Origin of the sequence: Botryobacter ruber, from assembly GCF_003347595.2 — a bacterium.
GTDB classification, from domain to species: Bacteria; Bacteroidota; Bacteroidia; order Cytophagales; family Hymenobacteraceae; genus Pontibacter; species Pontibacter ruber_A.
In genome coordinates this window covers 1-230,686 of record NZ_QCZK02000015.1, presented here as the reverse complement: position 1 = coordinate 230,686, position 230,686 = coordinate 1, and the positions used below count along the sequence as shown (strand labels likewise).

Here is a 230,686-nt window from a genome sequence, read left to right as displayed (position 1 = left end):
AGCGCCTGCCGCTAAAGTCAGTAGAAAACCGACTTCAGCGGCAGGCGTTGGTATGAAGGATGCGGGGTTTTATGCCTCCGGCTTCAGGCGCACGACCAGGCCATCGAGGGCCGGTGCAAGGCGTAACTGGCAGGAGAGGCGGCTGGCGGAGGTAGCATGCGGCAGCGAATCGAGCATGTTGGCTTCGTCGTCGCTGAGCTCGGGCAGTTCGCCGCTTTCAATTACCTCTACATGGCAGGTGGCGCAGAGGGCCATGCCGCCGCAGACAGCTGCAATGTCGTACTCGCTGGCTTTAAGTATTTCCATCACCGACAAACCCATGTCGGTCGGGGCTTCTACTTCCTGCCGGGTGCCGTCTTCGTGCTCTACGTAAATCTTTATTGTATCTTCCATCAGGCTAATTCTGTTATGCCGTTTACGGTGGTGTATTTCAGTACGAATTTCTTGTCCGGGTAAATGATGTTGTAAGCGCTTTGCGCCATCAGGGCCGCCTCGTGGAAACCGCAGAGGATCAGTTTCAGCTTGCCCGGGTAGGTGTTGATGTCGCCGATAGCATACACGCCCGGAATGTTGGTGGAATAATCGAAGGTGTCCACTTTGATGGCGTTCTTCTCCAGTTCCAGTCCCCAGTTTTCCAGCGGCCCCAGCTTAGGCACCAGCCCGAACAGCGGAATAAGGTAATCGGTTTCCAGCGTATAATCGGTGTCATTTTCCACGGCGATGGAAACGGCATTCAGCTTTCCGTTGCCGTGCACGTTGGTAACATTCGACTTGAGCAGGAGCTTGATTTTGCCTTCTTCAGCCAGCGTCATCACTTTCTCTGCCGACTCGGGTGCGCCCCGGAAGGTGGTGCCGCGGTGCACCAGCGTGAGTTCTTTGGCCAGGCCGGAAAGGTAAATGGTCCAGTCGAGGGCAGAGTCGCCGCCGCCGGCAATAACCAGACGCTTGCTCCGGAATGCCTCCGGGTCGCGTACCATGTAGTTCACGCCTTTGCCTTCGAAGTGCTCCAGGTTCTCGATGGCCGGTTTGCGCGGCTCAAAAGAACCAAGGCCTCCCGCAATCACCACTACCTTACAGGCAATGCCGGTGCCTTCTGAGGTGCGTACCACAAACGAGCCATCCTCCTGTTTCTCCAGTTCTTCTACCCGTTCGCCCAGCGTGAAGGTAGGGTGGAAGGGGGCAATCTGCTGCTCCAGGTTCTTCACCAGGTCGCCGGCCAGCACCTCCGGGAAACCGGGGATATCATAGATTGGTTTTTTAGGGTAAATTTCCGACAGCTGACCGCCCACCATGGGCAGTGCGTCCACCACATGGCAGCGCATTTTCAGGAGACCAGCTTCAAAAACGGCGAACAGCCCTACGGGACCTGCGCCCACAATGCATATATCTGTTTTGATCATTTCGGTATAATTAAAAGTTTAAAGTAGCGCTGCCTGTTGCGCTAACTCTGGTACAAAGTAACCGCCTATCCTGCTGAATAGCCAATTACTATATTTTATGAGTTATTACTTTTGGTTATGAGTTAATGGTGTGCATTACCATTGTCTATACAACAATTTAGGGCTGCCAGGAGTTGCAAAGAGCTTAACTTTTTTTGGGTTTTGGGGATAGAAAAAAGTGGAAATGTTTCAGTGACCGCCTCCCCGTTGCTGTACCAGCTCCTGTAGCCGCATGGCATTAAAAGCCGCGTAGCCGTACTGGTCGTTATCGAAGTAGAGGTACACGTCTTTGCCTTCGTTTTTCCAGTTGATGCAGTTGCCGGCCCACCAGTGGAGGGTGTCGTCGGAGTAGCTGCCGGCATATTTTCCGTCGGGCCCGTGCAGGCGCACATACACGAAGTCGGCTGTTACCTCCATCGGCGACAGGTGCCATTCCAGCTCGTAGATACAAAAGGCCGCGTTGTAACGCCGGAGCAGGTCCAGCACGCCGGGGCTGTACCAGCTGTGGTGCCTGAACTCGAAGGTGTAGCGGTAGTAGGGCGGCAGGGCCGCCAGGAAAGCAGCCAGCCGTTCTTCGTTTACACCCCAGCCGGGCGGCAGCTGAAACAGGATCGGTCCCAGTTTCTCTTCCAGCGCATTCACGTTTTCAAAAAAGCGGGCAATGCTCTGCTGCGGGTCCTTCAGCTTTTTCATGTGCGTAATAAAGCGGCTGCCTTTCACGGCAAAAACAAAATCGTCGGGAACGGAGGCGCGCCAGTTGGCAAAGGTTTCGGCAGCAGGCAGTTTGTAAAACGAGTTGTTTATCTCGACGGTCTTGAAATGTTTGATGTAGTGCCCGGTAAAGTCTTTCGGTTTCATGCCGTGCGGGTAGAAGTTCCCGATCCAGTGTTTGTAGTGCCAGCCTGAAGTGCCGATGTGTATTTTCCTGTCCATCCGTTCCTGCTTTGGGTAACCGTTTGGCTATACTGCTGGCAGTACACTTTTGTTAATCTTTCCTGCTGGGTCTCAAAAATTCTGCTGCGCCTGCCACCACACCCACTGCTCCTGAAAAACTGCTGTTACGGCTACTCGATCATCACATTGCGGTGCTGGATAATCCGGAAATCCTCGATGAGTTTAATGGCTTCCGGTATATCTTCGGAAAAGAGCGTGATAAAGGCTCCCTGTGGGGCGTACTCCATGGCATAGGCCAGCGCGCGGGCTTCCTGTTTTATTTCGGTGAGTTTCATCTGGGGAGCAACTGCCAGGATGCCTTCTTTCAGCATCATGTTTATTTCGTCGCCGCTGCGGCCACGGGTGTCTTTGTCCTGCCGGATAATGATTTCGTCGAAGTAAGCTGCAGCCAGCCGGCCCATTTCCACGATGTCCTCTGCGCGCCGGTCGCCTACCCCGGCAATGATGCCGATCTTGGGACGGGCTTCCACTTCGCTCAGGAATTCGCCTATGCCTTGCAGGCCGGCGGTATTGTGGGCATAATCGATCAGTACCTCGAACTTGGGCAGCCGGAACAGGTTCATGCGGCCCGGCGTGGTTTCCGGTGATGGCAAAAAGGTGCGCAGGGCAGTTTTAATTTCAGCCACTTCGAAATGCGACACGTAACCGGCAAGGGTGGCCGCCAGCGCATTCTGCACATTAAACCTGGCGCGCCCGCCAAAGGTCAGCGGTATGTCTGCCACCCGGTCGATTCGGATCTTGTAAGTATTCTTGAAAATAGAAATGAAACCGTTCTCTAAAACAGCAGCCAGGCCGCCTTTGGCAATGTGCTTGAGAATGCGCGGGTTGTCTTCATTCAAACTGAAAAAGGCCACTTTGCAGGCCAGGCCATTTGCCATCTCATATACCAGGTCGTCATCGGCGTTCAGGATGGCGTAGCCCTGGGAGCAAACCGTTTTGGGAATTACAGCTTTTACCTGCGCCATCTGTTCCAGGGAATGAATGTCGCCCAGGCCCAGGTGGTCGGACGAAACGTTGGTCACGATGCCAATGTCGCACTGCCGGAAGGCCAGACCGGAACGCAGGATGCCGCCGCGGGCACACTCCAGCACGGCGTAGTTAACGGTCGGGTCTTTGAGGACAAATTCGCTGCTGTAGGAGCCGGTGGTGTCGCCGGTGATGATTTTGTTGTCCTGGATGTAAATGCCGTCGGTGGTGGTGTAGCCAACCTGGTAGCCTTTAAACCGGAGCATGTGTGCGATCAGGCGGGTGGTGGTGGTTTTGCCGTTGGTGCCGGTAACGGCCACAATCGGGATGCGGCTCGGGCGCCCATGCGGGAACATCATGTTGATAATCGGCTCCGCCACATTCCGGGCCAGGCCTTCGGTGGGGGAGATGTGCATGCGCAAACCGGGAGCAGCGTTCACCTCTATCACGGCACCCCGCGTTTCGTGCAGCGGTATGGCAATGTCTGTCGACATCACATCGATGCCGCAGATATCCAGCCCGATAATGCCGGCAATGCGCTCTGCCATCAGCACGTTGTAGGGGTGCACCTGGTCAGTTACATCGGTTGCGGTGCCGCCGGTACTCAGGTTGGCGGTGTTTTTCAGGTACAGCACTTCGCCATCCGCTAAAACCGATTTCAGCGTCAGCTCTTTCTCGCGCAGAATGGCCCGCGTGTTTTTGTCTATTTTGATGTGCGTCAGCGCCTTTTCATGACCGATGCCCCGGCGTGGATCTTTGTTTACCTCCTTTACCAGCTGCTGTATGGTGGATGTTCCGTCGCCGGTAACCATGGCGGGCGTACGTCGGGCTGCGGCTACAAATTTCCCGTTAATGACCAGCAGGCGGTAGTCGTGCCCCTGGATGTACTGTTCCACCATGACGGCTTTCGAGAAAAGCTGGGCTTCCTGCAGTCCTTTCTGGGCATCTTTCCAGTTGGTAATGTTTATGCTGGCGCCTTTGCCCTGGTTGCCTGTCAGTGGTTTTACCACCACCGGGTAAGCCAGTTTTTCGATGGCTTCTTCCAGTTCTTCGGCACTGGTTACGATCATCCCCTGCGGTACCGGGATGCCGGCATCTTCGAGAATGAGCTTGGTGGCATTTTTGTCGCCGGCATTTTCTACGGCAAAGCAGGAGGTGCTGCTGGTCATGGCGGCCTGAACGTGTTTCTGGTAAATGCCATACCCCAGCTGGATCAGCCGCTTCTTTTCGTTGTTGATATACGGAATGTTCCGGCTTACAGCCTCTGACACGATAGCCTCTGTACTTGGGCCAAAGTACTCGTCTTCCCGGATCTGGTGCAGCTTGGCCACGTCCTGCACAATGTTTACTTTTTTGTTCCGGGCCAGCGCTTCGGTAATGCGCACAGCGGCATGGGCCGCATATTCGCCGGCACGCTCCTGCTGGTACGAAAACACCACATGCTCTACACCGGGCTCAGCCGTGGGGTACCAGCGGCCGTAGCCACACTCCATGCCGGCCAGCGTCTGCAGTTCCAGGGCGATGTGCTGTACCACTTTGCTCAGGGTTGTTCCTTCCTGCACCAGCCTGAAAAAGCCACCCTCTGTTCCTTTGGAAGCCCGGTGCTCGTACATGCCCGGGAAAAGCTTTTCGAGTCGGGCAGAAAAGTTGGCGATCTCGCTGGTCTTTACATCCTGCAGCTCGTTGAGTGCCAGTTTCAGCACAATTAATTTAGGATGCCTGATAGACCAGTAGCTGGGCCCACGCATGATCCTGAGTTCTAGAACTTTCATACTTAAGTTTGTTTTGCTGGCTTTGGCTGGCGGTACTGGCGCGACAGGCAAAGTTGGAACAGGTAAGTTGTTGCTTTTTATACCGTATTCTACGTGACGCGCCCCCGAATGGCAACAGGAGCAGTAAGAAAAGTGTCGGATGTCAGTTGCGGTAATTTTTTATACCTAAGACTAACAATTGTTTGTTTCTTACAGCGGATGAAAATACTGACGGAACAGGCGCAGTTTACGTGTAAACCACATCAACCAGATAGGGTGGGTTACGTTTAATTTAAAACAGTCGGTTTTTTAAATCTTAATAAAACGTAAAGCTATGACAAGAGAAAATTGGCGTAACTACGAGGAGCGTGGCTACGGTTCCCAAAACAGAAACTATGGCTCGCACCGGGATGATGAGCACCGGTCGCATGAAGACAGAGGCTTTTTCGACCGTGTGGGCGACACCATCAGTCATGCCTGGGACAGCTTAACCGGAGACCATGATGATATGGACAGAAACAGGAGAAACCGTTCCAGCGACTACGGCAGCAGGTCTTCTTACTCCGGCGATTACGACCGCGGAGGCTACAGCTCTTCTTCCGGCATGTCTGATTACGGCTCCTCGCAGCGCAGCAACATGCGGGGAAACAACTCTTACGACCAGTACGGGTATGGCTACTACACCAGCGGACAAGGCAATCGTTCCGGTTCCGGTTATGGCAGCTCCGGCTCCTCCGGCTCATACGGTAACAGGTCCCGCGACTCCGATTACGACAGAGGCACCCTTCACAGCAGCAGTTACGGCAGCGGCTCGATGGGTAGCAGCTACGGCTCCACTTCCGGCAGAAGCGATTCAGATTACAACAGGTCGGGCTCAGGACAGGGCGGTTATGGCTCAGGCTCTATGGGCGGCTACAGCGGGTCCAGGTATGGCGGCTCCAACTACAGCACGCACGGCAACTTTGGCGGCTCCTCCGACTACGGCGCCATGAGCGGAGGCGAAGGCTATGGTGGCATGAGCACCAGGGGCAGCAGTTCAGGCTATGGCAGCTCCAGCTCCGACTACAGCTCCGGAAGAAGTTCTGGGGCATCACGGGAGAGCGACTGGAACAACCGTAACCAGTACCGCAACACAGGTGGCGGCTCGGGCTCTATGGGAGGCGGTTCGTTTGGCAGTGGGGCCGGCTCCTTTAGCGGAGGCAATTACAGCAACACAGGCTCCCGGGGCGGAAGCAGTTCTATGGGCAGCTCCGACTATGGTTCTTCTCCGGGCAGAGGCTCCGGCTCGTGGCAGCGCGACAACTACGGTTCAATGAGCAGCAGTTCGGGCTACGGCAGCTCCAGCTCCAACTCCGACGCCTCTTCTGACTGGAGCAGCTCCCGCAGAAACTCCGGCATGATGAATGGCGGCTACGGCAGAGGCAGCAATTTCGACAGCAGCTCAACAAACCGGCAGGACCGTGACCGGGGCTATTACTCCTCCCGGAACCGAAGCCACGATGACTGGGATTAAAAATTTGTTTTAGGATTGAGTTGAAGGGTCTGCCGGCAAGCAGGCCCTTTACTTTTTGTTTTGCACCTGCCACCACAGCCACAGCACAACAGCTGTTCTTGTAAACAGCGCATTTTTTTCTGCTGTACCAGCCACCATAGCCTCTGCTCCCCTGGTAACGGTAGAAATGAAAAATATAAGTAGCTTAAAGTAGTACGCGAGAGGGCAGCGCCTCTCGTTTGGGAGATCGTTGGGGAAGAAAAATGCAGGGAAATACTGAAGCAGCCGTAACTGGCGAAAAAGATTCTATAAAAACCGGAACAGTTCCGGCGCCGGATCAGGATGCTAAGGAGCTGGCCATGTTGTTCTGGTGCATGTAATAGGCCAGGTCCTTGGTAGGAAGCACCGGAATGGTAGCATCAAGCTGCGTGGCATTAAACAGGAACTGGATGTGGTGCGGCAGGTTGATGATCAGAATATGAATACCTTTCTCCTGAAGAATATGCTGGTAAAGTGTTAAAAAAGCGATCGCTTCCGACGTAATACCCGTCATGCCTGCAAAATCCAGCCATATCGCTTTTTTGTCGGAAATGATGGCGCTTTCCATTTCTGCCTGGAGCAGCGGGAAAGTGTTTTCGTCCAGTATACCCATTAAACGAACATGGTAAATTTTGCCTTCGGAGATAGTTCTTATTCTCATATTCTGTTTTCCTGCTTTACTAAATAAAAACACTAAGGATAATCTGTAACAAAGATGTTCTGTGTCAGATAGTTTAATCTTTAAAAGGAAACCTTATAAAAATTAAAAATGCTTGTATTAAAAACAGTAATATTAAAGTAAATACAAATGAATGATTCAAAAGTACAGAGACAGAGAAGGAATGTAAATACCCAAAAGTAGGTATTTTTTAGCTGCTCATGCTGTCTGTTTTGTGGGTTAAAGGCTAATTCTTATATAAAAATTCTAAAAAATGGACGCGTTTATTGTACTTATCTGATGTGTTTAATTGATTTAACAACTCTGGAATTTGCTTTTAGGGTGATGAGGTGGCTGGTTTGTGTGTATGTGTTGTTATAAATATAGTTTTGGCTGGTTTTACCACAATGCAGGAATTGTACTGGCGTTAAAGTTTCCATAATTGGGAGTGGTGTGGGAACGTGGGGTTGCAGAAGCAGGAAAAGAAATATTTTTTTAACAAATGTCAGGAAGAGGCGATCATGACGGCATCCTCGAAGGTGCTTGCGATGGAAAAAATGCTCTGCAGCCCCACAATCTCGAATATGTTCCGGATTTTGGGTTGCATGCCATAAAACACCATCCGGATGCCCCGGTTGCTGTATGCCTGGAAATGGGCTAAAAAGACACCCAGGCCCGCTGAAGAAATGTAGGTCAGCTGCTGGCAGTTAATCAGAAGTGATTTGATATCCATGTCAATGGCTCTTTCAAGTGCCTGGTCCGCCTTTGCCGAAGAACTCGCATCTAACTCTCCGCTAAGCGCAACTTCCATCATCCCTTTTGTCCATGAGGTTGTTACGTCAAATTGTTTCATAAATCTATCTCAGTCTATGTTAGTAACCTTTTGGTTGTAGCACTACAGCAGGAGCTATACCGGAGAAACTTGCCACCACCCGAAAGGAAATGAGGCTATTTATTTTGCCTGTATTGTTTTGTGTACGTGTTTAAACTTTTTCTTTCTGAATTCACTGCCATTTTTCTCCCGGATACGTATCTATATCGCTCCATGTCCCGGATTCTTTTACTGCTCCTGCTCAGTTATTTACAGCCGTTAAGGAGGAGCGGCTCCGGCTCCGGTGGTTCAATGGTTGCTTAGATAAGTTATATTTTATGAATTAAAATTTAATTTGTACTAAAATATTCCGGTATGATGTTGTTTACAATTTTTAAAGCTACTACTTAAATTTAGTAGCAGCAACGTTTAAGTACGGATGATTATCAGGGTTTATACTTATTTTATGCTGAAATGGATAAAATTAACTGTTTTTCTTCGGTATAATTCTCAATTTTATATACCTATGTAACGCAACCTAAACAGGGTCTGAGTAACTGTCTTATTTCCTTTCATTGGTTTTGTGAATGCCTGTTAGTTTTTGTAATTTGGTGTAAATAGAACTATATCAGCAAAATAACTGTAGTATAGATGCCGGATTGGAAAAGAAAATGCTTCTGAAATTCCTATTTTGTAATTTGTAACTTTAGTATGCCACCTATGATTAATGTAATATTGACCGACGACCACCAGATCATCAGGGATGGAATTAAGGCCCTCCTGAGTAATGATCCTTCTATAGCAGTTGTTGGTGAGGCATCTAACGGAAACGAACTGATTGATTTGCTGGCTGTAACAGTTCCTGATGTGGTGCTGCTCGATATTAATATGCCTGAGCGTGACGGTTTTGAAACTGCCCGGTATTTAAAGGAAAACTTTCCATCCATAAAAGTACTTGTGCTCTCCATGCTCGACAGCGACAGCTGTGTAAACAAGATCATCAGTTCCGGTGCAGACGGGTATATGTTAAAAAATGCGGGAAAAGAGGAACTCCGGTGCGCAATTCAGTTAGTTGCAAGTGGCACCCCTTATATCTGTTCCAACCTGGCACTGGATTTATTAAAAAGGGTGCAGTTATCTGCTGTTCCTGCAAATGGTACTAAAACTTCTGAAAAAGGAGGTAAAGAGTTGTCGAAGCGGGAACTGGAGGTGCTGGTGCTGATTGCGGAGGGATACACCAACGCCGAAATTGCCGAAAAGCTCTTCACCAGCAAACGCACCATAGAAACCCACCGGCAAAACCTGCTCGAAAAAACTCAGACAAAAAACACGGCAACCCTGATCCGGTACGCGCTGAAGAATGGCATCATTGCCTGATGATAAAAGCTTTGCAAAAGCAGCAGCGGCTGCCTGGTTTCCCGGGCAGCCGCTGCTGTTTATGGTGCTTTCGTTGTTATAGGGACATGGTATCAGCCGATGGCTTCGTTAAGCGACGGGAGCTTACCGAAGCGGCGCAGGGTGTTGATGTGTGATTGCAGGGCCATGCCAAATGTTTTATTCTCCATGTAAGGAACACCAAATTCTTCTGCCGTCTGCTTTACAATTTCGGCAATCTTCGGGTAATGCACATGACACACTTTCGGGAACAGGTGGTGCTCTATCTGGAAGTTCAGTCCGCCTACATACCAGGAAATAAACTTGTTGTGCCTGGAGAAGTTAACCGTTGTGTTAAGCTGGTGGATAGCCCAGTCGTTTTCAATGTTGCCGCTCCCGTTCGGTACCGGGTGGCTGGTTCCCTCCACGGTATGCGCCAACTGGAATACCACGGTCAGGATAACCCCCGAAACAAAATGCATTACCAGGAAACCGGTCAGTACTTCCAGGAACGGAATTCCGAAGAAAAGCGTAGGTGCAGCCAGCATCGTGAAAAAGTAAACGAGTTTGAGCAGAACGATCCTTGCCAGAACGTTTACATTTTGCCTGCGGCTGTTCGCGTTTACGCCATTCGAAATAAACTGGAAAAACTGTACAAAGTCCTTCAGCAGTACCCAGTACACCGTCAGCATCCCGTAAAAAAGAAAGGCATACACCCACTGGAACCTGTGGTAGAACTTAACATCCGTATGCGGCGAAAACCGTAGCACGAGCCTGTCCTGTATATCTTCGTCGATGGGTACAATGTTGGTGTAGGTGTGGTGCAGGATGTTGTGCTGCAGTTTCCAGTTAAAGGAGGAGCCGCCTACCAGGTTAAGCGTATTCCCCATCAGGTAATTTACGGTTTTGTTGGTGGAGTAGGCGCCGTGGTTGGCATCGTGCATCACGCTCATGCCTATGCCCGCCAGCCCGATGCCCATCACCATCCAGAGCACCAGGCTCAGCCAGAAAGGAGGCTGCAGGCTTAAGAGCAGCACAAAGGGCAGGCTGTAACACAGCAACAGCACAATGCTCTTGACAACCATAGCGGTGTTCGCTTTTGGCGAGATTTGATGGGTTTGGAAGTAAGCGTCTACCCGTTTCTTAAGGGTTGGGAAAAACTGGCTTTTCTGTTCGGGAATAAACTTTACTTTACCTTTTAGTTTTGTCATAGGTGTTTATCAATTGATGATGACTGCCATGCAGTATTTTATTTTTCCAAAGCATTATCTTCATCAGCATCGCAACAACAATTCAAATCAGGGTAAATGCAGCGGGGTCTAAGTAGCTCCTTCCTCCGGGGTTAAGCTTGTCGTAACACGGGCGCTGAAAGCACCCGATTCAACAGCGTGTTCAGAAAGATAAGGAGCGTTAAATTTTAAAGATACTCAATTTTAGTTTCTGATCCCAATAGCAGGAGAATGGTTATTAGTTTACCGCTGCTGTTTACCTTCTTCTGAACAGGCGGAGGTAAGGCCGGGTACGTGTTGCTGTACCCGGTAACTCCTTGCCAGGTAAAGTCTTATGCAGGTAAAAGGGTTTTGCAGAAACCGGAAATGTGGTTAAGGGTTAACCGGAATCTGTTTTAAAGTTTCTGTAAAATAATGCCAGAATTTCTGCACCGAACTGATCTGCACCCGCTCGTCGGGGGAGTGGGCGCCGCGGATGTTGGGGCCGAAAGAAATCATTTCCATGCCCGGGTAATTGGCACCGATGATGCCGCATTCCAGTCCGGCATGGCAGGCATTTACATTTGCTTCTTCCTGGAACAGCTCCCGGTAGAGGTCGCTCATCATCTTAACAATGCCTGCACCTGGCTTCGGTGTCCAGCCGGGGTAGGAGCCGGAAAATTCTACACGGGCGCCTGCGAGCTCAAACGCACACTTAATGGCGGTGGCCATATCATCTTTTTCGCTGTCAACGGAACTGCGGGTAAGGTTCTGGACGCTGTAGCTGCCCTCTTTCAGGATAATGCGGGCCATATTGCTGGAGGTTTGCACCAGGTTTTCGATGTCCGGACTCAGGCGGTACACGCCGTTGGGGCAGGCGTACACAGCCCGCAGCAGATTTGCCTGAAAGGCAGGTGCTGAAACTGTAGTGGGTAGTGCTGCAGGGGCTATACTTACCTCCAGCTGCGGATCGGTGGTGGCATATTCGGCTTTAAGTGTGGCCGTAAGCGACGTTATCAGCTTTTCGAACTCCGCTTGTTTTGCTGCAGGCAGGGCAACGTCGGCAAACGATTCGCGCGGAATGGCATTGCGGAGACTGCCCCCGTCGATGGAGCCTATGCGCAGGCCACACCGGCTGGAAGCTTCGTGCAGCAGGCGGTTCATAAGTTTATTGGCATTGCCGCGCCCCAGGTGAATGTCCATGCCCGAATGCCCGCCTGTTAAGCCTTTGATGCTGATGCGGTAGCCGTTCATGCCAGGTGCCGGGCTTTCCTGCTCGTAGGTTCCGGTGGCTGTTACGTTCACGCCGCCTGCGCAGCCGATGGTGAGTTCGCGGTCGTCTTCGGTGTCGAGGTTGAGCATGATGGTTGCCTTTAGCACGCCGCCTTTCAACCCTAAAGCGCCTGTCATACCGGTTTCTTCGTCTATGGTAAACAGCGCCTCGACAGGGGGATGGGCTATGTCGGTAGAAGCCAGCAGCGCCATGATGGCTGCCACCCCTATGCCGTTGTCTGCACCAAGGGTGGTTCCGTTGGCTCTCACCCAGTCGCCGTCCACATACATCTCGATTCCCTGTGTATCGAAATCGAAAGTAGTACCGGCATTCTTCTGGTGTACCATGTCGAGGTGGCTCTGCAGCAGGATGGTTTGCCTGTCGTCCATGCCCGCACTGGCAGGTTTCCGGATCAGCACATTCCCGGTCTCGTCTTCGGTGGTGTCGAGGCCCAGGCGCTGGCCAAAGTCCTTGATAAATTGAATAACACGTTCTTCTTTTTTAGAGGGTCGCGGTACGGCGTTCAGGTCTGCAAAATAATTCCAGAGCGCGTGTGGCTCCAGGTTTCGGATATCGTTGTTCATCGTTTTATTTTTCTTTCCTGGTTAAGGGGACATCAGGAAAAGGTAAGAAGAAAATTCTAAAATCCTGCAAATTCTGATGCAAACATTCTGCTGCTCCAGCCACCACAGCCTCTGAACCGTTGATGGTAGTGATGAAATGATATTTATGATTTATAGTTTGTACTGCTTTTGTAGTTGTTGTAACTTGTTAAACCTCCTCTTTTTTGTTTAATGCTAACTTATCATCACACCCATCATTTTATCACTATCATCAACGGTCTGTTTTACAACTAGATACATTTGTTCCGCGTTCTTTAATATTTGATAATCGGGTTAGTTTTCGTTTTTTTGTTCTTTATCTTACATTAAACTTTTTATACCCTTTTGATGAACGCTTTAGGAAGACACATTTTAGTTGAATTTTACGATTGCTCTCCTGAGCTTATGAACGATGTGGTTCATATCGAGAATAGCATGGTGGCTGCTGCCGAAACAGCAGGCGCAACTGTTATCAACAGTACCTTCCATCATTTCTCGCCATACGGTGTGTCGGGCGTGGTGGTGATACAGGAAAGCCACCTGGCTATCCATACCTGGCCGGAATATGGCTACGCGGCGGTAGACCTTTTCACCTGCGGCGATTCCGTAGATCCCTGGGTGTCGTACAACTTCCTGAAAGATGCGTTCGAAGCCGGACACGGTTCCTCCATGGAATGCCGCCGCGGGCAGCTGGACTTGCTCAAGCGGAAAGATTTTGACCTGGAGGCGCTGCGCGATGTGTCGCCAAAGCCAGCCGAAAAGCTGGGCGTAATTACCCGCGATGTGTGGTTTACGGAGCGTGACGAGAACATTGCGCTGTCGCTTAAGCACAGCGGAAACCAGCTCTACAAAAAAGACTCGCCGTACCAGCGCGTGGAAGTGTACGAAACACTGGCCTACGGCAACATGCTCACGCTGGACGGCATGGTGATGTGCACCCAGAAAGACGAGTATGTGTACCACGAAATGATCACGCATGTGCCCATGTTCAGCCACCCACAGGCAAAGCGTGCGTTGGTAATTGGCGGCGGCGACGGCGGAACGGTGCGCGAACTGCTGCGCCATGAGCAACTGGAAGAGGTAACGCTGGTGGAGATTGACGAACTGGTTATAGAAGCCTGCAAGCTGTACCTGCCCGAGACAGCTGTTGCCTTTGATAACCCGCGCCTGAACCTGCTCGTGGCAGACGGCATCGACTACATAAAAAAATGCGCCGATGGCCAATACGACCTGATCATTGTAGATTCTGCCGACCCGGTTGGTCCGGGCGAAGGGCTGTTTTCGGCTGACTTTTACAAAGAAGTACACCGCTGCCTGACGCCGGACGGGGTAATGATTACGCAAAGCGAGTCGCCCCGCTTTAACAGCAGCGTGTTCGTAAAGATTTATGAAACGTACCGGCAGATTTTCGGCACCGATAAAGTGCATTGCTATCTGGCAGCTATCCCGACATATCCGACCGGAACCTGGAGTTTTTCGTATTCCTCGAAGGGCGATTCGCACCCGCTGCGCTTTAACGTGGAGGCGGCTGCAGCTTTCTCCCGCAGCCAGAGCCTGAAGTATTATAACGAAGACATTCATATGGCTGCCTTTGCACTTCCTAATTTTGTGAAGGAGCTTTTAAGTATCAATCCAACTAACGTGACCGATGAGCACTCCGCTGAATAAACCGACCAACAGTGCTGCCAGCAAAGCAGAAAAAATTGCCAGTTTCGACCCGAATGGTGTAGGCGATGTGAACGGAGGCCTTTTCGGGCTGCCTTTTACCGTTGACGAGGCGGAAGTCGTGATCATTCCTGTTCCCTGGGAAGTAACCGTATCGTACAGTGCCGGTACGGCACAGGGACCAAAGGCTGTAATGGATGCCTCGCCGCAGCTCGATTTATTTGAACCTGCCATCAAAGATGCCTGGAAACTGGGCATTGCCATGGAGGACATTCCAGCCGACTGGGAGGCTACCAGCGAGGACCTGCGCAACAAAGCCGAATCCTACATCAACTGGCTCGAAGAAGGAAGTCCTGAATCAGAGAAAGAAGCTTTTGAAAAATTGCCGTCCGAAGTAACCGCCAAAGGGGAGGAGCTGCTGCAGTGGCTTAAAACCAAAGCCCTAAGTTACCTCGACCAAGGCAAAGCTGTTGGCGTGCTCGGCGGCGACCACAGCACACCGCTGGGCCTGATGCACGCGCTGGCCGAAAAGCACGAGGAGTATGGCATTCTGCAGATCGACGCCCACGCCGACCTCCGCGATGCCTACGAAGGCTTTACCTACTCGCATGCTTCCATCATGTTCAATGCCCTCAAGCTGCCGCAGGTAAAGAAACTGGTGCAGGTTGGTATCCGCGACATTTGCGAGGCGGAGGCGGAGCTGGCAGAGCAGTCCAATGGCCGCATCACGATCTTCTACGATGCTGCCCTGAAAGAAAAAATGTACGAAGGCGACAGCTGGAAAAAGCAGTGCAAAAAGATAATCGCGCAACTGCCGCAGAAAGTGTACATCAGCTTCGACATCGACGGGCTGGACCCTAAACTTTGTCCGGCCACCGGTACACCGGTTCCGGGCGGACTGGAGTTCGAGCAGGCCGTGTACCTGCTGAAGGCGCTGGTAAAAGCCGGTCACGAAATCATCGGATTCGATTTGTGCGAGGTGGCGCCCGGCGACAGCGAGTGGAACGGGAACGTAGGCGCGCGCCTGCTCTACAAGCTTTGCAACTGGATGGCCGTGTCGCAGCAGCGGCTCGAAGTGTAACAATCTTATCCTTATAGTGCTGCCTGCGTATAGCAACGTATCAAAATAAATACATCTGACTATATAACAGGAATAGCTATGGGATTCATCATCAAAATTTTATTGTCGGGCGTTGCCGTGATGCTGGCCGCCTATTTGTTGCCGGGCGTGGATGTTAGCGGCTTTGGAAGCGCCCTGATAGTGGCCATTGTGCTGGCGGTGTTAAATGCTATTGTCCGGCCTATCCTGGTGTTTCTGACCATACCGGTTACGATCCTGACGCTGGGGCTGTTCCTGCTGGTGATTAACGCGGTTATCATTCTGCTGGCAGACGCCTTGATAAGTGGCTTCAACGTCGATGGCTTTTTGTGGGCCTTGATCTTCAGTATTGTGCTCGCAATTGTGTCAGCTATTCTGGATGCCATTTTCTGAGGCCTGTCAGGTGGTAAAAACAAGTCGGGGCCGGATGTTCGCATCCGGCCCCGACTTGTTTTTGGTAAGGGTTAGGTTAACCCATCCATTCCTGGCAGGCATCGGCGCACTCTTTGCAGATAGCGGCGCAGTGCTGGCAGTGGTCATGTTCATGCTTGCCGCACTCTTCAGCGCAGAGCCTGCAAATCTCGATGCACTCCCGCATCACGTGCCGCGCATGGGCCGAATTACGGGCTACAAACCGCGAGGTCAGGGCGCAGATGTCGGCGCAGTCGCGGTTAATCCGGATGCACTCGGCCAGCATTTTCACATCGTCTTCCTGCAGGCACATGGTAGTGCAGGTTTCGCAGGCGGTGATACATTTTACCAGGACATGTTCCAGGTTGTTCGTTCTTTCTGATTTCATAGTTTTTTCTTAGTCGAATGATGAACTACTAAATACGGGCTGGGGCAGGTGAGGTTGGCGGCAAGCTAGGTAAGGAGCAAAGGCAATGGTGGCAGCAGCTGTAAACTCTTTTTAACAGGGGTGTTGCAACCTGGGGTGAAATATCCTGATTGTCGGTTTTTATCTTAGGATTTTGCTATATTTATCTGACAGCGGGAAGTGGTGGATTTGAGGTAGGTGATTTGTTGGGCTGTGGTAAATTTGTAAAAAATTGAAAGAGTAGTGCATAGATGAACCAATGGATTAATCCCTTTAGTCAAACTGTATTATTACCCTGTTCAAAAGTCAACGAATGGGCTGGAGATGCGAATGGGTTGGTTGGCAGTGATTATGAAAAGGTTTGCAAGATTGATGATTATTGTGGAGTAATCTTTAAAGACAACTATCAAATTATTGTTTTTGCAGACGAGACTAATCCTCAGATTTGGCTTGAAAGTAAAGCGGGGATTTATCTGCTTCGCTGGCATTATGCTGAAAAAGGAGATGACTTGATAGAAGAAAGTAAGAAGGTAATAGAAAAGGAGGAGCCTTTAGAGTTGTTGAACATAACAATTAAAGAATCAGCTCAATGCCTTATTGATGCAATAGAAGAAGGGACAAAGTCTCACCGTTATGCAGAAGTTATATTACAACCCGGAAGCTATAATATTCTCACATATTACTTCAAACACTTGACAAACAGTGGTGTTATTCATTTATTTAAAAAAATTTAGCAGCATAATTTAGCATTGTCTGGGTGTAGTTTGCAACTACACCCAAATATCACAGTTAGGATGAGGTTCGTTCATGCTAAACCTGATTTTGAGTTGAAACCTTGTGATAGCTCCAGCACCGGAGATTAGCATTGGTCGCCATTGAAAATATTTGGGTGTAGTTACAAACTACACTAAGTAAAGACACTTTGAAAACCGCCACAAGTTAACTGCGAATAACTTACACCCCAACATTACTTAACTTCAACCAAATAATACTGAAAATTCCTCAAACACTCACACAAGTTTCATTTGCCACCATGAATCAGCAGGTATATAAAATCGGCTTTTGGTCAGGACTGTTTGCCTTTGGTGCGACATTGGCTTATGTGGTCGTGCAGGTGTTGCAGGTAATGGAGGTGCTGACTTTCCCGCTGGATGAAATCCTGATTTACGGGACTTCCCTTTGTATCGTGATTCCGTTTGTGCTTGAAATGCTGGCGCTTCACTATGTAACGCCGGAAGCGAACAGGTTCTGGAGCCATGCAGCGCTCATCTTTACAATCATTTATGCCGTATTTGTTACGGCCAATTACGTGGTGCAACTGGCGACCGTCATCCCCCTGAAACTCAAAGGAGCAGTAGCCGAAGTGCAGGTGCTCGAACAAACACCCCATTCCATGTTCTGGAACTACGATGCCATAGGTTACATTTGTATGGGTATCGCTATGTTCGCAGCGTTGCCCGTTTTTGAAAAGCAGGGTTTTCAGAAATGGGTCAGGATAGCCTTTCTGGCAAACGCACTGGTTACCCCTTTAGTTTCTGTTGTTTATTTCTATCCACATTTCTCAGAAAAGTTACTGTTCCTGGGTTTTCCCTGGGGCATTACAGCGCCGTTAGCAATGCTGCTGCTCGCCCTGATGTTCAAAAAAGAATTAAGGCACATCAGCTAAAACAAAGCAGCTATTTCGAATAATCAGTAAGCAAGGTATAGCTGCTGAGCTTGCCCCTGGCATCGTAGGTTTCCGTTTTTACCATACCCGGGCCTTTGGCGTACCACGAGCTGGTTTTCTTGGTCGGGAGCTGGCAGTTTTGCACGAACAGCATTGCCGTACAGGCTTTACTTCCTTAAACGGGATATAGCGCCAAGAATGATTTTCACGGGGATGTTTTGCTGCCATTTTTCTTCTCTGCACCTGCCACCACAGCCGCTGCTGCTGCTCTACAGCAGCCATAGCAGATCTTGCTCAGTTACGGCACCGGCCAAGCAGGTGCAGCGCCAGTGGTGGCAGCTGCAGAAGACTTTTTCAGCCTTGTTTGTCGCTTCGGGAACATTTCAAAATCAACTCATCCTAAATTGCCGGAGCCAGCCAATCACCCGACAACCATGCTGCTCCATCATGCCACATGCTGTTAATAGTACAAATATTGGGAGAAGACCGCATAACTGTAATAACTAACAGTTGTTTGTGAAACTGGCAAAAATCCGCTATTCCTCCTGTTTTTATCTTAAAAAAAGCACCCTTTTGTTCTTTAAATATCAGGAATAAGTGACAAAGTTTATTTTTTGTGATGATCAACATCATGTTTTACCCGCCTGTGAGTGTGTTCCTTTGTAGTGTTACCTGAGAGTAAAAACAGCGATACCGGGAAGCTTAAGTACTTCCGGTCCGGCAGCAAAAAGCAGAAAATGGCGAAGGAGCGTCAGCAGTTTTTAGGCAAGTAACGGTGCTTTTATTAGGAATAGCCGCATTAAGAAACCATAAATATAATACGTTATGACAAAAGTTAAGAACAGGTGGCTAATTGCCGCTTCTGCTGTCGGAATCCACATAACCATAGGCTCGGTTTACGCGTGGAGTGTATACACCAAACCATTGATCGAGAAGTTCGGATGGGGCTTGAAAGAAACACAGTTTACCTTTAGCATCGCCATCTTTTTCCTGGGTCTTTCTGCCGCTTTCCTGGGGCACTACCTCGAGAAGCACGGTCCTAAAAAATCAGGCTTGCTGTCTGCTATCTTTTTCGGAATTGGTATTGCCGGTTCCGGGTTGGCCATTAAGCTGGAGTCGCTTTACCTGTTGTACCTGTTTTATGGTGTGTTTGGCGGTATAGGCCTGGGCGTTGGTTATATCACCCCGGTATCGTCGCTGGTAAAATGGTTTCCTGACAGGCGCGGCCTGGCAACCGGGCTGGCCATCATGGGCTTCGGGTTTGCAGCACTTATCAGCAGTCCGCTTATCGTGTACCTGCTTTCGGTGGTCGGAATTGCCAACACCTTCTTTATCATGGGTACCACCTTTTTCCTGATCATTTTTGGCTCGTCCCGCTACCTGTCTGCACCGCCTAAAGGATGGGCGCCTGCCGGTTACGAGGCAAATGTAGAATCAGGTAAAAAGAAAGTAGTGGAAGACCTTTCCAATTTAACGGCAAACGAAGCTGTAAAAACAAAACGCTTCTGGTACCTGTGGGTAATGCTGTTCATTAACATTACCTGTGGTATTGCCATCATCTCGGTTGCTTCGCCCATGGCACAGGAATATACAGGCTTATCAGCCATCGCAGCGGCAACAATGGTAGGCATCATGGGGCTCTTTAATGGTGGTGGCCGCATCGGCTGGGCTTCGTTCTCCGACTTCATCGGCCGTCCGAACATGTTCACTATCTTCTTCAGCATCCAGATCATCGCTTACTTCCTGTTGCCGGGCATCACCAATGCCTACCTGTTCCAGGCAGTAGTCTTCCTGATCATCTCGTGCTATGGCGGTGGTTTTGCTACCATCCCGGCTTACATCGGCGATATGTTCGGAACGAAGCAGCTGGGTGCGATTCACGGGTACATCTTAACAGCCTGGGCCGCTGCCGGGGTGGCAGGACCGGTCTTCGCCGCCTGGACCCGCACCGTATCCAGCAACTACAACTTTACGCTCTACTTCTTCGCCGGCCTGCTGGTAATAGCGCTTACGGTTTCTTTCCTGATCCGCAACGAGATTAAAAAACTGAGAGCACAGAAAGAGCAGGAAGTGCTCACTTACAAAGGCGAAGCAGAGTTGGTAAGCTAACAGGCGGCAGGGCAGCAACGCTGCAAAAGGCCAGAGCATAAATTAAGATTACAAAACTAGCGTTATGAAATTCACCAAAGTATGGGCTTGTGTGCTGGTTAGCATGTTTACCGCTACAATGGCGCTTGCCCAGGGCTCGGCAGATTACGGTTCAGGATTGAAATTCAACCTGAACGAAGACGGAAGCAAATATGTGCGGGTAATTATGTGGAGCCAGATCTGGGCCAAAAGCACAGAAAACAACCCGGGTACCCAGATTGGGGGTGAGCCAGTCGATCGTTCTATTGATATTGGAGCACGCCGCGTGCGCACCATTGCCTATGCACAGTTTTCGCCACGGTACCTGGTTTTCGCTCATGTGGGCATCAATAACCAGACCTTTATCAACGGTGGCGCAAGCGGATCGGGTGGCACAGGCGGTTTTGGTGCAGGTAAAAAGCCGCAGCTGTTCTTCCACGATGTCTGGAACGAATACGCTGTTGTACCTGCTAAGAACCCGCTCACCGGCGAAGCGAATAAATACACGCTGTACGCCGGGGCAGGCTTGCACTACTGGTTGGGCACTTCCCGCATGACCTCGTCGAGTACGCTCAATTACCTGATGGTGGATGCACCGGCTTTTAACTGGCCTACTCTCGAAGCATCGGACCAGTTTATCAGGCAGTTTGGGGTGTATGCCAAAGGCGCGCTGGGCAGGGTGCACTACCAGGCGCATGTAAACAAGCCCTTCGCTACCAACAGCCAGCCCGTAGCCGGCGGACCTGCTGTGGATAATAACGGCAACCCGAAAGCAGCTTATGGCGGCTATGCCGACCTTCAGCTGCTGGACCAGGAGGCCAATGCACTGCCCTTCCGGGTGGGAACTTACCTGGGAAGTAAAAAAGTGCTGAACATAGGCGCTGGTTTTTACAGCAACCAGGATGGCACCAAAAGCATGACCGCTGATGGGGTGGTAGAGAAGCACGATATAAATACCCTGGCGGTGGATGTATTTGCCGATTTGCCGGTAGGGCCAAAAGAGAAAGGCATGGCCCTAACCACCTACAGCGTGCTGTACAATTACGACTACGGTCCTGATTACCTGCGCACGGTGGGCATTATGAACACCGGTTCTCCCGATCCCTCTTTCACAGGCGAACGGGCACAGGAAGGAGCCGGGAATTCCAGGTTCATGCTCGGGACTGGCAAAATTTGGTACACCCAGTCGGGGTTACTGCTTCCAAAAACAGTCTGCAATAAAGTGAGGGTACAGCCAATAGCCGCTTACGCCCTCAAAGACCTGGAAGCACTCGATGAAGTGGGACACTATTATGACTTAGGTGCAAATTTTTTCCTGGACGCGCACCACGCAAAAATAACCGTGCAGCACTCCAGCCGGCCTTTGTATCAGAATAATCATGTATTCGACAGAGCCGGAGAATGGATCGTGCAGTTCCAGGTGTACTTGTAGAATCAATAAAACCAAAATGTACTGCCGGTTACTACCGCAGGAGAAAACACAACGAATACGTCAAACACCAAATCACAATTAAATCACATAGTTATGAACGCTTTAACAGAACAATACCGCGTTTCTTTCGTGAAAGGTAACTGGAACGATCGTATAGATGTAAAGGATTTTGTCAGAAAAAATGTAACTCCCTACTATGGCGATGCAGCCTTCCTGGCCGAAGCTACGGAACGAACCAAGGAGCTGTGGCAGATATGCCTGCTGGCAATGAAGGAAGAGCGGGAGAGAGGCGGCTGCAGAGCAATTGATACCGAAACCATTTCCAGTGTTACCAGCCACGGCCCCGGCTACATCGCCGAAGAGCTGGAGGTAATTGTTGGCCTGCAGACAGATGAACTGCTGAAACGCGCCATGAAGCCTTTCGGTGGCATCCGGGTAGTGGAAGGCGCCGTGGAAGAGCGCGGACTGCAGGTTGCTGAGCAGGTAAAAGAAATTTTTAAATACGCCAAAGATCATAACAGCGCTGTTTTCTCCGCCTACGATCCTGAAATCAAGGAATTCCGCTCCAAAGGCATCCTGACCGGTTTGCCCGATAACTATGCCCGTGGCCGCATTATCGGCGACTACCGCCGCCTGGCTCTGTATGGTATCGACAGGCTGATCAAAGCAAAAGAAGCTGATAAACTGGCGATTGACGGCGAGATGGATGAGCACAAAATCCGCTTGCGCGAGGAAGTTACCAGCCAGATCGTAGCCCTGAAAGACATTAAAGTGCTGGGTGAGCTGTATGGCCTGGACCTGAGCCGTCCTGCCGAAAATGCGCAGGAAGCGGTGCAGTGGGTGTATATGGCCTACCTGGCTGCCGTAAAAGAGCAGGATGGTGCGGCTATGTCGCTTGGTAACGTGTCTTCTTTCCTGGATGTCTATATCGAAAAAGACCTGAAAGCTGGACTTCTTACCGAGTCTGAAGCACAGGAACTCATCGATCAGTTTGTAATGAAGCTGCGTGTGGTGCGCCACTTACGTCCGGGTGCATACGACGAGATTTTTGGCGGCGACCCAACCTGGGTAACCGAAGCGATCGGCGGTCAGTTTGAAGACGGCAGAACCAAAGTAACCAAAACTTCCTTCCGCTTCCTGCAAACCCTCTACAACCTCGGCCCGTCACCTGAACCAAACCTGACTGTGCTGTGGTCTGTGAACCTGCCCGAAGGCTTCAAAAACTTCTGTGCTCAGGTTTCTATCGATACCTCGTCTATCCAGTACGAAAACGACGACCTGATGCGCAAAGTGCGTGGCTCCGACGACTACGGCATTGCCTGCTGCGTGTCGTACCAGGAAATAGGCAAACGCATCCAGTTCTTCGGTGCCCGTACCAATCTGCCAAAAACCCTGTTGCTGGCGCTGAACGGTGGCCGCGAAGAAAAATCCGGTGCCCAGGTGCTGAAAGGCATTAAACCGCTTGAAGGCGAGTACCTGGATTACAACCAGGTGATGGCCAACTTCAAGCTGGCCATGAAAGAAGTGGCGCGGGTGTATGCCAAAACCATGAACATCATCCACTACATGCACGACAAGTATTACTACGAGAAAGCACAGTTCGCTTTCCTGGATACTGACCCGGGCATCGATATGGCGTATGGTGCGGCCGGTATCTCCATCATCGCCGACTCGCTGTCTGCGATTAAATATGCCAAAGTAAAAGCCATCCGCAACGAAGACGGCCTGACTGTTGATTTCAAAACCGACGGTGAGTACCCGCTCTACGGCAACGACAACGACCTGGTAGATGCCATTGCACAGGAAGTGAGCGAGTACTTCTTCAACGAGCTGAAAAGCCACAAGTGCTACAAAAATGCAGTGCCGACCATGTCGCTGCTCACCATTACCTCGAACGTAATGTACGGCAAAAAAACAGGTGCTACGCCAGACGGACGTAAAGCCGGCGAATCATTTGCTCCGGGTGCGAACCCGATGCACGGCCGTGATACCCACGGTGCCATTGCCTCGCTGAACTCGGTTGCCAAACTCGATTACCGGTATGCACAGGATGGTATCTCGAACACCTTCTCGATTGTGCCGAAGTCGCTGGCAAGCACCCGCGAAGAACAGGTAGAAAACCTGGTAACGCTGATGGATGGTTACTTTACCAAAGCGCATCACCTGAACGTGAACGTGCTGAACCGTGAAACCCTCGTGGATGCTTACAACAACCCGGATAATTACCCGCAATTAACCATCAGGGTATCCGGCTACGCGGTGAACTTTGTCCGGTTGTCGAAAGATCACCAGCTGGAGGTAATCGCGAGAACCTTCCACGAAAGAATGTAAAAATGAAATTATAGCTGACGTATTATTTGCTCCGGAGGAGGAGGGCTCTGCCCTCTTTTTCCATTTTAGGGCTATCAGGTTCAGAGCAAGCAAAGCAAGCGTAGTTTTGTTTTACTGCACCTGCCACCACAGTCGCTGCTTCCCCATTACCTGTCCCCTGTCAGGGTAGGGCCGTTTCATTCTTCGAGACTATCCCCTTGAGGGGATTATAGGGGTGTTAATTTCGGAAGTAATAAGTCTGAAGTTAAGGTCACGGAGTTTTTTCGCAGGTGTAAACACCCCTCTCGCTCCCCTCAAGGGGAGAGTCCGCTAGAATGAAACAGCCCTACCCTGACAGGGGACAGGTAATGGGGAAGGGAGGCTTTTAGCAAATATCGCCAAATGCTGCAGTTGGCAGCTAATAGCTGTTAGCTGATATAGGTTACCTTTTCGACTGACAACAAGCATTGTTGTAACAGCTAAAAATGTCCAATTTTGATGTAGTTAAAGGGCAGGAATAAAGTGGCAATATCCTATCCCGCTGCTAAGAATAGAAGGTTCCGCTTTCGTTTGCATTAGCGAAATTTTGCCACATGCATCATAAACACAACGTCAGTTAATAGTTTACCGAAATGAAAACGCAAGAGGAGTTGATTCAGCTGGATGTAATTCCACAATTTACCGAAGAGGTGGTAGGAACAGACCTGCTTAATATTCATTCTATCGAAACCTTTGGCACGCACGACGGGCCGGGTATTCGCATGGTGGTGTTTGTGCAGGGCTGCCAGTTCAAATGCCTCTACTGTGCCAACCCCGACACCATCGCGCTGAAGGGCGGTTCCTGGCTGGATATCGAGGAACTCGTGAAACGGGCCATCAACCAGAAACCTTACTTCGGGAAAAAGGGTGGCGTAACCGTATCCGGTGGCGAGCCGCTGCTGCAGCGTAAGGTAATTAAAAAGCTGTTCAGACGTCTGCACGAAGAGGGAATAAACACAGCCCTGGATTCAAACGGAAGACTGATTGACCAGCATGCCAAGGAATTGCTCGAAGAAACGGATGTGCTGCTGTTAGACGTGAAACACATCAACAACGAGTGGCACAAAAAACTTACCGGCAAATCGAACCTGAGTGTGCTGAAAGTAGCCGACTACCGCGAATCTACAGGAAAGCCGATGTGGTTGCGCTATGTGCTGGTGCCGGGCTGGTCGGACCAGGCAGAGTACCTGCACGAGCTGGGGCAACGGTTTAAAGACTTTACCACCATCCAGAAAATCGAGATTCAGCCTTACCATATGCTGGGGGTGCACAAGTGGGAGGCACTGGGCATGGAGTACGGACTGAAAGGGGTAGAGCCGCCATCAAAGGAAATCATTGAAAGAACAGTTTCGATCTTCAGTCAATATTTTAAAGAAATAAAAGTGAATTAACTGATGTTACACAGGGATTTTTTGTCCCCCTTTGAAGGGGGCAGGGGGATGATTAACATCTGAGGACAAACTAATGTTGTACTGGCTGTAGAACCTGAATTTGTTCACAGCACGTGCAACACCCCCCTTACCCCCTTCAAAGGGGGACTTCTCCTGGTTTAGTAATTTTTTGCGTTACATCAGTGATTTAGGATAACAGGCTATCTGAGGTGGCAGGAGACTGATGTGACAGGCCCTTTGGGGTGTGACGAAAACAATATCCGGCAGCCGTTCTAACCGGAATCGGTAGGCCTGAAAAGCAGTAGACACGGGGGAGGATTCCCGCACCATGAGCGGTGGTTAAAGTCAGAGTGAAATTGCCTGGCAATGGGTAGAGGACCGGGCGGTTGCGCTTTGTATTGTGGTGCGGGTTTCCGAACTCGTGTTTAAAAGGAAAAACTATTCCAGGTCCGGGCACCACCACCGGTGCAGGACAGGCTATTGCTGATTAGGATTTGCAAATCCGAATCAGCGATAAAATTTGAAGCAGTTTAACTTAAGTTGGAGCAGCAGAGGCAATGGTGGCAGCTGCAGCAGGTTTTTTTAGCGTAAACCTAACTGAAATTAGCCGCCTGTTACCGACATGCAACTAACTCTTGAGCTAACGAAGCTGCCGGGTGTGAGAGAGGCACCGGACAGCAGATGCGGGGCAGAGCCCTCTTGGTAAGGGGCTCCACCTTCAGCTCCGGATGAAATTGTAAATCAGAAAAATAGCTTAATTTTTGCTTCTGTTGTGGAATAGTTTTAATTTAACAAATACAATCGATTGCGCATCTTTTTTCCCGGAAGGCCTACCAGGCTGGTAGTACGGCGGAAGCCAGCGGAATTGAAACAAAAATCTGTAACCTGCCTTAACCGATACGGGTTATAATAGGAATAACCTTTCCGGATATGATGTAGATCATGTTTCGGGAAAATTGTTAGTTTTATCTTTGCCGTAAAGTCCAATTCGTATGACCAAAACTATATTTATTGCCACCGCTGAACCTTATAGTGGTAAGTCGATTGTGGCCCTGGGCCTTGTGCATGTTTTGTTGGGAAAAGCTCAGAAAATCGGGTATTTTAAGCCCATCATAAACTATGATCCGAAACAGGAAAAGGATTCGCACATCGAAACCATCATCAGTCACTTTGGCCTGCCGGTAAGCTACGAAGATAGCTACGCTTTTACGCAGCAGCAGGCCATGCAGCTCATAGAAGCAGGCAGCCAGGGCGACATCATCGATACCATTATCAGCAAGTTTAAAAAGCTGGAAGAAAACTACGACTTTACGGTAATTGAAGGCAGCGACTTCCTCGGAGAAGGTACCGCCTTTGAGTTTGACGCTAACGTAACGATCGCCAAAAACCTGGGGGCGCCGGTCATTATCGTGGTATCGGGCGAAGGAAAGACGAACGAGCAGATACTGAGTGCGGTAAAAACCATCAAGCGTAACTTCCGAGCCCGCGAGGTGCAGGTGCTGGCTGTGGTAGCCAACAAAGTGAGGAACGAAAACGCGTATGAGGTACAGCAGCTCCTGCAGAACTACCTGAGTCCGGACATTATCCTGGCGGTAATTCCGGAAGATAAGGACCTCAAGAGCCCGACCATGAAGGAAGTGCACGAGGTGTTGGGCGGTAAACTGATGTTTGGTGAACAGCAGCTCTCCAACCAGGCTGACCACTTCATTATGGGAGCCATGCAGGTGCCCAACTTCCTGAACCATATCAAGGAAAACGTACTCATCGTTACCCCCGGCGACCGTGGCGATATCATCCTGAGTGCGCTCCAGGCGAACATGTCGGTGAACTATCCGAAAGTGGCCGGTATTGTGCTTACCGGTAAGTTTGAGCCGGACGAGCCTATCGTGCGACTGATCGAGGGTCTGCAGATGGTGGTGCCGATTATCTCTGTTAAAACAGGCTCTTTCCATACCGCCACGCTTATCGGTAACATCAAATCGCGCATCACGCCGGATAATGCCAAGAAAATTCAGCTTGCCATTAATACCTTCAAAAAGTATGTGAATGTGCAGGCCCTGGATGAGAAGATCATTACCTATACCCCGGAAGGCATGACGCCGCACATGTTCCAGTACAAGCTGGTAAAATCGGCAAAGAGCCAGAAAAAACACATTGTGTTACCGGAAGGAAACGACGACCGCGTACTCAAAGCTGCTTCGCGCCTCATCAACCAGGACATCGTGGACCTCACCATCCTGGGCGATGCACAGGAAATTGCTGCCGCTGTAAAACGCCTGAGCCTGAACCTGGACCTCGATCGCATTCAGATCATCGACCCGCTGAAGTCGGAGCATTTCGAAGATTACGTGTACACGCTGCTGGAGCTGCGCAAGAGCAAAGGACTGCAGTACCAGATGGCCTCGGATATGATGTCGGATGTGTCGTACTTCGGTACCATGATGGTGTATAAAGGCCATGCAGACGGTATGGTGAGTGGTGCAGTGCATACCACGCTGCATACCATCCGGCCTGCGCTGCAGTTTGTGAAAACAAAGCCAGGGGTGTCGGTGGTGTCGTCGGTGTTCTTTATGTGTCTGCCGGACCGCGTTTCTGTGTTCGGCGACTGCGCCGTTAACCCGAACCCAACCGCGGAACAACTCGCCGAGATCGCTATTTCGTCCGCCGACAGCAGCCAGCGCTTTGGCATAGAGCCGCGTGTGGCCATGTTGTCTTATTCTTCCGGTACATCGGGTGAGGGGGTAGATGTGGATAAAGTGCGTAAGGCTACCGAAATCGTGAAGCAGAAACGCCCTGACCTGAAAGTGGAAGGGCCGATCCAGTACGATGCGGCCGTAGATCCGGTGGTAGGCAAGCAGAAGCTGCCAAACTCCGAGGTAGCAGGCCGTGCCAGCGTACTCATCTTCCCTGACCTGAACACCGGTAACAATACTTACAAAGCCGTGCAGCGCGAAACAGGCGCCCTGGCGATCGGTCCGATGCTGCAGGGGCTCAACAAGCCGGTGAACGACCTGAGCCGCGGCTGTACCGTAGATGATATCTTCAACACCGTCGTTATTACGGCTATACAGGGGCAGGAAGAGCAGCCGGCTCCGAAAGTAAACGGAAAAGAACTTGTTACACAACAGTAATACCACAACGTCACGCACATGAACATATTTGTAGTAAACTCGGGCAGCAGCTCCATCAAATACCAGCTATTCCGGATGCCATCCGATAAACCGGTTTGCAGCGGCCTGGTAGAGCGGATAGGCCTGGAGAATTCCATCATCACGCATAAAATTCTTACCGGCGACCAGGAAGAAGTGATTCAGCTGACACTCGACCTGCCCGACCACGAGGCGGGGCTGCACGAAGTAGGCAACCTGCTCACCGACAGCAAAATCGGGGTAATCAAAAACCCGGAAGACATTGAGGTGGTGGGGCACCGGGTGGTGCACGGGGGCGAAAGTTTTGCCGCTACCACCGTCGTGACGCAGGAGGTGAAGGATGAGATCAAAAAGCTGTTCCCGCTGGCGCCGCTGCACAACCCATCGAACTACATGGGCATTGAAGTGGCCGAGCGCATCTTTACCAAAGCCAGGCAGGTAGCGGTGTTCGATACGGCTTTCCACCAGACCATGCCCGAGCAGGCCTTCCGTTATGCCATCCCGAACTCCTACTACACAGAGCAGGGCATCCGGGCGTACGGTTTCCATGGCACGAGCCACAAATATGTATCGGAGCAGGCGCTGGAGTACCTGGGCAAACCGGATGCAAAGCTCATAACCATCCACCTGGGCAACGGCTGCAGCATGACCGCCGTTGATGCAGGGCAGTCGGTAGATACCAGCATGGGCTTCGGTCCGCTGAGCGGCCTGATCATGGGCACCCGTTCCGGCGACATCGACCCTTCTGTAATTTTCCACCTGATCAACCAGCTGGGTTACGACCCGGACCAGGTGGGCACGCTGCTGAACAAACGCAGCGGCATGCAGGGCCTCACCGGCTTCAGCGATATGCGCGACATCATCAATGCCATGGAATCCGGCGACAAAAATGCCTCCCTGGCCTACGACCTCTATGCCTACCGCATCAAAAAATACATCGGCGCTTATGCCGCGGTGCTCAACGGCCTGGATGCGATCATTTTTACAGCAGGTGTCGGCGAAAACGATGCTATTATCCGGGAGCGTGTGTGCCGGCAGATGAGCTTCCTGGGCATTGAACTGGATGAGGAAAAAAACAAGCAACGCGCCAAAGGTATCCGGGAAATAAACAAACAGGGCGCGCCCGTAAAAGTGCTCGTGATCCCGACAAACGAGGAGATGGAGATTGCCCGCCAGTGCTACGAACTCCTGGAAAACGCTGAAAAAGCTGCCAGCGAAGCCATCGACTTAAAAGACTTTTAAAATTTGCCGCTGCTTTTTTAGCGGCACCCGTATTTTCCTGTTTTTATGCAAGCCTTTCCTGTACAGCTACAGCTGTGGCAGGAGAGGCTTTTTGCTTATAGCAGGAGCAGCGGGCGTGGTGGCAGGTGCAGCAGATTTTTTTCTGCCCTAACCCGCGCTCTTTTTTTGCTTTTTAGGTCTGCTGCTCCTGCCACCACAGCTTCTGCTGCTCAAGTATGAAAGCAGATGGCGCGTCTTTGGATAGATAAGAAAAGTGATAGCGTTTAGGGGATTTATGGTATATTCGTTCGTGCTATTACTGCTATGCTCCAGGATTGGGTGGATAGCAGGAGTTGTTCCGTATATACTTTAGTTAGTGGTAATAGTGAATTATGAAAAGATATAAAGTCGTAGTACTACTAATGTTGCTTTCCTGCCAACCTAAACCAGAACAGACAGCTTCAGAAAGGATGGTAGAAGAAGGTAAAGAAGAAGAGTATAGATTCTATGACTTTGATTTTGAACTAACAAAATTCTTTTCTCCACTTGTGGTATCAGAAAAGTTTATACTTAAAAACTACGGAGCAAATTCAAGTGAAGCTTTCAAGGAAAACAACCTATACTACATCAGATATGCAGACCAAGAGATAGGGCAAATGCTTGCTGAGCCTGATACAGTAGTGTCTGACCTAACTAAAACAGAGTTAGACTCTCTTTATGCAATTGCTTCAAGTTATATGAAGTTAAAGCATCCGATTAACACTGCTCCATATAAGATTCCGCCACCACCGATAGCTGATTCTGAATGGGAACATGCTGAAATCACACTTGATTTAGGCTTTTTTGGAGACAAACATTCTGTAAGGACTGGACGATTCAGTACTTTGTATCAGTACCTGATAAAACTGAAAAACAAAAACCACTAACCCAGCACAGGCTTCAGTTTCGGCTACGCCTCACCATAGCCTGTACCAGCACCGTTAGCGTTAAGCTATGATAGTTAATTTCAACGATACATTTAAAAAGCTTTTAAGAGAATTCAATCTGCCAGACGACCTTTCTTTTTCAGTTGAAATACCAAAAGAAGTTCAGGAAATTCTGGAAGATGAAATCGTGGAAACCGACTTAGGAATAACTTTGAAATCTTTCAATAAACTGTACAAGGCAACTGGGAATTGGGAAAATCAGTCAATAATTGAAGACAATGAAAATCATTTCCATGTTGACTGGTGTATCGACCCACCAAATGACAAAAATGCTTTTATGCTTGGAGTCAAGACCTTAATTCTGTTGGCACTCAAATTTAAAAATGAGAAATTAAGTGGATTAAGGTTTTGGTATTCATTTCAGACACCTGAACTTGGAAATCTTTGGGCAAAAGATAATGATTTTGATGAGCAGGAGGACGAGCATTTGATAAGTGATAGACTTAGTTTCTATAAAATGCGAAAGGGAGAAGAAGTTATAGAAGTGAATATTTATGAAAACCTCTTTTGGGCAGTTTTGACAATAGATATTTAAAAAGCCAAAATCGCTAATCGAGTAGACGGCCCCGCCAGCGTTAACTGACGGGGAGCGCCTCTCACACCACTGTACGTACGGGTCTCGTATACATCGGTTCGTTAAATTGTGGAGCAACCTTCGCCATACCGCAACACCATTCACCACAAACAAAATAAACCCACATCGATCTACCACAAAAAATCATGACAGAATTCTGGGAGTCAAGTTTTAGGGATAAGCAAAGCATGTGGGGCTACGAACCGGCTGATTCCGCTGTAGCTACCGTTGAGTTCTTCCGAAAAAAGGGGCTGCATAAAATCCTGATTCCAGGATTCGGTTACGGTAGAAATGCAAAAGTTTTTACGGACAACGGATTTGATGTCACCGGGATAGAAATTTCAGAAACGGCCATTGCCCTGGCCAAAAAGCACTACGGCGATAAAATAAAGGTTTATCACGGACCCGTGGGGGCGATGCCCTTTGACCAGGAAGTGTACGATGGCATTTTTTGTTACGCCCTGATCCATTTGCTCGATGAACAGGAACGGGCAAAGCTTATCCGTGCTTGCTTCAATCAGCTTAGACCGGATGGCTACATGGTGTTTGTGGCCATTTCCAAAAATGCCGCATCGTATGGCGAAGGCAAAAAACTAAGCGAAGACAGGTTTGAGACGAAGCATGGTGTGCAGCTTTTCTTTTATGATGCCGCTTCCATCGAACAAGAGTTTGGTACCTATGGCTTAACTGAAGCCATCGAGATAGATGAACCTGCAAAGAATATAGAAAGCAAACCCTCCCAAAAATTCTGGCAAATAACCTGCAAAAATAAAGCAACCGGCAACAGCCACTAACAAACGGGGAGCGTTAAGCGCACTTTCCTAGCGAAGAGTTCCGGAACAGGTGCCCCTCCGTTTCCGCTCTGCAGCTCTCACCACACCCACTGCAGTTTCTTAAATTGTAATTAAAAACATAAAATATTTACTTATTAATAGTGTGCGTTTGCCCCTGAATCATACGCATTAACCCAGGATTTCCCGCTCTTTCTCCCTCCGCTATTTTTTCCTGAAGAACAAAAGATAGATCAATTCGTATTTTTCTATATTATTTAAGTTAAATTAAATATAAATAAATTTATAAAAAAATTAGGTTTGTCTGCTTGTTGCTTAGCAACTTGTTAAAAAATGGGGCCTATTTTTTATAAAAGCGAAAAATTACAGGGGCCACTGAAATATCAGTTTTTCAGGGTATACAACCGCTAAATGTCTGGCGCTGTTCGCTTGCCTGTGTTACCAGGTTACGCTTATTAGTTAGACTGATTTACTTTTTCGGACAGTGAGGAACCGGCATGAATCCTTCGTCATGCGAAGCCACCTTACTTCTAAAGCTGACAAAATTATTCGGAAACGGATAATACGATACATAATAAAGCTTTTTTTTATCCATTTAATACCCTTGTTTATGGACACGAACAACGTAAATCAGCTGCGAAGGCTGTGTTTCATTTCCCTGTTTATCATCGCCAGTTTAACCTCCTCCTCCGGCTTCGGTCTAGCCTTATTCAAACCAGGCAAAGAGTTTAAGGATGCTCCTGCGGCTCCTCCTGGTACAAAACCTGTTGCAGCACCTGCTTTCCTGGCAACTACACCTGCGCCCGGTTCCGGAAAAGCAGCTCCCGCTCCCGAGGTGAAAAGGCTGCGGAAGCAGTTAAGTACCATCCTGGTGGGCCACTGGAAAATGGACGAGGGCAGCGGAGCTGTCCTGGCAGACAACTCCGGCAACGGAAACCACGCCACTATTCAAAAAACAAAGGACGTAACCTGGGTAGCCGGCAAGGACGGACTAGCCCTGAACCTGCCCGGCACTACCGACCGCTTTGCCGTGGCACCCAACCAGGCCGTGTTAAACATCACCGATGCCATTACGATTGCCGCCTGGATGCGGCCACTCGATGTGAGCACCCGCACCATCCTCAGCAAATCGGACCCGGACGGGTATGAACTTGGGATAAACAACGACGGCAAGATAGAATTCCGCTTCAACTACGACACGAATGGCAACAGCTACAGCCTCGTCTCCAACGCCACTTACACCGGCAACGGCAGCACCTGGACCCACGTGGCCGCCACCTTCGACGGCACCACTTCCCGGATTTACATCAATGGGGTGGAAGATGCCGCCGTTACCTACAGCAGTCCTGTTACAATTAATGCGAACACTTCCGCCTTGTACATCGGCTCCCTGGATGGCTCCCGCAGGTGGAAAGGCGGCCTGGATGATCTCAGGTTGTACCATGGGGCTTTAACTTCGTTGCAGATTTATACCCTGGTGCAGGGGGAGCCATCCGTTCCTGAAACACCCGTATTAAGCTCACCTGCCAATTTTGCCTACGGGCTGCCTGTCAGCTTAAATCTGAATTGGGAAATGACGCCTGGTGCCAGTAGTTTTATGCTGCAGCTGGCAAAAAACTCAGATTTCGCTTCTCCTGTGCTGGACCTGGCGGATCTCCAGAATTCTTCGGTGCAGACGCCTGACCTGGATCCGGATGCGCAGTATTTCTGGCGGGTAAAAGCAAAAAACCAGCTGGGGGAGTCAGCATGGTCCGAAACCTGGACTTTTTCAACGGCGCCAGTTTCTTCCGGCGGTCCGTCGGGTGGTTCGACCGGCAGTATCCTGGTGGGGCACTGGAAAATGGAAGAGGGTAGAGGTGAGATGCTGCAGGATGTTTCGGGTTATGCAAACAACGCTACCATTAAGAAAACACGGGATGTCAGTTGGGTAGCCGGTGTAGACGGGCTGTCGCTTTACCTGCCGGGCACCACCGATCGCTTTGCCACAGTGCCCAATCATGCTTCCTTAAACATCACCGATGCCATCACGATTGCCGCCTGGATGCGGCCGCTCGATGTGAGTACCCGCACCATCCTCAGCAAATCGGACCCGGACGGGTATGAGCTTGGGATAAACAACGACGGCAAGATAGAATTCCGCTTCAACTACGACACGAACGGCAACAGCTACAGCCTCGAATCTAACGCCACCTACACCGGCAACGGCAGCACCTGGACCCACGTAGCCGCCACCTTCGACGGCACCACTTCCCGGATTTACATCAATGGCGTAGAAGATGCCGCCGTTACCTACAGCACTCCCGTTACCATCCGGGCGAACACTTCCGCCTTGTACATCGGCTCCCTCGATGGCTCCCGCAGGTGGAAAGGCGGGCTGGACGATCTCAGGTTGTACAATGGAGCGCTGAGTGCCGCTGAAATAGACCGGGTAATGCGGCGTGCACCTGAACCACCGGCACCTCCCTTGTTAGCTTCACCGGAAAATGGTGCCGTGGACGTGGCTGTTAACACAGTGCTTAGCTGGAATGCAGCCGCAGATGCCATTGGCTTTAGCGTGCAGGTTTCCGAGTTCCAGGATTTTTCAACCACCGTTTTTGACCAGGGCAGTATCGCGACAAGCTCCGTAGAAGTAACCGGCTTAGAGGCCGGAAAGCAGTATTACTGGAGAGTGCATGCCAGCAACGACGGCGGCGACAGCGACTGGTCTGAGATCTGGAACTTCACCACGGCCACTCCGCCACCGCCACCGCCTGTAACTGCCGGCACCCTGTTCCACTACTGGAACTTCAATAATTCTGCCGACTTAATGGCCCCAACACAGACGCTGACCGGCGGCAGCCTTACTGCTGCTCTCACCACAGCCTCTGTTATAGAAGCAGGTACCTTAAACGAGTTCTCCGGCATAAACGCCCGCAACGGCGATTTGGCTGAAACACACCTGCGGCTCAACACGCCAATCGGCTCCGCCCTTACCTTCCACATTTCCACCGCAGGCTTCGAGGATATCGTCTTTAAGTACGAAACCCGCCGTTCCGGTTCAGGCGCCGGGCTGCAGAAAATCAGCTACACCCTCGACGGCACCACCTTTGTGTCGCTGCAGGACGTGACCGTGGTGGACGGCGTACCCGAACTGGTAACACTGGACTTCAGCGCCATAGCCGGAGCCAACGACAACGCCAATTTCAAAGTACAGGTGCAGTTTGAGCAGGGCGCAGGCGGTACCGCAGGCAACAACCGCTTCGACAACGTAACAGTAGAAGGCGACGCGCTGGGAGCCGTAAACCTGCCGCCGGTGGTCAGCAACGCTGTTGGCCTGCAGGAACTGGTTGCCGGTGCCGCAGCTACTGAAATAGACCTTTCCGCCGTTTTCTCCGATCCTGAAAACGATGCATTGACCTTTACAGCCAGCAGTTCCAACACTGCTGTTGCCACCATTGCCATAGCAGGCAACCTGCTGCAGATCACGCCGCTCAAAGCCGGTGACGCCACGGTAGAACTTAAAGCCAACGACGGCAACCTCGACTCTGCACCAGCTACGTTCCGGGTGCTGGTGTACCCGGCCGCACAGGCTTTATCGACAGGCGCTTTCGCCTTTAGCAGTTGGGATGCTAATGAGCCGGAAGGTTCTTTCCCGGGCAACATGCTGTTCCTGCAGTCTGACGTAGACGATCCGGGCGTAGAGGTGCCGCTGCTCTTTTCTTACGCAGTTCCTGCTGCTGATTTAGTCACTGCAGATGCCGGCAACGTCGGCTTCCCATACCGCAACACTTCCCGCACCCGCATCAACGGGTTGGGCGATAATGGCATTTCCTTCATCAACACCGGCAGGGGCCGTGATTTAGGAGCAGCCCTGGTGGCAGTAGATACCAGGAACATTACCGATGCCAAAATTTCTTTTCATGCAGAAACGCTCATCCCTAACTTCCGGGTGTACAACCTGGCCGTGTTCTACCGGGTAGGCAGCAGCGGCGCCTGGTCGCCGGTTCAAACGGAAGCAGGGGCATCGCTGGTATACGAAAGTAAAGAACTGGCCGAGAACAGCCTGGAACTGCTGACGGGCTATCTGCCTGCGGCAGCCGTTGGGCAGGAATATGTGCAGGTGCTCTTCCGCTACTACTTCACCGGCGTGCAACGCGTTGGCGGTGGCGCCCGGACCCAGCTCCGGCTCGATGAAATCAACATCCTGGAGGATGCTGGTACCAGTACACCAGTACCGGCGGCTCCCCTGTTAGCTTCACCATTAAATACTGCAGTGGATGTAGCCTGTGATCCGGTACTTAGCTGGAATGCTGCAGCAGGTGCAACGATGTACAAAGTGCAGGTTTCGGAAAATCCGGATTGTTCCGATGCCGTTGTTGAAAAGACCAATGTGCTGGTAAATTCTGTGCAGGTGGAGGGGCTGCAGAACAGCAAGCAATACTACTGGAGAGTACTTGCCAGCAACGACGGCGGTGACAGCGAGTGGTCTGAAATCTGGAGCTTAACCACCACAGCTGCTCCTGCAACAGTTGCTACTCTTTTCCACTACTGGAACTTCAACAACACCAGTGATCTTTTGACTCCAACGCAGACGCTGAACAGTGGCAGCCTTACTGCTGCTCTCACCACAGCCTCTGCTATAGAAGCAGACGATTTACAGAACTTTTCCGGCATAAACGCCCGCAACGGCGACCTGGCCGAAACACACCTGCGGCTCAACACGCCGATTGGCTCAACGCTTACCTTTAATGTCTCCACCGCAGGCTTCGAGGATATCGTCTTCAAGTACGAAACCCGCCGCTCCGGCTCAGGCGCCGGGCTGCAGAAAATCAGCTACACCCTCGACGGCACTACCTTTGTGCCACTGCAGGATGTGACCGTGGTGGATGGCGTGCCCGAACTGGTAACACTCGACTTCAGCGCCATAGCCGGAGCCAACGACAACGCCAATTTCAAAGTACAGGTGCAGTTTGAGCAGGGCGCAGGCGGTACCGCAGGCAACAACCGTTTCGACAACGTAACAGTAGAAGGCGATGCGCTGGGAGCCGTAAACCTGCCGCCGGTGGTCAGCAACGCTGTTGGTTTGCAGGAACTGGTTGCCGGTGCCGCAGCTACTGAAATAGACCTTTCCGCCGTTTTCTCCGATCCTGAAAACGATGCATTGACCTTTACAGCCAGCAGTTCCAACACTGCTGTTGCCACCATTGCCATAGCAGGCAACCTGCTGCAGATCACGCCGCTCAAAGCCGGTGATGCCACGATCGAACTAAAAGCCAACGACGGTAACCTTGACTCAGCACCTGCTACGTTCCGGGTGCTGGTGTACCCGGCAGCACAGGCTTTATCGGTGGGCGCTTTTGCCTTTAGCAGCTGGGATGCCAACGAGCCGGAAGGTTCTTTCCCGGGCAACATGCTGTTCCTGCAGTCTGATGTTGATGATCCGGGTGCAGAGGTGCCGCTACTTTTCCCGTATGCCATTCCGGCTGCTGATTATAATACAGTAGATTTAGGCAATATCGGCTTCCCGTACCGCAACACCTCCCGTACCCGCATCAACGGGTTGGGCGAGAATGGCATTTCCTTCATCAACACCGGCAGGGGCCGTGATTTAGGTGCTGCTTTGGTGGCAGTGGATACCAGGGATATTACCGATGCTAAAATCAGCTTCCATGCCGAAACGCTCATCCCCAACTACCGGGTGTACAACCTGGCCGTGTTCTACCGGGTAGGCAGCAGCGGCGCCTGGTCGCCGGTCATTAACGAAGCGGAAACGCCGCTGGTGTACGAAAGCAAGGAAATAGCCGAGAACAGCCTGGAACTGCTGACAGGTTATCTGCCTGCTGCAGCGGTAGGGAAGGAATACGTGCAGGTGCTCTTCCGCTACTACTTCACCGGTGTGCAGCGCGTTGGCGGTGGCGCCCGGACACAACTCCGGCTGGACAATATCGACATCCTGGAAGATAGCAGAACCACTGTATTGGTGCCCGGACAAGTTGTAACACTTGCACCAGCTGATAACCAGCAGGACGTAAGCCTGAAACCGGAGTTCAGTTGGGAAGCAACAGCAAATGCCAGCACTTATAAAGTTCAGGTAGCTACCGACGAGCAGTTTACAGGTTTGGTTGTTGAGGAAGTCGTTTCCGGGCAAACCACTTACAAACCTGAAACGGCCCTGGCTGTTGCCACGGACTATTTCTGGCGCGTAATGGCGGTAAACTCAGCGGGCGACGGTCCCTGGTCAGCTGTAAAAACCTTCCGTACGGTGCTGCAAGCTACTGTTTACAACCTGGCCATTAACGAAGTCATGTCCTCCAACAGCAACACCATAGCAGACGAGGACGGCGCTTTCGAAGACTGGATTGAGCTCGTGAACTACGGCACCACCCCGGTAAACCTGGAAGGATTCGGCTTGTCCGATTCGTATGATAATCCGTTCAAGTGGGTATTCCCGGCAAAAACAATAGCCCCTGGAGAGTTCCTGCTCATCTGGGCTTCGAGTAAAAACAGGGTGAATCCTGAACTTCCGCTGCACACCAGTTTTGCCGTCAGTGCACAGGGCGAGGAAGTGCTGCTCACCTCACCGGACGGAGCGCTTGTGGACGAAATGCCGCCTGTGGCCATTGCCTCCGGTTTATCCAGGGGGCGGCAGCCGGACGGTACCGGGGCGTACATGTTTTTTGATGCACCCACACCAGGCGCTACAAACCAGGCAGGCGGCTACAGCGAACTGGTTGCCAAAGCAGCCTTCTCGGTAGCACCCGGTATTTACCCCAGCGCGGTAAGCCTGGCCATCACCCATCCCGATCCTGCTGTAACCATCCGCTACACCCTCGATGGTTCAGAACCGACAGCGGCATCACCAATTTATGAGCAGCCGCTGCAGATTGTAGACCGCTCCGGCGAGCCCAATGCACATTCCATGATCCCGACCAACTTCATCGAAGGCAGCTCCAGGTCGTGGAACGAACCTACCGGACTGGTAAGAAAAGGTACAGTGGTGCGGGCAAAAGCCTTCAAGGAAAATACCCTGAACTCCGCAGTAACAACCGGAACCTATATCATTCTGCCGGGCAGGCAGTACACCATGCCGGTCGTATCGGTGGTGACAGCTTTCGAAAACCTGTTTGGTCACGAAACGGGTATTTATGTGCCAGGCGCTACCTACGTGTCCGGTGATGAAGAAACAGGAAACTACAACCAGTTGGGCGATGCTTGGGAAAGACCTGCTTCTATTGAGCTATTTGCACCTGAAGTGTCGTTCCAGGAAAACATTGGCATCCGGATTAACGGCGACTTTACCCGCAGGTTCCCGCAAAAATCGCTGCGGATTGTGGCAAGAGGCGAGTATGGCAACAGCTACATGAACCACCCGGTTTTCCAGAATTATCCTTATTCGAGCTTCAAACGGCTGGTGCTGCGTAACGCGGGTAACGACTGGGGAACGAGCATGTTCAAAGACGCCGCCGCCCAATACCTGGTCAAACACATCATGCCTACCCAGAACTTCAGGCCTTCGGTAGTGTTTATCAACGGCGAATACTGGGGAATTCATAACATCCGGGAAAGGGCCGATAAACATTACCTGGGAAGAATTTACGGCGTAGACCCCGATAACATCGACCTGCTGACCTACGATTATCAAATTAACGAGGGCGATAACCTGCATTACCTGGAAATGCTGGATTACATCGGAAAAACCGACCTGAGCAACGATGCCAACTTTGAAGGGGTGAAAACCCGCATGGATGTAGACAATTTCCTTGACTATTTCAGCGCACAGATCTACAACGGCAACGACGACTGGCCGCACAGTAACATTGATTTCTGGAGAGCCCGCGTTCCCTACGATCCGAATGCGCCGGCTGGCCAGGATGGCCGCTGGAGGTGGATACTCTACGATGCGGACCGTGCCTTTGGCGCCAACAGTGGCGGCGATGCCAGTTTCAATTCTGTAGCCTGGGTAATTTCCAGAGTAAACGGCGATATCAACGAAGAATGGCCCAACTTTATCATGTACCACCTGCTGCAGAATGCGAACTTTAAAAATGACCTGATCAACCGCGTCGCCGACCAGCTGAACACTGCTTTTGTAACGGAGCGGGTACACCATGTGGTTGATAGCATCAGAGTAATTATGGAGCCGGAGATGGAAGAACATATCCTCCGCTGGGGCAGACCTTCTTCGGTGAGCAGCTGGGGTAAGAATGTGGTCGACATCAAAAACTTTGCCTCTGTAAGACCCGGTTATGTACGGCAACACCTGCGGGAAGCTTTCGGGCTGGGAGCAGAAATAGCCGTCAACCTGAACGTAAGTGACCAGTCCCACGGCAGTATCATCCTGAACTCCCTGACCATCAACAGTAAAACAGTGGGTGCGAACGCGCAGCAGCCTTATCCGTGGCAGGGAACCTATTTTGCAGGAGTTCCCCTTCAGCTTAAAGCCCTGGCGGGCGAGGGCTATGTATTTGACTACTGGCTGGTTGACGGACAGGTATATAACCAGGAAGCGCTTACCCTGACGCCAGCGGCGAATTTGTCTGCAGTTGCTTTCTTTGTGCCGACTTCAGGAGACAAACCAATACTGGCTGCACCGGTAAATGCAGCTACGGATGTAGCCATTGCGCCTACTACTGTTAGCTGGAATAGTTTACCAGAGGCAACCAGTTACAGGTTGCAGGTGGCCACGGTGCCCGATTTCGCTACCACAGTTTTCGATCAGAGCGAAATTGCAGCAACCTCTGCCGAAGTGCCGGACCTGGTAAACAACGTGTTGTACTACTGGCGCGTGATGGCGGTGGGCAACAACGGCAGCAGCGACTGGTCTGCTACCTGGAGTTTCAGAACCGAATCTGTTCTGTTGCCACTGCCTGCCGTTGCTACCTTAAGTGCTCCGGCTAACGCGGCAACAGCAGTAAGCCTTAACCCGATTCTGACCTGGAACGCCGCCGCAAATGCTACCTTCTACAACGTACAGGTGTCAACTGCTTCCGATTTCACGACATTAACGGTAAACCAGGGTAATGTAGCAGCAACATCCTTGAAAGTTACAGGATTAGCGCTAAACCAGGAATATTTCTGGCGTGTGCAGTCCGGTAACGGGACAGGAAACGCAAACTGGTCGGAAGCCTGGAGCTTTACTACGCTGGCAGAAGGTTCGGGCAGTGTGCTGGTCGGTCACTGGAAAATGGACGAAGGAAGCGGCGAAACGCTGCTGGATAATTCCGGTGCCGGAAACCATGCGACGCTTCAGAAAACGAAGGACGTAAGCTGGACTGCCGGTGTGGATGGACTGGCCTTGTACCTGCCGGGCGCCACCGACCGCTTTGCCACCGTCCCCAGCAATGCCACGCTCAATATTTCCGATGCGATTACCATTGCTGCCTGGATCAGGCCAGTAGATGTGAGCACCCGTACCATCCTCAGCAAAACAGGGGCTGACGGGTACGACTTCGGCGTGAACAACGATGGCAAACTGGAATTCAGGATAAACGACGACACCAGTGACGGCGCTTACCGAATCGAGTCCGGCACCAGCTACCCCAGCAACGGAAGTACCTGGATGCACGTGGCGGCTACCTTCGATGGCAGCACGTCTAAAATTTACATCAATGGGGTAGAGGATGCCACCGTTACCTACGCCGCTCCGGTAAGCATCCTGGGCAACACTTCGCCGCTTTACATCGGTTCGCAGCTCACCTCCCGGAAATGGAGGGGCGACCTGGATGACGTCCGCTTGTACAATGGCGCCCTGAACGCATCGGAAGTGATGGGGCTGTTAAAACCGGTTGATAACAGTTTCAGGCTTAACCCAACCAGCTTATCCCGGGATGGGCAGATGGAAATTAACGTGTACCCGAACCCTGTAACTGAAAGCGTCTTCCTGGATTTCAGGAATGCCAACACAGCAACTGTACGCATCAGGATTACGGATGTACTGGGAAGGAAGTACCTCGAATCGGATTTTGCCCTGGATGGCGGGAAGCTGGAAGTAAATCTTTCCGAAGCTAAAATGGGGGCAGGCGTTTATTTCCTTACGATCCAATCCAAAGGCTACAACAATATTCTGAAGATCATTAAAAAGTAACAGGAGCTTTGTTTGTTTTGAAAGTAAAACAGGTCGTCTTCGTTCGGGGACGACCTGTTTTTTTAGATGGAAAACAGGAGCAGCGGCTGTGGTGGCTGCTGCAGAAAACCTTTCTACAGCCTTTGGCAAAGTCCAGGTTGTAGAAGTAGTACTGCTCCTGCCACCACAGCCTTTGCTGCTGCTTATTTCAATTTTCGTGGGGCCGAAAAGGAGCAATGCCGGAAATCCTGCTTAACTTTCAGACGTAGAACAGGACGGAGTGCCTGATCAGAGACAACAACCTATGCAGGAACAAAAGAACAACCCGTTGCACGGAAGAACGCTGGAGATGATCTTGGTGCAGCTCGTGGATTACTACGGCTGGGAAGAACTGGGCTACCGGATAAAGATCAACAGTTTCAACCACGATCCGAGTATCAAATCGAGCCTGAAGTTTTTGCGCAAAACCCCCTGGGCACGTGAAAAAGTCGAAGACCTGTACATTAAAACCTTTGCCCGCTAAACCTGTTTTATCCGACCTCACCCATGAAAGATTTCAAAAAATACTACATCGTACCGGCCGAACCCGAACTGGTGTACGCTGCCCTCACGAACCCGCTCACGCTGCAGGCCTGGACCGGCGAACCGGCAGAAATGTCCACAGAGCCCGGTTCGGAGTTTTCGCTCTTCGATGGGAGCATTGTGGGCCGTAACCTCGAATTTGAAGAAGGGAAAAAGCTTGTGCAGCACTGGTACTTCGGGGAGCAGCCCGAAGATTCTATCGTTACCATCAAGCTGCACCCGCACAAAGCCGGCACTTCCGTAGAACTCCGCCACACCAACATCCCCGACCAGGATTACGACGACATATCCGCCGGCTGGACCGAAAGCTATTTTGCGGCGCTCATCGAGTTTTACGAGGAAGAATAAAGCGCTTTAGGGGCGCTTTATTCGTTCTGCACCTGCCACCACAGCCACTTCTGCTGCGGCATAACTGGCTAAGCAGCTTGTAGTTTAGCAGCGAAATTCTTTTCCGGCTGCACAGAATATTCCATAAATTCCATACCTTTCAGTTGTTTTGCTTTAACCCGGGCAACTTTATGAAAAGACTTTTACTTTTGATGCCACTGCTGTGCCTGCTGGCCTGTGCCCCAACACGTTACGTCAGGCCCCTTGCAGAAGGTGAACTGGCAGTAGGAGCAGACCTTGGCGGGCCGCTGATCAGTTTCAGCGATGTTGTTATTCCGCTGCCGCTCACCAATGTGAACGTGGGCTACGGCCTTACCGGCAACACCACCGTTTTCGGCGGACTGCATACTACCGCGCTAGCGTTTAAACTGCTGCAGCTCGACGCAGGAGCGGTGCATGCTTTCCGGCAACCCGCAGGCTTTGTGCCTGGCTTCAGCGCTTCCGGCACGCTGAACCTGATGACCGGCTTGAGTGACTGGCAAACACGGCTTTTTCCGCAGGCCGACCTGAATGCGTTCTGGGAGCATGGCGCGCGTCGCAACGTTATTTATTTTGGCATGAGCAACTGGTTTGAGACCAAAAGCACCCGGGCGCACGGCGAAGAGCAACCGGCCCACTGGCTGCCCTCCCTGCAACTGGGCTACACCTTTGTGCGCAGCAAATGGGACTATACCGTCGAGCTGAAACAGGTGGCCTTTAACCAGGATGAAAGCAAAATAGTGGTGGATTACTACGGTCCCGGCGACAAAGGGGCTAGCGGTGTGTATTTTGGACTAAGACGCAGATTCTGATGATTAAAACATTTAAACAACTTTTCCTGGCTGTCCTCTGCACACTGCTCTTCTTGTGCAGCAGCTGCCTGCGCCTCGACGATAACCTGTTCAACCCCGACAACACCATCACCGAATACAAGTTCGATAACTACACCGGCGAAGTCGACTTCAGGTTAGGCAACAGCTATACCATTCCGCAGAACAAAATCAACCGGCTCACCTTCACTTCCCAAACACCCGGCGAAAGCGGGTCTTATACCATTCACGGCGTGTACCTGGGCGACCTCAACCGCATTGCCACCGACACCGTGATCATGTACTGCCACGGCAACCGCGACCACATGGATTTTTACTGGCAACGCGCCAAGCTGCTGGCCAACACCGGACAAAAGAACCGCTACGGCGTGCTCATGATCGACTACAGGGGCTACGGTTTATCGGAAGGAGAGCCTTCGGAGTCAGGTTTATATGCTGATGTGAATACGGCCCTGACCTGGCTAAAGCAAAACGGCCTCACCTCAGACCGGCTGATCATGTACGGCTTCAGCATGGGTACTGCCCCTGCCACCATAGTTGCTGCCATTCCTATTTCTTTTGCCCTGCGTCCTGCCAAACTGATACTGGAAGCACCGTTTGCCTCTGCCGCCGTCATGGTGCAGGATGCCTCCCGGCTATCTATCCCGGGTACTTTTGTCACTGATCTGAAAATCAACAATGCCGAAGAAATAAAGAAGGTCCAGCAGCCCTTCCTCTGGATACACGGCATCGACGACGATTTCCTGAGCATCCACACCCACGGCGAAATTGTTTACCAGAATTATGGCGGTTCCCAAAAAACAGCCATCCGCGTACCGGGAGCAGACCACGATGAGGTTCCGCTTAAAATGGGCTTTAACGAGTACCTGGCGGCTATCAACAACTTTATCAGGAAATAGCACAGCCGCACCGGTTCCTGCGCTGTTCTATTGGGTAATTTTAGTAGAAGATTGATGCAGGCTCCTGTTTTACCACTACCTAAACTGAAGATCAGCGTCGCCCAACTGAGGCAGGTGCTGCTGGTGGCGGGGCTGCTGCTGTTCACTTGTACCTGTACAGGTAGCTTTGCTCAAATCAAAGGCCGTGTCACCGACGCAAAAACCGGAGCACCGGTCGCGTACGCCAACATCCAGCTCGAAAACGGAACAGGGGGGACAACTGCTGCGGAAGACGGTACTTTCTTTTTAGAGCAGGCTGTTACCGGAACAACGGTCCTGGTTGTTTCCTCAGTTGGCTACGAGCGCAAAAGCGTACGGGTAACAACAAGCCCGCTGACCATCGCACTGGCTCCGCAGGCACTTACTTTAGGAGAAGTGACGGTCCGGAAGCCAGGCAAGGTACTCAAGCGCACCATCGGCGCCTTCCGGAAATCAGCTGTCAGGAGTGGGTTTGGCATCGGCAGCAACAATGCCAGCCCCTGGATAATTGCGCGCTTCTTCCCTTACCACCCGGAATATGCCCAAACACCTTACCTCGAAAAACTGACTTTTGTAACGAGGAGCGGTATCCGGAATGCCCGCATCCGGTTGCGGCTGCTACAGGTTACAGCAGCAGGCGCTCCGGGTGCCGACCTGCTGCAGGTGCCCCTGATTGTTACGGTTCCGAATGGAAACAAAGCGGTAACCATTAACCTGAACGAGCTCAATGTGCGGGTGCCGCAGGCGGGTTTTTTTGTCGCTTTTGAGTGGCTGCTGCTTCCCGGAAACAGGAAACTTGAAACCTATACCACTAACGATGGCACGAAGAAAACCACCTTCAGCTACGAACCAACCCTGGCCGCCAGCCTCGTTAACTCCAACCACCACACCTGGATTTACACCGGCGGCGTCTGGACCCGCAGCCATGCCCGCCACAGCGACGGCACCTATTCCGAACCACAATACCGCATCGTGTTAAGCCAGTAGAGTAGCCAACAGCCTTTTTCGGTTTGTTTTTTTGATATATATAGGAAACATCACTTAAAATCAGGTGTATACAACTAATAAGAGGTAAAGCAGGTGCTTTACCCTGCATTGGAGAGTACCTGCTTTTATCCTGAAAACGAACCGTTATGGATATTTTTTCGGATCAAGATAAATGCGTTTTAAGTTTGGAATACTTTTATTATTTTTCTTCTGGGCTCCCTTGACCGCTTTCGCACAGAAAGATTCTTTAAAACTGGCTGGTCACCAGGTCATGACACCTCCCTTTTTGCCTACTCATCCTTTAGGCATCTTTACACTGCGGTTAGCCGAAGATTTTCGGATGGCGCCCCCGGAAGAACCTTATCTGAATCTCACGTTTTCGAACGGAAATTGCTGGTCGCCGCCGGTAACGGCCTATATTCCAACCGAAAGCGCTGAAATAGAACGGATGCGTTCGCTGCCCTGGCACACACGGGAAAAAAGTTTAACAGAAGACGCAGCAGCATACCAGCAACTAATGTACGCTGCCGATGGCGTGCTGCGCGAACTGCGGCTTGATCTTGGTTTTAAAGTTAAAAATGCGCACGAAATAGGAATCGTCTCACGGGCCTACTACCTGAGTGCAGGCGAGGCGCCCACCGCCCTGCTCACAAGCGACCAGTTTATCGAGTGGTTTCATTCGGATATCTACAAAGATCCCGACCCCTTTGCCCGGCGGGTGTATGGCTTCAACCAGGCACAAATCAGGTTTCAGGATGCAGCCGGGAAGGTGCTTGCGTTCCAGGAAAGAGATGTGTTTTTACCGGCAACAGAGCTGAAATACAGCTACTATCCGGGCTGGCTCAACTCCCGCAACTTCGCCTTAAAAGCTACCTCGCATGTCGCGTTTATACACCACACGTACAATACCTCCCTCGACGGCGGACTGGCGCTTACGGCCATAAAAAACTTTTCGTTTACCGGTTACCGAAGCTTCCAGATCGGGTGCTCGTCAGGTGTTGTGAGGAGAAGGCTCGTTGCAGCAGCAGCTAACGTAGATTTTATAGAAGCAAAAACCGGTATTACCTTACAGAGCGTTTTCCGGTACAGCTGGTTAAGCCGCAATAACAGCAGGAGCACCCTTAGCCTGGGCATGCACAACCAGAGCGCTTATTACACCGGCGATAAAAGCTATGGCTACTGGGCACTGGCAGGCGAGCGCTACACCTCGCATTGGGCGGTTACCTTTCATCATCTTTTCCGGAACCTCCAGGCCTGGACACTGGCATACCAGTACTCCCGGAAGTGCGCCTTCACCTTTTACATTCAGGAAGACCTGCTTGTAAATAACGGGCCTGATGTGCAGGTCGGGTTTAGTGTCGGGGTGCCGTTAGCGAATCGCTGAAACTTGTATTAACAGGAGATGCAGGTTTTTCTGTAGTTTTAATGCCCTGCAAAGGAATAGCAGGCAGGGGTGTTGTGTAGTTTCTTTTTTGTATTAGAAAAAGTATATACCTGGTTTCCTGCTTGCTTTTGTGCCTGTACTAAAAATATTGCATTATTTTATTTTGTGGAAGCTTTGATTTTGGATTTTTCTTTAGATATTTACAGCATTATTAATTCTTTCTATCAAACAAATTCAATTTCCACGTTTTCATGAAACACCTGTACACCCTTCTTTTCCTTCTATGGGCAAGTGTGCCAACCTTTGCCCAGGAAGTTGATTCGCTGCAACAACAGATACAGCAGATCGAAAGCTCCATGAAATATCAATATGGAGAGATCAGCCTGAAAGATGGCCTGGCAAAAATTAACGTACCAAAAGGCTTTAAGTACCTGGATGCCGAGCAGGCTGAGTATGTACTGACGGAGCTGTGGGGAAACCCCAAAAGCGGAACCACGCTGGGTATGCTGATACCGGAGCAGTATGGGGTGCTGGACCAGAACGCGTGGGTGTTTGACATTGAGTTTGATGAAATCGGCTATGTGAAAGACGACGATGCAAACGACATTGATTATACGGAGCTGCTTGGAACCATGCAGGAGGAGACGCTGGAAGGTAACAAGGAACGTACCGAAGCTGGTTATGAGCCGATTACGCTCGTAGGCTGGGCATCGGCGCCTTACTACGACCAGGAAAGCAAAATTCTGCACTGGGCCAAAGAAGTTAAATTCGGCGATTCGGAAGAAAATACCCTAAACTACAATGTGCGGGTGCTGGGCCGTAAAGGTGTACTGGTACTGAATGCAATTGCAGGAATGAACAATCTGCCGGAAGTAAAGAAAAACATTGCCACTATAACCGGCAGCGTTACATTTGAACAAGGCCAGACGTATTTCGACTTCGACCCTGATGTAGACGATGTGGCAGCCTGGACCATCGGTAGTTTAGTGGCCGGTAAATTACTAGCAAAAGCCGGTTTCTTTGCCCTGTTGCTGAAATTCTGGAAAGTGATTGCTATTGCCTTGGCAGCTGGCGGTTCTGCTGTCGTTAAATTGTTCAAACGCCGGAAAGAAAACGATGTGGAGGTGGAACAACCGGAGCATCAGCAAGTAAGCTAGTGTTTCTCCAGTTAAATCTTTAGAGGAAATTCTCCCCTTGAGGGGAGCAAGAGGGGTGTATACATCAGAAGGATTCCTTTGTTGATATGCTTCTGCCAATTCTCAAGCCTTTAACACCCCTATGGTCCCCTCAAGGGGACAGTTCCGCAGTCAGAATCTTTTTCTAAGAATCAAATTGGTCGAGCGCTAGACTTCATATTTTTGTCTTTTTCAGAAAAGCTATCTTCCGGAAAGGAGGATAGCTTTTTCTTTTTTACAGTCTGCTGCACCAGCCACCACAGCCGCTGCTCCTCTGGGAGCGGCCCTGCTAATTGAGCAGTAGCTGCTAAGCCTCCTTTTCTGTTACCGCCAGCTTCCCGTTTTCGTGGCGCATCACCTGCCCCAAATCCAGAAGCTCCCGCAGCAGTCGGGTTGTCTGCTCGTGGTGCTTTGGCTCAAACTGTGCTACCAGCTCTTTCGGGAGCCAGGGTTGGTGGTGCAGCAGCTCCAGTAGTTTCTGCCGGAGTGCGGCTGCTTCCTGTTCTGCCCGTTCTTTCTTTCGCTCGGCCAGGCAGTAATCGCAGATGCGGCAGCGCTTGTCGCTGATTTCTCCGAAGTATTCCAGCAGCAGTTGGGTGCGGCAACGATCAGTGGTTTCCACGTAGCGGCCCATTTCTTTGGCTTGTTGCAAGGCCCTTTCGCGGAGCTGCGCCAGCTTTTTATGGTCGAGGGGCAGGTTGATGGCATCCTGGCGCGGCGCGGTAAAAACGAGTTGGGGTGCATCGTGCTTGGGCTCGTACACCAGCACCTCCAGTTTGTGCAGGTACTCCAGCCTGCGCCGCACTTCCTGCTCGGGCAGCTTCAGCAACTCCGCCATTTTTCGCTCCGACACCTTTACAAAATTTACAAACGCCTCGCCACCATACAACCGCAGGATTAGCCGCACCAGCCCTTCGTACTCCGGGTGGATTACCTGGAACTCGTAGAGCGCCGTATTCTCCAGCACAAACATGAGCCGCGAAGGCATGTAGTACACCTCGTTCAGCTGAATATAGCCCTCGCCCTCCAGGCGTTTGATTACATGGTGCACCTCCAGTGGCCGCAGCTTATAAGTTTTGGAGAAATCTTCCAGGTCGAAATCGAAACTGCTCAGCTGGCCGCTGCCTACTGCCATCTGGTAGTAATTAGCCAGCGACTGGTACACCCGCCGTATCAGCTCCAGTGGTGGATGCGCTTCTTCTACCTTCCGCTGCAGCTCTGCCACATCGTTCGGTCCGTGAAGGATAACAGCGTAGGCATACTTTTCGTCGCGGCCGGCGCGGCCTGCTTCCTGGTAATAGGCTTCCAGGCTCTCGGGCAGGTCCAGGTGCACGACCAGCCGCACATCCGGTTTATCGATGCCCATCCCGAAAGCATTGGTTGCCACCATTACCCGCACCTTGTCCTGAATCCAGCTGCTCTGCACGGCGCTGCGCTCTTCAAATTTGAGGCCGGCATGGTAGGCCGCTGCGGCAATGCGCTTGCTTGCCAGGAACTTTGCCATCTCCACGGTTTGCCTGCGACTGCGCACATACACGATGGCCTGTCCCGGCACACGCTGCAGAATTTCGAGCAGGCGCTTTACTTTATCTTCAGTGGCAACGCAGGAGTAGGAGAGGTTGAAGCGGGCGAAGCTTTTCTGGAAAACATTTTTCTCTTTGAACTGCAGTTTTTCCTGTATGTCCTGCTTCACCTGTTCGGTGGCGGTGGCGGTGAGGGCGATAACGGGCACACCGGGCAGGAGGGGGCGCAGCGCAGCCAGCTGCAGGTAAGGCGGACGGAAATCGTAGCCCCATTGCGAAATACAATGCGCCTCGTCTACGGTCAGCAGGCTCACCTTCATGCGCTTTATCCGCTCCTGGAACAGGTCGGTGAGCAGGCGCTCCGGCGACAGGTATAAAAATTTGGTGTTGCCGAATACGCAGTTGTCGAGGGCAATGTCAATTTCGCGGCGGCTCATGCCCGAATACACCGCCACGGCAGGCACCCCCCGTTTGTTCAGCTGCTCCACCTGGTCTTTCATCAAGGCAATAAGCGGCGTGATCACTAGGCAAAGCCCTTCCATAGCAAGGGCAGGCACCTGGAAACAGATCGATTTGCCGCCACCGGTTGGCAATAGCGCCAGCGTATCGTTACCCGCCAATACCGAACGTATAATATCCTCCTGCAGCGGCCTGAACTGCTCGTAGCCCCAATAGGTTTTGAGTATGTGGTGGATGTCCTGCACTGGTTTTAAAAACAGATATTACGCATACATTTACTTTCGTAGGAAAAGTCCCCCTTTGAAGGGGGTAAGGGGGATGATGCACGGGCTGTGAATGAATGCAAGTACAGCCCTGTTTTGTTCGCAGGTGTAAATCATCCCCCTACCCCCTTCAAAGGGGGACAAAAAATTACCTGCTTAACTTCAGTTACTTACAGCTGATTCGGATTTGCAATCCAAATCCTTCGGAGGGGACTTGTAATCCTCGTGGCCTTTGGTTGTTAAATCCATATAATGTTTTGTTTTAGTCGGATTACAAATCCGAATCAGCAACAGAAAAAACAAACTACCGCAAGATTTCATCTTGTGGTTGATATAGGGTAAGTTTTCAACTTACAAACTTGGTATATTTGTTCTGCCTATCCACGCAAGTTGGAAACTTGCCCCATAAAAAGCTCCAAGTTAAAAACTTGAAGCAGTTTATTTCTCTTTTTAGGTGCAAAGGCAATGGTAGTAGCTGCAGAAAGTTTTTTACCTGTAAATTACCTTCAAAGGAGGCCAGAAAACTTGCTCCTGTTTTGCATAATGGAGTTGCTGCTGCTACCTTACAAAGGTATAGATTATGGCTCAAACAAAATGGCAATTTTGCCACCAGCAGCTAACGCCACAAAAAAAGGCTGCCCTTTCCGGACAGCCCTTTCGTTAAAAGTAAAATTATATCAAATTAAGCCGCTGCAGACTGACCATCTTCACGGTCTTCGATCACCTTTTTCAGCTTTTCGATGGCCTGGGCAGCACGCTCTTCATCCAGGCGGTTGATGTTCAGCAACATCTTGGTCTTTTCCTGGCGGGTAATCACCGGGTTGTTCAGCAGGCGGATAATTTCTTCTTTCTGCTTGGCTGATGCATAGCGAATGCCGGGAGCAGGTTCTGTTTCCGCTGCAGGCGCCGCTGTTGTTGCAGGGGCGGCCTTCATGGTTGCTTTCTTCTCGGTAGGCACAGCAGGCTGCTTGTCGGCCTTGGCGGTGTCGTTGCCAGAATAATCCATTTCCTCTGCAGGAGTCGGCTCATAACCAGCTGCCCGGATAATCCAGGCCAGGATGTTCCGGTAGGCCTTACCAATGGCGCGCGTCTGTGCCATGGAGGCTATCGCAAATTCCTGGTAATACTTTTTACCTTGTTCGCGGTTAGAGCAGATCGCAAAACCCGCCCCCACCACCTGCTGACTGCGGAGGTCGAGCAGGTTTACCTTGGCCTGGTATTTTATTTCATCGTCGGTACTAATATTTACCACATGTTCTACAACCGGCAGAATACCTAACCGGGAGCCGGCATATTGCCACCCTTCCACATTCACGTACTCTTTGCCTTGTATATTCTGGAATAACCTGTTCTCTTTGATAAACTTTGCCAGGTCAACAGCCAGGTGCAGCGTTTCATCAGATTTGGCTATATCATAGCTCTCGATCTTTGCTTTTTTCTGCACATTTGTCTCTTTCGTTGATTGACTCATCTCTTCTTTATTTTTCTTGTTTTCGTACATATATCAAACATCACCAGCCGCTAAATAGTGCAAAAAACTGAAAAAATATATAAATTAATCTAACTGAATATCAATGAGTTATAAGATAATTTTAAATTATTTTTTCAGCAGTCGCACTTATCGCTGCCGGACATGCAGGAATGTGTAAAGGGGGACTATATATACGGGAAAAAGCTGCGAAGAGGTGCGGGTAAAGTTTTGAGATTTAGGATGTTGAAATGCTGCTGGCTGTTTGATTAGGAGGCTTGCAGATTCCTTTTTATCTTGGGTGGAAGAACTACAATATGTTTGCGAAGAGAAAATGCCGGAGATAAGCAGATTTTACGGGATAATTATCAGGATGTATTTTAGTGACCATAATCCGCCTCACTTTCATGCAGATTACGAAGAGTATAAGGCGGAATATGACATTAGAACATTAGATAGAATTGCAGGAACATTACCGAACAGAGCACATGCTTTGGTGCTGGAGTGGGCATCTTTACATAAGGATGAATTAATGAAAAACTGGGAGAAAACTCAAGTACCTGCAAGTTTAGATAAAATTGAGCCTTTAAGATAGAAAATAACCATGAATGAAATAATTGAATTTGAAGTGCTAAGTAATTATCATATCTGGTTAAAGTTTCAGGATGGATATGAAAAGATAGTAAATATTAAGCCATTGATAGGTAAAGGCTTTACCAAAGAATTACTTGAAGCTAATAATTTTAACAAAGTGATAATTGAACCAGGTGGTGGGCTTGGATGGTATAATGGGTATGACATATGTCCAAACTTCCTGAGAGAAATGCCGGAAGAGAAGAAGCACGTGGCATAAACCAATCCAGTCAGCTTGATTTTTTTGCTAGACATAAGGCTTAAACTGTATGAGCATAACAGTAGAATTTTAGACATAAAAATTAATGAATAGAATATTTCTGACTGTTACAGCCATTGCCGTGATTGCTTGTCAAAATCGAACGAATCAGGAAACGCATCAGATAGAGGAGCCCGTACCAACTGAAGTAGTTGCTACTAAAACACAAGAAAAGGATACACTAAACTTCAACAGCCTTTCACCTTTGGGAATGGAACTGAAAAAAGCTATAAGTGACCCGGCTACTGATAAATACTTTATCGAGATATTCAACAAAGGGAAAGCTGTGTCACACCCTGATGACAATAAAATGCTTTCTATCACGGATAGCTTGTTTTCTAAAGACCAAAACAAAGATTTTTTCTACTTCGTTGTATTCTCGAAATCAATGGACGGTGCTGACGGATATTACTCTGAGGCGGCAGGTGAAAAAGCAACGGAATTTGTATTACAGAAGACAGAAAGGTTCGCTGATTATTTCAACATAGGGCCAACGTTGACTGACAATGATATGCGAAACTGGGCCAGATCAATAGTGGGAGAAATCCAGATAGAGCGAGAAGGTGAAGAAGCACAGGCAATTAATGAACTTTTAAGTCTACTAAGAGCAAATATCAGAACAGGACGAAAGGAATACTCTACTATAATCGAAAAGTTTATCGGGCATCTCAAAGGTATTGAAAAAGAAAGGATAACTAACCACTAACAAAATCTATACGCCTGCTTTAGCCAATGGCTTCGCTCATCGTTTATCAGATTGGCAGAGCCAGAAACAACCAGAACAAACATTTACCCTGAAGTAAAGACCTGTTTTATCTCCTCAAGCCGACAGCTCCTGCACAATAACCCCATCTTTCATCACAAGCGTACGGTCGGCCATTTCGGCCAGGTCCTGGTTGTGGGTAACAATCACGAAGGTTTGGTTAAACTCGGCCCTCAGCTTGAAGAAAATATCGTGCAGTTCCTGTGCGTTCTGCGAGTCGAGGTTGCCGCTTGGTTCGTCGGCGAAAATAACCTGGGGCGAATTGATGAGCGCACGTGCCACCGCAGTCCGCTGTTGTTCGCCACCCGACATTTCGGAAGGCTTGTGGTGCAGGCGGTGCGACAGGTTCAGCATTCCCAGCAGTTCTTCGGCCCGTTTGATAACCTCTTTCTCCGGACGACCAGCCAGGAAGCCCGGCAGACAGGCGTTCTCCAGGGCAGAAAATTCCGGTAGCAGGTTGTGGAACTGGAAGATAAAACCGATGTGCCTGTTCCGGAAGCGGGCCAGGTCGGTGGCATTCATCTTCGCTATATTTTTATCGTCAAATAGCACCTGCCCGGAGTCTGCTGTATCCAACGTACCCAGAATGTGCAGGAGCGTGCTTTTCCCGGCTCCGGATGCCCCCACAATAGACACCACCTCGCCTGTACCAATGGTCAGGTCGATTCCCTTCAGCACTTCCAGCGCGCCGTATTTTTTATAGATGTTAGTTACCTGCAGCACAATCTGACAGTGGTTTTACAGTTTAAATTCAAAAAATATAACGTTGCCAAAGCTACAAAACATACGGCAGATATTCGTAAAGGGCTGACAATTTTCAGCGCCTTAAGCCTTGGGCGCAGAGGTATCCGGATCAGGTGCAGTGGCTGTGGTGGCAGGTGCAGTAGGGTTTTGGCCTCTCTTTTCCAGTGTGTCTTTTACATAAAGCTCGTTTATCACCACCATCAGCACTGCCAGGATGGGGGCCGCCAGCAGCAAACCCAGGGCGCCCTGCAAAATACCTAAGAGCACCTGGAAGAACAAAAGCAGGGCAGGGGGCAGGTCAACGGTTTTCTGGAAAATGATAGGCGTGATAACCCAACTTTCCACCATCTGAATACCGCCATACACCAGTATGACCGTAAGGGCCATCTGCGGCCCCTCCAGCAACCCCACCAGCACGGCAGGCACCGCCGCAATATAAGGCCCTATGTTCGGGATAAAGGAAAACAGGAACGCAATGAGGGCAAGTGCAAATGCCATAGGCAAACCAATCAGGTTATAGGCAATGGCTGTGCTTACGCCAATAATGGCCATGGAAGCCAGCATACCCACCAGCCACATCCGCAATGTTTCGTAGCACTTTTGCAGCACTTCCAGGATACGCGTCCGGTGTTGTACGCCAAAGAGTTTCACAAAGCCATGCGTGTAGAGCTTGGGATTTGATGAAAAAAAGATGGCGGTAATAATAACCACAAACAAATCGGCTATAAAGCTGAGCGTGGTGGAAAAAGCGCCTGTAAGGCGCGAAACAATGTCGTCGCGTTTGGAAAAAGAGCTGCTGAAATTCTGGGGGAGCTTCTCTGCCAGTCTTTTCCCCCAGCTCTGCTGCGCCAGCCAGTCCTGCACTTTGGTTAAGGACCGGGGTAAGGCTTCTTTCATCTGGTCAGCCTGGTCTGCCACGGTTGGCGCCACCAGCCAAACCGACCCGATTAAGACCCCGAAGAAAAATAAAATGGAGAGCGTCAGGGCAAGCCACCGTTTCATGTGAAGTTTCCCTGTGAGCAGGTCCGTCATGCCGCAGAAGAGCACGGCGAGCAAAATACCGGCAAATACCAGCAGAAAAAAATAAAGGTGTTTTCCGACCAGGTAAAAGGCAGTTCCAACAAGAAGTAAAACGAGAGCTGCAAGAGCGGTGCGTTTGGCAAAGGCGTAGTTGTCTGTCATGGTTGCGGAGCAGTACCGGTTTATACGTAATGCTACTTTTGATTTTTTTCTAAGTACTCAAAATGCGGGCTTCCCGTTACGTTCTGCTGTGGTTGGCTCTGATTTTTTGGGGGGTAACCGGCAGATTCAGGTAATTATTAAAAACTGATTGTTTGAAATTAAGGGGATTATAACTTACTTTCGTGCATCCATAAAAACTGCAAGCATGAACATACACGAATATCAGGCTAAAGACATTTTAAAGAGCTACGGCGTTCGCATACAGGAAGGCATCGTGGCGGAAACACCAGAAGAAGCGGTTGCAGCTGCCAAAAGACTGACCGAAGAAACCGGCACCGGCTGGCACGTAATCAAAGCACAGATACATGCGGGCGGTCGCGGTAAAGGCGGCGGTGTGAAACTGGCCAAAAACCTGGAGCAGGTAAAAGAGCTGGCTGACCAGATCCTGGGCATGACACTGGTAACGCACCAGACCGGTCCTGAAGGCAAGCTGGTACAGAAAGTGCTGGTAGCGCAGGATGTGTACTATCCCGGCGAATCCGAAACAAAAGAGTATTACCTGAGTATACTGCTGGACCGTGCCAAAGGCCAGAACGTGATCATGGCCTCTACCGAGGGTGGTATGGATATAGAGGAAGTTGCAGAAAAGTCGCCGGAAAAAATCATTAAAGAGTGGATTGACCCTGCTGTTGGTCTGCAAGGATTCCAGGCGCGTAAAATCGCGTTTGCATTTGGTTTGCAGGGCGAGGCTTTCAAGGAGATGGTGAAATTCGTAACCAACCTGTACAAAGCCTACCTGGATACCGACTCTTCCATGTTCGAAATCAACCCGGTTCTTAAAACTTCCGACAACAAGATCCTGGCCGTTGACGCGAAAGTAAACCTGGACGACAACGCGCTGTACCGTCATAAAAACCTGGCTGCCCTGCGCGATATTTCGGAAGAAGATCCGTTGGAAGTAGAAGCCGGTGAGCACAACCTGAACTACGTGAAGCTGGATGGCAACGTAGGTTGTATGGTAAACGGTGCCGGTCTGGCCATGGCTACCATGGACATCATAAAGCTTTCCGGCGGTGAGCCTGCCAACTTCCTCGACGTAGGTGGTGGCGCCAATGCACAGACAGTAGAAGCCGGTTTCCGTATTATCCTGAAAGACCCGAACGTAAAAGCGATCCTGATCAACATCTTCGGTGGTATCGTTCGTTGCGACCGTGTTGCCAACGGGGTAGTAGAAGCTTATAAAAACATCGGCGACATCCGTGTGCCGATCATCGTTCGTCTGCAAGGTACTAACGCAGAAGAAGGTGCCCGCATTATTGATGAGTCCGGCCTGAAAGTTTACTCTGCCGTTGCTTTGAAAGAAGCTGCCGAGAAAGTAAAGCTAGTATTAGCTGAAGTTGGCGCGTAACCGACTTTAAACCATAAGAATAGAAGAGGCTGTCAGTTTTGGCAGCCTCTTTTTTTATAGAGCATATTGTTAACCGCACGTAGAGCAGAGGCTATGGTGGCGGGAGCAGCAGAACATTTACTGCTAAAAAGTGATTTCTGACACGAGAAAAGTCTGCTGCACCTGCCACCACAGCCTCTGCTGCTCTGCTTTTTCCGAACGTGGGAGCAAGCAATCTTTGCTATTCCTTCGGCGCCCGGAGGGTGAAGACACGCGAGATGTTGAAGCCGAAGTGGATGTCGCCACGTCCCCAACTGCCTACGGTTTCGGTTAAAAAGCCGGGTTCGTTCATTGATGTGGAGTTGGTGAAGTGCAGCTGAAAAACGTGTCCGCCGGTTTGAATGTCGAAGCCCAGGGCGAGGGAATTGTAAAACTCGTCGCGCAGCTGGCCCGGGAAGGCGTGGTAATATTCAGCATTGAGCGAGATCATGCTGGTGAGTTTCTGGCGTGCAGCCACCCCCAGCAGAAAAACATCGTTGTTTTCCTCTTTCAGCAGGATCAGGTTGCGGTGCACCAGGGTCGGCATGAGCTGTAAGGTTGTTTTTTCGCTGAACTTCCGGCCAACGAGCAGCTGGTGCACGTACGCCAGCCTCGAACTGAAAAGGTTGTCGCGTTCAGGTTGCTGCCAGTTGATCGTTTTCAGGTAAACTCCAGACAAAAACGCAACCGACACCGGCATTTCCCGCACACCTGTACTTTGGCGCAGCAGCTTCACCTTTACAAACGTGTCGTACACTTTGTTGTGGGAGCTTCGCCCGACACCTACCATGATCCGGTCCGTTAAGCCATAATCGAGCCCGATACGCACACTGGCCTGGTCCAACCCGAAAAAGTTGTAGGCGCCGCTGTTCAGCATACCAAACCGGTGCGAAATTTTAACGTCGAGTACACCGCCCGGCGTATTTTCCAGTGAGTGCCCGTTTATGACACGGGTGGTGTAAAAGCTGCCGCTGGCATAGTCGGTAACTGGTTTCTCTTCCACCAGCGAGAGCAGGCTCTCTTCATCCTGCGCAAAGCAGGTGGGGGCGGAGCAAAGCAGGCAGAAGAGGAGTAGGTGCAGCCTGATGTTTTTCATGTTTGCTTGAATTTTCATGATAGGAATAATGAAAGCGTGGTGTTTTGTCCACTCCCGAACAAGTCCGGGACCTGCGGCTTCAAAGCTAATCTTGTAGGAAAAATTGTCTGCAGCTGCGACCATTGCCTTTGCTCCTAAAAAAGAGAAAAAACTGCTTCAGGTTTCCAACTTGGAGCTATCATTCCAGCAAGTTTTCAACCTGCGAGGGCATGAAATCAGGTAGGTTCAGCCACGAAAGCTGAAAGCTTTCATGATAAAAAGCTCCAAGTTAGAAACTTGAAGCAGGATTTTTCCCTACAAAATTAGCTTCAAGGGGGACTTTTTCTGCAATGGTATTTTATGCGTAACATCAATGATAGAATACTTTTCGTGGTAGCTTCTCTGCCTGCTAAACTATCGTGCCGGTCTCAGCTTCTCAGCGGCTCATACACCATATCAATTGTTACCTTCACCTGTTTTGCAATGTTGTTCCGCACCACGGCAGGAATGACAATGTCGTAATCTTCGGGCGCTACCATAAAGCTGGAGGTGCCGCTGATCACCCCGTTTTTAACCGTAATGGTGCCGGGCGCCTCGATGGCCTTCGTTACCCCGTGTATGGTCAGGTTGCCTTTCACATTCACCTGGTAGGTGCCGTCTTTTGTAAAATCGACATCACTTGTGTTGGTGATGTTGCCGGTGAAGGTGGCTTTGGGGTATTTGTGCGATTCTACAAACCGTTCGTTGAAATGCTGTTCCATTAAGGCTTTCCGGAACTGGAAGGCTTTCATCAGAACGGCAAATTCCATCCTGCCGGTTTCGGTGTCGATGACGCTGGTGGCCGTTTTATTATGCGCTTCAATATCTTCGAGCGGGGCCGAAGAGTAAAAAGAAATTTTACCTGATTTTGTATAGAACTTTCCCTGCCCATGGGCTACCACCACTACCAGCAGCAGTAACACGCTTATAATTATCTTTTTCATTGTTTCTGAATTAGAATGATGTACATCTTGTTTAGTCTTCCGGCACACACCGGATGAGCACGACATCCATCAGCTTACCGGTGCACACCCCCTTCACCGTTAGGTGTTGTCCTTCCCTGATGGTTGCTGCATTGGCTAAATTTTTTTCGGGTATGGTGCAGGTTACGCCAAACATTTCATCTCCGGCTTCAAGGGTCAGCATCATATTGCCTTCTGCATCGGTGTGGGCAGATTTTACATTGCCCCGCACTTTAATTACTTTGTCGAGGTATTTGGTATTGGCTGCTGCTTCATCTTCTTCAAACTCACGGAAAAGTGTGGAGGCATCCACCACAAAGTCAGAAGAGGCCTTCCCGATGTCGCGGTGCGGCTTGTTATAAAGCAGGTAACCGACAACACCTGCCACCAGGATACCTATGAGCGCGATAGTGAGTAGTATTTTCTTCATGAGATTTAATTATTGGGCGCTCCTGCTTCTACCCAGGCTCTTATCTGGCTGATCTGACATTCGGGCAGTTTGGAGGCATCTTGTGGCATGGGCGGGAAACCGGACGCGTGCGTAATTACCCCGAGCAGTTTTCCGTTGTTGGCTACAGCAGCAGCACCTGCGTAGGCAGACAGGTCAAGACCGGCTTCAGGGGAGGGGCCGCTGTGGCAGCTGGTGCAGTTTCGTGCCAGGATGGGCCGGATGGTGGACGAAAACGTAACGGCAGCTGTGGTGCAGGCGTTGCTGGGGTACAGTTCTTCTTCTACATTATAGTAGCAGCCCTGCAGGAAGAGCACCAGGCAGGAGAGCGCCACTGGTATCAGCGTGCTTTTACCGAAGATTTCTGGTTGTAACCTGGCTTGCGGTTTTTGTTTCCGGAATATTTTTTTGCTGCTTACGGTGGTGTCTGCTTTTTTCATGATCCTGGTTTTTAAGATAAGTTGAGCTGGTAAGCTGCTGTATCTCAGTCTTGTTTCTGTTTAACAAACATTTGCTGGTAAAACCGAATTTGCCGGTAAGGGTGCGGCAGATGCGAAAGGGTGTTGCTGCTGGTAGAAATAGTTGATATTTTTTTTGCCAGATGTTTACTTTTATCAGCATAGTTTCTATTTTTGTGCACGTTCAGGCACCCGTAGTTCAACTGGATAGAATATCGGATTTCGGCTCCGAGGGTTAGGGGTTCGAATCCTCTCGGGTGCACAGAAACTTGAAAAGCCTTGTAGCAATGCAGGGCTTTCCTTTTCTGTTCGGGGTGTAGCGTAGCCTGGTATCGCGCCAGCATGGGGTGCTGGAGGTCGTGGGTTCGAATCCCGCCACTCCGACTTTTGAAGCGGCTGTCCGGATAACCGGGTAGCCGCTTCTTTTTTCAGGAAAACAAATCACAAAGACCTAACTGTTACTGTAAGCACCTTGCTGCTGAAAGCCGGCACCTGCTTATTTTTTCAGGATCAACCGACGGGTGTCCATAATCTTGTCGTTAGCCAGCAGCCGGAGGAAATAGATACCGGAAGGCAGGCTCTTCACATCCAGCACCACCGCCTCTTCCGAACCTGCCGGAAAATCAGTATCAGTTACCACGGAAACGGTCTGGCCGATCATGTTAGTCAGGGTTAAGGTATATGTTTTGGAGCTGAATACATCCAGTTTCACCATTACATTTTCGCGGGCCGGGTTCGGGTAAACTTCCATAACAGCTGCCATGCCCTTTTCCTGCTTGATGCCGGTTACGGATGAAACGGTAATAGTACCGCGCATACCGGAAGTCGGGGTCCCATGTAACTGGCAATGATAGGGGTAGGTGCCTGCTGCTGTAAACGTATGCGTAAAAGTACGGCTTTCTGTATTGATCGGAAAGGTAGCCCAAGCCGCAGGACTACTGTCTGACTGGGTAGGATGGTCGCCGGACTGCCATTGCCAGATTACCCGGTCTCCGACATTAATGTTGAGCGTGCTGGGGTTATACTGAAAATCGGCCACCTGTATTGTGTGATCTACTGCTGTGGCAGCGAACTGAAAGCCTGTCATGAAAGCTATCAGTAGCACTAGTACATTTTTTTTCATGATGCTGGGGGTTAAATGATTTATTACACTATGAATATCAGTTATAAGCAGGATGGATCTGCTATCACAGAAGCCTCCTGGCATGCGTAGTTTCAAAAAGTATAAGGGTGATTATTTACTTGCCGGTATACTGGGTTCGGGTGCGTATTACGGTAAGGAGTAGCCTGGTCTAATCTTGTTTATTGTTTTTAGTACATTGATAGCCAGTATGTTTACTTGTTTTTTTATTATACTGGCTAAAAATCTTAATTGTTGCTGCACGTGCGTGTAAAATGAATGCATTAATAACTTGTTTAAACAATAGTTCGGATAATGCCAGCTACGCTTTACTTTCATTTTTTATACAGGCAGAGGCCGGAGCTCCTGTGCAGGATTTAATGCTGCACAGCAACTCCGGCAACAACGCCTGTTACTCGACCTGCACCCTGAGTTCCCCGCCCGTATAGGTTGAGCTGTGGATGTTTAAATACCACATACCGCTCAGCAACTGGTCTTCCTCTGCCTGGGTTAACGCACGGGTCTGGCCGGAGACAGTGCCGGACGAGTTGTCGTTGGGAAGGGTTATTGGGATGACAACGGAGGCGTTTTGCGTGCGGGTGGCGGGGCCGTGGAAGTGCATGCCAACCGTCTTGTCAGAAGCATTTCCGAGGGTCCAGGTTATGTTGTAACTGATAATGTTGGTGTCCTTGTTGTAGGTAATGTTTGCTGTACCCGAACCGTTCGTCATAACGGCAGGTGTCTGAACTTCGGCTGCTCCGGTTAAGGCCAGGTTGTTGAATTTAACCTCGTTTGTGGGATTATCGTCATCGTCGTCATCGCAACTGCTGACCACGATCATAAAGCTGAGCAGCACACTGGCTAGTAGCCAGTAATTTCTGAAATTTTTCATAGTTTTTTAGTTTAAATATTGGAATATAATGGTAAAAAAATGGGCATAAGCGCTAGGTGTAACACAGTTCATGCTGTGTTATATCAGGCTTCGGAGGTTTGCCCGGACCTCGTTATTTCTTCCGTGAGACGGTATACCCTGCCGTTAAAAAAATGCCTGCACTGGTTAGCTTGATATGCCCGGCGCCAATACCTGTAAGGGGTATCTTTACAAAGGGCTCCACGCCAACAGAGAACACAGGAGACAGCTTTCGGCTATAACTCACGGACAGGTTCTGCACGCCAAACCAATGCTTGTTCTGGTTCGCTATTTCTACTGTTTTTTTGTAGGATCCATAACTGTAGTCATAATTATAAGTGTATTTTTCATTTAGCATAATGTAACTCGAAAGGCCTGCCTGTACGGCAAAGCTGTTTTTACCCCATTCCAGTACCCGGTAGCTGACATTCAGGGGTATGTCCAGTACTTTGCAGACGCCATCTATCGAGGTGGGTAATTTCCTGCCGCTCCAGTAGTCGTCAGACGGCGTGTAATCTTCCGGTCGGGCGCCGTATACTTTGTTTGCCCACACCACACCAGTCAGGATGCTGATCCTGTTCGTGACAGGAACGCCTACAGCAATACCGGCATTCGCACTGATCGCCTCCGGGTTCCGGAGCTTTACGGTTGTAAAATCGGGCGCGACAAGCAGGGCCACCTGCAAACTGCTTAAAAAAGGACTTCTGCGGTTTGTTTTGCTGTTCAGGCTGCTGCTGTCTGCTTCCACGCTTTGTTCCGCTACAGGTGCTGCTGCCTGCGCAGTGTCCGGTGTTGCCTGTGTGGCTGCAGAAGGTAACAGGGCAGACCTTGCACCGTCATCAAACTTACTTACCGCTATGCTGTCCTGAACCTTATTCCCCAAAACAGGGCTGTTGACCATTGAATTACCAGTATCTTGTGCAGCCTCTGCAACTGGTTCGGCATCCGCTCTCTTTTTATCCTGCTTTTCCCGGCCAGTAACAAGTAGAATTTTGTCCTGGAAGATCTGTCGCTTTGCTGCGCTTACCTTATGGGGTTTGCTTGCACCGGCAGTGCTCTGACCGGTAACAGGGTTACTAGCAGCAGTTTTTTTAATCGTATGTACTTCAACAGGAACTTTCGGCCTCTCCTGTAAAGGTTGCTGCGGAATAATTCCAGGGGTGTTGCTAACCTGCTGCCTGCTTTCCGGAATCCTGTTTTCTGATACAGCCTTTGTTTTCATTTCAGTTTGTTGCGCCAGTTTTACGACAGCTACGATGGAATAAATACCCAGAAGCAACAGCAGCGGGTAGAAAAGTTTGTGCCACCACGAATGCTTCCCGTCTACACTATCCAGTTTTTGTTCCATAGCTTTCCATGCTTCCGGATCGTAGGGCGGATCGTAGCTTTCAGCACTCTTCCTGAACAGGTTGTCGAGTTCTTCGTCAGATATGTTGTTTGTACTCATCTATCCTGCTCTTTGTTAATTTGTCTCTTAAATTAGCCCTTGCTTTAGCCAGGTTCGACTTTGAGGTTCCAACCGATATACCCAGTGTTTCAGCTATTTCTTCGTGCGTATAACCGTCAATGGCATAAAGGTTGAATACAGCCCGGTAGGCCGGCGATAATGCCTGCACCAGGCCAAGCAGATGCTCGTAGTTGAGTTGCTGCAACACATCGCCTGTGTCAGCTTCCGGTTCGGCTGCGGTTATATCCGACAAATGATAATGTTTCAGGTTGTGCCGGTAATTATCTAACGCCGTATTGATCAGGATGCGCCGCAGCCATAATTTAAATGGCTTCTGACGATCATATTGCTCCAGCTTTGTAAAAACCTTCAGGAAACCGTCGTTCAGCACCTCCCGGGCTTCTTCGGTATCTTTTGAGTAGCGTAAACTGATGCTCATGGCATAGCCGTAGAAAAGCTTATACAGCTTTCTTTGTGCTTCGCGGTCGCTTTTTAAGCAACCCTGAAGCAGCAGGTCTACCTCTTTGCTTACAGTTTCACTCACTCATTTACCTTCTTTGCGTCCCCATCACGGAGGAATTTCCGAAACGGTTGCCTCGCCCTGAAAAAAAATTAACATTTGTTTTATAAGTACGACTGAACGGAATAGAATACCGTCTCAAACCGGTTGCGCTTTCCCAAAGCTGCCATGTAACTTAAAAACTTCAGGAAAGTAAAGCAAAAGCTGACACAGACAATATGGCGCATCCTTTTTCTTTGGCTTTTTGTTTGAAGATGACGTAGCTTTAGAAACAAAGAAGGGGGGAGGCGCTTTTAAGTTGCTGTTCTACCCGATACACTAACCGAACCATAAACAACATGACCAAAATAAGATCGACTACCGTACTGGGTGTCTACCATAATGGCGAAGTGGCACTGGGAGCCGACGGACAGGCTACCATGGACAAGCACATTGCCAAAAGTAATGTAAAAAAAATACGTAAGCTGCTGGATGGTAAGATCGTAACAGGATTTGCCGGTTCTACGGCCGATGCCTTTACATTGCTGGAGCGCTTCGAAGAAAAGCTGAATGCCTACCAGAGCAACATGAAACGTGCCGCCATCGAGCTGGCCAAAGACTGGCGCCGCGACCAGTACCTCCGCAAACTCGAAGCCATGATGGTGGTAGCCAACAAAAACGAGCTGCTGATCATTTCCGGAACAGGCGATGTGCTGGAGCCCGATAATCAGATTGCTGCCATTGGGTCAGGTAGTATGTATGCGCACGCGGCAGCGCTGGCACTGAAAAAACATGCCCCGCATTTGTCGGCAGAAGAAATGGTGCGCGAAAGCCTGGACATTGCCGCCGATATCTGTATTTACACCAACCATAACCTCATCATCGAAAAGCCTACTGCCTAACATAGGGGGCTGAAACCGGTGGAATACCGTTGGGCGTAAACTTTCTGACTTAAAAAACGAATAACTGTTAATTAAAACCAAATTGTAAATAACTTGCGGACGCAAGCTGGCCTGCGCAGCAGGAAAAGCTTTAAGCTACAGACTATGAACGTTACAAATTTCCTGAAGACCCACTACAAGCACTTCAATGCTGCAGCCCTGATAGATGCTGCCGAAGGTTACAAAACCCACCTGAACAATGGTGGAAAAATGCTCATCACGCTGGCAGGCGCCATGTCTACGGCAGAACTGGGCACTATCCTGGCCGAAATGATCCGGCAGGACAAAGTGCACGCCATCTCCTGTACCGGCGCGAACCTCGAAGAAGACATCTTCAACCTGGTGGCCCACGATTTTTACGAGAGGGTGCCGCATTACCGGGAACTGTCGGCTGCCGACGAGGAGGCTTTGCTGAGCCGCCACATGAACCGCGTAACCGATACCTGCATTCCGGAAGAAGAAGCCATGCGTCGCCTGGAGCACTCGGTCCTGAAGTTCTGGGAGAAAGCCGACAAAGCGGGCGAGTCTTACTTTCCGCACGAGTTCTTTTACCAGATCCTGCTGTCAGGCGAGTTAGAACAGTACTACCAGATTGACCCGAAAAACAGCTGGATGCTGGAAGCAGCCAAAAAGAACCTGCCTATTTTCGTGCCGGGCTGGGAAGATTCTACGCTGGGTAACATCTACTCCGGGCACGTGATCAGCGGCGACATCAAAAATGTGCATACCGTTAAAACCGGCATCCAGTACATGATAGAGCTGGCCGATTTCTATACCAATACGGCAACAGACGAATCGACGATCGGTTTCTTCCAGATTGGCGGCGGTATAGCAGGCGACTTCCCGATTTGCGTGGTGCCGATGCTGCACCAGGACCTGCAGCGCACCAATGTGCCGCTTTGGGGGTATTTTGCACAGATTTCCGACTCCACCACCAGCTACGGCTCTTACTCAGGCGCTGTGCCAAACGAGAAAATAACCTGGGGCAAACTGGGCAAAGAAACGCCTAAGTTTGTGATCGAATCGGATGCGACCATTGTGGCGCCGCTTATTTTTGCCATTGTGCTGGATATGTAAGGCTACTCATGCAAAATAAGGTTTTTTGCTTCCATTGTAGCCTTTCCCCATTTTGTCATCCTGTTAAGGATCTTGTGGGAAAGCTGCAGAAATGCTTGCTATAAATGGAAGAGGATCCTTTACTTTTTGCATCTGGTATTGTAATACGGAAGGGCTCTGGCTGGAAAAACCGGCCAGAGCCCTTTTTTTTATTGGCTGCACCTGCCACCACAGCCACTGCTGCTAAGAAAGGGAAACAATTAGGATGATAGGTGTTGGAGAAGGTTTTTGCCGGGGCAACTGCAGATTTTAGCTGATCAATTCGCGTTTCCTGAACCAGAATTCCTCTTCCTTCAGGAAATAGTCGCCGGATTTTCGCATGATGGTTAGGTTGTCCAGCACCATTTCCCAGGTAAACTGATACTGGCTTAAAAAAGTGAGCACGGGGCCAAGCAGTTCCTGTGTCATGTCGCCGAGGGCAAGGGAAATATGCGGCAGCCACATGTTCGGGTTGTAATACACACCCATCTCGCTGCTCATTTCGGATACATCGCGGTGCAGCTTGGTGTGCAGCTGGTTCAGCACATTAGTGCGAAGCACCGGCACATACACCACAGGCGACTCACCCGGAAAAATACCCAGGCCGGTCGTACGCACCGAAAAACTTGGCGTTTCAAGGCATACCGTTTCCAGGTACTCTTTCAGCTCGTCTATATCCGGTACTTCGGCCGTGAGCAGCGTCAGGTGCGGGTAAGGCGTAAGCATCACACCCTTCAGACCAAAATTCTGTTCCAGAAGCGCTGTTAAATCATTTACATACTGCGAATGTTTGCTATCCAGTATCGACGTAATTGCAATCATGTGCTTATGCTGATTTTATGGCGATTGATGTGATATGTACTGAAATGAAACCGGGCATATTTTTATAAACGTAATTTTGGTTTTAATGGCTCAATCTTCTGCCAAAGCCAGCTTTTTTAATCGTTTGCTCCTCCGGAAAGTATTGCCTGCTACTGTAGTTTACCTGCCGCTCCCGTTCCAGCGCAGCAGGAATATCTGTCACAAAATTAATGACTTTCAGGCAATGCACAATTATTTGTAAAAGTCAGGCTGGAATACGGCCACACGCATTGATCTCTTTTTGCAGAAACTAAACAACACAACAGGGCTGTTACTGAAGGAGCAATAGGTACACCGCTGAGCTAAATGCAGACCGGTTCCTGTATCGCCAGGATAACAGCTGCATCTTAATTTTAAAATTAAGTACCTTTGTGTAACATCTTTACCGAGCACATGATTTCTATCAATAACCTGAGTTTCCATTTTGGCAGCCGCCCCATGTACGAGGATGCCAACCTGCATATAAAACCAAAAGATAAAATTGGCCTGATCGGCCTGAACGGAACCGGCAAATCCACGCTGCTGCGCATTATTGTGGGCGAGTACAAGCCCGACGGTGGCAGCATCCAGATGAGCAAAGAAACCACCATCGGTTTCCTGAACCAGGACCTGCTCAGTTACCAGACGCACGAAAGTATTTTGTCGGTGGCCATGCAGGCCTTTGAGGAAGCTCTGAGCCTGCAGAAGGAGATTGACAAGGTGCTGGTGGAGTTCGAAAACAACTTCCACGACAACCTGGTAGATAAACTGGCCAACCTGCAGGAGCGTTTCGAAACCCTGGGCGGCTATAGCATGCAGGCAAACGCTGAGGCTATCCTGGAAGGGCTCGGATTTACGACCGAAGAGCTGCAACAACCGCTCGAGTCGTTTTCGGGTGGCTGGCGCATGCGCGTGATGCTGGCAAAAATTCTGCTGCAGCAGCCATCATTGCTGCTGCTCGACGAGCCGACCAACCACCTCGACCTGCCCTCCATTAAATGGCTCGAGAACTACCTCGAGAAGTTCGAAGGAGCCGTGGTCATCGTATCGCACGACCGCGAGTTCCTCGACCGGACCACCAACATTACCGTGGAGGTAAGCAACAGCAAACTGAACGTGTACCCGGGCAACTACAGCTTTTATGTAGAAGAAAAGGCGCTGCGCAACGAAATCCAGAAAGGCGCTTACGAGAACCAGCAGGCCCAGATCCGGCAGGCGGAGCGCTTTATCGAACGCTTTAAAGCCAAAGCCACCAAGGCCAAGCAGGCCCAGAGCCGCATGAAGCAGCTCGACCGCATGGAGCGCATCGAAGAGGTTGCTCCCGATGCCGCCAAGGTGAATTTCAGCTTTAATTTCAAAACGCAGCCCGGTCGCCACATTTTGCGGCTGGAGCACATGAGCAAAAGTTACGGCGATAAAATCATTTTCCGGGATACGCACGTGCACGTGGAGCGCGGCGATAAAATTGCCCTGATTGGCGCCAACGGCAAAGGTAAATCTACGCTGCTGCGCATTATTGCCGGCACCGAGCCTATTAAAGGAAAGCGGGAGCTGGGGCATAACGTGATCATGTCGTTTTACGCGCAGCACCAGCTCGAGTCGCTGAACGTGGAGAATGAGATCCTGCAGGAACTGCAGCAGTCCGGTTCCGGGAAATCGGAGGTAGAGCTGCGTACGATCCTGGGCTCCTTCCTGTTTACCGGCGACGATGTGTTCAAGAAAATCAAGGTGCTGTCGGGAGGGGAGAAGTCGCGGGTGGCGCTGGCCAAAACGCTGATCTCCGAAGCCAACTTCCTGATGCTCGACGAACCTACCAACCACCTCGACATGCAGTCGGTGAACATCCTTATTCAGGCACTGGAGCAGTACGAAGGTACTTTTATCTGTATTTCCCACGACCGCTACTTTGTGGAGAATGTGGCCACCAAAATCTGGTACATCGAAGATTTTCAGCTGAAAGAATACCCCGGCACCTACCACGAGTACGAAAACTGGCAGGACAAGCGGGAGAAGGAGGCGAAGAAAGAAGCCGCCAGTGCGCCGGCTCCCAAAAAAGAAGAGCCAAAGCCGCAGCGCGATAACGGTGAGTACAACGCGCTGAACAACCAGCTCAAGCAGGCAAACAAGCAGCTAAGCCAGGTGGAAAAACAGGTGCAGAAACTGGAAGTAGAACTGGCCGAGTACGAGGCGCAGCTGTCCGACCCGAAAGTGTATTCCAACGTTAACCTGCTGCAGGAAACCTCCCTTAAATTTGAAGCAGCCAAAAAAGAGCTCGACAAAGCAAACCAGGAATGGGAAAAGCTGATGTTGGAGGTGGAGGAACTGGAAGGGAAGCTGTCTTAGAAATATCCGGCTGGGGCATAAGGCGTTCCGCTTTTTGTTCCTGCAGCTTTTGTTTGCAGGAGCAGCGGCTGTGGTGGCTGGTACAGCAGAACAAACCCGGAGGGGAAAGGGGCTTAGCTGCTGCAGCTACAGTGCAAATGAGGTAAAACAAAAGGCAGAATAAATCTGTTTTACGCTAACATTCATTAGCGTAAATTTCGTATATTCCCCTGTCGTCAGAATGTTTTCCTCACCTGAAAAACTGTTAATACTATGGCTCCGGAACTGGTAGATAAGCATCAGCAAACACTTGATAAAGCGGTACAGGCGCTGCACGAGCGAACTTTTTTTGCCTGGTTTCCTGAAAATCCTTCCCCGGAAATTTACGGGGAAAATGCTGATAAGGAAGGCCGCGGAAAATATACCTCTTACCTGAACCATAAGTTTGAAGAACTGCAGCAGCAAGACCCGGAGCAGTGGGTGGGGCAGGAGGAATCGCCTTATGAGCAGCAGCCACTCGGGATACAATATCCTTACTTTCCGGTAAACACGCTGATTGCGCGGTCGGAAGAGGCGTTTCAGGAGTGGCGGAAGGTAAAGCCTGCCGACCGGGCTGCCTTGCTGGTAGAGTCGCTGGAACGGGTAAGGTCCCGGTTTTTCGAGATTGCCTATGCCACCATGCACACCACCGGTCAGGCGTTTATGATGTCGTTCCAGGCTTCGGGGCCCCATGCGGCAGACCGGGCGCTGGAAGCGGTTGCCGCCGGCTACGAGGAGCTGACACGTTTCCCGGGCTCTGCGGAGTGGGAGAAGCAGATGGGGAAATACAGTGTCAGGCTGCATAAAAGCTGGATGGCAGTGCCCAAAGGGATCTCGCTGGTGATTGGCTGCTCCACGTTTCCTACCTGGAATACGGTGCCGGGCATGTATGCGAGCCTCGTTACCGGAAACCCTGTTATTGTGAAACCCCATCCGAAAGCTGTGCTGCCCATCGCCATCGTAATAGCCGAAGTGCAGAAGGTGCTGGCTGAAAACGGCTACAATCCTGCCGTTTGCCAGCTGGCCGTAGATGCCGACGACCATCTGATCACCAAAGAGCTGGCAGAGCACCGCAAGGTTAAACTAATCGACTATACCGGTAGCACCGAGTTTGGCAACTATATCGAGCGCCTGCCGGGCAAAATTGTGTTTACTGAAAAAACCGGGGTGAACTCCGTTATCCTCGATTCGGTGGAGGACCTGGACAAGGTGGTGCAGAACCTGGCTTTCTCGGTGAGTTTGTATTCGGGGCAGATGTGTACGGCGCCGCAGAACTTTTTTATTCCGGCGCCCGGTGTTAAAGCCGGTGAGGAACTGGTGCCGTACGAGGTGGTGGTGCAGAAACTGGCCGATGCAGTCAGCAGTTTGGTGAACAACCCGAAAGCGGCACCGCATGTACTGGGCGCCATTCAGAACCCGGCCACGGTGGAGCGGGTAAAAGCAGGTGTTTCCGGAAGAACGATCCTCAGCTCCTGCGACTTCACAAATCCGCTGTTTGCCAATGCCCGCACCTGCAGTCCCGTGATTTACGAAGTGGATGCCGCTGATAAAGCAGCTTACAGCAAAGAACTGTTCGGTCCCATCATTCTTGTTATAAAAACAAAAGATACAGCCCAGTCGGTTGAGCTGGCGGCTGAAATGGCTGTCACGTACGGCGCCATTTCCTGTGCGGCCTACACCACAGACCCTGCGGTAAAAGAAAGGATTAAAGATGAGATGGGAATGACTGGTACCCCCGTCAGTTTTAACCTGACAGGCGGCATCTACGTGAACCAGAATGCCAGCTTTTCCGATTACCATGTAACAGGTGGCAACCCGGCCGGCAATGCCTCCTTCACCAACCCGGAGTTTGTAGTGAAACGTTTTACCTGGGTAGGCTTTAGAGAGCCGGCAGGATAAGAGAGTTTGGGAGTTTGGGAGTTTAGGAGTTTAGGAGTTAGAGAGTTTAAGAGGTAGAGAGGTAGAAAGTTTGGGAGGTAGAAAGGTAGAAATTTTGTAGGGGTTGAAAATCTTCAACCCTTTTTTTCAACCCTTTAACAGCAGCGCATAAAGTTAGAGCGTTGGGTATTATGATCTGTAGAGACGCGGTGCCTGCGTCTCCTGCACGAACCACAGACAAACCTAATCCTGAAAATCCTAAAATTCTTTAAATTCTGATTCAGACAAAAATAAAATCACACCCATCCTTCCATCACTACCATCAGCGGTTCAGACAAACAGCAGAAGCAATAGAGGCTGGAGCAGAAAGGTTTTTAACGCCCTGTAAAGGGTTGAAAATCTTCAACCCCTACAAAATCTCTACTTTTCTACCTCTTAAACTCTCTAACTCCTAAACTCCTAAACTCCCAAACTCCTAAACTCCCAAACTCCTAAACTCCCAAACTCCCTATTTGAACATCTTTTCTATATCCGTTTTCAGGTTCTCTATTCCTTTTTTCAGATCGTCCCATTTACTGTGATGATCTTCTGTATGATAGAGCTTTTGTGCAATCAGTTCGCGCTTTGCTTCCAGTGCCGCAATATGCTCGTGGTAGGTATTTTTGGAGTCGGCTGTCGTTGCATTTATACGTCCGCGCAGCACCTTAATTTTAGCATCAAGTTCTTCTAAACTTGCCTGAACCTCTTTCTTGGTGAGATGAGCCGGAGCACGCATGTGTTCTGGTTTCAGATTATAAGTATCCATACAGTTTATTTTATTGTCGATCGATTTTACCTAAACCGGCATTCAGTACTACCTCTAAATACTCTGAAAAGGCAGAAAAGGATTTACTCAATTCCATCAATTTAACACTGTCATGTTGTTGGCTGCGGTAGCCAGTCCATTTAAAAAGTGAAGGTCTTGTAAAATTGGTATTCGAAAATTTTAAAACAGGAGCAGCGGGAATGGTGGCAGGTGCAGCAGCCTTTTCGCAGGCAGCAGCAGGAATGGTGGCAGGTGCTGAGCTGTTTTTTTGTCCGGTATGTTGTTAAAACACAGATTGCCAGCGCCTGGTGAGTTAAATTAAAAAAGTGAATGTTCTGTCCGTTTGTTTTGTTGTGCAAACAGAAGAAAGCACCTGGTGCGTATTCTTTTTTTGAAGAAGCAGCGGATATAAATTCTTTATGAAAAGTTTATTATCTTTATCCGAAAAATTAACACAAGAGGCTGCTGCTGGAAATGATGCTCCGATACAGTAAGATTATATTTATCGGAAAGCTGGAATTTGCCAAAGAAGAGAAAATTTAGTTTATACTCATTTGCCACCCGGCACATGGGAAGCGTTAAATAAATAACCCATTTTTAATGACAACATCCTTGCCTATACTTGATCAGGTGTTACTGGTAGATGACGATGATACTACAAACTTTCTGAACAAGCGACTTCTTAATGAGATGAAGGTGGCCAGGGAGGTGCTAGTACTGAAAAACGGAAAAGAAGCCATAGAATACCTGAGCCGCACTTGCGGACCGGACAGCAAGCCCGGCGACAAATGCCCTGACCTGATTTTCCTGGATATTAAGATGCCGGTGATGGATGGCTTTTCGTTTCTGGAAGAATACCAGCGCAGGGGCCTCGACTCCAGCGATCATGTTATTATTATGATGCTGACTTCTTCTGCCAGCTTTTACGACCTGGAACGACTAAAACAGTACAAGAAGGTAAAAAAACACTACTCCAAAGCCCTTACCCGTCATGATATACAGGAGGTGCTGCAGGAGTTTTTCTCGCAGAAGCAAAAGTAACCGAATAATGGTTGGGCTGAAGGAGATCTGGTAGTAACTGCTTAAGGCTGCCGCAGCACCAGCTCCTCAGCCGGCCAGGTAAACACAAACCGCGATCCTCTCCCCGCCGACTCTACCCAAATGTCGCCGCCTTTGCCGTTTACGATCTTCTTCACAATAGAAAGGCCGATTCCGGTACTGTTTCCTTCGTTTTTTCCGATAGTGTTGTAAATTTCAAAAATCTGCTGGTGATATACCGACTCAATACCCGGACCGTTATCCACAACAGAGAACTGCAGCTCACGGCCCTGCCGGCTACAGCAGATTTCCACTACCGGCTCTACCTGCATATCGTGGTATTTGATGGCATTGCTGAGCAGGTTGCTGAACACCTGGTGTAGCAGAATTTTTTCTGTTTCGAGCACGGGCAGCTCCGGGGAGGCCTTCACCACTAATGAGTTTGCTATTCCGAGCAGTTCAAGCACCTCCTGCACCAGCTGGTATACAGGTACATTTTCTTTCTGGATGTGCTTCCGGTCTGCCAGCGAGTAGGCCAGGATACTGGTGATAAAGTTATCCATGCGGGCGGCCTGGTTGTTCAGCATCGGGAAAAGCTCTTTTGCTTCGGCGAGCTTGTTGGCGTTCACACAATCTTCGAGCGCACTGGAAAGGCCATTGATGTTCTGCAGCGGCGCCCGCAGGTCGTGCGACACGGTGTGGGCAAAGGCATTCAGGTCGTCGTTGATTTTCTGCAGCAGGATGTTCTGTCTTTCGCGCTCCTCCAGCAGCTCCTTTATATCCTGGTTCGACTGCTGCAGCCTGCCATTCAGGTTCCTGATTTCCTGCAGCTGTAGCTGCGTTACCTCGTTTCGCTCGCGCAAGTGCTCCAGCAGCTCCAGCAGCTGCATGTTCTGGCGTTTTATTTCGGCGTAGGGCGAGATAATTTCCTGGTCAAAATCCTGTATCCAGGCTTCGGCAATGGCTTTGGAAAGGATGGGGGCATTGTGTGGCAACCGCTGGCGCAGTGTTACCCTGGTACCTTTTTCGTAATCACTTTCTATATCAAAATAATCTACGAGCTTGCGGGAATTGATAATGCCGGAACCTTTAACAGAGTTGCCGGGCTTGCGCTGGAGTAGCGCATCAAGGTTGCCGATGCCCCGGCCACGGTCAGAAATGATGGCTTCGAGATAGGGTATGTTTGCATCGGTTGCTACCCCGAAATGTATCTGTCCGTTGCCAACATGTTCCACCACGTTACGGCATATCTCCGACACGGCAGTCGAAAATTTTGTCTGGCTGGCAATAGCTATGTTCAGCCGGTCCGAAAGTTGCTTTGCCCGTTTATAGGCAAGTACTACATCCAGCTCGTTGCTGATATTAATTTTCAGTATGCTTCTGTACATCATGGGGCAGACAAAATTTTTGATCCGTGCTTCTTTTTTACAGGACCGTTACCTTGATAAGGCATCCGGATGAGACAAAGTTCAAGGCTTGTTGTAAAATAGCCTAAAGCAAACCCGTCGGCTGTCGTTAAAAAGCAGGAAGAACTGCTCAGGCAACGGTACGGGCCACTACTACCAGTATGTCGTCTGTCTGGCGGCTGAAATCCCGGTACAGTATAGCGGCTATAACCGAGGTGTCGTGGCGGTGCAGGTTAGGGTACCTGCTCAAATCCCACCTCGACTTTATGCCGTCGGAATGTAGAATAAGTAAGCTGGCGTTGTTCCAGTCTGCCTGCTGCGCACTGAAGGTAGCCGGTATGTTGTGCCCCAGGATACCATTATAGGAAATGACCGTGCGGCTGGATGAGTTGGAAATAAAAGCCCCGTCCAGCATGAAAATTCTGCCCGCAATATTCCCGACGCCGCAGTAAACGGCTTTTTTCCGGGAGGCGCTTAAGTGCACGATAGTACCCACGGCTCCACGTGTCCGGCGGATGGCTTCGTGTATCTGGCGCAGGCTCAGAACAGGATCATTGTAAAATCTTTTTTCAAAAAGTTCAACCGCCTGCCGGCTTGCATCATGTGCGTTTACGCCGTGGCCCAGGCCGTCGAGCACAATCAGGTAGCAGTCATTTCCTTTTTCCACTAATCCGAAGCCATCGCCGCAAATCTGCTCGTTGGGCTTTGGTACCATCAGGCTGGACACCTGGAAACGGCTCCTGGCCGGCGAAGCCTCCTTCTGTGCCTTATACACCCTGGAAAGTATGACGGTGCCGCAGCCCGGGCAGCTAAACAGGTCAAACTCGTTGGATTGTCTTTTAATGGCTCCCAGTCCTTCGCCCGCTGTTCCTACCGAAGAAGTGCCGTCCTGCAGCATCCGGACAGGATCGCTCATGCCGGGGCCGCTGTCGAGGCAGATAATTTCCAGGCCATGATTTTCGATTGGTTTTACCAGCAGTTCGCCGCCCTGGGGGGTATGTTTCAGCAGATTAGAAACCATTTCCGAAACAATGATGTTGATCTTGCCGACATCTGCAGGCGAAAAACCTTCGCTTTCGGCAAGGCGGGTAATATCCCGTTTTATGATGTTGGCAAAGCTCTTATCTGTTAGCAGAAAACGCTGGTGCTGTTTACCGTCCATTCTTCCAGTGTATGATCGTGACTGTGGTACCCTCGTTTACTTTGCTTTTGATATCGAATTCGTTTACCAGGCGTTTGGCGCCCGGTAATCCCAGGCCCAGGCTTCGGCCCGTTGAAAAACCGTCCTGCATGGCCTGCGGAATGTTTTCGATACCGGCACCTTCGTCCACAAACATCAGCCGGATACCGGCCTGCCCGTTTTTGCTGACAACTTCTAAAACAACTTTACCACCATCTGCATACTTGAGCATGTTACGCACCAGTTCGCTGGCTGCTGTAATGAGTTTGGTCTGGTTTACCAGGCTCATGCCTATTTTGGTTGCAAGTTCGCGTACCCGGTTCCGGAACGGTACTACATCCTGCTCCCGCACAATCTGCATGGTGTCTTTAGTCAGTGATATCATGCGGGTCCTGGTCTTCTTCTATCGTATCATCCTGTTCGGAGAGTAAATCTACTTTTTTATAAAGAAGCTCCATTCCTTTTTCTACATTCAGGGCAGTGTACACCCCCTGTAAGGTCAGGCCCAGTTCTACCAGTGTAATCGCAACAGCGGGCTGCATGCCTACAACAACTGTTTCGGCATCCATAATGCGCGACATCGAGGCAATATTGCCCAGGATGCGGCCCATAAAAGAGTCCACGATGTTTACTGCTGAAATGTCTATCAATACGCCTCGGGCGCCTGTTTTGCTCACCATCGAAATGAGGTCGCTCTCCAGGTTCAGGGCAAGCCTGTCGTATAAATCAACCTGTATGGTTACTAACAGGAAGGGCCCCATCTTTAGAATCGGAATCCTGTCCATAAGCTTACTTGAATAACTTTGTTGTACTTACCTGATTTGATTTTCTTACTTCCAGGCTCAGCATGCCGAACGCAAGTTGCAGGGCACTGGCTAAGGTTGCTTTGGTGCGGATGTTGGAAAGATCGATGCCCAGGTGCACGATGGTTTGTGCGATTTCGGCCCGGATGCCGCTGATGATACATTCGGCACCCATCAGGCGGGTGGCGCTTACCGTTTTGATCAGGTGCTGTGCCACCAGCGAGTCGACGGCAGGTACACCGGAGATGTCCAGGATGGCGATGCTGCTGCCCGTGTTTACGATTTCCTGCAGCAGGCTTTCCATCACGACCTGGGTGCGGGAGCTGTCGAGGGTGCCAATGATCGGCAAGGCCAGTATGCCGTCCCAAACGCGGATAACGGGTGTGGATATTTCGCTGATCTCGTCGCTCTGGCGCAGAATTACTTCTTCGCGGCCTTTCAGGTAGGTTTCGAATGTAATAATGCTCAGGGAGTCTACCAGTTTATTCAACAGAACAACCTCCCGGTACAGCAGCTCCGGCTCGTTGCGGCGCTCTTCCTCCAGCACATCGGTCAGGGCCTGTTTTAAGCTTAACACGTACTGGCTGATCTCCCGGGGCGAAAACCCCTGGCGGGCCCGCGTAATGGAGATATCGCCCAATATGTCGTTTACCGGCTCAAATTCGCTGCTGTAAATGTTATCAAAATTACCATGCGACACCGCTTGCAGCAACGAGTTCAGGAGCTCCTCCGATTGCCTGCGTAAGTCCTCGTTCGATAACAGGTCGTCCCGGAGCGAGGCATCAGCCAACTGGTTCTTCATCCAGTTCTCTAGTATGGTATTTTTCTTCCGGAGCAGAATCTGTGCAGTTTGCTGGATGTTCATGGTTTGTCTGGTTAAGTTGTTTTCTATCCTGATGCTATTTTTGCATTTTATATTCAAATCTAAAGATAGGCACTAAATAGTTCTTGCCAAATTCCGGACTGTAATTAATGTGTGAAGTCTGCCGGTTGCCTGCAAAGCAAGGCAAGCGGAGGCTGGTGACAGCTGCCCGTTGTTTATCCAAGGCGTGTTGCTAACGTATAGGCTTACAAGTAGTTCTTCTGAAGGCCAACTATGATTTTTGTATCCTGGTAGCTAAGAAAAAGAAAATGAGAAAGTTTAGAAAAAAGTATGTGTGGCTGCTGGTGCTGGTGGTTATAGCCTGCTCACCCGTCAGGGTAGTACATACCGATGCCGCTCCCGGCTTCAGGCTGGGCAACTACACCTCGTTCAGTTTTTATGAAACGGAAACGGCCGGAGATGCCACCATTATCAACTACTCCCCAACGTTTGATTACCTGAAAAGCGCGCTGATAAACCAGCTGGAGAGCCGGGGGCTGCGGCATACTGCTACAAACCCGGATTTACGGATTAACCTGGGCATTGTGGTGGTAGAGGAGGTGCAAACCCGCGAAACCGATTTTATGACGGACCGGCCACGGTACATGGGGCAGCAGCGCTACTCGTGGCGGAGCGAAGAAGTAGTAGTTGATCGCTACAAAGAAGGCACTATTTCCATTCACCTGGTAGACCCGGAGCGGGGCGAGATGCTTTGGCAGGGAGAAGCAGAGGCTGTGGTGCCGGATGATAAGAAGAAGCTGCAAAAGCGCATAAACGAAGGCGTGCGGGAGCTTCTGGAAAAAATGCCGCAGTAAGGCTGTTGCTGTGTCAGCTGAAAAAAGTAATGCCGGCAGCTATTGCCAGAAAAGCAACCAGTATGGCAATGCTTTGGTGTAACGGGAGCGTCTGTAGTGCCTGGGGCCTGGCCTTAAAATTAAAATAAATGGAAGCCGGGAAAAGCAGGAAAGCGGCAGCCATGCCCGCCGTTTTCAGCGGTGTGTTGTCCGGCAGGGGTGTTACCACAAAAAAGAGTATCACAAAGCCTGCAACGAGCAGCACAGCCGCCATTTTCCTGTACCTGAACCCGTCGTTTGAATTCTGCTCCATAGTGGTTTCTTTTTGCTGTTGCTGCAGTCCCGTGGCTTCCTGCCGGCGGACTGGTGCACCGTAGTATGCCTTTTGCCAACTACTGATACGGCGTCAGCAAAAAGAAGGCTGTCTGAACTCTGTTAAATGTTTCTGCTGCTGCCTCCAAAGCCACTGCTCCTGCGTTTGGGTAGGTGCTGCAGGTGCCGCTGCAAACACGCCCGGGCTCAGCGAAACAGAAGAACACGCCTCTCCATCGTTCGCTGTTTTGCTTTATCCAGGTGAAAAAGAATGAATTACGGTAAATAAAAAGCTGCCCTGCTTCACGCCTGCGCCAGGCTCGCGTGGCGCAGGGCTTAATTTTATCCAAATTCTGCTACTCCTCAGCTACCTGTCTTTTGGCTTCAATTTTCAGAAATTCAGTTAAATATATTATTACTGCAATGTTAACAAGAAGCAGGTGTTACTTTAATATTACCATATCTTAATTATTTCGTTATTTTTTTAACTTTTAACTCATGACTTCGTTAATAACATAAGTTAAGTGAAAGTTTTTATTACTTAAGTTCATTGTTGTTGGGTGTGAGGAGGGAGCGGTTTAAATGTTAATGCATGTGCGGATGAAGTTAAAGGTACTTTTTTCTTTTATCGGATTTATCGTCCTGATGCCGCTGGCCTGGAAGATTGACGATATCCCTTATACCATCGAGGTAACGGCCAAAATCTATCCGTCCGGTAAATGGGTGATCGTGAAGGATACCGATGGAAGCCTGGTAAGTACCTTGTACAACTACAGGAATGGTATCATCAACGATGTAAAAAGTTATAAACTCGACAACGGCGACGTGGCAGAAATGGAGCTGATCCCCAAAAAGGCTGCCGGTGTGCACATCAGCAAAGGCGATACCGTAGCCATTCTGCGCTCTGCCGTAATAGACGAAAGAATAGCCGTGGTCCGGAGCCAGCTGGAGGAGCTGAAGGCTTACCTGAAGGTGGATGCGACCGGCATGAAAGCATCGGAAATAGCGCTTGCCAAAGAACAGCTGACCTACGCCCAGCAGCAACTGGCCTTTGAAACCGAGAACTACAACAGGGCCCTGCTGCTCTACCAGGAGAAAGTAATTGCCCCGGCAGAATTCAACCAGGTCAAAACCGCTTTCGACCTGGCAAACACACAAGTGAAAATTGCACACAAAACCCTGGAAACCGCCCGGACAGGCGTGAAACCGGAACAGATCAAATACACCGAAGCCCGTATCGAAACAGCAAAAAAAGAACTTCACACACTGCTGAAAAAGAAAAGCAGCCTGACCTTACTGGCCGGGGTGTCCGGCAAAATCAACTTCAATGTTACCCCCGACGAAGTGCTGACCGTGGAAGACACATCGGCGTATATCCTGCAGTTCCCGGTAAGGCTTGCGGACAGGAATTACATTACCTCGCTGGCAAAAATATCGGTGGAGTACCCTTTAGGTGCTGCACCCATGACCGGGACGCTGATTGATTTAAGCGACAAAGTAGAATACATGGGAGGGGAGCAACTGGTGTTTGCCAAGGCGATCCTGCCCAACAAAGCGGAAGACATTTCCACGGGCATGTTCCTGAGGTGCCAGGTGGAATGCGACCGCGTGAACCTGGCAGAGTATATTGTACGAGTGCTCCGGCATTCCATGAAGTAACTAAACGTTGTGACTTATGTTTCCAAATGCACCAACACAACAAGCTGCGTCTAACAACATGTTATTCGATTTTCAGTATGTCGAACTGTTTCCGCTTACTTTTTCAGGTCTGCTGGGTAACCTGCTCACGGCATTTGTCTGCGGCCTGATCATCTCGTTTGTGTACAGGCTTTCGCACAAAGGCGGCTATTCTGTTACCTTCGTCAATTCCCTGATCATTCTGCCAATCATTACCTCTGTTGTTATTCTGCTGATCGGCAACAACATCGCGCGTGCATTTGGCCTGGTTGGCGCCATGTCGATTATCCGGTTCAGGACGGCGCTGCGGGATACGCAGGATATCATCTTTATCTTTTTTGCCTTAGCCGTAGGGATGGCTGCCGGCGTCAACCTGGATTTTACGGCGATACTGGCCACGTTTGTAATCGGCCTGGTGGTGTTTGTGGTGATCAAATTCAACCCGGGCGAAGCCGGAAGAAGCCACCTGTTGCAGATCCGGTATGGCACGAGCCAGGAGAACGAGGTAAACCTGGGCACGCTGCTTTCCACGTACTGCTCGTTGTCTGACCTGAAGTCGTATGAGCGGGTGGCGGATGTGGAGGAACTGCTGTCGGAGTCGGTGTATGAGGTGCAGCTGAAGAAAGGGAAAAGCAGCGCGGAACTGGTGCAGCAGCTCAACCAGCTGGTATCGAACTGCAACGTAACCGCCAAAGCCCTCGATGCCAACGGAAAAGTAATTAAACAACCCGCCCTGAGGGTGAAGAAGTAAGTGCCTGAGGAGCAGCGGCTGTGGTGGCAGCTGCAGTAACGTTATTAGCTGGTTACTGCCTCGTCAATCGATCGTAAAATCACTTCGCAGGCTTCCCTGATCTGGCTTTCGGTAATGGTTAAGGGGGGCGCAATGCGCATGGAGTTGTCGCAGAACAGGAACCAGTCGGTGAGCACACCGTTCAGAATAGCCCGGTCAATTACCGCCTTCAGTACCTCAAACGATTCAAACTCCGCCGCCATCATCAAACCGCAATTCCGTATTTCCTTGATGCGCGGGTGCACAAGCAATTCCCTGAACAGCGCTGCTTTCTGCTGTACCCCGTCCGTCAGGCGCTCTTCCTGTATGACCTGCACCGTGGCCAGCGAGGCGGCACAGCTCACCGGGTGACCTCCGAAGGTAGTGCAGTGGCCCAGGATCGGGTCGGTTTTAATGGATGCCATGATTTCCTGCGGCGCAATAAAGGCGCCAATGGGCATGCCGCCGCCCATTCCCTTGGCACACACCAGTATATCGGGCTCAATGCCAAACTGCTCGAAGCACCAGAACGTACCCGTACGCCCGAAGCCGCACTGAATTTCGTCCAGGATGAGCAGGGTGCCGGTCTGGGTGCAGCATTCGCGGAGTTGCTGCAGGTAGCCCGGCGCTGGCACGCGCACCCCCGCCTCGCCCTGCACGGTTTCGATCAGCACAGCGGCTGTGCGGGAGGTAATGTGCTGCAGGTCGCTGAAGTTGTTGTACCGGATGTGGCGCACGTCGGGGAGCAGCGGGCGGAAGGCATTTTTAATGCTTTCGCTGCCGTTCAGGGAGAGGGCGCCCTGGGTGGAGCCGTGGTAGGCGTTGTAGCAGGAAATCAGTTCGGTGCGGCCTGTGTAGCGTTTGGCAAGTTTCAAGGCGCCTTCAACGGCTTCGGTGCCTGAGTTGAGCAGGTAGGTGTTGTTGAGCCGCTCGGGCAGCGTTTCGCTCAGCGCATGCGCCAGTTGCACCTGCGGCGCCTGCACAAACTCACCATACACCATCAGGTGCAGGTACTTGTCGAGCTGCTTCTGAATGGCCGCGATTACTTTCGGGTGCCGGTGCCCCACGTTGCTGACGCCGATGCCCGAAATCAGATCAAGGTAGCGCTGGCCTTCGGTGCCGTACATGTACACTCCTTCCGCTTTTTCAACCTCTATCATCAGCGGGAAGTCTGACGTCTGCGCGACGTGCTGCAGGAACAATTGCCTCTGTGAAATCATGGTGCAAAGGTAGGGGTTTTGCATTGTTAAATTGTTGGATTGTTGCATTGTTAAATTGTTGGTTGATGTCGTAAATGGTTTCTGCTGCTGCCACCATAGCCACTGCTGTTGCTCGTCGGTTCCGCGCGCTTGTTTATCCGGTTATTTGGGGAGTAGGGAGAAAATTTAGTTGAATGATGAAAATTGTCGGTATCTTTCGCCCTTTGAATCAGTTTGTCTGTCCACAGTTAACTGATGTTCACTGTTTTATGCTGTCTGTTGCGGGTGGAGGGGCGGAATGACCGGGCTTAAATATTAACGTGGCATATATATTGCTACTGTTGTGTATGTGTGCAGATAATGCATAAAAATCGTTTTTACTTTATATCCAAATCCCCAGCTATGCGAATTATTTTTACCCTCTTACTGCTGCTTGGCAGCACAGGGCTGCTGCATGCCCAGGAAAAGCACACCATCAGTGGCTACGTGCGCGAGAAAGGCAGCAGCGAAACACTGATTGGCGTGGTGGTCTACTGCCCCGGCACCAGCATCAGCACCACTACCAATACCTACGGCTTTTACTCGCTAACCTTGCCGGCTTCCGATTCGGTTACGCTGGTGTTTTCGTACCTGGGCTACCGTCCGGAAACCAGGCGGCTTTCGCTCAGTCGCCCGGTGGAGCTTAACATCGACCTGCTGCCAGATGCGGCCCTGCAGGAAGTGGAGGTAATCGGGCACCGGCAGGAGCGGGTAAGCGAGTCGGCGCTGATGAGTACCATTGATGTGCCTGTTGCTCAGATCAAGAACATTCCGACGCTGCTGGGCGAAAAGGATGTGATGAAGGTGCTGCAACTGATGCCCGGCGTACAGAAAGGCAGCGAAGGCAACAGCGGCATCTATGTGCGCGGCGGCAGCCCCGACCAGAACCTGATCATCCTCGACGATGCCACCGTGTACAATTCCTCGCACCTGTTTGGCTTTTTCTCGCTCTTTAACGGCGATGCCCTCAAGAGTGTGGAACTGACCAAAGGCGGCTTCCCGGCCCGTTACGGCGGCAGGCTCTCGTCGGTGATCGACCTGAACATGAAGGACGGCAACAAAGAAGAATTTCACGGCGAAGGCGGCATTGGCCTGATATCGTCGCGGCTGATGCTGGAGGGGCCGCTCAGCAAAGGCAAATCTTCGTTCCTGGTAAGCGGTCGCCGCACTTATGTTGATGTGCTGATGCAGCCTTTTATGGACATGGACGGCAGGGGCGGCTACTACTTCTACGACCTCAACACCAAACTCAACTACGATTTCGGACAGAAAAACAAGCTCTACCTGAGCGGCTATTTCGGGCAGGACCGTTTCTACTACGTCGAAAAGTTTGACCGGAACAAAACCAGGGGCGGCATCGACTGGGGCAATGCCACAGGTACGCTGCGCTGGAACCACCTCTTCAACGACAGGCTGTTTGCCAACACTTCCCTCATCTTCAGCCGCTACCGCTTTAACATTAACCTGGAGGAAGAGTACGAGGATGGTGACCATTTCAGGCTGAATTATTTTTCGGGCATCCAGGACCTGGCGATCAAGTATGATGTTGATTTCCTGCCCAACCCGCAGCACGCTATCAAGGCGGGCTTCCAGTCCACGTTCCACCGCTTCAACCCAAGTGCCATCGTGGTAAAAGATTCGGAGATAAACAGGACTGATAGGGATGTGGATAATGTGGACGGAGTACAAAGCGCCGTTTATGTGGAAGATACCTGGCGGCCGCGGCCTGACCTGCGCCTGAATGCCGGCCTACGGCTGAGCCATTTTGCCACCGGCAACAAGAACTACTTTATGCCTGAGCCGCGCCTGGCTGCTGCCTATAACATCAAACCCGACCTGGCCGTGAAGGCATCATATGCCCGCATGAACCAGTACGTGCACCTGCTCAGCAACACTGGCATCGGCCTGCCTACCGACCTCTGGGTTCCTACCACCGACCTGGTGGCGCCGCAGGCATCGCAGCAGGTGGCAGTAGGGCTTGCCAAAGATTTCCTGGAGCAGGACCTGGCGCTCACGCTGGAAGGGTATTACAAAAAATCCGACAACATCATCGGGTATAAAGAAGGCGCCAGTTTTATGATGGTGGACGATCCGGAAAGTGCCGAAAAAGTACGCTGGGAAGACAACGTTACGTCAGGGCAGGGCTGGTCGTACGGTGTGGAAATGCTGCTGCAGCGGAAGGTTGGCCTTTTCTCGGGCTGGGTTGGCTACACCTTGTCCTGGACACAGCTGCAGTTCGACTCGCTTAACTTCGGACAGAAATTTTATGCCCGCTACGATCGACGCCACGATGTATCGGTGGTGGGTGTGTACCAGCTCAGCGACAGAACCACCCTCTCCGGCACCTGGGTATACGGAACGGGAAATGCCATTTCGCTGCCCATTGGCTACTATAGCAGCAACCCGAATAACCCCAACGCTACCGAGGGTCAGTATACTTATAATGATCAGGTTACTTACTACGGCGACCGCAACTCCTACCGCATGCCCGCTTACCACCGCATGGACATTGGCATCCAGTTCCACAAGCAGAAGCGCTGGGGTGAGCGCACCTGGGAGATCAGCCTCTACAATGCCTACAGCCGCAAAAATCCGTTTTTCATTTACATGACCGATGAGTACGGCAACGACGGGCAGGTGAACAGGAAACTGAAGCAGGTGGCGCTGTTCCCGATTATCCCGTCCGTAAGCTGGGGCTTTAAGTTTTAAATTTGATCATGTACAACGCATTTTATAAACAGAATATTATGAAGCTTTTACGTTTCAACAAGCTAGTGGTGTGGTTGCTGGCACTTTTCATTTTGCCTGCCTGCGAAGATGATGTTTCCAATCTTCCCAATGTAGATATGTCGCCGAGGCTGGTGGTGAATTCCTATATCTCGCCGCAGGACACCGAGCTAAAAGTGCAGTTGCAGATGACGCAGCCAGCAATAGGCAAGATCAAAACCCCTGAAGAGCTAAAGGTGCGAAACGCAACCGTTAACCTGTCGGATGGGACAAAAACGGTTTCACTGGCCTATGACTTGGAGACAGATGCTTACAAAACAAGTGCAGCTAATCTGCCGGTGGTCGCGGGCAAAACCTACTTTCTGAATGTCAGTACCCCCGGCGGCTATAAGGCAGAAGCTTCGTGCACAGTGCCAATAACAAGCGGCATTGCCATAACAGATCTGGACTATAATTCGTCAGTGCCCGACTGGAGTCCGCAGTCGCTGGACCACCGCTTAAGCTATAAATGGACGGATGCGCCCAATACGGCAAACTACTACCGCACACTGGGTTATATTCTTATCCGGCAACCGGATTTCAACGGCAACATCCAGACCATGAAGCAGCCTTTCTATTTAAGTGATGACGAAACCAAAACGTACATTGCGGATCAGAAAACTTCGGGCAGTTTGCTCAAGTCGCCTGAGTTCAATACAAACACCTACGATGGCATCGGCAGACCTGGCGAAACAGAGTATGAGATACATGCCCTGCTGATTGTTTGCGATAAAAACTACTACCAGTACCACCATTCCGTATTAACTGCTTCCAGAACAGAGGGGAATCCTTTTGCGGAGCCTACTTTTGTTTATTCCAACATTAAGGGAGGACTGGGCGTGTTTGGCGCCTATAACGAGGTGGATAGTTTTATAACTGTGAGGTAGAATGCATTATTGGTAGGTATTACACTTTCATAAAATGTTAGGAGTAGCAAAAGAAAAAATCCTCATCAAGCTGCACTGACAACTTAAATTTCTTGTGGTCCACGGTGGCCAGACGCCGCGTAATAGTAGACACGGGCGGGGACGCCCGCGCCAGAAATATTCTACCAATGACACATACCTTTATTCAAGAGGTATAGAAGTGCAGCAACTCAGGCAGGCAGCAAATCGCAGAACCAGAAGCTGGTGTCGTAGGTGGGGGGGGCGTCTTTGGAGAAGCAATTGTCGTCGGGGTCAGCGGGGACGCCGTAGGTTTTGTGCACCACTTCCCCTAACGTATATTGTACCGGCTCCCGGAAAATAGGGCCATCAAAAACAAAGGTGTGAAATTCGCCGTTTTCGCCGCAAGGGTCTACGTTCGGGGGCAGGTCGTGCAGGAAAGCTTCGTCGAGCAAACGGCCTGCAAAAGAGCGGTCGAGGAGCTTTCCGTTTACACACACCACCACCGCTTTAAAACCAAGGTCCAGGAATTCCCGCACCAACTCGTCGGTCGGGCGCTCCCACAGCGGAAAAACCGCCTCCATTCCTGCCTGTGCCATTTGCTGCTCCCGGTATTCCCGCAGGTCCTGCAGGTTGATGTCGCCAAAGATGGCCGTGGTTACGCCCTGCTGCTTCAGTTCTTGCAGCTTCTCATCGAGTAACCTGTTATAATCCGACATGCTGGCGTTTTCGGGTAAATAGAGTTGCTGCAGGGGCAGCCCGATGTTTTTGGCCTGTTGTTCCAGGAGTTCCTGCCGCACCCCATGCATGCTAATGCGCCGGGTGGCGCTGCTCAATGTTGTCAGCAACGCTGCAACTTCGTACTTCTGTTGCTGCAGGACATGGTACAGGCAGAGCGACGAATCTTTGCCACCGCTCCAGTTAAATACACTTTTCATAGACTAAGGGGAATAGGATGGAGCGGTAAAGGTAATAAATTACGGAACAGGTGAACATCTAAAAGCAGGAGCAGCGGCTGTGGTGGCAGGCGCAGTAAGGTTTTAGGATGCTTTTCAGGTGTTTTTTTCTGCTGCTGCCGTCACCATTCCCGCTGCACCTGTTGCTATCCGCTTTCGGGCGGTATCCGTATAAGAGAGTGCTTCCGGAAAGGAAGCTGAAATTTTTGTATCACTTAAAAGAAGAACTATGCCACAGGGAGATAAATCGGCTTACACCGACAAGCAGAAGCGTAAGGCGCAGCATATAGAAGAAGGTTATGAAAAGCGCGGCGTGAGCCACAAAGAAGCAGAGAAGCGTGCCTGGGCCACGGTAAACAAACAGGATGGCGGCGGCAAAAAGAGCGGCTCCGGAAGAGCAGATCATAAAGACTAGCAGCAGCATCGGCAGAGGTCTTTTCGGATCTGCGGATGCATTCTTAATTTCTGAATCGTAATAAAACCAAAAGCGGCCGGAAGCTAAAACTTCCGGCCGCTTCTGGTTAAGGATAATCGTTGGAGTACGCGTCCAGGTTTTCTTCCAATGTAGTGGCAGGAGGAGTGCCGGTTGCTACCCTGTTGTGGGAGTAAGGCCGGTTCCATTTGGCTATTACTTTCGACTTTTTGGTGCGCTTTTTCAGCAGCATCAGCGTTACACCGGCAGCCGCCACCACGCCTGCCGTTACCAAAGCGGTGGTAGTTAAGGCTTTGTCGTCTGAAGCCGGTACCGACACGATGCCCTGCTCGTTTGTAATGGCGGGTTCGTTTACATAACGCCCTTGCTCCGGCACTGCCACGCGCCAGAAACTGGCCGACAGTTCGTTTAACTGACGCCGCAGTTCTTCGCCCCACATCGGCAGCCCATGACCGGTAGCAGCTACTTCGGGCTGCAGCAAGGCCAGTTTCTGCACCGATTGGTGCGCACTTATCCAGTCGGGGGTAAAGTAAGCCGGTGGACCGTGAATCTCCTTGCCCTGCGAAATAATGGCCAGTAACGATTCGCCATGGCGCGTCACGAAAGCATCGCCGGCTAACAGTACCCGGTCATCTTCCCGGAAGAAAGAGACATGGCCCGGCGAATGTCCGGGGGTAGGTATCCAGCGCCAGCCGGGTAAGCCGGGCACGCTGCCATCGGGCGGGAGAATTTCCACGAAACCTGTTATGTCGATCGGCTTTTTAGGATACATAAACGACATGTAGGCCATCACGCCCCTGCCCACACTGGGGTCGGGTGGCGGGTAGCTGGACTGTCCGGTTACATAAGGCAGCTCCATCTGGTGCACATAAACGGGAGCCTGCCATTCAGAGGCCAGTTCTTTTACCGCGCCAATGTGGTCGAAGTGCCCGTGCGTGAGCAAAATAGCGGAAGGCTGCGTGTTCTGGCCAAACAGTTCTTCTGCCGCCTGTTTTATTTTGCTTGCCGAACCGTAGACGCCCGTATCAATGAGTACCCACGAACCGCCCGGCTCGCTTACAAAGTACAGGTTTACGAAAAAGGTTTTCATACCCCATATGCCGGGCGCTACATAAAAGGTATGTTCGCTTTCGGTCTGGAATGTTTCGTCAGTTGTTTCCATGCTTGTATATTTTTATGTGGTTATCAGCCTGCGTTGTGAGTTTATACTACGGGGAAAGGGGTAATCTGGCTACTAATGTTCTTTAGTTACGGGGGCAATTGTAAAATATTTTTGCCGGAACGCTTTTTTATCTGTTAAAAAGTTTGTAATTATATGTAGGTATTTAGAATTCAGAAATGATGCTGTACCACTTGTTTTGGTTTGGTGTTTGTTTTGCTGTTCTTGTAGCAGCAGTGAGCAGAACTTAAAGCCATTTTAAGAAAAACAGGGCTGTTCCGGAGCATTTCCTGTTTTAGAGGAATTATTTATCTTTCAGAAAAGTTGTAAATGTATGGTAAACTTATTCGTACCCCCAAGCTATATGATGGTCTACGCCAAATGCGTAGATGCCTCGAGGCCAGCTTTTGATCCTGAAGAGTGGATTGAGGAGGGCAAGGTGTATCCGGTAAAGCATTTTACGGAACCCCTTAACCAGGGTGAAGGATTTGCTGTTACAATTATGGATGAAGATGGGGTGGAGATACATCCTTCTGCTACACACTGGAGTTTTGCTTCACACCGTTTCGAGCTGTACATGCTGCACCTGAATTAAATCAAAATCAGGATATCTTCGTTAAAACCAAAAGGGCTGCTTCGGCAGCCTTTTTTCATGGTGAAACAAAACGCTAAACGGCATGATGAGTGCTACTGAATTTAATGACCTGCCACCTTCCGTTCAGGCTGCCCTGGTACTGGACGAAGGCCGTTACCTGCACCACCGCATTAAAGGCTGGTGCAAGATAGATCTGTACTGGCTGTACGGTTTTTACGTGGAACTCTGGTTCCTCTACGACCTGAAAACCATTGGCCTTGTACGCGCACTCACGACCCCCAAGGCCTTAGAACCCTACCTGGAAACGATACGGCTAAATGTGAAGGTGTAGAGCAGGGTGGGGCAGGGATGGCTTCGGTACTATTAAAAGCCAAACAGTATTTGTCGGCAAGTTTTGCATGAAAAGATGGCTATATAGTATATTCGCTAGTCCGATTACGGTTATCTGTTAAAAACGACAATAAACCGTATGTTCTGGATCGTATAGAGTGCAGATAACCGTATGTTTGGGTGGTATTACGTTTATACTATTGTTGTGCGTCACCATAAACAAATATTAGAACTTGGAAAATATTGAGATTTGGGCAGATACTGTTATTGATTTATGGTTAAAAAATAAAATACCTGTTCAGCCTGGTGCTTCATTAGAATCTATTTCTAAAACTGAAGAAATTTTAGGCTTCGTATTTCCAGATTCTTTCAAGGCATTATATAAAAAAGCTAATGGTTTTGAAGAATTTGAGTGGGATGCAAATATGATATGTCTTTGGTCTTTGAATAGAATTGAGCAAGAATATGGCAGATACCCAAATTTTATAGGTTTCGGTGATTATTTAATAAATAGTCATGTCTATGGATTTTCGAAAGGTGAAAAAGGTATCTTCAAAAATTATGATCTTGCTGATCCTGGTATTCCTGAAAAAATCGCAGAAACATTTGAAGAAGCCGTAGAACTTATAAACAAGAACTCTGACTTACTTTATTAAAAACCAAATCAAATTAAAATGCCGATCGCACAACATGGTATATACAAAACCCTTGCTCAGCTGTGGAATTTGTATATACTATCACCGTTGGCAAGTATTGATTAAAAGAAAAATATGGGAATGGCAACTCGCCTCTATGGCTGTATTGTTGAATTTGGTCTAGACCCTTCCACACGGTCTAGAATATATAAGCATAATCGAAAGGTAATATATGGTTTACCGCAGGTAGACCAATGGCCTCCCTTAACAAAGAATATGTTTGCCATTACTCATAACATCAAAGAGTCTAGCCTAAGCTATGATTACATGGGGCGGTTAATTCACTTTGGAGCAAATTTTAAGTCAATCGAGCATGAATGGGAAGAATGGAAAACAAAATTTGAAAATTTACTCACTCAGCTTTATTGGTTAGAAGCTGATGTCCATTTTAAAACAGAGTATGCTGGAATTCAACCCTTCTCTTGGAGTTTAGACCTATTGAAATGGACAGCAGTGGATAATAAAGAATTGAATCCTATTCAAAAGTACCATTGGACACATGAGGGAGAAATAGATTGGGCAAAATGAACAATCTTTGCCAACCACAGCTTTACTTTAGTTTCCCCACAGCAAAACCAAACCCGTTGTGCTTCATGCAGTATATGAAATGAACATATAGGAGTAGCATTTACCTTTGAATAGATAACAAGTGTAATAAACCATTATTTTTACCTTTGTATTTAAAATAAAGGTAACTGTTACCCTCGTTATATATGGCGCCATTTCATAGAGAAGCACCCTACAATGATTTACCCTTACTTCCTCCAGAGAAAGAACTGGAGACAAAGGATGTAATGCGAAAGACCGTTAAAGCAAGTAGGGCTCTGGCGCAGCTGAACGGAGCTATCATGAACCTGCCTAATCCAAGTCTTTTCCTGGATACAATCCATTTGCAGGAAGCTAAAGCTAGTTCTGAAATAGAGAACATTATCACCACGAATGATGACCTTTATAAGGCAGTTGTTGCTGAAAAGAAGTATGAATCCACGGCAGCAAAAGAGGTAATAAGTTACAAGGAGGCTTTATGGTTCGGGTTGGAAAAGCTTAAAGAGCGTCCTTTCATTACCACAAATCTTTGTGTGGAGATTATGCAGTGTATTAAGCAGAACACGTCAGGCATCAGAGCTACTCCAGGAACAACCTTGGCCAACACGCAGGGTGACGTAATTTATACGCCACCGGCAGGAGAAACAGTGATACGTGAGAAGATGGCAAACCTGGAACGCTTCATTAACGAGGAGAGTGTCTTGGACCCGCTCATCAAAATGGCCATAATGCACTACCAGTTCGAAGCCATCCACCCATTCATAGACGGCAACGGACGTACCGGAAGAATACTGCTTCTGCTCTACCTGAAAATGGAGAAACTGTTAGATGTGCCAGCGCTTTACTTAAGTGAATATATTATCCGGAACAAGTCGTCTTATTACTAGAAACTAAGGGCCGTCACAGAAGTCGGGGACTGGGAGGGCTGGATACTCTACATGCTGGACATGATAGAGAAAACAGCTATCAGCGGACTCAAAAAGCTGGAGGAGATTATGGCCGTTATGGAGGCCACTTCGGAAGAAATAAGAGAGAAGCTCCCCAAAGTATACTCGAAGGAGTTAATAGAGATACTATTCAGGCTACCGTATACAAAGCGCCAGTTTCTGATTGAGGCAAGTATGGGATCACCAAAAACAGTAGGTAATTACCTGATAGCGCTTGAGAACGAGGGCTTCTTAAAAGCAACTAGGGTAGGAAAAGAAAAACTTTACCTAAACCAGCGATTAATGGATGTACTGGAGAATAAACAAAAAGAATAACACCCGCTATAGCGCATAAACTGACCATAGCCAAACTGTTAAATAATCAACCTTCCCATACAAACAACACCCCCTGTGACAAAAGAAACCAAAAAGCAGTTATCTTCAGCACAACGCGAGGAACTACTCAGCACCTTAAAAGCCCGTTTTGAAAAAAACATGATCCGCCACAAAGACCTGGAGTGGGCTGACGTGCAAGCCAAACTGGAAGCAAATTCCGAAAAACTGTGGTCGCTCCACGAAATGGAAAGGACCGGCGGTGAACCGGATGTGGTGGAACAGGATAACAAGATAGGCGAATTTATTTTTTATGATTGTGCAGCGGAAAGTCCGAAAGGCCGCCGAAGCCTTTGCTACGACGGCGAAGCGCTGGAAGCCAGGAAAGAAAACAAACCGGGAAATAGCGCAATGGATATGGCCGCCGCCATGGGCATTGAGCTGTTAACCGAAGAACAGTACCGGGAGCTGCAGAAACTGGGGAAATTCGATTGTAAAACATCGAGCTGGTTAACAACGCCTGCGGCTATCCGGAAACTCGGCGGCGCCATTTTTGCCGATCGCCGCTACGACACAGTTTTTGTCTATCATAATGGTGCCCAATCGTACTATGCCGCCAGGGGATTCCGAGGTTTACTGCGGGTTTGAATTTTGTTCAATCTGCCTATTTTGCTGCAACTACTGCCGTAAGATTCACTAATTTTGTTGTGTACCAAAGACGATAGCATGAGCAGAAACCTATTATTGATAAGTACCTCTACCACCCATGGCACAGGTTACCTGGAGCATTGCCAGGAACAGGTAAAAGAACTGTTGCACGACAGAACCAGCATCCTGTTCATTCCTTACGCCCGTCCGGGTGGCATTTCGCACAAAGCCTACACCGAAACCGTAAAAGAAGCCTTTGCCCGGATGGAAGTGGATGTCAGCGGGATACATGAGGCAACGGATGCGGTTGTGGCCGTGCAGCAGGCTGAAGCTGTGTTTGTAGGCGGTGGCAATACCTTTTTGCTCCTCAGGCAGCTGTACCAGCACAACCTCATCAAGCCATTGCAGGAGCGTGTAAAGCAGGGGATGCCGTATATGGGAACAAGCGCAGGCTCCAACGTGGCCGGTAAAACCATTGGTACGACCAACGATATGCCCATTGTATTCCCGAAAAGCTTCGATGCCTTGCAGCTGGTTCCTTTCAACCTGAACCCGCATTACCTCGACCCGGACCCAACTTCCAGGCACATGGGCGAAATCCGTGAAACCCGCATCATGGAGTTTCATGTGCACAACCGACAGCCGGTGGTGGGCCTGCGGGAAGGAAGCATGCTGCGCATCAGGGGCGATAAAATGGAATTGCAGGGGCCGCACACAGCACGTGTTTTTCTGCAGGGCGAGAAACCGCAGGAGTTTAAACCTGCCGACGACCTGAACTTCCTGCTGGATGCCGTCTGATTCCTGAAAATAAATACTACCTTCCATCTACTTCTAAATCGCCAACTACATTTATGACAAGACACCACCTGATTTTATGTGCAGCCTTAGCGCTGTCGGGGCTGAGTATGGGTAGCTGTACACGCGCCTCCGAACAGGAGCAGCATACCGAAGCGGTACAAGCCGAACAAAACCTGAGCCAGCTGCTGGAAAATTATTTCGAGGAGCGCCTGAAGCTCTTCCCCCTCGAGGCTACTGCTATTGCCGACAGCCGCTACAACGACCAGCTGCCAAACGACATCAGCCAGGCACACAGGCAGCAGGTACGGGAACTCTACCAAAAGTACCTGGAAGCAGTAAACAAGCTTGACAGAAGCAAGCTCGACGAGCAGGAGCAGGTCAGTTACGACATCTTCCGGTACGAAATGCAAACGGCGCTGGAAGGGCTCGAGCAGCCCTGGAGCCTGTTGCCCATAAACCAGTTCTGGGGAACAACCCTCACCATGGCGCAACTGGGTTCCGGGGCCAGCAACCAGCCGTTTAAAACCCCGAAAGATTACCGCGACTTTCTTGGCCGCATAAACGACTTTTCGGTGTGGGGAGATACTGCCATTGCCAACATGCGCAGAGGCATGGTGGCCGGCGTTACACTGCCCCGGGCGCTGTCGCAGAAAGTGTTGCCGCAGCTGAAGGCCATGGTCGTGGATAACCCGGAGAAAAGTATTTTCTGGACGCCGGTAACGAAGATGCCCGATAGTTTTACCGCAGCACAGAAGGACAGCATCCGGCAGGCCTACACCAAAGCTATCACCGAAGTAGTGGTGCCCACCTACAAAAAGCTGCACGATTTTGTGGAACAGGAGTACCTGCCCAAGAGCAGAACAACCACCGGCATCAGCGAAATAAAAGGCGGCGATGCCTTTTACCGTTACCTGGTGCGCTACTGGACCACCACCGACCTCACGCCCGATCAGATTTTTGAGATAGGCCAGCAGGAAGTAGCCCGCATCCGCGGCGAGATGGAGAAGGTGAAGGAGCAGGTTGGCTTTAAAGGCGACCTGAAAGCGTTCTTCAAACACATCAACGAGAACCAAAAATTTACGCCCTACAAAACACCCGAGCAGGTGCTGGCGGCTTAACGCGACATTGAGGAGCGCATGCAGCCGCAACTGGACAGGCTGTTCGGGCTAACCCCGAAAGCAAAATTTGAAGTACGCCAGACGGAAGCATTTCGGGCGGCATCGGCCAGTGCCGAGTATAATCCGCCGGCGCCTGATGGCTCGTGGCCGGGCATTTTTTATGTGCCCATCCTGGATGCCACCAAATACAACACCGTGGGGATGGAGTCGCTTTTCCTGCACGAAGCTATACCCGGGCACCATTACCAGATCTCCATCCAGATGGAGCAGGAGGGGCTGCCACGTTTCCGGCAGTATGCCTGGTACGGGGCTTTTGGCGAAGGCTGGGCCTTGTATTCCGAAAGCTTGGGCAAAGAACTGGGCCTGTACACCGATCCGTACCAGTACTTCGGGCGCCTGAGCGGCGAAATGCACCGTGCTATCCGGTTGGTGGTAGATGTGGGCATGCATTCCAAGGGCTGGACGCGGGAACAGGCCATTCAGTATTCCCTGGATAACGAGCAGACAAGCGAAGAAGATGCGATTGCGGAAATAGAACGGTACATGGCCATTCCAGGGCAGGCACTCAGTTACAAAATCGGTGAGCTCAAAATAAAGGAGCTGCGCCAGAAAGCAGAACGCGAGCTTGGAAGCGATTTCAGCATCAGTGCCTTCCACGACGAGATCCTGAAGCAAGGCGTTATGCCGCTGGCCGTACTCGAGAAACGCATCAACGACTGGATTGCCCGGCAGAAGCAGGCGTAAAAGCTACTTTTTTGTCCTTACCTGCTGGCAGTAGAAGAGTAGAGGGAGTGGTGGCAGGTGCAGTTGAACTGAGCGGTAATACCAGCTAGTATTTACGCAGTTCCACCAACCATTTCCCGTTGTCATCCCCTTAGGGGGGCCTGTGAGCGAACTGCACTTTGGTTAGCTAAAAGGATCTTCCATTTTAAACCGACTTGTAGCTGCCAAAGTGCAGCTTGCTCACAAGATCACACTTGCTGATTCGGTTTGCAAATCCGAATCAGCAACATATCCGTAGTTGCAGAAGATACCGCAACAATGGAAGGAATTATACCGGATAGTAAATAGCCTATTACATTAGATCCCTTCATGTAGCTAGCTCTACTGCGGCTCGCCCACAAGATCCCCTAAGGGGATGACAAAGGGGAATAGTTTTGTGGGACTGGCTAAATACTATCTGGTATTAAATATGATTTGGTGTTAAATCTGGTAAATCCAAGAATCTGCTTTAATCCCGGTTCAGGCAAAATAATCTTACTGCACCAGCCACCACAGCCGCTGCTGATGATTAAACATTAAAAAAGGCACTCCCGAAAAGAGTGCCTTTTTTATAATCAAAACTACAGAAGGATATTAATTGGGATGTTTTGCTTCAAGCTTTTTGAGGAGCAGTTTCGGGAATTCGTACTCGCCGCGGTAAAGCAGGGCCAGTTGCTGCAGCGAAATTATTTTCTGAAACTTAACCGAATATTCCTGCTCCAGGTCGAGCTCTTTATGCCGGTTGGCAAAGATAACGTCGATCATGGCTTTGACTTCGGCATCGCTCATTTCTTCCAGTTTTTTGCGGTGCGTGCTCCTGTTTGCCCGCCATATTTCGCGTCGCTTGCTTTCGTACTCGTTGTAGAGCGGCCAGAATTTTTGCGCCTGGTCAGGGGTCAGGGCCATTTTATCCGTCAGGAAAGCTACTTTGGCACTCTCTACATTGCTTCTGTCGTGATGTCCCTTTTGTGCATGGGCTGCACTCCCGGACAGGCTGAAAACGGAAAGCAACAAAAAGAAAAGATAATATTTCATGGGTGTACTTAGTAAATCAGTTTATTTAATTGGTAATACTCCAGCTCTTCTTCAGCAGCCTCGGAGCTGATATTTAAAAACTCGGCGGTTAATTCCTGGTCCGATAAAGATACTTCATCAAAGTCGGAAGTTTCGAGCCGGGCGTAGCTGTCAAGATAGTCTACAATTTCTGCCTCAGGTAAAGTGCCCAGGGCAACATATTCCGGCTGCGGTTGCTGCTGCACCACATCGTTGCTGAAGAGGAAAACCCCGACAAAAACCAGGAGCAGCACGAGCGGCGCCAGCACCAGGCGTACAGGCTGCCAGAAGCTGGAAAAGCGTGGGGCGGCGGATGCGCCTGCGCCTTTGGCAGCAGTCTGCTCCATCACCCGCATCGGGAGGCTGTCAAAATAACCTTCCGGTACCTTATAAATATTGTGCTTCGGAATATCGTTCAACTTCATATCGCTTCACTTTTTACCCTGTACATAACATTAGATGTTAATTTGCAACAAAAGTTTAATCATGTTTCAAAAATTCCTCAATTTTTTTTACAGCCAGGTGGTAAGATGCCTTTAACGCACCCACCGAAGTGCCTAAAATTTCAGATATTTCTTCGTATTTCAGTTCGTCGTAGTATTTCATATTGAAGACCAGGCGCTGTTTGTCGGGCAGGCGGAGCAGGGCCTTCTGGAGCTTGAGCTGTATCTCGTCGCCCGAAATATCGGGCGAGGTATCCAGCTTTTCGGAAAGTTCTGCGGCCACATCGTTTATCGGCAGAAAGAACTTTTTCTTCTTGTTCGACAGGAAGGTTAGGCACTCGTTGGTGGCGATACGGTAGAGCCAGGTATAAAGTTGAGCATCTTTGCGGAAGCCGTCCAGGTTCTTCCACACTTTAATAAAAACCTCCTGCGTCAGGTCGTCGGCGTCGTCGTGGTCAATCACCATTTTCCGGATGTGCCAGTACACTTTCTGCTGATACTTCCGGATAAGTTGGTTGAAAGCCAGGTTACGGCTTTCGGCAATGGCAAACTTTTCTAAGATTTCAATATCTTCCAAGGGACAGTAACTATAAGCAGAATGCCACTAATTTTTTAATTCTCTTGCTTTCATGTTTACAACACCACCCGTGGTTAATCTTGTAAGTGTGATTTTCATAGCTGTCGTTCAATTTGTTTTCTGCAGCTGCCACCACAGCCTCTGCTGCACAGGTTAAATAAAAAAGAGGCTGTACCAGCATCAGTACAGCCTCTCTCTGGGTATATCTGTTTACTGATTACTGCTGTTTGCGCGCAATGGCACGCTCGGCAGCAGCTACGATATCGTTTTCAGAAAGACCATACTTCTCCATCAGCTGCTCCGGTGTTCCGCTTTCGCCGAAGGTATCGTCTACAGCCACATATTCCATAGGCAGCGGCTTGGTTTTTACCAGCAGCTGTGCAATGCTGTCGCCCAGGCCGCCCAAACGGTTGTGCTCTTCTGCCGATACCACGCAACCTGTTTTAGCTACCGAAGTTAAGACTGCTTCTTCGTCTAAAGGTTTAATGGTGTGGATATTAATAATTTCAGCATTAATGCCTTTTTCTGCCAGGATATGACCCGCCAGGATGGCTTTCCATACCAGGTGCCCTGTGGCAAAGATACTCACATCTGTTCCTTCGTTCAGCATCACGGCTTTGCCAATTTCAAGTTTCTGGTCGGCAGGCGTAAACACCGGGATAACCGGACGGCCAAAGCGCAGGTATACCGGGCCTTCGTAATCGGCAATGGCAATGGTGGCTGCTTTGGTCTGGTTGTAGTCGCAGGGGTTGATCACAGTCATGTGCGGAAGCATCTTCATCATACCAATATCTTCCAGGATCTGGTGGGTGGCGCCATCTTCACCTAAGGTAAGACCAGCGTGCGAAGCACAGATTTTTACGTTTTTGCCGGAGTAGGCAATAGACTGGCGGATCTGGTCGTAAACGCGACCGGTAGAGAAGTTGGCGAACGTGCCGGTAAAAGGAATTTTACCGCCGATGGTCATACCGGCAGCAATACCCATCATGTTGGCTTCGGCAATACCTACCTGGAAGAAACGCTCCGGGTTTTCCTTGATAAAGTCTGCCATTTTAAGGGAACCAACCAGGTCGGCGCATAGGGCTACTACATTGGGATTGGTGCGGCCAAGTTCGGCCAGGCCGGCTCCAAAACCGGAGCGGGTATCTTTTTTCTCAGTATACGTGTACTCTTTCATCTATCTGTTGAAAATTTTTACGTTTGTTGTTGCGCCCGACCTGATGGTGAATTCCTGCACATCAGTAAATTTACTCGCGTGGGCAGACTTGGTGCGGTAAACCAGTTTATATTTTCCCGGCTGCAGGGCCAGTACGATTTTGCTGCTTTGCTCCGGCAGCGTATAGATCCACTGCTGCGAACCGTTGGCATCGATGGAATAAATACTGCCATAGCCCTGCAGGTCTGATGGTATGTTCAGTTGCCCTGCAGGCGGAACGGTAATGGTATTAGTTTGCCCCTGTTTTACCTCCACTCCCTTCATATAAATGCGGGGAAGTGTAAACACCTCCAGGTCGTATTTGCCGGCCAGGTACTTGTTCCGGCTGCCAAAGTGCTGCACGTGCAGGGTCGTGCCTGCATCTGGCTGGCGTACGATGGCCGTAAGCTGTCCGTAAGGCGTGGGGCCGTCCTGGCGGAGGTACAATTCGCCCTGCGGCGCCACCACCGAAAATACATTGTGCTTTCCGGGCTGTATTTTCAGGTTGTTCTCTACTACCTGCGGCACCGAATTCACCACCAGGTTATAGGGGAGGAGGGCATCCACTTCCAGCCTGTCCGATTTTCCTTTGCCATCCATGTAATGCACGTAGTTGTACTCCGGCAAACCGGTCAGGGCATTCAGGAACGTCAGGTTTACGTTGCTCTCCACGGGCCGCCCCTGCGCGTCTACCAGGTCTACGGTAACGGTGGTTTCGCTCAGGGCCTGCGTCGTTATTTCGGTCAGCACGTTCCGGAACGTACGCACATCGGCAGCGTTAAAATACTGCCCGATGCAGTTCAGTTGCTTTTCGTACTCCGGCTCAATACCTATCCCGATCACAAAAGGGCGCAGGAAAATTCGCTTCTTCTGCAGGGCCAGCGACGTAGCACAGGGGTCACCGCTGCACGACTCCAGCCCGTCTGTAATCATAATAATCACATTCCGGGCATCCTTTTCCTGCGGAAAATCGTCTGCCGACTGTTGCAGCGAATACGTGAGCGGTGTGTTGCCGCGTGGTATTATCTGCTGCAGCTTCTTTTTAACCTGTTCCGCATTCCGGGCTGCAAAAGGTACTTCCAGCTTGGTGTCCCGGCAATTGTTCTGCTCCCGCCCTGACTGGTGCCCGTATACCCGCAGCGCCACTTCCAGGTTCTCGTATTGCTGCAGCGAGTCCACCAGGTTGGCCAGCAGGGTTTTGGCTACCGACATGCGGTCGCTGTTTTCCCATTTGGCCATCATGCTGCCGGAGGCATCGAGCAGGAAAAGAATCCGTGTGTTTGGCTTAGGTTTTTGGGTTTGGCTAAAAGCTGCCCCGCTTGCTGTAAAAAACAGCAATAAAGAAAGTATGAAGCAGGTCTTTTGCCAGAAAGTCATGGCCACCTAAACTTAAGCGTAAAATTAAAAAGCGCTATTCCCGATCCGGAAAACCAGGTATAGCGCTTGACGGTTTATTAATAATCAGAAGCTTCCTGTACGGCAAGCTGCTGCAGGGCTATCTGAAGCTGCTCATCGTTTGGTGCTACGCCGTGCCATTTGTGGGAACCCATCATGTAGTCCACGCCAAAGCCCATCTCCGTATCCATCAGGATCATAACCGGTTTGCCTTTTCCGAGCCTGGATTTTGCTTCTTCCAGGCCAGGCAGTACCGACTCAAAGGAGTTTCCGTCTGCAATTTCCATTACATCCCAGCCAAACGCTTCGAACTTGGCGCGCAGGTCGCCCAGCGACATTACTTTTTCAGTAGGGCCGTCGATCTGCTGACCGTTGCGGTCTACGGTGGCAATCAGGTTGTCAATTTTGTGGTGTGCCGCATACATGGCAGCTTCCCATACCTGTCCTTCGTTCAGTTCGCCATCGCCCATCAGCACGAACACTGTTTGCGGGTCGTTGTTCAGTTTTTTGGACTGCGCAGCGCCAATCGCTACAGACAATCCCTGGCCCAGTGAACCGGAAGCTACACGTATGCCTGGCAGACCTTCTTCGGTAGCCGGGTGACCCTGTACACGGGAGTTGATCTTACGGAAAGTAGCCAGCTCTTTCACATCGAAGTAACCGGAGCGCGCCAGCACGCTGTAGAAAACAGGCGAAATGTGGCCGTTCGATAAAAAGAACAGGTCTTCGCCCTCGCCGTTCATGTTGAACTCGGGGTTGTGTTTCATTACCCGGAAATACAGCGATACCAGGAAATCCGTACAGCCCAGCGATCCGCCCGGGTGTCCTGAATTTACGGCATGTACCATGCGTACGATATCACGGCGAACCTGGGCCGCGATATCCTTTAGCTCTTCAATGCTTTTGTTGTGTGGGTTCACTTGCGAGAATTTTTATCAATAATTATTTAAATGTCAAATATACAAGTATAAATCGAAATACCTAATCAATAAGCAATTAGTAACCGATTTTTTTGTAACAACTGTTATTTTTTTAGCAGCTGCTGGGTATGCTCTGCTGTTTTTACTTTGGTGATGATGTCTTCAATTACACCATTTTCGTCGATCACGAAGGTATAGCGCATGGTACCCATGTATTTGCGGCCATACATGTTTTTCTCCTGCCACACCCCATATTTGTTCACAATCTGTTGATCGGTGTCGGCCAGGAGCTTGAAAGGCAGGCTGAACTTGCTGATGAACTTCTGGTGCGACTCTTCGCTATCGGTGCTTACGCCAAGCACTTCGTAGCCCTGCTGCTGCAGCTCGCTGTAGTTGTCGCGGAGGTTGCAGGCCTGGGCGGTACAGCCAGGGGTGTCATCTTTCGGGTAGAAATATAGAATTACCTTCTTGCCTTTGTAGTTGCTCAACTTTACGGGGTTTCCGTTCTGGTCTGTAGTCTCAAATTCAGGAGCTTTGTCTCCGATCTTCAGTTCCATGTGCCTGTTTATATGTTTGTTTTATAGATAGTCTCGTTTCCGGCGTTATCTTTTACTCTTAATTCTACTTCTCCAGACAAAGGTATACTTTTATCTAACTTTTCAGAGTAAATAGTGGCGGTTTTATGCTCATATTTCATCAGCAGCCACTGCCCGTTTATGGTAGCATTAAAAGAGTTCAGGCCGGAGAGGTCGTCCCCTATTTTAAACCGGACCTGTACTTTGCTTTTGCCCAGCAACCTGACGGATGGCGGTTTTACATCTTCCATAACCTTAAACTTGCCCATGTTGCGGGTGGTAAACGTAATGGAATTGCCGTTCCAGGTGCCGCCTGTAAAGCCTTTCCCCCTGCCGGTTCCCAGGAAGTAGACAGCTGCTTTTGATTTGTCTGCAAATTCTCCGGGGGGCGTAATAGTTACCTTAATGCCGCTGTGCAGGGGCGTGAAATAATCGCCGATGGTATACACATCATCTTCCAGGTTCGTTTGCAGGTAGAGCGTGTCGTAGAGCGATTCCTTGTTAAAGACAATATTTGCATAAGGATTCACAACCGTTACTTCCTTGCCCGGCGGGACAGCCTGCTGGAAATGGAACACCTCGGTTAGCCCACAGAAGTGCATGGAGTCGGGGAGGCCGGCCCTCAGGTCGTAGAGGTTAACCGATACCGAATTTTTGGTGTAGCTGGGCACCAGCACCATCCGCTTTTTATCTTTAAACAGTTCCAGGCTGCGGGGCGTGGCGGAGGTGTCGGTGGCGTTAATTTTCAGGACATTGCCCAGGATTTCGTAATCGAGCTTCGGTTTTTTTACCTGGTTGGAGATGGTTTTGGTAAAGCCGGATTTTTGCCCTTTCACGATAAAGCGGAGGGTGGTGCTGTTATTATAGGAGTCGCGGGCTACGAGCTGCACTTTGTACACAGAGTCCGGGTGAATAGTTAAGCGACCCCGGTTTCCGGAGGCATTGTACAGGGGCAGATCGTTTCCGTAATCCACAAAAGCTTTCTGGAAGGTGTTGCCGGTGTGCTTGTAGTGGCCGTAGTTGATGTGCTGCGATACCTGCCGTGTCAGTTCAAACGGTACCTGGTCTATCATGTGCGCGTAAAGTTGCCTGTTGTTCACGATAAGCGTTACTTCCTGCGTACCGTTCCTGTTTGTGGCGCCGTCGTAGCGGTCGATGGTCTGCAGCTCCAGCCCCAGCTGCCCGTAGCCAAAGATGGTGTCAGGCAACACATAGTCATTGCCCGATTTTTTGGTGCTGAACTGGAACCTGCCAAACTCGTTGTTTACGCGCGAATAGATGTTGAGCGTCTGGATGCCCAGGGTGTAAATGTCGGGAGGCGTGGTGTCTATGATCTCTGAGAAGCCATAGCGCAGCGGGTTGTACAGCCTGTCCTCTTTGTCGCGAATCTCGAAATGCAGGTGCGGGCCGCCGGAGCCGCCCGTGTTGCCGGACAAACCGATTACCTGTCCCCTTTTTACGAGGAACATGTTTTTGTCCGGGAACAGCTCTATTTCAAATGTCTTTTGCTTATACTGGTTTTTCAGGACGTAATCTGCCAGCGGGTCGTAAAATTCCAGCAGGTGCGCATAGGTGGTAACCAGCCCGTTGGGGTGCGTGATGTAGATGATGTTGCCATACCCGTAGGTCGACTGTTTCACCCTCGATACGTAACCATCGGCTGCAGCATGTACATTCAGGCCCACCCGCTGATCGGTTTTAATATCGAGGCCACCGTGAAAGTGGTTCGAACGGATTTCGCCCATCGAGCCCGACAGGTAGTTGCGCTCCCCGGGTTTTATAGGGAACAAAAAATACCCACGCAGGTCGGTTGGCTGTGCGGCCAGACCTGTTGCGTAAAGTAATAAAAGAATGAAAAGTGATAAATGCTTATTTAATTTCAAAGTTCAGTAATTTTTTGTCTTCGATAAATCCTTCTAACCTATCCCCGATTTTAACGGGGCCAACGCCTGCCGGAGTGCCTGTAAAAATGATGTCGCCGGTTTTAAGTGTGATAAACCGGGAGATGTACGCAATTATCGCATCAAAAGGATGCAACATCAGGCTGGAATTTCCTTTCTGACGCACTTCCCCGTTCAGTTGCAGACTGAAATCGATGTTCTGCAGGTCCGGGAACTGGTCCAGGGGCAGAAACTCCGAAACAGGCGCCGAACCGTTGAAACCCTTGGCCAGTGTCCAGGGCAGTCCTTTGGCTTTTAGCTTTGCCTGCAGGTCGCGGGCGGTAAAGTCTACGCCTAAACCAATGGCATCATAATATTTACGTGCAAATTTCGTGTCAATGTTTTTGCCTTCGCGGCTGATGCGCAGCAGCAACTCCACCTCGAAATGTACATCCTGGCTGAATTCCGGGTAATAAAACGGCTCGTTGTTGCGCAGCACCGCTGTGTCGGGCTTCATAAAAATGACTGGCTCTTCCGGGACCTCATTTTTAAGTTCCTCGATGTGTGCCACGTAATTCCGGCCTATGGCTAATATCTTCATAACGTAATTTCCTGTTTTTTCTGATATTCAAAATTAGGAGTTATCCGCTTTATGCTCCTAATAATATCTTAGTTATTCGTGTTGAGGTTTGATGGGTGTGGCTATTGCTGAAGATGGGAGGTACTTACCTGGTACCATAAAACTGTTTACGACATAGCTGGCTGGAAGGGCCGTCGCTCCAATTACTTTTCAGAATAGCAGTTATAGCTTTCTCCTGACCACATGATAACCTGTTGCCCCCGAAGGATGTGGTTTTGCAATTTCGGCAGTTTGCAGCTTTCCTTCTCCATCGTAGCAACGGGCGGTAAGCGTGTGCTCACCAGCCTGGAAGGGCATATCGTAGCGCCAGATAACCCAGGTGGTCTGTGAGAGCGGCTTGCGCAGCTGTGCTTCGTGCCAGTCGCCATTGTCTACCTGTAGCTCCACTTTGGAGATGCCGCGGTCGCCTGCAAAAGCAATTCCCCCGACAGGTACGAGTTTTTGCCCAACTGCCGAAGTGTAGGCGTCCTGAACGGCAACTGCGTCGATTACCGCTTCGGATTTCATAATGGCTTCACGGTCCCAGCCGCGTGTTACCCAGTAGCCTTTCTCCCAATGATCCAGTGCTTCTATCGTCTCTATCCATTTGGGTTGTTTCATGCCGTAGTGGTTCGGAATGTAAATGCGTAACGGGAAGCCGTGTTTTGTCTTCAGCGGAAGGCCATCCCAGGCATAAGTCAGCATGATCCGTTCGTCATTTATAATATCCTGCAGGGCCACTGTTTCGTAAAAGCCGTCTGCCGATGATATTTTTAGATGCGTGGCGCCTGGTTTCAGGTGCAGGTCGGGCAACAGCTGCTGCAGGCTGACGCCTGTCCAGCGGGTGGTGCTGATGAGGTCGCCGGCGATGCGGTTCGAAATGCACTCCAGCGTCACAAACTGGTGCATCGGTTCATACTGCTTTAGTTCGTCCAGGGTAAAATCCAACGGTTTCTCAACCAATCCTGTAACATTCAGCTTCCAGTCCTGTTCGTTTACCTCCGGCGGAACGGTGTTGATGTCGATGCGGTAGTGCTTGTCGAGGGGCGTAAATTCCGGCCGGGTGCCTGGTGCAGGTTCCACGGCAGCACCGGCATTCGGTAAGGCGTGCGTCGCAGACCAGGTTGTGCCTGGCGTTGTTTCCCGTTTCCCGAGCAGCGCACCTACCGATACTCCCACCACCGTAACGACAGCCGTTGCACCACCCAGCTTCAGCATAAACCGGCGGCGGTCCAGGCGAACGGCCTCTGCTTTTTGTTCCTGTTCTATTGCCTGCAACCGTTGATATGCCCACCCCAGCACAAAACCCCAGCCTGCAAAGAGGAGCAGCGCCCAGAGCAACGCCGGTACCGGGTGAGCAGCAGAAAACAGGTTTACGTTTAAACTGATAAGCATGGCGGCCAGGCCAAACAGGCTTCCAGCAACAGTGCCCGTAAGCACCGGTGACTTTTTTAGCCTGCCCATGAGCAGGATCACCAAAACGCCGGCAACGGTACCGCCAGCCAGAAACAGGAGTAAGGCCATCGCTTTTTCGGCGGTTTTGGCGGCTGAAGCGGTGTCGCCCAGGTTCAGGACGTTGATGCCTTTTACCATGGCATCAATCCCGGCGGTGATGACTGCTCCTGGCAATTGGCGCGCTATCCAGTCAAACAGGTCGAACGGAAAATACGGCAACCCAAATGCCAGCCAACCAAAGTAGTTGACAGCGATAACAGCTACAGTTAACAAAAAGGATTGTAAAGCGCTGTATGTCAGGGGTGTTTTCATGCGCGTTGGTTTTATTTAGAGATACTTGACGGAAACTCGGAAAGTTTTTCTTTCCAGTGAAATTGTATGCTGTGCGATAGGTTCTGGCGATGGGAAGCGGGCTGCCTGCAACACTGGTACACAAAAAGCAGCGGCAGCCATGGCGACAGGGCAAACTGCAACAGCAAGGAGCAGCAGAGGCTATGGTGGCAGCTGCAGAAATGAAAAATATCCTGTCGCTGTGCTGCCAGAAGCTGTTTGGCATCCCGAAACAATTAGAGTATGTTTAAATTTCGTTTTTGCAAGCGAAAATTGTTCGGGAAGGGTTCTGACGAAATGTTTTTTGAGCAGCATAGCAGCGCTATGGTGCGAGAAAAATATGAAGTCAGGTTCCTTTCCGGGCAATTTGCAGCGCAAAGGACGGAATTTATACATGCTCTTAGTACCTTTAAGCCAACGAACAGCTGCCGCAGTATAATTTTAAATCAGCCTGCTATTCGTAATTGAAAACATAAACTTCGCTATAATTTTGCCTTTGCTTTGGGAGTGACTATATTTAGCTTATGACCACACACTTGGAAGATTCTTTGCATAACTCCGACCAGGGAGCTGAAAACCGGTCCAGGTTACAAGCCATTATCGATACCGCGATTGATGGGATTATCACCATCGACAGCCACGGCATTATGGAAACGGTGAATCCTGCTGCTGCCCGTATCTTTGGTTATCAGCCGGAGGAAGTACTGGGGAAGAACGTGAGTATGCTGATGCCCGAGCCCGACCACAGCCGGCATGACGGGTATATTGCCAATTACCTGCGAACCGGTGAAGCCAAAATAATCGGCAAAGGGCGTGAGGTACTTGGTCTGAAAAAAGACGGCACCACCTTTCCGTTCCTGCTGAGCATTAGCGAGGTAAAGCTGCGCGATAAACTGATCTTTACCGGCATTGTGCACGACATCACGCAGCTGAAGAAGGCCGAACTGGCCCTGCGGGAAAGCGAAAGCAAAATAAATTCTATTATTCAGGCTGCCGTGGATGGCATTATTACCATCGATACCCGCGGCATGATCGAAATGGTGAATCCGTCTGCGGCCAAACTATTTGGTTATGATCCGGCTGAACTGCTGGGCAGGAGCATTAACATGCTGATGCCTGAACCCGACAGCAGCCGCCACGATGGTTACATGCGGCACTACCAGGAAACCGGCGAAAAGCGCATTATAGGCATCGGGCGCGAAGTTTCCGGGCTGCGCAAAGATGGTACGGTGTTTCCGTTCTTCCTGAGTGTGAGCGAGGTGGTGCTGGGCGGGCGGACAGTATACACCGGTTTTGTGCATGACATTACGCAGCAGAAGCTGAACGAGGAACGCCTGCGGCGCTATGCTGCCGAACTGGAACGCAGCAACCGCGAACTGCAGGATTTTGCCTATGTATCGTCGCACGATTTGCAGGAGCCGCTCCGCAAGATACAAGCCTTTGGCGACCGCCTCAAAACAAAAGAGTACGACACTCTGAGCGAGCAGGGAAGAGATTATATCGACCGGATGCTCAATGCTTCGTCGCGGATGCAGAACCTCATCAACGACCTGCTGGAGTTTTCGAGGGTAACTTCCAAAGCGAAGCCTTTTGTAGAGGTGAACCTTGATGTGGTTCTGACGGAAGTGTTGTCGGACCTGGAGATCACCATCGAGCAGACGGGCACCGTTGTTAACCGTTCTCCCTTGCCGGTAATCGATGCCGAGCCAACCCAGATGCGGCAGCTATTCCAGAACCTGATCAGCAATGCCATCAAATTCCGGAAAGAGCAGGTGCCCCCTGTAATTAATATCTATGCCAAACACCTGCAGCCAAAAGCGCACCTGACCGCTACACCCGGCGATGAACTGCTCGAAATCCACGTAGAAGATAATGGGATTGGCTTCGACGAAAAGTACCTGGACCGCATCTTCCACATTTTCCAGCGGCTGGAGGGGCAGAAGTACGAAGGGTCCGGTATCGGGCTGGCCATTTGCCGCAAAATTGCCATCCGGCATGGGGGCGATATTACGGCACGCAGCCAGCCTGGTGTGGGTGCGCACTTTATTGTTACCTTAGCAAAAAAACACTTTCAGGAAGAAAAATAATACTTCATATGAGTCCTAATAATAGTAAGAGAACAATTGTGATACTAATTGCCGACGACGATGCCGAAGACCGCATGCTGGTAAAAGAGGCACTGGAAGAGAGCCGCCTCACGAACAAAATGCATTTCGTGGAGAATGGCGAAGAACTGATGGATTACCTGCACAATCGCGGGCGGTTTTCCGACAAGGACAAGTATCCAACCCCGGGCCTGATCCTGCTCGACCTGAATATGCCTAAAAAAGATGGCCGCGAAGCGCTGAAAGAAATTAAAGCCGATGAACACCTGCGTGTTATACCGGTGGTAGTACTTACCACTTCCAAAGCCGAAGAAGATATCCTGCGGACCTACGACCTGGGGGTTAGCTCATTCATCGCAAAACCGGTAACCTTTTCGGCGCTGGTGGATGTGATGCGGACCCTGAGCAAGTACTGGTTCGAAATTGTAGAATTGCCCAAACCCTGACTGAAAAAATCAAACCGATAACCCGGCTTATGCCGAAATAAATTTTTATAGCCTATCGATTCGATGCCACATAAAATAAAAGTTCTGTTGGTAGATGACGATGAGGATGACTTTATCATCACCAGAGATATTATGGAGGATATTCCGGGCCGGAACTATAACCTGGACTGGTCTTCTTCCTTTACCAATGCCCTGGAACAGATAAAACAGGACAAGCACGATATTTACCTGGTGGACTATCACCTGGGGGCACACAACGGGCTGGAGCTGATCACCAAAGCGGTGGAAGAAGGTTCTATGGCTCCTTTTATTTTGCTGACCGGCCAGAGCGACCTCGAAACCGACGAAAAGGCGATGCGGGCAGGCGCCCTGGATTACCTTGTAAAAGGAACCTTTAACCCGTTCGACCTGGAGCGGGCTATCCGTTACAGCATCGAGCACGCCAAGAGCCTGGCCGAAATCCAGAAACTGAACACCGAACTGGAGCAACGTGTGCAGGAACGCACGCAGGAACTGGCAGAAGCTATCCGCAAACTGGAGCACACCAACAGGAGCTTATTTGAGGCGCAGCAGAAAATCAGGAAGGCGCTGCAGAAAGAGAAGGAACTGAACGAGCTCAAGTCGCGGTTTGTAACTATTGCCTCGCACGAGTTTCGCACGCCACTGAGTACAGTGCTTTCCTCGGCTTCGCTGATCGGGAAGTACAAAGACACGGAAGACGACGAGAAAAGGCAGAAGCACGTGGAACGGATCAAATCCTCGGTGAGTAACCTGACCACCATTCTCAACGACTTCCTCTCCATCAGCCGCATCGAGGAAGGGAAGATTTACAACGTACCTACTTCCTTCGACCTGGCTGCATTTGCCGCCGAAGTGGCCGACGAGATGCAGAGCCAGATAAAGCTGGGGCAGCAAATCCATTACAAACACCTGGGCGAGCAGGTAACGGTGAATTTGGATAAACAGCTGCTCAAAAACATCTGCCTGAACCTGCTGTCGAATGCGAGCAAGTATTCGGGCGAGGGCAAAAACATTTATTTCACTACCGAAATTTCGCCTGATAAAATTCAGCTGATGGTGCAGGACGAAGGTATCGGTATTCCCAAAGCCGACCAGGAGCACCTGTTTACGCCGTTTTTCAGGGCACACAACGTAACTAACATACAAGGAACCGGACTTGGATTGAATATCGTTAAAAAGTATGTCGAGATTATGAAAGGTACCCTGCAGTTCGAAAGCGAACCGGAAAAAGGTACTACGTTCATCATAACATTCCCCAATAAGGCTTAAAACATGAAAAAAATATTACTGATAGAGGACAACCAGGAAATAAGAGAAAACACGGCTGAAATTCTGTCGCTGGCAAACTATGAAGTGCTGCAGGCCGAAAACGGAAAAGTAGGGGTGGAGAAGGCTAAAAAAGAAAAGCCCGATCTTATTATCTGCGATATCATGATGCCGCAGCTCGATGGCTATGGCGTGCTGCACATGCTCAGCAAAAGCCCGGAAACCTCCGGTATCCCGTTTATCTTCCTGACAGCCAAATCGGAGAAAGAAGACTTCCGCAAAGGCATGAACCTGGGCGCTGACGATTACCTGATCAAGCCGTTCGACGACCTCGAACTGCTGGATGCCATCGAGATGCGCCTCAAGAAAAACGAGATCCTGCGGGCCGACTTCCAGAAGAATGTGGAGGGACTGAATGCCTTTATCCAGGAAGCCAAAGGGTATGAAGAACTCGAAAAGCTGATCTCGGATAACCGGAAAATCACGCACTTCAAGAAAAAGAGCATCCTCTACCTGGAAGGAAACCGCCCCAACTCCCTGTTTTTCCTGAACAAGGGTAAGGTGAAAAATTACAAATCGAACGAGGAAGGAAGGGAATATATCACCAACATTTACAAAGAGGGCGACTTTATCGGCTACCTCGACCTGCTGGAAGAAAAGTCCTACCGCGAATCGGCTGTGGCCCTGGAAGATTCCGAGGTTTACGTGATTCCGAAAGAAGACTTCTTTTCGCTGCTCTACCAGAACCGCGATGTGGCCAACAAGTTTATCAAGATCTTATCGGATAACCTAGCCGACCGCGAAGAGCGCCTGCTGAAATTGGCTTACAACTCGGTGCGCAAGCGGGTAGCCGAAGCGCTGCTGCTCGTAGAAAAGCAATACCAGCAGGAAGACGATCATACCGTGATCAACATTTCCCGCGAAGACCTGGCCAGCATTGTGGGTGCTTCAAAAGAAACCGTAATCCGCACCCTGGCCGATTTCAAAGACGAAAAGCTGGTCGAGAGCCAGGGCAGCAAAATTACCATTCTGAACCGGCAGAAGCTGGTGAACATGCGTAACTAATTTGCAGACGAAGATTTTCCCTTTGGAAGCATCATCTCCAAAGGGAAAATTCTTCACCTGAACCCCCTCCAATCTTGGCAGCACCTGCCACCATAGCCACTCCTGCTGATAATAATCTCTGCCAAAACTGACTTACGTCATATTTTTTTCTGCTCAAGTTCCGGAACTTTGTATTGGAATTTGAAAAGAAAAAAATGCGAAATCAGTTCAAAGCACTTACTTTATCTTATAAAAATGCTCCGATCGTTATCCGTGAAGCCGTGGCGCTGAACGAGATAGCCTGTAAGAACCTGCTCGATAAGATAAAAGAGACAACAGATGCGAAAGAGGTGTTGGTGCTTTCTACCTGTAACCGTACAGAAGTCTACTACGCTGCCGATAAAGACTATTCGCATGAGCTGATTAAGCTGATTGCGTTAGAAAAAGGTATTACAGCCACCAAAGAACTTTTGCCTTATTTCCAGCACATCACGCAGCACGAAAAGGCTGTGCAGCACCTGTTCCGGGTTACCCTTGGGCTCGAGTCGCAGGTGGTGGGCGATATGCAGATCATGAACCAGGTTAAAAAAGCCTATCATTGGGCTGCAGATGCTGCTATGGCTGGTCCGTTCCTGCACAGGCTCATGCACACGATCTTTTTCTCGAACAAGCGGGTGTGTAACGAAACCGCCTTCCGCGACGGGGCCGCTTCGGTGTCCTATGCCACGGTAGAGCTGGTTGAGGAGCTGACCAATGCCCTGGAGAACCCGCGTGTACTCATGATAGGGGTAGGGGAGATTGGCGCCAATGTGTGCGACAATTTCCAGAAATCGTCGCTGAGCGATATCGTCATTTGCAACCGCACCCACCACAAAGCACATGAACTGGCGCAGCAAACCAATGCGACGGCGGTGTATTGGGAAAGTGTGTGGGAGGAAATATCGAAAGCGGATGTGGTCATTTCATCGGTGCCCGGCGACTGCTTTTTCATCAGCAAGGAAGATATTGAGCGACTGGGCGTAAGCTCGGATAAAATATTTATTGATTTGTCCATGCCCCGCAGCATCGACAACAGCATAAACCTGCTGGCAGGCGCAAGCGTGTACAACATCGACAGCATCCGTAATAAAGCATCGGAGGCTTTAGAGAAAAGAATTGCCGCCATCCCACAGGTAGACACTATTATCCTGGAGGCAATCGCTGAGTTTCAGGCCTGGACACGCGAGATGATTATGTCGCCGGCAATTCAGCAGTTTAAGCAGCAGCTGGAGCAGATCAGGCAGCAGGAGGTGGCCCGTTACCAGAAGAACCTGGGCGAAAAGGAAAAGCAGATCGTGGAAAACATTACCATGAACATCCTGCAGAAAATTGTGAAACTGCCAGCCATGGAACTGAAAGCAGCTTGCCAGCGCGGCGAATCCGAAACCCTGATAGAAGGCCTGGCAGCGCTCTTCAGCCTCGACAAACAGAATGGTAAAGCAGCAGAGGCTGTGGTGGCTGGTGCAGAACGCCTGAAATAGTTGTTTAATTGTTGGTTCTGTTTTTACAACAATTCAACCATTTAACAATTCAACCCCCAGCTCAGTCTTTTTCGAGGTAGTCTTTGATATAAAGCTCTTTGATGATGATCTGCAAAATGGCAACCAGCGGCGCCGCCAGGATAACACCGATGGGACCGACCAGGATGCCGAATAGTACGATGGAAAGCAGCGTAGCTACCGGCGACACAGAAACAGTTTGCTGGAACACGATAGGCGATACCACATAACTCTCGAAAGACTGCACGGAGACGTACAGGATAACCACATACAAAGCCGCCATTGGCCCGTCGAGGAGGGCAACCAGTACGGCAGGTACCGCAGCGAGAATGGGCCCGATGTGCGGAATGAAGTCCAGGAAAAAGGCGATCACCGCCAGCACCAGCGCCATCCTTATCCCGAGGAAGGCAAGCCCTAACCAGCACAAAACACCAACCACTACCATCGTAAGCAATTTTCCGAAGATCCACCATTTCAGGGTCTGATAGCTGATTTCCATCACATCCCAGAGCCGGGTGCGGTGCCGCGGCGGGAACAGCCTGACGAAACTCCGCTGGTAATACATGGGCGCAACTGCAAAAAATATTCCCACTACAATAATGATCATCACATTGGCAATCGTGCCTATGGTAGAGGTAAAAATATTCCGGGCACGGCTGATCAGTTCCTCCATATTGGGCAGCAGCTTGTCCTGGCTCAGGTAAACCTCGTTCAGCGCCCGCTCACCCCAGGGTGTTTTCTCCAGTTGCTCCTCCAGTTTGCCAATGGCAGCGGGCAGCGTCACGCTCATGTCCAGCGCCTGTTGCCGGATAATGGGGGCAATGATGACACCCGTCAGAATGATCACGCCAAAGAAAATAATGTTGGCTAAGGCCAGGGCCAGGCCTTTGGGTAAGCGGGTGAGCCGGTGAATCCAGTTGGTCATGGCGCGCAGCATCACCGCAAACAGAATGCCCGCAAACACCAGGAAAAAGAAATGAATGGCATAGATGAGCAGTACAATGCCGGCTACGATAAGCGCTATGATAAAGGTAGTGGTAATTACTTTCCTGATATAGCTACTTTCCTGGTCTGGCATATTTCGTCTGTTTTTGGTGCTGCAACACAAGCGCTAAAGCCTTTTCGCTGGCTTTAATTTTTCCGGTGCTGGTTTAGTATACTTTATTAGCATGTAAAGGATTTCATTTAACCTGAATTGCACAGGCTGCAGCAGCATATTAAAGAACGGGGCATGAAAAAAGTCTGCTGCACCTGCCACCACAGCCGCTGCTGCTCCCTGGCATGTGGAACTGGTGCTGTCAAACGCAAAAAGCACAGCAAACAGGCTGTTGCGCTGTCTGCTGTGCTTCCGTGGTGTCAGGTAAGACTTTTACCTGCTACTATGGCTTGTGATCAGGCCTGTGCTACCGCCTCGAATTTAAAGTCGGAGGTGAAGTGGAATTTCAGGGCCGGGTAGGCTTCCTGCACCGAACGCAGCTCCCAGGCCGTGCCGGCAAAATATACCGGGTTCTCGTCTTTGTCGTAGGCGATGCTGCTGCCTTTAAAGGAGATAAAACGTTCCAGCGCAGCCTTGTCGTCGGAGGTAATCCAGCAGGCTTTGTAGTAGTTGAGGTTGTGCAGATCGCAGGTGGCGCCGTACTCCTGCTGCAGCCTGAACTTGATCACGTCGAACTGCAGTTCACCCACCGTACCGATAATTTTCCGGGAACCGGGTTGCTGCACAAACAGCTGCGCTACCCCCTCGTCCGTCAGCTGCCGGATGCCTTTGTCGAGCTGCTTGGTCTTAAACGGATCTTTGTTAACGGCTTCCTTGAATATTTCCGGTGAGAAACTCGGCAGGCCTTTAAAGTGCAGCTTTTCGCCTTCGGTCAGGGTGTCACCAATTTTAAAGGAGCCGGTGTCGTAGAGGCCGACCACATCGCCTGGCCAGGCTTCTTCGAGCAGGGTTTTCTCGTTGGCCATAAAGCTGGTCGGGCTCGAGAAGCGGATCTTCTTATCGAGGCGGGTGTGGTAGTAAAACTTGTTTCGCTCGAACTTACCGGAGCAAACACGGCAGAAGGCAATGCGGTCGCGGTGGTTCGGGTCGAGGTTGGCGTGAATTTTAAAAATGAAACCGCTGAATGGCTGCTCCTCCGGGCGCACCTCCCGCTGACTCGCCTCGCGCGGCTGCGGGTATGGCGCTACCTTTACGAAGGTATCCAGCAGTTCGCCCACGCCAAAATTGTTCACGGCACTGCCAAAGAAAACAGGCGCCAAGTAGGCTTCGCGGTACAGGCCCAGGTCAAAATTCTCGTAATATTCCTCCAGAAAGGCCACATCCTCGCGCAGCTTCTCCGCATCTTTAGAACCAATGATCCCGTCAATCTGCTCGTCGTTGATGTCTGCAATAGCCACCACATCGTCTGCCAGTTTGGTTTTATTGGCCGAGAACAGGCGCAGTTGCTTGTCGTAGATGTTGTAAACGCCCTTGAAAGTAGAGCCGATGCCGATCGGCCAGCTCAGCGGGCGCACGTGTATGTTCAGCTCCTTTTCCAGCTCGTCGAGCAGCTCGTACGGGTCGCGGCCTTCGCGGTCCATCTTGTTGATGAAGATGATTACCGGCGTGTTGCGCATGCGGCATACCTGCATGAGTTTTCGTGTCTGTTCCTCCACGCCCTTCACGCAATCCACCACCAGGATCACGCTGTCTACAGCAGAAAGGGTCCGGAAGGTGTCTTCGGCGAAGTCTTTGTGACCCGGCGTGTCGAGGATGTTGACTTTGTGGCCGGCATATTCAAAGCCCATCACCGAGGTTGCAACCGAAATACCCCGTTGCTTCTCGATTTCGAGGAAGTCGGAAGTAGCGGTTTTGGTAATCTTGTTATTTTTTACAGCCCCCGCCGTGTTGATGGCGCCTCCAAAAAGCAGCAGCTTCTCGGTAAGAGTCGTTTTGCCCGCATCGGGGTGACTGATAATGGCGAAAGTTCTTCGTTTAAGAATTTCTTCGTTGGTAATCATAAAGTATAAAAGTGGGCTCTTTAAAAGCCACGGAGATTTAAAAAGTAAAATTAGAAATTAAAAGTTAGAAAGCAGTATTCTGAAACAGAAAGGCATACTAGATAAAGCTTAAACCTGAATTAATAATTCCCTTTTCCTGCAATTTGTTGATCAGTAGAAGCTGCTACAACTATTTAAGCAGCAAATCAGCAGGAGTTCTTTTGTTTTATTCTGCTGCTCCTGCCACCGTAGCCTCTGCTACTGAAAGTAAAAAGCCAGCAGAGATTTTCCGCTGGCTCTTGTTGTAGTTGCTCCATATACTTTTTTACCTGCGCATAATTCTGAGCACTTGGTTCATGTTGGTTCCTTCTAGCCTCAGGAAGTACAAGCCTGTTGGTCTGGTGTGGGAAGAGAAATCGAACTCCAGCAGGTTGCCAGCGTTGGTCGGGTCCAGCGTTCCTTCGGTCAGCTTCTCGCTCACCGAGGAGAAGAGGGTGTAGTTAACCAGCCCCTGCAGCTGCCCTGGGAGCTGTACCTGCACCCGTCCGTCGGGGCTAGGGTTGGGGTAGAGGGTCAGCTGGTCCGGTTCCAGCCGGGCTGCCTGCTCCAGTTCGGCTTGAGCTAGCGTGCCGGCTTCCTTCACTACTTTAAAGTGGATGGTAAGTGTTGGGCCGTTAGGTTCGCCTAAGTCCTCTTTGGTGCCTGCAAACGGCGTGGCCTTCAGTTTATAATCTCCAGGCTCAGGTTCCCAGGAGTAGTAGTCTCCTTTCCGGTTATCTCCAAACAAAGCGTACGGCGCTACATCATCTATCCTGGTTTCCTTTTCTTCGCCGCTCAGTTCGAATTTGACTACAACAGGAGCGCTCGTGTTGGCGCGGATGTTAAATTTTTCTGCATCAAACGCTTCTTCCAGCTCCTCCAGGTTGAGGATAGCGCCGTCGCTGAGGGGCATGATGTCCTGGTCCTGAGAAGCATCTATCAGCGTGAGGCTTTCTATATGCTGCTCTGGGTGGATTTGTTTCCGGACGATCCGGAAGTTGATGATTTGTGTAGGCCCAATAGGTGCGCCCATGTCCTCTTTGGTTCCGGCATGGAGCGTTGCCATGAGCGTGTAAAAACCGGGTTCAGGTTCCCAGGAGTAATAGTCTCCTTTCCGGTTATCCCCGAACAGGGCATACGGGGCCACATCGTCTATTCTTGTTTTGTCTTCTATGCCGCTCAGTTCGAATTTCACCACACCATGATCACTCGTGTTGGCACGGATATTAAACTTCTCCACATCAAACGCTTTTTCCAGCTCTTTCAGGTTGAGGATAGCTCCGTCGCTGAGCGTCATCATGTCCCTGTCTTTAGAAGCATCTACCAACGTAAAGCTCAGCACCTGCGGGTTTCCTTCCCGGATGATGACGGAGGCTGTATCCATCATCTGTACAGCATTGCTAGCCCGCAGTGTTACCTTAAATGGACCAGGTCCCTGAAAGGTATGGGTCGGATTTACTTGGTTGCTTACTCTTCCGTCGCCGAAGGTCCAGTAGTAGAAAGTGGCGCCACTGGACGTGTTGATAAAGTGGACTTCATTCCCAATCTTGGTGTAGGTAAATGCTGCATTTGGTACAGGCCCTGTTACAGGTAAATTTACCACATCAGCTTCCTCAATGGATTGGAAGATATCGATATTGGCTTTCATAAAGGGGTTTTGGGCAATGATCTGCCTTTCTCGCGTGAGCAAACCCCATGGAGATTCGAAAGGAGGGGCAAAATTAGGGTAATTCCAATGGGTCTGCATAATGCTGTGTCCAGCAACTGCACTTGTTTCAGGAATTTCAGCAGGGTGGGGCAGTCCAAGAGTATGCCCGAATTCATGGAAGAAAGCACCCTGTGGCGTGCAGGGCCACCCGCCAACACCCTCGCCACCCGGGCATGTACCTCCGCTATAGGTAGGATTATTGAACTTAGGCAGAAGCTCTACCCCTAGCAGTACCGTGCCGCAATCCTGGCCGCAGCCTTGTGCGCCACCGGCCCACCAGCCGGCCCCGTGCGCCCAGATGATGGTAATAATACCCGGCGTCCAGATGGGAGCAGCACCGGTAGTCTGCAGTTCTGTCAGCATCGAACCCCACCAGTCGCCATTGTCACGGTAATACAGCCTGTCTTGCTGGCCTTGATAAACTCTGACGGTGTCCGGGTACAGCATTTCGAAGGTACGGCCTCCGGTTGCTATCTGGTACCAGCCCTGCATTTCAGCCGTCATCTCCTTTAAGGTATCCAGCACTTCCGGGTTAAAAGGTACATCGTCGGGTACTGCATAAACCACGGCCACTTTATAGGGGAGCGGTTGTGCATAAGCCACCTGGAGGGTGCATATACACAGGAGTAACAAATAAATCTTTTTCATAATAGGTAAAAATTAAGTGTAGGAATAAAGCAATGCTGATTGTTTGTGTCAGAGTAGAAGAGCCGGCAGCGGTTTGCCGCCGGTTCTTACAGTAGAAGCTATCTTTTTCATTCTTATTTGCGCATGATCCTGAGCACCTGGCGCACGTTGGCTCCTTCTATCCTCAGGTAATACAAGCCGGTTGATCTGGTGTGGGCCGAGAAGTCGAGCTGCAGCAGGTTGCCCGCACTGGCCAGGTCAAGCGTTCCTTCGGTCAGTTTTTCGCCCATAGTTCCACCCCAGCTGGTGAGGATTTTATAGTCGTCACGGCTATGAGATTATCTGAATTAACAGTTCTGTTGATTGTAGCACCCGTGACATAGCTATTCCCGGCAGCGTCCACTGCCACTGCTACAGCCCTGTCTTCCAGACTAACGGTCCTACTATAGCGTCTGGCCCACTCTTCGGTGGGTTGTTGTGCTGCGGCTGTGGCACCAAACAACATAAGCAGGAGCGGAAGCTTCAGCCAAAAAGGTAATTTTGTGTTCATAGTTACTAAATTTATAGGTTAGATTAGTATGCAGTTGGGCGTCAATTGTAGCTCCGGCTGTTGCGGAGGAACAGGGATGTATCGGGTGGGAGATGATTTTGTAAGGAAATATCAGAATTGCCTTATATGGAAGTAAACATTGTAAAGCAATAAGGGAATATTGCAACTTGTTGTATTGGTAGCAAATTGATTGATTTTAGCAATATAAGGGCGATTTAGGGAAGGGTTCTTGTTTGATTATACGATTGTTATGAGAAATGTTTTATATTAATATGGAAAATGAATATAAAAAAAATTACATTCAAATATTGTAATTTAAAATTATAATATTTGAATGTAATTTGAAATGAGTGGAAGTCCTGCCTGAAATTTATTCCAATGGCAGGAGATGGTTTCGCTTTATATTTCCGTGTCGTCTGGCAGAACCTGGGTCTTTGGGGAGGTGCTTACAAATGAATCAATATTGGTATAAATAAAGATCAAAAGGCCGCTCCTGTGTATTGGAGCGGCCTTTTGATTTTTCAGGTATTAGCGCAGTGCATTGTAGAGCACCTCTACCGGGTGCAGCGCCTTGCGACTGGTGCCGTCGTGGATCTGGTGGCGGCAGCTGGTGCCCGGAGCGGCGATGATGACTTCGGCAGGCTGCTGCCTTACCGTCGGGAACAGCACCAGTTCGCCCACCTTCATCGACACATCGTAGTGTTCTGCTTCATAACCAAAGGACCCCGCCATGCCGCAGCAACCGGATGGAATAACCTCTACCTTATAGTTCTTGGGCAGCGTAAGCATCTGCTGTGTGTACATAACTGATGAAAGCGCTTTCTGGTGACAGTGCCCGTGCAGCTTGATAGTGCGCTGTTCGTCGGTAAAGAGTCCCTTGTCGATGTTACCGTTCAGGATTTCGCGGGCAATAAACTCGTCGAACTGCAGGCAGTTGATGGAAAGCTGCTTCGCAGCCTCCTCCTGTTCCGGCCCTACCAGGTCGAGGTACTCGTCGCGGAAGGAGAGGATGCAGGAAGGCTCGATGCCCACCAGCGGCGTTTCGCTGGTGATGATGTCTTTCAGCAGCGCCACGTTCTGTTGTGCCAGCTTCTTGGCTTCGCGTATCAGGCCTTTGGACATGTAGGTACGGCCGCTTTCCTCGTGCTTCGGGATCTCTACTTCGTATCCCAGCCGCTCCAGCAATTGCACGGCCGTAATGCCAATCTGCGTGTCGTTGTAGTTGGTGAACTCGTCGCAGAACAGGTACACTTTCTTTTTGCCTGTTCCGGGTTTGCTTCCAGCCTGGCGCTTGTGCTTTTTAAACCAGCTGCGCAACGTGGTTTTGTGCAGCAGCGGAATAGATCGTTCCGGAGCGAAGCCCATGGTCTTTTTGGCGATTCTGGCAGTTACATCATTCTTAAACAGGAAATTGTACATGCCAGGAACCAGGGAAGCCAGCTTGTTGGCATTGGTAAAGTTACCCACAACCCGCGTGCGGAAAGGAATGCCGTTTGCATCGTAATAATGCTGCAGGAATTCGCCTTTCAGCTTGGCAATGTCTACGTTGGACGGGCACTCCGACTTGCAGCCTTTGCAGGAGAGACAGAGGTCCATCGCTTCTTTTATCTCGTGGTGGTCGAAGCGGTTGTCTTTATTCGAACGGGTCAGGAACTCGCGCAGCACATTGGCCCGGCCGCGGGTAGTGTCTTTTTCGTTGCGGGTAACCATGTAGCTCGGGCACATGGTGCCACCCGTTAAATGGGTTTTGCGGCAGTCACCAGAGCCATTGCACAACTCTGCTGCCCGCAACACGCCTCCTGCCTGCCTGAATTTGTAAGTAGTGTCAAAATCAGGTGTTTCCTGCCCCGGCTCGTAGCGCAGGAAAGTATCCATGGCAGGTGTGTTTACAATCTTGCCCGGGTTAAAGATGTTCGATGGGTCCCACACGCGCTTCACTTCCTCCACCAGCTTGTAGTTTTCCTCGCCAATCATGAACGGGATAAACTCGCCCCGCAGGCGCCCGTCACCGTGCTCGCCGCTGAGGGAGCCGCGGTATTTCTTTACCAGGTGCGCAATTTCGGTAGCGATGTCGCGGAAAAGCTTGTTGCCTTCTGCTGTTTTCAGGTTGATGATGGGGCGCAGGTGCAGCTCGCCGGAACCGGCATGGGCATAGTGCACACAGTAGAGGTCGTAGCGTTTCAGGATTTCGTTAAACTCCTGGATAAAGGCCGGCAGGTCTTCTACGTCTACAGCAGTGTCTTCAATTACAGCCACCGGTTTGGCATCGCCGGGAATGTTGGACAGCAGCCCCAGACCCGCCTTACGCAGCGTCCATACTTTCTTCGTATCAGGACCATACACAACAGGGTAGTGGTAACCCAGTCCGGCCGCCTGCAACTCGGCGATAAGTTCTGCTGCTACTTTCTCCACTTCCTCACGTGTCTCGCGCGACAGCTCCACCACCAGGATGGCACCCGGATCGCCTTTCACGAAGAACCTGTTCTGGCTCTGCTCAATGTTTGTTTTGGTGCACTCCAGGATGTAGTTGTCCATCAGCTCACTGGCGCTCGGGCCGTACCTGAGCGCCACCAGGTTGGCGTGCAGCGATTCGTCCACGCTGTTGCAGTGGATACAAACCAGCCCGATTTCTTTTGGCGGCAGCGGGTTTACGTGCAGTTTTATCTCCGTCAGGAAGGCCAGCGTACCTTCGGAGCCGGCTATCAATTTACAGAAGTTGAAAGGCTCTGCGTTGGGTGTAAAAGGCTCTGTTTCCAGCAGCATGTCAATCGCGTAACCGGTGTTGCGGCGCTGTATGCTTGGCTTTGGAAATTCTGCCCGAATGTTGGCTTTGGTAGGCGTATGCGACAGCATGGCTTTGGTGGCCTGGTAGATGCGCGTTTCCAGGTCGCCGGATGTATTTTCGCCACGGCACTTGGCCTCGAACTCCTCGGGTGTAAGCACGCCAAACTCTGTTTCGGTGCCATCGCTCAGGATCGCCTTCACCGAGAGCAGGTGTTCGCGCGCGCTGCCATATACCACCGAGTTAGATCCGCAGGAATTGTTGCCCACCATGCCGCCAATCATAGCGCGGTTGGCCGTAGAAGTTTCGGGACCGAAGTACAGGCCGTATGGCCGCAGGAACATGTTGAGCTCATCGCGGATCACACCCGGCTCCACACGCACCCAGCTTTCTTCCTGGTTTACCTCCAGTATTTGGGTGAAGGTGCGCGACACATCCACCACAATCCCGTTGCCCACCACCTGACCGGCCAGCGATGTACCGGCAGTACGCGGAATCAGGGAAGTGTTTTCGCGTTTGGCAAAGGCAATCAGTTTTTTGATGTCGTCGATAGTTTTGGGGAAGGCGACAGCCAGCGGCATTTCGCGGTAAGCAGAAGCGTCGGTGGCGTACAGGGTACGCATGGTGCTGTCGAAATAGAACTCACCCTCCAGTTGTGTGGCCAGGTGCTTTAGTTTCTCTGTGTTCATAAGGGTAATTCAGGCTTGCATTTCGGACCACCCAAAATTCAGGAAACAGTGCGGGTTGGCCGGAAAGCACAAAAATAGCAGATTTTAGTATAGCATGGATATCACATCCAGGTACCCGGGTAAAGGTGTTTGCAAATTTATGCCTTGCGGTGCACAAACGGGAGCAGCAGGAGGATGAAAGTATCGGACTCTAAGTTAGCGCATGATCAGGTAATAAGAAAGCAGCAGGACAGAAAGAACAGCAAATTACCTCGTGCACGGCCATCAAACCGGTTAATAAAGTTTGCTGCACCTGCCTCCATTCGCGCTGCTCCTGTTGCGGTTAGCTATATTGCTCCCTCACCAGCGTAGCTACCTTTAGCATGCCGGTGCTGGCATTTTCTTCGAACAGGTGCAGGTTCGGGCGCTTGCGTACAACCGGCAATTTGGGATCAACAACAATGATGGGCGTTTCATCCGACACATAATCCAGCAGGCCTGCCGCAGGGTACACCACCAGCGAGGTGCCTACTACCAGGAAAATATCGGCCTGCAGGGTTTCCTCCACTGCTTTTTCCATCATGGGCACTGCTTCGCCAAACCACACGATGTTTGGCCTAAGCTGTGAACCGCGTGCACACTTTTCGCCCAGGTTCAGTTCCCATCCTTTAATCGGGTAAACCAGCCGCTCATCCAGGGTGCTGCGGCTTTCGAAGAGCTTGCCGTGCAGGTGGAGTACTTGCGATGAACCGGCCCGTTCGTGCAGGTCGTCTACGTTCTGGGTTATGACCGTGACATCAAAATCCCTCTCCAGCTCTGCCAGCGCCAGGTGGCCGGCATTGGGTTGCGCTTCAAGTGCATTTTTGCGCCGCTGGTTGTAAAAGTCGAGTACCAGCGCCGGGTTTTTTCGCCATCCCTGCGGCGAGGCTACTTCCATCACATCATACCCTTCCCAAAGCCCATCGGCCGCCCGGAAGGTAGCTATCCCACTCTCGGCACTGATGCCTGCCCCGGTCAAAACAACAAGTTTTTTCTTTTTCATAAGGTTAGTTGTCTGACTTTAATTGCTCGATAGTTTCTTTGCTCAAGCCGGTAAGGTTTATGATATCGTTAACTGGCAAGCCCAGCATCAGCGCTTTTCTGGCGATTTCGTGTTTTTCTTCTTCACGTCCTTCTTCTCTACCTTCTTCTCTACCTTCTTCTCTTCCTTCTTCCCGTGCTGTGTCCAGAGAGTTTTTCAGGTCACGGTAGTATTTAAGACTGTCCTCGTAAGATTGAACCTGGTCCGGAGTAAAGCGAGCTATTTCAGCTGTTTCAAATAATTTTTCGAATACACGTTCCCGCAGTTTATCAGGAATTCTGTTGAGCCTGTTGAGGTTGCGGATAACGTAGAGCCACTTGTCGAAACGTGTTTCCAGTTCTTCCAGTGTCTTGTTAAATTTGGGCATCTCCAGGTAAATGAAGGTAAGCTTGTCATAAAACACTTTTTTTGTTTCGATGTCAGTCAGCTTTACATCGTACCGGTATTTCTGCGGCTCGTGCTTGTCTTCATCAAATACAAAGTCAAGAATTGCGATCGTATAGACAGCTTTTAACTCGTAGTTCCAGTCGGTTCGTTTGGCTTGTTCGCGTATAGGAAAAGTGGAGTAGTAGACGGTTCTGTCTTTGAAAAAGTTTTGCTTCGTTTTCTGGAGCTCCACAATGAATTTTTCGCCTCGTTCATTCTCGCAGTAGATGTCAAAAATAGCTTTCCTGTCCAGTTCCGAAGTTCCCAGGTTCTCATTTTTCATATATGTCAGCGCAACAATTTGTCCCTGCTCTTCCTTTAGCAACTCGTTCAGGAAATCAAGAAGGAGGTCTTTGTTGGGCTCCTCACCAAACAGCTTTTTGAAACCGTAATCGGTAAACGGGTTTATATATCTCTCTGCAAATTCTGCCATGGTGCGTGTCGTCTAAGCCAAAGATACAAAATTAACGAACAAGGGAAGTCTGGAATTTTATTCCGACTGCTTTCTATTCTGCTGCGCCTGCCACCACAGCCTCTGCTCCTCACCAGAAGCAAAAAGAGCCATCCTTTTTCGGGACGGCTCTCTTTGTTTCGGCTCTTCCTGCATTCAGGAAGTCTTATTTTTTTGGAGCTGACTTTTTGGTAGCAGCTGCTTTTTTGGTGGTGTCTTTTTTAGTTGCAGCCGGTTTTTTAGCAGCGGCCTTCTTAGCTGCCGGCGCTTTTTTCTCTGCTTCCGGTTCTTTCTTTTTAGCGCCAAAGCGTCCTTTTTTCTCGGGTGCGGCTTCGGCTAAAGCCAGGCATTCCTCCAGCGTGAGGTCTTTCGGATCTTTGTCTTTCGGAATCTTGACATTCTTTTTGCCCGCAGAAATATAGGGTCCAAACCGGCCATTGAGCACCTGCACATCCGGGTTTTCCGGGAACGACTTGATCAGTTTCTCGGCATCGGCTTTGCGCTTGGCTTCTATCAAAGCGATCGCTTCTTCAGCGGTCACCGTCATCGGGTCGAGTGTTTTTGGCAGCGAAAAGAACTTGCTGTTGTGGCTGATGTAGGGTCCGAAACGGCCAATGGCTGCTTTCATTTCCTTGTCTTCATACATGCCCACAATGCGGGGCAGTTTAAAGAGCTCCAGGGCATCTTCCAGCGTCAGGCTCTCGATGAACTGGCCTTTGCGCAGGCTCGCATACACCGGTTTTTCGCCTGTTTCGGGGTTCTCTTCTCCCAACTGCACATACGGGCCAAAGCGGCCTAATTTGGCCAGAATGGTTTTGCCGGTGACAGGGTCTTTGCCCAGTTCGCGTGCCCCGGAAACATCCGCCCGGTTAATGCTCTCGCTCGATTCGATGCGCTGGTGGAACGTTTTGTAAAAGTTATCCAGCATCTTTTCCCACTCTTTCTGCCCATGAGCTATTTCGTCGAATTCAGCCTCCACCCGGGCCGTAAAGGAATAGTCGATCACATTCGGGAAGTGCTCTATCAGGAAATCATTAACCACCATGGCGGTGTCGGTGGGGAAGAGCTTGTTTTTCTCGGCGCCTGTTACCTCCGTTTTAGTCTGAGTTGAAATCTGGTCGTTCTGCAGGGTAAGCACCTGTAGTTTTCGCTCTTTTCCTTCGCGGCTGTCTTTTTCTACATAGCCACGCTTTTGTACTGTAGAGATGGTTGGCGCGTAGGTAGATGGCCTTCCGATCCCCATTTCCTCGAGTTTCTTCACCAGGCTTGCCTCGGTGTAGCGGGGGGCTGGACGCGTAAAACGCTGCGCTGCTACCATCTGGCGCAGTTGCAGTTTTTGGCCTACGCTTATCGGAGGCAGCATGCCTTTTACATCCTCGTCGGCACCCTCTGCTTCTTCATCGTCTTTCGATTCGATGTACACTTTCAGGAAACCCTCGAACTTGATCACCTCCCCGGTGGCAACCAGTTTGTCGTTTGCTCCACCTTGCCCGTTTTGAAAGCCGATGCCAATGGTGGCGGTGGTTTTTTCTATTTCGGCCTCCGCCATTTGCGAGGCAATGGCCCTTTTCCAAATCAATTCGTAGAGGCGTTGCTCGTTACGGTCGGTGCTGCCTTCCAGCGCCGAGAAGTCGGTGGGGCGGATGGCTTCGTGCGCTTCCTGTGCTCCCTGCGATTTGGTTTTGAACCGACGGGTTTTTACAAAACGCTCCCCGAAGGAGTTCTTGATGGCGCCTGCGGCAGCCTGTATGGCATCTTCCGAAAGATTTACGGAGTCGGTACGCATGTAGGATATTTTACCGGCTTCGTACAGGCGCTGGGCTATCGTCATGGTTTGTGCTACCGAAAAGTAAAGCTTGCGGCTGGCTTCCTGCTGTAGCGTGGAGGTGGTGAACGGTGGCGCCGGGCTTCGCTTCAGCGGTTTGGTCTCCAGGTTCTCGATGGTGTAGTCGGCGCCGATGCAGTGCTGCAGGAAAGCCTGGGCTTCTTCCTCTGTCTTGAATTTGGCTGGCAGTTCGGCCTCCAGGGTTTTGCCCTGCACATCGAATTTTGCTGTTACCCGGAAAGACGATTCGGCTTTAAAACGCTCAATCTCCCGCTCGCGCTCTACCACCAGCCGTACCGCCACCGACTGCACACGACCAGCCGAAAGGCCGGTCTTGATCTTTTTCCAGAGCACCGGCGACAGCTCAAAACCCACCAACCGGTCGAGGATACGGCGGGCCTGCTGGGCATTTACCAGGTCCATATCGATGCCGCGGGGCGAACTGATGGCGTTGAGGATAGCGTTCTTGGTAATCTCCCGGAACACAATGCGCCTGATTTTCTGATTATTCAGGTCCAGCGCTTCGGTCAGGTGCCAGGAAATTGCTTCTCCCTCGCGGTCATCGTCCGATGCCAGCCACACCATTTCGGCTTCCTTGGCCAGTTTTTTTAGCTGGGATACTACCTCTTTTTTGTCGCTTGATATGACATACGTAGGCTTAAATCCATGCTCAATGTCAATGGCATTGTTATCTTTGGGCAGATCGCGTACGTGTCCGAAGCTGGACTTTACGACAAAGTCTTTCCCCAGGTAACCTTCAATTGTTTTCGCCTTGGCAGGCGACTCTACTATTACTAAGTTTTTTATCATCCGTTATATTTGTTGGCAGCGAAGCCAAAATTTGCATAAAGTTCAAATATTTTTTTCAACAAAAACAAACACATCCGTATAACATTTGTTCCTGAGTGGCCACGGACATGCACCGGCGTCATGTTTCGGGCTTTAATATTACAACCTATTCGCACCATTTGCCAATTCTATGCAAAGACACATACTCATCTGCCGGCATGCCGAAACAGAAGATCCATATCCTTTCCAGCCCGATTTTGAAAGGGAGCTAACCCAGGACGGTATTTTACAGGCGCACCAGACAGGCCATTGGATCAGAGATCATTTTTCCAAAGTAGACCTGATCCTGGCAAGTCCGGCAAATCGCACCCGCGCCACCACCCAGATTTTGGCTGATAAAGTGTATTACGCGCACGAGGAGATAAAGTATGAGCCGGAGCTTTATAATGGGCGCGAACCACAGCTGATGCAGGCCTTAAGCGAGCTGCCGGATAAGGTGAAAGCGGTGTTGCTGGTGGCGCACAACCCGGGGGTAACGCAGCTGGTCCGGCACCTGAGCGGGAAACGTATTCCGTACCTCGAACCCGCCGAGGCAGTAGCAGTAGCTGTAGACCTCTCTTCCTGGACAGACATTTACATTACCGAAGGGGAAATTGTGCAAAGGACTACCAGTTGAATCGCAAAATAACTATCTTGTTGAATAGTTTCTTTTTTGTAGCTAAGTTTAGCCTTTAGAGCATGTTTAAATTCCGTCCTTCCCGAACAATTTCCGCTTGCAAAAACGAAACTTAAACATGCTCTCATATAGTAATGGCTGGTTGAGTATTACTGCATAGCCAGTTAAGCCAGCTATTTACCATTCACCATTCAGTTAGATTATTCTCTTGGTTTACAACCCTATAACAGTTGAAACACCAGGAATTATAAATTAGCACATTATATCATATATGAAACCAACCGTTGTAGCCGTAATCAACCAGAAAGGCGGTACAGGTAAAACAACAACTACTATTAACCTGGGCAGCGCTTTAAGCAAACTCGGTAAAAAAGTACTCCTGCTCGACCTGGACCCGCAAAGTAACCTCTCGTATTCGTTAGCCATTACCAATGCAGAACCCTCGCTGGCAGATGTTTTCCTGGGAAGCAATTCGATCAGCGACGTTCTGGTAGAAAAGGACGGTTTGTGGATAGCGCCTGGCTCAAACGAGCTGGTAGACATCGAGATATCGCTGGTGTCGCAGCCGGAAAGGGAAAGTTTTCTGAAAAATATTCTGGCCGAAGCCAAAGACTTCGATTACGTGCTTATCGATTGCCCGCCTTCGCTGTCGGTACTGACGCTCAATGCGCTTACGGCTGCCCAGCAGGTGCTCATCCCGCTGCAGATGGAAGTACTCACGCTCCAGGGGCTGGACCAGATCATGAATACGGTGGGAAAGGTAAAAAAAACACTCAATCCGAAACTTAAAATTAAAGGTATCGTAGTTGTGATGTTTGATGTGCGGCGGAAGCTGAGCCAGGAGGTACTGGAATACCTGCGCGGGAGCGTGAAGGAGAAAATATTCGACACCCACATCCGGTTGAATGTAAAACTGGCCGAAGCGCCATCCTTTGGCCGGAGCATCCTGGATTATGATGCCTCGTCGTACGGAGCAAAAGATTATCGCGCTTTGGCTGAGGAATTTATGCAAACATAAGACAGGCCGGCTTTTTCCTGTATTTTCAACTTAAACTAAAATTAGTTAGATTGCCAGTAATTGGGTTTTCGAAACCGCAGCGCCCATGGCATTTGTACTGCTGTTTTACCCGATTTTGATAGAAAAATTTTCCAACCAGACTTACTATGGCCCTAGGTAAAAATTTGAAGATGAGCAAAGACAAGCTCATTAGTGATGCAGAAGCCAAAACCGAAACCAAACCTGCTGCCACTGCGAAGCAGGAAACCAAAACTGCCTCTACTACTGTGGGTGACGCACCAGCCAGAAAAGCCGATGCACCTGTTGCGGAGGCCGCCGCTCCTCTCCGGGCACCCGATAACAAAGCCGTGACGGCAGAAAGTGCTCCCAAAAAAGGAGGTAACGGTAAAAAAGGGAATGGGAAAATAAATGGCGGCGCCAATGGCAACGGAAAGGCTGAAACCGACGAAATAATAGAACTACCTGAGAATGCCTACATAAATGAGCAGCTGAACAAAGTGTTGTACGCGCTCGATGCCTTTAAAAAGGGCGATATCTCGGTGCGCCTCACCAAACAGAACAACGATATTTTCGCGGAAATTGCCGAAGCCTATAACTCGATGGTGGAAATGATCGGTGGTGTAGGTGGCGAGGTGTCGCGTATCTCGAAAGTAGCCGGAGTAGAAGGTAACCTGAAAGCACGTGCCTCTGCCGAGAATGCTTCCGGCTTCTGGAAAGACATGATCAATAACATCAACGGCCTGGTTGATTCCATTGCTGTTCCGGTACTTGAGGTTGGAAAAGTACTGAAGAACATCTCGCGTGGCAACCTCGACGAAACGTTCCAGATTCCGGTATCCGGCGACTTTAAGGTGATGGCCGAAACCATTAACCGCACCATCGATAACCTGAACCTGTTTGCAGGTGAGGTAACACGTGTGGCTTTGGAGGTAGGTACAGAAGGAAAACTTGGCGGCCAGGCGTCGGTGCCAAACGTGGCCGGTGTCTGGAAAGACCTGACAGATAATGTGAACACCATGGCCAGTAACCTGACGCTGCAGGTGCGCGACATTGCCAACGTGGCAACTGCCGTGGCGAAAGGTAACCTGAGCCAGAAAGTGTCGGTGGATGTGCGCGGGGAGTTTGCCCAACTCAAGGACAACGTAAACCAGATGGTGGACTCGCTCAACATCTTCGCTGATGAGGTAACCCGTGTGGCCCGTGAAGTGGGTACCGAGGGTAGATTGGGCGGTCAGGCCAAAGTGCCGAACGTAGGCGGTGTGTGGAAAGACCTGACAGATAATGTGAACACCATGGCCAGCAACCTGACCTCGCAGATGCGCGACATCGCCAACGTATCAACTGCCGTGGCCAAAGGCGACCTGACGCAGAAGATCACGGTGAATGTGAAAGGCGAAATGGCCGAACTGAAAGACATCATCAACCAGATGGTGGACTCGCTCAACGTTTTTGCCGGTGAGGTAACAAGGGTGGCACGCGAAGTAGGTACCGAAGGTAAACTGGGTGGCCAGGCATCAGTGCCTAAAGTAGAGGGAACCTGGAAAGAACTGACCGATAATGTAAACCTGATGGCAGGCAACCTGACCAGCCAGGTTCGCGACATCGCCAACGTGGCAACTGCGGTGGCCAAAGGCGACCTGACGCAGAAGGTGTCGGTGGATGTGAAGGGAGAACTCGGTGACCTGAAAGATATCCTGAACGCGATGGTGGACAGGCTGAACGTGTTTGGTGCGGAAGTAACCCGTGTGGCACGCGAGGTAGGTACCGAAGGTATTCTGGGTGGCCAGGCCAACGTGCCAAACGTAGCCGGTATCTGGAAGGAACTCACCGACAACGTGAACTACATGGCCAGCAACCTCACCTCGCAGGTGCGTGACATTGCGAATGTAGCCACTGCGGTAGCAAAAGGCGACTTGAGCCAGAAAATAACCGTGAATGTAAAAGGCGAGCTGGCTGACCTGAAGGAGAACCTGAACCAAATGGTGGACTCGCTCAACATCTTTGCCGACGAGGTAACCCGTGTGGCGCGTGAAGTAGGTACCGAGGGTAAACTGGGCGGCCAGGCAACGGTGCCAAATGTAGGCGGGGTTTGGAAAGACCTCACCGACAATGTAAATACCATGGCCAGCAACCTGACCAGTCAGGTGCGCGACATCGCGAATGTAGCCACTGCTGTTGCACGCGGTGACCTGAGCCAGAAGGTGTCGGTAGATGTGAAAGGCGAACTGGCCGATCTGAAGGAAAACATCAACCGCATGGTGGACTCGCTCAACATATTTGCAGGTGAGGTAACACGTGTGGCGCTGGAGGTAGGTACAGAAGGAAAACTGGGCGGCCAGGCCAACGTGCCGAACGTGGCCGGCGTCTGGAAAGCGCTGACCGACAATGTAAATACCATGGCCTCGAACCTGACCACGCAGGTGCGCGGTATCGTGAAAGTGGCAACTGCTGTAGCGAAAGGCGACCTGACGCAGAAAGTGACGGTGGATGTGCGTGGCGAAATTGCAGAATTGAAGGAGTACATCAACTTCATGGTGGACTCCCTGAACATATTTGGTGACGAGGTAACCCGGGTGGCACGTGAGGTAGGTACCGAGGGTAAACTGGGTGGCCAGGCCAACGTGCCGAACGTAGGCGGAACCTGGAAAGAACTAACCGACAACGTAAACATCATGGCCAGCAACCTGACCTCGCAGGTGCGCGATATCGCCAAAGTAGCTACCGCGGTGGCGAAAGGCGACCTGAGCCAGAAAATTACGGTAGAAGCTCGTGGCGAAATCCTGGACCTGAAGGAGAACCTGAACCAGATGGTGGACTCGCTCAACATCTTTGCCGACGAGGTAACCCGTGTGGCCCGTGAAGTGGGTACGGAAGGAAGACTGGGCGGCCAGGCCAATGTACCGAAAGTACGCGGTACCTGGAAAGAATTGACCGACAACGTGAACACCATGGCCAGCAACCTGACCAGTCAGGTGCGCGACATTGCCAAAGTAGCCACAGCGGTTGCCCGCGGCGACCTGAGCCAGAAGGTGTCGGTGGATGTGAAGGGCGAGCTGGCCGATCTGAAAGAAAACATCAACCGCATGGTGGACTCCCTCAACATATTTGCAGGTGAGGTAACACGTGTGGCTTTGGAGGTAGGTACAGAAGGAAAACTGGGCGGTCAGGCCAACGTGCCAAACGTAGCCGGTGTCTGGAAAGCGCTGACCGATAACGTAAACACCATGGCCTCCAACCTGACCACACAGGTACGCGGGATCGTGCGGGTGGTAACAGCCGTATCCAAAGGTGACCTGACGCAGAAACTGACACTCGAAGCTAGAGGCGAAGTGGCCGAACTGGCCGATACCATCAACTCCATGGTGGTCGACCTGAACCGCCTGGCGGGTGAAGTTAGCCGTGTGGCAAGAGTGGCCGGTGTGGAAGGAAAACTAACCGAACGCGCTACCCTGCAAGGTGTTGGCGGCAGCTGGAAAGAACTGGTTGATACCCTCAACGATCTGCTCGAATCTATTGTGGCGCCGATGCTGGATGTGTCGCGCGTCGTGCGGGCCATCTCCGAAGGTGACCTGACGCAGCGGGTAGAGGCGCAGACCGCCGGTGATATCATGGACATGGCCAATGCGCTGAACTTAGCCGTGGATAACCTGAATGCCCTGCTAGGCGAAATAAACGATTCGTCGCTGGTAGTAGGGTCTTCTTCGGAAGAAATGGCTGATAAAGGGCTTGAAATGAACCGGATCACCCTGGATGTGGCCCTGGCCATGCAGCAGATGGCGGAGGGTGCCCAGAACCAGGCTCTTAAAACTGACCAAGCTTTTAAACTGATCGAGGAGATCATGAAAGGCACGAAAGAGACAGCGAACCGGGCCGAAGTAGTGAACAAAGCGGCCTTGCTGGGTGAGGAAACCTCGCAGTTGGGGCTGAAAACCGTGGCTGAGGTGGTGAAAAACATGGAAGAGATCTCCAGCTCGGCTGCCCTTACGGCCAAAACCATCGAAGTACTGAGCACACGCTCACAGGAAATATCCAAATCGCTGGGCGTGATTACCGACATCGCATCGCAGACGAACCTGCTGGCACTGAATGCGGCCATTGAGGCAGCCAGGGCAGGGGAGGCAGGACGAGGCTTTGCCGTGGTAGCCGAAGAAATCCGGAAACTTGCCGAAGGCTCCCGTAAGTCTGCCAGCGAAATTGCCACCCTTGTAGATGACGTTAAAAAAGATACCGCTTCTGCCGCTACAGCGATTTCCACGATGGAAGGCCGCGTATTAAAAGGAAAGAATGCAACCTTCGAAGCTTCCGGCGCCTTTAAGAACATTGCCGCCACCAGCGGCGAGACCCTTCGCTCCACGCAGGATATCTTAACAGCTACCGAGGTGCAGAAGTCCAGTATCGGCGATGTGGTGAAGTATGTGGAGGAAGTGGTGGCCATTGCCGAGCAGACAGCCTCTGCCACGCAGCAGGTGGCCGGTACGGCCAAGCAGCTTTCCACTTCCATGCAGGAACTTACGTCTTCTTCGCAGAACCTGAACGATATTGCTGCAGATCTGCAGATCAGTATCTCTGCCTTTAAGCTGATCGACGGAAACCAGGTGTTTAACAGTACCAAAAACACCCGGCTCGCATCCGTGCCAGTGCGCAGGCAACAACAGCGCACCCCTGCAAAAACCAGCAGAGCAGGAGCAGGTACGGGTACAGCCGCTGGCACTGGTATACCTGGCGGCAACCAGAAATATACCGATACCAAATCAAAGTCTTCGGATAGCAAATCAAAATAAGAGGGCACACAGCAGATGAACAAAGGGAAACCTGACGAAACGGCTACTGAACAGCCTAAAGAAACAGTGGCGACACAAAAAGAAGCTGCTCCAAAAACCAACGGTGCGTCGGAGCAAACCATTCACCTGGTGGTTTTTAAGCTCGGCACCGAAGAGTATGCTATCAAAATTGAGCAGGTAAAAGAGGTAACGGTTACACCGAGTATTACCCAAATGCCGCGTACCCCATCCTTTATTAAGGGAGTTGCCAACATTCGCGGCGATATTATCGCGATTATGGATCTGGAAGAGCGCTTCCGCCTACGCCCGGCAGTTAATGACGGCGATGTACTCGGGAATACCTATACACTGGTTATCGAAGCGAAAGACTATAGTATTGGGGTAGTGGTAAAGGAAGTGCCGCAGTCGCTGAACCTGCCGGTTTCAAAAATTGATAAAGCGCCCTCTTTCCTGCAGGATATTAATATCCATGAGAACTATATCGAAGGAATTGCCAAAATTGGGGAGCGCCTGATTATTGTGCTGGACATGTTTAAGATTCTGACAGTAGATGAGATCAAACAACTGACCGGGCAACAGAAATAAATTTGTAAATAAGTCGATACGATAACATATGAAAAGAATTCTGATTGTAGATGATTCTTTCTACATGCGCACCATGTTAAAAAACATGCTCACCGATGCCGGTTACGAAGTAGTAGGTGAGGCGCCAAATGGTCAGACTGCCCTGGAACTTGCCAAATCTACAAACCCGGACCTGGTAACGCTGGATGTGATTCTGCCTGATAATACCGGACTGGATGTGCTGAAAGGAATAAAAAAAGATCAGCCAGACATGAAAGTAGTGATGGTAAGCGCTGTAGGGCAGGATGTGATTGTAAATGAGGCCCTTGAAAGCGGCGCTTTATCCTATATCGTGAAGCCCTTTTCTGAAGAAAAGGTACTGGAAGTTGTAAGTAAGGTACTGGGCGGCGAAGCGGTTAGTTAGCGGTGCTGTTGGTTTTACGCCGGAAGGCAGCCAGCTTTTCTGTTTTGTTCTGAACAGGCGCTGACGAAGCACCCGGATGTGCTGCATACCACGGCGTGTACAGGTACATCCAGAACAAGTTGTCCGGACCAGCCGGAAGGTTTGATTTTTAATTGTAGGGAAGAGTTTGTAGCGCAAACAAAGTGAAGGATCAGTCGCAAAATATTAAAGTACTGGTCGCTGAAAAAACGAGCTATGCCAGGTTGGTACTGGAAGAAGTAATTGATGCCGAAAAGAACCTGACACTGGTAGGGATAGCAAGTGATGGCGATGAGCTACTGAAACAGATGAAGCTACAGGAGGCTGATGTTGTGATAGTTGATGCTGACTTACCCAAAAACATCAGGCTCTTTACCTTGAAACGCATTTTTAGTGAGGCGCCTGTGCCCGTGTTGCTGCTGCTTACACCAGCGCAGCTAACCCTTGAACTGCTGCAGGAGGCAACGGAACTGGGCGTGTATGCCGTTGTTCTGAAACCAACAGTAACGCAGCGCCTGAACTACAGAAGTTTGAGTGCCGAGGTTGTTGCAAAAATAAATGCCGTAAGGCAACTGGCATTCCGGGAGGCGAAAGACAGGCTACAACTGCTCCGGCAGGAAGTGGAATTAACTTCGCCGGAACCCGTCAGGCGCAAACCTGTTACCGCCGAAACCATCGTGGTGATAGGGGCTTCTACCGGAGGTCCGCAGGCTGTTGAGGCTATCGTGAAGAAGTTATCGCCAGCAATAAATGCGTGCATACTGGTAGCAGTGCATCTGCCGCCGCGGTTTACCCGGTCTTTTGCCAACAGGTTAAAGGAGCTTACCTCGCTTACTGTGCTGGAAGGCAGAATCGGGCTTAGCCTCAGGCCCGGGAAAATAATTGTGGCGCCCGGCGGAAAAAATATGGTGGTGGAAGCAGTAATGGGAAATGCTGCCAATCCCCGGATAGGTTTTACCGATGAACCTGCAGCTTTATACGATCAGCCGTCGGTTGATCTGCTGATGAAGTCGGTGGCTGCCAGCGCGGTGCAAAACGTAATAGGGGTGATTTTAACCGGTATGGGCCGGGACGGTACGATTGGCGCCGGTTATATAAAAGATCGTGGCGGTGTTATTATCGCCCAGAACGAAGCGTCGTGTGCGATTTTCGGCATGGCAAAATCTGCCATAGAAAGTGGTTGCACCTCCGAGGTGCTGCCACTGTCGCAGATACCGCATTTTATTAATACCTATGCGGCTTACGGGAATAAGGTCAGTGAAACTGACGATGTTACATGAAATCGAGAGAACAGGAGTATAAGGAAATCTTTATAGCCGAGGCGCTGGAGTATTACGATGCTCTTAACAGGCACATCAGCGAACTGGAACGAAGGCCGGAGGACGATAAGGTGCTGGCAGAAATATTCCGTTTGCTGCACAACCTGAAAGCCAATGCCAAGGCCATCGGCTATCTCCAGATCTCGGATGTGGCGCATAAGCTCGAGACGGCCTTCAGCCTGATCCGGAACAAGGAACTCAGCTTCAGCGACGAAGTGGTGCTGGTGCTCTTCGATGGCATAGACCTGTTGGGGGAGCTCATTGGCAATATTGATAATCCCGAGTATGGGGAGCCGGACCATGTGCTGATCCGGAACCTGGATATAATTGTAGATAACCTGTCGAACAGCACGATTGAGCTGGCAAAGGTACAGCGGTACAACTCGTCCAAGAACCTGTCGCTCTCCGAGCTGATCTACATCCAGATAAAGAAGCTGGACCACCTGCTCAACCTGGTAGGGGAACTGATGATAGACCGGGACCGGATTCTTTCGATAAGCCGCGACCTCGATCATGATGAGCTCAAAAGTGTGAGCTCGCACCTGTACCGCATTACCGAAGATCTGCAGTACAGCGTGATGGATGCCCGGCTGGTAACGGTGGGGTCGTTGTTTAACAAGTTTCCGCGCATCGTACGCGATATTGCCACCGCCGAACACAAAGAGGTGTACCTGGAGCTGACCGGGCAGGATATCCAGATAGACCGGAATATTTTACAGATTATTACCGATTCGTTGCTGCACCTGGTGCGCAATGCCATTACCCACGGGCTGGAGCTGCCGGAGGAACGTAAGAAAAAAGGGAAGCCCCGCGAAGGCAATCTGACATTGTCAGCCAAGAACGACCGCGATAACGTAATAATAAAACTGGAAGACGACGGGAAAGGAATTGACCTGAAACAGGTAAAGAAAGCGGCCATCGAGAAGAACTTTATTCCTGCCGATGCTGCAGCCCATTTGCCTGACGAAGAAGTACTTTCGATCCTGTTTGAACCCGGTTTTTCGATGGCCAAGGAAGTAACCGAGTTTTCGGGCCGTGGAGTGGGGCTGGATGTGGTAAAAAATGCGATCGATTCTGTGGGCGGCCGTATTAGTGTAAATTCCAGTAAGGGAAAAGGTACCACGTTTACCATGCAGCTGCCTACCTCTATTGCGGTGAAAGGCGCGTTGCTGTTCGAGGTAAATGAAATTTATTACGCCATCCCGCTGATACACACCGAATCGGTGGTTTCGATAGATATTTCGGAGCTGCATGAGGTAGGGGATGTATTGCTGGCAGATGTGAAAGGCGAAAACATTACGGTCGTATACCTGCACGAGCTGCTGAACGCACCCGAACACAATATGCGGCTCGGAGACAAAAGCAGGCTGAGCGGCCAAGTACAGAATATTATTATTGTATCGTACAATAACAGGAAGCTGGGGCTGATTGTCGATAAGTTATACAGGCAGCAGGATATTGTGGTGAAACCGCTTAGCAAGCCGCTTGACACGATCGACCTTTATGGTGGGGTTACGTTGCTGGGAACAGGCAAAGTATGCCTGGTACTGGATGTGCCTGCCATTACCCGTTATTTTATTACCAAAAGATAGGCAGGAGCGATGGGCGAACAACCAACTAAATTGACTACCATGATGGAACCTCACGTAACGGAGCTGGAACGAGATATCATCAAAGAGATTCTGAATATAGGGCTGGCACGCGCGGCAGATTCGTTTGCAGCCATTGCCAAAGACAAGGTAATGCTGAAAGTGCCCGACATCCAGGTAATCGAGGTGAAGGAGCTACTGAACCTGGTAGCCCGGTACGAAGATACGCATGTCATTATCCAATCGGATATTAAAGGCGATTTTAACGGCGCTACGCTTATGCTGTTTTCGGAGGAGCACATTGTGCGCTTATCGGAAGTGTGCCTGAGCATGATTGATGTGCAGAAGGGAGAGCTCTCGGTGATGCAGGAGTCGCTGCTGCTGGAAATCAGCAATATTATTACCGGGGCGCTGGTTACGCAGCTGGCCAATATCCTGAAAGCAAACATTTACGGTTCGCCCCCCAAAGCCCCCAAAAACCACATAGCAGATTCTTTAAAAGATATCCTGGTGCAGCACCCCCTGTTTCAGCCCATGGTATTCACGGTTATCACCCAGTTCACGCACAACTACAAGAAAGTGGAACTGCCGCTGCTGCTCTTCTTCGATACGAACACCCTGCTAAAGGTGCTTGATATCATCCGGACGTTCACCGTCAATAAAAATCCGCTCATCGATGACGAACATTAATTCATCTTACTACTGCTGAAATAGGGCGTCAGCCTCCATTTTGCGATAGCATAAGAGGAGCAGCGGCTGTGGTGGCAGGTGCAGAGCACTTTTTTAACTAAAAAACGCTTCTGCACCTGCCACCACAGCCGCTGCTGTTTTGTCTGAACCTTTGATTTACGGTGATTTTTTTGATTTACCTGATTTTAATCTTGCGCGACTATTTGTCTGAATCAGGATTTACAGAATTTTAGAAATTTCAAGATTAGGGTTGTCTGAACAATCTGTCTGAATCACGGATTAAACAGATTCAAGGATGACACGGATTAAAGATTGTTTGTGGTTCGTGCAGGAGACGCGGGCGCATCTCTACAGCCATACCCGCAACCTCTCTACCTCTCTACCTCTCTACCTCTCTAACTCCTAAAACGGATAGCCGATGGCGATATTCAGGGTCATGCCGGTATCGCCTTTTAGTCCGAACCTGAAATCGTTGAGCACGTTTTTTTCGCCTCTTGGCAGCGACGGTACCTGCACCGGGATACCAAAGTCGAAGCGGATGACAAAAAAGTCGACGTCCACGCGTAGACCGAAGCCTGTGCCGACAGCTATCTGGCTCAGGAAGTTGCCGGCCCGGAACCTGGCGCCTGGCTTTTCCACGTTTCCATCTTCGTCAAAGGTGTCGCGCAGCAGCCAGATGTTGCCTGCATCCACAAACACAGCTCCTTTAAAGAAACCGAATATCGGGAAGCGGTATTCCACGTTCGCCTCCAGCTTCATGTCGCCGGTCTGGTCGAAGTATGAGAAGAACAACGAATCGGGTGGGTTGTAGCTGCCGGGGCCAATGCTCCTGGCCCGGAAGGCCCGGATGCTGTTGGGGCCGCCAATCGAAAACTGCTTCACGTAGGGCAGCGTGGTGGAGTTGCCGTACGAATAACCCACCCCAGCCAGGAAACGCGTGACCAGTTCCGTATTTTCGGTCAGGCTGAAGTAGTGGCGGAAGTCGTTTTCGAAGCGAACATATTGCGAGTAAGGCTGACCGGCTATGGTGCGTGGTTCATCGGGAGTGGGTTTATCTGCTCCGGTTAAGTTCTGCAGCGCATTGATAAAGTTACCCGATACGTCAACCGAAAAGTTGTTAAAGAACCGGTGCGTTCGTTCTTCGAACATCTGGGTGGTAAAGGTGTGCTCGTAAATGGAGCCGATGATGAACTGGTTTTCGAAGGTGCGGCGCAGGTACTGGTTTGCAGTCAGGAGCGAATCAAATAATTCGGAAGGGTTAACCAGGCTCACATACTGTAAATTGACCGGGGTGATCTGGTGCGTGACCGTTTGCTGCGGGCGCCAATTGTAGCCATACGAAGCGTTAAAGGAGTTCATCTGGAAATAATCTACCCGGTTCAGGAAGTTAAAGCCAAACGTGATCAGGGTTTTCGGGACGAACTCGGTGCGCAGGTTGGTTAAGTTAAACGGCGACAAGATGCGTGGAATGGCCAGTTTCGTTTGTACCCCGAGCTCAAAAGAACTGATATTGGCGTTGTCGATTGTTCTATCCGAAGAGGCATCTGAAACTGCACCCGTCCTGCTGCCGCCCACCTGGCTCTCGAGGTTGCCTGTAAAATCTACCGTAAGCATTTCAGAACCTTTAAAGGCATTCCTGTTTCGGAAGGAGGTGGTGATACCGGGGCCGGCGAAGTTGTTTGTTTTGCTTACCATTTTAGCCTCAACCTGCAGGCCTTTTTTCAGGGCAGGCGTCAGGTAGATGAAGGCATCCAGCTTGTCAGGCTGCAGGGTATCCTGCTCGTATTCGATGTTGGCAAACTTGTAGGCGCTTAAGCCGGTAAGCCGTTTCATGGTGAGCAGGTGGTTCCGGCGGGTGTACAGGCTGTCCTGGTACAGGAAAATACCGTCCAGCAGGTGGCGGGCTTTTACATAGTTTTCGTTCGGGATGTAATGGTAGGTTTTGTACTGGATGGTGTCGTTGATGCTGATGCTGTCGTTCAGGAAGTAATCGGCATGAATATAAATGTCGTCCAGGTTATAGGCCTGAAGTTCTTTCGGGGCGGCAGAGCGCTTGAGCCGTAACAGTACATCTGCCTGCCGGTTGCCAACGGTCGTGTCCACGCTGAAAATGAGCATGTCGGGCCGGAAGAAGAAGTAGCCTTTATTTTTCAGGTCCTCGTCTATCCGGATGCGCTCCTGTGTCATTTTGGGCAGGTCGTACGGCTCGCCGGGCTGCAGCAGCGAGCCAGCCTTGTTTTGCAATATCTCTTTATGGACCGGCAAAGAGTCGTTGAGCGTGTATTCTATTTTGCGGATGCGGTAAGGTTCCCCGACAAAAGCTGTCCAGTCGATGGTAGCCTGCTTTTTTTTGATGGTTACCTTGCTGGTAACGGAGTTGTTAAAGTAGCCCCTGTTGTGCAGCCGGCCGCTCATAATTTCGTTGATGCTGCTGGTATCCACTTCCGACAGCAGTACGGGCGGCTCTCCCAGCTTGGTGGCAATCCAGTGCCCGATGCCTTTTTCCCTGTCGCTGTGGAAGGTGTTGTAAATCCAAAGCTTGGGGCGCAAGCCCAGGATGGAGGCGTTTGGCTGCGGGCGCACGTTTGCCGTCAGCTCTGTTTTCAGCTGGCTTTGCCGCTGGCTGCTGTCTTTCTCGTTGTTAATCTTTACACTGAATCCTGCAAACAGGGCGTCTCCTTCCGGAACTGTTTTCGTACTGCTGCAGCCCCAGCTGAGGATAGCTACTGCCATAAAAGCAGTTAACCGTGTAAGAGGTAACCTGCTGCATCGTAAATATCTAAACATAGAATGTTGAGCTTATCTGTTAAGGGTTAATTTTGAGAAGCCGTTTCCATGCGACGTTCAACATTTTTTTCTTTCCGTCGTTCGAGGCTTCTGAAAAGGTCTGAGAAGTTGTTGTACTCTTTGGCAAATACGAGGGCGGCACCGGTTGCCCTTACGTCACCTTCCAGGAATTCGTACTGGTCGCGCTGGAACACGCGCACACGCAGCCTGCCGTCTTTTGTTAAGGAATATTCCACCGAAATATCGCCTGTAAATCCGCTTGCATTCCGGTTGGCTTCCTGTTGCCCCTCCAGCCCGATGTCGCTGCCGACGCGAATGCTTAGGCGGTTGTCCAGGAACTGCTGGCGCAGGGCCACATTTAAATCCGTACGTCCCTCTGCTGCTCCGGAAGAATAGTCTTCGTAGGAATTAATCCCGAATTCAATCCCAAGGCCGCCGGCGTAGCGCTGGGTAAGCTGGTTGAGCTGGTCTGTCATTACCTGGCTTAAGCTGTTACGGGCTGTGGCTGCAAAGCTGGAGCCGGAGCTGGTGAACGGGTCGGGCGCCATAAAGCGGCCCAGCACCAGCAGCGAGAAAACCTGTTTGTTCATTTCCGCTTCGTCCTGCCGAAGGTTGCCCAGGCTGCTATCCACCAAGCCACCCACTGCTCCCCGTTCTTCTTCCGGCAACTGAATGTCGAATGTGATTTCCGGAGTTAAAATATCTCCTTCCACGTTTACATACAGCTGGAATGGCAGGCGGTTGCGCAGGGCAGGATCATCGGCAGAAGCGGCAGCCTGCGAAGCAATCAGTTCCATGGGAGCAGCCTGTACGTTGTAGATAGCGGTAATCTGCATATCGCCCTGCATAGGGTCGCCCGCCCACGAAATGTAGCTGCCTTCGGCAATCTGCAGTTCCCGTGACGCCAGGTCGAAAAAGTCCATCCGGTATACACCGTCGCTAATCTCGTAGCGGCCGGTCATGTTGATGGTGCCACTCGGCGTCATGCCAACCAGCAAAGGCGTGGCCGAACCCCTGACCTCCAGGTGGTCGCCGGTAATAGGATCTATCACAATGGTGATGGTCGTAGCATCGGTAACCGTTATTTCAGCTTCTACGTCGGCACCTATAAATCCGGTCTGGGTGGTATCGGCTTTTTGTAGTTCGCCTACAATGGCTGTCAGCGCAGGGTTCAGGTCTACAAATTCCACAATGCCTTCCCGTTCTGCGGCGCCAACGTTTTCGGCGGGTATTACGGCCGTAAAGGTAGAGCCATCCAGCACACGCGCTGTTACATCGATCTCCGGTTGTGCCATGGTACCGGTAATGGTGGCATCGGCAGCAATTTTAACGGTGCCGTAAAACAGGTCGTTATCCGCTGAAGTCGAGTTCATAGCCAGGAAATTGTCGGTGTTGGCTGTTAAATCGAAGCGGTAGTCGACATAATTCTGGGTTAGGATATTTCCGTTTACTTCCAGGTTATTGCCCAGCGTATCGGTCAAAGTGAAATCGTTTAAGCTGATGCCCTGCTCGTTGAACACCATGCGCTCGTTCTGCAGCCGGTAAATGGAGTTGAGCATGCTGATGTTGAACTGTGCCTGGTTGAAGTTAAGGTCTCCTAAAATCCGGGGGCTGTCGAGGGTACCGGTAATACGAAGCTTACCACTGGCTGAGCCATCCAGGTCTTCGACGATGCCCTGCGTAAAGCCCTGCAGAGAAGCGATGTTCAACGTGCTGATGTTCGCATCGAGGTTGAGCAGGCCGGCATCCGGCTGCATTTCATAAAAGCCTGAAATCAGCATCTGATTGCCGTTGCCGGTGAGGGTGGCGTTGAGGTTATAGCGGTTGTTGCCGGAGCTGCTTGCTTCCAGTGCAATGTTCCCCACCGGCACGCCCATATACGCAAAGTCAGAAACGGTGAGGTCGGACGTAAAGGTCGGAGCACCCGACATGATATTGTTGAGTGTGGCGGTGCCGTTCACTACGCCGGCAATCAGGCTGTCCTGCTGCTGGAACGTCTGCATCAGGTAAGCGATATCGAAGTTTCCGAACTGCACCTGCAGCGGCGCGTTGGGCGTCACAGGGCCGGTGCTGTTCATGGAAATATAGCTGTTGCCGCGTTCAATCCGGATGTTGTTGGCATAAAGCAGGTTGGTGTCGAACTGCAGGTAGTTGTTCTGCGGAACCGTCCATTTATCACTGTTGATTACCAGCTGGTCCGGGTTAAAAGTAAAGCGGTAGCCTCTGCCCATGCTGTTGAGCAAACCGCCCAGCACAAACTGTTCTGCTGCTGTAGAGTCGCCTACGGCCAGTCGCACGGTCAGGTCGTTGTCGCGGGCGGCGCCGGTCAGGGTAACGTTGTCAAGCTTTAGCGAAGGGGACGAAAGCTGCCGCAGGTTCACATTGTATCCGAGCTGTTCCCGGTTTCCGCGTACCTGCAGGTCCAGGTTTTTGAGGGTGTAGCCGGTGTAGGTAAGGGAGCTGACTTTTACATCGGCCGTTAACTGCTGCGTGTCGCCGTTGTAGGCTGCCACAATGGTGTCTGCTACCGAAAGCTGCGTGAGGCCCGGTACAAAAGAACTGATCAGGTCCGGGTTTTTTAAATTTGCATTGATCCTGAAATCGCCCAGGTTTACATTGGCAGGGTAGGGCGGGTCTGGCTGCAGGTCAAAATAGTTGGAGAAATGTTTTTGTAAGGCTGTCGGTAGCGTAGCCAGTGTGTTTTCAAACTGCATGGTGGCGTCGGCAATAGTGGAGCGCAACTGCACCTCTGCCACTTCTCCTGTCTGTTTCAAATTCATCCACAGCGAATCTACAGGGTACCTCTTCTGGTTATGGCTGATTACCAGTTCCTGCGCATTCAGGGTGCCGCTCAGGGTGCTGGCATCGGCGCCGGTAAAGCGGCCCTGCAGGTTGCCCTGTATGCTGAGCGGCTCGGGGTAAAAGTTTAGCGTTTGCAGGTTGGCTTCTTTCAGGTCGAGGTTAAACGTGTAGGATGGTTGCTGGCTGTCGCGCAGGTTAAAGTCGCCGTTCAGGGTAAAGGCAATGTTCTCGTCTGCTGAAGTTGCATTAACGGTATACAGGTTCTGGTTGATGGTGGCGTTAACATCGATGTTGTTGTAGGTGTAGTTGTTGTAGCCCAGTTCCTGCACCTGCGCCTGTACCTTTGCCCGCATGGTTTCCGGGGTGAGGCCGGTTCCGGTGGCGGTGGCCTGCATGGTAACGGTACCAAGGCCAAGCGAATCCGTAAACAGCTCCCGCATGTTCAGCTTTTGTACGTTGACGGTTGCCTTAAACGGTTCAGCGCCTTTCGGTCCCTGGTCCATGTCTACTTTTGCCGTAATGTTACCCACGGAACTGCGGATGTCCAGGTCGGTATCAAAAGCGGTCAGGCTGCCCTGGTAGGTGCCGGTCATGCTAATGGTGCTCGGGATGCGGATATTGGGGGGCAGCACTCCCGGTGGCGTCAGTGCCAGGATATCGGTGCGGGTGGTGTTCAGCTGCCGGATGCGCAGGTCGAGGTAAAGATTGTCCGGGTTGGTGGCGTTGCGTACGTTGCCGCTTACGTTGATGCGTGTGTTCTGCAGTCCGATTACCTCCAGCCGCTCTATCCGGAAGTTGTCTGCTTCTCCTGCTGCGCGTCCTTCAATGTACAGGGTAGAACCGGCTATTTTGCGGAAAGAAGGATCGTTAGCCAGGTCAGGGACAAAATACAGCACATCTTCCATCGCGAGGCGGTTCTCCTGCAAATTAACCGCAAAGGCAATTTGCTCCGGGTTTTCGGCCAGTGCGGTATACGACGGGTAACGTAACTCCAGTTCGGGACCAAGCTTGCTGTTGTTGGTTCGCAGGTCCAGGTTTGTGAGGCTGGCGCGGGTGGAGTCTATTTCGATGTCGGCGTTGAAATTCTGAATCGCGAAACCACTTTGTTCTGTCAGTTTCAGCTGGTTCAGTTCTATGCCCATCTGGTTCATGCTGTACCGGAAGTTATCGGCATCAAGTTCAATGTTCCTGAAGAGCAAATGGTCGAAGTCCATTCCCTGCTTTTGTTCCGGTACGTTGTAGTTGTCGAAAGCGAAGTGTACATCGGATACATTAATTTTGTCCAGGCCGATCACCCATTTTATTGGCTGCCCCTGCGTCTTTTCCACCGATTTGTCCAGCTCTTCCACTACTTCGGCGGGGTTAACGGTCAGGGAGTCCGGTGAAACGTATTTTTCCTGGGCATAGACCACTGACGTATTGTGCAGATCAAAGCGGCCAAGGTCTACGCGGGCGTTCGGAAGATCGATGTTGTCGGCGGTGAGTTCGGCTTTGCCAAGATCGAGTACTATCCGTTGGTCGGAGGGAACACCTACATAATTTAAATCAATGTTTTCCAGCTCCACGCGGTTCAGGCCAAACTGCATGGTAATAGGCTGCGGCTCTGTTTCGGGCGGAAGCTTTGTCTGGACGAACCGGATACCGGTGTTTTTCAGGTTGACCTCGTCGATGCGGTAAATTTCCTCCTCCAGGTTCAGCTCCTCCATGGTGGTAACAAGCTGCCCCACGCGGCCCCGTATCAGGTTACCGGCGGCTTCGTCGCGGTAGTCGAGGTAAAAATTTTCGATGTTAATTACATCGAGGTTAATTTTCATAGCAGCGGCGGTGGTATCGGCGGGTTGTGCGGCAGTGGTGTCGGTGGCAAAGGCATCCAGGATAAAATCGTAGTTGGCGGAGCTGTCGGGGCGGATGTGCAGTTTGGCCGTGGCATTCTGCAGGTCTATCCTGCCAATGTTCAGCTCTCCTTTCAGCAGCGACAGTACCTTCATGTCCAGTCCCAGCCGTTCGCTGTACCAGAGGGTGTCCTGCTGCTGGTCTTCGATGTATACGTTGTTGAGTACCACGGCATTACGCCAATCAGTAGTAAAGCTGCCGATGTCTACGCGGGTGCCCCAGGAGTCTTCCAGGTAGTTTGCCGTTTTCTGGGCTACAAAATTCTGTACCCCCGGCACCTGCAGGGCAATAACGATGAGTAATAGTAATCCCACAACTATCCCCAATATCCAGAGTATAGTTTTCAGGAAAATCCGTCCGATATGTGAAGCAGAAGCGATAGTGGTAAATTTTGGTTCCGCTAGGCTTTACGGATTTTTTTTGAGAAGGATAGGGCCTGCTCTACAACAGGGCTACAATTCAGGTGGCAACCAGCCTCTACCCTGAGGACCGCACCTGTTATTCCGTGTTGATGCCCTGCAGCCATTTGACGGCATCGGCTTTGTGAGTAAAGTTCCGCAGCTGGAAAGTCAGTTGTAAGTTTTGGTTGATCTGCTTTATGTTTTCCCGGGCCGTGCTTTCTACAGAGGAACTGACCGACTGTACCCGTGCTACTTTCTGCAGCCGCGTCTTCATCAGCCCCTCAGCTAAAAACAGGGCAACATCCCTGCTTTCTTCTGCACTCACCGAGACAGTTGTTTTGCTGGAGTCCAGGATCAGTCTTTTGACATCGTAATTCCGGATGTATTCGGCCATGATGGTGATGCTGTGCTTGATTTCGGGAAGCAGGAATACGTGCAGGTTGGGGTATTCCACCTCCAGGATATCAGTGGCCGGATTATAATCGAGTTTTATAATGGTGTTCTGAAACAGGATCATGGTACGAAGCAAGCGGTTGTGCCTGTATCATACGTGAACACCAGCAGTTGTTTACATCTTTTTAACAATTGCAGGAGCAGCGGCTATGGTGGCAGCTGCAGTGAATTAAAACGGGCACGGTATGGCTGTTACTGCAAAAAAAAGCCGGCACATTCAGCTTTAAGCTAAACGTACCGGCTTTGGTAACAGGCAATGTGCGCGCTGTTAAGGTTCTGTTTACTATTTCTGATGTTTTTTAGCGATAGCCAGGATGTTGGCAGCGCGTGAGGTCAGCCAGTCGAAGCCTGCGCCTGCGTTTTTATCTGCTTCAAATAACTTGGAGCCTAAGCCTACAGCTTTTACACCGGCGCCAAACCATTCGCCAATGCTTTCTTCGGTAGGAGCCACACCGCCCGTCGGCATGAACAGCAGGTTCGGGAACAGCGCTTTGATCGCTTTCAGGAAGCCGGAACCCAGCGTATCGCCCGGGAAAAGTTTTACCAGGGAAGCACCCGCTTTTTCGGCCTGGTTGATTTCGGTTGGCGTCATGCAGCCGGGAATCCAGAGCAGGTCGTGCTGGTGAACGGTTTTAGCCACGTCGGCATCCATAATCGGGCTCACAATAAAGTCTGCACCGGCAGCGATGAAAGCTTCTGCACTTTCGCTGTCTTTAATGGTGCCGATGCCCAGTTTCAGGTCAGGATATTTTTCGGAAGCTACTTTCTTGAGGATCTTGAAATTTTCAAGCGCCTTGTCGCCACGGTAAACGAATTCGAATACACGCAGGCCGCCGGCATAGCAGGCATCGAGCACAGCCTTGCAGGTTTCCGGATCAGCATTGTAATACACCGGAATTACAGGAGATTCCTGGATCTTTTCCAGTACGTTATTTTTATCAGTTGCCATATTAGTATTGTTGATCAAAATCTAACTAAGTTGAATAAAGGATTAAGCCGGAACGATGCTTTGCTTCACCTGCCCGGCGGAATGTTTGCCGAAGTCGCCGGCTACAAACAGTTTCTGGAAAGCGGCTGCGGTAGCAAAATCAATCACGTCCTGGCCTTGCAGGTTATTGAACAGGCTGTAGAGCAAGCCGGCCATAAAGGCATCGCCGCTGCCAATGCGGTCTACCACCTCGTTTGTTTCGTAAACCGAGGAGTGGTATTGCTTTGTGCCATCGTAGTAAGTGCCGTAGAACAGGTTGTGACGCGGGTTATCCATAAAGCGGTAGGTGTAGGCCACGTGCCTGCACTGCGGGAATGCTGCCTGCACTGCCTTTGCCGACAGCTCGGCATACTCGAGGTACTTCTCCACGCTGGTGTTTCGGTCCAGCGATTCGTCGATGGGTGTGCCCAGCATTTTGTTGGCGGCCCAGATGTTGCCCATGATCACGTCGCAGTACTGTACGAGTTCCGGCATCACTTCCAGCGGCGTTTTGCCATAGTCCCAGAGGCGGCTGCGGTAGTTCAGGTCGATGGAAATGGTCAGGCCTTTTTTGCGGGCTGCCTCCAGCGCTTCTTTACATACTGCTGCCAGGTTCGGGTTCAGGGCAGGGGTGAGGGCGCTCCAGTGGAACCAGGTATAGCCTTCCAGGAGGCTGTCCCAGTCAATCTGGCCTGTCGTTAACTGGCTGAAGGAAGAGTATTTGCGGTCGTACACGACCTGGCCGGTGCTTAGTCCGTTGGCCGACATCAGGAAGTACAAGCCCATGCGGTCGCCGCGCTTGAGTACCCGGCTGGTGTCTACGCCGTTGTTTTGCAAAACGTCCAGCGCCCGGTTGGCCAGCTCGTTGTCCGGAACGCAGGTAAAGTAAGAACACGGCACTTTCCATAGTCCAAGCGAAGCGGCTACGTTGGCCTCTGCTCCCCCCGGAAAGGTTTGAAGCAGGTTATCGTTGGCAGATGCATCGTTGTCGACAGCAGCTAAGCGCCACAGCAATTCTCCGAAAAGGAGTACTTTCCCATTACTCATGTTAATGATGTTTTTATTTTGTATCGTCAGACTTTACTTGTCCGCTTAAATTCAAAGGAAAGTTAAGCAGAATACCGTAGAACCTGAAGCTGTTTTTACAATAATTATCCGTTTTTATACTGCAGCACCTGCCACCACAGCCGCTGCTCCCCTGGTGTGCGAAATCGTTTGCGCAATTTGCTTATTGCTCGCCATGATTCCAAATCAAAATACGTTGCTGCTGCCCTCACCACTGCCGCTACACTCCGCCGAACACGCTAAAGCCGCCGTCTACGTTAATGGTGGCGCCGGTCACAAACCTGGAGGCATCGCTGAGCAGCCACACCAGCGCTCCTTTCAGCTCGTCGGGGTTTCCGAAGCGCTTAAAAGGTGTCTGCCGGATCACGAGTCCGCCCCTATCGGTATAGCCTCCTTCCGGGGTAGTAAGCAGGTCGCGGTTCTGCTCGGTCAGGAAAAAGCCCGGGGCAATGGAATTCATCCGGATCTGGTCGCCGTAGCGGTTGGCCAGTTCCACCGCGAACCACTGGGTGTAATAATCCACGCCTGCTTTGCCCATGTTGTAGCCCAGCACTTTGGTAATGGCGCGCTTGGAGTTCATGGAAGAAATGTTCACGATGCTTCCGTTGCCGGTTTTCGCGATAGCTTCCCCGAATATCTGCGTAGGAACAACGGTGCCCCACAGGTTGATGTCCATTACTTTTTTCATGCCTGCCAGGTTCATGCTGAAGATATCATCTTCCGGTTCCAGCACGCCAGCCGGCATGTTGCCACCCGCACCATTTACCAGACCATCGATCCGGCCAAAGGTATCCAGCATTTTCTGTTTAGCCTGCTCCAGTTGCTCTTCGTGCAGTACGTCAGCTACCAAGGCCACCGCCTTGCCGCCACTTTTATTTATGGCTTCGGCTCTTTCGGTCGCCACGGCTTCGTTCCTGCCCAGGATGCCTACGGCCCCACCTGCTTCCACGATGCCCTCGATGAAGGCTCCGCCCAGTATGCCTGTGCCGCCTGTTACTACTATTACTTTGTCTTTTAAAGAAAAACTGGTTTCCATGTGTTGGTGTGTTGTCAGAATTTAAAAATAGCTTCGGTGTTTTGCGCCTGTATACTTGTGTCTGGCAGCGCCCTGCTTAGCCGCTGCCTTTTATATTAAGGAATAGAATTGCGTAAATATAGCGGATCAGAATTTAAACATAAAAGATTCAGTTCCAGCAAGCTAAATAAGAGGGCGTTTCAGGTGTGGGTTGGTAGGAGGCTGTTTAAGTAACTGGGGAGGAGGGAGGTAAGGCGATCTGGTGCTTTTTTCCTGAGGCGGGTAAGTAGATCATCTAACGTAAAGGGAGGAAGTGATGGAAGAAAATTACTGTAATTGATATTTATCATTTTTTGTTCTGCCTTTTACTGGGTAATTTGTTGAATATCAGCTCCTGCAAAGGGTAGTCTTCCGCTGTTGTCTTTAATAACAGAGAATGTTTTTATGCAGCCTGATGTGCAGCGGGAGTGGAGGCTGGTGCAGAAAATATTTTAAAAGCTGATTTCAGGAAAAAAATACCTGCAGATGTGGTAGGGTACGAACTACTATCAGAGCAGGCAGCTAAATTACGATGCCGCCATACTAAAAGGTGTGCAATCGATCCTGTTGCGGGAACACAAGATTTGCCTTTGTATTTTCAGGTAAAAGTCCTTACTCCTGCTTGCTTCGGAGGCAGTGGAGGGAACAGAAGTTGAAGTTTATGGTGTTGAAGCAATAAGGGGATTTTAAAATCAAATGTTTTATTAATTAATCCCTGTTTCGTTAACAGTTTTATATTTTTTTATTCCAGATCTTTGCAAGTTGAAAAAAAAAGCGGATATTTATCGCCCACTTGAGTAGTTGAAACCGAGTTTGGATAAATTTAAACTAAAATACTCGCTGCCAGTCTATTGAATAACATATGGCAACTCCCGGAATATCCATAGAATTTACAATTCTGGCAGCTGTTCCGGCAGGTTTTAAATACTATATGAAAACAACTTCTTCTCCTGCAAAATGCCGGTAAACTGACCGGAGAATGTTTGGCCGCGCTGCTGATTTTTTTGCCGGGTAAACATATAGATGCAACGTAATATTATTAGGTAGTTATTAACACTTTGAGCCTTGAATATAGCAGTACTTAAAGAAACCAGAGTGCCCGAAAGTCGGGTAGCCCTAACACCCGACGTAGTGAAGTCGCTGACAAAAGCCGGGTTTAAATGTGGTATAGAAAGTGGAGCAGGCGTTGCTTCCGGCTTTTACGACAAAGCGTACGAAGAAGTTGGCGGCGTTATTTTTGCCGACAAGGCTGCGCTGCTGGAGAATGCCGCTGTACTATTAAAGGTAAACGCTCCTACCGTGGAAGAGGTATTGCTGTTGCCGGATGGCAGTGCGGTTATTTCCTTCCTCTATGCCTATACCATACCGGAGGTAGTGGACATCTGCGTGAAAAAGAAGATTTCTGCCTTTGCCATGGATGCCGTTCCGCGTATTTCCAGGGCACAGAAAATGGATGCCCTGAGCTCGCAGGCGAACCTGGGCGGCTACAAAGCGGTGATTATGGGTGCTAATGCACTGGGTAAAATATTTCCGCTGATGATGACGGCTGCCGGTACCATTACGCCTGCCCGTGTGCTGATTTTCGGTGCCGGTGTGGCTGGTTTACAGGCTGTGGCAACGGCCAAACGCTTGGGTGCTGTGGTAGAGGTAACCGACGTGCGCCCTGAAACAAAAGAACAGGTAGAATCGCTTGGCGGCCGCTTCCTTGAAGTGCAGGCCGAAGGTGTGAAAACCGAGGGTGGTTATGCCAAGGAAGTATCTGCCGAATACCTGCAAAAGCAGAAAGAGCTTATCTCCAAACACATTGCGGAGGCGGACCTGGTAATCACCACGGCCCTTGTAATCGGTAAAAAAGCGCCGATGCTGGTAACCGAAGAAATGGTGAAGAGCATGAAGCCCGGTTCTGTGATCGTGGATATGGCGGTGGAATCTGGTGGTAACTGCGCCCTCAGCCAGTTCAACAAAACGGTGGTGGAGCATGGCGTTACCATTGTAGGTAAGGTTAACCTGCCTGCCCTGGTACCTGTGAATGCCAGCGAGCTTTACGCAAAGAACATCAGCACGCTGCTGCTGCACCTGGCCAACAAGGATGGCTTTAAGTGGGAAATGGAAGAAGAGATTACCAAAGGTTCTCTTATCACGCACCAGGGAGCGCTGGTACATCAGTTTACAAAAGATATATTACAAACTCAGAAAGTATGAACGCAGAAACTTTAATAGTACTTCTCTATGTGCTGGTGCTCGCCAGTTTTGTAGGATTCGAACTTATTTCCAAGGTGCCGCCAACCCTGCACACGCCCCTGATGTCCGGTTCCAATGCCATTTCCGGTATTACCATTGTGGGTGCGATCGTGGCTGCCGGACCGGATACCTGGTCGGTGAGTAAAGGACTTGGAATTGCGGCCCTGTTGCTGGCCACCCTGAACGTGGTAGGAGGTTATGTAGTGACGGACAGGATGCTGCAGATGTTTAAAAAGAAGAAAAAATAAGATCGATGGAGAAAGATTTATTAATACGAATAGCCTACCTGGTAGCCTCTGTGCTATTTATCGTAGGTATCAAAATGCTGGGCAAAACATCCACGGCCCGTAAAGGCAATACCCTTTCGGCTGTGGCGATGTTCATTGCCATTGTAGTTACCCTGCTCGACAGCCAGGTACTGAGCCTGACGGAGATTTTTGTGACCATCCTGGTTGGTTCTGCCATTGGTACGATTGCTGCCCGCCGCGTAGAAATGACCTCTATGCCTGAAATGGTGGCGATTTTCAACGGTTTCGGTGGTGCTGCCTCGGTACTGGTAGCTGCTTCGGAATACTGGCGTATGGCGCACGATGCAGGCATGAGCATGCCTGTAGTAGTGGGTGTAACTATCGTGATAAGTGTGATCATAGGTTCTGTTACCCTGACGGGCTCGCTTGTGGCTTTTGGTAAACTGAAAGGCCTTATCAACGGCAGAGCAATTGTTTTTAGCGGACAGCATGCTATCAACGCAATCCTGTTCCTGGCGGTGCTGGCCTTGTCGGTGCTGGTGGTGATCGATCCTAACATGGAGATCTGGATGGTAGGCGTACTTCTGATTGCCCTGTTGCTGGGAGTGCTGACCGTTATCCCGATTGGTGGCGCCGATATGCCGGTGGTAATTTCACTTCTGAACTCTTACTCTGGTATTGCAGCCTGTGCTACCGGTTTCGTACTCAACAACCAGGTGCTGATTATTGCCGGTGCCCTGGTAGGTGCTTCCGGTATCATCCTGACGCAGATCATGTGTAAAGCCATGAACCGTTCGCTTACCAACGTATTGCTGGGTGGCTTCGGCCAGACAGGCGGTGCCGGTGCTGCTGCCGGTGGTGGCGAAGAGATTGTGGTAAAAGAAGTTGGTGTGGAAGAAAGCGCCATGCTGTTCGAATCTGCCTCTTCTGTGATTATCGTTCCAGGTTATGGTATGGCGGTTGCGCAGGCGCAGCACGTGGTGCGCGAGCTGACCGATGTGCTGGAGCGTAACGGTACTTCTGTGAAGTTTGCTATACACCCGGTAGCGGGTCGTATGCCGGGCCACATGAACGTGCTGCTGGCAGAAGCCAACATCCCGTACGACAAGCTGATCGAGATGGACCAGATCAATGACGAATTTGCCAACACCGACATCGCCCTGATTATTGGCGCCAACGACGTTGTAAACCCTGCCGCCCGTACAAACCCAGGAAGCCCGATTTACGGTATGCCTATCCTGAACGCTGATAAAGCCCGTACGGTGATTGTAAGTAAGCGTGGTATGAGTGCCGGTTACGCCGGTATCGAGAACGAACTGTTCGGTTACCCGAACTGCCTGATGCTCTTCGGCGACGCAAAAAGTACCATGACCAAAGTCGTAAGCGAACTGAAAGAGGCGATTCCTGCCTAAGCTGCTGCTTTATCATCATATACACAAAGAGGCTGTCCGGATTGGGCAGCCTCTTTGTGTTTAGGGCTGTTTCTGTTTTGCTGCAGCCGCCACCACAGCCACTGCTCCTTGTCTGAACCGTTGATGGTAGTGATGGAATGATGGGTGTGATTTTCTAATACTGCTGCAAGTTTAGCGCCAGCGTAACTTGTAGCTTTTCTATCAGACAAGCTTTCAGCTTGCGTTCTCCACAGGTACAGCTTCGCAAGCTGAAAGCTTGCAGGTATAAAAATAACACAAGTTACGCTGACGCTAAACGTGCGGCAGGTTGAGGAGGTGAATCCTGAAAATTTTAAAATTCTGTAAATCCTGATTCAGACAAATATAAAATCACACTCATCATTCCATCACTACCATCAACGGTTCAGACAAGGAGCAGTGGCTATGGTGGCGGCTGCAGCAGAACTTATAAAACAAAAAACTCACCCGGTTACTGTTTTTGTTGGGTTAACAAGGCAGTAACGGGTGAGTTTTTATTTATATGCGCAGCTAAAACTGCGGTTATTAGCGGTAGTTAAGCAGAGTTTCTTTCTGCGTTGATAATGCCGAATGAGCAGCGCATTACCAGCTTTTCGTAACTCTTTTTATTGTCTGCCTGCACATCCTGTTCCTCCATTTCCCGGATCTTGGTAAGTCCGTATTGCTGGATGGTCAGGAGCGGAAGCTCAATGCGCTGGCGCATCTGGATAGACTGTAGGTTAACCGGCTTTCCTTCCATGAGTTCACCGCATCCTGTTAAGCGCAGGATGTAATGCCTGGTGCGTTCAAATTCCTCGTAGATCACCTTCCAGAGCTCACCATAATTCGGATGGTCTGCCAGGAATGCTGTTAACGGGAAGAAGCATTTGGTCATGGCCATTTCGCAGTTGTCGAGCAGCGTTTTAAAGAAGAGCGAGCGTTTGTAGAGTTGCTCCACATCTTCCCACTTGCCTGCCTTGTCCATAGCCTCCAGCGCTACGCCCACACCATAGTAACCGGGCAGGTTCTGCTTTAACTGGCTCCAGGACCCTACATAAGGCACGGCACGCAGGTCGTTCAGGTTCAGCTTGCCTGCTTTGCGCTTCGATGGACGGCTGCCAATGTTGGCTTCGGCATAGTACCGGAGCGGAGAGGCATAGTTCAGGTACTCCAGGAAGTAAGGATGCGTTTTAAGGGTGTTATAAGCCTCATAGCTCACATTAGATAATGTTTGCAGCAAATTCTCTTCCGAGTCTGTCAGCGTGGTGTCGCGGGTGCTGATGATGGCGTTGCTGATGCCGGCATGGATCAGCTGCTCCATGTTGTACTGCGCCGCGTCGATCGTGCCAAAGTTGGAACTGATCGTCTGCCCCTGTATCGTCAGCTGGATCTCTTTGTTGGAAATGTTACGGCCCATAGAGGCGTAGAACTGGTGCGTACGGCCACCACCTCTGGCAGTCGGGCCTCCGCGTCCGTCGAAGAACACCACCTCAATATCGTACTCTTTCGACAGCTTGCTCAGTTCTTCTTTGGCCTTATAAATGCTCCAGTTGGCCATCAGATAGCCGCCGTCTTTGGTGCCATCCGAGAAGCCGAGCATGATGGTTTGGGTGTTGTTGCGCAATTTCAGGTGCGAGCGGTACTCTTTGTTTTCATAGAGGGTACGCATTACATCCGGTGCGTTGCGCAGGTCCTCGATGCTTTCGAAAAGCGGCACAATGTCCACTGTAATTTTGTCGCGCTTCCAGCCGCTCAGCAGGAACAAGCCGTAAACTTCCATCACATCCACCGCCTTGGTGGTGTGGCTGATGATGTAGCGGTTGCTTCCCTGCTCTCCGTTGCACTTCTGAATCGTTTTGATCGCCCGGATCGTTTCGATCGTATCTTTGAACAGCTCGTTCTCAAACTGCTCCGCATCTACTTTATCTTTTATATTAAGCAGCGCACTTATCTTCTCCTGGTCCGACAGCTCCTTGTAGTTGTCCGGTAGCAGGTTTGTTTGTTCTGCAATCGTTTCTATCAGTTCTGCGTGAACAGAGCTGTCCTGGCGAATGTCGAGGGTAGTGAAGAACAGGCCGAAAAGCTCCACCTTCCGGATCAGGTTCTCGATCAGGTTCAGGAACAGGCTGTTGTGCCGCTCAATTATTGTCTTCCGGATGTCGTGAAGCGTACTAAGAATCTCGTCCTGTGTGATATCAATTTTATGGCCCGGGAGAAACAGGTTGTTGTACAGTTTTTCCTCCAGCGCGCCCAACGGACTTACCACGCCTTTAAAGGTAAGGCGGCGCTTGAGTTTACGCACATCGCGGTAGTACGACTTGATGATGCTGCCACGTAAAGCTTCGGATACCTTCAGGGTTGTTTTGGCTTTCACAAAAGGGTTCCCGTCCCGGTCGCCACCCGGCCAGAAGCCCAGGCGAATGATGGAGTTTTTGTCGCTTACCTCGTTCGGGAATTCGCTTTTGAGGTAGGTAAGGATATGGCCGGCCGCCTGGTAAAACACGTTCTCCAGGAACCAGATCAGGTTAACAGCCTCATCGTAAGGTGTTGGTTTTTCGTTTTTATAAAACGAGGTTTTGCCAAGCTGCTGCAGGTAAGAGTTCACCTGGGCGGTGTTGTCGTTGGCAAGCGCTTTAGACAAGTCGTTGATGATGCCCAGTACCTCGCTGGAGTAAAACTGCGTCGGGTGCGCCGTAAGTACCAGTCTTACCGAGAAGTCTTTCAGTTTTTCGGCCAGCTGTGGCTGCGTCTGCGTGTGCAGAATTTCAGACTGCAGATGTTTCAGGGTCCCGACACCGGTCATGTCGTTAATGTCGCGGTAGGCGGCATCCTCCAGGGCATCGAAGAGTACCACCTGGCGTTCTGCATACTGCACGAAACGGAACATCAGGTCGATGAGCTCCTGCTCGGTATTGTAGGGAGTGTACTGGTTGATGAAGGTATTGATAATTTCGGTAGGGCTTAACTTTTTATTGTAACCCTCCTCGCAGTGTAACAGGAAAATAGATAATAATACGCCGGTTTTCTCTACCCTGTGAAACGGCAGAGCGGTGAACAGGCTGTTGTATAACTGAAATTTCAGACCAATCTGCCTGTTATAAATCTGTAAAGTACTATTGGTAGAACCGTCCATAAATGCTAATTTTTGCAATAATACTATTTTTATCACGGATTTTATGCGAACAGGCGTAAAATTATGCGATTTTTTTTGTCAATTCTCTACTGGCAGGTTCTAAAATGGGAGACAGGTATCAAAAAGAAAGGGGGCAGAATCAGCATCTGCCCCCTTTCCGAAATCTTTTTCAGGTTTACTTGTCCGGTGTTACGGCTGCAAAGCTTAACGCTAAAATCAGCCTGGTTTGCCGGCTACTTACGGAAATGGTATTTTACTTTTTTACTGGCGAACTTCTTCGGAAACTTCAATTTATGTAAGTCTGCTCCGTTTATGATCCTGGTATTCTTTTTTACTTCTGCGTTGTTCTCGTTTTTATGGCTCTTGTCGTCTTTGCTGCTATTTTTTTCTTCGTTCTTCGACGATAAGGTGGGGTTGTCTGTTCTATAGTCCGAAGCAACTGTAGTGCTATAGGAAAATAAAAGTGAAATTATGGCTATAAATATCGTTTTCATGTTTATGTCTGTTATTTAATATAATAACTGTCTTCCTGGTCGGAATATTGTCTTAATAGTTATACTAGCCTGGTTGTGGATTTGTTCTGTTTTGCTGTTGTAAATATTTAAAAATTTATATATTAATATTAAATGCCTGATGTGTTATATTAGCCGGGTGAGTTTTTTGAGCAGGAGATGCTGGTGAATCCCAGATTGCACTTTGAGATTCCTTGCTTTTTGATGCTCGGTGCATTCCGGTGCTGAAAGGGAGAGGCAGTAGTATTGTTATAGTTAAATATTGAAATAAGAGCAGGTGGGTAGGAGGAAGAAAAGTTAGACAGGTGCTACGGGTGCCCCCTTCTGTAAGGAGTGATTGCCATTGCGATTGATTTTTTAGCCGGGAGAGTCACAAAGCGTGTCGCGCCATACAGCAACGGGAGCAGGAAGTGGTGGTGGACGTCAGGCAGCGGTTGAAGTTACTGCAGCGCCTGTGGCGCAGGCAATTCCTGCTGCACTGTTTTACCTAACCAGCAGCCAGGCAAGTGGGATAAAAAAGAAAGGGAAGTGCCTGTACGGCCTCCCCTTAAAGATGCAGTACTTGTCCTGTTTTTGGTGTTTAAACAAGAACAGGAAGCTTGCTACCTGAACACGATAAGCGATGACTTTCTTTTGTGTTTGGGCTTGTACTTCGTTCTTTTTGTGGTTAATTTTTTATGAAATATTAATTTTTTTAAATTTTGCACGAAGCTTTTATCAGCAGACTCCGTTTTTTCATTTTTATCACCTTTGTTCTTGTTAGTGTTATTTTCCTCCTCATCTCCGGAGGCATAGACCGTTGGGGGAGGCAGTTGAACAGAGGCATAAACGCTACTGCCTGTTAGTAGCAGTGCAATTGCTGGTATAAGTGCTTGTTTCATAATATTGTTTATTAAGTTATGTGGAAATAGGTAGTTTGGTATTTAATAGTGGTAATATTTATACTTGTGGCGGCCAATGGTATTGTGGTAAAGGTGTGAAAAATATTAGTAATATCAAATATATGCGGTGCGATATTTATAGGCTGTAAATGCTGTGTAATATGTTGGTTGTCAGGAATAAGTAATTTTTGTTTTGGCTATTCCTGGTATTTTAAAACCTGATTTTGTGTCGGTAAGCACCTGTGAATCCGGAAGATGTGTGGAAAAAGTTAAATTTGTTGTTAAAGTTATAATTTCGTAAATGCGCGCCTGCAAATTTTCGTCCGGGAGGTGGTAAAAAAATAATTTTTTCAGGAAAAATGCGGGTGTACAGGTGTTTTTTCTCTCTGTTTGAACATGGAATTGTGATGTTGCGCCTTCTCCAGCGTTGCGCGTGCTCATTTTGCTTATTTTTGTTCTGCTGTACCTGCCACCATAGCCTCTGCTCCTTCGGCATGGAAGACACATTTGTGTGATTTTGCTATGAAGCCGGCCCAAAGGAGTGTGGCAGCGGTAGGAGAAGTTGACGGTGCTGCAGGAGTGTTGCAGCCTGGAATTTCTGGTCCTGAAAAGGAAGGGTTTATGAAACGCAAAAGCCCGTGGAGCAGTTTGCTTCACGGGCCTGACAAATAATTTGCTGCTTGCTACTTACACATTGAAGCGGAAGTGCATGATATCGCCATCCTGCACCACATAGTCCTTGCCTTCCACAGCCATTTTACCGGCTTCTTTTATCTTGGCTTCGGTTTTATATTCCTGGTAATCCTTTAGTTTGATAACCTCAGCCCGGATAAAGCCCTTTTCAAAATCGGAGTGAATGACTCCTGCAGCCTGAGGCGCTTTCCAGCCTTTTTCGATGGTCCAGGCTCTGACTTCTTTTACGCCTGCCGTAAAGTAGGTGATCAGGTTCAGCAGTTCGTAGGAAGCCCGGATCAGTTTGTTCAGTCCGGACTCTTTCAGGCCATACTCGGCCAGGAACATTTCCTTTTCTTCGGGGTCGGTAAGCTCGGCTATCTGGGCTTCGATGGAGGCGCTGATCAGCACCACCTGCGCGTTTTCCGACTTTACATGCTCGCGCAATGCTTCCGAAAATTCGTTGCCATCGTTCATCGAGTTTTCGTCTACGTTGGCGGCATAAATTACCGGCTTTTCGGTGAGCAGGTTCAGGTCTTCTACAGCTTCTTTGTCATCATCGGACGCGTCGAGGCTGCGGGCGTTCAGGCCTGCTTCCAGGTGTGCCTTGTATTTCTCGAGGCTGGCAAGTTCTTTTTTGGCTTTGGCGTCGCCTGCTTTTGCAGAGCGCTGCACTTTCAGGAGTTTCTTCTCTACCGAGTCCAGGTCTTTCAGCTGCAGCTCGGTGTCTATAATCTCTTTATCGGAAATGGGATCTACCTTGCCGGCTACGTGCACAATGTTGGGGTCTTCGAAGCAGCGCACCACGTGAATGATGGCATCTACCTCGCGGATGTTTGCCAGGAATTTATTGCCCAGGCCTTCGCCTTTGCTGGCTCCTTTTACCAGACCGGCAATATCCACAAACTCGATAACAGTAGGCAACACCCGCTCCGGGTGCACCAGTTCTTCAAGTATCTGCAGGCGCTCGTCGGGTACGGTAATCACGCCTACGTTCGGCTCGATGGTGCAAAAAGGATAGTTGGCAGATTCTGCCTTGGCATTAGAAATAGCGTTAAACAAAGTAGACTTCCCTACGTTGGGCAGTCCTACAATTCCGCATCTGAGTCCCATTAATTTTTAGCTTTAATAATCAGGGGGCAAATATACAACAATTTAGCGAGGTGTGCAGGGGGAGGTTTGGAAAATGCTAGGGTAAGGTATAGCGAAGACAGGAAATGCTTAATAGCTCATGTTTTTTTAAGGTTGTGTTGATAGAATGCAATTATTTTTGAGAATAAATGTGGTAAATCTGTAAAAAGTTTAACTTTGCGGCGGTTTGTTTTTTCTGCCAGTATGTTGAGCCTGCTACGGGTGGTGGTGCATTGATTTGTAGTCAGACATTAATAGACTTGTTGAATATAATTTCCATTCCATTTTCTTCTTAGATGAAAGAACTTTTACTTCTAATGCGGGTAAGTTTGCTTGCCTTTGTTAATTTGTACAACATGAGAGAAAAAAGGAGCTTTAGCCCTGGCAGGCTTCTGAATCGGTTCATGCAATGCTTTGTGTTTCCTGTTCTGATGGCAGCAGGAACTTTATCTGTTGCGCAAGCTCAGTATTTGCCTGGGTCCAATGATGCAAGTTTCAATACTGAAGATGTAATCAGTTATCCGAAAGGATTTAATGGTACTGTTAATTCTATCATTATGCAAAGTGATGGCAAGATGATAATGGGAGGGGCTTTTTACATGTACAACGGACTATCCCGTGGAAGGATTATCCGCCTGAATTACGATGGGGCGCTCGATAATTCCTTCAATCCAGGAAGCGGCTTCGATGCGAGTGTTCTGGCTGTTGCGCTGCAAGCAGATGGTAAGGTGATGGTAGGTGGATGGTTTAATTTGTTTAACGGCAGCTCGCGCAGCCGGATTGCCCGTTTGAACGCCGATGGCACATTGGATACTTCTTTCGACCCCGGTACCGGCTTTAATAGTTATGTTTCCTCTCTCGCCATGCAACCTGACGGCAAAGTAATAGTTGGTGGTGGCTTTACAACCTACAATGGCGCCGCTGTTAACACCATCGTTCGGCTGAATACCGATGGTTCGCTAGACAACTCCTTCAATGGTGGCAATTTTACTGGAAATGTTATGGCAGTTGCCCTGCAAAGCGACGGAAAGATTGTTGTAGCCGGGGTATTTGACACCTTCAACGGCATCTCTCGAAATGGAATTGTCCGTTTGAACGCCGATGGCTCATTGGATTCCTCTTTCGATCCCGGTACCGGTTTTAATGGTAATGTTAATACCATTTTGGTGCAAGACGACGGAAAGGTGATGGCGGGAGGAAGTTTTAGTTCCATTAACGGCACAGCCCGCAGTTCTATCGCCCGTCTGAATGCCAACGGGTCGCTAGACAACTCTTTCAACCCAGGAACAGGTTTTAATGCTCCTACAGGGCCTATGTCGTTACCTGTTCAGAGTATTGCCTTACAGGCTGACGGAAAGGTTGTAGTAGGGGGAGCCTTTACTTCCTACAATGGCATATCCCGCAATGGAGTCGTGCGCCTCCATACCGAAGGCTCCCTGGATGAAACCTTCAATACTGGAACGAGCTTTAATAGTGCTGTATCGTCCGTTGCTCTTCAGGAAGACGGAAAATTGGTTGTAGGAGGAGCCTTTATTGGCTTCAGTTCTATGCTTCGTCAAGGAGTGGTACGCCTTCTCGCCAATGGGATTCCTGACATCACCTTTAACCCTTTTAGCGGTTTTGATAGTGTAGTTCAGGCTATTGATTTGCAAAACGACGGTAAGCTTGTAGTGGGAGGAAATTTTAGTCATTTTAATGGAATTGCCCGTAACAGAATAGCCCGTCTCAACCCTAATGGCTCATTAGATGAATTATTTAATCCTGGTTCTGGCTTTAATGGTCTTGTGCTGGATGTAGCGCTGCAACGCGATGGGAAGTTGCTTGTGGCTGGCAGCTTTACAGATTTTAACGGCATGCCCCGCTTCGGTATCGTTCGTTTAAATTCAAATGGCTCTTTAGACTCCTCGTTTGAAACCGGAACCGGTTTTAATAACCAGGTTACAAACATAACAATGCAGCCTGACGGCAGGATAGTGGTAGTTGGCAACTTTACTGTACTGAATGGTACACCCCGAAATAGAATTGTTCGCCTTCATGCCGATGGTTCGCTGGACGAATCGTTTAACCCCGGAACTGGGTTTGATAATTCAGTTCAATCGCTCGTGCTTCAAGAAGACGGGAAGTTGGTTGTGGGAGGATTTTTTTCTAATTTTAATGGTGTTATTCGCAATAAAATAGCCCGCCTCAACTCCGACGGCACGCTTGATTTTTCCTTTAACCCCGAAGCGGGCCTGGATTTCAGAAGCTACGTTGGATCAATTATTCTGCAGCCAAATGATAAGATAATCATAGGAGGAAACTTTAGTGCCTACAACGGTACAGCCCGCAACAATATCGCCCGCCTCAATGTCGACGGCTCACTGGATACTTCCTTTAATCCTGGTACCGGCTTCAATGGCACAGTTTATTCCCTGGTTCTGCAAAATGACGGTAAACTGGTTGTTGGAGGTCTGTTTACCGCCTTTAACAGTACCGTCCGCAACTTTATCAGCCGTCTCAATAGTGATGGGTCATTGGACAACTCCTTTAACTCCGGAAACGGGTTTAATGGACTTGTTTCATCTATTGCACTGCAAAGTGATGGAAATATGGTGGTAGGGGGGCAGTTTACTGCTATTAATGCTGTTCCGAGAACCAGGATCGCCCGATTAAATAACAACGACTTTCCATTAAGCACAGCCAAAGATCTGCACCCAGGGCTGAACCTACTGCTCTACCCCAACCCATCCCAGGGCGATATCAACCTGGAATTTTCTGAAGCAGAGGCTCTGGTGGGAGGTGCAAAGCTTACTTTACATGATGCCATGGGCCGACAGGTGCTTTCCCGGGAAGTAACAGCTACAGAGGAAAAGGCAGGAATAAAGTTAACTACAACGGGGCTTACAAGCGGCATCTATTTTCTGAATATCAGCACCAGGGGTAGGAGTATATCGAAGCGAGTAGTTTTAACAGAATAAAGCAATCACTACGGCCGCAGTAAATCTGGCTGCCGAGTAATTTGTAAATACAATTAACTTTTAGTTTCATGAAAGGACTTTTACAGCACTTAATGCCACTTGTATTTGCTCTGTTTTTGGCTTTAGCGGGTACTAATACTACTGCACAAGGGCAACATCTGCCGGGTACTAACGATCCAAGCTTTAATACGGCAGATGTAATCAATGGCATAGAAGGATTTAGCTCCTTTGTTACCTGTATCGCCCTGCAGCCTGACGGTAAAGCAGTAGTAGGAGGAAACTTTTATTCCTACAACGGAACGAGGCGTAACAGAATTGCCCGCCTTAACACCGATGGCTCCCTGGATACCTCTTTCGATCCGGGCTCTGATTTTTACTCTGGTTTTAACAGCGTTCCGCAGGCGATTGTTATTCAAGAAGATGGTAAAATAGTTGTAGGTGGTAACTTCATCACCTACAACCAAACACTCCAAAATAGAATTGTACGTCTTAACCCCGATGGCTCGGTGGACGAGTCTTTTGCAACTGGCACCGGTTTCAGTGGTTCTGTGACTGCCATTGCACTGCAACCTGACGGTAAAATAATTGTAGCAGGCGTGTTTGCATCTTATAATGGTATCTCCCGAAACAGAATCGCCCGCCTGAATTCCGACGGTACATTAGATGAATCGTTCAATCCCGAAACTGGTGTATATGGCGCTGTGCAGGCTATCTGGCTGCAGAGCGACGGCAAAATGGTTGTGGGCGGAAGCTTTAGTTATTATAACGGGGTAGCACGTAACGGAATAGCCCGCCTCCATACCGATGGTTCACTTGACACATCTTTTAACCCAGGACAGGGCTTTAATTATGAGGTTACTTCAGTTGCCCTGCAAGCTGATGGAAAAGTTGTTGCCGGCGGGTATTTTACCTTTTTCAATGGCACTCCTCGCAGCAGAATTGCCCGCTTAAATACAGATGGCTCACTTGATACTTCTTTTGCGCCGGAAGCCGGCTTTAATAATAATGTACTCACGGTTGAATTACAAAAAGATGATGAGATTGTGGTGGGAGGGTTGTTTACGAATTACAACGGCACCGAGTGCAACAGAATTGCCCGTTTAACCCACGATGGTTTATTAGACACCTCCTTCAACACCGGAGCAGGCTTTAATAGTAGTGTTGCAGTTGTGGCGGTACAGGCTGGTGGCGAACTGGTGGTAGGTGGTCATTTTACGTCTTATAATGAATCGCCTCGCTTCAGAATAACAAGTCTGAGTTCTGATGGTATGCCTGGAAATGGGTATATCCACAGGAAAGGCTATTCAGATGCTGTTAAGGTTATCGCCCTGCAACCCGACGGCAAGTTAATGGTGGGAGGCGATTTCGAATTCTATAATGGCTTGCGCCGTTCTTTTATTACTTGTCTCAACGCCGATGGCACCATAAACAATGCTTTTAACTACAGCGCCGGGTTAAATAGTTCTGTAGAAGCAATAGCTGTTCAACCTGACGGAAAACTGGTGGTAGGTGGAAGGTTCAGTATCGACAATGGTTTCAGGATTACACGTTTAAATTCCGATGGCTCACCGGATGCTTCTTTCACGCATGCGGTCAATGGTGTAATTCGGGCGATTGTTCTCCAGGTAGATGGAAAGTTGGTAGTGGGGGGAAGTTTTGTCATTTCCAATGGCATAGACCGTAATAGAATTGTCCGCCTCAACTCCGACGGCTCAACAGACATCTCCTTCAACACCGGGACAGGATTTGATGCTCCTGTATATGCCATTGCTGTTCAAAAAGACGGAAAGATAGTGGTAGGGGGTGGGTTTACTTCCTATAATGGAACGCCTTGTAACGGAATTGTCCGCCTGAATACAGATGGTTCGCTGGATAACTCTTTCATGACCACAAGTCTGTTGGACGGAGATGTAAATGCCATCGTTTTACAGCAGGATGGTAAAGTGATTGCAGGAGGTAGTTTTATTTCAGGAAGTGGCGTCACCCGCACCCGGATTGCCCGTCTCAATGCAAATGGCTCACTAGACACTTCTTTCAACGTCGGGTCAGGATTTGATGGAGCAGTTTCGTCGATTGCCTTGCAAAGCGATGGTAAGTTTATTGTGGGAGGATGGTATACTTCCTTTAATGGCACATCCCGCAACCGTATTGCCCGTCTCAACGCCGACGGCTCGCTCGATGCCTCCTTTATTCCAGGAACTGGTTTTGATAATAATGTTCAGGCTCTTGCGCTGCAGAGCGATGGTAAGGTGATTGTGGGAGGAAACTTTACCTCCTTTAACGGAATTGTGAGAACCAGAATTGCCCGATTGTACACCGACGGCTTGCCCCTAAACTCAGCTAAAGACCTGCAGCCAGAACAGGAGGTACTCATATACCCTAACCCCAGCCACGGCAACATTACCGTTCAGCTTTCAGGAGCAGAGGCTCTGGTGGGAGGTGCAAAGCTAATTTTACATGATGCCATGGGCCGGCAGGTGCTTTCCAGGGAGGTAACGGCAACCGAAGCGCAGGCCGGGGTAACATTCGCAACAACAGGATTAACCAGCGGTGTCTACTACCTAACCATCCGTACCCGGAGCCTTATTCTAACTAAAAAGCTGGTGCTGGCCGCGTAAATCAGGGACTTACCTTGATGAGCATCACCATACTGCAAATTTATTTACCCATTCGTATTATTTCATGAAAGCACATTTACAGCAATTTAAAACAATAGTAATTACTTTAATTTTAACTGTGGCGTGTATTCCTGCTGCAGTCCAGGCCCAGCATAATCCTGGTACCAACGATCCCGGTTTTAATACTGAAGATATCGTACTGGATGCTGACGGCTTTGATGGGTCTGTTGCTGCAGCTGCGCTGCAAGGGAATGGCAAGCTTCTTGTCGGAGGAAGTTTTGATTCTTATTCCAACACGACTTGTAACCGGATCGCCCGCCTGAATCCTGATCGGTCATTGGATGAATCCTTTAACTCCGGAAGCGGCTTTGATGGAACAGTGCAGGCACTGGCAGTACAAGATGATGGTAAAATACTCGCCGGAGGAAGTTTTAACGCTTACAATAACACACAGTGCAACTATTTTGCTCGCTTAAACAACGATGGATCGCTGGACGAATCTTTTTCTTTGGCTGCAGGATTCAACGGACCTGTAAGGGTTGTTACCTTACAAAGTGACGGCAAAATGATTGTGGGAGGATTGTTTACAGAATTCAATGGAACGCCCCGCAGCAACATTGCCCGCCTCAACGCCGATGGCACACTGGACGAATCTTTTAATCCGGGAACTGGTTTTGAGGGATTTACTGATAAAACCGTTTTCTCTATTGCCCTGCTTCCCGATGGCAGGTTGGTAGTAGGAGGCCGGTTTTCTTCTTACAATGGCACAGCCCGAAACAACATCGCCTTACTAAACACCAACGGTTCTCTCGACAGCTCTTTTGACCCTGGTACCGGCTTTAACAACAGGGTACAGGCTGTTGCGCTCCAGAATGACGGCAAAATAGTGGCGGGAGGAATTTTTACCTCTTACAACGGTAGCGCTCGTAACCTGATAGCCCGCCTCCATGCCGATGGGTCCCTGGATAACTCATTCAATATCGGTACAGGTTTTAACAGTACGGTGAATGATGTTGCTTTACAAAGTAACGGGAAGATTTTAGTTGGAGGAAATTTTGTTAACTTCAATGGTGTGTATAGTAGCGGGATTTCCCGCCTTAACGCCGACGGTTCTCCGGATTTAACCTTTACTACCGGAGCCGGTTTTTCTGTTTCGGGAGTTCAGGTGCTTGCTGTGCAAAGCGATGGAAAAATAGTTGCAGGAGGTACTTTTAGCTCCTACAATGGCATTCCCAAAAACCGCTTTGCCCGCCTCCATCCCGATGGAACTTTGGAGGCATCGACTGACCCTGGAACAGGTTTTAATAATACTGTTTCGGCCCTCTCCCTTCAGCCCGACGGCAGGTTAATAGTGGCAGGTAACTTTACGAGCTATAATGGCTCGGACCGTTCCAGGATGGCACGCCTGAACGCAAACGGTACACTTGATAATTCTTTTAATCCCGGAGCTTTTGATAATGCCGTTACTACTGTTGCCCTTCAACCCGATGGCAAAGTATTGGTTGGAGGTTTGTTTTTACATTATAATAATACGCGGCTCCTTGGCGGGATCGCCCGCCTCCAGACCGATGGGACATTAGACAACTCCTTTGTTACAGGGGTTGGGTTTAACAGTTCCGTAGAATCCCTGGCTTTACAACCTGACGGCAAAGTGATAGTGGGTGGTAATTTTACGGTCTTCAACAACATGCCCTTCAACAGGATCATCCGTCTCAACCCCGATGGCTCACACGATACCTCTTTTACTATCGGAACAGGCTTTAATGGTCAGGTGAATTCGGTTGTCGTGCAGCGTGATGGAAAAATAGTGGTGGGCGGTATGTTTTCTTCCTATAACGGAATGGCCGCTAACAGCATCATTCGTCTGAATGCCGATGGTTCAAGGGATGAATCCTTCGATTCCGGAAACGGCTTTAACAGTGCTGTTCAGTCTATTGCCTTGCAAGCAGATGCTAAGGTGCTGGTGGGCGGCGGATTTACATCTTATAACGGTACATCACGAAACAGGATAGCCCGTCTGCATGCCGATGGTACAGCAGACAACTCCTTCAACCCCGGAACTGGTTTTAATGCTGAGGTTTTAACCATCGCGCTGCAACCTGACGGTAAGGTAATGGCAGGAGGAAGTTTTACAACTTTCAATGGCACAACCCGAAACAGGATTGCCCGACTGAACACGGATGGTTCTCTGGATAATTTGTTTGATCCTGCTTCTGGTTTTGATAATAGTGTTAACACACTTGCTTTGCAACCTGACGGCAAGGTAGTTGTGGCGGGAGAATTTGTCTCGTTTAATCATATTCCCCGAACCAGAATTGCCAGATTGTATGGTGGTGAAGGTACTATATCGGGTATTGGTGAAGACCTGCAGCCAGGGCTGAACCTACTGCTTTACCCCAACCCAAGCCATGGCGACATCAACCTGGAATTTTCAGGAGCAGCGGCTCTGGTGGGAGGTGCAAAGCTTATTTTACACGATGCCATGGGCCTACAGGTGCTTACCAGGAAAGTAACAGCCGCAGAGGCAAAGTCAGGAGTAAAGCTATTTACAGCCGGTTTGAAAAGCGGCATCTATTTCCTGAGCATCAGCACCAAAGACAGGAGCATTACCAAAAGACTGGTACTGGCGCAGTAGAAAAAAGCTGCCCCTGCCACCATGATCCATGCTACAAAAGCAGCAGCGGCAATGGTGGCAGGGGCAGTGCTATTTTATCGCCTTAAACGAATGTCAAAAGATGTAAAACTGTGCAGCAGAGGCAGTGGTGGCTGCAGCAGCAAATCGCAGGATAGGCAAAAATGTTCTGCAGTCCCTGTCACCACACCCTTACCTGATGGGCCAGCGCTACAGTATATGCATAAAAAAGCCTGCCTCTGAAAATAACAGGGGGAATCGGGGGTAATAAAAAAGCTTATGGAATCAGGCCACAAGCTTTATACTTAAAGGGATAGGGTAGGAGCTATTCCCACTTCAGCTCATCGTCGAACGATGGCTCTGTTTCGGCCACAGGTGCTTCCAGTGCTGCCAGCGCTTCTTCTGTTAACAGTTCTGATTTAACGTGATCTACTGTTCCCTGTAACGCATCCAAAAATTTGGCAAAATCTTCTTTGTACAAAAAGATTTTGTGTTTCTCATAAGAGAAAGACTCGTCCTTGAACTTTCTTTTACTCTCTGTAATGGTAATGTAAAAATCATTAGAGCGAGTTGACTTCACATCAAAGAAATACGTTCTCTTTCCAGCTCTTACTCTTTGTGAAAAAATTTCTGCTTTTTCGTTGTTCTCTTCCACCGTTTAATAGACGTTAAATTCAACTTTGTGAATCTAAAAGTAACATATTGTCGGGATATATAAAAGTTTTTGAATTTAATTTTTTTGTAAAGGATTTCTGCTATATTTGTATAGCACCAAATATAGTATATCATGAATTTATGTTCTCTTATACTAGTACTCCTGCTTTCTGTCTTTCCGCCCGGCGCTTCTTACACCGCTAAAGGCAAAGCTACTTTTTACGCGGACCGCATGCAGGGGCATGCTACCACCAGCGGCGAGCGCTACGACAAAGCCAAACTGACTGCAGCCCACGCCACGCTTCCTTTCAACACGCTGGTGGAAGTCACCAATCTTAAAAACGGCAAAAAAGTAATTGTCCGGATAAACGACCGTAAAGCACACAGCCGCCACTTTGTAATCGACCTTTCCAGGGCCGCTGCCAGCGAAATTGATATGGTGCGCGATGGGGTAGGCTCGGTGTCGCTGCTGGAAGTAAAAGATGCGGTGGAAGGGCAACAAGACGAGCCGCTGACCGTTTCTACTACAGCACCCTAAACCAATTGCCCCTGTTATGAAAAAGCCCATTACCCTTGCCGATGTTCAGAAATTTGAAAACATGGAGTTTCTGGCAAAGCAGCTGGTAGCGGGGTTTATCACGGGTTTGCACCAGTCGCCTTACCACGGCTTCTCGGTAGAATTCTCCGAGCACCGCCTCTACAACAGCGGCGAAAGCACCCGCCACATCGACTGGAAAGTTTTTTCACGCACCGATAAGCTTTTTGTCAAACGCTTTGAAGAGGAGACCAACCTGCGCTGCCACATCCTGCTCGACGTGTCGCCCTCCATGTATTACCCCACCGAAACCAACGGTAAAATCACCTTCAGCGCCCTGGCGGCTGCTGCCCTGGCCACCCTGCTCCGGAAGCAGCGCGATGCGGTGGGGCTGGTTACCTTCTCCGATAAAATAGAGATACAGTCGCCCGTGCGCTCGACGGCTTCGCATCTGCACACCCTCCTGCTGATGCTGCAAAAGCAACTGGAAACAAAGCCAACCGCCAAAGATACCAATGTGGCCGATGTTATTCACCAGATTGCCCAGCAGATTCCTAAGCGCTCGCTCGTGGTCATCTTCAGCGATATGCTCACGCAGCACGAAAACAGCGATGCCATATTTGCCGCCCTCCAACACCTGAAGCATCAGAAACACGAGGTGCTCATTTTTCATGTAATGGACCGCCGGACCGAGGAAATTTTTGATTTCGCCGAACGCCCCTATGTGTTTGTGGACGTGGAAACGGGGCAGGAACTGAAACTGCAGCCTTCGCAGGTAAAAGCGCATTACCAGGCGGCCGTAGAGCATTACAAGCAGGAAATAGCGCTCAAATGCGGGCAGTATAAGATAGACCTGGTGCAGGTGGATATCAGCGAGCCGTTTGATAAGGTGCTGTATGCTTACCTGGTGAAGCGGGCGAAGGTGCGGTAGGGGGGGCAGTTATTTGATATACGTACTTTCCTGCGGCATATTCTCTTATGCTACATAAAATTTATCATCAGGCCATTCTGCCGGATTGTCTATAATATATTCAGAAATGGTTTGGTGTGACTTTTCGTTGCGGATAATATGTTCGTAGAAGTTGCGCTGCCACACTGCCCGTTGAGATGGAAAGTCTTCTGATCTGGTGGTTCGGAACCATTTGGTTACACCGGTTTTATAGCCACGTACAATAGATCCGATCGATCGGGGTATTATCTTCTGGAATTGATTTTGTCGTGTTTCGTGTAGGGGTTCAAAATTTTGAACCCCTACGGTTGTCAATTCAATAATGCCATGAACATGATTTGGCATGATGATATACTCATGTAGAATGGTATTTGGAAAATGATTTGGTATCTGTAGCCAGTACTCCTGCGCAATTTTTCCTGCATCATTTAAAATCATGACATACTGCATGTCTTGCATGATAATCTCACCAAAGAGACACCCTCGTTCGTGCGTGCAAATTGTAATGAAATAGAGGCCAGCTTGTGAGTAGTCATAACCTCTTAGTCGGATTGATCTGCGATGATGTACCTGCGGATTGTATTTCTTTTCCATTCTTAAATCAAAAAAATCCTGTTCAAGACAAAAAATCCTGTTCAGACATTACATTACGAACGAAAACGAATCCGGATAAAAACAAACCAGTGGTAAAGCAAAAAGCCAGCCCTCAGGAGAGGCTGGCTTTTGCAATAAAGGGTGACTAAGCAAATGGTGTGGTTTGTTTCGGGCAGTTTCTTATTTGCATGAAGCATTGAAAGAGTAGATGAAGGCTGCGCCTACGGTAGCTTGTGTCTTCTTGGTGAAGTTGCCGGCGGCATCTTCGAAGAAACCGTTTTTAGCTACATCTAAACGAACTTCAGGTTTGATGTTGAAGTTGCTTTCGCCTAATTTAACGTCTGCTGTAAGTGTAGTGGCAGAAACTTCAAGTGGTCCGAAGTAGCGTACGCCGCTTGGGTCGGAGAAGTACTCGGTGCGCAGGCCCAGTCCGAATTTGTCGGTGGCAGCATAGTTCAGGTAAAGCGCTGCACCACCCCAGGTAGCATCTTCTGACCAGGCATCGCCTGCTATTGCTTCGTTTGTGCCTGACAGGAAGGAGCCAAAAGCCGCATTCACACCAATTTTAAATGCGTCGGCTGCCTGGTAGGAGGTAGTCAGGTCGAAGAGGCTGGTGTAGGAACCTTTGTGGTCGCCAAAGGCAGAAAGCGTGTTGTACTCGTCGCCACCGATCCAGTTGATGTACATATCCAGGCCGGAAAAAGGGCTTACGTATACCTGCGCTGCAACCGATTTTTTGTCGTTGAAGTCCTGCAGGCCATCCCATCCGTTAACCACGCCCAGCATAAAGCCCAGGCGGTCGCTGAAGTTGTAGTTTACTTTAGCGCCTGTGTGGTAGAACGGACCGTTGCCAAACAGGTAAGACAGGCTGTAGTTGTAGTTTAGGGGAGCGTCAATCAGTTCATACCCGATGTGCGTTCCGAACTGGCCCACTGTAAACGAAAGCTTGTCGGTCAGGTCGTAAGCCAGGTAAGCCTGCTTGATAAGTTTGGCAGTGCCGTCGTTACCAAAATTTCCGAGTTCGGCATTTGGTCCGAAGGTCAGGTCGGCTACCAGGTGTGCTTTGCCATAGTCGTAGCTGAACATGGTCTGCACCAGGCCAAGCGAGAAATTATTATGTTTGGTATCGAAGATGCGGCCCTGGTTAAAGCCGGATACCGGGTTGTTCAGGTTGTACTGATAGTAAGTATCGATGTATCCAGATAAGCCGAAAGTTCCTTTTGTTTCTTCTGCAGCGGTAGTTTCCTGCGCATTAGCTATATTTGCAGTCATAAAGAATGCTGCGGCTGCGAGTGATAAAAGTTTTTTCATATTGGTTAACTTTTAATTGTTCGTAAATCTTTAGTAAATAAGTTGTTAATGTTCTTTCTTTAGCTCGCTTCTCAAATGGCAGTTTGATAGCGGGTGTAAGAGAAGAAGGAATATCAGAAGGCAAGCGAAAGGCTTTTATATCTTGTAAAGCGGTTTCTTTATCGGAGTGGTAAAACAGTGGTAATGTGTTCCAGACATTACCACTTGTTTTTTCTCACCATGCCATCCTAACTAGTAAGTGATTTTTATTAAACTGTGGCAGCTGCTTTCTTGCGGCTGTCTGTTGTTACCGGTTGGTTTTCCAGCAGGCTCATTTCGTAGCCAGGAGCGTTGATGTCCGGGTAAGCGTGCATTTTGTGCTCGTGCATATCCAGCCCTTCAATTTCTTCTCTTTCGCTTACACGTACGCCCATGGTTACTTTCAGTACATACCACACAACAATAGCGAACACAAAGCTGAAAGCACCTACTACGCCTACACCAATTGCCTGGCTGATGAACTGGTCAACACCGGCAAGCGATCCGAACAATCCTACTGCCAACGTACCCCAGATGCCGCAGATCAGGTGAACAGAAAGTGCACCAACCGGATCGTCCAGTTTCAGTTTGTCGAACAGCGATACACCAAGCACTACAAGCGCTCCGGACACCAGACCGATTACGATTGAGTCCACAACACCCATTTGGTCAGCACCTGCTGTGATACCTACCAGGCCGGCAAGTATACCGTTCAGTACCATGGTTAAGTCGCTTGATTTGAAAAGGATCAGGGCCAGGAAGCAACCACCTATTGCACCGGCAGCGGCAGCAAGGCTGGTCATAACAAGTACTCTTGAAACAGCGCCCGGATCAGCAGAAAGTACAGAACCACCGTTAAAACCGAACCAGCCTAACCAAAGGATAAATACACCGATAGTGGCCAGTGGCAAGCTGTGGCCAGGGATTGGCTTTACTTTGCCGTCAACGAATTTGCCGATGCGCGGGCCGATCAGGAGGATACCTGCCAGGGCGCCCCAGCCACCTACCGAGTGAACCAGCGTAGAACCAGCGAAATCATAGAAAGGAACTTCCAGTGCGTTCAGGAAGCCGCCTCCCCACTTCCACATACCTACAATCGGGTAGCAGATACCAACGAACAGGAGCGAAAAAATCATGAAGCTCGACAGTTTTACACGCTCAGCTACAGCACCGGAAACAATGGTAGCAGCAGTGGCGGCAAACATGCCCTGGAACAGGAAGTCTGTCCAGAAAGTGTAGCCTTCGTTATAGGCAGAAGTTTCGCCACCTTCGGGCATCGGGATACCGAAGCCTGAGAAACCAAAGAAACCGCCTTCAAAAGCAGCACCCGGGTACATCATCGAGAAACCCCAGAACGCATACGTAATCAAGCCAAGTGGAAGAATCATGCTATTCTTGAACAGGATGTTCACCGTGTTTTTAGACCGGGCTAAACCAGACTCAAGCGTGGCGAAGCCCAGGTGCATAGCAAAAACGAGAAAAATGGACACCATCATCCAGGTGTTGTTTACAACAAATAGTTCTTGTGACATGGTGATAAAAAGTTAGGATTTAAAAATTCTTTAATTCAATGATTTTGGTGATTGGAAAAACAGGTTGGAATTACAGCGCCAGTTCTCCGACTTCTCCTGTTCTGATGCGAATAACGTCTTCGATATTCATGATAAAGATTTTGCCGTCGCCGACACTTCCGGTAGAGGCTACCTTCAGGATAGTGGAAACCACGTCATCGACATGTTCGTCGGTGGCAACAATCTCAATTTTGGTGCGGGGGATAAAGCCTACATTATAGGTTGTGCCTCTGTAGACCTGGGAAGATCCGTGCTCAAGGCCATATCCTTTTACATCGTAGGTAGACATAAAAGCAATGCCTACTTTGGCTAGCGCTTCATAAACCTCCTCAAACTTGGATGTTCTGATAATTGCTTCGATCTTTTTCATAAGCAAGTTTACGTTATGGGGTATGTTTTTTATGGGGTTGTTGTTAAATTCTTGTTAAAGATAGTAAACAAGCATTGAAAATCAAGGGGGTGTTCTGAAATATTATTGCTAATTTATCATTACACCCCCTTAAAATAGAGGGTGTTTGCGTGGTTGTGGTGTGAAATTGGGGTAAGGTGCTTGCCTGATATAGCGGCAGATTAGCTGGAAAAGCGGTTTTTTTGCTTCAGCAGAGGTTTTTCTGATAACAAATGGTTATAAGTTTAAAAATTTTCAAGGCTCGATAAATTTTTGAAAAAAAATTTTACCCCCTGTTATTTTAAGGGGGCTGTTTTGTTAATTGATTAAAAAGTGTGCAGGGTTAGTGTGTAATTAAAGGGGTGTTGTTAGATATAGGTAGGTTTTTGGGTTGTGGCCGTTTAAATGATTCGTGTTGTTTCCTGAGGGGTAGGGGAGGTGTTGGGTGCGGGTGGAAGAAAAGGGAAAAGGCTAGGTTGTAGCAGAAGGTGTGGTGGCTGTGGCTGCAAAACAGAAGAGCTGCCTGGTGTTATGTTTGGTTCACAGCCACAGCCACCACACCCTCGCCTCAACCGGTTTTTAGAATTCAGCAATTGCAAGTGGTAACTTCGAAAGGAGTGTGTGTTGTTGCGTAATTTTACTCTATTATATATAGTGTGTCCCGCTCAAAGTTAAAAGGCTGCAGAAAGCGGGTGTGAACTGTGGTGTTGTTCTTGGGTCGGGAGGTTGATTAGTTGTTGTGGTCCAGCGGGGTTTGCCTGGTGTTGTTCTTGTTGATCTTCGTTTCCTGTGCCTCTTCGAGGGGCCAACTGAAAATGAAATCCGCGCCACCAAGCGGGCTGTCGTCTACTATAATGCTGCCGCCCCTTTCTTCGATAATTTTCTTTACAACGGCCAGCCCGATTCCCTGTGAATTTTCTTTCTGAATGTCTCCTTTCTGGAACAGGTTAAATATGCTGCGGCGCAACTCGCGCGGCACGCCTGGCCCGTTATCTGAAATGGTGATTAATACTTCGTTCTTTTTTTCAAGGCAACGGACGGCGATTTTCGTTTCTTCTTTGTCGTTGTACTTAACAGCATTGCTGATCAGGTTCAGGAATACCTGCAGGAGCTTTGTTTTATTGCCGGTAATAACCGGAAGATGCTCGGGAATATCAACGGAGGCATTGGGAGGGAACGTGATCAGGCTGCAGGCTTCTTTTAATACCAGGTTTAATTCTACAGGCTCTTCTTTGTGTTCGGTTATTGCAGCTTTAGAGTAATCCGTAATGCCGGTAATGAGGTTTAGCATGGATATGAGGGTTTGGTCAATGGCCTGAATATGCAAAGCAAGATGTTGCTGCTGTTCTGTTGTCAGTTCCCGTTTCAGAAGCCGGATAATGGCATGGATGTTCAGTAGCGGAGATTTCAGGTCGTGTGCGATGATGTACCCAAGCCGCTCCAGTTCGCTGTTGATGACAAGCAGCTGTTCGTTTTTCTGGAGCAGGTTTCGTTCAAGTTCTTTCAGTTCCGTTACATCCCGTATGGCTGCTATTACATATTTCTTGTTTTTAACCATAACCGGCGCCAGCGCTACATCTATATCGCATTCCTCGCCGCTTTTGCGGAGGCCGAACAGCTGCATGCCTTTGCCCATTTTCCGGGATACCGGGTTTTTAAAATAGGTGTACAGGTGCCGGGTGTGAGCTTCCCGGAAGCGTTCCGGTATCAGGATATTCAGGTTCTGACCAACGAGTTCGCCGGGTGCATATTCAAAAAGTTTATCAATTTGTTTGTTCGAGGCTATAATTTTTCCCTTGCTATCTACAACCACAACAGTATCGGGTAATAGATCGATTGCTTCCTGTAAAGAGATATAGTTGAGGTACATAAAGGACAGTTGTTAAGATTGTAATGCGGCCACGTGTTTATGCCAGGTAACCAAAGTCGGTTTTGTTTATGTTTCATGTAGCTCTGAATGTAATAACACTGCTGTGCGTAATCTGTCTGCTATGGTTACCAGCTAAAATTACTTGCTACCAGTGCAGGGTATGGGGTGATGTGCAGGAGCAGGCAGGTAAATTTACCTTTCCTTCACAAAGTTTTGGGAAGCGAAACTCAGGGTAGCGTTTTGCTTTTATCCATATGTACTATAACTGGTTTTACGTGTTCTTCGGTGTATGCTTCTGCCGGCTACAGCTGGGGGTAAATGCTGCAGAGCAGCTGGATAGTTGTATTTGAAATGCACCTGCATTTTTCCTGATTTTGTCCGCGCCGGCCATCAGGTGTCGCGTAAAATATGTGTATGTTTCATAGCTGTGGGGTTTTTTAGTGCTTATCTGTGCTTTAAATGTATACGTAATATTTAATTTTTTAATCATTTAATGCTATGTGTAAATTTTCATAAAGCTGACAAATGGTGTGATGTGGGTTTTTTCCTGGGTAATTTGCAGCATAAAGGGCGGAGTTTAGGCATTGCATTAGGGTAAAAAAAAGAGAGACTGCCCATGCGGGCAGCCTCTCAGGTTGAATAAAGCGCCAGGTTTGTTTGCTTACAGGTTACCCGGGCTTTACTGTTAGGTGTTTTTAATTATTTCACAATAGTGAAGCTGATGCTGTACGTAGGGCTGGTGGCAGCTCCCAGGTTGCTTTTTGTTCCGGCGTGTGTTGTGGCCTGAAGGGTGTAGCTTCCTGTAGAGGCAGACCAGGAGTAATAGTCGCCTTTTTTGTTATCGCCAAACAGGGCATAAGGAACCACGTCGTCGAGTCTGGTTTCGCTCTTAGCGCCGCTCAGTACGAACTTAACAACTGTTGCAGTAGTAGAGCTTGTGTTAGCTTTGATGTTGATTTTGCTCACACCCAGTTTGCTAAGGCTGATGGTAGCGCCGTTGCTGATCGTCATGATTTCTTTGTCTTTTGAAGCATCAATCAGCGTGAAGCTTACTACCTGCTGTGTGCTTGTGGTAGTTGTAGTTGTTGTAGTGGTAGTACCAGTGGTTGTGCCAGTAGTAGTGCCGGTTGTAGTACCAGTAGTAGTGCCGGTTGTTGTACCGGTAGTGGTGCCGGTTGTTGTACCGGTAGTTGTTCCTGTGCTAGTATCAGTTGTTGTGTTGGTTGTGGTAGTAGTTGTGTTGCTTACTGTACCTGAAGTCATGTCGGCTAATTTAGCAGCAGTTTTACCTACCCTGATGTTATCAAAGTAAACAACTCTTGAAGAATGCTTGGAAGAACCATCCAGGAAAGAAGCCTTGTACAGACCCAGTTTCCATTTCGGGTATTTCAGGTGCATGTTACGTCCGGTAATGTGGTGGATTTTTACACCATTACGGTATACCTCGATCAGGCCGTCAGATCCGGTTGAGTGGATAAAGTGGAAAGTGAACTCGTTCCACTGGTTTTTAGGAACAGAGGTGAAAGAAGAAAGTACGCTGGAGCTTGTGCCTGAATTAGAGCCGAACAGGTCGTATTTCATCAGGTTAGATGAGCCGGACGGAGGTGTAACTTCCAGGAAAACTTTGTCTTTTTCGGCACGGATTGTAGTCTCGTCGCTGCCGTCTTCATACCACTGGTTCAGGCAGTCTCTTGTGTCGTCAGCCTCGAAACCAACAGAAGGGAAATAAACTGAGAAAGAGTACCAGATATCTTTTGTGAACCTTGAGTCTTCGGTTCCTTTAATAATAGTTACTTCAGAACGAATTTTCTCGCCTGTTCCAACAAGCGGCTGACCTTTCCTGATTTCGAAACGGGTTGCTTTAGAGCCCTGGAAAGCAGGATTGGTAACAGTTGATAGGGTCCAGTCTGTGGCGCAGTTTTCTATAGAGTGGGTTTTGTTGATGGTAGTGCCAGACAGCGGGAAGTAGGTGTTTCCTTCTACAGTCTCTTCATATATAAGGTTGGCAGATGTTGCCTTGTTAACTGATTCTGCGTTGATGGCGGCTTCAGGAGACAATTGCTCCATTTCTTTCTGCTCACATGCAACTACTGCTAATCCTAAAAGGAAAGGGGTTAAAACATTACGGAATTTGAAGTTCATATTATTAAAAATGGCTAAAAGTTAAAGTTGTAATATTTTGTGAAAAAGGTTTTGTGTTAATTAATCGGCATTTAAAACCTTCAGTGTTGCATGAAGTTCAGGAGTATAAAGTTTTGTGTTTTGAGGCGCTTCTATAATCTAATCATAGGCCCGCCGGTTTATTTTAGATTTAACATCTGTTAGTGTAAATAATATAGAAACCTTGGTTTTTGTCAGTGTTTAACTTTTTGTTTATTAGTCAGTTGCGAAGATAACACAAGTGTTTTTCACTTGGTTTAAAATTGCATAAGTATTTTTAAGGAAAGGCAAAAGTTCTTTTAAAAATCACGTAACCTAAATAAATAGTTATAAAAAATGGGTGAAATTTGGACTATTATGTAATATATAATTGGGTGAATATTTGTAGTTATAGATATTTTCATTGTGTTTAATCAATAATTTATAACAAAAAATACTATGAGTAAAAATTGTAGTATTTGCTTTCGTGTGCTATAAAATAAGTTGAGGTGCAGAATGAATGGTTGTTAAGGTGTTGTTGGATAATACTGGTATTGTTGGATTGGTATTAAAGTTAAAACATTAGTTTGAGATGATTGTTGGGAATGTGATTTGTTTTATACGATTGTATTTTTTGAAAGGGCAATAGTTTTCCTGTCTGCCAGGTTTGGCTGGCAGCCAAAGGATCAGGTATTTTTTGCCCTTCCGGAAAATCTACCTTACCAGGAAATAAGCTGTTTCATAGGAGCAGGAGTGTAAAACTTCTGATTCAAAAAACAGAGGAATGTACACCTGCTATATAGAGATATTTCGGTGCGTAAATAAAATCACTTTTATTGAAAGGTGCTAATTTTCAGTCCTTTAGTCGGATAATTTTTTAACAATTGTTTAACAGGAGCTTGACGTGGGCTGGGGAGGGATGGGGTGAGCTGCCTTCAGGGGCTGCAGCGTCCGCTGCAGAAGCAAGTGGATGATTACTGCAGCTGTTACCACTACCTTTGCTGTTGAGGTGTGTTTGTGCAGGCGCATATTTTATTTGCTGCACCTGCCATCATAGCCACTGCTCCTTAACCGGAAGGGTGGCCGCTGTATCGCCTGGGGGTTTATTTCCGCGCGATGTGAATATGCCCCCTGGTATAGTCTCTTCTGTTGTTATGGTCCAGTTCGTACCAGATGTCGAGTACATAGGCGGGAGTGGTATAGGTGGTGGCAAATTCACTTGCGCCGTTAATGGTTTTGTAGTCGGTAACCATTTCATAGCCGTCCTCCAGCGCTTTGTAATAAGCTTCGTCATCCTCAAGCAGCTCCAGGTAACGGTTGTACACCTGGTGGTAGCGGTCTGTAATGGCTTCGTAATAACGTTGTAGTTCCGGCGGGTCAAATGCCATAAACCCTTCCTCGTCTTTTGTCCACTTGCCTTGTAGTTCCATAAGGCGAAGTTAGAAAAAGCTGGTGAGAAAACGAGGCTTTCCGCTGGCTGTTTAAACCGTTGGTTTAGGGTGCAGGCCTCTTGTAGCTACACGCTGATAATTGCCTCTGCCTGAATTCCCGGCTCTGCTGTGCAAGGGCTGGAGCTGGTGCACCGCCAGTAATGCCAGCACAAACATTGCCACGGCCACCAGCTGGTGCAGTACGCCCAGCGTTACCGGAACGGCCAGCAGCAGCGTCGCAATGCCCAGTACCAGCTGCACTAGTGCCGTCACCAGCAGTAGTACGATGGTGTTTTTGGTAGTTGTGCCGACAGCAGCATTCCGGCTGCTGTACCAGAACCACACAACCCCTGCCAGCACCAGCGCTGCAACCCAGCGGTGGATAAACTGCACAACCACACCGTCTTCCAGCACGTGCTGCCAGGTGAAGTAACTTTTCAGGTAAGCAGGAAAGAATTCGCCCTCCATAAGCGGATAGGTATTATAAGAAAAGCCGGCTTTAAGGCCAGCCACAAAGGCCCCGTAAACGATTTGTACAAGAATAAGGGTTAACACCAGCCTGGATAACCTGGTTAATATGGGGGTGGTTGCCTTTTGCTGGCGCGGGGCAGTGGTTATGTCGGCAACGGTCCAGACGATGGTGCCAATGAGCAGCAAAGCCAGGATGAAATGCGCCGCCAGCCGGTAATGGCTTACGTGTGGCATATCTACCAGGCCGCTTTTTACCATGATCCAGCCCATTAGTCCCTGCGACAGCCCCAGCAACAGGATAAATAAAAGCCGCCTGAACAGCCAGCCCGATAGTTGTTTGGTCAGCAGGAAGTGCAGGAAAGGCAGGATAAACACAAACCCGATGATACGGCCCAGCAAGCGGTGCAGGTATTCCCACCAGAAAATCTTTTTGAAGCCATCGAGCGTCATCCCAAAATTCAGCTTCTGGTATTCCGGGAACAGCTTGTATTTCTCGAACGCTTCCAGCCAGGCTGCCTGCGAAAGCGGGGGCAGTGTGCCCGAAATTACGTTCCATTCTACAATAGAAAGCCCGGAGCGGGTGAGGCGGGTGATGCCTCCGATCACCACCATGCCTGTAATCAGGAGTGCACCGCTCAGGAGCCAGTATACGATCGCTTTATTATAAGGTGCCTTTTTCATAAATCCCGAAAAACAGGTAAAGCTCCTGAAACTTGACGGTGCTCCCTATGATGCATCTAAGTTTACCGGGTGATGATCGTCATTGCAAAGCTGCTTCCGGTGACAGGGTTTGCTGCTGGTTCTTCGCCTGGATAGGAGCAGTGGGTGTGGTGACAGGAGCAGAAAAGGTTTTTTGGGAAATTTTAGGGATGAGGCATGCTGACAGGTGCGGAGACTGCTGTAAATTGTTCTGCTGTCCCGGCCACCATTCCCGCGGCTCTTAACTTTTGCCACGAAGGTCTAAAAAACAGGGGCATTTCAACAAGAATCAGGGGGTGTTCTGCGCTGGTGTTAATTTTTGACAGCTTTTTACATAGAACTGATAAATCTCATCTTTCTACTTCTTAGTCTTTCATCTTCATTTCACTATATTTGTTGGCTCACAATGTGGTTGCGTGGGGCAACTAAATTTGTTAATTCACGAAAACGCTACAAGTAACACAAAACTTTAAACTTCATGAGAACAGTAGACAAGTACAACTTTGCCGGTAAAAGGGCATTAGTGCGCGTAGACTTTAACGTTCCGCTGGACGCTGACTACCGCATTACAGATGATACCCGCATTCGTGCGGCAGTACCAACTATAAAGAAAATTCTGGCAGATGGCGGTTCTGTGATCCTGATGTCGCACCTGGGGCGGCCAAAAAGCGGACCCGAGAAAAAATATTCGCTGCAGCACCTGGTTAGCCGCTTGTCTGATGAATTTGGAACTACCGTGAAGTTTGCCCCGGATTGTGTGGGTGAAGAGGCTGTGCAAATGGCGCAGAACCTGAAGCCGGGCGAAATACTGTTGCTCGAAAACCTGCGTTTCTATAAAGAAGAAGAAAAAGGCGATCCTGCTTTTGCCGAAAAACTGTCCAGGCTGGGCGATGTGTACGTAAACGATGCCTTTGGTACAGCCCACCGCGAACATGCTTCTACCGCTGTGGTGGCCCGCTACTTCCCGAACGATAAAGTTACCGGCTACGTGATGCAGGCAGAACTCGACAATGCCCGTCGTGTGCTCGATAAGGCTGAGCGTCCGTTTACTGCCATTATGGGGGGCGCTAAAATCTCCGATAAAATCCTGATCATCGAGCGTTTGCTGGACAGGGTGGATTACCTGATTATTGGCGGCGGCATGTCCTACACCTTCGTGAAAGCCGACGGCGGCCAGATTGGTTCTTCGCTGGTAGAAAACGATAAGCTGGACCTGGCGCTGAGACTGATTGCGCTGGCCAAGGAAAAAGGTGTGAAAATGCTGATCCCTGTTGATTCCGTAATTGCAGACGGCTTCAGCAACGATGCCAACGTAGACACCTGCCTCAGCCACCACATCCCGGATAACTGGATGGGCTTAGACATTGGCCCGAATGCCCGCGAAACTTATTCCGATATCATTCGCAACTCCAAAACCATCCTGTGGAACGGTCCGATGGGCGTGTTCGAAATGTCGAACTTTGCTGTAGGAACCGAAGCTGTAGCTGAAGCAGTGGTACAAGCAACCAACGCAGGCGCCTACTCCCTGATTGGCGGCGGCGACTCTGCTGCTGCTGTAAACCAGTTGGGTTACGGCGATCAGGTATCGTATGTGTCTACTGGTGGTGGTGCTCTGCTGGAATTTATGGAAGGCAAAACACTGCCTGGTGTAGCCGCCATCGAACGCGACGACTACTAAGATTTCGATCGGATGTTACGCAGAAAGTTTATTGTCCCCCTTTGAAGGGGGTAGGGGGATGACTAATATCTGCGAACAAAATAGTGCTGTACTGGCTGCAGGTCCTGTAATTGCTCGCAGTCCGTTCATCATCCCCCTTACCCCCTTCAAAGGGGGACTTTACCTTATAAAGTGAATTTGTGCGTAACATTTGTTACCATACATTAGCTAGAAATCCCCTGTTCCTTTAAAAGTGACAGGGGATTTTTATTTAGCAGCAGTGGCTGTGGTGGCAGGTGCAGTAGCCTTTTACCGGCAGAAATCGACGAATGCACGTAAATAATAGAACGCAGCCTCCATCGTTAAGAGCGGAGATGTTAGCTGTTGTGCTTCTGCAGCGGGTGCGGCAACTAACACGCAAAGACAAAACTGATTAACTGGATATTTTCTTACCTTTGCAGGAATGAGAATAGGAATAATTTTCGGTGGTCCGTCGCGGGAGCGGGAGATTTCTTTTGCAGGCGGACGTACGGTATACGATAATTTAAATAAAGCCCTTTTCGAGGCCGTTCCGGTATTTGCCGACAGCCTGGGCAACTTTATTCTGCTGGACTGGCAGTATATTTATAAAGGCACCATCCGCGATTTTTACCCGCCGGTGGAGTCGCTGCCCGACAGTGTGCACCAGCTTCAGATTTACCTGGAGTCGCTGGGCGAGCTGTCGGTGGAGGAGCAGGATGCCGTTATTGCCAAAGTAGGCAGGCGCCTGTTGCCCCACGAATTCCGCAACCACTTTGATTTTGCATTCCTGGCGCTGCACGGGCCTTACGGCGAAGATGGCAGCATCCAGGGGCTGCTGGAGTGGTACCGCATTCCGTATTCCGGCTCCGGCATTTTGCCATCTTCCATCGGTATCGACAAGATTGCGCAGAAGGAAATGCTGCGGCAGCACGGTTTCCCGACACCCGATTACCGGACTATTCAGTACACCAACTGGACCGACCAGCAGCAGCGCGAAGGTATTTTCGAAGCCATTGTAGCCGATCTGGGGCTGCCGCTGGTACTGAAGGCGCCGCACCAGGGCTCTTCTATCGGGGTGTCCATTGTGCGGGAGAAGGATTTTGCTCTTTTTGAACAGGCTGTAGAACGCAGTTTCTTCACCAAAACCATACACAAAGCGCAGTGGCAGCAGCTTTCTGAAGAGAAGCAGCTTAGCAGCATGAAACAGCTCGTGGATATCCGCGAGGGGATCGGGATGCCGGTGGCGCTGGAAAACGGCGAAATCATTTACCACCCGGAGGAACTGTTTAACAGCATCAATAACACATTTGCTACCACTGAGGCTGCTTCGGTTACACTTATTAATATAGAGCACGAACAGCAGGTGCTCGTCGAAAGCTTTATCCAGGGCCGCGAGTTTTCGTGCATCGTGGTGCAGGACGAGGCGGGCAAACCGCTGGCGCTGCCGCCAACCGAAATCGTAAAAGGCAGCGAAGTGTTCGATTACCGTTCCAAATACCTGCCGGGGCTGAGCCGCAAAATTACGCCCATCAACCTACCGGCAGAGCAGATCCAGGAGATACGCCAGGCCTGCAGCCGCTTGTTTACATCTTTGGCCTTTAACGTGTATGCGCGTCTCGACGGCTTTATTACAGCAGCGGGTGAGATTTTCCTGAACGACCCGAACACCACGTCGGGCATGCTGCCGTCCTCGTTCTTCTTCCACCAGGCCGCTGAAATCGGGCTGAACCCGTCGCAGTTCCTGACTTACATCGTTCGTACTTCCATAGCAGAACGCCTGAAGTCGGGTAAAGACACGGTGCGGCTGAGCAGGCTGTTGCAGGACCTGGATAAGAATATTGCCGAGCAGCAGGCACACCGCCACGACAAAATCCGGGTGGGCGTGATAATGGGCGGCTATTCGTCCGAGCGCCATATTTCCGTGGAGAGTGGCCGCAACATCTATGAAAAGCTGTCTTCGTCCACTAAATACGAGCCGCTACCTGTTTTCCTGACAGGCAGCAACGAAGAGCACCGGCTCTACACGATCCCGGTGAACATCATGCTCAAGGACAATGCCGACGATATTAAGGAGAAAATACAGCATTACGAGCATGGCGGGCAGCGGCACCCGGTGCTGGAGCAGATCATCAACGAAGCCGAAAGCATCACCCGCAAGTACACCGGCCAAGCCCTGCACGACCCGCAGCGCATCACCTATACCCAGTTGAAAAACATGGTTGATGCCGTCTTTATAGCCTTGCACGGTCGTCCGGGTGAGGATGGGGCGATGCAGGCAGAGCTGGAAAAACTGCACATCCCGTATAATGGCTCCGGTATCCACTCTTCGCAGATTACCATCAATAAATACGAAACGAACGAACTGCTGGCCAAGTACGGTGTGCCGGTAGCCAAGCACCGCATGGCCTTTAAGCAGGACTGGCTGCAGGACCGGGAGCGGTTCTATCAAACCTTAGAATCCGAGTTTAATTACCCGTTCATTGCCAAACCTGCCGACGATGGTTGTAGTTCGGCGGTGAAAAAGATAAAGAACCGGAAGGAGCTGGAGGCATTTGCCACGCTCATGTTCCGTGAGATGGAAGAACTGGACGAGAACTGTGCCCGTACCCTTTCGCTCGGCTTTAAGGAAGAGTTTCCGAACAAAGGCGGTTTCCTGGTAGAAACGCTCATTTCGAAAGAAGGCGCCAAACACTTCCTTGAAATTACCGGTGGCCTGCTCACCAACCACGCACCGGATGGTATGGTAAGTTACGAGGTGTTTGAAGCCTCGGAAGCGCTGGCTGAAGGCGAGGTGCTGTCGCTGGAAGAAAAATTCCTGGCAGGCGAGGGGCAAAACATCACCCCGGCCCGTTACGCCACCGACCCTGCACGCCGTCAGAAAATATCGGACAAGGTAAAAGAAGACCTGAAACGGGTGGCCCAGATCCTGCAGATAGAAGGCTACGCGCGCATCGATGCCTTTGTGCGGATATTCGACAACGACGAGGTGGAAACCATCATCATCGAAGTAAACTCGCTGCCGGGTATGACGCCCGCCACCTGCATCTTCCACCAGACCGCCATCAATGGCTACAAGCCCTACGACTTTATCGACCAGATTCTGCAGTACGGCATCGAGCGTACCAGGCAGCAGGAGATGGGAGTTTAGGAGTTTGGGAGTTAGAGAGTTTGGGAGTTTAGGAGTTAGAAAGTTTAAGAGGTAGAAAGGTAGAAATTTTGTAGGGGTTGAAGATTTTCAACCCTTTAACAGGTAGGTAGAGAGATTGTAATGATCATTGTCTGTAGAGACGCGGTGCCCGCGTCTCCTGCACGAACCACAGACAAAACCAATCAATCCTGTTATTCCTTTAATCTTCTTAATCTTGTTCAGAAAAAAATCCAGTTAATCCCAAAATCTGACGAATCCAAATTCAGACAAACATAAAATCAATTAAATCAAAAGAAGCAGCGGTTCAGACAAAAAATAAAGCTGGTAGTGCTAAAATAGATACTGAAGCGTTAAGATAACATAATAATGTGCCGGAACTGAATCAAACAATTCAGCCATTCAATAATTAACAATGTCCATGTTCAGAGTGAACTCATTTGCTGATGTGCTAAAACATCTGGCTGTAATGGCCGTTATAGTAGCCTTGCTGGTAGTAGGCTTCTTTTTTGTGTATCTGCCTGCCACCACCAATCACGGCGAATCCATCTCGGTGCCGAAGATCACGGATATGCAGCTGTCCGAAGCGGAGGAGCAACTGGACGCGCAAAACCTGCGCTATTTTATCAACGACTCCACCTATAAGCCTGACCTGAAACCGAACACCATCCTGACGCAGGACCCGGCACCTGGTTCTAAAGTAAAGGAAGGGCGTAAGATCTACATCAGCGTAAACATGAAGCAACCGCCCATGATCAAGATGCCGAAGCTGATCGATGGCTCTGTGCTGAATGCGGAGCGGGTGCTGAAAAGCTATGATCTCCGGAAAGGAAAAATTACCTACGTACCCGACCTGCAGCAAAATGCGGTGCTGAAGCAGTTTATTAACGGCAAAGAAGTACAGCCGGGCGAGATGGTGCCGAAGGGCGCTGTGGTAGACCTGCACGTGGGCGATGGCCTGGGCAATACAGAATTTGAAATGCCAAACGTGGTGAATATGCCAATTGATGAAGCCTCGGTGCTGCTGGTAGGGCAGGGGCTGCAGATTGGCAACATCATCTACGTGCAGGACAGCGACAAAACAGACGGAACCGTCGTGCGGCAACGGCCTGTAGCGCAACCGGGTGCAAAAATCAGGGTAGGGGAATTGGTTGACCTGTGGGTGGCCGGCCAGGAAAGAACAGTTCCAACGATAGACTAATCATTTCGTGCCTGTCCGGGCGGATGGGCGCAGAACAGTAGAAAAGGAAATATGAGAAAAGAGCTGGCGTTTCTAGTAATCTGTCTGATTTTCAGTTTGTGTGCCAGTGCACAAGCGTTGTTAAGTCCGTTACAGCAGGAGGCGCGCCAGCCCCAAACGGCAGGAAGTAGCTTCATGCAGCAGCTCCGCCTGCAGGAAGACCCGTTGCCACTGCCTTTTTTTGATGATTTCGCCAACTTCGCGCATGGTGTGCCGGACCCGGTTCGCTGGAAAAACGGGGGCGTCTTTATCAATAACCGCTACGCCCTGGAGCCTGTTACGATTGGAGTCGCTACGTTCGATGGACTCAATGCTGCCGGAGTTCCCTATGCACCCAATGTCATTGCTCCCGGTCCTTCCGATACGCTGACCTCACAACCGGTTCAACTGGCGGGGCTGTCACCAGCCGATTCCGTTTACCTAAGTTTTTACTGGCAATCGGGTGGGGTAGGCGATGTACCGGACCGCTCCTCTACCAACAGTGTTTACTTGCAGTTGGAGTTTAAAGATGCCACCGGTGCCTGGCAGATGGTGTGGCAACAGCCCGGAGTGGGGGAGCGGACGGATTTTGCCCAGGTGTTTGTTGGGGTAAAAGAAGCACGCTTTTTCCACGAGAATTTTCAGTTCAGGTTCCGGAGCGTAGGCAGGCGTTCGGGCCTGGCCGATGTCTGGAACATTGATTATGTGGAGCTGGACCGGAACCGCCGCAAAAATCAGAATACCACCAGCGACGTTGCCCTTAGCCGCGGCCTTACACCGCTGCTTAAAAACTACACGGCCATTCCTGTTCAGCAGTTCATTGGCAATCCGGAAGGAGAGCTGGCAGAGGAAGTTTCGGTAACGGTAAATAACCTGGGCAATGTGCCGGCTGCCATCAGCTGGCGCGGCTATGTGGCCATGGCTACACCTGAGGCACCCGCCGATACGTTTTTAAATGAGGCAGGCATTGTGCCCGAAAATGCACGCCAGTTTGTTGTTGCCGGGACTCCCCGTGTTTCTGCGTTTACGTTTCCGGAGCAGCCGTTTAAACTGGTGCACGGTGTTTTCCTGGATACAAAAGAACAGAACGACCGCTACCGCGCCAACGACAGCGTATCGCGCGAAACCGATTTTGCTGATTACTTTGCCTACGACGATGGATCGGCAGAGGCAGGCTTTAACTTTATTTCCACGGGTGTGTCGCAGGTGGCGCAGCGCTACGAGCTAAACAAGTCCGACCAGGTGAGGGCATTCCGGGTGTATTTTCCGCAGGTGGGTAACAGCATTGCCGGTACCACGCTCACCTTCAGGATCTGGAAAGATAATGAGGGAGTGCCGGGGGAAACACTGTACCAGTATAGTTTCCAGGTCCGGTACACAGCGGGAATCAACAATTTTTATGAAGTGGAGCTACCCAAACCTGTTTCCGTAAAAGAACGTTTTTATGCAGGATGGTCACAGCCCGGCAACCTGTTTGTAAATATCGGTTTCGACCGGAACGAACGGATGCCCGGCAGGCGCTTCCTGTTCAGCAGCGTAAGCGGTTGGGTGGAAGACGAACTGGAGGGCGCCGTGATGCTGCGCCCCGTGATGACGGGAAAGGCCCTCGGGCTGGCCGATGAAATTGCTGCCAAAGCATTTGTGCTGTATCCGAATCCATCAAAAGGTACTATCGTAATTGAGAGTGCTTACAAAAGCATCCGGATTTATGATGCGACAGGGCGGGAGGTGCATTACCAGGCAGCTGTACCAGCGCTGCAACCGATATCCTTACAACATCTTTCAAACGGCGTGTATACTTTACGCATCGAAACAAGTAAAACTATACTAACTAAAAAACTTATACTCACGAAACCATGATAACAGCTGACATTACCGCAGAAGAACTGAAAGAGCGCCTGAACAAAGGCGAAACTCCTGTGATTATAGATGTACGGGAAGATTGGGAGTACCAGGAGTCGTGCATTCCCGGCGCAAAAAACATCCCGTTGAACTCATTGCCGCAAAACCTGGACGATCTGGAAGAATATAAAGATCAGGAAGTTATTGTACAGTGTCGTTCCGGTGCCCGGTCTGCCAATGCCAAGGCTTTCCTGGAGCAACAGGGCTTCAGCAATGTACGCAACTTGCTGGGTGGCATTCTGGCCTATAACGGCTAAATATTTACATCAGAAAAAGAAGAGCGCCCGGATCTGCAAAGGTCCGGGCGCTCTTCTTTTTCCTGGAATTTGAGGCTTGAACGCACCAAAAAGTCTACTGCAGCTGCCACCACAGCCTCTGCTCCTTTGTCTGAACCGGGATTAAGCAGATTTAGGGATTAACGGGGTCTATCACTTTAATAGTCCAACGATTTAATCAGGCAGGCATAAGCACATTAAAAATTAGTACATTATATTTTACTGCCCCTGCCACCACAGCCACTGCTCCTGAAGACACTGAAAAATTACCTCAGACAACAGCCAGTCCTTTTTCGATAAAGAAATCGGCAGGAATGCCCTGCACGCCGGGCTTAACAGCGAAAAGGCCGCCGCTTTGCGGGTATTGATTCAGTTCCTGTTCGTTCAGTCCCTCGCGTGCGGTGGTGATGTAGAGTACCTCCAGGTTTTCGCCGCCAAAGGCGCAGGAGGTGGTGTTGGGTGCCGGCACAGTGACTTTCTGAAGCAGTTTCCCGGTTTCAGGGTCCCAGCGGGTTACGGCTCCACCGCCGTGCAATGCTACCCAGAGCTTGCCTTCTGCGTCGATGGTCATGCCGTCGGGTTGGCCTTCGCCCTTGGGTATATGAATAATAGTGCGCCTGTTGCTCAGTTTACCGGAAATGTTATCAAAATCGAAAGCATCTACAGCCAGCGTGGGGGTGTCGATGTAGTACATGGTTTTGGCATCCAGGGACCAGCAGATACCGTTCGAGTTGGTAACACCATCCAGCATCTGCTGCATGCTCTGGTCGCGCCGCATGCGGTACAAGACAGCCGCACCTTCCCGGGCGTCCAGGGCGATGGTGCCTACCCAGAACCTCCCGGCGGGGTCGCATTTGCCATCGTTAAACCGGATGTCCGGCTCCTGAAGCGGGTTGGTAATGAAGGTGAGTTCTCCGGTTTCGGTATCCATTTTATGGATTCCGTTTTGCAGGGCCACCAGTGCGCAGCCGCCCGCCACAGGTACTACCGTGCCGATGCGTGCACTGGTCGGAAACTGCTTGTCCTGGTTGGTAGCCGGATCAAAGATATGAAGCGCTTTTCCTTCAATATCTACCCAGTATAGTTTCTTTTCTTCCGGATGCCATATTGCTCCTTCGCCTAAGGTTGCTTTGGCGTCTAATACCAGTGTTGCTTCTGATGGTTGATTCGTGCTCATGCTTCGGTTTGTAAGGTTGTATAATCAGGCATACGTAAACCAGCAGCACGGTATTCAGATTTTACAGCTCTTTATCCAGCGCGACAACGCCGCCGATCACAATGAGGGCGGGGTGCGTAATGTGGTGCTGTGCAATCAGGTCAGGAAGGTTCTTGATGTAGCCGGTAGCTGTTTTCCGGTGTGGTAATGAAGCGTGCTGCACAACAGCAACAGGCGTGTCGCCCCGGCCGGCTTGTGTGTAGGTGTCGGCGATAGCGGCGGCCTTTTTCACACCCATATATATAACGACAGTGGAGTTGCTCTGCATAGCCAGCCGCAGGTCGTCGGAAATGCTGCCGTCTTTTTTGGTGCCGGTCAGCGCCCATACCCCTTCGCTGATGCTGCGGTGGGTAAGCGGGATATCTTCGAAGCCTGTTGCCTGCATGCTCGTAATACCGGGAATGTAATGTGTCTGAATGCCATGTTCCCGGGCAAACAGCACTTCCTCGAAGCCGCGTCCGAAAATGTAAGGGTCGCCGCCTTTCAGCCGCACTACTGTTCCTTTGCTGAACGCTTTTTCCTGTATCAGCTCATGAATTCTTTCCTGGGGTGTGTATTCGCCGTAGGGATGCTTGCCAACATAAATTTTTTCGCAATCCGCTTTGGTAAGATTCAGTAGTTCTTTGTTGGCCAGGTTGTCGTACAGCACCACATCTGCCTGCTGCAGCACCTTGTAGGCTTTCATGGTAATCAGTTCAGGATCACCAGGGCCGGCTCCCACTACATATAATATAGGTGTTTTTGTTGCGTCAGGCATCATTACTCAATGGCTTTTACTCATGCACTTTAATAAACTGATCTTTATTGCTTCCTGGTAAGATCGTCTGCAGGTTTTTCTGCAACTGTTATACCCGGCTCAGTCCGTAAAGCTATCAATCAACATTTTATCTATAAGATAAGGTACTAATCGTTTTTGTTTTATCCGTTGTTTTCCCGATACCTTCTTACTCCTGGTATTGGTTCGCCTGCCGGAATAATCCGAATAGCCACCAAAGTATACGAACAGAGCCGTCTGACAGTCTGGTTGCTTTAAACAACCTGTCTCGCCTGCTACTGTTGAGATTAAGAACTTCCTGTTATTACTTTGCCCCTGTAGGTGCTCCATTATCGTGAGAGATTATTTCCCTTGGTTGCACGGATGACGCAATATAAAACATTGCTGCTGATTTTAGGGAGATAATTTTATTAAATCATGCCAGTCAGTCTGGGTGGGTGTGGTTATGGTGGGTGGTGAAGCGAAAATGTGTTTTTTGCTTATGGCCCCCTTTAAAAGTAGGGGGTGGTGACGTGAAAATATTTTTTTATTCAGTAAGGCTAACAAGCAGCTCAAAATTTATCCCCTTTAAAAATGTGGCCGGATATATATAAAATACTCTAAATTGCTTCTTATTCCTCTAAATACGGCTATTTGGTAGTAAAAATCCAAATTTTATCAATAAGTTCTAAAATCCTAACACTTGTTTGTAATAAGGGGGTGTGTGGTGCTAAAAATGAAAAATAATTCAATAGCCCCTATTGTTTTTAAGGGGGTACTCCGTATATTTATTAAAATTTTTAATAAACCCCCTGGAATTTATAACGTATTTTGAGTGTTTGATACTTATTAAATAATTCAAGGGTTGTTGAAAAAATGTAAATAATGAAAAAAGGGGTATAGGTCGGATTGATTTTTTATTGAGTCGACAAAATAACATCATCAGAATTGAGTAACTGGTAAAAAAATAACAACTCATATCAAACAGGCAGGTGCTTGAAGTGCAAACAGAGGTACAGATTACATGTATCGGAAATCTGAAAATCACCTGCAGGTTTAGTTTTAAATAAAAATCGCTTAAAAATAAAAACTGTCTATTATGTCTCAGCAGTATCAGCCAACAGTAGTAGTTATCGGAAATGGAATGGTGGGTTATAAGTTTTGCGAAAAACTTATTGCTAAAACTACAGCCTATAATATTGTTGTTTTCGGGGAAGAGCCTCGCAGGGCCTACGACCGTGTTCACCTGAGCGAATACTTCAGTGGTAAAACTGCTGAAGACCTGTCGCTCTCCACAGCGAACTGGTACAGCGATAATAATATTACCCTGCACCTGGGTGATACCATCCAGGAAATTAACCGCACCGAGAAAACGATTCATTCGGTAAGAGGTGTCGTGCAGTCTTATGATTACCTGGTAATGGCGACCGGTTCTTCTGCTTTCGTGCCGGATATTCCGGGTGTGGAGAAAGACGGTGTGTTCGTGTACCGTACTATCGAAGACCTGGAACTGATACAGGATTTTGCGAAAACAGCCCGTAAAGGCGCTGTAATGGGTGGCGGTTTGCTGGGTTTGGAAGCTGCGAAAGCCCTGATAGACTTAGGGATAGAAGAAACGCACGTAATTGAATTTGCGCCCCGCCTGATGCCGCGCCAGATCGACTCGGCCGGCAGCAGCATGCTGCAGGCAAAGCTGGAGAGCCTGGGGCTGAAAATGCACCTGAAGAAAAGCACGACCAATATAGCAGGCGACGGAAAGATAGCTGCGCTGGAGTTTGCTGATGAAACCTCGCTGGATGTGGATATGCTGGTGATTTCGGCCGGTATCCGTCCGCGTGACGAGCTGGCGAAACTGGCTGGACTGGAAGTTGGTACCCGTGGCGGTATCGTGGTAAACAGCAACATGCAAACCAGCGACGAAGCTATTTTTGCCATAGGCGAATGCGCGCTGTACGACGGTATGATCTACGGGCTGGTTGCGCCTGGTTACGAAATGGCCGAAGTAGTAGCTGCCCAGTTATGCGATTCTGCCAAAACCTTTACCGGTTACGACATGAGCACCAAGCTGAAGCTGATCGGTGTAGACGTAGCCAGCTTCGGCGATCCGTTCGTAGGCGAGCCCGACAGCAGAAGCATCGTGTTTGAAGACAGCAACAAAGGTGTTTATAAGCGTATCAACATCAGCAACGACGGCAAGTACCTGTTAGGTGGTGTGCTGGTAGGCGACGCAGATGCCTACAACATCCTGCTGCAGACTGTTAACAATAAAATAGTGCTTCCGCCAAACCCTGAGGACCTGATCCTGGGTGCAAGAGGCGGAGAAGGCGATGCTGGTGCCGGTGTGATGAGCCTTCCGGATGAAGCGCTGATCTGCTCCTGCGAGTCTGTATCAAAAGGCAGCATCTGTTCTGCCGTAACCGATGGTGGCGCCACTTCGCTGGATGAAATAAAGAAATGCACCAAAGCCGGTACCTGCTGTGGTGGTTGCGTTCCGCTTGTAAAAGACCTGATCTCCGGTACTTTAGCAGCAAACGGAGCTTATGTGAAAAACAACGTGTGCGAACACTTCGACTACTCCCGCCAGGAGCTGTTCGACATGGTGAAGCTAAACGGAATCAAGACATACGACGAAGTTTTAGATCATCTGGGCAAAGGTGATGGCTGCGAAACCTGTAAGCCTGTTGTAGCCAGCATCCTGTCGAGCCTCTGGAACGACGTGATTGTAAAGCAAAACACCATCCAGGACAGCAACGACCGTTACCTGGCCAACATCCAGAAAGGCGGAACTTACTCCGTGGTGCCACGCATACCAGGCGGCGAAATCACACCTGACAAACTGATTGTAATCGGGCAGGTGGCTAAAAAGTACAACCTGTACACCAAAATAACCGGCGGTCAGCGCATCGATATGTTTGGAGCGCACATGAACGACCTTCCGGAAATCTGGGAAGAATTAATTGACGCTGGTTTTGAAAGCGGTCATGCTTATGGCAAGGCTCTCAGAACCGTGAAGAGCTGTGTTGGCAGCACCTGGTGCCGGTTCGGATTGCATGACAGCGTGTCGTTTGCCATCGAGGTGGAGGAGCGCTACAAAGGCATTCGGGCGCCGCATAAAATCAAAGGTGGCGTGAGTGGTTGTATCCGGGAGTGTGCCGAAGCCCAGTCAAAAGACTTTGGTATCATCGCGACCGATAAAGGCTGGAACCTGTATGTGTGCGGCAACGGTGGCTCAAAACCACAACACGCCCAGCTGCTCGCTTCCGATATAGACAAAGAAACCTGCGTGAAATACCTCGATCGTTTCCTGATGTTCTACATCAAAACAGCCGATTCACTGACTAGAACGGCTACCTGGCTAAACAAAATGGATGGCGGTATGAGCTACCTCAAAAATGTAGTTGTAAACGACAGCCTTGGCATAGCCGCACAACTGGAAGCTGAAATGCAGGAGCTGGTGAACACGTACCATTGCGAGTGGAAAGAAGCGGTGCAGAACCCGGAACTGAGAAAGAAATTCAACCACTTTGTAAACGCTCCGCAAGAGAAAGATCCGACAGTGCAGTTTCAGCCAATGCGTGATCAGGTGAAAGCCCAGGAGTGGTAATCAGCAGTAAAATCCGGTTTAGACTTTTAAGAAATTAAAACATATGAATACGTCAAAAGCTCAGAATAACATGGAACTGGAAATAGCAACAGCAGTTGAGTGGGTTTATGTTTGCCAGGCAGACGATATCCCGCAGAACGGTGGTGGTTGTGTAAAGGTAGGTGACGAGCAGATCGCGCTTTACAACTTTACCCGCCGCGGCGAGTGGTATGCTACCCAAAACCTGTGCCCGCACAAGCAGCAGATGGTATTGTCACGCGGTATGATCGGTAGCTCCGGCGATGCCTGCGAGCCTAAAGTAGCCTGCCCTTTCCACAAGAAAGCGTTTTCGCTTCTTTCCGGCGAGTGTTTGACTGGTGAGGATTACCAGATCAAGACATACCCTGTGAAGGTAGAAGGCGACCGGGTGTTCATCGGTTTGGAGTAATGGCTTTTCTGCTATCTTAGCTAGCAGAAACAAAAGTCAGTCCTAAACCAAAATCAAATGTACGACCTTACCCACGAGCAGATCACCTTACACACAGCCAAAGCAATAAGCGTAGTGTTTTGTTCTGCCGAAACAATTGACCTGATCCGGAATAATGAATTGCCCGACGGAAATCCTTTTGCTGCAGCCCGTGCTGCCGGCATGCTGGGCGCAAAAGCAACACCGCAGTTGCTGCCGCACCGTCACCCTGTAAGCATCGAAGGTTTGCAGCTTCGTTTCGAGTTCCTGCAACAGGAGATGCACAGAAATTTGTTTAACGAAGCAGTTCTGGAACGACAGGGAGTGGTAATAACGGGAGAGGGTAAAACAATCGGTCGCAGCGGGGTTGAGATGGAAACCCTGACCGCTGTATCTGTAGCTGCCCTGGAGCTTTACGAGTTGCTGAAACCCGTAGACAAACAGCTGGAAATCGGCAGCATGCGGCTGCTGGAGCAGAAAAGCGGCAAAGACAGGAAGTATTTTTCTACACCGCCTGTATGTGCCGTTCTGGTTTGCTCCGATTCCACCGCCGCCGGTATCCGCGAAGACAACAGCGGCAAAGTAATTATGGAAATGCTCGAAAACGTGCAGGCGCAGGTAAAGCATTATCGTATTTTGCCCGACAACAAAGCGCAGATACAGCAGCAGTTAAAGGAGTGGGTACAGGAAGGAATCCACTATATTTTTACCACCGGCGGCACCGGTCTCGGCCCCCGCGACAACACGGTCAGCGCGGTAGCCGAACTGCTCGAACGAGACGCCGACGGCATTGCAGAAGCCATGCGTTCCTACGGCCAACAGCGAACGCCCCTGGCCATGATGAGCAGAGGAGTGGCAGGTTCCATAGGCGAGACACTGGTAGTTACCTTGCCAGGCAGCACCAACGGAGTCCGCGAATCGCTCGAAGCCATCTTACCAGCCGTGTTCCATGCCCGCAAAATGATGAAGGGCGGCGGACATTAACCAAACTCTCACCAATGTCATTTCGACCAAAGGGAGAAATCTGGATTATTGAAAAGTATCAGATTTCTCATTGCATTCGAAATGACAAAAGAATAAGGAGCAGTGGGTGTGGTGGCTGGTGCAGTAAATAAAATTAGTTAAAAGTTAAAAGTCCAACTTCATTAAAATTTTACTTATGGCATTATCTACAAACAAACCACTTACCAAGCTTAACATCTTATCTTTTAAAGGAGTACAGATGCGCACATTCCACTTGTCGTGGCTGGCATTTTTCCTGTGTTTCTTCGGATGGTTCGGTATTGCTCCGTTGATGGCGGTGGTACGCGACGAACTGGGTCTTACCAAAGATCAGATCGGTAACATCATCATCTCTTCCGTGGCTATAACGGTAGTTGCCCGTCTGGCTATCGGTTGGTTGTGCGACAAAATAGGCCCAAGGCTTTGTTATACTGCCTTGTTGATTTTAGGCTCCTTGCCGGTTATGTTTATCGGGTTCAGCGACAGCTACGAGTCGTTCCTGATCTTTCGTCTGGCGATAGGTGCCATCGGAGCGTCGTTTGTAATTACCCAATACCACACCAGCGTGATGTTTGCCTCCAACGTAGTCGGAACGGCGAACGCTACTTCAGCCGGCTGGGGTAACCTGGGTGGTGGTGTTACCCAGATGGTAATGCCGTTAATATTTGCCGCTTTTGTAGGCGCCGGTTATGTTGATGCAATGGCCTGGCGTTATGCGATGGTGGTTCCTGGTCTTGCCATGATACTGGTAGGTATCCTGTACTACAATTTCACAACCGACTTCCCAACCGGTAACATCGGCGATGTAGATCTATCTAAAGTAAAGAAAAAGAAGTCAAATGTTTCTTTCATGAAAGTGGCTTCCGATCACAGGGTGTGGGCTTTGTTTGTGCTTTATGGCGCCTGTTTTGGTATCGAACTTACCATCAACAACATTGCTGCTATCTACTACCACGATTACTTTAAACTGGACCTGGGAACAGCCGGTCTGATAGCTGGTCTGTTCGGGTTGATGAACATATTTGCCCGTACGCTGGGTGGTTTCTTCGGCGATAAAGCCGGTATCCGCTGGGGACTTTCCGGCAGGGTTTGGTTCCTGGGTGCTGTTATCCTGATAGAAGGTCTGGCCTTGTTGGTATTCTCTAAAATGACCATTCTGCCGCTCTCAATTGTCGCCATGATCATCTTCAGCTTGTTTGTACAGATGTCGGAAGGAGCTACCTTCTCGGTGGTGCCGTTCATCAACAAAAAAGCGATAGGCGTGGTGTCTGGCATCGTGGGAGCCGGTGGTAATGCCGGTGCGGTAGCAGCAGGCTTCCTGTTCAAAGTAGACAACATGTCTTATCCGGAAGCGCTCTTCATCATCGGTCTGGTAGTGGCTGCTTCGTCTGGCCTTACCCTGCTGGTGCGCTTCTCGCCTGCCATGGAAAGAGAGGCAAAAGAAGAAATGGCTACGTTACTCGACGAAAAAAATGGAAAACTGGTACCCGAACCGGTTTTAGAAAGAAGGTAATTTATTGTCTGAATCAGAATATACAGGATTGCTGAATTAACAGAATACGACAGAAAAAAGAAAATGAGAAAAAGGACTGTCATTCTTACGTTCTGTACATCCTGATTCAGACAACATTTTTACAATTCGGAAATTCAATATTAAATAGAATGCCTGCTAACGAACTACATAACGATTCTTTTACCAGCACCTGTTCTTACTGCGGTGTGGGCTGTGGGGTGGTGATCACCAGGCAGAAAAACGGCACTGTGACCGTAGAGGGCGACAAGAATCATCCGGTAAACAAAGGGATGTTGTGCAGCAAAGGCATGAACCTGCAGTATACCGTTAACGATAAAAGCGACCGCCTGCTTTACCCGCAAATGCGCTATAACAAAAGCATGCCCCTGCAGCGCGTGGGCTGGGAAGAAGCGTTTCAACGTACAGCGGCCGTTTTTAAAACGTTTATTCAAAAATATGGGCCCGATTCTGTCGGGTTCTATGTGTCAGGGCAGTGCCTGACGGAGGAGTATTATGTTATCAACAAACTGATAAAAGGCTTCATCGGCAGCAACAACATCGATACCAACTCCAGGCTGTGCATGAGCAGCGCGGTGGTAGGCTATAAAATGTCGCTTGGCGAAGACAGCGTTCCGGTTTGCTACGATGATATCGAACTGGCTGATTGCTTTTATGTAACCGGCGCCAACCCGGCCTGGTGTCATCCGATTTTGTGGAGAAGGGTAGAAGCGCATAAAGCAGCGAACCCGGATGTAAAGATTATCCTTGTTGATCCGCGCGTAACTGATACATGTGCCATTGCGGACCTGCACCTGCAGCTGAACCCCGGAACGGATGTGGTGCTGAACCACGCCATCGGCAGGCTGCTGATCGAGAACGGCGACGTGGATTTTGACTTTATCCGCAACCATGCCGAAGGCTTCGATGCCTACCAGCAGGTGGTATTTGAACGCACCGTGGAAGAGGCTGCCAACATATGCGGGCTGCAGGAGGCGGACATACGGCTGGCGGCGCAGTACATCGGCCAGGCCAAAGGCTTTATTTCCATGTGGACCATGGGCCTGAACCAAAGTGCCGTAGGCGTTGACAAAAACCTCAGCCTGATCAACCTGAACCTGATTACGGGCCACATCGGCAAGCCTGGTTCGGGTCCGTTCTCGCTTACCGGGCAGCCAAATGCCATGGGCGGACGCGAAGTAGGCGGTCTGTCCAATATACTTCCGGCACACCGTAACCTGAACAACCCGGCACACCGCGAGGAAGTTCGCCGGTTCTGGGGCGGAACAGAATTGTCTTCCAAGCCTGGCTATACGGCCACCCAAATGTTCGAGGCGCTGGAGAGCGGCCAACTCAAAGCGATCTGGATTGTTTGCACCAACCCGCTGACCAGTCTGCCTAACGTGCGGCAGGCCGAGGCAGCCCTGAAGAAGGCAAAGTTTGTGGTGGTGCAGGACATCAGCAACAAACCGGAAACACTCAAATATGCCGATGTGGTGCTGCCTGCTGCGGCCTGGGCCGAGAAGGAAGGCACCATGACCAATTCGGAGCGGCGCATTACACTCGTAAACAAGGTGGTGGATGCACCGGGCGAGGCCTTGCCCGATGCAGAAATCATCTGCCGCTTTGCCCAAAAAATGGGCTACAAAGGCTTCGACTTTGAAGATGCCGCCGCTATTTACAAAGAGCATGCCCAGCTGACGGCCGGCACCTACATCGATATTACCGGGCTGAGCTATGAGGTGCTGAAGGAAAAGAAAACGGTACAGTGGCCTTACAGAACCGGTGAAACCGGCGAAGGGGATCAGCGCTTATTTACCGATAAAGTATTTTATACACCATCCACCAAAGCCGTTATTCATCCTGTGCCGGTGGAGTTCCGGAGCGAACGCCCGGACGAAGATTTTCCGCTTATTCTCACCACCGGGCGTATCCGCGACCAGTGGCATACCATGAGTAAGACCGGAAAAGTAAACAAACTGAAAAAACACATAAGTCAGGCTTTCCTGGAGATTCACCCTGCTGATGCAGCACAGTTGCAAATCGCCAACGACGATATTGTACTGGTTAATTCCAGAAGGGGAGAGGTTCGGGTTAAAGCTAAGGTTTCAGATAGCATCAAACAAGGGGTTGTTTTTCTGCCGATGCACTGGGGGAAGATCTTAGGAAGCGACCTGAACCGGGCAAACAACGTCACCAACGATGTGCTTGACCCTGTTTCCGGGGAGCCTGACTTTAAATATTGTGCCGTGCGGGTGGAGAAGTATAAAAAGCCTTTCCAGCGCATTGTGATAGTAGGAGCCGGTGCCGGTGCATTTGGCTTCGTGAAGTCGTACCGCGAAATAAACAAGGACGACGAGATCACCATCTTCAGCAAGGAAGACTTTCCGTTCTACAACCGCGTTATGCTGCCCGACTACATCAGCGGCCATCAGAAATGGGAGCAGCTCGTGAAGATGAAAGATTCGGAAGAGCCTGAATATAACATCAACCTGCTACGGGGGGTGAGTGTAGAGAAGGTAAACCGCGAGGAAAAGTACGTGATCGACTCCCGGGGCATCCGGACCGATTATGATGTGCTGCTGATGGCGACAGGTAGCCGGGCGGCAGTTCCGAAAAACGTACCGTCGTTGCCGGGCATTTTTACCATGCGCAGCCGTACCGATGCCGATAACTTTAAAAAACATTTACCCGAAGATTCCCATGTGGTGATAGTGGGCGGCGGTCTGTTAGGTCTGGAAATGGCAGCATCGTTGCGGGAAATGGGCACCAAGGTGACCATTATCCAACGTATCTCCCGTTTCCTGGACCGCCAGCTTGATCCACTCGGAAGCCAGTTGCTGCAGGAAGAAATGGCCGACCAGGGCTGCGACCTGTATTTCAATGATGAGGTGCAGCTCTTCTATGGCCGCTCCAAACTGACCGGTATCGGCCTGAAGAGTGGTCGCAGGATAGACTGCGATGCTATGATCATTGCCATCGGTACTGTGCCGAACCTGGAACTGGCCCGCGACTGCGGCCTGGAGTGCAAGCGCGGCGTGCTCGTAAACAACCGCCTGCAGACCAGCGATCCGAACATCTTTGCCATTGGCGAAATAGCCGAATTTGAGGGAATCCTGTACGGCATCACAGCCGCCGCGGAACAACAGGCCGAAATCGTGGCCCGCTACCTGAGCGGCGACATTGCCAGCTTCTACGAGGGCAGCACCTTCATGAACATCATCAAGATTCATGGCTTCGATTTGTGTAGTATCGGCATACCCGAGTGTCCGGATGAGGAAAACTACGAGGAGATTGTCTTTATCGACAAAGCCAAGCGCTACTACAAGAAGTGCATCATCCACCAGGACAGACTGGTAGGCGCTATTCTGATTGGCGACAAGAGCGAATTCCAGGAGTTCAGGGAGCTGATATCCGGTAAAATAGAACTGAGCGACAAGCGCCTGCAGCTGTTACGCAGCGGCAGCAAAGCGGAGCCGGTGCTCGGAAAACTGGTATGCAGCTGTAACAATGTAGGCAGCGACAACATCCGTCAGAAAATAGCCGAAGGCTGTACCGACCTGAAAGAAATCTGCGCCACAACCGGTGCAGGAACCGGTTGTGGTTCCTGCCGCCCCGAAGTAAAACAGATCCTGGAAGAAACCCTGCGGTTGGAACTGGTGCAGAAGGCAGTGCCGATTTAGTGTACGACCAAAATAATTATTAGAGGAAACTCTCCCCTTGAGGGGAGTAAGAGGGGTGTTTACATCTGTGAATTACTTTTTGCCAATTCGCCAGCCTTTAACACCCCTGTAGTCCCCTCAAGGGGACAGTTTCGCATTTACTGTATATTTCTAAAAATCAAATTGGTCGTGCACTAGTGCTGCATAAAATCTTCTTTGTCGGTTAGACTCTCGCCGTTGCCGTGTGTTATCACCGGCAACTCAATATAGTGTGAAGTTGAAGCCGACACCTAAACGTTTATGTAGTACTAGTAATATACTATGGTTTCTGCTTCATGCATATAACATTTTTTGTCATCCTGAAAGGATCTTGTGGGCGAATTGCAGAAGCTCAAGCTATGAAAACAGACGCTTTAGCATACAGTAAGTCTGTATAATTTATTAACCTGCTCAGGTGTCCAGGCAACTTGCCCACAAGATCCTTCCAGGATGACATAAGTGAAGAGTTGGTTGAGTTTATTTTACCATTAAGCTCATAGCCAGCAGCAGAGGCTGTGGTGGCAGGTGCAGCAGAACAAATGAAAGCAAATTGTGCCCTGGCAAGGGAGGAAAGAAAAGAAGCGCTTGTACAACAGCTGAATAACAGCTACAGTAAACAAAAACAGCAATGACGTTGAAAAGCCATACCATCAAAATCAATTTAACCGGAGGCATCGTATCTGCCGGTGATTTTTGTGATATCCTGAATGCGGCTGATAAAGCGGAGGTGGAATATTTCCGTTTTGGTAACCGGCAGCAGGTGTATTTTGATGTAGCAGAAGATAAACTGCATGAGCTTCAGAAAGACCTGATAGCGGCTGATATCATTTATGAAGTGAATGCGGATGAGCATCCGAATATCGTGAGCTCGTATGTAATTGAGGATGTTTTTTACCACTCGCCCTGGGTGCTGGAAGGTGTTTACAAAGACATCCTGGATTTGTTTGATTACAGGCCACAGCTAAAAATAAACCTGGTGGACAACAACCAGACGTTCTTCCCTTTCTTTACCGGGAACCTGAACTTTATTGCCTCCGACATCAGCAACTACTGGTTCCTGTACATCCGTTTCCCGAAAACAAATATCATCTACTGCTGGCCGTCGCTGGTCTATTCCGAGGATATTGCCGCCCTCAGCAGTGCCATCGAAAGCACTATTTTTGCCAACAAGGAGCGTTTTTACGACCAACCCGCAATAGATGGGAACCTGCTCAACAGCATGGTGAATGCCAGCGGGAATTATGTGCTGCAACCTATTTCTTCACCTTTGCGGCTGCCTGCCTTCACGCTGCCGTATTATGAAGGCTTCAACCGCTACGACAACAAGCTCTGGTTAGGCATTTACCGTCGCGACGAGCAGTTTAAGGTGTCGTTCCTGAAAGACCTGTGCAAGATCTGCCTCAAGCTGCGGGTAGGCCAGCTGTATACCACGCCGTGGAAATCGCTGATTGTTAAAAGCATCGAAAAGACCGACCGCAACTACTGGGATGCTGTGCTGTGCAAGCACCTGATTAACGTGCGGCATGCCTCCAACGAACTGAACTGGCAGGTGGAAGACCAGTGCGCCTATGGGCTGCAGTTGAAGAATTACCTGGTACGGCAGTTTAACGATGCCGATGTGCGTACCTACCGTTTGTGCTTCGCTATCAAGACACAGCCCAAAACCGGATTGTTCGGCTCCATCGTTATCCGGACGCAGCAGGATATGCCACAGGGACCGCTGTTGCCCGACGATCGTTTCGAAATTTTATATACACGGGATTTTAATCCGAATTCAAAAGATTTTATTAGCTTTAAAAAAGATATTACCCGCGACGAACTAAGTGCCCACTTAATCAAGTTATGTAATTATTATTACGAGCTGCAGAGTGAGCCGGAATTAATGGCAAATGCTGCGCTACTCGAAGACGAAGTTTCCGTAGAAGCAGATGTGCAGCCGGCGGCACCAGTTTACCAGTGTAAAAATTGCTTTACTGTTTACGACGAGAAGTATGGAGACGAAATCAATGGCATCGGCCCGGGCACTGCTTTTGAGCAGATTGAAGCTTACTGCTGCCCGACCTGCGATGCGCCTAAAGAAGATTTTGTTTTGATCGATACTTCTCAAACTGTTTACCTGAATGAATCATGATCTCCTTATAGCACTTTCGTTACTGGTTGTTGGCTTCCTGTATGCCTCCGTGGGGCATGGTGGGGCCAGCGGCTACCTGGCGGTCCTGTCGATATTTGCTGTGCCGGTTGTTACCTATAAGCCCATGATCCTGGTGCTGAATATGGTAGTGGCCGGCATGGGTTTTTACCAGTTTTACAAAGGCGGTTATTTCAAGTGGAATTTATGCTGGCCTTTCCTGCTTACCTCCATTCCGCTTGCATTTATTGGTTCTAAAGTGCAGCTGCCGCCGGGCAACTACAACCTGTTGCTGGGGCTGGCCCTTATCCTGCCTGTTATCCGGATGCTGGGCTTCGGGCCGAAAGAACGTGAGCAGGAAAAAAAGCTGCTCTTGCCGGTTGCCCTGTTCTGGGGCGTAGTGATCGGGTTTTTGTCGGGTTTGCTCAATATTGGCGGGGGGATCTTTTTAAGCCCGGTCATTATCTTGCTGGCCTGGGCCAATGCCAAAGAGGCAGCAGCTGTTTCAGCTTTGTTTATCTTCTTTAACTCCTTTGCCGGCTTGTTGGGCAACACCGCCAACGAGTATGCTTTAACCTATTCCTCGGGTATGTGGTTTGCGGCAGCAGTGGTGGGCGGTACGGCAGGAGCCTATTTTGGCAGCAGGCGTTTTGCCGTTAACACGGTGCGTTATATGCTCACAGCTGTACTCGCTATGGCCTCTGTTAAACTAATTTTCTTTATGTGATGATGGAATTGCGCGATACTTACGGACGTACATTTAAGACCTTACGGGTTAGTTTGCTTACGACCTGCAACCTGGGTTGTGTGTACTGCACCATGGGCGACCCAACCATCAACGCAGATAAAAAAGCACAAACCCCGGCTACCGTTTTCCTAGACCAGGTTGCCAAACTGCACGCCCAGCTCAACCTGCAGACCATCCGTTTTACCGGTGGCGAACCGCTGCTGTACCGCGAGCTGCCGGCTGTGCTGGAAGGCGTTTCCAAACTGGGCATCCCGGAAATCAAGATGACCACCAACGCCTTTCTGCTCGACCGCATGGCCCCGATGCTGAAAGAAGCCGGCCTGCAGTCGCTGAACGTGTCGCTGGATGCCGTGGATGAGGAAGTGTTTTACCTCATGAGCAAGCGCGAAAAGGTGGAGAAAGTGCTCAAAGGCATCGACTCGGCCATTGCCTGCGGGCTGGAGGTAAAGCTGAATTCTGTTATCCTGAAAGGCTTGAACGACAACCAGATACTGCCGCTTCTGGACTTTGCTTTCCAGCGGGATATTCCGATCCGGTTTCTGGAGGTAATGGCCATGGGGCACCTCCACAACCAGGGCATGAAATACATGTTTCCGCAGGAAAAGATACTCGAGACGATTGCTACAAAATATAATTTCACCAGGCAGCTCCGGGCTCCCTCTGCCACTGCTAATTACTGGCGTACTTCGGAAGGAAAAATGTTCGGCATTGTGGCCAACGAAAGCGAACCTTTCTGCCAGGACTGCAACCGCCTGCGCCTCGATGCGCAAGGCAACATTTACGGCTGCCTGAGCAACAACAATCCGGTCTCGATAAAAAATGTGGTGGCACGGGAGGAGCTGACGCAGAAACTGCAGGAGGCCATGGATCAGAAACAGAAAGTGCGGTTTACAGGAAGCGAGTTAAGCATGCTTCACATAGGCGGCTAATTAGCGAAGAGGAAAATTTTATTTATGAAAGTACAGGTTTTCGCAGCGTTAAAAGATTATTTCGATAAAGAGTTTGAACTGGCAGGTGAGGTGCAGGACGTAGCGTCGCTGAAAGAGCGGCTTTCAGCCCTGAATCCCGGTTCCCGCAACATGCTCCAGATCTGCCGCTTTGCTGTAGGCGACGAGTTTGTCCCCCAGGATTTCCAGCTAAAGGAAAGCGATACCGTTTGCGTTATCCCGCCAAGCAGCGGCGGGTGAGGCTGTCTGAATTTGGATTAACAGGTTAAGGGATTTCCTGGATTCAAAATAAAAGACAGTTATCGAAAAAGTGCAGCAGGGCATTAACAGACCTCGCAGTGTGCGCAGCTCCTGCGAGTGTCTGGCAGCAGTAAGTCCACCAAATGCAGATTACCCAATCCTGTAAATCCTGATTCAGACAAAAACAAGTTAATTTTTAAACCACCAATGAACCACATATCCGCAGAACCCCTTGACGTTGTAGGCCTTCTGGCGCAGTCACACCACCCCCAGGCAGGTGCTATTGTGCTGTTCAGCGGGGAAGTGCGGGACAACAATATGGGGCGGCAGGTCGCTTACCTGGACTACGAGTCACACGAATCCATGGCCAACAAAATGACCGCCGCCATCCTGGAAGAGGCGAAGCAGAAGTGGCCGCTGAACATTGCCGTGGCCCAGCACCGAACCGGCAAAGTTGGCATTGGCGAGTCTGCTGTCGTAGTCATCACAGCCTCTCCACACCGGGGCGAAGCCTATGCCGCCAACCGCTACATCATCGACCGCATCAAGCACGAGGTACCCATCTGGAAGTGCGAATATTTTACCGACGGCACCCGGAAGTGGGGCGGCAACTGCAACTGCCACGACATAACCGGCGATGCCAACCAGCACGTATATGAATTTGACGAGCTGAAAAAGTAGCCTTACCTTTACCCCATGAAACCGGTTGTCACCATCGAGTACTGCCCCAAATGCGGCTGGATGCTGCGGGCCGCCTACATGGCGCAGGAACTGCTTACCACGTTTACCGGCGAGGTGCAGGGAGTGCTGCTGCAGCCAAGCGAAGTAAGCGGACGCTACACTGTCCGTGTGGGGGATGAGGTGATTTTTGACAGGAAGGAAGCAGGCCGTTTCCCGGAAATTAAGGAGCTGAAACAACTGGTTCGCGACAAAGTTAGTCCGGGCAAGAGCCTGGGCCATTCCGACAAAAAATAAGCTGATAACAACAATGACAAAATTACTGGGCGTGGTGCTGTGCGGGGGGCAAAGCACACGCATGGGGCGCGACAAAGGCCTGATTCCCATCCAGGATACCGTTTGGGCAAAGTACGTAGCAGCCAAATTTGAAGCCCTTCAGTTACCTGTTGTGGTTTCTGTAAATCCTGCGCAACGCGACGAATACAGCAAATTATTTCCTGCCGAACATTTAGTTGTGGACAAGGTTCCCGCCGTGGAAGGGCCGCTGCAGGGCCTGCTAAGCGTGCACCAGCAGTACCCCGACTACGACCTCCTGCTCCTGGCCTGCGACATGATCGATATGGAAGAGGCTACGCTGGCCTACCTGATGGCGGCCTACGAATCAGAAGAGCATTACGACTTTTATGCGTTTATGTCAGGCGATTTTTACGAGCCTTTTTGTGCCATCTATTCAGCTGCCGGTTTAAAGGCAGTTACGCAAAAAGTGGCTACAGGTGCGCTTGATAATTTTAGTTTAATGCATGTCCTGCGAAGCGGCAACACCCGTGGCTTGCCTTTGCTGGACAGCAACAGCTTCAGGAACTACAATACGCTGTAGCCTGGGCTTGCGCTCCGTTAAACCTACCTCAAGACTACTCCCAGGTAGCTTTAATATCTTCTGCACCTGCCACCACAGCCTCTGCTGCACTTATCTGGCAGGTGTTTAGGTGTTATGGAATAAATTGCCTTGCCTAAACTCCGGCTTCCTTCTGTTTTGCCTGCTTCTGTCTCACCAAAAATATAACTATCTTTGAACTATAATTACAGGCTATAGTTGTTTCTTCTATAGAGATCAAAGCAAACGAGATGGAAATACGAGAGGCGCGTGAGGCACTGAAGCTGTACTTTGGCTACGACCAGTTTCGCCCCATGCAGGAAGATATTGTTTCGAATATCCTGAAGGGGAAAGATGTGGTGGTGCTAATGCCGACAGGTGGTGGAAAATCCATCTGTTACCAGGTACCGGCAGTGGTGAAGAAGGGGATTTGCGTGGTGGTATCGCCGCTCATTGCCCTCATGAAAGACCAGGTGGAGGCCCTGCTGGTAAATGGTATCCCTGCCGCCTATATCAACAGCTCCCAAGGTGCCGAAGAGCAATACAAAATTGAAAACCAGTGCCTCGATAACCAACTGAAGCTCCTGTATGTGTCGCCGGAGAAGCTGCTTTCTGCCGGTTTTTTTGCTTTTCTCAAACGCCTGAACATTTCCCTTTTTGCCGTAGACGAAGCGCACTGCATCTCGGCCTGGGGCCACGACTTCCGCCCGGAATACACGCAACTGCGCGCGCTCAAGCAGCAGTTTCCGCAGGTTCCTGTCGTTGCCCTTACCGCTACCGCCGACCGCCTCACGCAGAAAGATATCCAGGAGCAGCTTCACCTGCAGAACCCCGAGGTATTTGTCGCCTCTTTCGACCGTCCCAATATTAACCTGAGCGTTCGCCCGGGCCGCGATCGCTACAACCGCATCCGCGATTTCCTGGATAAGCGCCAGGGGCAGCCGGGCATCATCTACTGCCTGAGCCGCAAAAGCACCGAGTCGCTGGCCGGGAAACTGAAGAAAGACGGCTACAGCGTTACCTTTTACCATGCCGGCATGTCTCCTAACCAGCGGGCCAAAGCCCAGGAGGATTTCCTGCGCGATAACGTGCAGATCGTGTGCGCCACCATCGCCTTCGGGATGGGCATCGACAAATCGAACGTGCGCTGGGTGATCCATTACAACCTGCCCAAGAATATAGAAGGTTATTACCAGGAAATCGGGCGTGCCGGGCGCGACGGGGCCAAGTCGGATGCACTTCTGTTTTACAGTTATGCCGATGTGATGAGTATGCGCAATATGCTTTCGGAAGGAGAGCGGGGACAGAAAAGCCAGCTGGAACTGCAGCTGGTAAAGCTGGAGCGCATGCAGCAGTATGCCGAAGCCGCCATTTGCCGGAGGCGCATCCTGTTACAGTACTTCGGCGAAACCATGGAAAAGCCCTGTGGCAACTGCGACATCTGCCGTAACCCGCCGGTAACGTTCGATGGCACTTTGCTTGCGCAAAAGGCGCTGTCGGCTATTGCACGAACGCAGGAGCAGGCGAACATGGGACTGCTGGTAGATGTGCTCCGCGGCTCCCGGAACAGCCAGGTGTTACAGGCAGGTTTCGATAAAATAAAAACCTACGGCGCCGGGCGCGACATCAGCCCGATGGACTGGCAGCGTTACCTCCACCAGATGATAAACGCCGGCCTCATTGAACTGGCTTACGACCAGAACTACACCCTGAAACTGACAGAGCAGAGCCGTAGGGTGCTATTCGAAAACAGGAAAGTGGAGCTGGTGAAGTTTGAGGAGGTAAGACAGACGGAGGAAGTGCCATTAGTGAAAGCCCGTCCGAAGAAAGAACTGATAAAAGATGCGCTGTTCGACAAGCTGCGTGCCCTCCGAAAGAGGCTGGCCGATGAGCAGAATGTGCCTCCCTATGTTGTTTTTTCAGACGCTACCTTGCAGGAGATGGCAGCCGAAAGACCAACCAACCGCATTTCCATGCTGGCCATTGGCGGGGTGGGGGCGCAGAAGTTCGACCGTTACGGCGAAGATTTCATGAACGAGATCATGCATTTCATTACCGAGGAGCAGGATAAGGGGAATAAAATAAAAGGCGCCACGCACCTGGTAACCTTCGAGGCCTATAAGCAGGGCTTTACTCCTGAGCAGATTGCCCAGCAGCGCAACCTGAACCTGGCCACCATTTACTCCCATATCGCGGCACTTTACGAGCAGGGGTATGATATTCGTATCGGCAATTTCCTGTCGAAAGCAGAATACCAGGTAATAGCCCGGGCTATTGAAAAAATGGGGCCGGATGCAAAGCTGAAAGATTTATTCGAGCTACTGGGCGAAGCGTACGATTATTACAAAATCCGGCTTTCGCTGGCCGTGTATAAAAAGCAGAATTCCTGAACGGGGCGTACTGCCTGTTCCAGCTTCCCCTGAAATTCTACGGGATTTTCGCCCCTGTCGGCGTTTATCAGCGCTGTTTTATTCTGCTGCACCTGCCACTACAGCCACTGCTGCACCTTGCGAAAGCGTGAGACTGTAGCATAAAAGCAAAAACAGGCAGGGCCACCCCAACCGGGTGGCCCTGCCTGTTTATACTCAGAAATTATGAATTCTTAGTTAAGTGAAGCGATGGGATCAGCTTTAGAATCTTTATCGCCAGTGATGGTTCCTTTCGCTACTACAGTACCTTTCAGCAACAGGATACCAGCTACGTGCGGGGCGGCAAAGGATGTACCGTAAGCGCCGCTACCGATTGAACCACCTTTAGTAGTCGTTGTTACGTTCACACCAGGGGCAGCAAAGTCTACAGATAAACCATAGTTCGATCTGCTCCACAGCCTGCCGTAGCTGTCCATAGCTGACACGGTGTACACACCAGGAGCGTTCAGTCGGGCAGGAGAAGTAGAGGCACAATCCACAGCACTGTTACCAGCTGCAATGGCAAACTTTATACCTTTAGAGGCTGCACTCTTCACCAGGTAATCCAGGGTAGAAGAGATACCGCTACCGATGCTCATGTTTACCACATCGCCTGCTTTGGCATTCATGTTCACGTGGCTCACCGCTGAAATAGCGCTTGAAAGCGTACCCGCACCAGAATCGTTGAACACGCGCAGGGCAACTACTGTAGCACCTGAAGCTACACCGATCATGCCTCTGCCGTTATTCTTGGCAGCAATGATACCGGCTACCGTTGTTCCGTGGCCATAGCCATCTTCTATAGAGGTAGTACCGCTCACAAAAGACTTGCTTCTGGATCTGTCTACTGTCAGGTCCGGGTGATCTGTATCCACACCAGAGTCGATGATCCATACTGTCTTTCCGCGTCCGTCGCCGTAGCCTACGCGCTGGATGTTCCAGGGCACAATCTCTCCAGACATTGGCGTAATGGTACCTACTGTACCTTGCGCGGTGATCGATCCTTCTGCCGAAGCAGTGGTGTTAGCGGAAGTAATGCCTTTTTCTATGTTGATGATCTTGTCCTGCTCTACGTAAGCCACCTCCGGGTTATTACGCAGCTCTTTCAACTGATCAGCAGAAAGGCGGGCAGCAAAACCCTTTACAGCTCCCTGGAAAGTCTCCTTCACAGCGCCAGCCTCAATGCCTGACTGTGCCAGCACCGACTGGCGGGTAGTGGCTTCGCCCATGGCAGAGATGCTGTTGGTAGAACCATCCTGGAATACCACGATGTACTGTCCTTCAATAGCCTGTCCGCTTGTGCCGGAAGTCTGCTGAACATCGGTTGGGGCAGCAAACTGTTGCTCCATCAACTCTTCTTTCTGGCAGCTGGAAAGTACCATGGCTGAAGCGAGAGCAGTAAGAGAGAGTGCTTTTCCGAATGTGAACTTTTTCATAGTAATAGATTTAATATTGGCTTCGTTAAAAATTTCTGACCGTTAAAAGCAGCCTGCTAAAGAAAGCTGATAGTATAACCGTCATTCATATACATAACCCATATACATAACCAATTTCAACCCCTGTTTAGTTCCAAACACTGTAAAGCTAATTATAAAAATAATCCTACTGCAGCTGTCTGTGCTGTTTTACATTTACTGTTTTAAAAGAGGGATAATGATGAAAAAAAGGCTTTGGAAGACCTGGATCGAAGGTGTTTGGAAGAAGCAGGGGCATGGTTTAATTCTAAAATGCAGCTAAAACCGGCGACTGGGCAAATGCTTAAAAAAGCAAAAAAAGGTGAAATTATGCAGGTAAAAACTAACCTGTTAGCCGTATTATTGCCTTTGTGCCCCTGAAGTAATCAACTCATTCTTTTTTAGGGTTGGTCTGAAAATTGAAATTTATGCTAAATAAATTAGTATAATGTTTAAATGATTAGTATATTTACGAGAATGAGCTAATTGAGTAAATAAAGCTCTGTTTCTAACTAATTTGATTGGCAAAATTGTGGATATGGTCACTTTGAACTTAAGGCACCTCAGGAAGAGTGCCGGGTACACACAGGCACAGTTAGCTGAGAAGCTGGATATAAAGCGCTCGCTGGTAGGCGCATACGAAGAGGGGCGAGCAGAACCGAAGCTTAGTACACTTGTAAATATCGCCAAGCTCTTTACTATAAGCCTCGATGATTTAATTACAGTAGATCTAAGCTCTGGAGCAGCTCCGACTGGTAGCGCAACCGGTAATGATGCAGGTGGAAAATTGCGCGTGCTGGCAATTACGGTAGACGAAGACCAGAATGAAAACATAGAACTGGTGCCTTACAAAGCCAGTGCCGGCTACCTGAACGGCTATGCCGATCCGGAGTTTATCGAAGAACTGCCGCGTTTCCGGCTTCCCATGCTCGGGACGGGCGGTACGTACAGGGCTTTTGAGATAACTGGCGATTCGATGCTGCCTATTGCCTCGGGTACTGTCATTGTAGGCCGCTTTGTGGATGATTGGAATAGTGTAAAAGACGGTACGCCCTGCATTATCGTGAGCCAGAAGGAGGGGGTGGTGTTTAAGCGCATCTACAATAAAATAAAAGATACGGCAGTGCTACGGCTGCATTCCGACAACCCGCTCTATTCGCCTTATGAACTGAATGTGGAAGATGTGCTGGAAATATGGGAAGCAAAATCCTACATCAGCTCAACTTTCCCGATTGCAGATATTTCGCTCGATAAGCTTTCCTCTATTGTGCTGGATCTGCAGAAAGAAGTGCAGAAGCTTAAAAAAGTAGAGTAGCCCTTTCGATACGATAAAACAGCGCGTCCTGTGCCACACCCGGCACAGGACGCGCTGTTTTTAGGGACGGTCAGCAGGTAAAACAAAGTGTTTGCTTAACCAGTTACGTGCATCTGCGTAAAGGCTAGCAATAAGTAAATAGCTGTAAATACTAGTGCTCAAACTTACGATAAAGCGCAATGATAAAACTGATCACCGCAGCCGAACGCCATGAAGCTAGCGTAGGCGACTGGCTTAAATCCCGATACCTGTTTTCGTTTGCCGATTATTATGACCCTACCAACGTGCAGTTTGGTCCGTTGCGGGTTTTCAATGATGATTATATTGCCCCACACAGCGGTTTCCCGGAGCACCCGCATACCGAAATGGAGATAGTAACAGTAGTATTGAGTGGTGAACTGACTCACAAAGACAACCTCGGAAATGAAAGCACGATCCGGATGGGCGATGTGCAGCGGATGACATCCGGGATCGGCATCAGCCATTCCGAGACAAACGAAACGGACGAAGAGGTGCATTTGTATCAGCTCTGGTTCCTGCCCAACAAAAGCGGACTGGCGCCATCCTACGAACAAATGACGCTCGATTTCCTGGACACGTCAAATAAACTGGTACCCCTGGCTACAGGGCAGAAAGTGCTGGAAGATGTTGTGTTCCTTAATTCAAATTCAACCATCTACTATGCCAAGTTGGGGAAAGGCGAAGATATCAACTTCAGGACTTTTAAAATCAGGAAAACGCTGCTCTACATTACAAATGGCAGCGTGATTGTGAACGGTGTTGAAGCCGATACCCACGACCAGCTGCGGCTCGAAGACCAGGAGGTAATTGATATTCATGCTACTGCCGAAGCCTCATTTATGCTGGTGGATGTGCCTGCGCTTGAGGTGAATTATTAACTGCTGTTGCTATAAAAGCCACTGCCCCTGTCCACACAAGTGCAATTGCTTGGTTGACAGGGGCAGTTGTATTTAAATAGAATTAAGCAGCTGCAGCAGCGGGAATGGTGACAGCAGCTGCAAACTTTTTAAGGCTTCTCTTCGGTTAAATCGTGTATTTTCTGCCTTTGTTCTGTGCTTTCAGGTAGTCCATCAGTGGCTGAAAGTAGTCGACCATAGCGCGGGCGCTTAATTCTTCCCCGGTTTTATCTTTCAGCATCTGGCGCCAGTCGGCACTCGCACCCGGGTACATAATGCTTTTCAGGAATTCGCCTACTTCTTTGCTGCCATAGTAGTTGGTGGCGTGCGGGTCCTGCTTCAGGATGTTGCGGGAAATGTGGTCGTGCAACTGGAACAGGATGACGTAAGAAAGCGCATAATCGTAGTACTGTGCCGGATCGTCGTTGATGTGGGTTTTGGTGGTGGCATCGGTAAACTCTTCGCCGCGTACCGTTGGCGGCACCATGCCCTGGTATTGCCGGGCCAGTTCCCACCAGCGTTTGTTTAGCTGGTCAGCCGGCAGGTTCTTCGCATAAAAATCATGCTCCCACTCACTCATCACGCCCGTGGCAAACGGAATGAAGGTGACATAGCTCAGCGCCTCCTTCAGGAGCGTCTGTACCTCGTCGGTTTTGGCATTCGCATCAACCAGGTTAAGCTCCACCAGGAATGGCTTTTGCATGGCCGCCAGCCCCATCAGCGACCCGATGGCTTCGTGGTAGGCGCGGTTGGCTCCCTCCCGCAGCAGCACAGGCACATCGGGGTTGGTGTAGGTCATATAATAATAGATGTGGCCCAGTTCGTGGTGGGTGGTTTCGTACCAGTCGGCATTGGGCTCCACGCTCATCAGGCAGCGTACATCGTTTTCCAGGTCCACGTGCCAGGCAGAAGCGTGGTTGTTCTTTTTGTAGCCGGCGTTTGGCGGAAGCGGGTACAGGCTCGATTTCTCGTAAAACGAACGCGGCAGCCCGGGAAATCCCAGGCTAACATAGAAACGCTCTGCCTGCTCCACGAGCCACTTTGGCTCTTTGGACTTCAGGGCTGCATCCAGGTCCATGCCCTGCACATTTACCATAGCGCTCCAGTCCTGGCCCCAGCGGTTGGGCAGCCAGTGGGCCGGCAGCATGTCGGGCACCTCTTTCACGCCATATTTTTTAGCCAGTTCGTAACGGGCGTAGGTGTGCAGCTCCCGGTAAAGAGGGTGTAGCTCTTTGTTGATCTTTTTCATCAGGTCCATCATTTCCTGGCGCGTCATGCCGTACTCGGAGGCCTGGTAGGTGAAGTAGTCGTCGAAGCCGAGGTTCTGTACCGTTTCGTTGCGAAGCTGGCGCAGGTTCAGGATGCCGGTCCGGAGGCTTTTGCCCACTTCCTTGCTGCTCTCCCATGCCGCCTGGCGTTTCTTCAGGTCTTTCTCGGTACGCAGAATGTTATCGATGTCGTTGGTGGTAACCTTTTGAGTGAAGATTTTATAGTCAAAGCCATACAGTTTCTCGGTTTGTTCGGTTTCTGCTTTAATACGCCGCTTTACCACATCGGGTATGGTCTGCGGATTGTTGGCGGCTGTGTACAGTATTTCTTCGAGCTGCTTTTTTTGCAGGGGTGTCAGGTGTTCTTCGTGCTTGAGAAGCTCACGGGTGTGGTTGATGTTGAATTCGCTGCCGGTAAAAGCAGCCAGCGCTTCGTTTGCCCTGCGGGTGGCGACGGCGTTGGTAGAGTCGCCTTCTACTATTTTTGTGTTCGACTGCCATTCCGCTTCTACCGAGGCAGTATAAAGTTCCTGGTATTTTTGAGCGTAAGTTGCCAGGAATTCCTGTGCTTTCTGCTGTATTTCGGTTTCAGCCGCAGAAACAGTGGCCATGGCAGCGCCATCCCGCTGCGGGCTGGAACATGAAAAAAGGAAAGCGGCGGCAAAGCCTGTCAGAAAGATTCTTTTCATATAAAACAGGTGTAACTTCGGTTATAGATTTTCCTGAACCAGCTGGCCGTAACTCCTGAACGTGTACAGTTGCTGTTCAGCTAACATATCATTAAATGTAGCAAAAATCAGTCAAATTTCACGGCCTAATAATGAATGCCAGGCATGGAGGTGTTCAACAGAAGAAATTATTGCGCTTAGGTAGTTAAAAGAAGATCGTTCAGCTTCGGAACGTTGGCTCTTCTTCAGTTCAGAAAACTGGTGCGTATCACGGTGCAGTGGCTTTGGTGGCCTGTGCAGGTGTTACTGGTTAAGGCGTTTTTTTTTGTCAGGATATAACATAGGTTATAGCTGTTGCTGTGTTAACCTGCCGGTTGTTTACAGATGCTGCCACTCGCCAGTTTGGGTAAATAAAGTTTGAGTCATGTTGGGTAGTGATTTCTGAAACGCCTGTAAATTCCATTTTAAGAGCAGGCGGTGTTAGAAAAGATTAAAGTTTTATTAGAATTACTAAATTCCGTATCATTCTATTTGGTTGTTGCGTTTCCGGGATTAACTTTGGTTATACAAATAAAAATTAAAGAAAATCGAAGGTTTTTTCTGTTGCCAGTACAAATTAAGGGTTATGGCTGTTAGTTTTATTATCCTGGTCTGCTTTTAAATTGTTGGTTTTAAATAATTTAAAAAAATCAGGAGCGAAGTTCTTGTCTGAAGGAGATTTGTATAGGAAAAATTATTTTATGTTGAGTGCTGCTGGCTTACAGAAAAAATGCGGTTATAAAATTAAATACCATGCGCGTGAAACAAAAGGCTACTGAAGTTAAGAAAAAAATTGCGGCAATCTTTGCTACGTGTGCTGCAATCGTTACTGTAAAGCCGATTTACGGCCCATTGGTGGTCGAGCAAGTCTGGATAAGATCGTAAACCATGAGGAGGTGAAGGAGGGCGCTTTGCATTGTTTCCTGCTCAGTAATTATGCCGGGTTTAACTAATAATTTCAGTTCTGGGGATAGAACTGTTTTTAAAATACAAATTCCGTTTAAAATTTCTTTATGTAAAAGTTGGCCTTTTTTTCCTGTTGTCTCTAAAGAGATAGACAGGGGAAATATGATTTGTTCTCATTGATGTACAGCTGAAGCGGTGCTGTGGTTGTGGTGGTATGCCTGAAAAAGTCTATTTGCTGTAGCTAGCTTTAACTTAAGGCTGGGCTGGAAGCTTAGTGCTTGTGCGTTCTTGAATTAATACTAATAGTGTAAAGATATAACGACAACAGTTAGTAAGGAAACGGGCAACAACAGAAATTATCCTGAAATTTCTGGGAGAGTTATTTCAGGATTGAATTTAGAGAATTTTCTCTCTAAAAAGATTTACTCCAAAGCAGACTGCTGTGTGGCAGCAAAAGAATGAATGACCAATCCAATTTAGTCCAAACAATTTAATGATTGAAATAATGAGAGCTAATGTTTTACCTATTTTATTCACTTTTTTCGCCCTAATAGTATTTGGAACTGCCCAGGCGCAGAACCCGCATCTTGCATCAGCTTGTATAGAAGGTGATGCGCTTAATGTAAAAATAGCCGGATTAGGAAATAGGACTTTTGAGTTCAGAGTTGATGTTGAAGCAAAGGCCTGGTGTCAAAATCCTGGAACTGTTGTAGTCTTCTCCAGTTCATTTAAATCAGGTAAGCAAGAGAACACGAGAAATGGCAACTTTACTTTCCCTGGATTAGAGCAGGCCTTAAGTAACCTAAAACTCGATTGTCCTAACCAGGTTGCATTTGATTTGTTAGCTAATGAGCTTAAAGTAGTCTTATATCAAATTGTAGGAGGAGTAGCAGTAGAACTAGGTTCGCTTACTGATGTTGAGGACTGCTCAACGCTGGTTAACTAACCCTCCTGGAACCTAAAACAACAGGAAAGTGAAGTTTGTGTAGTCTACACCGCAAAGTTTACTTTCCTGTTGTTTTAAAAGAATCATCTCGTGCAAATAAAATAGAAACATGGCCTATAGCGGCAGCATAGTCATGAAGATGCAAAAGACTGGTATCCAATAGAATTAATAAAACAAATTTTTAAATAACTGCTACTCCGCCTCCCCCGGCAATCCGTCTACCTTCGACTCCAGCAGCAACTGCTCATCCATACTCTTACTCGTCTTCGCTCCCAACTCCTTCAGCTTCTCCACACGCCGTATTAGATTACCCTTGCCGTCCGTGAGTTTGTTCATGGCGGCGGTGTAGGAGCTTTGGCTGTTTTCGAGGTGCTTGCCAATGGTTTTCAGATCGTCTACAAAGGCAACGAATTTGTCGTACAGGCGGCCGCTTTCTTCGGCGATGCGCAGCACGTTTCGCTTCTGGTCTTCCTGGCGCCAGACACCGGCTACGGTGCGCAGGGTGGCCAGCAGGGTAGAGGTGGTAACCAGCACAATGTTACGGTCGAAGGCGTCGGTGAAGAGGTGGTGGTCCTGCTGTACGGCTAACGTAAAGGCGGGCTCAATGGGGATGTACATGAGTACAAAATCCGGGGAGTTGAGGCCGCCGAGGTGGTGGTATTCCTTCTGGCCCAGCTCCGTAAAATGCCGGCGGATGGAGGAAATGTGGTCCCGGAGGTGGAGCTGCTGCTCTGCTTCCGTCTCACAACTGCAATAGGCTTCGTAGGCCACCAGCGACACCTTGGAGTCGATGACCAGGTGCTTGTTGTCGGGCAGTTTAATGATGACGTCGGGGCGGTACACTTTGCGGTCGTGGTTTTGCAGCACTTCTTCGCGGGTGTAGTGGATGTCGCGCTGCAGGCCCGATTTTTCGAGCAGGCTTTCGAGCAAATATTCGCCCCAGTTGCCCTGGGTTTTGCGTTCGCCTTTCAGGGCGCGGGTCAGGTTGAGGGCATCCTGGCTCATCTGCTGGTTCAGGTTGGCCAGCATGTGGAGCTGTTCTTTCAGGGCCACACTATCTTTCAGCGACTTTTCGTAGGTCTGGTCCACCTTGGTTTCAAACTCCTTGATCCGCTCCTTCAGCGGGCCCAGGATCTGCTCCAGGTTTTCGGCGGATGCTTTTTTGAAGTGCTCGGCGTTGTTCATGAGCACCTGGTTGGAGATGCTGGTGAACTGCTGCAGGAACTTCTCACGCAGTTGTTCCAGTTCCAGTTTCTGCTCGTCGAGGCGCTGCTTCAGGTGGTAGTAATCCGTTTCGACCTTCGTCAGCTCGTTGTGCAGCTCAATTACTTTGATGTTTTCCTGCTTCAGGGCATCTTTCAGCTGCTGCACTTCGGTCGTCCTGTCCGTGAGTTTGCCTTGTAGTACGCCCTGTGCGACAGTCGCCTCATTGGCAGTTTGTTGCAAAGCATTGGCCCGTGCCCGTGACGCCAAAAAGGCCACCAGTAATCCTCCCAGAAAAGCCGCTATCCCGATAATCAGTTCCATGAGGTAAAGGTATGATTTTTTAGCATTTTATGACAGATGCTAACGATATTAGTTTTTTGTCTGAACCTGGATGAAGCAGATTTATGGATTTACAGGATTATGATCAGCATATTTTACCTAACTTAACCGCGAACTCCTTTAAGCTGCTTCATTCCAGATGCACACATTCTACCGCACAACCTGCACTTTAAATTTCCGGCCTTTTATTTTGCCGTTCATTAATTTTGAAGCGATTGCCTGGCTCCGGTCTTTGGGTACAGCTACATAAGAAAAGCGGTCCTGCACCTCAATTTTCCCGATCTGGTCTGCTGCCAGACCTGCTTCTGCAATCAGGGCGCCAACAATGTCGCGGGGGCTTAGCTTGTCTTTGCGACCGGCGTTTATGTGCAGGGTGGCAAACGGTGCTGCTGTTTCGGGTGCTGCTGCGGTGTTTTTTGCGGGTAGATTTTCCGGTTTCAGCCATTCGTCCATGCGTACGTGCCCCCAGTCGCGCAGCTTCTGCTCTTCGCGGGGTGAGGCCAGCGTATACACGGTGCCGCTTTTGCCTGCCCTGCCGGTGCGCCCGCTACGGTGGAGGTAAGCTGCTTCGTCGTCGGGAAGCTCGTAGTGGATGATGGTGCTGAGGGCGTCGATGTCGAGGCCGCGGGCTGCCAGGTCGGTAGCGACCAGGATGGCGGTGGTGCCGTTGCGGAAGAGCGTCATTTCCTTGTCACGGTCGGGTTGCTCCATGCCGCCGTGCAGGGCGCTGGCGGCAAACTGCTGCGCCTGCAGGTGACTGGTGAGGGCATCGGTGGTGGCGCGGGTGTTGGCAAACACAACAGTACCTGCATGGTCGATTCCTGCCAGCAACGCAGTGAGTGCTTCTTTTTTAGCCTTTGCTTCTGCTTTTACACCGATCAGCCGGAGTTGCTTGGGAATGGTGGTGGCTGTTGCTTTTACGAAATGCGGGTTTTTGAGCGAGTTGGAGATCAGCTCATTTACACCATCGGGCATGGTAGCCGAGAAGAGCAGTGTCTGCCGCCGGCGGGGGAGCGCGGTCATTACCTCGTCGAGTTCTTCTTCAAAACCCATTTCGAGTAACTTATCGGCCTCATCCAGCACCAGTTGCTTTACCGCGCCCAGGTCCAGCGTCTGCCGTTTCAGGTGATCGGTAAGACGGCCGGGTGTGCCTACTAAAATTTGCGGCGGGAAGGCCAGCGATGCCCGCTCCTGCGAAAAGGCATGACCGCCGTAAAAAGCGCTGATTTTGAGGTTGGGGATCTGCTGCGCCAGGTTCTTCAGCTCCTGCCGTACCTGCACGGCCAGCTCGCGGGTGGGTACTATTACCAGCGCCTGTACCTGCTGCAGGTCGGTGTTCACCTGGTGCAGGATGGGCAGGCCATAGGCTGCCGTTTTGCCACTGCCTGTTTCGGCCTGACCTGCCACATCGTGCCCCTGCAGCAGGAGCGGGATCGTGGCTTCCTGCACGGGGGTAGGGGTGTGGTAATCGAGTTCATGTAAGCGCTGTGTGAGCGCATCGTTTAACTTTAGATCCTGGAATGAAGGCATGTGTGTTGGCTGTGTGAAATGCAAAGGTACGGATAATCTGACGGCTTTTGGTAGCCGGTTTTTCGCCTGCTCAGCAGGAGCAGTGGCTGTGGTGGCAAGAGCAGCAGACTAAATGCCTGTTCAAACGCTTTAAAAAAGTTGTCTGCAGCTGCCACCACAGCCACTGCTCCTGCGTGCATAAACCTTTGCACTTTATTTCGTAGTAAAGAAACTATGGACAACGGGTATCTACGGCTAAAAAAGTACACTTACGCACTGCTGCTCCTGATCATGGTAGTGTACGTACTGATTGCGGCGCGCGAGTTCCTGTACCCGATTTTTATGGCGGTGCTGTTTGCTTACCTGCTGTACCCGGTTGTAAAGCAGCTGGAGAAATGGGGAGTGCCCCGCATCCTGGCGAACCTCATCACCATTATTTTGTCTATGGCCCTGTTCACCGGCTTGATGGTGTTGCTGTACAAGCAGTTAGCTATGTTTATGTCAGACTTTCCAAAGCTGGAGGAGGAGGCGCTGGAAAACCTGGACAAGCTGCAGGCTGTCATCGATAAGAAATTTGGCGATAACAGCCCCGATAATGAACACTGGCTACGGGCGCAGTTGAGTGCAGCCCTGGAACTCAGCGGGGGCTTTCTGGCGGAAGCTTTGCTGGCCATTACCAATACAGTCACAAAGTTTGGCCTGATACCGGTCTATATTTTCCTGATGCTGTATTACCGCAACAAGTTCGAAAATTTCCTGTTTCGCCTCATTCCCTCCCAATCCTATCAAAAAGTGCAGCTCATTATCAACGAGATATCATCCGTAACCAAGCGCTACATGAGTGGCGTCGTGATCGTGATCTTGATTCTTTGCTTTATCAACACCGCAGGGCTGGCAATTATTGGCGTGGAGTACGCGGTGCTGCTGGGAATTTTGTCGGCGCTGATGAATTTCATTCCCTATTTCGGAACACTGATCGGCGGAGCCATCCCGCTGCTGTACACGTTTGTAGTGCAGGGCGACCCGCAGAAGGCGCTGGCAGTGGTGGGGCTGTTCATCCTGGTGCAGTTCACCGAAAACAACATCCTGACCCCGAACATCACCGGAAGCCGCGTCAACATCAACCCGCTTTTCACGATCCTGAGCATCATTGTGGGCGGCATGATCTGGGGACTGCCCGGCATGTTTGTAGCCGTACCGTTCCTGGGGATGTTTAAAATTTACTGCGACCACAACGAACACCTGTCGTCGTATGCTTTTTTGCTGGGCACCAGCGGCACCGAAGAACATGCCCTCACGCTGGACAAACTGAAGCGGTGGCTGGGTTTTGGGAAAGAGAAGAAACCCTGAGCAGGTGCAGTGGCAGTGGTGGCAGGAGCAGAAGTGTTTTTGAGGTCCAAAAAGCTTTGCTGCTCCTGCCACCACAGCCACTGCTGCTACAGTTTTAGCCTGACAGGCTTGCTGCCATCGAGGCGGTAGCGGAGGCTGAAGGCCTGCTGGCTGTCGATCACGTTTTCCAGGAAATGAAATGAAAAGGTGAAGGCGCCCTCTATTTTCCGGTACTGAATAGGTGCCCAGCTCAGGTCGAGCCGGTTGTAATTTTTGGCGGTGTAAAAGCGGTCGCCGAGGAGCAGGTTGTGGCCTTCGCCTTTGTACCAGGAGTTGGTAAGGGCAACGCTTTTGTAGCGGGCATGAAATTCCAGCAAAGCCCCTTTTGGCAGGGACCAGCCGCCAACATCGCGCGTGCGCTCAAACGACATTATGCCGCCGGTATTGATCGTGAGGGAGTCGAAGATAAAGCGGTGGCTCAGGTCGAGGCCCAGTTTTACAGCTGCGGCGCCATTGTCCTGCACATGGTCGTCGGGCAAGCGGATGGCGGGACCGGCGTTATGAAACATCATGGCGTAATGCGACAGGAAAAAAATGCCCCGGTGCAAGGTGCCCGACAAACCGAAAATGAACGTTTCCCGGTCCACAGCCGTCTGACGGCTTGTCCAGTCGATCCAGGCTGTTTCCTGTAAAAAATCGTTTTCGTAGCGGGCCAGCAACCCTTCCACGTTCGGACGGAAATATTGCAGCGTATCGGCTAAAAGGGCGCGCGGGTAGTCGGAGAGGAGGCCGAAGCGGGGGAACACACCGGCATAGAAATCCCAGTTCCGGGTATCGTACTGGTAGTAGAGCACCGGCTTTATTTCGGTGGTGAAGTCGCGGGAGCCGAATTCGTAAAGGGCATTAAAACCGCCTCTTACACGGTGCACGCTGTCGAGCTGCAGCCCGATTTCGGGGGCCAGCCTGGTGCCGAAAATGGTTTGGGAGAAACGTTCCGATTTCATGTACTCCCGGTTGTCCACGAACGTGTGCAGGTTGAGTTGCCACTCCAGCACCTGTGCCGTGGCGGTGCCGCCGGTCAGGCAGAGCAGCAGTAGCAGGAAGAAAAAAATACGCATCTTATTCAATCTCCACTTTTATCATTTTACTGTTTCGCGCTCCCGGGAAAGGCTCTGTCCGGATCGAAAAGAACAGGTAGTAATCGCCGGGCTCTGCGGGTGCTTTTACCGAAACCGGAACTGTTACGTTTCCTTTTGCCGGAATCCGGAGGAGCTGCATGTTCTCCGGGATCGGGTAAAAATCGCCGATGACGCCGTCCTTCACAAAAGTGTATTCAAAGAAAGCGTTCCACCTTTCGCCTTCGTTACTGAAGGAAATAGCTTCGTTGTACGGGTTTTGAATTTCGAGCAGCACCTGTACTGTTTCGCCGGCTTTCCAGTCTTCCTCGGGTAACTCAGTCACAATGTTTACCTTCTGGTACAGGCGTACCTCCTCCAGGTAGCGCCCGTAATACATCCCTTTGCTGGTCGGGAAGCTGTCCTGGGGCACTTCGCCGTGGCTGTAGGGGATAACATAATACACCCGTTTGTTGCGCAGGCTGTCCTCGATAGGCCAGATGTCGTACTGGTTTTTGCGGTAATACCTGGAGTTGCAGGCAAAGCCTTTGAGGGTGCGGTTGTAAAAATTGAACTTGGACGGCTCCTGGAATCCCTGGTTAAAAACAACGTAGGAGTCGCCGGACTTTTCCTTTATCTGCCTGGCCCACACTTCCGAGCCGCTGTACTCGCGCAATGGCCTGAGCTTATCCGCCAGCGGACCCGGTACCAGCAGGATAATGCGCGCCAGCAGAATCAGGGCAACACTTGTCAGCACCAGCCTCCTTACCCATACCGGCACCACCACCAGCTGGCTGAGGTAGCAGTAGGAGAGGATAAAGAGCGGCGGGTAGGCAATCATGGTCCAGTGGGCTTCCACGCGGCCTTTAAACGTGCTCAGCAGGAAGAACAGGAAAATGCCGTAGCAGTTGAATTTGATCGCTCGTAAAAAGGCGTCGTCAGCTTTCACCTTATATCCTTTGGCGTAAAAATACCAGCCAATCAGCGGCCCCGCCAGCAACACCTGCCCCAGGATGTATTCCAGCGTAAAGTTCACTTTGTAAGGCCTGGCCGACCTGTCGAAGAGGTGGTAATGCACCGAAGGATAGCCGTTGTCAATCTGCCACAGGATGTGGGGCATGTACACCGCCAGCGCCACCACCACGATCAGCCAGAACGAAGGGCGCTTCAGGAGCTTGAAGTTGGAGAGGATGGTAAAGAACAGTACTAAAATGCCGTGGTACTTGCTGTACATCATGCAGGCAATTACCACCGCCAGCAGCACGGCCAGCGTGTAACTGTCTTTCCGGGAGTAGCGCTGGTAGAGGTAAAAGAACAGGATACTGAACAGCAGCAGGGGCGAGTCGGGTGTGGTAATGAACCCGTACATGTGAAAAAGCACAAAACAGCTGAAAAGCAGGATAAACAGCACTGCATTTTCGGCATACTTTTTCACAATCTGCCAGAGCAGGTAAACCGAAAGCGTGGAGCAGATAACCGTTAAAAAGCGCAGACCCAGCTTGTTCTGGAACAGGTTGTCGCCAGCCTTGATAAACAGCGCTACCATGGGCGGATGATCGAAATAGCCCCAGTCCAGGAAGCGGGAGTACACCCAGTAGTAGGCTTCGTCCGGGTGCAGCTCCATAAACGAAGCCTGTACCAGGTTCACCAAAAACCATATGATCAGAAAAATAAAAATAAATTTTTGAGAAGGCGATTTGGCTACTGAGGTTGAAGAAAGCATCTTTAAGTTTTATCGGACAATGCGCCAGGTGGACGAGCTTTATGATTAATTTACCTGAAAGCAAAAGTAACAGGTTATTTTGCAAATACAGCGACTTATTTCGGTTGGTTAGCGGGGGCGTGCAGGTAAATGCCTTGCCTTCTGTTGCAATAGATTTAACTTGCGCCCCGGAATTGAATTTGTAAACTATGGCCAAAGGAATTGAACGCTGGAAAACGCTGAAATCGGAGATAATTTTTAACCACAGGTGGTATACGCTGCGCCGCGACCATGTGGAATTGCCTGGAGGAAAGGTGATGGACGATTATTTTGTGAGCGTGCGGCCCAATGTGGTGCTCACGTTTCCGGTTACGGCTGACAACCAGGTGATTTTTGTGCGCCAGTACAAGCACGCGGCCGGCGATATTTTTATGGAACTGCCGGGCGGGGTGATAGACGAAGGCGAGACAGTGCCCCTGGACGCGGCCAAACGCGAAATGCTGGAAGAAACAGGCTACACTTCCGACGATGTGGAGCCGGTGCTGGAAGTGATCGACAACCCGACCAAAGACACGAACAGAATCTTCTTTTTCCTGGCCCGCAACGTGCAGCAAGTGGCCGAACAGGACCTGGACGAAAGCGAGAACATTGAAGTAGTGAAAGTGCCGCTGGAAGAGGTGGAAAGCCTGGTGCTGAGCGGGAAAATAAACGTATCGGGCTCCGTGGCGCTCTGCCTGCTGGCCCTCCGCAAGCTCGGTTTATAGTTCTGCAGCTACCACCACAGCCACTGCTGCTACATAGGCAACAGCAATGGCTGTGGTGGAAGCTGCAGCAAATAACTTCGGCAGGGTAAAGCTGCCTGAGCAGGTTCTTTTACGCTGATTTTTCGCTTTTTTGCGGTACCCAGGCCGTTGCGGCGATCACCGGTGTTTTTTTCCAGTGCAGGGTATAACCGGCTCCGTTAGGCTCCAGGTCGAACTGCGGGTGTAACTGCAGCAGGCTACGTATTGCTTCAGCGGTTTCCGGTTGCTGGAGAGGCGCGAAGCCGAGGCGGGTTAAGCGGTGCTGCCAGGCCTGGTTGCGCTCGTGGCGTTCTACCCGTGCACTGCCTTCACAGGAAATCACGTTAATAATCTCTCGTCCGAAAAACTCCTGCTCAATTATCTGGCGCTCCGGCATTTGCTTTGGCAGCAGCGTGTCCAGCACATCAAACACCGTGTGGTAATGCCGCAACGACTCCCGCAGGCGTGGCATGAACTCCAGCTTGTTGTGCTCCGAATCGGGCTCGGTGAGGGTAAACACCCGTGGCTGCAGTGCCAGTACCTGCTTTAGTATTTTGTCGCGCTCATCTGTTTGCGAAACCAGCATGTCCGCAATATGATGCAGGGCAAGCGCGGCATTCACCACAACAGCCTCTGTGGCGGAACGCTTCAGCTCCGGCAGGTTAACCTCTTCCAGTTTACTGGCGATGCCCGTGTAGGTAAATGAAATGCCAAGTTTCTGGGCGTATTGGGCCAGTCTGCTGCCCGTTTCCTGCAGGCGCTCATCCGGTTCCCCGATGGCGGCCGGCAGGTCGATGCCGGTAAGGTGTACCCTGGGCGCTCCGCCAGCTCTTGCCGCCAGCAGGTCCAGCAGGTGCATCCACTGCAGGCCACTGCCAATGCCGAGGTCCAGCAAATGAATTTCAGGTTCAGCTGCAACAGCTTCCGCGATGGAGAGGTTGGCGAACACATGCCCGAAGGTAACCAGCGGCGTTTCTTTTACCAGCACATTAAAAGCCGAGATCATATCCATCAGCCCGAAGGTGGAGCTGTAGAGGTTGCCGGCATTGGTGGTGGCATGCTGCATACGCGCAGCAAAGGCTCTTGCAAACGCAAGAGCAGTTCGTTCGGAGGCATTCCCGTTGCCTTTGGCTTTCTCTGAAAGGGCATCTACGCCGGCTAATGCCTTTGACGTGCCTGGCAGTAAAAACGCCTCACCGGTTTTCAGGACCTGGGCGAGTATGGGATCAGCTGTAAGGGCTTCCGGTTCGAGCATGTTCGATAAAGTCTGGATGAGTTGTTCCTGGTATTCTGGCCGCCCAATGGTGATGCGAAGGGCAAACCGGTCGTCGGTTAAGCGGACGTGGATGTGCTGTTGCTGCAGCTTCCGGTAAACAGGCTGCGCGGGCAAACCGGCATCCAGCAGCAGGAAGTTTCCTTCCGACGGCCAGTGCTGCACTCCGAGTTGTGTGAGTGCCTGCTGCAGCTGCTGTTTGCCCGCAGCTGTCTGCTGCAGGGTATAGTCAAGAAATTCTTTGTCGTGCAGCGCCGCCTGTGCTGCCAGCTGTGCCGGGTTGTTGACATTGAACGGTTGCTTTATCCGGAGAACAGGCGCTAAGGTTGTTTCCCGGGCCACCATGTAGCCAACCCGTAACGAGGCAAGCCCATAAGCTTTGGAGAAGGTCCGCAGGATGACCAGGTTGTGGCGTTGGTCCAGGTAATTGGTTGCATCTGCAAAATCGGGCGCGTTTACGTATTCCAGGTAAGCCTCGTCTATCACCAGCGTTACCCGGGGCGGCAGCTCCCGGATGAGCCGTTCGAGGTCTGGCTTGCGCAGGTATGAGCCTGTCGGGTTGTTGGGGTTGGAAAGAAAGCAAAGCCGGGTGGAATCTTCCACCTGCGCCAGCAGGCTCTCCACGTCCAGCTGATAGGCACTGTTGAGCGGTACAGCTTTAAAATTGGTGCCAACGGCTTCGGCCTCCTGCTGGTACAGCGGGTAAGAGGGCGTAACAGACAGCACCGACGACAGGTGGTAGGGCTTGCAACAGGCCCGCACCAGCAACGAGATCAGTTCGGCAGAGCCGCTGCCCGTTACAATGTTGGCAGGCTGAAGCCCCAGCTTCTGTGCAATAGCGTGGCGGAGCGGCGCGGCATCGGGTAAGGGGTAGCTGTGAAAGCCATCCAGCGCTTTTTGCAAGGCCGCGATAACTTTGGGAGAAGTGCCAAACAGGTTTTCGTTGGAATCAGCGCGATACAGTTTGTTCTTTTCTACTTCCATCACTACTTCTCACACTTTGCTGCCTGATGCTTGGCTAATGCGCTTCGGTTTGTTCTTTTAAAGTTCGTATTAATACGTAGCTAAAGCAAATATATAGATTGCGATCTAACAAAGCGAACGAATATTCGTAAAGTCATCTTAATTGTTTAATAGATCTAAAATTGTGAAGTGGCGGCTGCTGTTTCATTGTTTAAACATGGGTTAGGTATGAAACTGGAGCAACAGTTAAAGATGAGCAGCTTCCGCAGTCCTTTTCAGAAGGCGTACCTGAACATCCTGTATACCGGAAACTGGCTGGAGGCGCAGACGGAAAGCATACTTAAACTGCACGGCATATCGCCGGAGCAGTACAATGTGCTGCGGATTTTACGGGGACAGCAGGGGAAGCCGATCAACCTCTTCGAGATCCAGGAACGGATGCTGAGCCCGATGTCGAACGCTACCCGGCTGGTAGAAAAACTACGGCTGAAGGGGCTGGTAACACGCGAGGTATGCGAGCATAACCGGCGGAAAGTCGAGATTTTCATCACGGAAAAAGGAAAGAAGCTGCTCGAAGAGCTTGATCCGGAAGTGGAGGCGCAGGAAAAAAACTTGTTTCAGCAGGTTGATACAGAGGATATTGAAGTGCTGAATAAAATCCTGGACAGTATCCGGAATATATAGCGTTTTTGAAGTGAAAGCTGAATTGATTGCTGCCGTGCAGGAGCTGTTATCTGAAAACCTAAAGGGGCGAAAAGCAGAGCACCGCGTGCACACACACCACAAGGCTAAAGGTAATCAAAGGTTCTTGTCGTGAAAGCCTTTTAAAGCGTAGGAACGGTAAATGTATTTGCTGAACAGCAGCAGTGGCTGTGGTGGCAGGAGCAGCAGACTTTTTCTGGCCTGCGACAGCGAAATTTCCCCTTTAGCAGCTGCCACCATAGCCACTGCTGCTCAAGGGAAGGTTGGTTGTTCAGTCCGATTATAAGATTGTTAACCCGTAAATACGCTCCTGTCGAGTTTCGGCGGGAAAAGCAAACTGTCGAGGCTGTATTTGCCCGGGCCGATAAAGATAAGCGAGAAGAAAAGGATGGCCGCTTCCAGCGCATGGGAGTAACCGCCAAAACCATCGCCAACCGAAATGTGGCGCATGGTGGCCACCAGCATGGTAAAGGTAAGCAGCGCACAGGCCGGACGGTACAGCAGCCCGAGCATCACCAGGGCACCACCGACTGCTTCGGCGGAACCGGCCATAAATCCCCAGAACTCATGCATAAAATTAATGCCCACCAGTTCCATGGTCTTTCCAACCTGCGCCCATTTCTCCGGTCCACCGGCGAGTTTGGGCCAGCCATGAAAGATAAACATGAGACCGATACCAATCCGGAGTATCAGTAATCCAACATCTGCGAAAGCGTAACGTGCACGAAGTATCCCCATAGGAGCAATATTAGGGATAATTACGAATACAGCAAAAATCTAATATATAAAAATCTGTTTTACGGGTGTATTTGCCGGAATATCGGCAGGTTTTAAACGGGAAAGTTTTTCGCGGGGTAGGGCGGCATTATCGAGTACAAACGAAATTCCGTCCTGTTCTGCTACAGCCACCAGTCCTGCTTCGGATAAACCCAGGAAGTTTATGCTATAATGTTGCCGCACCTGGCTGAAAGTAGCGCCGGCTCCCACGCCTGCTGCTGTTTTATAGCTGGGGCTGCTCACCCGGATGCGCCACACCTGGCAATCCGTTTCGCACTTTTGTTCTATTAGCAAACCGGTGCTGCTGCCTTCCTCACGCAGGCGGTAAGCCGTGTACGCCTGCCCTTCGAGGTGCAGCAAGGTGTCGGTCAGGATAAAGTGCTGCGGTACCTGGGTGCGCATTTCGGTTACAGGCATCCCAACCCGGATGTCGCCTACCCGTCCTTTTGCAATCGTAAAGGCCGCAGGATCGGGCGCATCTTCTTCCGGTGAACCGGTCATGGCCGCCTCCTCACCGGTAACCTCAGCTTCAGGCGGGTTTTTGTCGCGGTCAGCCAGGCAGGCAGCCATACCCACACCCAGCAGAATGGCGTATATTAAGTTTCTCAGCATACAACTCTTCAGGAATATTATTTTCGTTAAACCTTGAAGAGCAGGTGCAGGTTGTTGTATATTAGCACAAAATCGAATAATGTTTATTTAGTTATACATCTTCTGAAAAGAATAAAATGGCAAAACCATTAATACTGGTCTCGAACGACGATGGCATTACCTCCCCGGGCATCCGCACGCTGGTAGAGGTCGCTTTAAAAATAGGAGAGGTGGTGGTGGTCGCACCGGATAGTCCGCAGTCGGGCATGGGACACGCCATTACCATTGGCAACACGCTCCGGCTGGACAAATCGATTGCTTTTGCAGATATAAATGTAGAGGCATACGAATGTTCCGGCACCCCCGCCGATTGTGTGAAACTGGCAAAATTCTTTGTGCTGCGCGACCGCAAACCCGACCTGGTCATCAGCGGCATCAACCATGGCTCCAACTCCAGCATCAGTGTGCTGTATTCGGGCACGATGTCGGCAGCCATCGAGGCAGCCATCGAAGGTTTGCCGGCCATTGGCTTCTCGTTGTGCGATTACGGGCACGAAGCAGATTTTTCGCACACCACCGAATTTGTGGAGCAGATTATCCGGCAGGCGCTCGAAAGCCAGTTACCGGCCAACACAGCGCTGAATGTCAACATCCCCAAAAAGAGCGAAGATCCGATAAAAGGCATCAAAATCTGCCGGCAGGCGCATGCCAAGTGGCAGGAAGAATTCGACGAGCGTCTCGACCCCAACAACCGCCGCTACTTCTGGATGACAGGCAATTTTGTGAATTTCGACAAAGGCGAGGATACGGACGAGTGGGCGCTGGTAAATAACTACATTTCGGTAGTGCCCTGCCAGTACGACCTGACGGCCCACCATGTGATCCCGATCCTGAACAACGACTGGACTTTTTAGGCCGGAAATTACCTGGCTTTTAGCAGGGAGAGCTTCAGCAACGTAATGCTGGGGCTCTCCCTTTTTGTTGCGAATTGGGTTACTTTCTTCCAGGAAAATAAAGGAGCGTGCATGTTTCTGAAAAAAAATGCTGTTGCTCAGAAAAATTTTTTTGCTTCGTTCTAAAATACTGCCTGTAAGCGGTTTAGTATTTTTCTTCTGTGCTGGTGTCTGCAGATCCCGGGATCAGCGCATCCGGAGGCAAACGCTGCAGAACGATTCCGGTTGTACTCTTCTGTGTGCAGGACAGTGTGCTGAATTTTAATGAAAATCTAATCGGGAAAGGTTGTTTAGATTAAATAATTGATTATTAGCTACTAACCGTTTGTGTACTTCAGGAGACTGCCACAACTGAAAGCGCAGTGCAAGGCAGCAAAATAAAAGAAAATAACAGCAGATGTGCTGGTGTTGCAGGAGCGCTTCCTGGCGGGAAAAAGCAGGAAGGTTTGTACTATAGAAAGGGGCGTATAAAGGAAAGGTTTGTTGTGTTAATAATCAAGTAATCAATAGTTCAAGTATACCTACTTCTGAGTATTGTATTTAAAAATGCGAATACATACATTTACAGATGTGTTGATTAAGTTTTGTTATATATGGGAATAATTAAATTAATCAAACAGGTTGTAAAAAGGTCTGCTTGCTGTATGTCATTATGCTAATGTGAATTAGGGTAATGATGTACAGCATTTTTTTTAAAGGCCTGCTTTGTTTTCAATGGTGGATATAACTTCCTGCTCAGGGTTGTGCTTCTCCAGTGATGTTAAGTTTCTAACAAGTAATGTAATTGATAATACCTGTTATCAATCTAAAAACTATAGTGCTGTTTTAATAAATACCTTCCTTTATGCTAAAGCAAACCCTTACGTTGGTTTTAGCACTCTTTGCGTTTTTGCAAGTGAGTGCTCAGACGGTATCTGTTACCTCTCCGAATGGAGGTCAGACGTTTTATTCCGGTAAAAACTACAACATTACCTGGAGTAGCTCAGGCGCTTCTTCCTTTGTTAAACTGGAGTTCTCTACAGATAACGGAAGTAACTGGAGCCTTATTGCGGACGGTATAAATAATAATGGTTCTTATTCCTGGTTAATACCTGACAATGCTTCTGAAAATTGCCTGGTCCGGGTTAGTGACTTCAGTAATAGTGCTATAAGTGATGTCAGTGATGCCACGTTTACCATCAAACAACCTTTCATTACCATCACGTCGCCTAATGGTGGTGAAACATTTGAGGGTTGTTCGCAGCAAACAATCACCTGGATCTCTGGCGGGGTTAATTCTTATGCCAAAATCTTGTACTCAACCGACGGAGGGCTCATCTGGACACCGATTACGGATATCTATGTGGGCTCGGGAGGAAACCACTCCTACAACTGGAGTGTGCCAACCTACAATACAGGTAATTTTAAAATACGGATTGTTGATTACTACGACGAAAGCATTTCGGATGTAACGGATGCTGTTTTTTCAGTAACCAGGCCAGCCAGTTACCTGACATTAACTTCTCCAAACGGAGGGGAGTCCTGGTCCTCGAGTTCGGTAAAGACCATTACCTGGACTACTACAGGTACAGTTGGAAATGTGTCGCTGAAATATTCTACTGACAACGGGGCTTCCTGGGACTGGATACGCAACAGTGAGGGTGCAGCCGCAAATAACATTCCTAACACAGGCAGTTACCAATGGTTGCTGCCAGGCAGCCAGGCTGCAACTTCTTGTCTGGTACAGATTTATGAATACGCAAAGTCGTGTACTATTGACATGAGTAATAGTTTGTTCCTCATTGATAATAATCCGGCCATAACGGTAACAGCACCTGACGGCGGAGAACGTTGGTTCGTAGACAGGAATTATACCATCCGGTGGAGCGCCTCCAATTTACCCTCCAATTATGTGGCGATAGACTACTCCACCGACAACGGCGCTACCTGGAACGAGATCACCTCTTCGCAAGGCAACTATGGCAGCTACAACTGGACAATTCCTGACAACGTTTCCAGCCAATGCCTGGTCCGTGTAAAAGCAAGAGATAATGCAGCTATTTCAGATATATCCGGTACAAATTTCTCTATCCTTCAACCGTTTATCCGGCTCACGTCTCCGAACGGCGGAGAGGTTATCGCTGGTTGTTCTAACTACGAGGTCGCCTGGCAGCAGGAAGGCATCCAGGATTATGTGCGGATTCTTTACTCGGTAAACGGCGGGAATAACTGGACCTATTTGACAGATGTCTACACCGGGTCTGGCACCAGCGGGTCTTATAACTGGACAGTACCTGCAGTAGCCACAGACAAGTTCAGGGTAAAGGTTCAGTCCTACTACAATGCTGCCGTTAACGATTCGAGCGATGCCAACTTTACTGTGTCTCA

At 50.0% G+C, this 230,686-nt stretch carries 177 protein-coding genes, 2 tRNA genes and 1 pseudogene; 97 read left to right on the top strand and 83 right to left on the bottom strand.

Annotated features, from left to right (window positions below; translation table 11 throughout):
• Positions 1-69 precede the first annotated feature (69 nt).
• The 4 genes from DCW36_RS03460 to cphA all read right to left on the bottom strand — a co-directional run bounded on the left by DCW36_RS03460 (position 70) and on the right by cphA (position 5,131).
• The gene (locus tag DCW36_RS03460) at positions 70-393 is read right to left on the bottom strand and encodes a 2Fe-2S iron-sulfur cluster-binding protein (protein ID WP_114779569.1); all 324 of its coding nucleotides are present in this window, start codon (positions 391-393) and stop codon (positions 70-72) included.
• A complete protein-coding gene (locus DCW36_RS03455) occupies positions 393-1,400 on the bottom strand; it encodes an NAD(P)/FAD-dependent oxidoreductase (protein WP_114779567.1) in 1,008 nt (335 codons plus the stop codon). Before DCW36_RS03455 ends, DCW36_RS03460 begins: the two co-directional genes overlap by 1 nt.
• A gap of 228 nt (positions 1,401-1,628) precedes the next feature.
• Entirely contained in the window at positions 1,629-2,372 is a 744-nt protein-coding gene (locus DCW36_RS03450) for a DUF72 domain-containing protein (RefSeq protein WP_114779565.1), read from the bottom strand.
• 131 nt (positions 2,373-2,503) lie between these two features.
• Positions 2,504-5,131, bottom strand: a complete 2,628-nt coding sequence (gene cphA / locus DCW36_RS03445) for a cyanophycin synthetase (protein ID WP_114779563.1) — start codon at positions 5,129-5,131, stop codon at positions 2,504-2,506.
• A 313-nt stretch (positions 5,132-5,444) separates the two neighbouring features.
• On the opposite strand from cphA, the gene DCW36_RS03440 reads away from it, so the two are divergent.
• Positions 5,445-6,623 (top strand): hypothetical protein, encoded by a 1,179-nt coding sequence (locus DCW36_RS03440; protein ID WP_114779561.1) that lies wholly within the window; start codon positions 5,445-5,447, stop codon positions 6,621-6,623.
• Between the two features lie 316 nt (positions 6,624-6,939).
• Here the strand turns inward: DCW36_RS03440 and DCW36_RS03435 are convergent, their stop codons facing one another.
• Positions 6,940-7,302 carry an STAS domain-containing protein gene (locus DCW36_RS03435; RefSeq protein ID WP_125185196.1) on the bottom strand — a complete coding sequence of 121 codons (363 nt, stop codon included), beginning with the start codon at positions 7,300-7,302 and terminating at the stop codon, positions 6,940-6,942.
• A gap of 502 nt (positions 7,303-7,804) precedes the next feature.
• Entirely contained in the window at positions 7,805-8,152 is a 348-nt protein-coding gene (locus DCW36_RS03430; protein WP_114779557.1) for an STAS domain-containing protein, read from the bottom strand.
• A 678-nt stretch (positions 8,153-8,830) separates the two neighbouring features.
• Between DCW36_RS03430 and DCW36_RS03425 the strand changes: the two genes are divergently transcribed.
• Positions 8,831-9,487 carry a response regulator gene (locus DCW36_RS03425; protein WP_114779555.1) on the top strand — a complete coding sequence of 219 codons (657 nt, stop codon included), beginning with the start codon at positions 8,831-8,833 and terminating at the stop codon, positions 9,485-9,487.
• 92 nt (positions 9,488-9,579) lie between these two features.
• Here DCW36_RS03425 and DCW36_RS03420 read toward each other — a convergent pair whose 3' ends face one another.
• Positions 9,580-10,695: a fatty acid desaturase family protein gene (locus DCW36_RS03420; protein ID WP_114779553.1), complete on the bottom strand. Its 1,116-nt coding sequence runs from the start codon at positions 10,693-10,695 to the stop codon at positions 9,580-9,582.
• 390 nt (positions 10,696-11,085) lie between these two features.
• Positions 11,086-12,549: an aminoacyl-histidine dipeptidase gene (locus DCW36_RS03415; protein WP_114779551.1), complete on the bottom strand. Its 1,464-nt coding sequence runs from the start codon at positions 12,547-12,549 to the stop codon at positions 11,086-11,088.
• A 366-nt stretch (positions 12,550-12,915) separates the two neighbouring features.
• On the opposite strand from DCW36_RS03415, the gene speE reads away from it, so the two are divergent.
• From speE to DCW36_RS03400, 3 genes are all read left to right on the top strand, one after another.
• The gene (gene speE / locus DCW36_RS03410; protein ID WP_114779549.1) at positions 12,916-14,235 is read left to right on the top strand and encodes a polyamine aminopropyltransferase; all 1,320 of its coding nucleotides are present in this window, start codon (positions 12,916-12,918) and stop codon (positions 14,233-14,235) included.
• A complete protein-coding gene (locus tag DCW36_RS03405; protein ID WP_114779547.1) occupies positions 14,216-15,313 on the top strand; it encodes an agmatinase family protein in 1,098 nt (365 codons plus the stop codon). Before speE ends, DCW36_RS03405 begins: the two co-directional genes overlap by 20 nt.
• Positions 15,314-15,391: 78 nt before the next feature.
• Positions 15,392-15,724, top strand: coding sequence for a phage holin family protein (locus DCW36_RS03400; protein WP_114779545.1), 333 nt, complete (start codon positions 15,392-15,394; stop codon positions 15,722-15,724).
• Between the two features lie 76 nt (positions 15,725-15,800).
• Here DCW36_RS03400 and DCW36_RS03395 read toward each other — a convergent pair whose 3' ends face one another.
• Positions 15,801-16,130 (bottom strand): four-helix bundle copper-binding protein, encoded by a 330-nt coding sequence (locus DCW36_RS03395; RefSeq protein ID WP_114779543.1) that lies wholly within the window; start codon positions 16,128-16,130, stop codon positions 15,801-15,803.
• 269 nt (positions 16,131-16,399) lie between these two features.
• On the opposite strand from DCW36_RS03395, the gene DCW36_RS03390 reads away from it, so the two are divergent.
• Positions 16,400-16,882, top strand: a complete 483-nt coding sequence (locus DCW36_RS03390; protein WP_114779541.1) for an Imm21 family immunity protein — start codon at positions 16,400-16,402, stop codon at positions 16,880-16,882.
• A 299-nt stretch (positions 16,883-17,181) separates the two neighbouring features.
• The gene (locus tag DCW36_RS03385; RefSeq protein ID WP_114779539.1) at positions 17,182-17,814 is read left to right on the top strand and encodes a hypothetical protein; all 633 of its coding nucleotides are present in this window, start codon (positions 17,182-17,184) and stop codon (positions 17,812-17,814) included.
• A gap of 10 nt (positions 17,815-17,824) precedes the next feature.
• Here the strand turns inward: DCW36_RS03385 and DCW36_RS22450 are convergent, their stop codons facing one another.
• Complete coding sequence (locus DCW36_RS22450) at positions 17,825-17,968, bottom strand: TapB family protein (protein WP_164891017.1); 144 nt, start codon at positions 17,966-17,968, stop codon at positions 17,825-17,827.
• A 245-nt stretch (positions 17,969-18,213) separates the two neighbouring features.
• The gene (locus DCW36_RS03380; RefSeq protein WP_125185195.1) at positions 18,214-18,447 is read right to left on the bottom strand and encodes a hypothetical protein; all 234 of its coding nucleotides are present in this window, start codon (positions 18,445-18,447) and stop codon (positions 18,214-18,216) included.
• A gap of 192 nt (positions 18,448-18,639) precedes the next feature.
• Here DCW36_RS03380 and DCW36_RS03375 point away from each other — a divergent pair, with 192 nt between their 5' ends.
• The 17 genes from DCW36_RS03375 (at position 18,640) to DCW36_RS03295 (ending at position 48,099) form a co-directional block, all read left to right on the top strand.
• Entirely contained in the window at positions 18,640-19,923 is a 1,284-nt protein-coding gene (locus DCW36_RS03375; RefSeq protein ID WP_114779537.1) for an L-lactate MFS transporter, read from the top strand.
• Positions 19,924-19,987: 64 nt separating this feature from the next.
• Positions 19,988-21,373 (top strand): porin, encoded by a 1,386-nt coding sequence (locus DCW36_RS03370; RefSeq protein WP_114779535.1) that lies wholly within the window; start codon positions 19,988-19,990, stop codon positions 21,371-21,373.
• A 93-nt stretch (positions 21,374-21,466) separates the two neighbouring features.
• Positions 21,467-23,704 (top strand): formate C-acetyltransferase, encoded by a 2,238-nt coding sequence (gene pflB / locus DCW36_RS03365; protein ID WP_114779533.1) that lies wholly within the window; start codon positions 21,467-21,469, stop codon positions 23,702-23,704.
• Between the two features lie 611 nt (positions 23,705-24,315).
• Positions 24,316-25,113: a pyruvate formate-lyase-activating protein gene (gene pflA, locus DCW36_RS03360; protein ID WP_114779531.1), complete on the top strand. Its 798-nt coding sequence runs from the start codon at positions 24,316-24,318 to the stop codon at positions 25,111-25,113.
• A 992-nt stretch (positions 25,114-26,105) separates the two neighbouring features.
• Positions 26,106-28,244: a phosphate acetyltransferase gene (pta, locus tag DCW36_RS03355; RefSeq protein WP_114779529.1), complete on the top strand. Its 2,139-nt coding sequence runs from the start codon at positions 26,106-26,108 to the stop codon at positions 28,242-28,244.
• A gap of 18 nt (positions 28,245-28,262) precedes the next feature.
• Positions 28,263-29,504, top strand: coding sequence for an acetate/propionate family kinase (locus tag DCW36_RS03350; protein ID WP_114779527.1), 1,242 nt, complete (start codon positions 28,263-28,265; stop codon positions 29,502-29,504).
• Positions 29,505-29,875: 371 nt separating this feature from the next.
• On the top strand, positions 29,876-30,409 hold the full coding sequence (locus tag DCW36_RS03345; protein WP_125185194.1) for a hypothetical protein: 534 nt from the start codon (positions 29,876-29,878) through the stop codon (positions 30,407-30,409).
• Positions 30,410-30,476: 67 nt separating this feature from the next.
• Positions 30,477-31,004: a hypothetical protein gene (locus DCW36_RS03340; protein ID WP_114779523.1), complete on the top strand. Its 528-nt coding sequence runs from the start codon at positions 30,477-30,479 to the stop codon at positions 31,002-31,004.
• Between the two features lie 185 nt (positions 31,005-31,189).
• Positions 31,190-31,837 carry a class I SAM-dependent methyltransferase gene (locus tag DCW36_RS03335; RefSeq protein ID WP_114779521.1) on the top strand — a complete coding sequence of 216 codons (648 nt, stop codon included), beginning with the start codon at positions 31,190-31,192 and terminating at the stop codon, positions 31,835-31,837.
• Positions 31,838-32,444: 607 nt separating this feature from the next.
• On the top strand, positions 32,445-41,897 hold the full coding sequence (locus tag DCW36_RS03330; protein ID WP_164891016.1) for a LamG-like jellyroll fold domain-containing protein: 9,453 nt from the start codon (positions 32,445-32,447) through the stop codon (positions 41,895-41,897).
• Positions 41,898-42,180: 283 nt separating this feature from the next.
• Positions 42,181-42,399, top strand: a complete 219-nt coding sequence (locus tag DCW36_RS03325; protein ID WP_114779517.1) for a VF530 family protein — start codon at positions 42,181-42,183, stop codon at positions 42,397-42,399.
• Positions 42,400-42,422: 23 nt separating this feature from the next.
• Positions 42,423-42,806: an SRPBCC domain-containing protein gene (locus tag DCW36_RS03320; RefSeq protein WP_114779515.1), complete on the top strand. Its 384-nt coding sequence runs from the start codon at positions 42,423-42,425 to the stop codon at positions 42,804-42,806.
• Between the two features lie 170 nt (positions 42,807-42,976).
• Positions 42,977-43,636, top strand: coding sequence for a hypothetical protein (locus DCW36_RS03315; RefSeq protein ID WP_125185192.1), 660 nt, complete (start codon positions 42,977-42,979; stop codon positions 43,634-43,636).
• Positions 43,636-44,553, top strand: a complete 918-nt coding sequence (locus DCW36_RS03310; protein ID WP_114779511.1) for an alpha/beta hydrolase — start codon at positions 43,636-43,638, stop codon at positions 44,551-44,553. Before DCW36_RS03315 ends, DCW36_RS03310 begins: the two co-directional genes overlap by 1 nt.
• A 54-nt stretch (positions 44,554-44,607) precedes the next feature.
• Entirely contained in the window at positions 44,608-45,558 is a 951-nt protein-coding gene (locus DCW36_RS03305) for a carboxypeptidase-like regulatory domain-containing protein (RefSeq protein ID WP_114779509.1), read from the top strand.
• 271 nt (positions 45,559-45,829) lie between these two features.
• Complete coding sequence (locus DCW36_RS03300) at positions 45,830-46,942, top strand: hypothetical protein (protein WP_128396938.1); 1,113 nt, start codon at positions 45,830-45,832, stop codon at positions 46,940-46,942.
• Positions 46,943-47,193: 251 nt separating this feature from the next.
• Positions 47,194-48,099, top strand: coding sequence for a DUF2167 domain-containing protein (locus tag DCW36_RS03295; RefSeq protein ID WP_114779505.1), 906 nt, complete (start codon positions 47,194-47,196; stop codon positions 48,097-48,099).
• Between the two features lie 325 nt (positions 48,100-48,424).
• Here DCW36_RS03295 and DCW36_RS03290 read toward each other — a convergent pair whose 3' ends face one another.
• Complete coding sequence (locus DCW36_RS03290) at positions 48,425-50,344, bottom strand: RecQ family ATP-dependent DNA helicase (protein WP_114779503.1); 1,920 nt, start codon at positions 50,342-50,344, stop codon at positions 48,425-48,427.
• A 700-nt stretch (positions 50,345-51,044) separates the two neighbouring features.
• Positions 51,045-51,833 carry a hypothetical protein gene (locus DCW36_RS03285; protein WP_114779643.1) on the bottom strand — a complete coding sequence of 263 codons (789 nt, stop codon included), beginning with the start codon at positions 51,831-51,833 and terminating at the stop codon, positions 51,045-51,047.
• Positions 51,834-52,131: 298 nt separating this feature from the next.
• Here DCW36_RS03285 and DCW36_RS03280 point away from each other — a divergent pair, with 298 nt between their 5' ends.
• The 3 genes from DCW36_RS03280 to DCW36_RS03270 all read left to right on the top strand — a co-directional run bounded on the left by DCW36_RS03280 (position 52,132) and on the right by DCW36_RS03270 (position 53,428).
• Positions 52,132-52,425, top strand: a complete 294-nt coding sequence (locus DCW36_RS03280) for a DUF4160 domain-containing protein (protein WP_240676035.1) — start codon at positions 52,132-52,134, stop codon at positions 52,423-52,425.
• Positions 52,426-52,434: 9 nt separating this feature from the next.
• Positions 52,435-52,683 (top strand): DUF2442 domain-containing protein, encoded by a 249-nt coding sequence (locus DCW36_RS03275; protein ID WP_114779501.1) that lies wholly within the window; start codon positions 52,435-52,437, stop codon positions 52,681-52,683.
• Positions 52,684-52,768: 85 nt separating this feature from the next.
• Positions 52,769-53,428 (top strand): hypothetical protein, encoded by a 660-nt coding sequence (locus DCW36_RS03270; RefSeq protein WP_114779499.1) that lies wholly within the window; start codon positions 52,769-52,771, stop codon positions 53,426-53,428.
• Between the two features lie 114 nt (positions 53,429-53,542).
• Here DCW36_RS03270 and DCW36_RS03265 read toward each other — a convergent pair whose 3' ends face one another.
• Positions 53,543-54,208 (bottom strand): ABC transporter ATP-binding protein, encoded by a 666-nt coding sequence (locus DCW36_RS03265; protein WP_114779497.1) that lies wholly within the window; start codon positions 54,206-54,208, stop codon positions 53,543-53,545.
• A 102-nt stretch (positions 54,209-54,310) separates the two neighbouring features.
• Complete coding sequence (locus DCW36_RS03260; protein ID WP_114779495.1) at positions 54,311-55,411, bottom strand: AI-2E family transporter; 1,101 nt, start codon at positions 55,409-55,411, stop codon at positions 54,311-54,313.
• 205 nt (positions 55,412-55,616) lie between these two features.
• Here DCW36_RS03260 and sucC point away from each other — a divergent pair, with 205 nt between their 5' ends.
• A complete protein-coding gene (gene sucC, locus DCW36_RS03255) occupies positions 55,617-56,819 on the top strand; it encodes an ADP-forming succinate--CoA ligase subunit beta (RefSeq protein ID WP_114779493.1) in 1,203 nt (400 codons plus the stop codon).
• Positions 56,820-57,039: 220 nt separating this feature from the next.
• On the opposite strand, the gene DCW36_RS03250 is transcribed toward sucC, so the two are convergent.
• The 4 genes from DCW36_RS03250 to DCW36_RS03235 form a co-directional block, all read right to left on the bottom strand.
• A complete protein-coding gene (locus DCW36_RS03250) occupies positions 57,040-57,951 on the bottom strand; it encodes a DUF5777 family beta-barrel protein (protein WP_240676034.1) in 912 nt (303 codons plus the stop codon).
• Positions 57,952-58,340: 389 nt separating this feature from the next.
• Entirely contained in the window at positions 58,341-58,895 is a 555-nt protein-coding gene (locus DCW36_RS03245; RefSeq protein ID WP_114779491.1) for a YceI family protein, read from the bottom strand.
• A gap of 31 nt (positions 58,896-58,926) precedes the next feature.
• A complete protein-coding gene (locus DCW36_RS03240) occupies positions 58,927-59,343 on the bottom strand; it encodes an OB-fold protein (protein WP_114779489.1) in 417 nt (138 codons plus the stop codon).
• 5 nt (positions 59,344-59,348) lie between these two features.
• The gene (locus DCW36_RS03235) at positions 59,349-59,801 is read right to left on the bottom strand and encodes a hypothetical protein (protein ID WP_114779487.1); all 453 of its coding nucleotides are present in this window, start codon (positions 59,799-59,801) and stop codon (positions 59,349-59,351) included.
• 206 nt (positions 59,802-60,007) lie between these two features.
• Here DCW36_RS03235 and DCW36_RS03230 point away from each other — a divergent pair.
• Positions 60,008-60,081 (top strand) — tRNA-Arg (locus tag DCW36_RS03230).
• Between the two features lie 48 nt (positions 60,082-60,129).
• Positions 60,130-60,203: transfer RNA gene (locus DCW36_RS03225), tRNA-Pro, on the top strand.
• A 112-nt stretch (positions 60,204-60,315) separates the two neighbouring features.
• On the opposite strand, the gene DCW36_RS03220 is transcribed toward DCW36_RS03225, so the two are convergent.
• The 4 genes from DCW36_RS03220 to DCW36_RS03205 form a co-directional block, all read right to left on the bottom strand.
• Entirely contained in the window at positions 60,316-60,942 is a 627-nt protein-coding gene (locus tag DCW36_RS03220; protein ID WP_164891015.1) for a T9SS type A sorting domain-containing protein, read from the bottom strand.
• Between the two features lie 409 nt (positions 60,943-61,351).
• Positions 61,352-61,831: a CHRD domain-containing protein gene (locus DCW36_RS03215; protein ID WP_114779483.1), complete on the bottom strand. Its 480-nt coding sequence runs from the start codon at positions 61,829-61,831 to the stop codon at positions 61,352-61,354.
• Positions 61,832-61,943: 112 nt separating this feature from the next.
• A complete protein-coding gene (locus DCW36_RS03210; RefSeq protein WP_114779481.1) occupies positions 61,944-63,296 on the bottom strand; it encodes a porin family protein in 1,353 nt (450 codons plus the stop codon).
• Positions 63,274-63,840, bottom strand: coding sequence for an RNA polymerase sigma factor (locus tag DCW36_RS03205; protein WP_114779479.1), 567 nt, complete (start codon positions 63,838-63,840; stop codon positions 63,274-63,276). The genes DCW36_RS03210 and DCW36_RS03205 overlap by 23 nt, the downstream gene beginning before the upstream one ends.
• 314 nt (positions 63,841-64,154) lie before the next feature.
• Here DCW36_RS03205 and hslV point away from each other — a divergent pair, with 314 nt between their 5' ends.
• Together hslV and DCW36_RS03195 are read left to right on the top strand one after the other, a co-directional pair.
• Positions 64,155-64,697: an ATP-dependent protease subunit HslV gene (gene hslV / locus DCW36_RS03200; RefSeq protein ID WP_114779477.1), complete on the top strand. Its 543-nt coding sequence runs from the start codon at positions 64,155-64,157 to the stop codon at positions 64,695-64,697.
• A gap of 144 nt (positions 64,698-64,841) precedes the next feature.
• Positions 64,842-65,813, top strand: coding sequence for a deoxyhypusine synthase family protein (locus tag DCW36_RS03195; RefSeq protein WP_114779475.1), 972 nt, complete (start codon positions 64,842-64,844; stop codon positions 65,811-65,813).
• A gap of 288 nt (positions 65,814-66,101) precedes the next feature.
• Here the strand turns inward: DCW36_RS03195 and DCW36_RS03190 are convergent, their stop codons facing one another.
• On the bottom strand, positions 66,102-66,653 hold the full coding sequence (locus DCW36_RS03190; protein ID WP_114779473.1) for a 2'-5' RNA ligase family protein: 552 nt from the start codon (positions 66,651-66,653) through the stop codon (positions 66,102-66,104).
• Between the two features lie 432 nt (positions 66,654-67,085).
• Between DCW36_RS03190 and DCW36_RS03185 the strand changes: the two genes are divergently transcribed.
• A complete protein-coding gene (locus DCW36_RS03185) occupies positions 67,086-69,014 on the top strand; it encodes an ABC-F family ATP-binding cassette domain-containing protein (protein ID WP_114779637.1) in 1,929 nt (642 codons plus the stop codon).
• A gap of 252 nt (positions 69,015-69,266) precedes the next feature.
• Positions 69,267-70,931 (top strand): phenylacetic acid degradation protein PaaN, encoded by a 1,665-nt coding sequence (gene paaN / locus DCW36_RS03180; RefSeq protein ID WP_114779471.1) that lies wholly within the window; start codon positions 69,267-69,269, stop codon positions 70,929-70,931.
• Between the two features lie 487 nt (positions 70,932-71,418).
• Here the strand turns inward: paaN and DCW36_RS03175 are convergent, their stop codons facing one another.
• Positions 71,419-71,715, bottom strand: coding sequence for a sll1863 family stress response protein (locus DCW36_RS03175; RefSeq protein ID WP_114779469.1), 297 nt, complete (start codon positions 71,713-71,715; stop codon positions 71,419-71,421).
• A 600-nt stretch (positions 71,716-72,315) separates the two neighbouring features.
• Here DCW36_RS03175 and DCW36_RS03170 point away from each other — a divergent pair.
• Entirely contained in the window at positions 72,316-72,756 is a 441-nt protein-coding gene (locus DCW36_RS03170) for a response regulator (RefSeq protein ID WP_114779467.1), read from the top strand.
• 41 nt (positions 72,757-72,797) lie between these two features.
• On the opposite strand, the gene DCW36_RS03165 is transcribed toward DCW36_RS03170, so the two are convergent.
• From DCW36_RS03165 to DCW36_RS03145, 5 genes are all read right to left on the bottom strand, one after another.
• Positions 72,798-74,144, bottom strand: a complete 1,347-nt coding sequence (locus DCW36_RS03165; RefSeq protein WP_240676033.1) for an ATP-binding protein — start codon at positions 74,142-74,144, stop codon at positions 72,798-72,800.
• Between the two features lie 145 nt (positions 74,145-74,289).
• Entirely contained in the window at positions 74,290-75,321 is a 1,032-nt protein-coding gene (locus DCW36_RS03160) for an ATP-binding protein (RefSeq protein ID WP_114779465.1), read from the bottom strand.
• Positions 75,311-75,724, bottom strand: a complete 414-nt coding sequence (locus DCW36_RS03155; RefSeq protein WP_205702866.1) for an anti-sigma regulatory factor — start codon at positions 75,722-75,724, stop codon at positions 75,311-75,313. The genes DCW36_RS03160 and DCW36_RS03155 overlap by 11 nt, the downstream gene beginning before the upstream one ends.
• Entirely contained in the window at positions 75,708-76,124 is a 417-nt protein-coding gene (locus DCW36_RS03150; RefSeq protein ID WP_114779463.1) for an STAS domain-containing protein, read from the bottom strand. The genes DCW36_RS03155 and DCW36_RS03150 overlap by 17 nt, the downstream gene beginning before the upstream one ends.
• Before the next feature lie 4 nt (positions 76,125-76,128).
• Positions 76,129-77,007: an STAS domain-containing protein gene (locus tag DCW36_RS03145; RefSeq protein ID WP_114779461.1), complete on the bottom strand. Its 879-nt coding sequence runs from the start codon at positions 77,005-77,007 to the stop codon at positions 76,129-76,131.
• A gap of 266 nt (positions 77,008-77,273) precedes the next feature.
• Between DCW36_RS03145 and DCW36_RS03140 the strand changes: the two genes are divergently transcribed.
• Positions 77,274-77,819 (top strand): DUF4136 domain-containing protein, encoded by a 546-nt coding sequence (locus DCW36_RS03140; protein ID WP_114779459.1) that lies wholly within the window; start codon positions 77,274-77,276, stop codon positions 77,817-77,819.
• A gap of 13 nt (positions 77,820-77,832) precedes the next feature.
• Here the strand turns inward: DCW36_RS03140 and DCW36_RS03135 are convergent, their stop codons facing one another.
• Positions 77,833-78,111, bottom strand: coding sequence for a hypothetical protein (locus DCW36_RS03135; RefSeq protein ID WP_114779457.1), 279 nt, complete (start codon positions 78,109-78,111; stop codon positions 77,833-77,835).
• A 599-nt stretch (positions 78,112-78,710) separates the two neighbouring features.
• On the opposite strand from DCW36_RS03135, the gene DCW36_RS03130 reads away from it, so the two are divergent.
• Both DCW36_RS03130 and DCW36_RS03125 read left to right on the top strand, forming a co-directional pair.
• On the top strand, positions 78,711-79,769 hold the full coding sequence (locus DCW36_RS03130) for an HlyD family secretion protein (RefSeq protein ID WP_114779455.1): 1,059 nt from the start codon (positions 78,711-78,713) through the stop codon (positions 79,767-79,769).
• A gap of 58 nt (positions 79,770-79,827) precedes the next feature.
• Entirely contained in the window at positions 79,828-80,538 is a 711-nt protein-coding gene (locus DCW36_RS03125) for a DUF4956 domain-containing protein (RefSeq protein WP_164891014.1), read from the top strand.
• Between the two features lie 44 nt (positions 80,539-80,582).
• Here the strand turns inward: DCW36_RS03125 and DCW36_RS03120 are convergent, their stop codons facing one another.
• Positions 80,583-81,773, bottom strand: coding sequence for an aspartate aminotransferase family protein (locus DCW36_RS03120; protein ID WP_114779631.1), 1,191 nt, complete (start codon positions 81,771-81,773; stop codon positions 80,583-80,585).
• A gap of 384 nt (positions 81,774-82,157) precedes the next feature.
• Between DCW36_RS03120 and DCW36_RS03115 the strand changes: the two genes are divergently transcribed.
• The gene (locus DCW36_RS03115) at positions 82,158-84,503 is read left to right on the top strand and encodes a TonB-dependent receptor (RefSeq protein WP_114779451.1); all 2,346 of its coding nucleotides are present in this window, start codon (positions 82,158-82,160) and stop codon (positions 84,501-84,503) included.
• Positions 84,504-84,541: 38 nt separating this feature from the next.
• On the top strand, positions 84,542-85,447 hold the full coding sequence (locus DCW36_RS03110; RefSeq protein WP_164891013.1) for a DUF4249 domain-containing protein: 906 nt from the start codon (positions 84,542-84,544) through the stop codon (positions 85,445-85,447).
• Positions 85,448-85,656: 209 nt separating this feature from the next.
• On the opposite strand, the gene DCW36_RS03105 is transcribed toward DCW36_RS03110, so the two are convergent.
• Positions 85,657-86,382 (bottom strand): Dph6-related ATP pyrophosphatase, encoded by a 726-nt coding sequence (locus DCW36_RS03105; RefSeq protein ID WP_114779447.1) that lies wholly within the window; start codon positions 86,380-86,382, stop codon positions 85,657-85,659.
• A 247-nt stretch (positions 86,383-86,629) separates the two neighbouring features.
• On the opposite strand from DCW36_RS03105, the gene DCW36_RS03100 reads away from it, so the two are divergent.
• Positions 86,630-86,815: a hypothetical protein gene (locus DCW36_RS03100; protein ID WP_114779445.1), complete on the top strand. Its 186-nt coding sequence runs from the start codon at positions 86,630-86,632 to the stop codon at positions 86,813-86,815.
• A gap of 106 nt (positions 86,816-86,921) precedes the next feature.
• On the opposite strand, the gene DCW36_RS03095 is transcribed toward DCW36_RS03100, so the two are convergent.
• Positions 86,922-87,995: an MBL fold metallo-hydrolase gene (locus tag DCW36_RS03095; protein WP_240676032.1), complete on the bottom strand. Its 1,074-nt coding sequence runs from the start codon at positions 87,993-87,995 to the stop codon at positions 86,922-86,924.
• A gap of 331 nt (positions 87,996-88,326) precedes the next feature.
• Here DCW36_RS03095 and DCW36_RS03090 point away from each other — a divergent pair, with 331 nt between their 5' ends.
• From DCW36_RS03090 to DCW36_RS03055, 9 genes and pseudogenes are all read left to right on the top strand, one after another.
• Complete coding sequence (locus DCW36_RS03090; RefSeq protein WP_114779443.1) at positions 88,327-88,587, top strand: hypothetical protein; 261 nt, start codon at positions 88,327-88,329, stop codon at positions 88,585-88,587.
• A gap of 82 nt (positions 88,588-88,669) precedes the next feature.
• Positions 88,670-88,918, top strand: coding sequence for a hypothetical protein (locus DCW36_RS03085; protein WP_114779440.1), 249 nt, complete (start codon positions 88,670-88,672; stop codon positions 88,916-88,918).
• A gap of 232 nt (positions 88,919-89,150) precedes the next feature.
• The gene (locus DCW36_RS03080; protein WP_114779438.1) at positions 89,151-89,573 is read left to right on the top strand and encodes an SMI1/KNR4 family protein; all 423 of its coding nucleotides are present in this window, start codon (positions 89,151-89,153) and stop codon (positions 89,571-89,573) included.
• 255 nt (positions 89,574-89,828) lie between these two features.
• Entirely contained in the window at positions 89,829-90,140 is a 312-nt protein-coding gene (locus DCW36_RS03075) for a hypothetical protein (RefSeq protein WP_114779436.1), read from the top strand.
• 266 nt (positions 90,141-90,406) lie between these two features.
• Entirely contained in the window at positions 90,407-91,045 is a 639-nt protein-coding gene (locus tag DCW36_RS22825) for a Fic family protein (protein WP_240676031.1), read from the top strand.
• A 60-nt stretch (positions 91,046-91,105) separates the two neighbouring features.
• Positions 91,106-91,420 carry a hypothetical protein gene (locus tag DCW36_RS22820; RefSeq protein ID WP_240676030.1) on the top strand — a complete coding sequence of 105 codons (315 nt, stop codon included), beginning with the start codon at positions 91,106-91,108 and terminating at the stop codon, positions 91,418-91,420.
• A 75-nt stretch (positions 91,421-91,495) separates the two neighbouring features.
• Entirely contained in the window at positions 91,496-92,065 is a 570-nt protein-coding gene (locus tag DCW36_RS03065) for a DUF4256 domain-containing protein (protein WP_114779434.1), read from the top strand.
• 78 nt (positions 92,066-92,143) lie between these two features.
• On the top strand, positions 92,144-92,863 hold the full coding sequence (gene pepE, locus DCW36_RS03060; protein WP_114779627.1) for a dipeptidase PepE: 720 nt from the start codon (positions 92,144-92,146) through the stop codon (positions 92,861-92,863).
• Positions 92,864-92,916: 53 nt separating this feature from the next.
• Positions 92,917-94,725, top strand: a pseudogene (locus DCW36_RS03055) (DUF885 domain-containing protein).
• 612 nt (positions 94,726-95,337) lie between these two features.
• On the opposite strand, the gene DCW36_RS03050 reads toward DCW36_RS03055, so the two are convergent.
• The 10 genes from DCW36_RS03050 to DCW36_RS03005 form a co-directional block, all read right to left on the bottom strand.
• Complete coding sequence (locus DCW36_RS03050) at positions 95,338-95,778, bottom strand: Spy/CpxP family protein refolding chaperone (RefSeq protein ID WP_240676029.1); 441 nt, start codon at positions 95,776-95,778, stop codon at positions 95,338-95,340.
• Positions 95,779-95,786: 8 nt separating this feature from the next.
• Positions 95,787-96,221, bottom strand: coding sequence for a hypothetical protein (locus tag DCW36_RS03045; RefSeq protein WP_114779431.1), 435 nt, complete (start codon positions 96,219-96,221; stop codon positions 95,787-95,789).
• Between the two features lie 55 nt (positions 96,222-96,276).
• The gene (locus DCW36_RS03040) at positions 96,277-96,816 is read right to left on the bottom strand and encodes an RNA polymerase sigma factor (protein ID WP_114779429.1); all 540 of its coding nucleotides are present in this window, start codon (positions 96,814-96,816) and stop codon (positions 96,277-96,279) included.
• A 217-nt stretch (positions 96,817-97,033) separates the two neighbouring features.
• On the bottom strand, positions 97,034-97,993 hold the full coding sequence (locus DCW36_RS03035) for a transketolase family protein (protein ID WP_114779427.1): 960 nt from the start codon (positions 97,991-97,993) through the stop codon (positions 97,034-97,036).
• Positions 97,994-99,388, bottom strand: a complete 1,395-nt coding sequence (locus tag DCW36_RS03030) for a vWA domain-containing protein (protein ID WP_114779425.1) — start codon at positions 99,386-99,388, stop codon at positions 97,994-97,996. It abuts the gene before it with no gap.
• Positions 99,389-99,465: 77 nt separating this feature from the next.
• On the bottom strand, positions 99,466-100,326 hold the full coding sequence (locus tag DCW36_RS03025) for a transketolase (RefSeq protein ID WP_114779423.1): 861 nt from the start codon (positions 100,324-100,326) through the stop codon (positions 99,466-99,468).
• 104 nt (positions 100,327-100,430) lie between these two features.
• The gene (gene bcp, locus DCW36_RS03020) at positions 100,431-100,883 is read right to left on the bottom strand and encodes a thioredoxin-dependent thiol peroxidase (protein WP_114779421.1); all 453 of its coding nucleotides are present in this window, start codon (positions 100,881-100,883) and stop codon (positions 100,431-100,433) included.
• A gap of 8 nt (positions 100,884-100,891) precedes the next feature.
• Entirely contained in the window at positions 100,892-102,784 is a 1,893-nt protein-coding gene (locus tag DCW36_RS22985) for a M23 family metallopeptidase (RefSeq protein WP_317127238.1), read from the bottom strand.
• The gene (locus tag DCW36_RS03010) at positions 102,771-103,382 is read right to left on the bottom strand and encodes a fumarylacetoacetate hydrolase family protein (RefSeq protein ID WP_114779417.1); all 612 of its coding nucleotides are present in this window, start codon (positions 103,380-103,382) and stop codon (positions 102,771-102,773) included. Before DCW36_RS03010 ends, DCW36_RS22985 begins: the two co-directional genes overlap by 14 nt.
• 201 nt (positions 103,383-103,583) lie before the next feature.
• Positions 103,584-105,167, bottom strand: a complete 1,584-nt coding sequence (locus tag DCW36_RS03005) for a molybdopterin-dependent oxidoreductase (RefSeq protein WP_114779415.1) — start codon at positions 105,165-105,167, stop codon at positions 103,584-103,586.
• A 542-nt stretch (positions 105,168-105,709) separates the two neighbouring features.
• On the opposite strand from DCW36_RS03005, the gene DCW36_RS03000 reads away from it, so the two are divergent.
• From DCW36_RS03000 to hemA, 5 genes are all read left to right on the top strand, one after another.
• Positions 105,710-107,272 (top strand): sensor histidine kinase, encoded by a 1,563-nt coding sequence (locus tag DCW36_RS03000; protein ID WP_114779411.1) that lies wholly within the window; start codon positions 105,710-105,712, stop codon positions 107,270-107,272.
• An 8-nt stretch (positions 107,273-107,280) separates the two neighbouring features.
• Complete coding sequence (locus DCW36_RS02995; protein ID WP_114779409.1) at positions 107,281-107,736, top strand: response regulator; 456 nt, start codon at positions 107,281-107,283, stop codon at positions 107,734-107,736.
• 63 nt (positions 107,737-107,799) lie between these two features.
• On the top strand, positions 107,800-109,026 hold the full coding sequence (locus DCW36_RS02990; RefSeq protein WP_114779407.1) for a hybrid sensor histidine kinase/response regulator: 1,227 nt from the start codon (positions 107,800-107,802) through the stop codon (positions 109,024-109,026).
• A gap of 3 nt (positions 109,027-109,029) precedes the next feature.
• A complete protein-coding gene (locus DCW36_RS02985; protein WP_114779405.1) occupies positions 109,030-110,088 on the top strand; it encodes a response regulator in 1,059 nt (352 codons plus the stop codon).
• 194 nt (positions 110,089-110,282) lie between these two features.
• Positions 110,283-111,587 (top strand): glutamyl-tRNA reductase, encoded by a 1,305-nt coding sequence (gene hemA, locus DCW36_RS02980; protein WP_114779623.1) that lies wholly within the window; start codon positions 110,283-110,285, stop codon positions 111,585-111,587.
• A gap of 61 nt (positions 111,588-111,648) precedes the next feature.
• Here hemA and DCW36_RS02975 read toward each other — a convergent pair whose 3' ends face one another.
• The 8 genes from DCW36_RS02975 to topA form a co-directional block, all read right to left on the bottom strand.
• The gene (locus DCW36_RS02975; RefSeq protein ID WP_114779403.1) at positions 111,649-112,683 is read right to left on the bottom strand and encodes an AI-2E family transporter; all 1,035 of its coding nucleotides are present in this window, start codon (positions 112,681-112,683) and stop codon (positions 111,649-111,651) included.
• A 314-nt stretch (positions 112,684-112,997) separates the two neighbouring features.
• Complete coding sequence (locus DCW36_RS02970) at positions 112,998-114,602, bottom strand: peptide chain release factor 3 (protein ID WP_114779400.1); 1,605 nt, start codon at positions 114,600-114,602, stop codon at positions 112,998-113,000.
• A gap of 304 nt (positions 114,603-114,906) precedes the next feature.
• A complete protein-coding gene (locus tag DCW36_RS02965) occupies positions 114,907-116,976 on the bottom strand; it encodes a PKD domain-containing protein (RefSeq protein WP_114779398.1) in 2,070 nt (689 codons plus the stop codon).
• A gap of 113 nt (positions 116,977-117,089) precedes the next feature.
• A complete protein-coding gene (locus tag DCW36_RS22445; RefSeq protein WP_164891012.1) occupies positions 117,090-117,245 on the bottom strand; it encodes a hypothetical protein in 156 nt (51 codons plus the stop codon).
• A gap of 788 nt (positions 117,246-118,033) precedes the next feature.
• A complete protein-coding gene (locus DCW36_RS02960; RefSeq protein WP_114779396.1) occupies positions 118,034-120,976 on the bottom strand; it encodes an FAD-binding and (Fe-S)-binding domain-containing protein in 2,943 nt (980 codons plus the stop codon).
• 322 nt (positions 120,977-121,298) lie between these two features.
• On the bottom strand, positions 121,299-121,997 hold the full coding sequence (locus DCW36_RS02955; protein ID WP_114779394.1) for an SIR2 family NAD-dependent protein deacylase: 699 nt from the start codon (positions 121,995-121,997) through the stop codon (positions 121,299-121,301).
• Between the two features lie 4 nt (positions 121,998-122,001).
• Positions 122,002-122,895 (bottom strand): Rpn family recombination-promoting nuclease/putative transposase, encoded by an 894-nt coding sequence (locus tag DCW36_RS02950; protein ID WP_114779392.1) that lies wholly within the window; start codon positions 122,893-122,895, stop codon positions 122,002-122,004.
• Between the two features lie 184 nt (positions 122,896-123,079).
• Positions 123,080-125,548 carry a type I DNA topoisomerase gene (gene topA, locus DCW36_RS02945; RefSeq protein ID WP_114779390.1) on the bottom strand — a complete coding sequence of 823 codons (2,469 nt, stop codon included), beginning with the start codon at positions 125,546-125,548 and terminating at the stop codon, positions 123,080-123,082.
• Between the two features lie 169 nt (positions 125,549-125,717).
• On the opposite strand from topA, the gene DCW36_RS02940 reads away from it, so the two are divergent.
• The 8 genes from DCW36_RS02940 to DCW36_RS02905 all read left to right on the top strand — a co-directional run bounded on the left by DCW36_RS02940 (position 125,718) and on the right by DCW36_RS02905 (position 136,606).
• A complete protein-coding gene (locus DCW36_RS02940; RefSeq protein WP_114779388.1) occupies positions 125,718-126,203 on the top strand; it encodes a SixA phosphatase family protein in 486 nt (161 codons plus the stop codon).
• Between the two features lie 271 nt (positions 126,204-126,474).
• The gene (locus tag DCW36_RS02935; RefSeq protein WP_114779386.1) at positions 126,475-127,221 is read left to right on the top strand and encodes a ParA family protein; all 747 of its coding nucleotides are present in this window, start codon (positions 126,475-126,477) and stop codon (positions 127,219-127,221) included.
• Between the two features lie 170 nt (positions 127,222-127,391).
• Positions 127,392-132,002 carry a HAMP domain-containing protein gene (locus DCW36_RS02930; protein WP_240676027.1) on the top strand — a complete coding sequence of 1,537 codons (4,611 nt, stop codon included), beginning with the start codon at positions 127,392-127,394 and terminating at the stop codon, positions 132,000-132,002.
• A 15-nt stretch (positions 132,003-132,017) separates the two neighbouring features.
• A complete protein-coding gene (locus DCW36_RS02925; RefSeq protein WP_114779384.1) occupies positions 132,018-132,587 on the top strand; it encodes a chemotaxis protein CheW in 570 nt (189 codons plus the stop codon).
• A 28-nt stretch (positions 132,588-132,615) separates the two neighbouring features.
• Positions 132,616-132,990 (top strand): response regulator, encoded by a 375-nt coding sequence (locus DCW36_RS02920; RefSeq protein ID WP_114779382.1) that lies wholly within the window; start codon positions 132,616-132,618, stop codon positions 132,988-132,990.
• 182 nt (positions 132,991-133,172) lie between these two features.
• Entirely contained in the window at positions 133,173-134,288 is a 1,116-nt protein-coding gene (locus DCW36_RS02915) for a chemotaxis protein CheB (protein WP_114779380.1), read from the top strand.
• The gene (locus DCW36_RS02910) at positions 134,285-135,919 is read left to right on the top strand and encodes a chemotaxis protein CheA (protein ID WP_114779378.1); all 1,635 of its coding nucleotides are present in this window, start codon (positions 134,285-134,287) and stop codon (positions 135,917-135,919) included. Before DCW36_RS02915 ends, DCW36_RS02910 begins: the two co-directional genes overlap by 4 nt.
• A 39-nt stretch (positions 135,920-135,958) precedes the next feature.
• The gene (locus tag DCW36_RS02905; RefSeq protein ID WP_114779376.1) at positions 135,959-136,606 is read left to right on the top strand and encodes a chemotaxis protein CheC; all 648 of its coding nucleotides are present in this window, start codon (positions 135,959-135,961) and stop codon (positions 136,604-136,606) included.
• Between the two features lie 402 nt (positions 136,607-137,008).
• Here the strand turns inward: DCW36_RS02905 and tamL are convergent, their stop codons facing one another.
• The 6 genes from tamL to DCW36_RS02875 form a co-directional block, all read right to left on the bottom strand.
• Positions 137,009-139,339, bottom strand: coding sequence for a translocation and assembly module lipoprotein TamL (gene tamL, locus DCW36_RS02900; RefSeq protein ID WP_114779374.1), 2,331 nt, complete (start codon positions 139,337-139,339; stop codon positions 137,009-137,011).
• A gap of 80 nt (positions 139,340-139,419) precedes the next feature.
• Positions 139,420-144,402 (bottom strand): translocation/assembly module TamB domain-containing protein, encoded by a 4,983-nt coding sequence (locus tag DCW36_RS02895; RefSeq protein WP_125185188.1) that lies wholly within the window; start codon positions 144,400-144,402, stop codon positions 139,420-139,422.
• A 184-nt stretch (positions 144,403-144,586) separates the two neighbouring features.
• The gene (locus DCW36_RS02890) at positions 144,587-145,006 is read right to left on the bottom strand and encodes a hypothetical protein (protein ID WP_114779370.1); all 420 of its coding nucleotides are present in this window, start codon (positions 145,004-145,006) and stop codon (positions 144,587-144,589) included.
• 219 nt (positions 145,007-145,225) lie between these two features.
• On the bottom strand, positions 145,226-145,891 hold the full coding sequence (locus tag DCW36_RS02885; RefSeq protein ID WP_114779621.1) for a beta/alpha barrel domain-containing protein: 666 nt from the start codon (positions 145,889-145,891) through the stop codon (positions 145,226-145,228).
• A 42-nt stretch (positions 145,892-145,933) separates the two neighbouring features.
• Complete coding sequence (locus DCW36_RS02880) at positions 145,934-146,956, bottom strand: sugar kinase (protein WP_114779368.1); 1,023 nt, start codon at positions 146,954-146,956, stop codon at positions 145,934-145,936.
• A gap of 238 nt (positions 146,957-147,194) precedes the next feature.
• The gene (locus DCW36_RS02875; RefSeq protein WP_114779366.1) at positions 147,195-148,010 is read right to left on the bottom strand and encodes an SDR family oxidoreductase; all 816 of its coding nucleotides are present in this window, start codon (positions 148,008-148,010) and stop codon (positions 147,195-147,197) included.
• Between the two features lie 1,083 nt (positions 148,011-149,093).
• On the opposite strand from DCW36_RS02875, the gene DCW36_RS02870 reads away from it, so the two are divergent.
• The 3 genes from DCW36_RS02870 to DCW36_RS02860 are packed head-to-tail and all read left to right on the top strand — an operon-like array spanning position 149,094 to position 151,929.
• A complete protein-coding gene (locus DCW36_RS02870) occupies positions 149,094-150,230 on the top strand; it encodes a Re/Si-specific NAD(P)(+) transhydrogenase subunit alpha (protein ID WP_114779364.1) in 1,137 nt (378 codons plus the stop codon).
• Entirely contained in the window at positions 150,227-150,517 is a 291-nt protein-coding gene (locus DCW36_RS02865) for an NAD(P) transhydrogenase subunit alpha (RefSeq protein ID WP_114779362.1), read from the top strand. Before DCW36_RS02870 ends, DCW36_RS02865 begins: the two co-directional genes overlap by 4 nt.
• A gap of 5 nt (positions 150,518-150,522) precedes the next feature.
• Positions 150,523-151,929, top strand: a complete 1,407-nt coding sequence (locus tag DCW36_RS02860; protein WP_114779360.1) for an NAD(P)(+) transhydrogenase (Re/Si-specific) subunit beta — start codon at positions 150,523-150,525, stop codon at positions 151,927-151,929.
• A gap of 553 nt (positions 151,930-152,482) precedes the next feature.
• On the opposite strand, the gene DCW36_RS02855 is transcribed toward DCW36_RS02860, so the two are convergent.
• The 5 genes from DCW36_RS02855 to ychF all read right to left on the bottom strand — a co-directional run bounded on the left by DCW36_RS02855 (position 152,483) and on the right by ychF (position 158,237).
• Positions 152,483-155,077 carry a phosphoenolpyruvate carboxylase gene (locus DCW36_RS02855; protein WP_240676026.1) on the bottom strand — a complete coding sequence of 865 codons (2,595 nt, stop codon included), beginning with the start codon at positions 155,075-155,077 and terminating at the stop codon, positions 152,483-152,485.
• A 215-nt stretch (positions 155,078-155,292) separates the two neighbouring features.
• Positions 155,293-155,553 carry a hypothetical protein gene (locus DCW36_RS02850; RefSeq protein WP_128396937.1) on the bottom strand — a complete coding sequence of 87 codons (261 nt, stop codon included), beginning with the start codon at positions 155,551-155,553 and terminating at the stop codon, positions 155,293-155,295.
• Positions 155,554-156,173: 620 nt separating this feature from the next.
• Positions 156,174-156,452 (bottom strand): hypothetical protein, encoded by a 279-nt coding sequence (locus tag DCW36_RS02845; protein ID WP_125185185.1) that lies wholly within the window; start codon positions 156,450-156,452, stop codon positions 156,174-156,176.
• A gap of 171 nt (positions 156,453-156,623) precedes the next feature.
• Positions 156,624-156,893, bottom strand: coding sequence for a hypothetical protein (locus DCW36_RS02840; protein WP_125185184.1), 270 nt, complete (start codon positions 156,891-156,893; stop codon positions 156,624-156,626).
• 246 nt (positions 156,894-157,139) lie between these two features.
• Positions 157,140-158,237 (bottom strand): redox-regulated ATPase YchF, encoded by a 1,098-nt coding sequence (gene ychF, locus DCW36_RS02835; protein WP_114779354.1) that lies wholly within the window; start codon positions 158,235-158,237, stop codon positions 157,140-157,142.
• Between the two features lie 314 nt (positions 158,238-158,551).
• Between ychF and DCW36_RS02830 the strand changes: the two genes are divergently transcribed.
• The 3 genes from DCW36_RS02830 (at position 158,552) to DCW36_RS02820 (ending at position 166,465) form a co-directional block, all read left to right on the top strand.
• Positions 158,552-161,212: a T9SS type A sorting domain-containing protein gene (locus tag DCW36_RS02830; RefSeq protein WP_114779352.1), complete on the top strand. Its 2,661-nt coding sequence runs from the start codon at positions 158,552-158,554 to the stop codon at positions 161,210-161,212.
• A gap of 68 nt (positions 161,213-161,280) precedes the next feature.
• Positions 161,281-163,830, top strand: a complete 2,550-nt coding sequence (locus DCW36_RS02825; RefSeq protein WP_114779350.1) for a T9SS type A sorting domain-containing protein — start codon at positions 161,281-161,283, stop codon at positions 163,828-163,830.
• Between the two features lie 118 nt (positions 163,831-163,948).
• Entirely contained in the window at positions 163,949-166,465 is a 2,517-nt protein-coding gene (locus tag DCW36_RS02820; protein WP_164891011.1) for a T9SS type A sorting domain-containing protein, read from the top strand.
• Positions 166,466-166,787: 322 nt separating this feature from the next.
• On the opposite strand, the gene DCW36_RS02815 is transcribed toward DCW36_RS02820, so the two are convergent.
• Entirely contained in the window at positions 166,788-167,117 is a 330-nt protein-coding gene (locus tag DCW36_RS02815; RefSeq protein WP_114779346.1) for a DUF3276 family protein, read from the bottom strand.
• Positions 167,118-167,249: 132 nt separating this feature from the next.
• On the opposite strand from DCW36_RS02815, the gene DCW36_RS02810 reads away from it, so the two are divergent.
• Together DCW36_RS02810 and DCW36_RS02805 are read left to right on the top strand one after the other, a co-directional pair.
• Entirely contained in the window at positions 167,250-167,654 is a 405-nt protein-coding gene (locus DCW36_RS02810) for a septal ring lytic transglycosylase RlpA family protein (RefSeq protein ID WP_114779344.1), read from the top strand.
• 16 nt (positions 167,655-167,670) lie between these two features.
• Entirely contained in the window at positions 167,671-168,582 is a 912-nt protein-coding gene (locus DCW36_RS02805; RefSeq protein ID WP_114779342.1) for a DUF58 domain-containing protein, read from the top strand.
• A 45-nt stretch (positions 168,583-168,627) separates the two neighbouring features.
• On the opposite strand, the gene DCW36_RS02800 is transcribed toward DCW36_RS02805, so the two are convergent.
• From DCW36_RS02800 to DCW36_RS02765, 8 genes are all read right to left on the bottom strand, one after another.
• A complete protein-coding gene (locus DCW36_RS02800) occupies positions 168,628-169,194 on the bottom strand; it encodes a transposase (protein WP_114779340.1) in 567 nt (188 codons plus the stop codon).
• Positions 169,195-169,374: 180 nt separating this feature from the next.
• On the bottom strand, positions 169,375-170,505 hold the full coding sequence (locus DCW36_RS02795; protein ID WP_114779337.1) for a porin: 1,131 nt from the start codon (positions 170,503-170,505) through the stop codon (positions 169,375-169,377).
• 248 nt (positions 170,506-170,753) lie between these two features.
• The gene (locus DCW36_RS02790; RefSeq protein WP_114779335.1) at positions 170,754-172,055 is read right to left on the bottom strand and encodes an ammonium transporter; all 1,302 of its coding nucleotides are present in this window, start codon (positions 172,053-172,055) and stop codon (positions 170,754-170,756) included.
• A gap of 70 nt (positions 172,056-172,125) precedes the next feature.
• Positions 172,126-172,464, bottom strand: coding sequence for a P-II family nitrogen regulator (locus DCW36_RS02785; protein ID WP_114779333.1), 339 nt, complete (start codon positions 172,462-172,464; stop codon positions 172,126-172,128).
• Between the two features lie 748 nt (positions 172,465-173,212).
• A complete protein-coding gene (locus DCW36_RS02780; RefSeq protein ID WP_114779331.1) occupies positions 173,213-174,352 on the bottom strand; it encodes a PAS domain-containing sensor histidine kinase in 1,140 nt (379 codons plus the stop codon).
• A gap of 699 nt (positions 174,353-175,051) precedes the next feature.
• Complete coding sequence (locus tag DCW36_RS02775) at positions 175,052-176,494, bottom strand: polysaccharide lyase (protein ID WP_125185183.1); 1,443 nt, start codon at positions 176,492-176,494, stop codon at positions 175,052-175,054.
• A gap of 1,100 nt (positions 176,495-177,594) precedes the next feature.
• On the bottom strand, positions 177,595-177,921 hold the full coding sequence (locus tag DCW36_RS02770) for a hypothetical protein (RefSeq protein ID WP_114779327.1): 327 nt from the start codon (positions 177,919-177,921) through the stop codon (positions 177,595-177,597).
• A gap of 51 nt (positions 177,922-177,972) precedes the next feature.
• Positions 177,973-179,073, bottom strand: a complete 1,101-nt coding sequence (locus DCW36_RS02765) for a COX15/CtaA family protein (RefSeq protein WP_114779325.1) — start codon at positions 179,071-179,073, stop codon at positions 177,973-177,975.
• Between the two features lie 496 nt (positions 179,074-179,569).
• On the opposite strand from DCW36_RS02765, the gene DCW36_RS02760 reads away from it, so the two are divergent.
• From DCW36_RS02760 to DCW36_RS02740, 5 genes are all read left to right on the top strand, one after another.
• Positions 179,570-180,769 carry a phosphoglycerate kinase gene (locus tag DCW36_RS02760; RefSeq protein ID WP_114779323.1) on the top strand — a complete coding sequence of 400 codons (1,200 nt, stop codon included), beginning with the start codon at positions 179,570-179,572 and terminating at the stop codon, positions 180,767-180,769.
• 442 nt (positions 180,770-181,211) lie between these two features.
• Complete coding sequence (locus DCW36_RS02755; RefSeq protein ID WP_114779321.1) at positions 181,212-183,917, top strand: D-alanine--D-alanine ligase family protein; 2,706 nt, start codon at positions 181,212-181,214, stop codon at positions 183,915-183,917.
• Positions 183,918-184,383: 466 nt separating this feature from the next.
• Positions 184,384-185,115: a PASTA domain-containing protein gene (locus DCW36_RS02750; RefSeq protein ID WP_240676025.1), complete on the top strand. Its 732-nt coding sequence runs from the start codon at positions 184,384-184,386 to the stop codon at positions 185,113-185,115.
• 51 nt (positions 185,116-185,166) lie between these two features.
• Complete coding sequence (locus tag DCW36_RS02745) at positions 185,167-186,993, top strand: T9SS type A sorting domain-containing protein (protein ID WP_114779319.1); 1,827 nt, start codon at positions 185,167-185,169, stop codon at positions 186,991-186,993.
• The gene (locus DCW36_RS02740) at positions 186,990-187,292 is read left to right on the top strand and encodes a rhodanese-like domain-containing protein (RefSeq protein WP_114779317.1); all 303 of its coding nucleotides are present in this window, start codon (positions 186,990-186,992) and stop codon (positions 187,290-187,292) included. The genes DCW36_RS02745 and DCW36_RS02740 overlap by 4 nt, the downstream gene beginning before the upstream one ends.
• Before the next feature lie 289 nt (positions 187,293-187,581).
• Here DCW36_RS02740 and DCW36_RS02735 read toward each other — a convergent pair whose 3' ends face one another.
• Both DCW36_RS02735 and cobA read right to left on the bottom strand, forming a co-directional pair.
• Positions 187,582-188,487 carry an SMP-30/gluconolactonase/LRE family protein gene (locus DCW36_RS02735; RefSeq protein WP_114779315.1) on the bottom strand — a complete coding sequence of 302 codons (906 nt, stop codon included), beginning with the start codon at positions 188,485-188,487 and terminating at the stop codon, positions 187,582-187,584.
• A 61-nt stretch (positions 188,488-188,548) separates the two neighbouring features.
• Complete coding sequence (gene cobA / locus DCW36_RS02730; protein ID WP_205702865.1) at positions 188,549-189,286, bottom strand: uroporphyrinogen-III C-methyltransferase; 738 nt, start codon at positions 189,284-189,286, stop codon at positions 188,549-188,551.
• A 1,093-nt stretch (positions 189,287-190,379) separates the two neighbouring features.
• Between cobA and nirB the strand changes: the two genes are divergently transcribed.
• From nirB to recQ, 13 genes are all read left to right on the top strand, one after another.
• Positions 190,380-192,884 (top strand): nitrite reductase large subunit NirB, encoded by a 2,505-nt coding sequence (gene nirB / locus DCW36_RS02725; RefSeq protein ID WP_114779313.1) that lies wholly within the window; start codon positions 190,380-190,382, stop codon positions 192,882-192,884.
• 43 nt (positions 192,885-192,927) lie between these two features.
• Positions 192,928-193,311 (top strand): nitrite reductase small subunit NirD, encoded by a 384-nt coding sequence (gene nirD / locus DCW36_RS02720; RefSeq protein ID WP_394344788.1) that lies wholly within the window; start codon positions 192,928-192,930, stop codon positions 193,309-193,311.
• A gap of 57 nt (positions 193,312-193,368) precedes the next feature.
• On the top strand, positions 193,369-194,313 hold the full coding sequence (gene moaCB, locus DCW36_RS02715) for a bifunctional molybdenum cofactor biosynthesis protein MoaC/MoaB (RefSeq protein ID WP_114779311.1): 945 nt from the start codon (positions 193,369-193,371) through the stop codon (positions 194,311-194,313).
• Between the two features lie 175 nt (positions 194,314-194,488).
• Positions 194,489-195,844: an MFS transporter gene (locus DCW36_RS02710; RefSeq protein WP_205702864.1), complete on the top strand. Its 1,356-nt coding sequence runs from the start codon at positions 194,489-194,491 to the stop codon at positions 195,842-195,844.
• A gap of 149 nt (positions 195,845-195,993) precedes the next feature.
• Positions 195,994-199,524 (top strand): nitrate reductase, encoded by a 3,531-nt coding sequence (locus DCW36_RS02705; protein WP_114779309.1) that lies wholly within the window; start codon positions 195,994-195,996, stop codon positions 199,522-199,524.
• Positions 199,525-200,170: 646 nt separating this feature from the next.
• Positions 200,171-201,673 carry a rubredoxin gene (locus DCW36_RS02700; protein ID WP_114779306.1) on the top strand — a complete coding sequence of 501 codons (1,503 nt, stop codon included), beginning with the start codon at positions 200,171-200,173 and terminating at the stop codon, positions 201,671-201,673.
• Entirely contained in the window at positions 201,663-202,397 is a 735-nt protein-coding gene (locus tag DCW36_RS02695) for a sulfite exporter TauE/SafE family protein (RefSeq protein WP_114779304.1), read from the top strand. Before DCW36_RS02700 ends, DCW36_RS02695 begins: the two co-directional genes overlap by 11 nt.
• Positions 202,397-203,347, top strand: coding sequence for a GTP 3',8-cyclase MoaA (locus DCW36_RS02690; protein ID WP_114779302.1), 951 nt, complete (start codon positions 202,397-202,399; stop codon positions 203,345-203,347). The genes DCW36_RS02695 and DCW36_RS02690 overlap by 1 nt, the downstream gene beginning before the upstream one ends.
• A 24-nt stretch (positions 203,348-203,371) precedes the next feature.
• Positions 203,372-203,605, top strand: a complete 234-nt coding sequence (locus DCW36_RS02685) for a MoaD/ThiS family protein (RefSeq protein ID WP_114779300.1) — start codon at positions 203,372-203,374, stop codon at positions 203,603-203,605.
• Between the two features lie 207 nt (positions 203,606-203,812).
• Complete coding sequence (locus tag DCW36_RS02680; RefSeq protein ID WP_114779298.1) at positions 203,813-204,286, top strand: molybdenum cofactor biosynthesis protein MoaE; 474 nt, start codon at positions 203,813-203,815, stop codon at positions 204,284-204,286.
• A 15-nt stretch (positions 204,287-204,301) separates the two neighbouring features.
• Complete coding sequence (locus DCW36_RS02675; protein WP_114779296.1) at positions 204,302-204,580, top strand: SelT/SelW/SelH family protein; 279 nt, start codon at positions 204,302-204,304, stop codon at positions 204,578-204,580.
• Positions 204,581-204,593: 13 nt separating this feature from the next.
• Positions 204,594-205,160: a molybdenum cofactor guanylyltransferase gene (mobA, locus tag DCW36_RS02670; RefSeq protein WP_114779294.1), complete on the top strand. Its 567-nt coding sequence runs from the start codon at positions 204,594-204,596 to the stop codon at positions 205,158-205,160.
• Between the two features lie 248 nt (positions 205,161-205,408).
• Positions 205,409-207,547, top strand: coding sequence for a DNA helicase RecQ (recQ, locus tag DCW36_RS02665; RefSeq protein ID WP_114779292.1), 2,139 nt, complete (start codon positions 205,409-205,411; stop codon positions 207,545-207,547).
• A gap of 212 nt (positions 207,548-207,759) precedes the next feature.
• On the opposite strand, the gene DCW36_RS02660 is transcribed toward recQ, so the two are convergent.
• On the bottom strand, positions 207,760-209,001 hold the full coding sequence (locus tag DCW36_RS02660) for a S8 family peptidase (protein WP_240676024.1): 1,242 nt from the start codon (positions 208,999-209,001) through the stop codon (positions 207,760-207,762).
• 550 nt (positions 209,002-209,551) lie between these two features.
• Between DCW36_RS02660 and DCW36_RS02655 the strand changes: the two genes are divergently transcribed.
• On the top strand, positions 209,552-210,334 hold the full coding sequence (locus tag DCW36_RS02655) for an XRE family transcriptional regulator (protein WP_114779290.1): 783 nt from the start codon (positions 209,552-209,554) through the stop codon (positions 210,332-210,334).
• A gap of 179 nt (positions 210,335-210,513) precedes the next feature.
• Positions 210,514-211,233, top strand: coding sequence for a pirin family protein (locus tag DCW36_RS02650; RefSeq protein WP_114779288.1), 720 nt, complete (start codon positions 210,514-210,516; stop codon positions 211,231-211,233).
• Positions 211,234-211,378: 145 nt separating this feature from the next.
• On the opposite strand, the gene DCW36_RS02645 is transcribed toward DCW36_RS02650, so the two are convergent.
• Positions 211,379-213,208 (bottom strand): M2 family metallopeptidase, encoded by a 1,830-nt coding sequence (locus tag DCW36_RS02645; protein ID WP_114779286.1) that lies wholly within the window; start codon positions 213,206-213,208, stop codon positions 211,379-211,381.
• Between the two features lie 1,429 nt (positions 213,209-214,637).
• On the opposite strand from DCW36_RS02645, the gene DCW36_RS02640 reads away from it, so the two are divergent.
• Positions 214,638-215,078 carry a hypothetical protein gene (locus DCW36_RS02640; protein WP_128396936.1) on the top strand — a complete coding sequence of 147 codons (441 nt, stop codon included), beginning with the start codon at positions 214,638-214,640 and terminating at the stop codon, positions 215,076-215,078.
• 192 nt (positions 215,079-215,270) lie between these two features.
• On the opposite strand, the gene rmuC is transcribed toward DCW36_RS02640, so the two are convergent.
• Together rmuC and DCW36_RS02630 are read right to left on the bottom strand one after the other, a co-directional pair.
• The gene (gene rmuC / locus DCW36_RS02635) at positions 215,271-216,605 is read right to left on the bottom strand and encodes a DNA recombination protein RmuC (RefSeq protein ID WP_114779284.1); all 1,335 of its coding nucleotides are present in this window, start codon (positions 216,603-216,605) and stop codon (positions 215,271-215,273) included.
• 168 nt (positions 216,606-216,773) lie between these two features.
• Positions 216,774-218,153 (bottom strand): DEAD/DEAH box helicase, encoded by a 1,380-nt coding sequence (locus tag DCW36_RS02630; protein ID WP_114779282.1) that lies wholly within the window; start codon positions 218,151-218,153, stop codon positions 216,774-216,776.
• 213 nt (positions 218,154-218,366) lie between these two features.
• Between DCW36_RS02630 and DCW36_RS02625 the strand changes: the two genes are divergently transcribed.
• Positions 218,367-219,482: an AI-2E family transporter gene (locus tag DCW36_RS02625; protein WP_114779280.1), complete on the top strand. Its 1,116-nt coding sequence runs from the start codon at positions 218,367-218,369 to the stop codon at positions 219,480-219,482.
• Positions 219,483-219,568: 86 nt separating this feature from the next.
• Here the strand turns inward: DCW36_RS02625 and DCW36_RS02620 are convergent, their stop codons facing one another.
• The gene (locus DCW36_RS02620) at positions 219,569-220,579 is read right to left on the bottom strand and encodes a hypothetical protein (RefSeq protein WP_114779279.1); all 1,011 of its coding nucleotides are present in this window, start codon (positions 220,577-220,579) and stop codon (positions 219,569-219,571) included.
• 1 nt (position 220,580) lies between these two features.
• Positions 220,581-222,299, bottom strand: coding sequence for an ArnT family glycosyltransferase (locus tag DCW36_RS02615; RefSeq protein ID WP_114779277.1), 1,719 nt, complete (start codon positions 222,297-222,299; stop codon positions 220,581-220,583).
• Positions 222,300-222,487: 188 nt separating this feature from the next.
• On the opposite strand from DCW36_RS02615, the gene DCW36_RS02610 reads away from it, so the two are divergent.
• Complete coding sequence (locus DCW36_RS02610; RefSeq protein WP_114779275.1) at positions 222,488-223,042, top strand: NUDIX hydrolase; 555 nt, start codon at positions 222,488-222,490, stop codon at positions 223,040-223,042.
• Between the two features lie 109 nt (positions 223,043-223,151).
• Here DCW36_RS02610 and hisC read toward each other — a convergent pair whose 3' ends face one another.
• Positions 223,152-225,317 (bottom strand): histidinol-phosphate transaminase, encoded by a 2,166-nt coding sequence (gene hisC, locus DCW36_RS02605; RefSeq protein ID WP_114779273.1) that lies wholly within the window; start codon positions 225,315-225,317, stop codon positions 223,152-223,154.
• A 207-nt stretch (positions 225,318-225,524) separates the two neighbouring features.
• Here hisC and DCW36_RS02600 point away from each other — a divergent pair, with 207 nt between their 5' ends.
• Complete coding sequence (locus DCW36_RS02600; protein ID WP_114779271.1) at positions 225,525-225,980, top strand: MarR family winged helix-turn-helix transcriptional regulator; 456 nt, start codon at positions 225,525-225,527, stop codon at positions 225,978-225,980.
• Between the two features lie 309 nt (positions 225,981-226,289).
• Here DCW36_RS02600 and DCW36_RS02595 read toward each other — a convergent pair whose 3' ends face one another.
• Positions 226,290-226,736: a DoxX family protein gene (locus DCW36_RS02595; RefSeq protein WP_114779269.1), complete on the bottom strand. Its 447-nt coding sequence runs from the start codon at positions 226,734-226,736 to the stop codon at positions 226,290-226,292.
• 39 nt (positions 226,737-226,775) lie between these two features.
• Complete coding sequence (locus DCW36_RS02590; RefSeq protein WP_114779267.1) at positions 226,776-227,387, bottom strand: mechanosensitive ion channel protein MscS; 612 nt, start codon at positions 227,385-227,387, stop codon at positions 226,776-226,778.
• A 116-nt stretch (positions 227,388-227,503) separates the two neighbouring features.
• Here DCW36_RS02590 and surE point away from each other — a divergent pair, with 116 nt between their 5' ends.
• Together surE and DCW36_RS02580 are read left to right on the top strand one after the other, a co-directional pair.
• A complete protein-coding gene (gene surE, locus DCW36_RS02585; RefSeq protein WP_114779266.1) occupies positions 227,504-228,280 on the top strand; it encodes a 5'/3'-nucleotidase SurE in 777 nt (258 codons plus the stop codon).
• 883 nt (positions 228,281-229,163) lie between these two features.
• On the top strand, positions 229,164-230,686 hold a 1,523-nt coding region (locus DCW36_RS02580), incomplete at its 3' end, for a hypothetical protein (RefSeq protein ID WP_205702863.1).

Excerpts from the sequence above, each read along its gene's own strand:
- DCW36_RS02600 (WP_114779271.1), top strand. The coding sequence starts at position 225,525 with ATGAAACTGGAGCAACAGTTAAAGATGAGCAGCTTCCGCAGTCCTTTT.
- DCW36_RS03285 (WP_114779643.1), bottom strand. The coding sequence starts at position 51,833 with ATGAGTCAATCAACGAAAGAGACAAATGTGCAGAAAAAAGCAAAGATC.
- DCW36_RS03320 (WP_114779515.1), top strand. The coding sequence starts at position 42,423 with ATGAAAGATTTCAAAAAATACTACATCGTACCGGCCGAACCCGAACTG.
- DCW36_RS03105 (WP_114779447.1), bottom strand. The coding sequence starts at position 86,382 with ATGAAAAGTGTATTTAACTGGAGCGGTGGCAAAGATTCGTCGCTCTGC.
- DCW36_RS03260 (WP_114779495.1), bottom strand. The coding sequence starts at position 55,411 with ATGACAGACAACTACGCCTTTGCCAAACGCACCGCTCTTGCAGCTCTC.
- DCW36_RS02910 (WP_114779378.1), top strand. The coding sequence starts at position 134,285 with ATGAAATCGAGAGAACAGGAGTATAAGGAAATCTTTATAGCCGAGGCG.
- DCW36_RS02850 (WP_128396937.1), bottom strand. The coding sequence starts at position 155,553 with ATGAAAACGATATTTATAGCCATAATTTCACTTTTATTTTCCTATAGC.
- DCW36_RS02825 (WP_114779350.1), top strand. The coding sequence starts at position 161,281 with ATGAAAGGACTTTTACAGCACTTAATGCCACTTGTATTTGCTCTGTTT.
- DCW36_RS03340 (WP_114779523.1), top strand. The coding sequence starts at position 30,477 with ATGATAGTTAATTTCAACGATACATTTAAAAAGCTTTTAAGAGAATTC.
- DCW36_RS03155 (WP_205702866.1), bottom strand. The coding sequence starts at position 75,724 with ATGATATCACTGACTAAAGACACCATGCAGATTGTGCGGGAGCAGGAT.
- DCW36_RS03295 (WP_114779505.1), top strand. The coding sequence starts at position 47,194 with ATGAAACACCTGTACACCCTTCTTTTCCTTCTATGGGCAAGTGTGCCA.
- tamL (WP_114779374.1), bottom strand. The coding sequence starts at position 139,339 with ATGGCAGTAGCTATCCTCAGCTGGGGCTGCAGCAGTACGAAAACAGTT.
- DCW36_RS02800 (WP_114779340.1), bottom strand. The coding sequence starts at position 169,194 with ATGGAAAAGAAATACAATCCGCAGGTACATCATCGCAGATCAATCCGA.
- DCW36_RS03405 (WP_114779547.1), top strand. The coding sequence starts at position 14,216 with ATGAGCACTCCGCTGAATAAACCGACCAACAGTGCTGCCAGCAAAGCA.
- cphA (WP_114779563.1), bottom strand. The coding sequence starts at position 5,131 with ATGAAAGTTCTAGAACTCAGGATCATGCGTGGGCCCAGCTACTGGTCT.
- DCW36_RS03085 (WP_114779440.1), top strand. The coding sequence starts at position 88,670 with ATGATGAGTGCTACTGAATTTAATGACCTGCCACCTTCCGTTCAGGCT.
- DCW36_RS02860 (WP_114779360.1), top strand. The coding sequence starts at position 150,523 with ATGGAGAAAGATTTATTAATACGAATAGCCTACCTGGTAGCCTCTGTG.
- DCW36_RS03425 (WP_114779555.1), top strand. The coding sequence starts at position 8,831 with ATGATTAATGTAATATTGACCGACGACCACCAGATCATCAGGGATGGA.
- DCW36_RS03270 (WP_114779499.1), top strand. The coding sequence starts at position 52,769 with ATGAATAGAATATTTCTGACTGTTACAGCCATTGCCGTGATTGCTTGT.
- hisC (WP_114779273.1), bottom strand. The coding sequence starts at position 225,317 with ATGGAAGTAGAAAAGAACAAACTGTATCGCGCTGATTCCAACGAAAAC.
- DCW36_RS03415 (WP_114779551.1), bottom strand. The coding sequence starts at position 12,549 with ATGAACAACGATATCCGAAACCTGGAGCCACACGCGCTCTGGAATTAT.
- pta (WP_114779529.1), top strand. The coding sequence starts at position 26,106 with ATGACCAAAACTATATTTATTGCCACCGCTGAACCTTATAGTGGTAAG.
- DCW36_RS02790 (WP_114779335.1), bottom strand. The coding sequence starts at position 172,055 with ATGTCACAAGAACTATTTGTTGTAAACAACACCTGGATGATGGTGTCC.
- DCW36_RS02735 (WP_114779315.1), bottom strand. The coding sequence starts at position 188,487 with ATGAGCACGAATCAACCATCAGAAGCAACACTGGTATTAGACGCCAAA.
- DCW36_RS03125 (WP_164891014.1), top strand. The coding sequence starts at position 79,828 with ATGTTATTCGATTTTCAGTATGTCGAACTGTTTCCGCTTACTTTTTCA.
- nirD (WP_394344788.1), top strand. The coding sequence starts at position 192,928 with ATGAATACGTCAAAAGCTCAGAATAACATGGAACTGGAAATAGCAACA.
- DCW36_RS02845 (WP_125185185.1), bottom strand. The coding sequence starts at position 156,452 with ATGAAACAAGCACTTATACCAGCAATTGCACTGCTACTAACAGGCAGT.
- DCW36_RS03235 (WP_114779487.1), bottom strand. The coding sequence starts at position 59,801 with ATGAAAAAAGCAGACACCACCGTAAGCAGCAAAAAAATATTCCGGAAA.
- DCW36_RS02940 (WP_114779388.1), top strand. The coding sequence starts at position 125,718 with ATGCAAAGACACATACTCATCTGCCGGCATGCCGAAACAGAAGATCCA.
- DCW36_RS02795 (WP_114779337.1), bottom strand. The coding sequence starts at position 170,505 with ATGAAAAAACTTTTATCACTCGCAGCCGCAGCATTCTTTATGACTGCA.
- DCW36_RS03075 (WP_114779436.1), top strand. The coding sequence starts at position 89,829 with ATGTTTGCCATTACTCATAACATCAAAGAGTCTAGCCTAAGCTATGAT.
- DCW36_RS02950 (WP_114779392.1), bottom strand. The coding sequence starts at position 122,895 with ATGGCAGAATTTGCAGAGAGATATATAAACCCGTTTACCGATTACGGT.
- DCW36_RS03220 (WP_164891015.1), bottom strand. The coding sequence starts at position 60,942 with ATGAAAAAAAATGTACTAGTGCTACTGATAGCTTTCATGACAGGCTTT.
- DCW36_RS03160 (WP_114779465.1), bottom strand. The coding sequence starts at position 75,321 with ATGGACGGTAAACAGCACCAGCGTTTTCTGCTAACAGATAAGAGCTTT.
- DCW36_RS02840 (WP_125185184.1), bottom strand. The coding sequence starts at position 156,893 with ATGAGCACGCGCAACGCTGGAGAAGGCGCAACATCACAATTCCATGTT.
- rmuC (WP_114779284.1), bottom strand. The coding sequence starts at position 216,605 with ATGGAACTGATTATCGGGATAGCGGCTTTTCTGGGAGGATTACTGGTG.
- paaN (WP_114779471.1), top strand. The coding sequence starts at position 69,267 with ATGGCTCCGGAACTGGTAGATAAGCATCAGCAAACACTTGATAAAGCG.
- DCW36_RS03430 (WP_114779557.1), bottom strand. The coding sequence starts at position 8,152 with ATGAAACAATTTGACGTAACAACCTCATGGACAAAAGGGATGATGGAA.
- DCW36_RS03390 (WP_114779541.1), top strand. The coding sequence starts at position 16,400 with ATGAACCAATGGATTAATCCCTTTAGTCAAACTGTATTATTACCCTGT.
- DCW36_RS02995 (WP_114779409.1), top strand. The coding sequence starts at position 107,281 with ATGAGTCCTAATAATAGTAAGAGAACAATTGTGATACTAATTGCCGAC.
- DCW36_RS02955 (WP_114779394.1), bottom strand. The coding sequence starts at position 121,997 with ATGAAAAAGAAAAAACTTGTTGTTTTGACCGGGGCAGGCATCAGTGCC.
- DCW36_RS03245 (WP_114779491.1), bottom strand. The coding sequence starts at position 58,895 with ATGAAAAAGATAATTATAAGCGTGTTACTGCTGCTGGTAGTGGTGGTA.
- DCW36_RS02685 (WP_114779300.1), top strand. The coding sequence starts at position 203,372 with ATGAAAGTACAGGTTTTCGCAGCGTTAAAAGATTATTTCGATAAAGAG.
- DCW36_RS03140 (WP_114779459.1), top strand. The coding sequence starts at position 77,274 with ATGAGAAAGTTTAGAAAAAAGTATGTGTGGCTGCTGGTGCTGGTGGTT.
- DCW36_RS03305 (WP_114779509.1), top strand. The coding sequence starts at position 44,608 with ATGCAGGCTCCTGTTTTACCACTACCTAAACTGAAGATCAGCGTCGCC.
- DCW36_RS03385 (WP_114779539.1), top strand. The coding sequence starts at position 17,182 with ATGAATCAGCAGGTATATAAAATCGGCTTTTGGTCAGGACTGTTTGCC.
- DCW36_RS02645 (WP_114779286.1), bottom strand. The coding sequence starts at position 213,208 with ATGAAAAGAATCTTTCTGACAGGCTTTGCCGCCGCTTTCCTTTTTTCA.
- DCW36_RS03095 (WP_240676032.1), bottom strand. The coding sequence starts at position 87,995 with ATGGAAACAACTGACGAAACATTCCAGACCGAAAGCGAACATACCTTT.
- DCW36_RS03240 (WP_114779489.1), bottom strand. The coding sequence starts at position 59,343 with ATGAAGAAAATACTACTCACTATCGCGCTCATAGGTATCCTGGTGGCA.
- DCW36_RS02920 (WP_114779382.1), top strand. The coding sequence starts at position 132,616 with ATGAAAAGAATTCTGATTGTAGATGATTCTTTCTACATGCGCACCATG.
- DCW36_RS02785 (WP_114779333.1), bottom strand. The coding sequence starts at position 172,464 with ATGAAAAAGATCGAAGCAATTATCAGAACATCCAAGTTTGAGGAGGTT.
- hemA (WP_114779623.1), top strand. The coding sequence starts at position 110,283 with ATGCGAAATCAGTTCAAAGCACTTACTTTATCTTATAAAAATGCTCCG.
- DCW36_RS03345 (WP_125185194.1), top strand. The coding sequence starts at position 29,876 with ATGAAAAGATATAAAGTCGTAGTACTACTAATGTTGCTTTCCTGCCAA.
- DCW36_RS02805 (WP_114779342.1), top strand. The coding sequence starts at position 167,671 with ATGAAAAAGCCCATTACCCTTGCCGATGTTCAGAAATTTGAAAACATG.
- DCW36_RS02640 (WP_128396936.1), top strand. The coding sequence starts at position 214,638 with ATGAGAGCTAATGTTTTACCTATTTTATTCACTTTTTTCGCCCTAATA.
- DCW36_RS03010 (WP_114779417.1), bottom strand. The coding sequence starts at position 103,382 with ATGAAGATATTAGCCATAGGCCGGAATTACGTGGCACACATCGAGGAA.
- DCW36_RS03315 (WP_125185192.1), top strand. The coding sequence starts at position 42,977 with ATGAAAAGACTTTTACTTTTGATGCCACTGCTGTGCCTGCTGGCCTGT.
- DCW36_RS02880 (WP_114779368.1), bottom strand. The coding sequence starts at position 146,956 with ATGAGTAATGGGAAAGTACTCCTTTTCGGAGAATTGCTGTGGCGCTTA.
- DCW36_RS02615 (WP_114779277.1), bottom strand. The coding sequence starts at position 222,299 with ATGCTTTCTTCAACCTCAGTAGCCAAATCGCCTTCTCAAAAATTTATT.
- recQ (WP_114779292.1), top strand. The coding sequence starts at position 205,409 with ATGGAAATACGAGAGGCGCGTGAGGCACTGAAGCTGTACTTTGGCTAC.
- DCW36_RS02695 (WP_114779304.1), top strand. The coding sequence starts at position 201,663 with ATGAATCATGATCTCCTTATAGCACTTTCGTTACTGGTTGTTGGCTTC.
- DCW36_RS02990 (WP_114779407.1), top strand. The coding sequence starts at position 107,800 with ATGCCACATAAAATAAAAGTTCTGTTGGTAGATGACGATGAGGATGAC.
- DCW36_RS02775 (WP_125185183.1), bottom strand. The coding sequence starts at position 176,494 with ATGAACTTCAAATTCCGTAATGTTTTAACCCCTTTCCTTTTAGGATTA.
- pepE (WP_114779627.1), top strand. The coding sequence starts at position 92,144 with ATGAGCAGAAACCTATTATTGATAAGTACCTCTACCACCCATGGCACA.
- DCW36_RS02700 (WP_114779306.1), top strand. The coding sequence starts at position 200,171 with ATGACGTTGAAAAGCCATACCATCAAAATCAATTTAACCGGAGGCATC.
- DCW36_RS02710 (WP_205702864.1), top strand. The coding sequence starts at position 194,489 with ATGGCATTATCTACAAACAAACCACTTACCAAGCTTAACATCTTATCT.
- DCW36_RS03005 (WP_114779415.1), bottom strand. The coding sequence starts at position 105,167 with ATGAAAACACCCCTGACATACAGCGCTTTACAATCCTTTTTGTTAACT.
- DCW36_RS03165 (WP_240676033.1), bottom strand. The coding sequence starts at position 74,144 with ATGATGTACAGAAGCATACTGAAAATTAATATCAGCAACGAGCTGGAT.
- DCW36_RS02865 (WP_114779362.1), top strand. The coding sequence starts at position 150,227 with ATGAACGCAGAAACTTTAATAGTACTTCTCTATGTGCTGGTGCTCGCC.
- DCW36_RS03100 (WP_114779445.1), top strand. The coding sequence starts at position 86,630 with ATGCCACAGGGAGATAAATCGGCTTACACCGACAAGCAGAAGCGTAAG.
- DCW36_RS02690 (WP_114779302.1), top strand. The coding sequence starts at position 202,397 with ATGATGGAATTGCGCGATACTTACGGACGTACATTTAAGACCTTACGG.
- DCW36_RS03275 (WP_114779501.1), top strand. The coding sequence starts at position 52,435 with ATGAATGAAATAATTGAATTTGAAGTGCTAAGTAATTATCATATCTGG.
- DCW36_RS03195 (WP_114779475.1), top strand. The coding sequence starts at position 64,842 with ATGAACGTTACAAATTTCCTGAAGACCCACTACAAGCACTTCAATGCT.
- DCW36_RS02745 (WP_114779319.1), top strand. The coding sequence starts at position 185,167 with ATGAGAAAAGAGCTGGCGTTTCTAGTAATCTGTCTGATTTTCAGTTTG.
- DCW36_RS02755 (WP_114779321.1), top strand. The coding sequence starts at position 181,212 with ATGAGAATAGGAATAATTTTCGGTGGTCCGTCGCGGGAGCGGGAGATT.
- DCW36_RS02760 (WP_114779323.1), top strand. The coding sequence starts at position 179,570 with ATGAGAACAGTAGACAAGTACAACTTTGCCGGTAAAAGGGCATTAGTG.
- sucC (WP_114779493.1), top strand. The coding sequence starts at position 55,617 with ATGAACATACACGAATATCAGGCTAAAGACATTTTAAAGAGCTACGGC.
- DCW36_RS03050 (WP_240676029.1), bottom strand. The coding sequence starts at position 95,778 with ATGAAATATTATCTTTTCTTTTTGTTGCTTTCCGTTTTCAGCCTGTCC.
- DCW36_RS03090 (WP_114779443.1), top strand. The coding sequence starts at position 88,327 with ATGGTAAACTTATTCGTACCCCCAAGCTATATGATGGTCTACGCCAAA.
- DCW36_RS02960 (WP_114779396.1), bottom strand. The coding sequence starts at position 120,976 with ATGAACACAGAGAAACTAAAGCACCTGGCCACACAACTGGAGGGTGAG.
- DCW36_RS22825 (WP_240676031.1), top strand. The coding sequence starts at position 90,407 with ATGCGAAAGACCGTTAAAGCAAGTAGGGCTCTGGCGCAGCTGAACGGA.
- surE (WP_114779266.1), top strand. The coding sequence starts at position 227,504 with ATGGCAAAACCATTAATACTGGTCTCGAACGACGATGGCATTACCTCC.
- DCW36_RS02765 (WP_114779325.1), bottom strand. The coding sequence starts at position 179,073 with ATGAAAAAGGCACCTTATAATAAAGCGATCGTATACTGGCTCCTGAGC.
- DCW36_RS03375 (WP_114779537.1), top strand. The coding sequence starts at position 18,640 with ATGACAAAAGTTAAGAACAGGTGGCTAATTGCCGCTTCTGCTGTCGGA.
- DCW36_RS02675 (WP_114779296.1), top strand. The coding sequence starts at position 204,302 with ATGAAACCGGTTGTCACCATCGAGTACTGCCCCAAATGCGGCTGGATG.
- DCW36_RS03350 (WP_114779527.1), top strand. The coding sequence starts at position 28,263 with ATGAACATATTTGTAGTAAACTCGGGCAGCAGCTCCATCAAATACCAG.
- DCW36_RS02780 (WP_114779331.1), bottom strand. The coding sequence starts at position 174,352 with ATGTACCTCAACTATATCTCTTTACAGGAAGCAATCGATCTATTACCC.
- DCW36_RS02885 (WP_114779621.1), bottom strand. The coding sequence starts at position 145,891 with ATGGCAACTGATAAAAATAACGTACTGGAAAAGATCCAGGAATCTCCT.
- DCW36_RS03420 (WP_114779553.1), bottom strand. The coding sequence starts at position 10,695 with ATGACAAAACTAAAAGGTAAAGTAAAGTTTATTCCCGAACAGAAAAGC.
- pflA (WP_114779531.1), top strand. The coding sequence starts at position 24,316 with ATGAAAACGCAAGAGGAGTTGATTCAGCTGGATGTAATTCCACAATTT.
- DCW36_RS03190 (WP_114779473.1), bottom strand. The coding sequence starts at position 66,653 with ATGATTGCAATTACGTCGATACTGGATAGCAAACATTCGCAGTATGTA.
- DCW36_RS03030 (WP_114779425.1), bottom strand. The coding sequence starts at position 99,388 with ATGACTTTCTGGCAAAAGACCTGCTTCATACTTTCTTTATTGCTGTTT.
- DCW36_RS03135 (WP_114779457.1), bottom strand. The coding sequence starts at position 78,111 with ATGGAGCAGAATTCAAACGACGGGTTCAGGTACAGGAAAATGGCGGCT.
- moaCB (WP_114779311.1), top strand. The coding sequence starts at position 193,369 with ATGTACGACCTTACCCACGAGCAGATCACCTTACACACAGCCAAAGCA.
- DCW36_RS02810 (WP_114779344.1), top strand. The coding sequence starts at position 167,250 with ATGAATTTATGTTCTCTTATACTAGTACTCCTGCTTTCTGTCTTTCCG.
- DCW36_RS02975 (WP_114779403.1), bottom strand. The coding sequence starts at position 112,683 with ATGCCAGACCAGGAAAGTAGCTATATCAGGAAAGTAATTACCACTACC.
- DCW36_RS02875 (WP_114779366.1), bottom strand. The coding sequence starts at position 148,010 with ATGGAAACCAGTTTTTCTTTAAAAGACAAAGTAATAGTAGTAACAGGC.
- DCW36_RS02750 (WP_240676025.1), top strand. The coding sequence starts at position 184,384 with ATGGCCGTTATAGTAGCCTTGCTGGTAGTAGGCTTCTTTTTTGTGTAT.
- DCW36_RS02970 (WP_114779400.1), bottom strand. The coding sequence starts at position 114,602 with ATGATTACCAACGAAGAAATTCTTAAACGAAGAACTTTCGCCATTATC.
- DCW36_RS03325 (WP_114779517.1), top strand. The coding sequence starts at position 42,181 with ATGCAGGAACAAAAGAACAACCCGTTGCACGGAAGAACGCTGGAGATG.
- DCW36_RS03335 (WP_114779521.1), top strand. The coding sequence starts at position 31,190 with ATGACAGAATTCTGGGAGTCAAGTTTTAGGGATAAGCAAAGCATGTGG.
- speE (WP_114779549.1), top strand. The coding sequence starts at position 12,916 with ATGAACGCTTTAGGAAGACACATTTTAGTTGAATTTTACGATTGCTCT.
- DCW36_RS02680 (WP_114779298.1), top strand. The coding sequence starts at position 203,813 with ATGAACCACATATCCGCAGAACCCCTTGACGTTGTAGGCCTTCTGGCG.
- DCW36_RS02985 (WP_114779405.1), top strand. The coding sequence starts at position 109,030 with ATGAAAAAAATATTACTGATAGAGGACAACCAGGAAATAAGAGAAAAC.
- DCW36_RS03440 (WP_114779561.1), top strand. The coding sequence starts at position 5,445 with ATGACAAGAGAAAATTGGCGTAACTACGAGGAGCGTGGCTACGGTTCC.
- DCW36_RS02905 (WP_114779376.1), top strand. The coding sequence starts at position 135,959 with ATGATGGAACCTCACGTAACGGAGCTGGAACGAGATATCATCAAAGAG.
- DCW36_RS03215 (WP_114779483.1), bottom strand. The coding sequence starts at position 61,831 with ATGAAAAATTTCAGAAATTACTGGCTACTAGCCAGTGTGCTGCTCAGC.
- DCW36_RS02965 (WP_114779398.1), bottom strand. The coding sequence starts at position 116,976 with ATGAAAAAGATTTATTTGTTACTCCTGTGTATATGCACCCTCCAGGTG.
- DCW36_RS02590 (WP_114779267.1), bottom strand. The coding sequence starts at position 227,387 with ATGCTGAGAAACTTAATATACGCCATTCTGCTGGGTGTGGGTATGGCT.
- DCW36_RS22450 (WP_164891017.1), bottom strand. The coding sequence starts at position 17,968 with ATGCTGTTCGTGCAAAACTGCCAGCTCCCGACCAAGAAAACCAGCTCG.
- ychF (WP_114779354.1), bottom strand. The coding sequence starts at position 158,237 with ATGGGACTCAGATGCGGAATTGTAGGACTGCCCAACGTAGGGAAGTCT.
- DCW36_RS02660 (WP_240676024.1), bottom strand. The coding sequence starts at position 209,001 with ATGAAAAAGTTCACATTCGGAAAAGCACTCTCTCTTACTGCTCTCGCT.
- DCW36_RS03185 (WP_114779637.1), top strand. The coding sequence starts at position 67,086 with ATGATTTCTATCAATAACCTGAGTTTCCATTTTGGCAGCCGCCCCATG.
- DCW36_RS02625 (WP_114779280.1), top strand. The coding sequence starts at position 218,367 with ATGGACAACGGGTATCTACGGCTAAAAAAGTACACTTACGCACTGCTG.
- DCW36_RS03045 (WP_114779431.1), bottom strand. The coding sequence starts at position 96,221 with ATGAAGTTGAACGATATTCCGAAGCACAATATTTATAAGGTACCGGAA.
- cobA (WP_205702865.1), bottom strand. The coding sequence starts at position 189,286 with ATGATGCCTGACGCAACAAAAACACCTATATTATATGTAGTGGGAGCC.
- DCW36_RS02830 (WP_114779352.1), top strand. The coding sequence starts at position 158,552 with ATGAAAGAACTTTTACTTCTAATGCGGGTAAGTTTGCTTGCCTTTGTT.
- DCW36_RS02650 (WP_114779288.1), top strand. The coding sequence starts at position 210,514 with ATGATAAAACTGATCACCGCAGCCGAACGCCATGAAGCTAGCGTAGGC.
- DCW36_RS03460 (WP_114779569.1), bottom strand. The coding sequence starts at position 393 with ATGGAAGATACAATAAAGATTTACGTAGAGCACGAAGACGGCACCCGG.
- DCW36_RS03175 (WP_114779469.1), bottom strand. The coding sequence starts at position 71,715 with ATGGATACTTATAATCTGAAACCAGAACACATGCGTGCTCCGGCTCAT.
- DCW36_RS02930 (WP_240676027.1), top strand. The coding sequence starts at position 127,392 with ATGAGCAAAGACAAGCTCATTAGTGATGCAGAAGCCAAAACCGAAACC.
- DCW36_RS03435 (WP_125185196.1), bottom strand. The coding sequence starts at position 7,302 with ATGAGAATAAGAACTATCTCCGAAGGCAAAATTTACCATGTTCGTTTA.
- DCW36_RS03400 (WP_114779545.1), top strand. The coding sequence starts at position 15,392 with ATGGGATTCATCATCAAAATTTTATTGTCGGGCGTTGCCGTGATGCTG.
- DCW36_RS02740 (WP_114779317.1), top strand. The coding sequence starts at position 186,990 with ATGATAACAGCTGACATTACCGCAGAAGAACTGAAAGAGCGCCTGAAC.
- DCW36_RS22820 (WP_240676030.1), top strand. The coding sequence starts at position 91,106 with ATGATAGAGAAAACAGCTATCAGCGGACTCAAAAAGCTGGAGGAGATT.
- DCW36_RS03150 (WP_114779463.1), bottom strand. The coding sequence starts at position 76,124 with ATGGACAGGATTCCGATTCTAAAGATGGGGCCCTTCCTGTTAGTAACC.
- DCW36_RS03210 (WP_114779481.1), bottom strand. The coding sequence starts at position 63,296 with ATGAGTACAAACAACATATCTGACGAAGAACTCGACAACCTGTTCAGG.
- hslV (WP_114779477.1), top strand. The coding sequence starts at position 64,155 with ATGACCAAAATAAGATCGACTACCGTACTGGGTGTCTACCATAATGGC.
- DCW36_RS02610 (WP_114779275.1), top strand. The coding sequence starts at position 222,488 with ATGGCCAAAGGAATTGAACGCTGGAAAACGCTGAAATCGGAGATAATT.
- nirB (WP_114779313.1), top strand. The coding sequence starts at position 190,380 with ATGTCTCAGCAGTATCAGCCAACAGTAGTAGTTATCGGAAATGGAATG.
- DCW36_RS02595 (WP_114779269.1), bottom strand. The coding sequence starts at position 226,736 with ATGGGGATACTTCGTGCACGTTACGCTTTCGCAGATGTTGGATTACTG.
- DCW36_RS02770 (WP_114779327.1), bottom strand. The coding sequence starts at position 177,921 with ATGGAACTACAAGGCAAGTGGACAAAAGACGAGGAAGGGTTTATGGCA.
- DCW36_RS03300 (WP_128396938.1), top strand. The coding sequence starts at position 45,830 with ATGACACCTCCCTTTTTGCCTACTCATCCTTTAGGCATCTTTACACTG.
- DCW36_RS02630 (WP_114779282.1), bottom strand. The coding sequence starts at position 218,153 with ATGCCTTCATTCCAGGATCTAAAGTTAAACGATGCGCTCACACAGCGC.
- DCW36_RS03310 (WP_114779511.1), top strand. The coding sequence starts at position 43,636 with ATGATTAAAACATTTAAACAACTTTTCCTGGCTGTCCTCTGCACACTG.
- DCW36_RS22445 (WP_164891012.1), bottom strand. The coding sequence starts at position 117,245 with ATGGGCGAAAAACTGACCGAAGGAACGCTTGACCTGGCCAGTGCGGGC.
- bcp (WP_114779421.1), bottom strand. The coding sequence starts at position 100,883 with ATGGAACTGAAGATCGGAGACAAAGCTCCTGAATTTGAGACTACAGAC.
- DCW36_RS03455 (WP_114779567.1), bottom strand. The coding sequence starts at position 1,400 with ATGATCAAAACAGATATATGCATTGTGGGCGCAGGTCCCGTAGGGCTG.
- DCW36_RS03035 (WP_114779427.1), bottom strand. The coding sequence starts at position 97,993 with ATGAAAGAGTACACGTATACTGAGAAAAAAGATACCCGCTCCGGTTTT.
- DCW36_RS03170 (WP_114779467.1), top strand. The coding sequence starts at position 72,316 with ATGACAACATCCTTGCCTATACTTGATCAGGTGTTACTGGTAGATGAC.
- DCW36_RS03250 (WP_240676034.1), bottom strand. The coding sequence starts at position 57,951 with ATGAAAATTCAAGCAAACATGAAAAACATCAGGCTGCACCTACTCCTC.
- DCW36_RS03130 (WP_114779455.1), top strand. The coding sequence starts at position 78,711 with ATGAAGTTAAAGGTACTTTTTTCTTTTATCGGATTTATCGTCCTGATG.
- DCW36_RS03115 (WP_114779451.1), top strand. The coding sequence starts at position 82,158 with ATGCGAATTATTTTTACCCTCTTACTGCTGCTTGGCAGCACAGGGCTG.
- DCW36_RS03145 (WP_114779461.1), bottom strand. The coding sequence starts at position 77,007 with ATGAACATCCAGCAAACTGCACAGATTCTGCTCCGGAAGAAAAATACC.
- DCW36_RS03330 (WP_164891016.1), top strand. The coding sequence starts at position 32,445 with ATGGACACGAACAACGTAAATCAGCTGCGAAGGCTGTGTTTCATTTCC.
- DCW36_RS02925 (WP_114779384.1), top strand. The coding sequence starts at position 132,018 with ATGAACAAAGGGAAACCTGACGAAACGGCTACTGAACAGCCTAAAGAA.
- topA (WP_114779390.1), bottom strand. The coding sequence starts at position 125,548 with ATGATAAAAAACTTAGTAATAGTAGAGTCGCCTGCCAAGGCGAAAACA.
- DCW36_RS02705 (WP_114779309.1), top strand. The coding sequence starts at position 195,994 with ATGCCTGCTAACGAACTACATAACGATTCTTTTACCAGCACCTGTTCT.
- DCW36_RS02620 (WP_114779279.1), bottom strand. The coding sequence starts at position 220,579 with ATGCGTATTTTTTTCTTCCTGCTACTGCTGCTCTGCCTGACCGGCGGC.
- mobA (WP_114779294.1), top strand. The coding sequence starts at position 204,594 with ATGACAAAATTACTGGGCGTGGTGCTGTGCGGGGGGCAAAGCACACGC.
- DCW36_RS03370 (WP_114779535.1), top strand. The coding sequence starts at position 19,988 with ATGAAATTCACCAAAGTATGGGCTTGTGTGCTGGTTAGCATGTTTACC.
- pflB (WP_114779533.1), top strand. The coding sequence starts at position 21,467 with ATGAACGCTTTAACAGAACAATACCGCGTTTCTTTCGTGAAAGGTAAC.
- DCW36_RS02935 (WP_114779386.1), top strand. The coding sequence starts at position 126,475 with ATGAAACCAACCGTTGTAGCCGTAATCAACCAGAAAGGCGGTACAGGT.
- DCW36_RS03380 (WP_125185195.1), bottom strand. The coding sequence starts at position 18,447 with ATGATGTTGATCATCACAAAAAATAAACTTTGTCACTTATTCCTGATA.
- DCW36_RS03110 (WP_164891013.1), top strand. The coding sequence starts at position 84,542 with ATGAAGCTTTTACGTTTCAACAAGCTAGTGGTGTGGTTGCTGGCACTT.
- DCW36_RS03395 (WP_114779543.1), bottom strand. The coding sequence starts at position 16,130 with ATGAAATCAGAAAGAACGAACAACCTGGAACATGTCCTGGTAAAATGT.
- DCW36_RS02890 (WP_114779370.1), bottom strand. The coding sequence starts at position 145,006 with ATGATCCTGTTTCAGAACACCATTATAAAACTCGATTATAATCCGGCC.
- DCW36_RS03000 (WP_114779411.1), top strand. The coding sequence starts at position 105,710 with ATGACCACACACTTGGAAGATTCTTTGCATAACTCCGACCAGGGAGCT.
- DCW36_RS03450 (WP_114779565.1), bottom strand. The coding sequence starts at position 2,372 with ATGGACAGGAAAATACACATCGGCACTTCAGGCTGGCACTACAAACAC.